The organism is Allonocardiopsis opalescens (assembly GCF_003002095.1).
Lineage (GTDB): Bacteria > Actinomycetota > Actinomycetes > Streptosporangiales > Streptosporangiaceae > Allonocardiopsis > Allonocardiopsis opalescens.
In genome coordinates, this window is sequence record NZ_PVZC01000003.1 from 111890 (window position 1) to 338561 (window position 226672).

Sequence of the window (226672 nt, forward strand, 5' to 3'; positions counted from 1 at the left end):
TCGCCGCCGTCGGCCGCCGGCAGCAGCACCCGGGCGCACATCAGCTCCAGCAGCAGCCGGGGCGCCGTCGCGCCGCGCATCTCCGTGAGCCCCGCGTTGAAGACCTCCGCCGCACGCGTCAACTCCCCCGCGCCCATCCGGCCCGCCTGCTCGCGCAGCCGCTCCGCCTCGTCGGGCGCCACGTCCAGCAGGCCGTTGGACGCCGCCTCCGGCACCGCCGCCAGCACCAGCAGATCACGCAGCCGCTCGAGCAGATCGGCCGCGAACCGGCGCGGATCGTGGCCGCCCTCCACCACCCGGTCGATCGTCTGGAACACCGCGGCGCCGTCACGCGCCGCGAAGGCGTCCACCGCCTCGTCCAGCAGCCCGCCATCGGTGTAGCCCAGCAGCGAGACGGCCCCGGCGTGAGTGATCCCCGCCTCGTCGGAGCCCGCCAGCAGCTGGTCCAGGATCGACAGCGAATCACGCGCCGAACCCGCGCCCGCCCGCACCACCAGCGGCAGCGCCGCCGGCTCGTAGGCCACACCCTCCTGGCGCAGGATCTCCTCCAGCAGGCCCCGCAGCGTACTCGGCGGGATCAGCCGGAACGGGTAGTGGTGCGTACGCGACCGGATGGTGCCGATGACCTTCTCCGGCTCCGTGGTGGCGAACACGAACTTCAGATGCTCCGGCGGCTCCTCCACCAGCTTCAGCAGCGCGTTGAAACCCTCACGGGTGACCATGTGGGCCTCGTCGATGATGTACACCTTGAACCGGGCCGACACCGGCGCGAAGAACGCCCGCTCCCGCAGATCGCGCGCATCGTCCACACCGCCGTGCGACGCCGCGTCGATCTCGATCACATCGATACTGCCCGGGCCGTCCGGAGCCAGCGCCACACACGAATCGCAGCTCCCGCACGGATCCGGAGTGGGGCCCTGCTCGCAGTTGAGCGAACGCGCCAGGATCCGGGCGCTCGTGGTCTTACCGCACCCGCGCGGGCCGCTGAACAGGTAGGCGTGGTTGATCCGGCCGTTCCTCAGCGCCTGGCGCAGCGGCACCGTGACATGGTCCTGCCCCCTGACCTCGGCAAAGGTCGCGGGGCGATACTTGCGGTACAGCGCGATACTCAAGGTCGACCCACCCGGCTCTGGCGAACAGGGGCGGTGCGGGGAGCCCGCTGCCGCTCCACCAAAGAAAAGACCCCTCGCGCACCCGCCAGAGCCCGCTTATCCTTGCTGCCTTCCGGCCCTGGGGAGGTTCACGAGATACACGCCGCACGAGGGGCTGATCTCAGTGTAGTGGCTTCCGGCCGGTCCCGTGCGCACTCCCGCCGGCCCTCTCCCCCGCACCCGGAAAACCCGTCCGGCCGCCGCGCCCGGCACTGGTAGGCTCGCTCCCGGTAGCGTGTCCGAGCGGCCTAAGGAGCACGCCTCGAAAGCGTGTGAGGGGGCAACTCCTCCGTGGGTTCAAATCCCACCGCTACCGCCCGGGCGCCCGCCTGTTCGCAAGCCGTTGGCTTGCTTCCCAGGCGGGCGCTAGCCATGTCGCCCGGGGGGAGACCCCCCGGAACCCCCCACTGTGGGGGGCTTAGCCCCCCACGCCCCCCAGTGCGGGTGTGTGCCTCTGCCGACGTTTCAGCCGTAGAGTGTTGGCGTTTTTTGGGGCTGCGCCCCTTGCCCCCCTACCGCGAATATGGACGCCTGCCGTCGTTGCGGTCGTGGAGTGTCGGGCTTTTTCGGGGCTGCGCCCCTCGCCCCCGCCGTTGGGTGCGGACGCTTGCCGGCGTTGCGGTCGTCGAGTGCTGAGGGCCTTTTGGGGCTGCGCCCCTTGCCCCCGTCGTGTGTGTGGACCTCTGCTGACGTTGCGGTGCCGGAGTGTCGGGCTTTTTGGGGCTGCGCCCCTCGCCCCCGTCGTTGGGTGCGGTCGGTTGTTGTTCGGTCAGTGCCTTGGGGCGCTGCCCCTTGCCCCCGTCGAGAGTTGGGACTCTGCCGGCGTTGCGGTCGTGGGGGCCGGGGGTGGCCGTCCGGATATCGGTTGTCCGGGGTGGGGCGTGGCGTTAGCGTGCCGGGGTGGATCTTTTCGGGCGGTCGTGGGCGGCTTTGCTGGGGGCGGTCGCGGGGGTGGCGGACGGGGACTTCGCGCGGCCGTCGGGGTGTGCCGGCTGGCTGGTGCGGGGTCTGGTGTGCCATCTGGTGATCGACGCGCAGGATGTGCTGATCACGCTGGCCATGCCCACCGGGGCGGAGCCGACCCGCGACGCGGTCGGCTACTGGGAGGTCTCCGGTACGGCGCCGACCGGGGACGATCCGCTCGACGCGCTGACCGTCCGGCTGGCCGCCGCCTACGAGGAGCCGGGGCTGCTGAAGTTCCACCTCGACGATGTCGGCTCCGCCGCCGGGCGCGCGGCGGGGCTCGCCGACCCGGCGATGCGGGTCGCCACCCGCGACGTGGTCCTCACCGCGGGCGACTACCTGTCGGCGTACGTCCTGGAGTGGACGCTGCACCACCTCGACCTGATCGCGCACCTCCCGGACGCGCCCGGCCCGCCGGCCGAGGGCCTCGCCCGCTCGCGCGCGATGCTGGAGCGGATCGCCGGAGCCGCGTTCCCCACCTCGTTCTCCGACACGGACGCGCTGCTCGTCGGCACCGGGCGGCGCGCCCCGACCGGCGGGGAGCGGGCCGCCCTGGGCCCGCTCGCCGCGCGGCTCCCGTTCGTCATCGGCTGACCGCCGCCGGCGTCAGCCGGCGTCGGGGTGCGGCGTGACCATCCAAACATGGCCGTCAGGGTCGGCGAAGGCGCCCGCGTACCCCCAGGGCTGCGCTCCCGGTTCGGTGACGATCTCGGCCCCGGCCTGCCGGGCGCGCTCCACCAGCCGGTCGACCGCGGTCTCGGAGCCGGCGCCGACGCCGATCACGCACTCACTCGATCCCGGCCGCGCCACCTCGCGCCCGCCGATGACCCAGCCGAAGCCGCCGGTGGGGATCAGCATGAGCCGCAGTCCGTCGTTGACGGCGAACTGCAGCGGCTCGGGAACTCCGTCCTCGGCGGGCTCGCCCACGGGGTCGAGGCCGAGCCCGTCCCGGTAGAAGCGGAACGAACGCCGCCGGTCGGCGACGGGCAGGCTCACCACCACGGGCGCGAAGGTCATCGCTGCGGCTCCTCGTCGAGCGCCGCCGCCGCGCCCCGGTGGCGCGGACCGGAGCGGGCGCGTCCCGAGCGATCCTAGGCAGGGGGGATGTCAGCGGGCGTCCGCCGCGCCCGCGCCGCGTCCGGGCCGCTCAGGCACCCGGCCCCCAGGCGGACTCGAAGGCGGGGCGCCGGGCGACGTCGACCAGTTCGACGCGCGCCCCGATCGAGTCGACCCGGTGGTAGGCGAACGGGCGCCCGTACGGGCAGCCGTCGAAGTCCACAGGGAACCCGCCGTCGGCCAGCCGCCGCGACCTGGCCGTGATCGACTCCGTCCAGAAACCGACATGGTCGAAGCGCGCCGCCCCACCGCAGTCCCAGGGGCTCCCCGGCGGCCCCTCGATCAGCTCGAAGTAGGGCGGCCCTCCGCGCGAGAACACGATCCGGTACTCCCACGGCCCGAGCACGTCCTCCCGCACCGGACTCCACTCCACCCCGCCCGCGCGTCCGAGGTCCGCCATGGCGCGCTCCAGCTCCGGCACCACGAAGCACACGTGGTAGTAACCGCCCAAATCCGGCCTCCCATCGGCAGTGCCCCAAGACTGCCACGCCCGGGCCTCGCCCCCGCCGCTGGAACGCGGCTCCCGACCGGCACGGCTACCGCGACGCGAACCGCGGGAGCGCGGTGAACGAAGGGCCGCACCCGGTCCTCCCGGTGCCCGTCGAGGGCGTCGAGCGGGTCCTCGGCGACCGCACGGCGGCGCTCGCCGGGCCGCCTAGCCGGCCAGCCGCCGTTCGGTGGCCGCCAGGTACTCCCGCAGGGTCCGGCGCGACCGGACGAGCGTGCCGATCCGCTCGTCCAGTCCGGCGATGCGCTCCCGCAGCAGGTCCAGGGTCTCCGGGCAGGGCTTCAGGTCGGGTGCCGCGCCGGTGACGCACGGTTGGAGGTACCCGATCTCCTGGGTCGACAGCCCGGCGTCGAGCAGTCTCCTGATCTGGGCCACGGTCAGCACGGCGTCGTCGCCGTACTCGCGGTAGCCGTTGCCGCCGCGGTCGGGCGTCAGCAGGCCCTGCGCCTCGTAGTACCGCAGCTGGTGCGGGTTCACCCCGGTCCGCCGACTCAGCTCCCCGATCAGCACGCGGATTCCCCCTTGACCTTCATACCGGTCTGAACCTTGACGATTGTGCCACCGACCAGCGAAGGGGAACATGATGCACACCGGCACACCCGTCACGGTTCTGGGCCTCGGGCTGATGGGCGGCGCCCTCGCCGGGGCGTTCCTGCGCGCGGGGCACCCGACGACCGTGTGGAACCGCACGACCGCCAAGGCCGACGACCTGGTGGCTCGGGGCGCGGCGCTCGCCGGGTCTCCGGCGGCCGCGATCGCGGCGGCTCCGCTCGTCGTGGTCTGCGTGTCGGACTACGACGCCGTGGCGGACGTCCTGGACGGACCGCTCGACGGTCGGGTCGTGGTGAACCTGACCTCGGGCACGCCCTCGCGCGCCAGAGCGCTCGCCGAGGTGGTGGCGCGCCGCGGCGGCGGCTACCTCGACGGTGGGATCATGGCTGTCCCGGAGGCCGTCGGCACGGCCGAGGCCGTGCTCGCCTACAGCGGGCCGCGAGCGCTGTACGACGCCCACGCGTCCGCGCTGGGCAGTCTCGGCACGGGCCGCCACCTCGGCGATGACCCCGGACTGGCGGCCACGCACGAGATGGCCACGGTCGTCCTCATGTGGGGCATGCTCAACGGTTTCCTCAACGGGGCCGCGATCCTCGGCACGGCCGGTGTGTCCGCTTCGGCGTACCTCCCCATCGCGCAGACGGCGATCGGCACGGTGGCCGGCTGGCTGCCGGGCTACGCGCGGCAGGCCGACGACGGCGTCTACCCGGCCCACGACGGCACCATCGATACCCACCTGGCGGCGATGACGCACGTCGTGGAGGAGAGCGGGTCGCTCGGCGTCAACGCCGAGCTGCCGAGGCTCGCCAGGGCACTGGCCGAGCGAGCGGCGGCCGCCGGTCACGGCGCCAGTGGGTATGCGGCGCTGGTGGAGCAGTTCCGCAGGCCATGAGCCGCGCGGTGGCGGACGGGACCACTCACCTGGCCGCCACCGAGTGGCGCAGGGCGGACCGGGGCGGATCTGGGACGACCTGGGGGCGGCCCACCGCGCATGGGAGGCCGCCGACCGGCCCGGCCTCCAGCACGTCGGCGCCGCGGTCGCACCGCACGGTCGAACGGACACAGCCCCGGGCCGTGTGGACGGCCCGGGGCTGTGTTCTGCCCGGTGAAGGCAAGCGGAGGATAGGAGATTCGAACTCCTGAGGGGTTGCCCCCAACACGCTTTCCAAGCGTGCGCCCTAGGCCACTAGGCGAATCCTCCGCGAGCCACCTTACAGGGTTCGGGGCCGTGGGCCGTACCGGTTTGCAGCCGGGCGGCCGGGGGTGCTCAGGTGGTGGGGGGCGGGTCGGTGCGGTGGGCGGCGAAGAAGGCGCGCAGGAGTTCGCCGCTGCGGGCGGCCAGGTCGGGGGTGAAGCGGTCGGGGCCCAGGACCTCGGGGCGGTGGTTGAGGCGGCGGTCGCGCAGGACGTCCCACAGGGAGCCGGCGGCGCCCGTCCTGGGTTCGCGGGCGGCGTAGGCGAGGCGGTCGACGCGGGCGGCCACGGCGGCGCCCGCGCACATGGTGCACGGTTCCAGGGTGACGACGAGGGTGCACCCGGTCAGGCGCCACTGGCCCGCGGCCGCGGCGGCGCGGCGCAGGGCCAGCACCTCGGCGTGGGCGGTGGGGTCGCCGGCGGCCTCGCGCTCGTTGCGGCCCCGGCCGATGACGGCGCCGCCGGGGTCGAGGACGACGGCGCCGACGGGGACGTCGCCGGTGCGGACGGCCGCCGCGGCCTCGCCGAGTGCGAGGCGCAGGGCGGCGTCGAGCAGTTCACCGCTGTTCATCGGCCGTTACCGGAGCTGTTCCAGCTCCTCGGCGAAGCCGACCCGCTCGGCGACGGCGGTGAGCACGTCGGCGGGGAGCATGCCCTCCTTGACCGCCAGCCGGGTGAGTTCGGTCGGGCTGAGGCCGTAGTCGGCGAAGATGTCGGTGGCGCCGGCGGGCTCGGTGGCCGGGGGATGCGCGGTGCCCTCGTCCTCCTCGGTCCACTCGGCGCCGACGGCCTCCGACAGCAGGCCGGCCAGCTCGCTGCTCTGGGCGGCGCGGGTGTCGGAGAGGAAGACCTGGGGGTCGGTGTGGCCGTCGAGGCGGACGATGGCGCACCATTCGTCGTTCTCCTCCAGGAGGAGGACGATCACGTCGTCGGACTGGCCCGCGGAGTCGCGCATCAGGTCGGCGATGTCGTCGATCTGCTCGACGTCGTCGAGTTCGATGTCGGACCCGGTCCAGCCCTGGTCACCCCGGGAGAAGACGGCTGCGAAATACGGCACTGGACTCTCCGATCACGCCATCGAGTCAAGGGCGTACTGGAACGGCTGGTGGAAGCCGAGCCGTTCGGCGATGCTGGCGAGCACCTCGTCGGGATAGAGGTCCAGGTCGCCGGCGAGTGCGCCCAGTTCCATCTCGTCGAGGCCGAGGTCCGCGAAGATGGACAGGTCGCCGACCGGCAGCACCTGGTCGAGGTCCTCTTCGTCGGGGATCGGGATGTCGAGGTACTCCAGCACCTGCCTGGCGACCGGCCAGTCGACGGAGGCGGTGACGTCGGACAGGAAGACGCTCACCTCGCTGTGGCCGAACACGCGGGCCAGGATGAAGAAGTCGTCCTCGACGGCCACCAGGCCGATGGCGCCGCTGATGCTGGGCTGCTGGCGCAGGGCGTGCAGCAGCCCCTTGAGGTCGCCGGCCAGGGCGACGGGCAGGGGGTCGACGTCCCAGCGGTCCTCCTCGCGGTAGGCCACGGCGGCGAAGTCCCCGGAGTTATGGTCTGTCATCTCACCCTCAACGGCATGCCCGGGGTCCGGTTCCCCATCGCGATCCCGGGGAACGATCTCATGGTCACCGGAGAAGATGTCCGCGCTCACCCGCCCTATTAGATCGCGTGTACGCCTCGAACGGATTACGGACGCCGCAAATCGCTCCGGCGATACGGCTCGACACCGATTCGATCACGGACCGGGCCTGCGGCGCACACGTGCGGAGCGGACCGCGCGGGGCGGCTACCCTCGTGGCCCATGGAGACCGTGGTCATCGATCATCCGCTGGTGTCGCACAAGCTCACCGCCCTGCGCGACGTGCGCACCGACTCCCCGACCTTCCGTCGGCTCGCGGACGAGCTGGTGACCCTGCTCGCCTACGAGGCGACCCGCGACGTGCGCGTGGACGAGGTCACGGTGCAGACGCCGCTGGCGCCGGCGCCGGGGGTGCGGCTGGCGAAGCCGGTGCCGCTGGTCGTGCCGATCCTGCGGGCGGGCCTGGGGATGCTGGAGGGGATGACCCGGCTGATCCCGACCTCCGAGGTGGGCTTCATCGGCATGGTGCGCGACGAGCGCACCCTCACGGTCACCACCTACGCCAACCGGCTGCCCGACGACCTCACCGGGCGGCAGTGCTACGTGCTGGACCCGATGCTCGCCACCGGCGGCACGCTTGCGACGGCGCTGCGGCTGCTGCTGGACCGGGGCGCGAGCCACGCCACGGCGCTGTGCCTGCTGGCCGCGCCCGAGGGGCTGGCGGCGCTGCGCGAGCGGCTGGGCGAGCACGCGGCGCGGGTGCGGATCGTGACGGCCGCGGTCGACGAGCGGCTGAACGAGTCGGGCTTCATCATGCCGGGGCTGGGTGACGCGGGCGACCGCCTCTACGGCACGGTCTGAGCGCTTCGCCCGGACCGGGGCGGAGCCGCCGGGAAGCTCCCATGTCCGGATCCGGCCACTGTTTCGTCGCGCCGTATCGCCCGGCGCCCGTCGGCGTGCCCGCGGCGCCGGTGTAGCGGGCATGTCGGAGGCGGTTAATCCCAGGGCCGTTATCCGGTCACCATGCCCGCAAACCGTTACAAACAGCTGAGCATTCGTTACGGATTCTTCGTCGACATCCGGTAAGTTCGCACTACCGTGACGGAGTTCGCGCACGTTGGCGGCTTGTTACGCATGATCCGGCGCAGAACGGGGAAGATAGCAGGCACCTTTCCCGACCAACCGACCCCATTGTCGACAGACCCACCCCTTCAGTACCGCCCCAGACCGAAAAGCGACAGCCCCGACGAACGGAACCGAACGCACACTCCCCGTGACCTCACTCAGAGTAGGCAGAGCTGTGCGCCTCGTCATCAGCCTCACGGATTCCCCGAGGAGTGACATGTCCGGAACCTCGCAGGACACCATCCGGGAGTTCACGGCCATCGTGGACCGCCTCCGCACCGAGTTCGGCGGCGTCCACCCGCACGCCACCGTGTCCCGCTGTGTGGACGCCGCGCGCCACAGCGTGCGCGACATCACCGGCGAGGCAAGCCCTGACCAGGTCGAACGCATCGCCCGCAAACATCTTCACGTGCTCGCGCTTGTGGCGGCCGAACAGCGGTAATAATCGCTGTCGGTCACGTGTGTCGGGCTTTGGTCCCGAGTGGCCGCTGGTGTAAAAAGGACCTTGGGTCAGTGGGTCTGTTGTGTGCATCGGGAGCCGGTCATGGCAAGATTCAAGAAGTACCTCGGCTGGGCGGGCATCGCCTTCGTGGTGTTCTTCCTCATCACTCAACCTGTCGCCGCGGCCGACTTCGTCGGCAATGTCTTCGCCGGTCTGGGCTCCGCCGCCGAGTCGCTCTCCACCTTCGTCAACGCGCTCGTCGTCTGAGCCATGAGACTGGTAACGCCGGGTGACGAAGCGCCCGCGTCGGTGAACCGCTACCTGCTGCCGCACGAGCAGCAGGTCATCACGATCCGGCGGCATCCAGCGGTGCTGCTGAGGCCGGCCGGGTTCGTACTGGGCGGACTCGTGCTCGCCGGCGTGCTGAGCAACACGATCGCCTCCGACCCCACCGCGCTCGCGGTGGTGTGGTGGGCGTGGCTGCTGCTCCTGGTCTACTTCGTCTGGAAGGTCGCGGAGTGGTCGGTGGACTACTTCGTGGTCACCTCGGCGCGGCTGATCGGCACGGCGGGGCTCATCACCCGCCAGGTCAACATGATGCCGCTCGGCAAGGTCACCGACATGCGGTTCGAGCGCACGATCCTCGGCCGCATGATCGGTTACGGCTCCTTCATCATGGAGTCCGCCGGTCAGGACCAGGCGCTCAGCCGGATCGACTACGTCCCGTATCCGGAGCAGCTGTACCTGGAGATCGTCGGGATGATCTTCCCGGGCAGGGAGTGACGCATCCGGGGCGGCCCCGTCCGCGAGCCATGCTCGCGGACGGGGCCGTTTCGCGTTCCGGGCCGCGCCGCGCCGGTCAGCGCGCGACCAGCACCAGGCCCAGCAGGGCGAGCGCCAGCCCGACCCGCTGCACCGCGCGCAGCCGTTCGGCGTGCACCAGCCGGGCCAGCAGCACAGTGACGGCCGGGTACAGCGAGGAGATCACCACGGCCAGGCTGAGCAGTCCGGCCCGCGCCGCCAGCAGGTAGAGCAGGTCGCCGAGCGCGTCGATCAGGCCGGCCGCCACCGCCAGGACGGACACGGCGGGCCGCGCGGCCCGGGAGCGCACCGCGCGGCCGGCCGCGAGCAGCGCGCTGAGCACGATCACGATCAGCCCGGCCGACTTGGCCGCCACCAGCGGCCAGACGCCGGTGGCGTCGCCAGTCTGCTGGATCAGGATGAAGAAGCCGCCGAAGCCGAAGCCGGAGACCAGCGCGAGCAGCGCCCCGCGCCCCGGCCTGGCCGGGCGGTCGGCGGCGTCGCGCTCCAGGCCGACCAGGGTGATCGCGGCCAGGCAGAGCGCCACGCCGAGGTAGGCGGAGGGCGCGAGGCGCTCGCCGCCCAGGACCGCGTAGCCGATGGGCAGCAGCGCGGAGACCAGAGCCGACACCGGCGCCACCACGCTCATCGGCCCGGCGGCCAGCGCGGCGTACAGCAGCGGCATGCCGGCGCCGCCCGCCGCTCCGGCCAGCGCTCCCCAGGCCAGGGCCGAGGCGGAGGCGTCTCCGGGCAGCAGCAGCGCGGTCGCCGCCAGGGCGGCGAGCCCGACCGGGGTCGAGACCAGCAGCACCGCCCAGACGGTGTGCCGCCGGGTGGCCGAGCCGCCGAGGAAGTCGCCGGCGCCGTAGAGCAGGGCGGCGCCGAGGGCCAGCAGCACGCTCACTCCGGCGCTCCGCCCGAGGCGGGCCCGATGAGCCGGGCGGCGACGCGGGCGCCCGGGCTGACCTGGTCGAGGGCGGCGACCAGCGCGTCGCCGGCCCGCTCCAGCTCGGCCAGGGTCATCGGTTCCAGCCGCTCCAGCAGGAACAGGGCGCGGGTGGTCGCCTCGGTGATGTGGGTGCGGGTGCTCTGGCGCCAGTTCCAGCGCCGGCAGGTGACCCCGGCGTCGTCGCGCCACACCACCTCGCCGATCTCCGGGTGGTCGGTGTGCTCGGCGCCGTCGCGCAGGGTGGGGAAGTCCTCGTCGCCCGCGGCGCGCACCAGCCGGGGCGGTCCGATGTAGCGGTCCAGGTCCTCGCCGCCGACCGGCAGGCCGTGGGCGACGCTGACGGCGTTGTAGGCGTCGACCACCCTGCTGATCTCGGGCAGGCCGGCGGCCGCCCGGCGCCGCAGCGCGTCGACGGAGGGGCGGGTACGCTGCGGCTTGGCGCCGAAGGCCCGGTAGGCGGCCCGCCACGCCTCCACGTGCGCCTCGCCGCCCGGAGCGGCCGCGGCCTGCCGCAGCAGTGCGCGGGCGGCGTCGTCGGTCGGGCCGTTGGCCAGCCCCTCGGCGACGATCGCGAGCACGGCGAAGTCCGGGCGCAGTGCCCGGACCGACTCGTCGACATGGATCTCGCGCAACATGTGGCCCTCCCGCTGAAGCGTCCGCCTGCCGCAGGTTATTTTAATGCACCGCACGGTACAGCAAACCGACCGCCCGCAGCGGCGGCGGACCGTCCGCCCGGGACGGTCCTGACAGGATGAGGCGCATGACCGACCCGACCGCCGTGAGCCAGGCCATCGCCAGGAACGTGCGCGCGAACCGGACCGCCCGCGGCTGGAGCCTCGACCTGCTGGCCCAGCGCGCCCAGGTCAGCAAGGGCGTGCTGGTCGCACTCGAGCAGGGCCGGGGCAATCCGAACCTGGCCACCCTGGTCCGGGTGGCCGACTCCTTCGGCCTGCCGATCACCCGGCTGGTCGAGACCGAGGAGCCTCCGAACGTGCGGGTGATCGGCCCGGAGCGGCGGCTGCGGCTGTGGACGGGCGAGGCGGGCGGCCACGGCACCCTGGTCGCCAACACCGATCCGCCGCACGCGATCGAGCTGTGGCACTGGCTGATGCTGCCCGGGGAGCGGCACTCCAGCAGCTCCCACGGCGCCGGCGTGCGCGAGCTGATCCATGTGGAGTCGGGCGCGCTGCTGCTCACCGCCGAGGAGTCGGTGCACCGGGTGCCGGCCGGCTCCAGCATCGTCTTCCCCGGCGACCGCGCGCACGGCTACGCCGCCGACGGCGGGGAGCCGGTGCGGTTCACCCTGGCCGTGCTGGTCCCGCCGGTCCCCGAGTAGCGGCCGCTCCCGCTCCGTCCGCGCCCGCCCGGCCGTCGATTGGTCGGATGTTAGGATGTCCTCCGCGCCGCAGCCGGACCGGAGGTGCGCATGACCCTTCCGACGGGCCGGACCGCCGGCACCGCGGCCGCCCGGACGGCGCGGCGCGGCTCGGCCGCGCTGCTGGTCGCCGGGGTCTTCCTCATCGCCGCCAATCTGCGCCCGGCCATCATCGCGGTCGCCCCGCTGGTTGAGGCGATCCGCGCCGACACCGGGCTGTCGGCGACCGCGACCGGGCTGCTCACCACGCTGCCGATCGTCTGCCTGGGCGCGCTGGCGCCGCTGGCGCCCCGGCTGGCCGGCCGCTTCGGCATCGAACCGGTGCTGCTGGCCGTGCTCGCCGTGCTGTGCGCCGGTTTCGCGCTGCGCACCGCGCCGCCGGTGCTCTTCCTGTTCGCGGGCAGCCTGCTGGTCGGCGCCGCGATCGCCGTGGGCAATGTGCTGGTGCCGAGCCTGGTCAAGCGCGACTTCCCGAGCCGGGTGGGCCTGCTCACCGGCGCGTACACCGTGATGCTGTCGGGCTGCGCGGCGGTGGCCGCCGGGGTGACGGTGCCGCTGATGGACGCCCTCGCGCTGCCGTGGCGCTGGGCGCTCGCCCTGTGGGCGCTGCCGGCGGTGCTGGCGCTGGCGGTGTGGGCGCCGCAGGCGCGCCGGCACACCAGGGAGCCGCCGCGCCTGCCGGTGCGCGGGCTGTGGCGCAGCGCGCTGGCCTGGCAGGTCACCTGCTACATGGGCCTGCAGTCGCTGCACTTCTACACGCTGACCGCCTGGACTCCGGCGATCTTCGCCGAGCACGGTGTGGACGCGGAGTCGGCCGGCTGGCTGCTGTCGCTGGCCGGGCTGAGCGGACTGCCCGCGTCGCTGGCCGTCTCGCTGCTCGCGGCCCGCTCGCGGCGGCAGGGGCGGTACGCCGCGGCCAATGTGGCGCTGAGCACGGCCGGGGTGCTGGGCCTGCTCGTCGCACCGGTGCAGGGCGCTTACCTGTGGATGGTGCTACTCGGGCTCGGGCAGGGTACCGGGATCAGCGTGGCGCTGCTGCTGATCGTGCTGCGTTCGCCCGACACCGCGCACACCACCGCGCTGTCGGCGATGGCCCAGGGCGTCGGCTACCTGCTGGCGGCGGCCGGCCCGGTGGCGATCGGCCTCTCGCACGACCTGACGGGCGGCTGGAGGGCCGCGCTGGTCGTCCTGCTGGTGCTGCTGGCGGCGCAGCTGGCCGCCGGGCTTGGGGCCGGGCGCGATCTGCGGGTACAGGGAGCGGTCGAGCCGCTTCCGTCGGTAAACATCAAGCGGGTGTGACACCTCCCACGCCAAGATCAATGGATTCGGATTGACGTGAAGGTGAACGGAAGGTTAACTTGGACCATCTTAGAAGTGTGGGCGTGGTGTGGCGGCAGCCGTACCCGCCGCACAGGGAGGTCGGCCGAACCGTTCACCGGATCGGCCGGCCCTGGGGAGAGCGGGGTACAGCACGATGGCGATGACGGAACCGGTCATGCTGAGCAGTGCGCCGCAGGTTCTTCTGGGCGTCGCCCACGACGTCGTCAGCAAGACCCGGCAGGTGCCGCGGCCGCGCTTCGCGCGTGCCGAGGAGGCGCTCGCCGAGGCGCCCGCCGCACCGGTGCGCGCGACCGCGGCATCCAACGCACCGCAGATGGTGTGGGAGCTGGTCGCCACCGAGGACGGCCGGCAGCGGCCGGAGTGCCGCTGGACGATGAACGACTGACACACCGGAGGGGTTCGCAGGCGGTGCCGCGGGAGCGGCACCGCCTCACTGCGTTCCGGGGCCCTCCAGCAGGCCGTGCCGCCGCGCCAGCTCGGCGAGTTCGCCGACGCGGCCCGCCATGATGACGGCCGCGTGCTCGGTGACCAGCTCGATCGGCCAGTCCCACCAGGCGATCCGGCCCAGCAGCGACGCCTCCTCGCGGGTGAAGCGCTCCCGGATCACGCCGGCGGGGTTGCCGCCGACGATCGTGTACGGCGCGACGTCGCGGGTGACCACCGCGGCGGTCGCCACCACGGCGCCGTCGCCGATGGCCACCCCGGGCATGATGGTCGCGCCGCGCCCGATCCACACGTCGTTGCCGACGACGGTGTCGCCGGGCGAGGCGCGCAGCGCGGACCAGGTGTCGAGGGTGCGCTGCTGCCAGGCGCCGTCGAACATGGTGAACGGATAGGTGGACACCCCCGCCATCAGGTGGCTGCCGGCCGGCATCACGAAGCGCACGCCGGCGGCCAGCTGGCAGAAGCGGCCGAGGACCAGCCGCTCGGGGCCGTAGTTGTACAGCACGTTGTCGGTCTCGAAGCGCTCGGCGGCGACCGGGTCGTCGTAGTAGGTGTACTCCCCCACCTCGATCAGCGGCGAGGTGACCAGCGGTTTCAGGAAGACCACGTTCGGCGCCCGGTCGAGCGGGCGGACGGCTGCGGGGTCGGGCACGGTGTTCAGCTTCGGCTCCTCGGTTCCTCGGCGGTGGGCGGACGGAGTGCGGCCGGGCGGCCGGCCTCCAGGTGCAGGACGGCGCCGGTCCAGTCGCGGCGCAGCCAGCGGTCGTGGCTGGCCACCACGATCGCGCCGGGGGCGGTGCGCAGCGCCTCCTCCAGCTCCTCGGCCAGCGCGAGCGAGAGGTGGTTGGTCGGCTCGTCCAGCAGCAGCAGCTGCGGCGCGTCGGCCACCGCCACGGCGAGGGCGAGCCGGCGGCGCTGCCCGGCGCTGAGCAGGCCGACGGGCCGGTCCAGGTCGCGCGGGGCGATCAGGCCCAGCTCGCGCAGCGGCGGCCGCTCTGGCGCGCGCTCCCCCAGCGCCTCGGCGTAGACCTGCCCGGCGGTGCGCTCGGGGCGGTCGAAGCGGACGTCCTGCTCCAGGAGCCGGACCCGGATGCCGCGGCGGTGCGCCACGGTGCCGCGCGCCGGGGCGAGCCGGCCCGCGAGCAGCGCCAGCAGGGTGGACTTGCCCGCGCCGTTGGGGCCGGTGACCAGCAGCCGCCCCTGGGAGGGCACGTCGAGCCGGTCGAGGACCAGCCGTCCGGGCACCTCGGCGCCGCGCAGCCGCACGGCCGGGCCGTCGTCGCCGCCGGAGCCGCCGGTGAGCACGCCGGCGAAGCGCAGCGGCGGGCGGGGCTTGCGGACCTGTTCGCGGGTCAGCTCCTCCAGGCGCCGCCGGGCATTGCGGACCCGGCGGGAGACCTGCCGCTGCACCCGGCCGCCGGAGTAGTCGTAGGCCATCTTCGCCCTGTCGCGCATCGCCCGGCCGGGGGCGACCTGGCGGGCGGTGGTGCGCACGGACTCGCGCAGTTCGGCCAGCTCCTCCTGCTCGGCCGCCCAGCGCTCCTCCCAGCGGCGGCGCTCGGTGCGCTTGGCGCGCAGGTAGTCGGTGTAGGCGCCGCCGTACCAGGTGGGACCGTCGCGGGAGGGGTCCAGGTCGAGCAGGCCGGTGCAGACGGCGTCGAGGAATACGCGGTCGTGGGAGGCGAGCACCACCGCGCCGGGCAGCGCGGCGAGGTGGCCCTCCAGGAAGGCGATCGCGTCGTCGTCGAGGTGGTTGGTGGGTTCGTCCAGCAGCAGGGCGCGCGGCTGCCGGACGAGCAGCGCGGCCAGGGCGAGCCGGGAGCGCTCGCCGCCGGACAGCTCGCCGATCCGCCGCGAGCGCGCCACCCCGGCCAGGCCGAGGCCGTCCAGAACCAGGTCGGCGCGGTGGTCGGCCTCCCACAGCTGGTGTGCTTCGGCCCATTCGAGCAGTTCGGCGTAGTCGGCCATCGCCTGCGGCTCACCGGGCGCGCGCTCCAGGCGCTCGGCGCGGCGGGCCAGCTCGCGCTCTGCCGCGCGCAGCTCGGCCAGCGCCGCCTCCAGCACCCCGCCGACGGTGGTGTCGGGCGGGTGGGGCGGCTCCTGGTGCAGGAGGCCGGTGTCGGGCGGCCGGGCCAGGGTGCCGGAGTCGGGCTCCTCGATGCCGGCCAGCAGCCGGAGCAGGGTGGACTTGCCCGCGCCGTTCTCGCCGACCAGGCCGACGCGGTGCCGCGGCGGCGCGCTGAACGAGACGCCGTCCAGCACGGTCGCGCCGTCGTAGGACTTGGCCAGCTCGGAGGCGATGACGGCGCCGGTCGGCGAGAAGGGCAGCGGCCGGGAAGACGGCGAAGCGAAGGGAGATGACATCGGCGACCATCCGCGAGGAGGAGTCGGAGAGCCCGCCGGGCACTGCCTCCACAGGAGGCGCCTCAGGGCGCGGGCCTGGCTCGATGTCAGCTCTTCATGATGATCGAGAGGATAGCCGCAGGGGTGGGGGCGCCGTCAAACGCGTTTGCCCGCGCCGGGCCTCAGGAGCGGGTGAGCAGCTCGCGCAGCTCGGCCAGCTTGGCGCGGACCCGGGTCTGGCCGACCACGCCGCCGGCCATCCCGGACGGGCCGACCATCATGGTGACGTGCACGGCCTCGCCGTGGCGCTCCAGTCGGATCAGGTAGGGGTAGTGCAGCGCGAAGACCCCGAGGAAGGCCGCCTTGACGGCGCTGCCCTTCTCGGCGGTGCCCTGCACCGGGCTGTCCCAGCGGACCTGGAAGCCCTGGCCGGTGAGCACGCGGTCCAGCCGCTCCCTGGCCTGCTCCACCTGGCCGGCCAGGTGGAACCGCACCGTGTCGTCCATCCGCTCGCGCTCCCGTGGGTCGGCTTGTCGCCGAATCACCGTACCGGCCCGGCGGCCCGGCGCCGCCGCGGGCGCCGGGCCGCCGGGCCGGTCACGCCCCGAACCAGTCCGGGTCGGTGGCGCCGCCGGTGGCGGCGATGTGCTCCCAGGTCGGGCTGGTGGAGCTTCCGTCGACGTCGGTGAAGCCGTACTCGGCGGCCAGTTCGACCACGGTGCGGACCGCGCCGGCGTGCCGGGAGACCTCGGGGTCGGCGGCGAGGGCGGCGACGGCGCGGCCGACGAACTCGGTGGACTCCGTCTTGGCGGCCAGCTCCGGCGGCAGCTCCATCACCTCGGTGTTCATCCACCCCGGTGAGACGATGACCGGGGTGACCCCGGCGGGGGCGAGTTCGGCCGCCAGGCCCCGGCCTAGCCGGTTGACCGCGGTCTTCAACACGTCGTAGTAGATGTTGCCGGTGTAGCGCTGCGCGTCCACCACCCAGCTCGTCACCACGGCCAGGCCGCCGCGGGTGTCGGTCAGCAGCGGGGCGGCGCGCTGGAGGGTGAGCAGGTAGGCGCGCAGGCCGGCCGAGTACATCAGGTCCAGGTGGGCGAGGTCGAGCTCCGGCAGCGGGGTGGGCAGCACCTCGCGCTCGTAGCCGCCCCAGGCATTGCAGACCAGCACGTCCAGGCGGCCCCGCTCGGCGCGCACCCGCTCGAACAGGGCGGTGACCTGCGCGTCGTCGGTGTGGTCGCAGCGCACCGGGATACCGGTGCCGCCGCGTGCGGTCACCTCCTCGGCGGTCGTCTCGATGGTGCCGGGCCGCCCGGTCGGGTTGCCGCCGGTGCGGCTGCTGCGGCCGGTCACGTACACGGTCGCGCCGGCCTCGCCGAGCACCCGGGCGATGCCGCGGCCCGCTCCCCTGCTCGCCCCGGTGACCACCGCGATCCTGCCGCTCAGGTCCACCGCGTTCGCGTGTCCGCTCGTCATGGGTCCTCCCCGTCTCGTTCCGTTCCGCCGGGTCCGGCCGCCCGGCGGATCGATGCTGGCGGGAGACCCTGACAGGAGCCGTCAGGGTTTCGCGGCGGATTCCGGCCGGTCCGGTCCGATGCCGACGGCGGGCAGCACCGCCTGGTCGACGATCTCGGCCAGCTTCGCGTCGTCGGGGACCTGGTGGGTGTCCATCGCGTACTTGAAGACCAGCGCCTCGCCGATGTCGGCGACGACGGGGGTGATCAACCGGGGGTCGATCCGGCCCTGCTCGGCGTAGTGCCGCAGCACCGTCAGGGTGAACCTGCCGCCGCGCGGCTCGAAGACGCGCTCGTACAGGGCGCGGGCCAGTTCGGGGTGGCGGACGCGCTCGGCCACGATGGAGCCGGCCGCCTCGGCGCTGGGGCTCCGCATCCAGTCGACCAGCTGGCGCAGGGCGCGGATCAGGTCGCCGCGCAGGTCGTCGGAGCCGGGCGAGACGGTCTCCTGCGGGTGCTCGGCGTGGATGGCGTCCAGCAGCACCTCCTGCGGAGAGGACCAGCGCCGGTAGAGCGAGGTCTTGGCGGTGCCGGCCCGCTTGGCGATGCCCTCCATCGTCAGCCGGCCGAGCCCGGTCTCGGCCACTTCGGCGAGGACGGCGGCGCGGATGGCCGTGAGCAGTTCCTCGCCGCGCCGGCGCGTCCGGGCGGGCCGTTCGTGCTCGGTCATGTCACCTCTCCGATTGAAGATACGGCAGCGTAGCTTAAACTGCCAAAGTTAGATACGATTGCGTATCCAAGGCCGGGGTCCAACCGCCCCGGCCGCCATGCGCCGGACCGGACGGGAACGGGCCCATCCTGCCGGTCCGGCCGCCGTGCCACCCGCACCGCCCTACAGGAAGGACCACGGTGACCACCCGACCACCGGACACCCTCGGGCCGCCGGCGACCGCCCGGACCGCTCCCCGCTCACTCGCGCCGGACCTGGCGCGCGGCACCATGCTGCTCGTCATCGCCCTCGCGCACGCCCAGGTGCTCAGCACCGCACTGCCCGGCGCGGCCGCCCTCGACCTCTCCGGCGCCGCCGCCCACACGGTCGCCGCGGCGCACACCCTGCTGGTGGACAGCCGCGGCTACCCGATGTTCGCCGCCCTGTTCGGCTACGGCCTGGTCCGCATCGCGAGCCGGCGCCGCGCGTCGGGCAGCAGCCCGCGCGAGGTCCGCGGGCTGCTGCGCCGCCGCGGCGGCTGGATGGTGCTGATCGGCTTCTGCCACGTGGCGCTGCTGTTCTACGGCGACATCATCGCCGCCTACGGACTGCTCGCCGTCGCGGCGGCGGGCGCGCTCGCCGCCGGCGGCCGGCGGCTGCTCGGCCACGCCGCGCTCTGGGCCGCGATCGGCGCCGCCGTCTTCGGCGCCGCCGGGCCGGCCATCCCGTCCGGCGCCGACCCCACCGACATCGGGCCGCTGCTGTCGGCCGCATACCGGATGATGTCGTGGGTGCTGACCACCCCGCTGTTCGCGGTGATGGCCGTCGCGCCCTTCCTGGTGGGCATCTGGGCGGCGCGCCTCCGGCTGCTGGACGAGCCGGAGCGGCACCGCCCCCTGCTGCGCCGCACCGCCGTCATCGGCGTCGCCGCCGCCGTGCTCGGCGGCGTGCCGCTGGCCGTGCTGAACTCCGGTCTGGCCGGGGAGCCCGGGATGCTCGCGGTCTCGGCCGCCACCGGGGTGCACACCCTCACCGGCTACTTCGGCGGCCTCGGCTACGCCGCGATCATCGCCCTGGTCGCGGTGCGGATCGGCGAGCGGCGCGGCTTCGCGGTGCGGGCGCTGGCCGCGTGCGGGCAGCGCTCCATGTCCTGCTACCTCGCCCAGTCCGTCGCCTGGCTGATCCTGTTCGAGCCGTACCTGGCCGGGCTCGGCGGCTCGCTGCACCCGCTGGTGGCCGCAGGGGTGGGCACCGGGGTCTGGGCGGTGACGGTGCTGCTCGCGTACGCCCTGCACCGCGCCGGGCGGGCCGGTCCGGCCGAGGCGCTGCTGCGGCGGCTCAGCTACGGCCCCCGCCACGCCCGGGTGGCGGCGGGCTGAGCGGCCGCGCCCCGGCGGCCACCGCCGCCGGGGCCGGTCGGCCGACACGGCCGCTCGCGGCGGTGCGCCTGTCGGTGGCGGGCGCTAGCGTCAGGGCATGCCGGCACAGCCGCGGAGTCCGTCGGGGCGGCCCTACGTCGTCGCCCACACCGCCGTCGCCCTGGACGGCGCCACGACCGGCTTCGAACCGGACCAGGGCCTGTTCTACCGGCTCGCCGCCGGCTGGAACGAGGACGTCACCCTGGCGGGGGCCGACACCATCCTCGCCCAGGAGCCGGCGCTGGCCGCCGCCCCCCGCCCCGGACCGGCCGAGGACGGACCGCTGCTGGCCGTCGTCGACGGGCGCGCACGCGTCCGGGAGTGGGCGGCGCTGCGCGAGCTCGGCCACTGGTCCGGTGTCCTCGCCCTGCACGCCGAGGCCACGCCGCCCCGGCCCGCCGACCGCTCCGTGCCGGAGCTGGTGGCGGGCGCCGAGCGCGTCGACCTCGCCGCCGCGCTGCGGGCGCTCGGAGAGCGCGAGGGGGTGGAGACGGTGCGCGTCGACAGCGGCGGCGCGCTCACCGGCGCCCTGCTCACCGCCGGACTCCTGGACGAGGTCAGCCTGCTCGTCCACCCCTGCCTGCCCGCCGAGCCGACCGCCCACCGCTGGCACGGATCCGCGGCGGCCGCCCGCTTCACCCTCGTCGAGAGCCGCCCCCTCGACGGCGGGCTGGTCTGGCTCCGCTACCGGCCCGCGGACTGACGCACCGCGCCGCCGGCGCCGCGGCCCGGTGGGTCAGGGGTTGATCAGCGGCTGGTAGGCGGCGCGCACATCGGCGTTGTTGGAGCGGGCGTACTGCGGAGAGGGCGGGCCGGTGTCCACACCGTAGTAGGTGTAGTTCAGGGTCTGCGGGCAGTGCCCGCCGACCGCCACGGAGGTGTCGCGCACCAGCTCCCCGGTGCGCACCTCGTAGACCCGCACGGGCACCTCGCGGGTCCGGAAGGTCACCGTCTCGGTCGGGGTGAAGGCCGTCGGCCCGTACTGGCAGGAGGTGACGACGGAGCCCATGTCGGCCTCACCGGCGCAGATCACCAGCACCGCGTCGGCGGCGTCGCCGGCCAGCCAGGAGGAGGGGAGCCGCTCGCGGCTCTGCGAGTCGCCGAAGAGCATGGCGCGGTGCGGGCCGGCGCCCTCGTACGGGTCGGCGCCGCGGTAGGGGGCCGGATCGTCGCAGTAGGCGGGGGTGCCACCGGTGCCCCCGGTGAGCAGGGCGCGCACCTCCTCCAGCTGGATCGCGGTCTCCGCCGACCTGATGCCCCGCTCCGCCTCCTCCACCAGCTCGTGCTCGGGGTACTCGGCGAGGATCCGCTCGTAGCGCTCGCGGGCGCCGTGCGGGTCGTCGTCCGCCAGCAGGCTGTCACCGCAGCCCACGATCGCCGCGGGCGCGATCCGCGGGACGGCCTCGGCGGCGCGGTCCAGCGCGTCGCCGCCGGCCGGGCGGTCGCGCAGCCAGTCGGCCACCGCCGTGGTGGCGCAGGCGTCGGGCGCGGGCAGCTCGTCGAGGAAGCCGTCCAGGACCGCGCCGACCTGCCGGTCCTGACCCGGGTTCTCCCGCAGCACGGTGGCCAGGTAGCCGAAGCCCTCCTCCAGGGAGCGGGCCTCGCCGGTGAGGGCGTCGCCGCCCAGCACCTCGGCGGCCTCGGCGAGCAGCAGTTCGGCGCGTCGCGCGTCCGCGCCCTCCCACCGCGCGCCCGGGTGGGCGATGTAGTGGGCCAGCGTGTCCGCGGCCCGCGGCCGGTCGTCGACGCGGGCGTAGCGTTCGGCCCTGATCAGCAGCGCGCACGCCTCCCGGGCCGCCAGGACGCGGGCGCCGAGCAGGCCGTCGGCCACCCGGTGCGCGGCGTGCAGGCGGTCGAGGGCCGCCAGCGCCTGCGCGCAGTCGCCGGCGCGGTGGGACGCGGCCGCGGCCCCCTCGATCCGTCCGGTGTCGAAGCGCAGGGCGCCCAGGCCGAGCAGGAGGGCGGCGGCCGCGACGGCGGCGACCAGCCGCTGCCGCCCGACCGAGCCCAGCACCGGCTCGCCGTACGGCGGCGCCGCCGGCGGGAGCGCACGTCCGGCCGGCCGCGGCATCCGGCCGCCGGCCAGGTACCAGGCGTGCGCGGTCAGGCCCGCCCACCACAGCGTCAGCAGGACCGAGACGGTCCGCGGCAGCCAGGTGGGCTGGTCGGCCAGGGCCATCACCGCGACGAGTCCGGCCGTGACCAGGGTGGTGCCCGCGGCGAGCCGGCGGCGCTCCAGCATCAGGTAGCCGAGGCCGGCGAGGCAGGCGTTCCCGAGCGCTGCCGCGATCGGATCGCAGCGCCGGAACGCTGCCATCGGGGCGGTCACCTGCGGGGGTCTCGGGGAATCGTCGGGCGCGTCGGGCGTCGGATTCATCATGATCCATTTCGGAATGGGAGTGAACCGCCGGACGACTCCCCATTATTCAGATCAGCCCCCGGGAAGAGTACCGATTGCCCGATCGTGCCAGATCCGGCCGATCGGACCAGCGAAAGCATATAAAACGGAAAAACATCCCTCTCGGATATTTTTCAATAATCGGTCCGGCCTAATGGCCCCGGCGGGCCTGGTGGAACGGGCGAGGACCGATACGGCCGGGTACCGCGGGCGGCGCGCCGCCGGGGCCGAGCCCAGTCGGACAGGACTCGTCTTCCGCCACCGGCAGGCGTACGGAATATGTTCGCCCCCCGCGCCGTCCGCAGTGGAAACGGTTGAGCGGTCCGGTGCGGTGCCGACGGATCGAAATCGACAAGCCGTCAGTTGGCCATGTCGACGAAGCGGCTGTAGTGGCCCTGGAAGGCGACGGTGACGGTGGCGGTGGGGCCGTTGCGGTGCTTGGCGACGATGAGGTCGGCCTCACCGGCCCGCGGGGACTCCTTCTCGAAGACGTCCTCGCGGTAGAGCAGGATGACCATGTCGGCGTCCTGCTCGATGGAGCCGGACTCACGGAGGTCGCTGATCTGCGGTTTCTTGTCGGTGCGCTGCTCGGGGCCGCGGTTGAGCTGGGAGAGCGCGATGACCGGCACGTTCAGCTCCTTGGCCAGCAGCTTGAGGGCGCGCGACATCTCCGAGACCTCCTGCTGGCGGCTCTCCACCCGGCGCGGGGAGCTCATCAACTGGAGGTAGTCGACCACGACGAGTTTGAGGTCGTGCTGCTGCTTGAGGCGCCGGCACTTGGCCCGGATCTCCATCATCGACATGTTCGGGGAGTCGTCGATGAACAGGGGGGCCTCGGCGACCTCGCCCATGCGGCGGGCCAGCCGGGTCCAGTCGTCGTCGCTCATCATGCCCGAGCGCATGGTGTGCAGCGGCACCCGCGCCTCGGCCGACAGCAGCCGCATGGTGATCTCGTTGCGGCCCATCTCCAGGCTGAAGATGACGCTGGTCAGGCCGTTCTTGATCGAGGCGGCCCTGGCGAGGTCGAGGGCGAGGGTGGAGTTGTGGGTGGGCACCATCGAGCGGGTGGCGAGGTAGAGGTGCGAGGGGTGGTCGATCTGCACGCAGCGCACCGGCACGCTGGGCACCGGCTCGACCCGGATCACCGCGCGGGCGGCCGCGCCGGCCCGGAAGCCGCCGCCGCGCCGCTTGTGCTCCAGCCGCCGGGCCTCGGTGCCGAACACGGGGTCGGCCGGGGTGAAGGCGACGGGCTGCCCGGCGGGGCCGGGCTCGACCCGGTAGCCGAGGCCGGTGACGAGGTCGCGGCAGCCCTCGGCCAGCTCCCGGGGGGCGGCGGCGAAGGCGACCGCCCCCGAGGGGGTGACCGTGCCGGCGGCGTCCAGCAGTCCGGCGAGCAGCCGACGGCGCTGCTCGGCCGAGGCCCGCAGGTAGCGGTCGGGCAGCCCCGGCCGCTCGTAGACCCCGGCCGCGCGCAGCGCGGGGGCGGCCGGCCCGCCGCCGGGGGCGCGCAGCGCGAAGCGGCCGGGGGTGCCGGCCGGGGCGAGCCGGTAGCCGTCGGACTCGATCCGGACCGCGATCTCGGGGTCGTCGACGGCGAGGAGTTCGGAGCCGGGCCGCCCGGCGCCGAGCCAGACGCCGAGCACGTACGGGGGGACGGGCAACTCGGCCTCGGGGAGCTCCAGCGGGGCGGCGACGCGCACGGTGTGGCCGGTGCCGAGGCCGGGCGGCCGGGAGTCGTCGGCGATCTGGCGGGTGGTGCGCACGGCCGTGCCGGCCCGCAGGGTGTGGGTGAGCCACTGGTGCTCGGCGTCGGCGACCACGCTGGTGCCGTCGGCGAAGGTCATCCGGTAGCAGGGGCGGCCGGTGAGCACCTCGGTGGCGGCGACGACGGCGGTGGGGGTGCCGTCGGCGGCGAGCAGGTGGTCGCCCACCCGGACCTCGCCCATGGTGGTCCAGCCGTGCGGGGTGGGCAGCGGGGTGTCGAGCGCGAGCGCCTTCCCGACGGCGGGGCGGGCCGCGATGATGATCATCTGGCCGGGGTGCAGGCCGTTGGTGAGGGAGTCGAGGTCGGCGAAGCCGGTGGGGACGCCGGTCATGCCGCCGTCGCGGCTGGCGATGGCCTCGATCTCGTCCAGCGCCCCCGGCATGATGTCGTTGAGCTGGAGGTAGTCCTCACCGGTGCGCTTCTCGGCGACGGCGAAGACCTCGGCCTGGGCGCGGTCGACGATGTCGTCGATGTCGCCGTCGCCGGCGTAGCCGATCTGGGCGATGCGGGTGCCGACCTCGACCAGCCGCCGCAGCACGGCGCGCTCCTCGACGATCCTGGCGTAGTAGCCGGCGTTGGCGGCGGTGGGCACCGAGGAGATCAGGGTGTGCAGGTAGGGGGCGCCGCCGACCCTGGCCAGCTCGCCGCGCTTGGTCAGCTCGGCCGAGACGGTGACGGCGTCGGCCGGCTCGCCCCGGGAGTAGAGGTCGATGATGGTGTCGTAGATGACCTGGTGGGCGGGGCGGTAGAAGTCGACGGCCCGCAGCGCCTCGACCACCTCGGCGATGGCGTCCTTGGAGAGCATCATGCCGCCGAGCACGCACTGCTCGGCCATGACGTCGTGCGGCGGAGTGCGCTCGAACTCGGAGTCCGGCGGCGGTGCTTCGGCGACGCTCATCGTGTCCTCCCCCCGGCGGCCACTGCCTCCCCAGGTCTAGCGGGCGGCTATGACAGTGCGGGACAAGTGTGCAGCCTCGTCCGCCACAGCGCTAACACGGGCTGTGGACAGCCTGTGGACAGTGCCGGGAGAACCTGTGCATGACTGCGGCCGACCTGTGGGGAGCCTGTGCACAAGCCTGTGGAAAACTCTGCACATTTCTACACAGCAAGGCCCTGACCTGGGATTCGGTTATCCACCGCCTGTGCGTAACAAAAATCCGGCAGAAATGTGGACGGCGCCGCCCGCCGCGCTCGTCCGCGGCCGCGCGGGCCGCCCGGCGCCTGCGGAACGGGCCCGGGTAGATTGGGCGGGCCATGCGCGTGTCGCTCCCCGCCGCCCCGTTCCGGCACCGCCACGACAGGGAGATCCTGTCCCTCGCCATCCCGGCGTTCTTCGCGCTGGTCGCCGAGCCGCTGTTCCTGCTGGTCGACTCCGCGGTCGTCGGCCGCCTCGGCACCGAGCCGCTGGCGGCGCTCGGCGTCGCCGGGCAGATCCTGCTCACCGTCACCGGCCTGTGCGTCTTCCTCGCCTACGGCACCACCCCGGCCGTCGCCCGCCAGGTCGGCGCGGGCGATCTCGCGGCCGCGGTGCGCCACGGCGTCGACGGCCTCTGGCTGGCCTTCCTGATCGGCTGCGGCACCGCCCTGCTCGGCTGGCCGCTGGCGCCGTGGCTGGTGGAGGCGATGGGCGCCTCGGCCGCCGTCACCCCGCACGCCGTGGTGTACCTGCGGGTGAGCCTGCTCGGCATGCCGGGGATGCTGCTGGTGCTGGCCGGCACCGGAGTGCTGCGCGGGCTGCAGGACACCCGCACCCCGCTCGCCGTCGCCGTCGGCTCCTACCTGCTCAACGGCGTGCTGGTCGTCTGGTTCGTGCTCGGCCTCGGCGGCGGCATCGCCGGCTCGGCCTGGGCGGGGGTGGTGGCGCAGACGCTGGCCGGCGGTGTGTACGTCGCCATGGTGCTGCGGCTGACGCGCCGGCACGGCGTGGGCGTGCTGACCTCGCCGCGGCGGCTGCGCGCGGCCACCGCCGCGAGCACCGCGCTGCTGGTGCGCAACATCGCCATGCGCGTGGTGGTCATGGTGTGCGTGGCGGTCGCGGCCCGGCTCGGCGACCCGACACTCGCCGCGCACCAGGTCGCCTTCCAGGTCTGGGGCCTGCTGGTCTTCGCGATGGACGCCATCGCGATCGCGGGGCAGGCGATCATCGGCCGCTACCTGGGCGCCGGCGACAGCGCCGGGGCGCGCGCCGCGACGCGGCGGATGGTGGAGTGGGGCGTGGCGGCGGGCGTCGTCTTCGCCGTGGCGGTGCTGGCGGCCCGGCCCTGGATCCCGCCCCTGTTCAGCACCGATCCGCAGGTCCGCGAGCTGATGCTGGTGGCGCTGGTGATGGTGGCGGCGCTGCAGCCGCTGAGCGGGATCGTGATGGTGCTCGACGGCGTGCTGATCGGCGCTGGCGACCTCCGCTACCTGGCCTGGGCGTCGGTCTGGACGATGCTCGCCTTCCTGCCGCCCGGCCTGGCGGTGCTGGCCTTCGGCCGGCCCGGGACGGCGGCGGCGCTGGTCGGCCTCTGGCTGGCTTACGGCGTCTGGCTGGTGGCGCGCGGGATCACCCTGGGGCTGCGGGCCCGCGGCCGGGCCTGGGCGGTCATCGGCGCGGTGCGCTGAGGCGGCCTCAGCGGCCCAGGTCGCGCGGGCCGATGGTGGGCCCGTGCTGGAAGGGCCGCACCCGCGGGCCGCCGTCGGTCACCCGCGACAGGTCGGGGAAGCCCGGCCGGTCGGCGGCGGGAAGCGGCGCGGCCCGCTCGATCCTGACGCCGCGTTCGGCCAGCCCGCTCGCCGTCCGCTCGCGCAGCCGGGGCAGCATCGCGTACAGCTCGTCGCCCGGGCAGGCGGTGGCGTTGAAGTCGCGGTGGCCGCGGATGGCGGAGTGCGGGTCGAGCCGGTAGCTCCGGCACAGCCACACGCAGGTCTCCACCAGCGCGTCGAACATCGCGCCGGGCGGGGTGGCCGAGGTGTAGGTGCCCTCGTTCTCGATGCCCAGGGCGGTGGCGTTGTGGTTGGCGACGTGGGCGCCGACGACGTGGCGGCCGGAGCGGACGGCCTCCAGGGAGCGGTTGCGGCCCTCCATGATGTGGCCGCCCCGGCTGATGGTCAGCTGCTGGCCGGCGTCGGCCCAGCCGTTGCCGTCCATGTGGTGGTCCTGGATCCGCCGGGAGAGGGCGGCGGCCGCCGCCCAGGAGGTGTCGGACTGGTTGGCCGTCGCGGTGTGGTGCACCACGATGTGGGCGGGGCGGCTGTCGAGGACGGTGGCGGCGGTCGTCGGCGGCCTGGCGCCCCAGTCGGCGCGGGTGCGGACGCGCGGTTCGGCGGCGGCCGCCGCCCCGGCCGGGGCGAGCACGCCCCCGGGGCCCACGAGCAGCGCTCCTCCGGTCACGAGGACGGCGTTCCTGAGCAGGGTCCTGCGGTCGGCGTGTCCGAACTCGTGGTGCGACATGACGTCCCCCAGAAGTCAGTTCATCCCCCAGTCCACATCTTCACTCTTTGGAGTCGTTCTGTCACCTATAGCAACTTTATGCAGCTCATACGCGTGTTGGCCGGCCCGAGCAGCTCGGGCCGGCCAAGTTCTCCGTGAGGGGACGGCTCAGCCTCGCTCGCCGGCGCCCAGTGCGGGGCCGTGGTCGAAGCGCGCCGTCTCAGGGCGTTCGGGAGTGAGCGGGAAGGCCGGCCGCTCCTGCGGCGCGAGCGCCGCCTGGGCGGGGATCCGGACGCCGTTGGCGGCCAGGGTGTCGGCCACCCGCTGCCTGATGGTGGGCAGCATGCCGTAGAGCACGTTGCCCGGGCAGGCGGTGGCGTTGAAGTCGCGGTGGCCGACGATCCTGCTGGGCGCCAGCCCATACACGGTGCACAGCCAGGCGCAGGTGGCGACCAGCGCGTTGATCATCACCGCCGGCGGAGTGGCGGAGGTGTAGAGCCCTTCGTTCTCGATGCCGATGGTGCTGGAGTTGTAGTTCGCGACGTGGGCGCCGACGACGTGGTCGCCGGCCCGGATGGCGGGCAGCGAGCGGTTGCGGCCCTCCATGATGTGGCCGCCCCGGCTGATGGTCAGCTGCTGGCCGGTGTCGGCCCAGCCGTTGGTGTTCATGTGGTAGTTCTGGATCGCCCGGGACAGGGCGGCCGCGGCCGCCCAGGAGGTGTCGGACTGGTTGGCCGTCGCGGTGTGGTGCACCACGATGTTGGCGGGTGCGCGGTCGAGCACCTGGGCCGGGCTCGACGGGGCGCGGGCGCCCCAGTCGGCGCGGGTGCGCACATTGGGTTCGGGGGCCATCGACACGGTCGCCGCCTGAACGGGGAAGGCGTGACCGGCGAGGCCGCCGACGAGAACACCACCGGTGACCACCGCGGCGCCGCGGAAGACGGATCTTCGCGAGTGCGCGTGGCCGGCACTTTCTGCCATCTACGGCTCTCCTTTCGGAAGTAACTTCCGAAGGAATTATCACCCGGAGACGGCGATCTGTCACGGACGGTTCCATTTGCCGGAAAAAGGGAGATTCTCGACCAGATCTTTCCGGGCACGACGAAGGCCGGCGCCCGCTCGCGCGGACACCGGCCGGTCGGACCTGCGGGCGGATCAGCCCTTGACGACCTCGAACTCGAGCGTGGCGCTCACCTCGGGGTGCAGGCGGACGCTAACCTCGTGCCGGCCCGCCGTCTTGATCGGGTTGCGCACCTCGATCCGGCGCTTGTCCAGATCAGGGCCGCCGGAGTCCTTCACCGCGGCGGCGATGTCGGCGGCGGTGACCGAGCCGAACAGGCGGCCGTTGTCGCCGACCTTGCTGGCCAGCCGCACCTGGACGCCCTTGAGCTGGTCGGCGACCTGCTGGGCGTCCTCAAGGCTGCGGATGTCGCGGACGCTGCGGGCGCGCTTGATCGAGTCGATCTCGCGCTGCGCCCCGCGGGTCCAGCGGATCGCGAACTGCCGGGGCAGCAGGTAGTTGCGGCCGTAGCCGTCCTTGACCTCGACCACGTCGCCCGGGGCGCCGAGGCCGGTGACTTCCTGGGTCAGAATGAGCTTCATCGGTGTCTCCTCTCCTTCCCAGGCGTGCTAGCGAGCGGTGCTGGTGTAGGGCAGCAGCGCCATCTCGCGCGCGTTCTTGATCGCGGTGGCGACATCGCGCTGGTGCTGGGTGCAGTTCCCGGTGACCCGGCGGGCGCGGATCTTGCCCCGGTCGGAGATGAACTTGCGCAGCAGCGTGGTGTCCTTGTAATCGACGTAGGAAAGCTTCTCCTGGCAGAAAACGCAGACCTTTTTCTTCGGCTTGCGTACCGGAGGCTTGGCCATCGTGGTGCTCCTTCGTCAGAGCCCCGCCGCGAGGCGGGGATGGTCAACGGGAATGGGATGCTTCGGCTAGAACGGCGGCTCGTCGGAGAACCCGCCGCCGCCGGAGTCGAAGCTCGGGCTGTTGGCCCAGGGGTCGTCGGCCGGCGCGGAGTTGCGGGAGGCGGACTGGTTGCCGCCGCCGAAACCGCCGCCGCCCTGACCGCCGCCGTAGCCACCGCCGCCGCCGAACCCGCCGCCCTGGCCACCGGACCGCTGGGTCTTGGTGACCTTGGCCGTGGCGTTGCGCAGCGAGGGGCCGACCTCGTCGACCTCGATCTCGTAGACCGTGCGGCGTTCGCCTTCCTTGGTCTCGTACGAGCGCTGCCGCAGCCGGCCCTGCAGGATCACGCGCATGCCGCGCTGCAGGGTCTCGGCCACGTTCTCCGCGGCCTGGCGCCAGACGTTGCAGGTGAGGAAGAGGGCTTCGCCGTCCTTCCACTCACCGCTCTGCCGGTCCAGGAACCGCGGGGTCGAGGCCACGCGGAACTTGGCGACCGCCTGGCCGCTGGGCGTGAAACGCAGTTCAGGGTCGTCGACGAGGTTGCCGACGAGCGTGATCTGGGTGTCGCCTGCCATGGGCAGCTCCAGGGAGAGTTCCTGGCGCACGGCCCGGTTCGGCCGGGCTGCGCCGGAGGGTTCGGTCGGGGAGCCGGCGCGGCTCCCCGGGGAGACGGCCGGCGGTGGTGCGGGTCAGTGCACCTCGGGGCGGAGGATCTTCGTGCGCAGCACGGCCTCGGTCAGGTTCAGCTGGCGGTCCAGCTCCTTGACCGTGTCGGGCGTGGCGGACAGGTCGATGACCGCGTAGATCCCCTCGGCCTTCTTCTGGATCTCGTACGAGAGCCGGCGCTTGCCCCAGACGTCGACCTTCTCGACGGTGCCGCCGTCATTGCGGACGACGCCGAGGAACTGGTCGAGCGACGGGCCGACGGTGCGCTCGTCGAGGTTGGGGTCGAGGATGACCATCATTTCGTAACGACGCATGCGAGCTGCATGCCTCCTTTGGACTCGGGCGGCCACGGTGTGCTCCGTGGCAGGAGGGCGTTTGCGGACCCCGCGGACCTTTGCGGGGAACAGACACGTCAGGTTACCAAGGCGCGGGGACAGTCTGGGCCGTTCGGACGCTCAGGCGCTCCCCGCGGGCACCCGCGCGGCACGGCCGGCCCAGACGCCCCAGGCGAAGCGGTCGGGCGCGTCCGAAAGCACCCCGCCGGAGGGGTCGTCCACGCCGCCGGCCCGCACCGGGTCGCGGCCCGGCGCGAAGACGTCGGCCAGCACCAGCGCGCACAGCAGCGCGACCGCGGCGAAGCGGCCCAGCAGCAGCAGGCCGTACACGTCGAAGCCGATGCCGGCGACCGGCAGCCCGGCCAGGTCCTCAGGGCCGGACATGCTGAGCAGGTACCACCAGATCCCGACGAAGTAGCCGATCTCGGCCAGCTGCCAGAGCCCGAGCGCGCCGAACCTGGGCCGGGCCAGCACGGCCAGCGGCACCAGCCAGAGCACGAACTGCGGCGACCAGACCTTGTTGGTGAGCAGGAAGGCGGCGACCACCAGGAAGAGCAGCTGGGTGAGCCGGGGCCGGCGCGGCGCGCACAGCGCGACCACGGCGATGGCCGTGCAGGCCAGCACGAAGGAGCCGGTGCCGAGGGTGTTCACCTGGTCAGGCTGGATCTGGACGCCCCACTCCTGGAGCGCGTACCAGATGGAGCCCCAGTCGGCCATGCGCTCGGAGCTGAAGACGAAGAAGGTGGACCAGCCGTGCGGTGCGGCGAGCATGACCGGCAGGTTGAGGGCCAGCCAGGTGCCGGCCGTGGTGGCCAGGGCGAGGAAGAAGGCGCGCAGCCGGCCGGCGCGCAGGCAGAGCAGGAACAGCGGGCCGAGGAAGACCAGCGGGTAGAACTTGGCGGCGATCGCGGCGCCGAGCAGCACCCCGGCGAGCGCGGGCCGCCGCGCGCCCCAGGCGACGATGAACAGGACCGACAGGGCGACCGCCATCAGGTCCCAGTTGATGAAGGCGGCCAGGAAGGTGCCGGGGGCCAGCGCCATGAACAGGGCCGACCGCATCCGCCGCCGGTCGCCGGCCGCGGCGGCGACGGCGAAGACGGCGACGACCAGGAAGGCGCCCATCAGCAGGGCCGTCAGGTCGAAGAAGAGGAAGCCGCGGGCCCAGGCGTCCTCGATCGGCCCGACGACCGAGGAGAGCAGGAACATGACGGCGCCGATGAGCACCGGGTACTCCAGGTCGTACTGGAGGTAGGGCACCACGCCGTCGGTGAAGCCGTAGCCGTAGTAGAGCGGGTAGACGTCGGTGTAGCAGGCGAAGGCGTAGCGCCCCGCCCCCTCCCAGTGGCCGCCGAAGCGGCACGGCGCCTTGGCGAGGTAGGCGAGCACGAGCCCCGCCACCGAGGCCAGCAGCAGGTAGGGGGCGAGTTCGCGGACCGCGGACGCGCCGGTGCCGGCGGTCGGACCGCCGGCACCGTGTTCGCGCTGGGACTCCCCGGTCACGTCGACCCGGTGGTGTCACCGCGCCGCCCGTTGGAGCCCTGAGCGGCCGCGTCGCTGTTCTGCTGCTCCTCGCACTGCCAGGGGAACGGCTCCTGGCACTCCCCGTCCGGCGGGGTCGACGACGGATCCGGGTCCGGCTCGACCGGCGTGCAGCCGGGCGGCCACATGTTGCCCTCGTCCTCGCACGGGGTGCTGGACGGGGTCGGGGTCGTCGGGTCGGGGCTGGTGGACGGGGTGGAGGGGTCCGGGCTGGGCTCGGGCTCCGTCTCGGTGGAAGGGTCGGGCGACGGCTCCACCGGCACGAAGTCCTGCGCGGTGCCGATCCGGGCCGGCGGGTCGAACTGCCTGACTTCCTCGCCGTCCATGGCCGCGGTCATGAACTCGCGCCAGATCTCGGCCGAGGTGCCGCCGCCGGAGTAGGTGTCGCCCAGCGCCTCGCCTTCGGCGTCGAAGAGGCCCACGGCGGTGGCCAGCTGGGGGACGTAGCCGGCGAACCAGGTGGACCTGGCCTCCTCGGAGGTACCGGTCTTGCCGGCCACCGGGCGGCCGTCGGGCAGCGCCGCGGCGGCGCCGGTGGCGCCGGGCTGGACCACCGCCTGCATGGCGAAGGTGGCGTCGCGCGCGACCTCGGCCGAGAAGGCCTGGGAGTCGGTGATCTCCTCTCCGGGCGAAGGCTCCAGCTCCTCGCCCTCGCGGTTGAGCACCTGCTCGATGAGGTGCGCGTCGCGGTGGACGCCCTGCGCGGCGAAGGTGGCGTACACCGAGGCGAGGTCGACGGCGCGCACCTGGTGGATGCCCAGCGCGATGTTGGGACCCGGTGTGGCCGTCTCCCACTGCGACTCCCGGATGCCGGCCTCCGTGCCTATCCGTATCACCTCGTCGGGGGTGACCTCGATCGCCAGCTGCACGTAGGTCGTGTTGACCGACTGCGCCGTGGCCTGGACCAAGTCCACTACGCCGTGGGACTCGTTGCCGGCGTTGTTCACCGGCTCCTGCAGACCCTCGAAGCTCTGCGGCGAGTCGCCGTCGAAGCGGCTCTCCAGGCTGATGCCCCGCTCCAGTGCGGCGGCGAGCACCACCGGCTTCATGGAGGAGCCGGCCTGCGCCTGGAGGTACAGCGAGTTGTCGGCCTGCTCGGCGAGGTTCGCGCCGCCGTAGAAGGCGCGGATGCCGCCGGTGGCGGGGTCGATGGCGGTGAGGCCGGTGCGGAAGTTTTCGGGCAGGTCGGCGTTCTGGACCGCTTCCTCGGCCGCCTCCATCAGCGCCGGGTCGAGAGTGGTGTGGACCTGCCAACCGCCGACGTTGATCTCGTTGTCGGTGAGGTCGTAGCGCTCGCGCAGCTCGTTGCGCACCGCCTCGATCATGTACCCGCGCTGGCCGGCGTACTCCTCGCCGAGCTCGTAGGGGATGGGTTCGGGGAACTCCTGCTCGGCGCGGTCGGCCGCCGACAGGGTGCCGCTCTCGACCATGTTGTCGAGCACGTAGTTCCAGCGGAACTCGAGTTCCTCGCGGACGGCGTCGTTCTCCTCCGAGAGGTTCTCGAAGTTGCCCGGCTGCTGGATCAGCGCGGCCATGAACGCGGACTGGGCGACGTCCAGCTCGCCCACGCTGGTGCCGAAGTACGCCTGCGCGGCGGACTCGATGCCGTTGGCCTGGCGGCCGAAGTAGATGGTGTTGAGGTACTGCTGCAGGATCTGGTCCTTGGACAGGCTCTGCTCGACCCGGAGCGAGATCATGATCTCGCGCAGCTTCCGGGTGATGCTGACGTCCTGGGACAGGGTCTCGTAGTAGTTGCGCGCCATCTGCTGGGTGATGGTGGACGCGCCCTCGATCCGGGAGCCGCCGGTGGCGATCGCGTTGTACACGACCCGCGCCAGGCCCGGGATGGAGATCGCGGGGTCGGTGCGGAAGGTCTGCTGCTCGGCGGCGATGACCGCTTCCTGCACGTGTTCGGGCACGTCCTCGATCTCGACCGGCACCCGGTTGGAGGTTCCGATCGTGGCCAGCTCGGTCTCGTCCCCGAAGTACATCGCGGTGTCGGCCGACTCGGCGTCGGCCTGCGCCCTCAGTTCGTCGGCGCCAGGGGTGGTGGCGTAGGCGACGCCGAGCAGGCCGACCGCGCCCACGAAGCCGAGGCCCATCACGCCGAGCGCGGGCTTCCACGCCCGGGCGAAGAAGCGGCGGACGGGACCGCGGTCGTCGTCCTCCTCGACCTTCTTGCGGCGCGCGCGCCCGCGCGGGTCGGCGGCGCGGCCGCGCGGACGGCGGTGGTCGTCGTCGGGGCGGCGGCGGCCGCCCGGGCCGGAGCCGTGCCTGCTCTCGGAGCCGGCCCGGCGGCGGCCGGCGGGCTCGCCGGGGTCGGTGGTGCGCAGTCTGCGGTCGGACTCGGCGCGGCGGCGGCCGCCCTCGGGGCGCTCGGAGCGCATGGCGCCGTCGGCCGCGGCGGCGCGGCGGCGCCCGCCGGGCGGCGGCGCCTCGGAGCGGGTGCGGCGCTCGCCTTCGGCTCTGCGGCGGCCGCCCTCGGGGGCGGCGCGGCGGCCCTCCGGTGCGGCCCGCCGGCCGCCCTCGGCGGCGGGGTCGGCGGCGCGGCGGCGCGAGCCGCCCTCGGGTTCGGCCCGGCGGCGCCCGCCCGGCGGTTCGGCCCGCCGGCGGCCGGCCTGGCGGCCGCCCGTGTCGTCGGGGCGGCGGCGCTTCTTCTTGATCGGTCGGTCGTACTGGGGGTTGTGGCCCCAGAAGCCCATGTCGGTGTCTTCCACCGATCGACGGCGCCGCTCGCCGCCGGGCGGCTCCTCCGCCCGGCGGCGACCTTCAAAATCACGGGGGTTGCTGGTACTCACGCGTCCTCGTTCAGTTGATGCGACGGACTGACCGGCGGGTGAGCGGGAACCGGCGAATAGACGCTAGTGCCCGAACCGCGATCTCGTACAGATAACGGACGCGGTTCCGCATCGGCAGGTCCGGCGCGTCGGCCGGGTCGGGGGCGGTGGCGTGCGCGCACACGGAGCGGTCCGCCGCGCGGCCGACCCGGTGTCCACTGCTGTGCGTGAACGCCTCAGCGTAACCGTGGCGCGGCGGGTGACGGCGTGCGTGACCACGGCTGACTGCGTTCGTGACGTCGCCACCATAGCCGAGAGCACGGGTGGGCGAATCGGCGTTTCGGCGGATCAGGGACGGGACGCTCGCCCGCTCCCGGGCGTCGCCGAAGATCATCGGCACGTGCGGAGCATCACATCGCCGCGCACGGGCCCACGAGCGGACCGGTCGCCGGACGGGGCGCACCGGCCACTCTGTGCGATCGCGTCGCTGTGGGCACATGGGGGTCAGCGTACGCGCCATGCCCCCGCACCGTTGCCCCGTACCTGACATTTGTCCCAGAAGGCCGGTTTAGCGCCAAGAAAGCGCTGGTTGCGGAGGTATAGGGCAGGACGTATCGTCGTGATATATCGACTCGATATATGCCTGCCGTTCGGCGGACTTTCGGTCGGCGCCCGCCGCCGGGCCGCCGGCGGCGGACCGGGCCACCGGGGAGGAGGGACCATGGCCGCACGCCGGCCCGACCGCGCCAAGGCGCTCGAACTCGCCGTCCTCGGCCTGCTCGCCGACGCTCCGCTGCACGGCTACGAGCTCCGCAAGCGGCTGAACACCACGCTCGGCGCGCTGCGCGCCTTCTCCTACGGGTCCCTCTACCCGTGCCTGAAGGACCTGCTGCGCCGCGGGCTGATCGCCGAGGACACGCGCGTCCCGGCCGCCGATCCCGGGCGCGGGGCGCCGGCCCGGCCGCTGGCCGGGCGCCGGGCCAAGATCGTCTACCGGCTGACCCCCGAAGGCCGCGAGCACCTGCGGCGCAGGCTGGCGGAGGCGGGGCCCGCGGCCTGGGAGGACGACGGCTTCGGTGTGCACTTCACCCTGTTCGCGCAGACCAGGGCCGATATCCGGCTGCGCATCCTGGAGGGCAGGCGCAACCGGCTGGAGGAGCGGGTGGAGAGCTGCCGCACGGCGCTCGCCCGCACCCGCGAGCGCCAGGACGGGTACGCGGCGGAGCTGCAGCGGCACGGCCTGGAGTCCGTGGAGCGCGAGGTCCGCTGGCTGAACGAGCTGATCGGCCGCGAACGGGCCGCGGCCGGGGAACGCGGCGCGCAGCAGCGCCGCCACGCGCCGTCGAGCGGCACCGACCGGGGGGACGCGGACTGAGAGCCGCGCCGGTGCGACCACCAACAACCGAAGGAGCAGCTGATGGGTTCGGTACGCGTAGCCGTCGTGGGTGTCGGCAACTGTGCGGCCTCCCTGGTCCAGGGCGTCCACTACTACCGGGACGCCGATCCGGCCGCCCAGGTCCCCGGCCTCATGCACGTCAGGTTCGGGCCGTACCACGTGTCCGACATCGAGTTCGTGGCCGCCTTCGACGTGGACGCCAAGAAGGTCGGCCGCGACCTGGCCGAGGCGATCTCGGCCAGCGAGAACAACACCGTGAAGATCTGCGACGTGCCGCCCACCGGCGTGCTGGTGCAGCGCGGACCCACCTACGACGGTCTGGGCAGCTTCTACCGGGAGATCATCGAGGAGTCCGACGACGACGCCGTCGACGTGGTCGCCACCCTCAAGGCGACCGGCGCCGACGTGCTGGTGTCGTACCTGCCGGTGGGCTCGGAGGAGGCCGACCGCTTCTACGCGCGCTGCGCGCTGGACGCGGGGGTCGCCTTCGTCAACGCGCTGCCGGTGTTCATCGCCTCGGACCCGCAGTGGGCGGCCAGGTTCGCCGACGCCGGGGTGCCGATCGTCGGCGACGACATCAAGTCGCAGGTGGGCGCCACCATCACCCACCGGGTGCTGGCGCGGCTGTTCGAGGAGCGGGGGGTGGCGCTGGAGCGCACCTACCAGCTGAACTTCGGCGGCAACATGGACTTCATGAACATGCTGGAGCGCGAGCGGCTCCAGTCGAAGAAGCTGTCCAAGACGCGCTCGGTCACCTCGCAGATTCCCCGCGAGATGGGCCAGGGCTCGGTGCACATCGGCCCGTCCGACCATGTGCCGTGGCTGGACGACCGCAAGTGGGCCTATGTGCGGCTGGAGGGGCGGGCCTTCGGCGACGTGCCGCTGAACATGGAGTACAAGCTGGAGGTGTGGGACTCCCCCAACTCCGCCGGCATCATCATCGACGCCATCCGGGCCGCCAAGATCGCCAAGGACCGCGGTATCGGCGGCCCGCTCCTGTCGGCCTCCTCCTATTTCATGAAGTCGCCGCCGGAGCAGCACTCCGACAGCGAGGCGCGCGAACTGGTCGAGCGCTTCATCCGCGGCGAGATCGAGCGCTGAGCCCGCTCCGCCGCCCCGGCCGGCCACCCGCCGGCCGGGGCGGTGGGACGGCTCTCACCCGGCCGGGCGCGGGTCCCGGGTCCTGAACCCGGGAATGGCGATGCGCCCGGTCGCCAGGTAGAAGGGTGCGGGCACCGGGGGGCGGCGGAGGCGCGCCAGCCGGGCGGCCGCCGCCTTCGGCCAGCCGAGCGCCCGGGTGCCGGTGAAGAAGACGTACATGGTGTCGCGGTCGGCCTCGGTGTCCCCGTAGTGGAACGACGGGCCGCAGCCGCCGTCGGCGAACCACGGCAGCGGCTCGGCGTCGGTGTCCAGCAGCCGCACCGGTGCGCCGGTCCAGTCGGCCCGCCGGCCCGAGGGCCGCGGCGAGCGCAGCCACCACAGCCCCTGCGCCGGGTAGCCGGGGGTGCCGTACAGGTTGGTGCCGCGGGCGACCACCATCTCGTAGTGGCCGTCCACCCGCTGGACGGCGTTGTCGAAGTAGCCGTCTTCGGTGGAGAACAGCACCCGCGGGCTGCTCCAGCGGAGGCCGTCGTCGCCTTCGACGTGCTCCAGCCGGTAGTCGGGCAGCTCGCCGCGGCCGACCTCGTGCGGGGCGGACAGGTACCACATGCGCCAGACGCCGTCGTCGCAGCGGACCAGCGGCTCCAGCACGCTGGGCCGCTCGGGGGTGCCGGTGTGCACCGGGGGGCCGTGCCGACGCCAGCCGGCCGGTGTGCGCGCCAGGAAGCCGATGGCGTACCGGCTGCGGCGGCCGGTGACCGCCCGGGAGGCGTGGCCCGCGTAGTAGACGCGCTCCTCCTCCCGGCCGCCGGGACCGGGGCCGCGGACGTAGGAGGGGGTGTGCCTGCCGCCTGCGTCCCACTCGCCCCTGGGCGGAGCCGGGGCCAGCGCGAGCGCGCGGTCGGGGCGGGCGGGGTCGGTGATCAGCGCCCACTCGGTGCTGGACAGGGGTGCGCCCTCGGGGAGGGCGGCGGCGAACAGCAGCACCTTGAAGCGGTTGGTGAAGCCGCCCAGGAACATCACCCAGCGCCCGTCGATCCGGTGGACGTCCGGGTCGCTGAGGCCCCAGACGTTCCGCACCGGGCGGAGGCCGGTGAGCATGTCGAAGAAGGCGACCGCCCCGTTCGCCCCCGAGGCGCGCCACCGGTCCACCTGGTCTCTCAGCATCCGACTCTCTCCATTTTCGAATCTCTCGGCTTTAGAGAGAGATTAGAATGCGACCATGAGCCGACACAAGCCCGAGCACCAGCGGCTGTCCGAGCAGCTGTTCGACGCGGCGCTGGCCCTGGCCCGGCTGGGCGAGGACTTCGACCGGCTGCACGGGCTGCAGGGCGCCGAGGGAGAGGCCCTGCTGCTGGTGCTGGACGCGTCCCGCGACGGCGGCCCGGACGACGGTGGCGGCGCGGCACCGATGACGCCCGGCCGGCTGGGCAGCGCGCTGCGGCTGCCCTCGGCGTCGGTGACCGCCCTCGTCGACCGCCTGGAGCGGGCCGGCCATGTCCGGCGCGTCCGCGACACCGGCGACCGGCGGCGGGTGCTGCTGGTGCCGAGCCCGGCGGCCCGGCGGGCCAGGGACGCCTACTGGGGCGGGCTCAACGAGCGGATCGTGGCGGCCATGGACGAGTTCGGCGATGACGAACTGGCCGCCGTCGAGCGCTTCCTGCGGCGGGTGGCGGGCCTGGCCTCGGACCACCGCGCCGAGGGGGCCGATTGACCGCGGCGGCTCCGGCGGCGTCGGAAGGCTTCTCAGCTGCGCGGACGCGGCTCGCGTGCCCGGCGGCCGCCCGTACCGGTGGGCCGGCCTCCGTCGTACCCTGAAGCCCGCACGCGATGAGCAGGAGGTCGAGGTGGCCGAGACGACGCTGACCGAGCCGACGGTGGCCGAGGTGATGGCCGAGCTGGCCGGGCTGGAGGACCCGAAGGCGCGCGCGGTGAACGAGAGGCACGGAGACGACCACGGCGTGAACCTCGGCAAGCTGCGCGCGCTCGCGAAGCGGCTGAAGACGCGGCCGGAACTCGCCCGCCGCCTCTGGGAGACGCGGGACGGCGCCGCGCGGCTGCTGGCCATCCTGATCTGCCGCCCGAAAAGCTTCGAGCGGGACGAGTTGGACGCCATGCTGCGCGAGGCGCGCACCCCCAAGGTGCACGACTGGCTGGTCAACTACGTGGTGAAGAAGAACCCGCACGCGGAGTCGCTGCGCCTGGCCTGGTCGGCCGATCCCGATCCCGCGGTCGCGAGCGCCGGATGGGCGCTGACCACCGAACGCGTGGCCAAGCGGCCCGCCGGCCTCGACCTCGCGGGCCTGCTCGACGTCATCGAGGCCGAGATGAAGGACGCCCCGGACCGCCTGCAGTGGGCGATGAACCACTGCCTGGCCCAGATCGGCATCGAGCACGCCGAGCACCGCGCCCGCGCGATCGCCATCGGCGAGCGCCTGGAGGTGCTCAAGGACTACCCGACTCCCCCCGGGTGCACGTCCCCGTTCGCGCCCGTCTGGATCACCGAGATGGTGCGCCGACAAGACGACGAGTAGTCGAGCAGGCGGGCCCGCCGCCGTCCCCCGAAACCCTTGTCCACAGAGAACCTTCGGACCGAGCACTTATCCACAGCTCCCCCCGCCTCCCCTGGACGCTCCCCCTTGACAAGCCGCACCCTGGACGCGTGGGGATTGGTTCTTTCCTTTGGGGTGGCGTGCCCCCTGGTCGGGGCGGGGTGTGGGTGGGGTGCGGCCGACGTCCGGCCGACGTGCGACCCCCCGCGCGGCCCCGCCGACCGGCTCGGGCGGCCGGCGGGGGCGGGGCGGGGGCGGGATTGCGGCGCTCCCAGGGAGCGACCGGGTCGGCACCGCTCCGGTGTCCGGCGGTGAACGGGGTCAGTCGTCCAGCTCTCCGGTGGCGTAGCGCCGGGCCTCGAGCCGGGCCGCGTAGCGGTCCCTGCGGTTGTGGGCCCGCCTCCAGTCGCCCATCTCCCTCTTGGCGGCGCGTCCGTTGGGTCCCAGGCAGCAGGTCTGGCCGATCGCGGGCATCCACCGGCAGCGTGTGCCGGATTCCTCCCGGGTGAGGGCCGGGGGCAGGTCGCAGGGACCGTAGCGGTGGTCGTGGACCGGTCGAGGGCCGTGCTCCAGGAAGCGCACCCACACCGGCTTCGTCTTGTCCGTACGGGACATGGTCGTTCGCTCCGGAACCGCCGCCCGTGGCTCCCGGACCTTCCGGGCGGGCGGCCAGGTACTCCGCTGCACCGCGACCACGCTCCTCTCTTCTCCTCCGTCCACGGCCCCGGCCGACCCGGCACCTGCGATCCACGAGAGTGGAAAGCCTTGCAGGATATCCGGACGCATCAGACGCACACAAGAGCCCCTACCGGAACCCGTCATGGCCGCCGACCATGGGGACCCGCTCCGCGATATCCGTTCGACCGCCCCTATTGATCGATATACCTTATGCCCGATCAGCCCACTTTCGAAGCGATAATCCGAATCAATAAACGATCATTCCGCAAATTCCCGAACAGGGTTGACCGGGATTCCGATCCAAAGTAAAAATCTACTTATGGACATAACTCAGGTATGGAGGAAGGACTGGACGTCGGGATGGACGACGCTCCACCCTTTCGAACTGTACGGCGAGTACTATCTCCTTTCGTACAAGAGCGGATCAGGCCACGCCAGCCTGGACAAGTTCCATAAGGACGGCGAATACAGCAACATATGGACCCAGCGCTGGACCACGGGCTGGACGACGCTCTATCCGTTCGAGATGTACGGCGGCTACTACCTGCTCTCCTACAAGAGCGGCTCGGGTGACACGAGCCTGGACAAATTCGACAAGAGCGGCGGCTACAGCAACGTCTGGACCCGGCAGTGGACGACGGGCTGGACGACGATGACCCCGTTCGAACTGTACGGCGAGCCCCATCTGCTGTCCTATAAGAGCGAATCCGGACAGGCCGACCTGGACCGGTTCGACCTGTGAATCCAGGCCGGCCCCGTGATGGCGCCCCGCGGCATCGCGGGGCCGGTTTGGCTACAGTGGCGCGATGCGTGAAACGCTCGAAGAGATCGACCGGCTCCAGGCGCTGCTCGACGCCTCCCTGGCCCGCTCCACCACCCATTTGCGCTCGATCGTCGCCGAGCGCACCATCACCGCGGCGCAGCTCACCCAGGTCCTGACCGGCATGTGCACGCTCGCGCTGTCCACCGTGACGGCGAAGGGCGAGCCGCGGATCAGCGGCGTGGACGGGCACTTCCTGCACGGCGCCTGGCACTTCGGCACGGCGCGCACCGCCGCCAAGGCCCGCCACCTCGCCGCCCGCCCCGCCGCCAGCGCCGCGCACCTGCGCGGCGAGGACCTGGGCGTGTTCACCCACGGCACCGTGGAGGTCCTCAACCCCGAGCACGGCGAGCCGGCCGCGGACTGGCCCGCACTGCTCGATTACTTCAAGGACTTCTACGGCGAGAACGCCTTCGACTGGGACGACGAGGTCGTCTACTACCGGCTGCGCCCGCACTGGATGACCGTCTACGCCCCCGACGTCGCGAAGCTGCTCAGCGGCTGAGGCCGGGTTCACCGGCCGACCGGCACTCGCTCCCGCATGCAGCGACCTGGGATTTCTTTCTGAACTCAGCCCTCCCAGGAAGGCGCGGGAGCGGTATCGTCTGCGGTCGGGCGCCGCTTCTCGGGCGCGGGCCGCTGCCCGGCCGTGCGCGCCGCGCACCGCCGCCGGAGCTGGGTCCTGATGGACGACTCTGCGGGGACCCCTGCTCACCTGGCCGGCGGGACGCGGGCCCGGTTCGTCGGACGGACGGTCCGGCGCACCGGTCCGGGTGCGCTGCCGCGCGCCGAGGCAGGCGGGTCCAGCCGGAAGCTCGGGCTGTACCTGAGGTGGAGACTCGCCCGACGCTGGGGCCATATCGGCGAGCAGGGGATCGCCGCCGCGCACGCGTGCGGGCCGCCGCCCGCAACGCTCCGGCCCGTGCCGGGCCCTCCTTCCGGCCGCCGCACCGGCTGGGTCCGCTTCCGCCACCCACCCGCGCGACGGCCGTGCCGCCGCCTACCGCAGCACGGCCGGCACGCTCAGGCTCAGCCAGCCCGCCGGGGTCTCGGCCACCCGGACCCCGCCCAGGTCGGGCACCGCCAGGGTGGGCGGCGCGCCCTCGGCGCAGCGCGGCCCGACCCCGAGCACGGTCGCGCCGAGCGCGAGGCCGGCCGCGACCCCGGCCGGAGCGTCCTCGACCACCACCGTCGCCTGCGGGTCGACGCCCAGCGCCTCGGCGCCCAGCCGGTAGCACTCGGGGTCGGGCTTGCCCGCGCGCACGTCGTCGGCGGTGATGAGCACCTCCGGCTCGGGCAGCCCGGCCGCCGCGATCCGGGCCCGCGCCAGCGAGCGGCTGCACGAGGTGACGATCGCCCAGCGCTCCGCCGGCAGGCCGCGCAGCAGCCGGAGCGCGCCGGGCAGCGCCTCGATCCCGTCCAGCATCCGCTCCTCGCGGGCCAGCATCACCGCGTTGTCGGCGTGGTTCAGCTCCGCCGAGCGGCCCGGCAGCAGTTCGGCCATCACCTCGTGGCCCGGCCGTCCGGGCGAGACGGCCAGGACGTCGCGCACGTCGATGCCGTGCCGGGCCGCCCACTCCGTCCAGACCCGCTCGACCACCGCCCCCGAGTCGAGCAGGGTGTTGTCGAGATCGAAGAGGATGGCGTCGACGAGGATGGTGGTGTGGCCGGGCGCGGTGGCGCCCCGGACGTCGGCAAGGGTCACTGCTGGCTCCTCCGGAGCTGTCGGAAAGTTTTTGTTCACTCATTTTACAAAATGAGAGAGGCGATGCACAGCCCACGTTCCGCGGCCTCCCGGCTGCTCACCCTGGTGCACCGCGAGGGCAGGATCAGCCGCTCCGCCGCCACCACCAGGCTCGGCCTGTCCCGCAGCGCCATCGGCCTCGCCATCGAGGCGCTGAGCGAGCTGGGCATGCTGCGCGTCGCCTCGCCCGCGGAACCGGCCGGCCGCGGCCGGCCGTCGCCGTTGATCGAGCCGGCCCCCGGCGGCCCCGCGGTCGTCGCGATCCGGCTGCACCGCACCGGCGCCGAACTCGCCCTCGTCGGCCTCGGCCACCGCGTCCTCGCCCGCGCCTCGCGCGGCTTCCCCTCCGACGACCGGGAGCCCACCGCCGTCTTCGCCCAGCTGGCCGCCTGGACGCGCGAGCTGTCCGACGACCGCCCGCCCGGCCGCGCGGCCATCGCGGTGCCCGGCATGGTCGGCCCCGGCGACGGCCGCATCGCCTCGGCCACCATGTTCGACTGGGTCGACGTGCCCGGCCGCGAACTGGCCCGCGAGCACTTCGGGCCGCTGCCGGTGGAGCTGAGTCGCGACGCGCCACTCAGCGCGGTGGCCGAGTACCGCTACGGCGCGGGCCGCGGCGCCGCGCACCTGCTCTTCCTGTCCTGCACCGACGTGGGCATCGGCGGCGCGCTGGTCGACGGCGACGGGCTCTACCTCGGCAGCGGCTACGCGATGGAGGTCGGGCACCTGTGCCTGGTCCCCGGCGGGCGGCCCTGCCCGTGCGGAGCGCGCGGCTGCCTGCAGACCTACGCCGACAGCGGCGCCCTGCTCGCCGCCGCCGGGCTCACCGGCGAACCGGCCCTGGCCGGCCGCGTCCTGGACGGCGCCGAGGCGGGTGACGCTCAGCTGCTCGCGGCGGTGGACGAGGTCGCCCGCGCGATCGGCGCCGGCCTGCTCACCCTGGTGAACCTCACCAGCCCCGACCGGATCGTGCTGGCCGGCCGGCACGCCCGCGTGCTGCGGCTCCGCCCCGAGCTGGTCACCGGCCCGCTGCGCGCCTCGGTGGTGGCCCGCGCCAGCGGCCCCGGCGTGGTCGCGGCCGAGCTGCCCGACACCGAGCTGCGCGGCGCCGCCGACCTCGCCTTCGCCCCGCTGCTGGCCGCCCCGGAGGCGGCGCGCTGAGCGCCCGCCGCTACTCGGTCCCGTCCGAGGACTCAGCGCCGGACGCGCCGCCGGCCGGGGCGATGCCCTCCTCGGCCGCCCAGCGCAGCAGCTCGCGGGTGGCCGCCTCCACCCCGATGGAGCCGCGGTCCAGCCGCAGCTCCATCAGGAAGCGGTAGGCCTTGCCGACCAGCGGGCCGGGGCCGATGCCCAGCACCCGCTGGATCTCGTTGCCGTCGAGGTCGGGGCGGAGCCTGGCCAGCTCCTCCTCCTCGGCCAGCCGCTCGATGCGCCGCTCGATGTCGTCATAGGCCCGCGACAGCGCGGTCGCCTTGCGCCGGTTGCGGGTGGTGCAGTCGGCACGGGTCAGCACGTGCAGGCGCTCCAGCTCATCGCCGGCGTCACGCACGTAGCGGCGCACCGCGGAGTCGGTCCACTCCCCGGATCCGTAGCCGTGGAAGCGCAGGTGCAGCCCGACCAGCTTGGCGACCTTGGCGACCACGTCCTTGGGGAAGCGCAGCGCCGCCAGCCGCTTGCGCGCCATCGACTCCCCCACCACCTCGTGGTGGTGGAAGGTGACCCGGCCGCCCGCCTCGAAGGCGCGGGTGCGCGGCTTGCCGATGTCGTGCAGCAGCGCCGCCAGCCGCAGCACCAGGTCGGGCGGCATGTTCCGCCGGTGCTCCAGCTCGATGGCCTGGTCGAGCACGGTCAGGGAGTGCTCGTAGACGTCCTTGTGGCGGTGGTGCTCGTCGATCTCCAGGCGCAGCTTGGGGATCTCCGGCAGCACGTGCCGGGCCAGGCCCAGCTCGACCAGCAGCTCGACGCCGGCCCGCGGCCGCTCGGAGAGCAGCAGCTTGACCAGCTCGTCGCGGACGCGCTCGGCCGAGACGATGGCGATGCGGTCGGCCATCGCGGCGGCCGCCTCGCGCACCGGCGGGTCGACGGCGAAGCCCAGCTGCGCCGCGAAGCGCACCGCCCGCATCATCCGCAGCGGGTCGTCGTTGAAGGAGTCCTCCGGGCGGCCCGGAGTGCGCAGCACCTTCGCCCGCAGGTCGGCCATTCCGCCGTAGGGGTCGACGAACTCGTGGCCGGGGAGGCGCACCGCCATCGCGTTGACGGTGAAGTCGCGCCGGGCGAGGTCGCCTTCCAGGGAGTCGCCGTACCGCACGGCCGGCTTCCTGGACTTGGGCGAGTACGACTCGCTGCGGTAGGTGGTGATCTCCAGCTGCTGCCCGTCCTTGCGGCAGCCGACCGTGCCGAACTCGATGCCGACGGTCCAGACGTCGTCGGCCCAGCCCTGCACCAGCTTGAGGATCTGCTCGGGCTCGGCGTCGGTGGTGAGGTCGAGATCGTTGCCGAAGCGGCCCAGCATGATGTCGCGCACGGTTCCGCCCACGATCGCCAGCTCGCGGCCCTGGGCCGCGAAGCGCTCGCCGAGCGCGTCGGCCACGGGAGAGACGCGGCCGAGCAGTTCCTCGATGGCGGCGCGCTGGGTGGCGGTCAGGTCGGGTCGCTGGTTCGGCACGAAAATCGAGGTTAGAGGTTGAGCCGGACACAGGCGAATCCATTGCGGTCCGCCGCCGATCGCCCGCCGCGCGGGCGGTTTCGCGCCCCGCCGTGACCCGCCGGGGGCGCCGTGGCGGGCGCGCACCCCCGCTCGCCTCGTACGCTGAGTACATGTGCCGCCGCGCCGCCCAGCGCCCGTGCCGCCGACTCCGCGAGCGGCACGGCGCTCCGCCGAGCGGATCGGCCGGAATCCCGCACCGTCACTGCGATTCCACGGCTCCCGCCGGAACTCAGGACGGTATTGTCATGAGGGCCGCGACCCGCGCCGATCGGGTGGCCGGCCCGCGGATCCGGGCAGCGCACCCCCGACGCCCGGAGCCGCACCGTCCCCGGATCGGCTCGCGCGCACCGCGGTGCCGGGCCGCCCGTCCGATCGCCGCGCACCCGGGCGACATCCGCAGTACGGTGCGGCAGTCCTACCGAGCCGGACGCGTCCGCCCCGGACGCGTCCCGACGCTGGCGGATCTACGTTGACTCGACCTCTTCGCATGCTCGCCTCGGCCGCGGCGGTCCTCGCCGCCGCGCTGCCGGCCGTCGGCGCCGTCCCCGCCGCGCCGCCGGCCCAGGCCGAGACCCGCGCGACGGAAGTGCCGCTGGCCATCGACCGGCTCACCCCGTCGGCGCCCGACCCCGACAGCACCATCCGGGTGTCGGGCAGCGTCACCAATGTCACCGACTTCGAGCAGCCGCAGGTCGATGTGCGGCTGCGCTACTCCGCCATCCCGCTGACCAGCCGCGACGCCCTCCAGGAGTACCTGGAGGGGTCACTGGAGCCGGGCGGCCTGTCCGTGTCGGAGTCGGTGAGCGGCACCCTGGGGGTGAACGAGTCCAGCGACTGGTCGCTGGAGGTGCCGGCCGCCGAGCTGCCGTTCACCGAGTTCGGTGTGTACCCGATCGCGATCGAGGCGGTCAACGGCGCCGGAGTGCGCATCGCCTACGAGCGCACCCTGCTGCCCTTCGACGGCGCCAACGCCCCCGACCCCACCAGCGTCGCCTGGATCTGGCCGCTGATCGACACCCCCCAGCGCGTCGACGACACCACCTTCCTGGACCAGCAGCTGGACACCTCGCTGGCCCCCGACGGCCGCCTCGGGCAGCTCCTCGCCGTCGGCGACGCGTCGACCATCCCGCTGACCTGGGCCATCGACCCCGCCCTGCTGGACGACGCGGAGGCGATGGCGGCCGAGTCCTACCAGCTCGCCGCGGAGCCGCCCGCCCCCGACGCCCCGTCGCCGTCCGCGGAGCCGGCGCCCGAGCCCTCCGCCGTGCCCGGCAGCGAGAACGCCCGCGCCTGGCTGGAGGACCTGCGCGGCGCCGTCGAACCCGAGAGCCTCATCACCACGCCCTATGCCGACCCCGACGTGGTCGGCCTGATCGACGGCGGCCTGGAGGAGGACATCAACAGCGCCGTCACCGAGGGCACCGTCGCCGCCAACCGGGTGCTGGAAAGCGTGGTGCAGAACGGCATTTCCTGGGCGCCCGACGGCATGCTCGACCCCGACGCGCGCGACGTGCTCGCGGCACGCGGCACCGACACCTTCGTCGTCAGCGACCTCGCCCTCCCGGTGCGCTCCGACGTCGGCCACACCCCCGACGCGGCCGCCACCATCTCCTCCGTGCAGGGCGAGCTGAACGCGGTGGTGACCGACAGCGGCATCACCGAGGCGATCTCCGCCGACACCCGCACCGCGACGGCCGCCACCCAGGCGCGGCAGCTCTTCCTGGCCGAGACCGCGCTGATCAGCCTGGAGCGCCCCGAGGACTCCCGCACCGTGGTGGCCGCCCCCGACCGGCACTGGAACCCCGACCCCGAGTTCGCCGCCGGCCTGCTCGACGCCACCCGCTCCGCCTCCTGGCTGCAGCCCGTCTCCCTCGCCGACGCCGTGGACGGCACCGACTCCACCGGGCTGCGCGGCGAGCTGCGCATCCCCGACGGCGCCGCGCCCGCGCTCGGGCGGCAGGCGCTGGACGAGGTCGCCGCGGTGCGCACCGACATCACCAACCTGACCGGCGCCCTGTCGGCCGAGGAGGGCGCGGCCGAGCGGGCCTTCGAGCGCGCCGTGCTGCGGATGGAGTCGGCCTCCTGGGCCACCTACCGCGACCGCGCCGCCCAACTGCGCGACGCCGTGTCGACCGCGGTCGCCGCCGACGCCGCCCAGATCCGGGTGGTGCCAGGGGAGCCCATCACCCTGGCCGGGCAGAGCGGCACCGCGCCGGTCGTCGTCGCCAACGACCTGGACCACGCCGTCACGGTCCGGCTGACGGCGGTGTCGGAGAACCCGGCCCGGCTGGAGGTCGGCGAATTCGAGGACGTGCTGGAGATCGGGTCCGAGGGCCGCGCCACCGTGCAGATCCCGCTGCGGGCCGGGATCAACGGCCCCAGCGAGATCACCCTCCAGCTGTCGGGCACCGACGGCAGGCCGATCAGCGAGGGCGCCGAGGCGGTGGTGATGCCGGTGGCGGTCACCGGCCTGGGCTCCACCGCCATGTGGATCACCGTGGCCGCGGTGGCGATCCTGGTCGGCGCCGTCGGGATGCGGGTGCTGCGCCGGATCCGGCGGGCCGGGCGGCACGAGGAGCCCCCGGCGCCCGCGCCCCGCGCCGACGACGGCTCCTGGCGGCCGGACGCGTCCACGCCCGAGCGGCCCGCGCGGCCGGCCGTCACCAGCCGCCCGGTGCGCCGCCCGATCGCCGTCCGCGGCACGACCGGCGCATTTCCCCGGAAGAGCGCCGAGGACCCCCGAACAGGTCGATAATCGCTCCACGCGCGCGGTCCGATCCTCGGGCCGGTCCCGGCACTCCTTTCCGGACCGGCGGCGCCCGTCCTCCGGCCGTCCGGCCGGGAGTGCGCCACCGACACGACAGCACGACGAAAGAGGCATGCGGTGACCAACGAGACGACCGGTCCGACGGACCGGCGGACCGCGGAGCCGGCCGGACCCGAGCCGCGGGACGAGCCCGCCGCCGAGCGGTCCGGCGGCGGCTCCGACGTGATGCGCTCCAGCGCGGTGATGGCGCTGGGCACGCTCGCCTCGCGGCTGACCGGCTTCGCCCGCACGGTCGTGTTCGCGGTCGTCCTCGGCACCCAGCTGCTCAATGACGCCTACACCGCCGCGAACACGATCCCGTTCATCATCTACGACCTGCTCTTCGGCGGTCTGCTGGCCAGCGTCATCGTGCCCTTCCTGGTCAAGCGCAGGAAGCTGGACGCCGACGGCGGCCAGGCCACCGAGCAGCGGCTGTTCACGGTGACCGTGGTGGCGCTGTTCGTGCTCACGGCCGTGGCCATCGCCGCCGCCGAGTGGCTGATCCGGATGTACGCGGGCAGCTTCACCACCAACCAGCACGAGGTGGCGGTGCTGCTGGCGCGCTTCCTGCTGGCGCAGATCTTCTTCGTCGGCCTGGGCGGCATCGCGGGGGCGATGCTCAACGTGCGCGAGCGCTTCGGTGCCCCGATGTGGGCGCCGGTGCTGAACAACATCATCACCATCGCCACCGGCCTGGCCTTCCTGCTGGTCGCCGGGATCGGCGCCACTCCCGACACGGTGTCGGACGCCGACGTGGTGCTGCTGGGCGTGGGCAGCACGCTGGGGATGGTCGCGCAGGGCCTGGTCCTGCTGCCGCCGCTGTGGAAGGCGGGCTTCCGGTGGCGGCCCCGGCTGGATCTGCGCGGCTCCGGCCTGGGCGAGGCGGTGAAGACCGCGGGCTGGATGATGGTCTACCTGGTCTCGCTCCAGCTGAACTTCCTGATCACGTCCAATGTCGCCACCCGCGCGGGTGTGGAGAGCGTCACCTCCGGTGAGGCGGTGGGCGCCGGCCTGACCACCTACAACTACGCCTACCAGCTGTTCCAGCTGCCGTACGCGATCATCGCGGTCTCCGTCATCACCGCGCTGCTGCCCCGGATGAGCGGGCACGCCTCCGAGGGCCGCAACGACCTGGTGCGCGACGATTTCTCCAATGGCGTGCGGATGTCCTCGGTGCTGCTGGTGCCGGGCGCCGTCGCGCTGGCGATCTTCGCGGTGCCGATGTGCCAGCTGCTGTTCGCCTACGGCAGCACCTCCGACGCCGACGCGCGCAACATCGGCCTGGTGCTGACCGTGTTCGCGATCGGGCTGGTGCCCTTCTCGCTGTTCCAGCTGCTGCTGCGGGTCTTCTACGCGCTCGGCGACACCCGCACCCCGGCGCTGATCAGCTTCGTGAACGTGGTCGTGCACGGCGCCGTCGCGGTCGCCTCGCTGCTGGTGCTGCCCTCGCAGCAGGTCGTGATGGGGGTGGCCGCCGGATCGATGCTGTCCTTCGTGGCCGGGACCGTCGTGGCCTGGATCGTGCTGGCCCGCAGGCTCGGCGGCCTGGACGGCAGGACCGTGCTCGGCTCGCTGCTGCGGATGCACCTGGCCGCGATCCCCAGCGCGGTGTTCGCGGTCGCGATGGTGCTGGCCTTCGGTGTGCTCCCCGGGGTGGTGCTGCCCTCGCTGCTGTCCCTGCTGGTGGGCGGCGGCATCGGCATGTTCCTCTTCGTGCTCTTCGCCAAGTGGCTGGGCGTCCGCGAGGTGTCGTCCTTCCTGGCGATGGTCCGCGGCCGCCTGCTGCGCCGCGGCTGACGGCCTTCCCCCCCGTCGCGAGGGGCCCCGGCGCGGTGCGCCGGGGCCCCTCGCGCGCCCGGCCGAATCACGCGGAGCGGAGTCCCGCCGTCAAGCCCGAGGAGGCACCTGTGGACCACCGCACCCCCGTCCACAGCCCCCACCGCCCCGCCCTGGCATCCCCCCTTGACAGCCACCAGACTTTCCGGCGGCGCTTGCGTCGGGTGGTCTGCCCCCTGGTAGGGAGGGGCAGGAGGGCTGGGCCCTTACTGTCCGATCGCGGCCAAAGCGGCTCGTGCGCTGGTCGGGGTCCACCACCATGGGATGGACGGACATGATCATGTTGCCGGGCCAGGGGCCTTGCCCTGCCGCCGCCCGCCCGCGGCCCGGCGTGCCGACCGAGGGAGTGACGGGTGCGCAAGGACAGCGCCGACGGAGCCGAGCGCGAGCCGTCGGAGGCCGACGGGCGGCCGCGCGCCGACCGGGGTGGCCCGCTCACCCGCCGCGACCCCAGCGACATCGGCGACCTCGGCACCGCCGACCGGCCGGGCGAGGAGGGCGACGAGATCGGCGGCGCGGCGCACGCCGCCCCCGCCAACCTGATGCGCTCCAGCGCCGTGATGGCGCTCGGCACGGTCGTGTCGCGTGCCACCGGATTCGGCCGCACCCTGGTGCTGGCCGCCGCCCTGGGCGTGCACCTGCTCGGCGACGCCTACCAGGCCGCCAACATGGTGCCGTTCACCGTCTACGACCTGCTGATCGGCGGCCTGCTGGCCAGCGTCATCGTGCCCTTCCTGGTCAAGCGCAAGCGCCTGGACGCCGACGGCGGCGACGCCACCGAGCAGCGCCTGTTCACCCTCACCGTGCTGGCGCTGCTGGCCGTCACCGTCGCGGCGATCGCGGCGGCCGAGTTCCTGATCTGGATCTACGCCAGCGAGTTCGAACCGGCGCAGCGCGAGGTCGCCGTCGCGCTGGCGCGCTTCCTGCTCTCCCAGATCTTCTTCATCGGGGTCAGCGGCATCACCAGCGCCATGCTGAACAGCCGCAACCGCTTCGCCGCGCCGATGTGGGCGCCGATCCTGCACAACATCACCGTGATGGCGGTGGGCAGCCTCTTCCTGCTCCAGGCGGGCTCGGGCACCACCCCCGAGTCGATCACCGACGGCCAGATCCAGCTGCTCGGCATCGGCACCGCCGCGGGCATGGCCGTGCAGAGCGCGGTGCTGCTCTTCTCGCTGTGGCGGGCCGGGTTCCGCTGGCGGCCCCGCCTGGACCTGCGCGGCTCCGGCCTCGGCGAGGCGGTCAGGACCGCGGGCTGGATGCTGGTGTACATCGCGGTGAACCAGCTCGGCTTCCTGGTCACCACGAACGTCACCACCTCCGCCGGGGCGCGCAGCGCCGAGGCCGGCTCGGGCATCACCGCCTACCAGTACGCCTTCCAGCTGTTCCAGCTGCCGTACGCGATCATCGCGGTCTCCGTCATCACCGCGCTGCTGCCCCGGATGAGCGCGCACGTCGCCGACGGCCGCCGCGACCTGGTGCGCGACGACTTCTCCAACGGCTTCCGGATGTCGTCGGTGCTGATCGTGCCCACCTCGATCGCGCTGGCGGTCTTCGCCACCCAGTTCTGCACGCTGGTGTACGCGCGCGGCAGCACCTCGGTCGACGACGCGCGCAACATCGGCGCGATCCTGGCCGTCTTCGCGCTGATGCTGATCCCGTTCACGCTGTTCCAGCTGCAGCTGCGGGTCTTCTACGCGCTCGGCGACACCCGCACCCCCGCGCTGATCGCGATCCCGAGCGAGGTGGTGCACGCCGCGGTCTCGTTCACGATCCTGTTCACGGTCGAGCCGACCCGGATCGTGCTGCTGATGCCGGTGGCCTACGGGCTGTACTACATGGTCGCCGCGGCCATCGCCTGGGTGATGCTGTCGCGGAAGCTGGCGGGCCTGGACGGCCGGCGGGTGCTGCGGACGACCCTCGCGCTCTATGCGTCGGCGGTGCCGAGCGCGGTGTTCGCGATGGCGATGATCTTCGCCTTCGGGGCGCTGCCGAGCGCCACGCTGGCGTCCGTGCTGTCCATGGTGGTCGGGACGGCCGGCGGAGTGCTGCTGTTCATTCTGAGCGCCCGACTGCTCAAAGTGACAGAAGTCACAACTTTCCTTACCATGGTGCGCACGCGACTCCTGCGACGTGGCGCGGAGAAGGGCCGCTGAGCGAAATTCAGCGTACATACGCCGTCACGGAGGCGGCGGCCAACCATATGGACACTTCCGGCGTCCTACCATGGTGCAGGACCATCGTTTGATAGCGCCCACCCACCAGGGTCCCGGAGGGAGGTCTGGGGGGCCGGTGTCGGTGTCACCTGCTTGCCGTGCGTCGTGGGTCGGCCACGTCCACCGCGGGTGCCCGCCGTGCCAGCCCACTGCGTCCGCGGCATGAGCGCCTTCACCTTTGAACCCGGAACCCGCCTCGACGGTCGCTACCTCCTCAAGGGCCGCGTCACCGACTCAGGGGGCGCCGCGCTGTGGGAAGCGATCGACGAAACGCTCGCGCGACCCGTCGCGGTCCGCACCTTCCACCCGCAGTTCCCGAGGATCCGCGATGTCGTCATGGCGGCCCGGGCGACAAGTCGGCTCACCGACTCGCGGGTGACCCGCATCTTCGACGCCAACGACGGCGCCGCCGGCGGCGATGTCGCCTACGTGGTCGAGGAGTGGGTGAGCGGTCAGCACCTCGGTGAACTCGTCGCCGACGGCCCGCTGGAGGCCGAGCACGCCGCCGCCCTGGTCAGCGAGGCGGCCGAAGCGCTCGCCGCCGCCCACGCCGCGGGCCTGTACCACCTGCACCTCAGCCCCTCGCAGCTGTTCTGGACCAACAGCGGCACCCTCAAGGTGATGGGCGTCGGCGTGGAGGCCGCCCTGGTCGGCGGCCAGGTCGCCGATCCCGGGCGCACCGACGCCCAGGGCCTGGGCCGGCTGCTGTACGCGGCGCTCACCGGCCGCTGGCCGGGGCCCGACCCCACCATGCTGCCGCCCGCCCCCGTCTTCGGCGGCCAGGTCGCCGCGCCCCGGCAGGTCTCCCCCGACGTGCCGATGGAGCTCGACGCGATCACCTGCCGCGCCGCCTTCCAGACCCCCCAGCGCGGCCGCGCCCCGCTGGCCGCCCCCTCCGAGGTGGCCGCCGCGCTGCTCGACGTGCCGCGGGCGATCCCGGTGCCCGAGGTGCACGTCGCCGCCCCGGCGCTCGCCGCCGCTCCCCCGGCCGACACCATGATCGGCCGATACGACCGCTACGAGGACCTGCTGCCGCCGGTCCGCCGCGACCCCCCGTCCGGCCCGCCGCGGTCCGGCCGCGGCCGGCGCGCCGCCGCGCCCGAGCCGATGGTGAACCGCGCGCTGGTCGCCGTGATCGTCATCGTGGTGGTGGCCGCGGTCGGCGTCGGCGGCTGGCTGATCGGCCGCGCCGCGAGCGCGCCCGGCGGTCCGCTGGGCCCCGAGCCCAGCACCTCCCCCACCGATACCGCTCCGGAAATCGAGCAACTCGCCGTATCCGCGGCGAGCACGCTCGATATGGTCGGGAGTGAAGGTACGGACAACGAATCGGCACCCAACGCCATCGACGGCGACCCCGCCACCTCCTGGCAGACCCAGTGGTACACCACCGCGGACTTCGGTCGGCTGAAGGACGGTGTGGGGCTGGTGCTCGACATGGGAGCCCCCGTGTCGGTCGCCGAGATCGACGTCGTGCTGGCGGACGTGACCGGCGCCGAATTCGATGTGATGATCGGTGACCAGCCCGATATCGCCGCCCTGGAGACCGTTGGCTCGTCCGCGGGTCCGGGTGGTGAAGTCCCCTTCGAGCTGGACGAGCCGGTGGAGGGACGTTACGTAGTGTTGTGGTTCACCCAGCTTCCCCCTGATAATGACGAAAACTTCCGAGTCCATGTCAATGAAGTCGAGCTGCGCGGGAACTCGTGAATGCCGTGATGGACGCGGTGGGAGAACTCCCAGACGCTGAACTACTGACCCGACACACCCAGGGCGACGACCGAGCCTTCGGCGAACTGGTACGTCGGCACCGAGACCGCCTGTGGGCAGTGGCGGTCCGCACCCTCGGCGACCCCGAAGAGGCGTCCGACGCACTCCAGGACGCCTTCGTGTCGGCCTTCCGCGCCGCGCACCGCTTCCGCGGCGACTCAGCGGTCACCACCTGGCTGCACCGCATCGTGGTCAACGCATGCCTGGACCGCATGCGCCGCCGGATGGTCCGCCCGGCCACCCCCGTCGGCGACGACGCCAATCTCGACACCCTCGCGCTCGGCCACGGCAAGGGCGTCGTCTCCGACCCCACCGGGTCGAGCGACGCCGCCATGGACGTCAAGTCGGCGCTGCTGCAGTTGCCGATGGAGCAGCGCTCGGCGCTGGTCCTGGTCGACATGCTCGGCTACCCCGTCGACGAGGTGGCCCGGATCCTCGATGTGGCCGTGGGCACGGTCAAGAGCCGCTGCGCCCGCGGCCGGGCTCGTCTCCTCCCCCACGTGGCGCACCTGCGGAACCGAAACCAGGCTCCGCACGTCTCATCGGAGGGAGGAGGTGGAAGCCAGTCGTGATGCCCCACATCGATTTGGACACCCTCGCGGACCACGCGGAGGGGTTGCTGTCAGCCGACAGAGCCACCTCCGTGACGGCGCACCTTGATTCGTGCGCCGAGTGCCGCATGCAACTGGCCGACCTGAACGACCTGTCTCGGATGCTCGCCGCGACCCCCGCTCCGCCGTTGCCGGCGGGGGTGGCCGCGCGGATCGACTCCGCACTCGCCCGGGAGGCCGAGGAAGCCGCACGGCGGCCCGCCGACCCCGCCTACCAGCCCGACTACGGGATCGGGAAGGTGGTACCGATCAGCCGCGCCCAGCGGCGCAACCGATGGATGCGCGGTCTGGTCGCGGCGGCCGCGGCGGCGGTGCTGATCGGCGGCGGTGCCACGGTCGCGGCGCAGTTCGTCAACCAGGACCCTCCGGCGGCGGTCGGCGAGGTCCCCACGGTCGACGTCGCGCAGCTCGACGTCATCACCAGCGGCACGGAGTACTCGCCCAACTTGCTGCAGTCGCAGCTGACCGGCGTGCTCCAGCAGATGCGTGACGACGCCGTGCCCGTGGGCGACACCGAGGCGATCCGGTCCGATCTGGACGCATGCCTGCCTGCCGCGGTCGAACGGCAGGGCAGCGAACCCGCGGTGGTGGACGTGGCGCAGTTCGAGGGGCAGCCGGCCTTCGCCGTGTTCTTCCCCAGCGCCGACGACCAGTACGACGTCGTGATCACCAGCCGCCAGTGCACCGGCGGCGATGGCGACGTGCTGGACGTGGTCCATCTCCCGGACATCCCCTGACCCTCCCCGTCGGAACGGCTCGTCCCGTGACCGGCGGGGAATGGGCAGGACCTAGGATCGGTTGAGACCGACGGAACGCGATGCCTCGGCTGATCCTGTGGACGATGGAGCGCCGTCGTCCGGTCACCGCAGCCGCGATCCGCACAGATCGTTGCAGCACCGCCTGAGCGGGAGGGGACCGACGAGCGTGAACGACGTTCGCAATGTCATCATCATCGGCTCGGGGCCGGCCGGCTATACCGCTGCCGTGTACGCCGCACGCGCCCAGCTCGACCCCTTGGTCTTCGAGGGCTCCATCACCGCCGGCGGTGCGCTCATGAACACCACCGACGTCGAGAACTTCCCCGGCTTCCCCGAAGGCATCCTCGGCCCCGACCTGATGGACGGGATGCGCAAGCAGGCCGAGCGCTTCGGTGCCGAGCTCGTCGCCGACGACGTCAGCTCCGTCGACCTCAGCGCCAGCCCCAAGGTGGTGCGGGTGGGCGAGCGCGAGTACCGCGCCAAGGCCGTCATCGTGGCCACCGGCTCCCAGCACCGCAAGCTGAACGTGCCCGGCGAGGACCGCCTGTCCGGCCGGGGCGTGTCGTGGTGTGCCACCTGCGACGGCTTCTTCTTCCGCGACCAGGACATCGCCGTCATCGGCGGCGGCGACACCGCGATGGAGGAGGCGACCTTCCTCACCCGCTTCGCCCGTTCGGTGACGATCGTGCACCGCCGCGACGAACTGCGGGCGAGCAAGATCATGGCCGACCGCGCCCGCGCCAGCGACAAGATCCGCTTCGTGTGGAACTCCGAGGTGACCGAGGTCCTGGGCGAGGACAAGCTCAGCGGCATCCGGCTGCGGAACCGGGTCAGCGGCGAGGAGAGCACCCTCGACGTGACGGGCCTGTTCATCGCGGTCGGCCACGATCCCCGGGTGGAGCTCTTCGCCGACCAGCTCAAGCTGGACGACGAGGGCTACCTGTCGGTGGACTCCCCCTCCACCCGCACCAGCATCGCCGGCGTGTTCGGCGCCGGCGACGTCGTCGACCACCGCTACCGCCAGGCCATCACGGCAGCCGGCACCGGCTGCTCGGCGGCCATGGACGCGGAACGCTATCTCGCCGAGCTGGCCGACGCCGACGTGTGATTTCGATTAGCTGAACTGGAGTGGTAGACGTGTCCAACGCCCCTAAGGTGACCGACGACAGCTTCGCGGCGGACGTACTGGAGAGCGACAAGCCGGTGCTGGTCGACTTCTGGGCCGAGTGGTGCGGTCCGTGTCGTCAGGTGGCGCCGATCCTGGACGAGATCGCGGCCGAGCACGGCGAGAAGCTGAAGGTCGTCAAGCTGAACGTCGACGAGAACCCCAAGGTCACTCGCGACTACGGCGTGATGCAGATCCCGACCCTCGGCGTCTTCTCCGAGGGCAAGGTCGTGAAGCAGATCATCGGCGCCAAGCCCAAGGCCATGCTGCTGCGGGAGCTCGGCGACTTCATCTGACCGACACGGCGAAGGAGGCGGCCACCGCAGGGTGGCCGCCTCTTTCCATGCCGCTCCTCGTCCGCACCGCGGTGTTTCACGTGAAACGGCGGCGGCCCCGGCATCGACCGGGCCGCCGCCGTTGACCGTAGCGGGCTACTCGTCGCCGCCCGCGGCGCGCAGTTCCACCGCCGCCTGCGGAGCCATCGAGGCGATGATGCGCTCCAGGTCCTCCATGGTGGCGAACTCGACCACGATCTTGCCCTTGTGCTTGCCCATGTCGACCTTGACCCGGGTGTCGAACATGTCCGAGAGCCGGTTGGACAGTTCCTTGATGCCCGGTGCCATCGGAGCCCGCTGCGTGGTCCGGCGCGGCCGCTGGCCGTCGTCCTGGGCGCCCACCGCGAGGATCTCCTCAACGGCGCGCACCGACAGCCCCTCGGCCACGATGCGCTGCGCCAGCCGGTCCTGCGCCTCGGCGTCGCTGAGCGAGAGCAGCGCCCGGGCGTGGCCCGCGCTCAGCACTCCGGCGGCGACGCGGCGCTGCACGGCGGGCGGCAGGTTCAGCAGCCGCAATGTGTTGCTGATGTGCGGGCGGGAGCGGCCGATCCGCTTGGCGAGTTCGTCGTGGGTGGCGCCGAAGTCGTCCAGCAACTGCTGGTAGGCGGCGGCCTCTTCCAACGGGTTCAGCTGCTGGCGGTGCAGGTTCTCCAGCAGCGCGTCGCGGAGCAGGTCGTCGTCGCCGGTCTCCCGCACGATCGCCGGGATCGAGGTGAGGCCCGCCTCCCGGCTGGCCCGCCAGCGCCGCTCCCCCATGATGAGCTCGTACTGGTGCGGCGCGAGGCGGCGCACCACCACCGGCTGCAGCAGACCGACCTCGCTGATAGAGGCGGACAGCTCGGCCAGTGCCTCCTCGTCGAAGTGCTGCCGCGGCTGGCGGGGGTTGGGCGTGATCTCGCTCAGCGGAAGCTCTTCGAGGTACGCCCCTTCAACGGGGGTGGGTTCCGCCTCGACGGTTCCGGTGGCCGACCGGGAGGCCGCTGCCCCGCCTCCCGGCGGGGGGCCCTGCGGGATCAGGGCCCCGAGTCCCTTGCCGAGACCCCGCCGCTGCTGACTCACGCTTGGTTCTCCTCCGTACCGGCGGGCTGGACCTGCCCGCTGTTCTGATACGCCATTTCCTTCGCCGCGTCCTTGTAGGCCAGCGCGCCGGTGGAACCGGGATCGTAGGTGATGACCGACTGGCCGTAGCTCGGCGCCTCCGACACGCGCACGCTGCGCGGAATGACCGTGGACAGCACCAGTTCGCCGAAGTGCGAGCGCACCTCATCGGCCACCTGCTGGGCCAGCCGGGTGCGGCCGTCGTACATGGTGAGCAGGATGGTGGAGATCTGCAGCTCGGGGTTGAGGTGCGCCTGGACGAGCTCGACATTGCGCAGCAGCTGCCCTAGGCCCTCCAACGCGTAGTACTCGCACTGGATCGGGATCAGCACCTCGCTGCCGGCCACCATCGCGTTCACGGTCAGCAGGCCCAGTGAGGGCGGGCAGTCGATCAGGATGTAGTCGAGTTCGTCGCTGTCGTAAGCTTCACAGGCCCGCCGCAGCCGCGACTCGCGCGCGACCAGGGAGACGAGTTCGATCTCGGCGCCGGCCAGGTCGATGGTGGCCGGGACGCAGAGCAGGTTCGGGATGCCCTCGACCTCCACCGCCACCTCGGCGAGCGGACGCCCCTCCACCAGGCAGTGGTAGATGGACGGCACATCGGCGTGGTGGTCGACGCCCAGCGCGGTGGAGGCATTGCCCTGCGGGTCGAGGTCGACCACCATGACCCGGTTGCCGTGCAGAGCGAGCGAGACGGCGAGGTTGACGGTGGTGGTCGTCTTGCCCACCCCGCCCTTCTGATTGGCGACCGTCATGACCCGGCAGGCCTTTGGCCGGGGCCACTCCTCCTGGCCGTTCTGCATCGCGACCGCGGCCTGGGCGGCACGCGCGATCGGCGTGTCCGGGCCCTCGGGCTGCTCCAGCGGCGGTGTGATGACGTCCGGTGTTTCACGTGAAACGGCTGCGCTCAATGCCCTGCGCACCAATGGTGACTCCCCCTGCGTTTCGACCGCCTGTTCCGCGCCCCCGCTGGACGGCTCCGAATGCGCGCCCGGATCGCGCTCGGTTCTCCGGGCGTCGTCGTCATTGCGATCGCGTACGGTCTCTCTGCCCGCGTCCGGCACGACCGTCACCTCTTCCGTCCGCGCTGTTTCGTCGCGCCCGCCGACCGCCGGGCGGTTTCACGTGAAACCGCGCTTCCCGTCGCGATCACCTGGACGACAGTAGTAGCCGGATCGACCATACCGTGTCCGACCGGCACGACTTCGGCTTGACATGAACGCAGCGCCGGGAATTCACGTCGCGCGGTCTCGAGTTCGTCCGCCGCCCGCTCCCCTTTGAGCGCTAGCAGCCGGCCGTCCGGTTTCAGCAGCGGTAGCGCCCAGCGCGCGAGCCGGTCCAGCGGCGCGACCGCCCGGGCCGTCACCACATCGGCGCGCAGCCGCGCGGCGAACTCCTCGGCCCGCCCCCGCTCCACCACCACGCGGTCCAGGCCGAGGAGTTCCAGGCACTCGTTCAGGAAGACGGTTCGGCGCAGCAGCGGCTCCAGCAGCGTGACGGTGAGATCGGGTCGCGCGATGGCGAGCACGATCCCGGGCAGGCCCGCGCCCGAACCGATGTCGACCACGTGCGCGCCGTGCGGCACCAGTTCTTCGACCACGGCGCAGTTGAGGATGTGCCGGGTCCAGATCCGGTCGACTTCGCGCGGCCCGATGAGGCCCCGCTGCACGCCGGCGTCGGCCAGCAGCGCGGCGTACCGCTCGGCCAGTGGGAGCCGGGAGCCGAACAGCTCTGCCGCGGCGGCCGGCGCCTCGGGCGGTACCGCTTCGGGCCCCGGCGAACCCGCCGGCCGCTCCTCCCCCGTCTCACCGCCCGCGGCGGAGCCACGCCGCGATTGCCCGCCATCGTCCGACCGCATCGTCATCGATCCGCCCTGCGCTTGCCGCGATCCGTCAGCTGTCGTCTCCAGCTAACCGCACCCGGCGCACCGCCCGGAACGGAAAGGCCGCCGCCGCGGCCCGTCGAGACCCCGACATGACGACGGCGGCCCCGCCGGACTCCGGCAGGGCCGCCGCGGCGGCGTTCACAGGGACCTCAGTCGGCGACCCGCACCACGACGTAGCGGTGCGGCTCCTCCCCCTCGGACTCGCTGACCAGACCCATGGCGGCGACCGCGTCGTGCACCACCTTGCGCTCGAAGGGGGTCATCGGCTCCAGAGCGACGGCGTCGCCGGTCTCCTGGGCCTTGGTGGCCGCCTCCTTGCCGAGCGCGGTCAGCGCGGCGCGGCGCCGCTCGCGGTAGCCGCCGACGTCGAGCATCAGCCGGCTGCGCTCACCGGTCTTGCGGTGCACGGCGAGGCGGGTCAGCTCCTGGAGGGCTTCGAGCACCTCGCCGCGCGGGCCGACGAGTTCGTCGAGGGTGCCGCCGACCACGGATACGACCGCCCGGTCGCCCTCAACGTCCATGTCGATATCGCCGTCGAAGTCGGCGATGTCCAGTAGGCCCTCGATGTAGTCGGCGGCGATGTCGCCCTCGCGCTCCAGTGCCGCGATGTCGACGACGGCGTCAGGACCGGGTTGAGTCTCGATCTCCACGTCGGCAGAGGATTCGTCCTCGACCTGTACGCTGTCGAGCTGGCCATTGCTCACGACGCGGTTCTCCTTATGCTCAACACCCACTGATCAGCTACCGCTCCGCTTGCGCTTGCTGCGGGGTACGTTCGTCCGCTGCTGGTTACGCACGATCATAGGCGGAGCCGCGGGCTCGGATTCAGCGCTTTTCTTCTGCTTCTTGTTCTTGCGGCCGTTCACACCGCCGGTGGAGCCGTTGGGGGTGGCGCCGCCGCTCGGCGCGGGCTCGTCGGCGGGCTTGTCGGCCGATGCCCCGTTCGGCGCGGCGCCGGGCGCGCCGTTGGCCTTGCGCCGCTCCCGCAGCGCCTTGGCCCGGGCGGCCGCCGCCTTGCCCGCCTCACGCGCCGCGCGCGCCCGCTCGCGCTCCTCCTCCGCCAGCTCGTCCGGCGACTTCACCGGGTAGCGCTTGTAGACGAAGTGGTTCTGCAGCAGCGTCCAGGAGTTGGTGGTCACCCAGTAGATCAGCACACCGATCGGCAGCGTCAGGCCGAACAGCGCGAAGGCCGGCGACATGTACATCATGATCTTCTGCGCCTGGATCATCGGGTTGTCCGGCGTCTGCTTCATCGAGCGCATTACGCCCTGGCGCACGGTGAGGAAGGTGGTGACGGCGCTGATGGCCAGGCCGGTACCGATCATGACCCGGGCGAGTACGGGGTCGGCGCCCATGCCGATCAGGACGTCATTGGAGTCCACGAAGCGGGCGATGACGGGGGCGGTGATGATGAAGGCGTCGCGTGCGCTGGCGACCAGTTCGGTGGAGAAGCCGGCGAGGGTGGCCGCGTTCTCAGGGTTGTCGGCGATCTGCCAGAGCACCTGGAACAGCGCGATGAACACCGGGGTCTGGATGAGCAGCGGGAGGCAGCCGCCGACCGGGTTCGCGCCCTCGGCCTGGTAGAGCTGCATCGTCTCCTGGTTGAGGCGCTGCTTGTCGTCCTTGTACTTCTCGCGCAGCTTCAGCACCTTCGGCTGCAGCTCCTGCATCTTGCGCATGGACTGCATCGACTTCAGCGTCAGGGGCAGCGCCAGGATCCGCACGCACAGGGTCAGCAGCAGGATGGACAGGCCCCAGGCCCATCCGCCGTTCGGATCGAGGAAGAGGCTCAATCCCGCATGAATCTGGGCCAAGGGCCAAGACACCAATGCGAACAGCCAGTTAAACACGGGCTCTCTCCCTCACATTCTCTTTCACAGCCGGCACCGCACTCGGCCCGTCAACGTTCACGACGCCGCCCCGGTTTCCCGGTCCGCCCGCGGCGCGGATCCCCTGGGCGGCACCGGATCGAGTCCGCCGGGGTGGAAGGGTTGGCAGCGGCCGAGTCTGCGGATCGTCAGCCACAGGCCGCGCGCCGCTCCGTGCACCGCCAGCGCCTCCATGGCGTAGGCGCTGCACGACGGCTGGAAGCGGCAGACCGGGGGCATCAGCGGGCTGATGAACCGGCGGTAGCCGCGGATGGGCAGCATCAGCACGCGCGCCGCCGTCGAAGGTGTCGTGGTCATGTTCACCCGGCCTCTGAATGCCGCCGCGACCGAGGCTGCGGCGCCCGACCGCTCCGTCCGGTCCTCGCGCCGCCGGTGCCGGCCCCGGGACGGGCCAGGCGGTCCAGAGCGCTGTCCAGCTGGACGGCGAGCTCCTGGTAGTGCGTTGTCGCGGCCGCGGGATTGGCCCGCACTACTAGCAGGCTACCCGGAGGCAGCAGCGGGAGCCGTTCGCGTACCAGATGGCGCAGTCGGCGCCGGACCCGGTTGCGGACGACGGCGCCGCCGACGGCGCGGCTCACCACGAACCCGGCGCGCGTGGGCGACGCGTCAGGAGAGGCATCGGACGCGGGTGCCTGCTCGGGCGCGGTGCCGCCGGGCGGGTCCGGCGGGAGGAGGTGCACGACCAGCGCGGGCCGTCCGGCGCGGCGGCCGCGCCGCAGCACCGAGGTGAAGTCAGCACTCCGGCGGATCCGTGATCCGCGGGGCAGCACAGGCACATCCTCCTGAATCGGACGCCGAAACCGCGCAAAACGCCGATCGTCACCGCACAGCGGCGCGATCGGCGTTGAATGGTCGCGTGGAGACTGGCGAAGGGGTCAGACCGACAGCCGGGCACGGCCCTTGCGCCGACGCGCGGCCAGGATGGCCCGCCCGGCACGGGTGCGCATGCGCAGCCGGAAACCGTGGGTCTTGGCACGGCGGCGGTTGTTCGGCTGGTACGTACGCTTGCTCACGGGAAGGCTCCTGCTGCGCTCGATAGATCTACGCCGTATCCGTGTTCGAGACCACGGCGATCCGGGACTTTGCGTCAACGTCCCGCATCTGGGCACGCGGGGACGCCGCCGATACGGCTCGACGCTGGAAATCTACGTCGCCTTCCCGGGGTCGTCAAATCAGCGCGGGGGCCGGTTGTCCACAGCCGGTGGATCTCGCCGCCCGCCGCACGTCCGCAGCCTGTGGACAACCCGCCCTGGCGGCGACGCCGGGAGCCCGGCGGAGACACGCCCTGTGGATAATGTCGGCCGCGTTGTCCACTGGCAGCCCTAGGCTGTGGACAGTAGCTTGGACCACTATCCCCAGGTTCGGCCGCACACAGCGGGTCTCCCACTGGAAACCCCACAGCTACCAGTGGATTGTGGATAACCGAGACGTCGGCAACCGTGTGCATAACTCCGTGTACAACCTGTGGATCGCCTGTGGGTTCATGTGGATGACCCCGATGCGGGCCACCCTCGCCGAACGCGGTGTTCCACCGCTTCATCCACAGGTTCACCCGTCGCCGGGGGGCGGCGCGTGGCGGACCGGCAGGCTGTGGACAACGGCAGCGCAAGCGGGAGTGAAAGGGGCGGGAGATGGCAGGTCGCCGTGGCTGACCCGACGATCAATCTGGCCGCGGTGTGGGCCCGGGCGCTCAGCAGCCTGGACAACAGCTCGCTACCGCCCCAGCAGCGCGCCTGGCTGCCGCAGACCAGGCCGCTCGGGCTCGTCCAGGACACCGCGCTGCTCGCGGCCCCGAACGAGTTCGCCAAGGAGATCCTGGAGACCCGCCTGCGCCCCCTGATCAGCCACGCCCTCTCGCGGGAGCTGGGTCGGGAGATCCGGGTGGCCGTGACGGTCGACCCGATGGCGGTGCAGCCGACCTCCCCCGCCCCCTCCCCTCCCCCCTCCTCCGAGCCCGACGCCCGGACCGCGCCCCTGGACCGCGGCGGTTATCCACAGGCGCCCGAGCCGGTGGGGCGGCATGCCCAGCCCGCCGAGTACGATGCCGCGGCCGTCCCGGCCGCGCACGCACAGGCGCCGTCGCCCTTCGGCGAGCCCGCCCGCCCCCGGCCGGCCGAACCGGAGCCGCCGCGCTACGAGCAGGGCCCCGGCCCCGACACCCGGCAGCCCTTCGCGGCGCCGACGGCCGCACCGCGGTACGCCGCCGCGCCGCCCTCCCCCGTCCCCTCCGGAGACGGGTCCGGTCCGCCGCCCCCGCAGCCGGGCGGCGTCGCGGGCGTCGCCCCGCCGGAGGGCGACGACGGCCCGCCGGGCGAGGAGACCCCGGGCGAGCACGCCCGGCTGAACCCGAAGTACACCTTCGACACCTTCGTCATCGGGTCGAGCAACCGCTTCGCCCACGCCGCCGCCGTCGCGGTGGCCGAGGCGCCCGCCAAGGCCTACAACCCGCTGTTCATCTACGGCGACTCCGGCCTCGGCAAGACCCACCTGCTGCACGCCATCGGCCACTACGCCCAGCGCCTCTACGACGGCGCCCGGGTGCGCTATGTGAGTTCCGAGGAGTTCACCAACGACTTCATCAACTCCATCCGCGACGGCAAGGCGGACGGATTCCGGCGGCGGTACCGCGATGTCGACATCCTGCTGGTCGACGACATCCAGTTCCTGGAGAACAAGGAGCAGACGCAGGAGGAGTTCTTCCACACCTTCAACACCCTGCACAACGCCAACAAGCAGATCGTCATCTCCAGCGACCGCGCCCCCAAGCAGCTGGTCACCCTGGAGGACCGGCTCAGGAACCGCTTCGAGTGGGGGTTGATCACCGACGTGCAGCCGCCCGAACTGGAAACCCGTATCGCGATCCTGTGGAAGAAGGCCGCGCAGGAGGGCCTGGCCGCGCCGCCGGACGTGCTGGAGTTCATCGCCAGCAAGATCTCCACCAACATCCGCGAGCTGGAGGGCGCGCTGATCCGGGTCACGGCCTTCGCGAGCCTGAACCGGCAGTCGGTCGACATGCAGCTCGCCGAGATCGTGCTCAAGGACCTCATCCCCGACGACAGCGGGCCGGAGATCACCGCGGCGACGATCATGGCGCAGACCGCGTCGTACTTCGGGCTGAGCATGGAGGACCTGTGCGGCACCTCGCGCTCGCGGGTCCTGGTCACCGCCCGGCAGATCGCCATGTACCTGTGCCGCGAGCTCACCGACCTGTCCCTGCCGAAGATCGGTCAGCAGTTCGGCCGCGACCACACCACGGTGATGCACGCCGATCGCAAGATTCGTTCGTTGATGGCCGAGCGACGCTCGATCTACAACCAGGTGACCGAGTTGACCAACCGGATCAAGCAGCAGGCCCGGAAAGACTGACCCTGGGGATAACTCTCCGCCCGGTGGTCCCGCATTCTTCTCCGGCCGTCCTCCGCTGGCCTGAAGTGGCCCGACACGCCGATTTCCGCTCGACCGACCCGCTGACCTGTGGACAAGGCTGTGGGTAACTCTGTGGATTAGTGCCCGTTCCCTGTGGGAAAGCTGCGGACAACCTGTGGGCGGCTTGTGGGTGGACTGTGCACGGCGGGACCGCGCCTGTGGGTGCGGCTGTGCGTAACCGGGGGAAAACCTGTGGACGGCCGTGGGACAACCGATCGCCGTCCACAGGGCACCCCGGTAACCCACAGGTTCACCCACAGCCCCTGTGGATGAAAATTCCCGCGTTGACGTGCGCTAACAGTGGTTATCCCCAGTATCCACAGCCCCTATTACTATGACGCACCTTGTTAAGCGATAAGGGGGCGAGAAAACGAAGCTGCGCACAATCTGGGGATAACCCGGCTCCGGCCGACCAGCGGCGGCGACCTGCTCCAGACGGCCGACAGGCGGCCGGGGACCCGGTACGGTGGAGCGGATTGCTGGTGGGGTCGCCGCGCATCCTCCGAGGAACGCCGCCCGCGCCACGGCCGCCGCCACGGCGGACGGCGACGCGGCCCGCAGGACCCCGCAGACGACGAGCCCGCAGGTTGGGGAGGGCCAAGTGAAATTCCGGGTTGATCGCGACTCGCTCGCCGAGGCGGTGGCGTGGACCGCGCGCACCCTGCCGGTGCGCCCCCCCGTCCCCGTCCTGGCCGGGATGCTGCTGGAGGCGGGCGACCGCCTCAAGCTGTCGAGCTTCGACTACGAGGTCTCGGCGCAGGTGTCCGTCGACATCGACGTCGACGAGCCGGGCAGCGCGCTGGTGTCGGGGCGGCTGCTCGCCGAGATCACCCGCAGCCTCCCCGCACAGCCTGTGGACATCGAGACCGACGGCTCCAAGGTCACCGTCTCGTGCGGCACCGCCAAGTTCACCCTGCTCACCCTCCCCGTCGAGGACTACCCCACCCTCCCGGAGATGCCCGAGCTCACCGGCTCCGTCGGCAGCGACGCCTTCGCCGCCGCGGTCGGCCAGGTCGCGATCGCCGCCGGGCGCGACGACACCCTGCCCGTGCTGACCGGCGTGCGGATCGAGATCGAGAACGACACCGTCACCCTCGCCTCCACCGACCGCTACCGCCTCGCCGTCCGCGAACTCCAGTGGAAGCCGGAGCGGCCCGACATCTCGGCCGTCGCGCTGATCCCGGCCAAGACCCTCGCCGACACCGCCAAGTCCCTCACCGCCGGAGCGGAGGTCGCCATCGCGCTGGCCGCCGCGGGGGGCGCGGGCGAGGGCATGATCGGCTTCGAGGGCGGCGGCCGCCGCACCACCACCCGGCTGCTCGACGGCGACTTCCCCAAGTACCGCTCGCTGCTGCCGAGCGAGTTCAACGCGCAGGCGGAGATCCAGACCGCCCCCTTCGTCGACGCCGTGAAGCGCGTCGCCCTGGTGGCCGAACGCAACACCCCGCTGCGGCTGGCGTTCAGCCAGGGCCAGGTGGTGCTGGAGGCGGGCACCGGCGACGAGGCCCAGGCCGTGGAGGTGCTGGAGGCCGCCCTGGACGGCGACTACATCCAGATCGCCTTCAACCACACCTTCCTGCTCGACGGCCTCGGCGCCATCGGATCCGACACTGCGCGGCTTCAGTTCACCAGTTCAACGAAGCCCGCCATCCTTACCGGGAAGCCTGCGGACGACTCCGGCACCTCGGACTATCGTTACCTGCTGATGCCCGTTCGCCTGAACGGCTGACACCGCCGCGCCGCGACGCGCACGGGGGCGCCAGGCACCTCCGGCGTGCCCGCGTCACCGGCGACGGCTTCGCGAGACAGGGGACACGATGCAGATCGGGATGATCGGCCTGGGCCGGATGGGCGGCAATATGGCCCAGCGGCTGCGCGACAACGGTCACGAGGTCATCGGCTACGACCACAGCCCCGACCGCCGCGATGTCGCGAGCCTGCCCGAACTCGTCGAGCGGCTGGCCGCCCCCCGCGCGGTGTGGGTGATGGTCCCGGCCGGCGAACCCACCAGGGCGACCATCACCGAGCTGTCCGGCCTGCTGTCGGAGGGCGACATCGTCGTCGACGGCGGCAACTCCCACTACCTGGACGACCGCCACCACGCCGAGGAACTGGGCGCGCGCGGCATCGGCTTCGTCGACGTCGGGGTGAGCGGCGGCGTGTGGGGCCGCGAGAACGGCTACGCGCTGATGGCGGGCGGCGAGGCCGAGCACATCGACCGGGTGCGGCCGATCTTCGACGCGCTCAAGCCGACCGGCGACTTCGGCTTCGTGCACGCGGGCGGCGTCGGCGCGGGCCACTACACCAAGATGGTCCACAACGGCATCGAGTACGGCATGATGCAGTCCTTCGCCGAGGGCTACGAGCTGCTCGCCGCCTCCGACATCGTCCACGACGTGCCGGGCACCTTCCGCAGCTGGAAGGAGGGCACCGTCATCCGCTCCTGGCTGCTCGATCTGCTGGTGCGCGCCCTCGACGACGACGCCGACCTCAGCGCCATCAAGGGCTACGCCGAGGACTCCGGCGAGGGCCGCTGGACCGTGCAGGCCGCCGTCGACCACGCCGTGCCGCTGCCGGTGATCACCGCCGCCCTCTACGCCCGCTTCGCCTCCCGCCAGGAGGAGTCGCAGGCGATGAAAGTGGTGGCCGCCCTCCGCAACCAGTTCGGCGGCCACGCCGTCGCCAAGGAGGACCCGGCGGGCTGAGCCGGCCGCCCCCGCCCCCACCCCTCCCCGACCAGGGGGCTGACCACCCCAAAGGCCAAGGCGCCCGCCCAGCGTGGCAGGTGTCAAGGGGCGGTGCCAGTGGGGCGGGCTAGGGTCTGTGGACGGTGGAGAAGTTGTCCACAGGGTGGGCCGGGGGCTTGTGGATGGAGTGGTGGGCCGGGCGCCCGGCCGCCGCGACGGAAGGCGGGAGTGAGGAGGAGGGCATGTACGTCTCGCACCTCCAGCTGGCCGACTTCCGCTCCTACCGCGGTGTCGACATCGAGCTCGGCCCCGGCGTCTCCACTTTCCTGGGGGCCAACGGGCAGGGCAAGACCAACCTGGTCGAGGCGGTCGGCTACCTCGCCACCCTCGGCAGCCACCGGGTGTCCACCGACGCGCCGCTGGTCCGCCAGGGCGCCGAGCGCGCCATCGTGCGCGCCGCGATCGTCAACCGCGACCGCCACGCCGTCGTCGAGCTGGAGATCAACCCGGGGCGGGCCAACCGCGCCCGCGTCAACCGCGCCCCGGCCGCCCGCCCCCGCGAGATCCTCGGCCTGCTGCGCGCCGTGCTCTTCGCGCCCGAGGACCTCGCGTTGGTCAAGGGCGACCCCGGCGAGCGCCGCCGCTTCCTGGACGAGCTGCTCGTCGCCCGCACCCCCCGCATGGCGGCGGTGCGGGCCGACTACGACCGGGTGCTCAAGCAGCGCAACGCCCTGCTCAAATCGGCGGCCGCCGCCCGGCGCGGCGGCCGATCCGGCACCGAGCTGCCCACCCTCGACGTGTGGGACTCCCACCTCGCCGAGGTCGGCGCCGAACTCCTCGCCGCCCGGATCGAGCTGGTCGCCGAGCTGAACCCGCTCGCGGGCAAGTCCTACGCCGCGCTCACCAGCTCCGGCGGACCCGCCGTCCTCTCCTACCGCAGCTCCCTGGACCCCGACCGGCCGCCACCCGCCGACCGCGCCGAACTCGTCCAGGCGCTGCTGGACGCGGTGGCCCGCTCCCGCCCCGCGGAGCTGGAGCGGGGCATCAGCCTCGTCGGCCCGCACCGCGACGACCTCGTCCTCAACCTCGGCACCCTCCCCGCCCGCGGCTACGCCAGCCACGGCGAGTCCTGGTCGTTCGCGCTGGCGCTGCGGCTGTCCGGCTACGAGCTGCTGCGCGCCGACGGCACCGACCCGGTGCTGCTCCTGGACGACGTCTTCGCCGAACTCGACGTCGAGCGCCGCACCAGGCTGGCCGGGGTCGTCACCACCGCCGAGCAGGTCGTCATCACCGCGGCGGTGGCCGAGGACGTGCCCTCCGTGCTCACCGGCGCGCGCTTCCGCGTCGACGGCGGGGAGGTGCGGCGTGCCTGAGCCCGAGCCCGCCCCCCGCCCCGACCAGAGCGCCCCCGAGCCGCCCGCCCCGGACGCCACCGCCCGCGGCATCGAGCTGGCCCGCCAGGCGCTGGCCCGCGCCAAGGCCGACGCCCGCGAGCGGGGCGCCCAGCCGCGGGCCTCCGGCCGCCGCCGCGGCGGCGGCGCGGGCCGCTCCCGCCGCGCCGCGGGCGACCCCCAGGCATTCGGCGCCGCGATCGCCGACCTGCTCGCCAGCCGGGGCTGGAACGACCGCGCCGCCGCCCAGGGCGTCTTCGGCCGCTGGGACGGCATCGTCGGCGCCAAAGTGGCCGAGCACACCAGGCCCGTGTCGCTGGACGACGGCGTCCTCGTCGTCGCCGCCGACTCCCCCGCCTGGGCCACCCAGGTGCGGCTGCTCGCCGCCACCCTGGTGCGGCGGCTGAACGAGGAACTCGGCCACGGCAGTGTCCGCTCGGTCACCGTGCGGGGTCCCGGCAGGCCGCGGCCGCAGCCGGGCGGGCGGCGGGCCGGGGGCGGACGCCAGGGCCGCGACGTCCGGGGCGGCTGACCCGCCCGCGGCCGGGGCGGCCGGGGCCGGCGGAGGCCCGCACCTCGGTTACGGCGTCCATTGCCGTCTGGACTTGCCAGGAACCTCTCCCGCGTGTAGGGAGTCACGCTCCCCCTAGATCGGCGCTCATCTTGCGTCACAGCGCCGTCAATGCCACTTTGCGGCGCCGTGGGAGGTACACTGTTGGTTGTATCTCGGACACTTTCGCCGGCAAGGCCAGCCTCGGCAACGGGGGCGTGGAGCCGGGGCATCGGCGGTGTTCGGCGGAGCCTGCCCTCGCAGCCCGCCGGCCCGACGCGGCTCGCGCTCCGGGCCGTGTTGACGGCGGTCGGCAGGAGGGCCCCCACTTGACCTACGACGCTAGTTCGATCACTGTTCTGGAAGGTCTTGAGGCGGTACGCAAGCGCCCCGGGATGTACATCGGCTCCACCGGTGAGCGCGGCCTGCACCACCTGGTGCAGGAGATCGTCGACAACGCGGTGGACGAGGCGCTGGCCGGCCACTGCGACACCATCAAGGTCACCCTGCTCGCCGACGGCGGCGTCCGGGTCTTCGACAACGGCCGCGGCATCCCGGTCGGCAATGTCGCCGCCGAAGGGCGTTCCGCGGTCGAGGTGGTCCTCACCACCCTGCACGCCGGCGGCAAGTTCGACAGCAAGTCCTACGCCGTCTCCGGCGGTCTGCACGGCGTCGGCGTCTCCGTGGTGAACGCGCTCTCCACCCGCCTGGAGGTGGAGGTCTGCCGCGACGGCCACGCCTGGCGGCAGAGCTACCGGCTGACCCGCCCGGTGGCACCGCTCGCCAAGGGCGAGGAGACCACCGAGACCGGCACCCAGATCACCTTCTGGGCCGACGGCTCGATCTTCGAGACGACCACCTACAACTTCGAGACCCTCTCCCGGCGGCTGCAGGAGATGGCCTTCCTCAACCGGGGCCTGTCCATCACCCTGCGCGACGAGCGCCCCGAGTTCGTCAACGGCGAGCCCAAGTCCGTCACCTACCACTACGAGGGCGGTATCGAGGACTTCGTCCGGCACATCAACGCCACCAAGGAGCCGGCCCACGCCTCGGTGGTCGCCTTCGGCGAGGACGGCGACGGCATCTCGGCCGAGATCGCCATGCAGTGGAACCAGTCGTACTCCGAGTCCGTGCACACCTTCGCCAACACGATCAACACCGCTGAGGGCGGCACCCACGAGGAGGGCTTCCGCTCCGCGCTCACCTCGATCGTGAACCGCTATGCCCGTGACCAGCGGCTGCTGCGCGAGAAGGACGACAACCTCACCGGCGAGGACATCCGCGAGGGCCTCACCGCGATCATCTCGGTGAAGCTGGCCGACCCCCAGTTCGAGGGGCAGACCAAGACCAAGCTCGGCAACACCGAGGCCAAGTCCTTCGTGCAGCGCGTCTGCAACGAGCACCTGCGCGACTGGTTCGAGCGCAACCCGGGCGAGGCCAAGGACATCGTCAGCAAGGCCGGCCAGGCCGCCCGCGCCCGGATCGCGGCCCGCCAGGCCCGCGACCTCACCCGCCGCAAGACCCTGCTGGAGTCCACCTCCCTGCCCGGCAAGCTGTCGGACTGCCAGTGGACCGAGCCCGAGCGGTGCGAGGTCTACATCGTCGAGGGCGACTCCGCGGGCGGCTCGGCCAAGGGCGGGCGCGACCCCAAGTTCCAGGCGATCCTGCCCATCCGCGGCAAGATCCTGAACGTCGAGAAGTCGCGGATCGACCGGATCCTGAAGAACAACGAGGTCCAGGCGATCATCACGGCCCTGGGCACCGGCATCCACGACGAGTTCGACATCGAGAAGCTCCGCTACCACAAGATCATCTTGATGGCCGACGCCGATGTCGACGGACAGCACATCCGCACCCTGCTGCTGACCCTGCTGTTCCGCTTCATGAAGCCGCTGATCGAGGCCGGCCACGTCTACCTCGCCCAGCCGCCGCTGTACAAGATCAAGTGGGACCAGCGCGGCAACGACTCCGACTACGCCTACTCCGACCGCGAGCGCGACGGCCTGATCGAGGCCGGGATCGCGGCGGGCAAGAAGGACCCCCGCCCGCGCGACGGCGTGCAGCGCTTCAAGGGCCTCGGTGAGATGAACGCCGCCGAGCTGTGGGACACCACCATGAACCCCGACAACCGGGTGCTGCTCCAGGTCACCCTCGACGACGCCGCCCAGGCCGACGAGATGTTCAGCGTGCTGATGGGCGAGGACGTGGAGGCGCGCCGGTCGTTCATCCAGCGCAACGCCCGCGACGTCCGCTTCCTCGACATCTGAGCAGCCCCCGGCGCCGCCCGTCGGCGAACCACCCCACGAAGGAACACGAAGGATCGGTATCGACGTGACCGAAGTGATCCCGCCGGAGTCCCCCGACCGCATCGAACCGGTCGACATCCAGGTCGAGATGCAGCGCAGCTACCTCGACTACGCGATGTCGGTCATCGTCGGCCGGGCACTCCCGGACGTCCGCGACGGGCTCAAGCCGGTGCACCGGCGCGTGCTCTACGCGATGTACGACGGCGGATACCGTCCCGACCGGGGGTTCTTCAAGTGCGCCCGCGTCGTCGGCGACGTCATGGGCACCTACCACCCCCACGGCGACAGCGCCATCTACGACGCCCTCGTCCGGCTGGCCCAGACCTGGTCGCTGCGGATGCCGCTCATCGACAGCAACGGCAACTTCGGCTCCCCGGGCAACGACCCCGCCGCGGCCATGCGGTACACCGAGTGCAAGCTCGCACCGCTCGCCATGGAGATGGTGCGGGACATCGACAAGGAGACCGTCGACTTCTCGCCCAACTACGACGGCCGCTCCCAGGAGCCCGACGTCCTGCCGAGCCGCTTCCCCAACCTGCTGGTGAACGGCTCCGCGGGCATCGCCGTCGGCATGGCCACCAACATCCCGCCGCACAACCTGCGCGAGGTGGCCGACGGCGTCCGCTGGTACCTGGAGCACCCCGAGACCGGCGACGAAGAGCTGCTCGACGCGCTGATCGAGCGGATCAAGGGCCCCGACTTCCCCACCCACGGGCTCATCGTCGGCAAGCGCGGCATCGAGGACGCCTACCGCACCGGCCGGGGCTCCATCACCATGCGCGCCGTGGTCGAGGTGGAGGAGGACTCCAAGGGCCGCCAGTGCCTCGTCGTCACCGAACTGCCCTACCAAGTGAACCCCGACAACCTCGCGCTCAAGATCGCCGAGCTGGTCAAGGACGGCAAGGTCTCCGGGATCGCCGACGTCAAGGACGAGACGAGCGGCCGCACCGGCCAGCGCCTGGTGATCGTGCTCAAGCGCGACGCCGTCGCCAAGGTCGTGCTGAACAACCTGTACAAGCACACCCAGCTGCAGGAGACCTTCGGCGCCAACATGCTGGCCCTGGTCGACGGCGTGCCCCGCACCCTCCGCCTCGACCAGTTCGTGCGCACCTGGGTCACCCACCAGGTCGAGGTCATCGTCCGGCGCACCCGCTACCTGCTGCGCAAGGCCGAGGAACGCGCCCACATCCTGCGCGCGCTGCTGAAGGCCATCGACCGCATCGACGAGGTCATCGCGCTGATCCGCGGCAGCGAGTCCGCCGACGCCGCCAAGACCGGCCTGATGGCGCTGCTGGAGATCGACGACATCCAGGCCCGCGCCATCCTGGACATGCAGCTGCGCAAGCTCGCCGCCCTGGAGCGCCAGCAGCTCACCGCCGAGTACGACGAGCTGATGACCCAGATCCGCGGCTACCACGAGATCCTGGAGTCGCCCGAGCGGCAGCGCCAGATCGTCGGCGACGAACTCGCCGAGATCGTGGAGCGCTACGGCGACGAGCGGCGCACCCAGATCATCCCCTTCGAGGGCGACATCCGCATGGAGGACTTCATCGCGGAGGAGGACGTCGTCGTCACCATCACCCGGGGCGGCTACGCCAAGCGCACCAAGGTCGACCTCTACCGCGCGCAGAAGCGCGGCGGCAAGGGGGTGCGCGGCGCGCAGCTGAAGCAGGATGACATCGTCAACCACTTCTTCGTCACCACCACCCACCACTGGATCCTGTTCTTCACCAACAAGGGCCGCGTCTACCGCACCAAGGCCTACGAGCTGCCCGAGTCCGCGCGCGACGCCCGCGGCCAGCACGTCGCCAACCTGCTCGCCTTCCAGCCCGACGAGCAGATCGCCCAGGTCCTCGCGCTGCGCGACTACGACGTCGCCCCCTACCTGGTGCTCGCCACCCGTGAGGGCCTGGTCAAGAAGTCCCACCTCGCCGACTTCGACTCCCCGCGCTCCGGCGGCATCATCGCGGTGAATCTGCGCGAGGGCGACGAACTGATCGCGGCGCGGCTCGTCTTCCCCGGCGACGATCTCCTGCTCATCAGCCGCAAGGCCCAGGCGATCCGGTTCAACGCCACCGACGACGCCTTGCGCCCGATGGGCCGGGCCACCACCGGCGTGATCGGCATGCGTTTCGTCGACGGCGACCAGCTCCTCAGCATGGACGTGATCCGGACAGGCGAGGACATGCCCGATGTTCTGGTCGCAACCGAGGGCGGATACGCGAAACGGACGCCCGCCGACCAGTACCCTGTGCAGAACAGGGGAGGGAAGGGCGTGCTCACCGCCAAGGTGGTCGCGGCCCGCGGCACCCTGGTCGGCGCGCTGATGGTCAACACCGACGACGAGGTCTTCGCGATCACCTCGACCGGGGGTGTGATCCGCACCCGCGCCGAGGAGATCAAGCGGTCCGGCCGCCAGACCATGGGCGTCCGGCTGATGAACCTGGCCGAGGGCGACAGCGTCGTGGCGATCGCGCGCAACGCGGAAGCGCTCGGAGAGACCGACGGCACGGACGAGCGCGAGGACGCCGTACCTGCTGACGAGGCGGAGTAGATTTCCCGGAGCCTTTCGGGGCAAACCACTACCATGCCGACGTCAGCGGGTCCGGCCCCCACCGAACCGACCGACGCCGAGCAGCATCCCGACCACGACCAGCGAGGGTAACGAGGCTAACGGGCCATGTCTGACCAGCCGTACCGGCCGAACTCCGGCCCGCAATCCAGCCCGCAGGGGCCCAACTCCGCCATGAGCCGCCCCGGCCAGCCCGGCAGCGGCGTCAAGACCGGAACACCGCCCCCCGCGGCACAGCCCAACGGAACGCGCCCGACCCCGTCGGGAGGTACGGCGGCAAGCAACGGGGCCCAGGTCCGCCCGGGCTTCAGCGCCCCCAGCGGCCCCCGGCCCGCCGCCAAACCCACCCAGCCGGCCCAGCCCGTCCAGTCGGGCGGCGGCACCGTGCCCGCCGCCCGGCCGCCGGCCAAAGGCGTCCGCAAGGCCCACCTCACCCTCAGCCGGGTCGAACCCTGGTCGGTGATGAAGTTCAGCTTCGTCATCTCACTGGTGTGCTTCATCATCCTGTTCGTCGCCGTCGTCGTGATCTACCTGATCCTGTCCGGGCTCGGCGTCTTCGACGCCCTCATCGACACCCTCACCCAGCTCGGCAACGAAGACGGCGGCACCGACTTCGACCCCTCATCCTGGTTCTCACCCGGAACCATCCTCGGCTACAGCGGCCTCATCGGCGCCCTCAACGTCATCCTCATCACCGCCCTGTGCACCGTCGGCGCGATGCTCTACAACATCGCCGCCGACCTCGTCGGCGGCGTCGACATGACCCTCAGCGAAACGGACTGACCCACCCCGCCGACGCGATACGATCGAGAAGTCCGCAAGGCACCGCCCAGGTGGACCCCGGGCGAACCCGCTGGCCCCGCCAAACGATTCGCCTCCACCCGAACCGGTGCGATAACCTTCCGGACGTATCCCGGGCGTATAGCTCAGTCGGTTAGAGCGCATCCCTGATAAGGATGAGGCCCCAGGTTCAAGTCCTGGTACGCCCACCGGATCCTTGGGCCGTCCCTGCTCGCAAGCCGTTGGCTTGCTCGCCGGGGCGGCTCCGTTGTGTTGGCCCGGGGGCATGGCCCCCCGGAACCCCCCACACCAGGGGGCTGCCGCCCCCTGGACCCCCGCCACCCCCACATCCTTCGGTCGCGCCTCGGTGATGTGGGGCGAATTGAACCCGGTGGGTGAGCGGCCGTCGTTGACGGGTGTGGGGCTGTGCCCCTTGCCCCCGCACATCCGTGAGGTCGCGCTTCCACGGTGTGGGGTGGATTGAGTCTGGTGGGTGATCGGCCGTCGTTCGCGGGTGCGGGGCTGTGTCTCTCGCCCCCGGTGAGGCTCTGGGGCGAGCGGGGCGTTCGAGTGTTACGTCTTGGAGGGGGACGACCCACGTAGCGTGCGCAGGGGCTCCCAGTCGGCTCCGGACGGGTACCGATGAATTCGAGTGCGCCTGCCAGGCCCTCGGTGTCGTGGAAGGACTCGATGCGGGAGGTCTCGCCCTGTTTGTTCGTCTGGATGTGGTCGACCTCATAGAAGCCGAGCGTCCGGCCGTCCTCGGTGGTCCCCTCGTACCTGAACCACAGGGCGATTCCGGTCTCTTCGATGATCGGCCGTTCGGCGCCCACAGGACGGCGTCGTCGGCGACGACGAACTCGTCGGGCGGCTCGACCCTTCGCCGCTCCCATCGACCCGGACGCCGCCAGCGCGGAAATCAGCGACGAGATCGAGGACATGGCGGAGGCCATGTCATCGAACACCGCCGCCGTGCCCACCCACACCAGCACCGACACCGAGGCGGCCGCACACAGGCACACCGCCACCAGCCGGTCCCACCGCACCCGGCTCAACACTCGCCAGACGACGCGCTCCGGGCCCGGGCACCGTCCCGCCCCCGCTTCCGGCTGGTGGTCGGGGCCCTGAGCGGTCGCCTCCCGCGCCGCAGCAGATGACGACAAAGGAGCGCGACGGATGCGACGGAAAGGAGCGCCGCGATCGTCAGCAGCCCTATCACGTTCGTCGGGAGCGCGCCGTCGGTATGAAAGGGTCGACCGCCCCCATCACCGCCGTCGCCGGCGCCATCGCATCAGCGGGCCCAGTACCCGCTCGGTCTTCATGACCCCGGACCCTACGCACCCGGCTCCCACGCCACAGGCGAACCCAGCCAGGCGGCGACCACTTCCGGCAGCGTCGGCGACCACGAACCGATGTTCGTGTCCTCGGGCAATGGCGCTCCCCGCCGGGTACCGCGAACGAACAGGTTCCGGGGCGTTCTCGGTTTCGGTGGCTGTCGGGGGCCCGTGGTGGCTCCCGTGTCCGGCTACGGCAGGTACACGTCGAAGTCGAATGTGGCCACGCGCCGCAGCGCCGACTTGATCAGCAAATCACCTTCGCCCGCATTTCGACCGGTCATTCCGGAAATATCCGCCACGTCTCGACCTGGGCGCAGGTGTCGAATCCGCCATCGGCCGCTGCCGAGCCGACATCTCCAACGATGTCATCGTGAATACCCAGGGTCATCGCGATGATGAGGTCGTCACCGGGCTCGGCCTCCTCGTGGTAGTCCTGCAGTCCGCGCATCTCTTCCGTCAAACCTTCCACTTCCGTCAGCCATTCGTCCGGCGCGGACGTGCCTTCGGGAACCTCGATCTCGCGTACCTGTCGACTCAGGTCCTCAAGCAGTCGGAGTCGTTCGGCCAGCGTGCCCAGGTCGTTCCGGCCGAATGACTCGCCGTCGTAGGGCAGCTCCTCGCTGAACCGTGTGTTCACCTCGGCGCAAAGAGCGTTCACCTCGCTGACGTACTGCTGCTGCGGAGAGGCGCAAGCGGCCGCACCGGCCAGTGCGAGCAGCGCCAGAGCGCCATGGCGGTACCGGCTACGTCGGAAATCGTGGGATCTCCGTTCCCGCTTGCCGAAATGCTGGATGACATCGACGGAACGCGGTCCTGGGCGGCCCATGTAAGGCTCCTGGTGTTCGGGGTCGATACTTCAACCGCAAATGGCGACATCGGAATGCTCCCACGTTCCGACGTTCTTCGCATAAATATGAGTGATATATCGGAGCACGCCCACTCACGGATCTCTGCGGCAACGTACAACCAGGTCGATGGCACACAGGTCGGCCGGTCCGCCATGCCGTCCGCGGACGCTCTGTCTCAGCCGGGCGCGGACGCGCCCCCAGCCGGCGGCTAGCCAGGAGAGCCACCCCGCGAGTCTGGTCTGCAAGGGTCGGCGGCCAGACGGTCCGTTCGGTGACTCGGCGAGGTATCGACTTCGCGCTGCGCGGCGTCCTCGGGGTGAGCGGCCTGGTGCGGCTATGCCGCGTGCGCCGCCGGCGCGGGGTCGCCGTCACCGACCCGGTGCGGGCGGACCGGCGCGTCGCCGGGATCGCCGTGCCGGCGGACGTCCGTGCCGAACGGCACCGGTGCGCTTCCACTCGCGGGCGGCGGCTCGGTGCCGCTCAGCCGCCGCCTCCTGCGAACCGACCGCATGAGGCCGGTCCCAGAGCCCGCCGTGGCGGCGCCCTCCGCCAGGCGCGGACGCGGGGTCCCGATGCCGCGCCGCCCGGTGGGGTCCCTTTTCGGCAGGGCCGGAAGCGGACGCGTTCCGCAGTGGTCGCATCCGGATAATGGCGGGCGATTTCCCTTGACCGCTGCTACCGTCATCTTCAGCACTCCCGGTGCGCAGGTGGCGGATACTTCCACTCTTAATGGTGAGACGCGGGTTCGAATCCCGCCGTCGGCTCTGCCGGCGTCGACCAGCGGCCCAGGTCACAAGAGCCGCCGCCGATTCGATCTCGGGAGTGTGCAATGTCAGAGGAGTGCGCCCGGTGCGCAGGCAGCGGTTACTTCGACTGAGGTTCGAGAGGTTGCGGGTTCGAATCCCGTCACGGCCTGGCCGTGTAGCTCAATTGGCAGAGCGCTTTGTACCGCCGCCGATCTTGATCTCGGGCGCGCCCATCTGACGAAGTGCTCGGCGCCCGGGCAGCGGATTCCTTCACTTGCCCAGGGCGGCCTCGAATTCACATGCCGGACGCCGGTTCGCCTCCGGACACGTCATCGGAGCTATTTCCGCCCGGCGCGCTGCCGGACGAGCCATTCCAGTGTCCGGGTCCGGCCATGGCCTCGGCCTGCGGCGCAGGTGGCCGTGAATGCCGAATACCACGAGGTCAGCAGCTATGAGGCAGGCTGCTCCGCCATCGCCGAACCGACGCCGGCGCGGTACGGCGCCAGGGCTCGACCGGCGCGGAAAACGTCGCTCCAATCCATTCGCGTTCCCCGGACGGACCACCCGCCGCATTATTCACGGCATTTCCGACCTCTGAGTGCTACCGTCAGATGTGCACCTTCCCGGTGCGTAGGTGACGGTTACTCCGGCTGTCGACCGAGTGGTCGCGGATTCGAGTCCTGTCGCCGAGTTCGATCTCGGGAGGGCCGCGAACTCGTAGCAGTGCCCGGTGCGCAGGTGCCGGCTACTTCGGTATCCAGGTTCGAATCCTGACCGGCCCGAGAGGGCCGTCATGTGCCGGCGTCGTCTCGATCTCGGGCACGCTGCTACGGGCTCGGGCTCCTCCCCCGTGCGGTGAGGAGCATGCCCCATGGCCAAGTTCAACCGCGGCACCGTCCGTCCGGCCGGCCGCGGCCCCGTCGACGCCGAGGCCGTGCCGTCGGGGCGCACCTACGAGGGCGGGCCGGGCCATGCACGCGAGCTGCGCGGTGACCTCTTCCTGCTGGCCGTCGCCAACTTCGTCAGCGAGAAGACCTTCTACGAGGACGCGGGCGAGCGCGACGCCCGCTACCGCTCGCTGCTGCACCGCGCCGCCGTCGAGGACCCCGCGTGGACGGCCGGGCTGCTCGGCTGGCTGCGCGGCGAGGGCAACATGCGCACCGCGGCGGTCGTCGGGGCGGCCGAGTACGTCCGCGCCCGCCTCGCCGCCGCCCGCGAGGGCGCGGCCGATGCCGGGGCGGACACTTCCGCACCGACCAACCGCCAGGTGGTCGACAGTGTGCTGCAGCGCGCCGACGAGCCCGGTGAGCTGCTGGCCTACTGGATGGGCCGCTACGGCCGCGCACTGCCCAAGCCGCTCAAGCGGGGTGTCGGCGACGCCGTCGGCCGGCTCTACACCGAGCGGGCGCTGCTGAAGTACGACGCCGAGGGGCGTGCCTTCCGCTTCGGCGACGTCCTCGACCTCGTGCACGCCGCTCCGGCCGCCGACCGCCCCTGGCAGGGCGACCTGTTCGCCCACGCCCTGGACCGGCGCCACGGCCGCGACAAGCCCATCCCCGAGTCGCTGCACCTGCTGCGGGCCCGAGCCCGGCTGATGGCGCTGCCCGTGCCGGAGCGCCGTCCGCTGCTGGACCACCTCGACGCCGCCCAGCTGCTGCGCCGCGCCGGCATGACCTGGGAGGCGCTGGCCGGCTGGCTCCAGGGCCCGATGGACGCCGCCGCCTGGGAGGCGGTGCTGCCTTCCATGGGGTACATGGCGCGGCTGCGCAACCTCAGGAACTTCGACCAGGCGGGGGTGAGCGACGAACTGGCGGAGCGGGTCGCGGCCGGGCTGGCCGACCCCGCGGAGGTGGCGCGGTCGCGGCAGCTGCCGATGCGCTTCCTGTCCGCCTACCGGACCGCGCCCTCGCTGCGGTGGGGGCACGCCCTGGAGCGCGCGGTGCAGGCGTCGCTGGAGAACGTGCCGCGGCTCGACGGCCGCACCCTGGTCCTGGTCGACCGCTCCGGCTCGATGTGGAGCCCGCTGTCGGCGCGCTCCGACCTGAACCGGGCCGACGCGGCCGCCGTCTTCGGCAGCGCGCTCGCGATGCGGGCGCGGGCGGCCGACCTGGTCGAGTTCGGCACCTCCAGCAGGCCGGTCGCCTTCGGCCCGGGCGACTCCCTGCTGCGCGCGGCCGAGCGCTTCGGCAGCCTGGGCGGCACCAACACCGCGGCCGCGGTGCGCGAGCACTACCGCGGCCACGACCGGGTGGTGATCGTCACCGACGAGCAGGCCGCGGCCGACCCCCGCGGCGGCCCCACCGAGCAGGTCCCGGCCACCGTGCCGGTCTACACCTGGAACCTGGCCGGCTACCGCTACGGCCACGGCCCCAGCGGCGAGGGCCGGCGCCACACCTTCGGCGGGCTGAGCGACGCGGCCTTCCGGATGATCCCGCTCATCGAGGCGGGTGCGCGGGCGGCCTGGCCGTGGCAGGACTGACGGCGGACCGGCGCCGGGGCGGGCGGCCGTGACCGGCCCCGACCCGGCGCCGGGCCCGGCGGCCGACCCGCTCGGCTACCCGGGGGTGCGGCCCGACCGCTCCGGGCTGCTGACCGGCGACGGGTTCGCGCCGCTGCGGCCGGCCGCCGGCGCGCCCCTCGGGGAGTGGGCGGTCGAGCCCGGCGGCACGCTCGCGCGGCGGCTCGCCGCCGCCGGGGCGCCCGCCCTGGATGTCCGCCGGCCGGTGCTGGCCGTCGGCGCCAATGCCGCGCCCGCGCGGCTGCGGCGGAAGTTCGACGGCCGGGCGCCGATGGAGGCGCCGATGGTGCTCGCCGAGGTGCGCGGCCTGGAACCGGGGGTGTCCGCGCACGTCAACCGGGCCGGGTACCTGCCCGCCGCCCCGGTGGCGCGCCCGGGCGCGGCCGGACGCCTCTTCGTGCTCTGGCTGACCGCCGAGCAGCTGCGCGTACTCGACGCCACCGAGCCGAACTACCGGCGGCGCGCCATCACGGCCGACCGGGCGACGGTGCTGCTGCCCTCCGGGCTCACCGTGCCCGCGCTCGACCTGTACGTGAGCCGGCACGGCTGCCTGGCCGACGGGGCCGGACTCCCCTGGCCGCTCGCCGACCAGCGCGCGATGATCGGGGAGCTGCTGGCGGGCTCCGCGCGGCTGCGGCGGCTGTGCGGCCCCGGCCCGGACGAGTTCGTGCGGCGGGCCGCCGAGCCCGCCGTCCGCGACGCGGTGCGCGGCGTGCTGCGCGCGGAGGGCCGGGTGCTCGACCAGCCGGAGCTGACCGGCCTGCCGCCAGGGACGGAGCCGCCGGAACCGGCCCTCGGGCGCGGCTGACGCCATGTCGTCTGCGCTGCTCGCCGACTGGTCGACATATGGTCGCAGCGGCTGGTCGACCCCGCCGAATCGATGGTCGACAGCCTGATTCGCACCCGGATCGACAAACCGACCGCTCGACAGAACGCTACGGAGTGCCGTCCTCGGCCATCCCGTCGACGGAGACCCGGTCGCGGTCCGCGCTCGGGCGCGAGCGCGGCGCAGTACAGCCGCCGGTGGAGCCCCGGATTGACTCGACCCCGCGCCGGGCGAACAGGGAGCGGACGCGGCGGTGCAGTTCGACGGTGCTCGGATCGGCGGTCGGGCCCGGCGGTTCGGCTTCGCCGTCCCGCCGCACACGCTGATCCATGGCGTCGTCGTGCCCGCGCAGGAAGATCGTTACGCCTGGATCGGCGCGGCGGCCGATGATCGTTACCGCATCGCCGCCGCCCCGGACCGGCGCCCGCGCGGCGCGGCCGGGATTGCGCCGGTCCGCACCGGGGAGTGGTATCCGGTACCCCGCACCGACGCGAAGGAGCACGCATGCCGACCCGGTACACGCTGACGATCGTCTCCGGCCGGCAGGACGACCCGCCGCGGGCCGAGGGCTCCGCCCTCGGCTCCGGACCGGTCGCGATGGACGACCTGGACCTGGAGACCCAGCAGTGGCTCCAGGCCCACCTCAGTGAGAATCCCGACGTATGGGTCCTGGTCACCGAGGGCGGCGGAGCCGCACAGGGCGACCTGCGCGTGGTAGACGCCCGCGAGGTCGCCGTCTAGCGCCGACGCCGGCGGCAGCCCCTGACTTCCTGCTGGCGAAGCAGGCGCTCCGCCCACCGGATCGGCCGTCCGCCACTCCCCCGCCGCGACCGGATCCGGAGAGCCGGTCAAATCGCCCTGATAGACAAGGCAGTCACAGCGGCACTTGCTACGCTGCATGGTGAATCACCGTCGGCCCGTCGCCGTCCGCGCCACCGCGCGCCGACGACCCGGCCGACACACCGCGACACGCATCCCCCGCACAACGGATGCGAGCGGCGCCCCTCCGGGCGCCCACTCAACGACTCAGCACGACCGCGAAGGGGAAATGGGGTCCACACCGTGAAGAAGCTGCTCATTTTGGTGCTGGTCGCTCTTGGGGCGTTCGCCATCTGGCGCAAGATCCAGGCGGACCGCGCCGAGCTCGACCTGTGGACCGAGGCCACCTCGGCCGACGGCGAGGTGTGACGGCCGCCCCAAGGGGCCGCCGTCCGCCCACGCACCGCGTTGGCCTCCGCCGGCGCAGGTGAGCACAGCGCCTCACCGCGCCGGCAGGTCAGCGCCAACCAGAGCCACACTTATCCGCAAGCGTTCGGCGACCACAGCCGCTATGCTCGGCACCGAACACCCGGGGGCCATAGCTCAGCTGGCAGAGCGCCTGCTTTGCAAGCAGGAAGTCAGGGGTTCGAATCCCCTTGGCTCCATCGACTCAGGGCGACCCATGCTCGCAAGCTTCGCTTGCTAGCCGGGTCGCCTCGTTATGTCGCCCGGGGGGCATGGCCCCCCAGACCCCCACACCAGGGGGCTGCCGCCCCCTGGACCCCGGCCGTTGCGCGCTCACCTCGCTGTTTTTGGGGCTGCGCCCCTTGCCCCCCGACCGGCCTCCTGGCCCGCGTTCGCGTCGGGGCAGCCGACGGTCGTGCGTCGGCCGTACCTGCGGAGCCCATGTCGTCGTCTGATGAAGGGCCCCTGGTCGCAGCATCTGCCGCCACTGCATCAGGATCGGCTTATTCGGATCGGCGGGAGTGGCGGCGTTGGAGTTCGGTGAGGATCAAGTCGAGGCCGTAGGCGAATTCGTCGGCGTAGGCATAGTGCTTGTCGGTGACCATTTCGGTGGACAGCTCCGCCAAGTGGGGGTACGCGTCGGCGGATATGTCGCAGCCGGAAATGGTGGCTGCGGCCTCGTCGGGGAGCGCCTTGAAGGGGAGGTTGAGTTCGGTGAGGACGAAGCCGTAGACGTAGGCGTCGAGTGCTGAGAAGGCATGGGCGGCCAAGGCAACGGAGAAGCCGTTGCGCCGCAGGCAGCCGAGCACGGCATCGTGGTGGCGCAGCACGGCCGGGCCGGGATCGCGGCGGGACTCGATGAGCCCGAGCGCCCAGGGGTGTGCGAACAGGACCCGGCGCGCCGAGGCAGCCCGGCGGATCATGGCGGGCCACCACGGCTGATCGGCGGCGGGAAGGTCGATCTGGGTGAACGGCCAGTCGGCGAGCTCGGCCAGGATTTCGTCCTTGCCGCTGAAGTGGTGATACAGCGACATGGCCTCGACGCCGAGTTCTCTGCCGACGCTCCGCATGCTCAGTGCCGAGAGACCGCCGTTGTCGGCGACGGTGACAGCAGCATTGATGATGCGGTCACGGCTCAGGCCCGGGCGCTGGACCACTGTTCACTCCACTCCGTCTCGTGCCACTTGTGCATCTTACGACTGTAAGGCTAGCCTGCCGATAAGGCTGGCTTACGAGCGTAAGGGAGTGTGCGATGCGAGCTGCGGTGGTGGATCGTTACGGCCCACCGGGCGTGGTACGGGTGGTCGAGGTACCGGAGCCGGTACATCGGGCGGATGAAATCCTGGTGCGGGTCCGCGCGGCAGCGGTAACGGCCGGGGATGCCCGCATCCGGGGCGCACGGTTCCCGAAGGGGCTCGGGCCGTTCGCCCGGCTGGGGCTCGGCGTGCTCCGGCCTCGGCAGAGAATCCTGGGCAGCGCGTTCTCCGGCGTGGTCGAGTCTGTAGGCGCGCAGTCCGGTATCAGCGCGAGCGGAGTCGCGCCCGGTGACGAGGTATGCGGCATGAGCGGGAGCCGGCTGGGCGCGCACGCGGAGTACGTCGCTGTGCCCGCCGGCCGGGTGGTGCGCAAGCCGGCCGGGGTGAGTCACGAGGACGCGGCGGGCGTGCTGTTCGGCGGCACCACCGCGCTGTACTTCTTGCGGGACAAGGCTGGTCTGGCGGCCGGAATGTCGGTACTGGTCAATGGCGCCTCCGGAGCGGTCGGCACCAACGCGGTGCAGCTGGCCAAGCATGTCGGCGCGACAGTCACCGCGGTCACCAGCACCGGCAATGTTCCGTTGGTCGCGAGACTCGGTGCGGACCACGTGATCGACTACACGACCGCGTCGATCGGTGCGGTGGCTGACCGGTTCGATGTCGTCATCGACACCGTCGGCGCCATCTCCCCCGCCTCGGGGCGGCGGCTGCTCACACCGGACGGGGTGCTGCTCCTGGTGGCCGCGAACCTGTGGGAAATGCTGCGGTCGCGCGGCAGCGTCAAGACCGGCAGCGCACCCGAACGGGCGGCGGACATCGAGCACCTCCTGGCTCTGATGGCCGACGGGAGACTCGCCACGGTCACCGACCGTGTGCTCGCCCTGGCCGAGATCGTTGCCGCATACGAGCGGGTCGATTCCGGCCGCAAGGTCGGCAACGTCATCATCCGACTCTGAGGCGGCATCTGCATGGACGCCACCCGTATCGTGCTGGCCGGCTGCTGGACAAGCCTGATGCTGGTATACCTGCTCGGCGACGTGCTGCGCCTGTTCGCCGGCGACCATGTCCCCGGCCAGATCGACGGCCGGCCCGCCGGCGACGGGATGTGGACCCTCGCCGCGCTGATCATGCTCGTCCCGATCGCGATGATCTTGATCTCCCTACTGGTCCCCGCCGAACCGCTGCGCTGGATCAGCATCGTCGTATCCGTTGTGATGGTCCTGTTCAACCTGGCCGGGCTCCCTTACCCCGGGTCCTACGACAACCTGCTCATCGTCGTCGGCTTCGCCGTCAACGGCATCATCATCTGGCAGGCCCGGGCCCGGGCCCGGGCCTGGGCCTGGGACACCGGCGCCGCGTGACCGGGGCCGGCAGGTGCAAGCGACCGAGTCGCTGGTGGCAGGCGCGGTCCGGTTCAGGGACCGGACCGATGCCTCGGCGGTGATCGCGGCGGAGTCCGGCCGGGCGGGGCACCCGTCTCTTCCGGTACATGTCGACGCGGCGGTATATCGCCCGGTCTCCGTGCCGACCAGGCGATATACGGTCCCGTGGCGGCCCGGTACCGGACCGTTCGCCCGATTTCCACCCGCGGCGCGGATCACTCGCGTAGATTGTGCGGACCGTTTCGGGGTCATTCGCGCGCCGTTCCGCTACTCCGCGAACGTCCCGGCTGTCCCGTCGATCCCGCCGCCTCCCGGCCGCGGCCCGGCACCGCCGTCCGGCCCCCACCGGCGCGGAGCTCCCTCCCGATGACGGCGACGCGCGGCCCCTCTCCCGAAAGGCCCCGCATGGAACCCTTGTACCTCGTGCTGGCGGGCGGCGCCGTCAGCCTGATCAGCAGTGTCACCGTCACCTGGCTGCAGGGCCGCGCCGCGCGCCGCGGCGAGACCCGGCAGGCCATCCGCGACTGCATCCGGCAGCTGACCAGCATCTTCATCAGCGAACGCGAGAAGGCCCTGGCCCCCGCCCCGGCGGCCGCGCCGCCGGGCGCCTCGGGCCTGGCCGAGGCCGAGATGCTGTGCACGATGATCGCCGACCGGCGCACCCGCGAGCGGGTCCGCGACGTGATCCGGCTGCTGCGCGCCTCCGGCATGCCCGAACTCCAGGAGCTCAGCGGGGTGCGCGCACCGCGCGCCCGGCGGGCGCTGTGCACCCACGCCCTGGACGTGCTGGGCGCCCACTACCGGGGCGAGCGGATCCCCGCCCCGACCGAGACCGTCAAGAAGCTGATGGAGGTCGAGGACGAGGCGCTGCAGGCCGTCTACTCCGACGCGCTGCACGACCGAGACGCGGACGAGGCCGAGGAGCCCGCCGAGCCGGAGACCACCGCCGCGCGCCGGCCGCGCGCCGCCTCCGCGCCGGCCGACGCCGCTACCGAGACCGCCACGGCCGAGAAGGGCGGCGCCGAGAAGAGCGCGGCCAAGCCCGCATCGGGCGGCACCGGCCGCGGCGGGCGTTCCGCCCGCTGAGCGGCCGGCGGCGGGCGGACCGGCCGGACCGCCCGCCGCCGCGCGGCCGGAGGTGGACGGATGGCCGCGCTCACGCGTACGCACAGGTCCGCGTGGTCTAGGGTGTGCGGAGCGCACGTGCGAACACGCCGCGCCGACGCCGTCCGGCTCTCGGGCCGGCCGACGCTCCCCGAAGCCTTACGAGCGGATATGGTCGGGATATGGGTCTCTGGAATGCCATCAAGGGCGGCGCCCTCGTCGAGGAAGCCAGACGTGCGGCCAAGACGAAGTCCAAGGTCTTCGTCGGGGTCCTCCAGCCCAACAGCATCGAAGCCCCCACGGGCAACGCGTTCCCGGCTCTGGCGCACATCATCGAGGGCGTCGAGGAGGCGGGCTGGCGGCTCGACCACACCTCCTTCACCTCCGACAAGGAGGGCGAGCCGGTCGGCTACTTCATCTTCCGCCGCGCCGACGAGCAGGTGCCCGAGGCCGTCGAGCACCACCAGGAGCCGGAGCAGCACACCGAGCCGCCGGCCAACCAGCCCTCCGGCGGGCAGCCCGCCTACCCGGGCGGCCCCGGCGGCTACCCCGGCACCGGCCCGCAGCCGCCCGCGCCCGGCGGCTACCCCGGCCCCGGCCAGCACCCCGGATCCGGTCCGCCGCCGCCCGCGCACTACCCGGGCGGCCCGCAGCAGCCGCCGCAGGGCCCCCCGCAGGGACCGCCCCCGCCCCCGCAGGGCCCGCCGCCGTACCCCGGCGGTGGCGGCGGCTACTACCCGGGCCAGCAGCCCGGCTGGTAGGCGCCGAGCGGCCCGGCACCCCCGCGGGCGTCCGCGCGTTGTCCCGACCGAGGGGATATCAGGGTTTCCCCCGATGGTGCGGCGCACCGCGGTGACGCACTATGGGAGGGAACCCATATGCGCGGGGGGAGAGGGCTGTGGCAGCGTCGTACCGGCCGTCATCCAGTACCTGGATGACCCGATCCTCGGAAGGTCCGTCGATCGATCCACTGGATCTGCGGATCACCAACGACCAGCGCGAGGCGGTGGTCGACCGGCTCAAGGACGCCTACTCCGTCGGGCAGCTGGACGAGAGCGAGCTGGAGGAGCGGCTGAGCGCCGCGATGGCGGCGCGCACCGGCCGCGAACTGCGGCCGCTGCTGGACGACCTCCCGGCCGCGCCGCCGCCCTCGGCGGCCGCGCCGCGGCCGGCCCCGGCGGCCGACAGCTCGCTGGCCGACGCGCCCATGGAGGACCGCCTGTGGGCCGCTGGCGCGCACGTATCGGGCTACTTCACCTGGTTCCTCGGGCCGCTGGTGGCACTGCTGGTCAAGGGCAATACCTCCCCCGCGCTGCGCGCGCACCTGGTCGAGGCGCTGAACTTCCAGCTCACCTGGACCATCGCGAGCCTGCTGATGCCGATCGTAGGCATCCTCACCCTGGGGCTGGGCGTCCTCGCCTGGGTGCTGCTCCTGCTGATCTGGATGGTGCTGCCGCTGGTCGGCGGCGTGGCGGCGGTGGCCGGCGGGCGGATGCGCTACTGGCCGAGCTGGAAGTTCGTCCGCTAGCCGATGTCCCCCGCGTACGGCGAAGGTGGCCGGGAACACTGTTCCCGGCCACCTTCGGTACAGGCGGCCGCCGCGGCGACCGCCCCGTGCTCAGCGCCGAACCCGGCCGTTGAGAGTGTCCACGGTGTCGTCCACGGCACTCTCGGCCTTGTCGGCCCCCTTGCCGGCCCCGGCCTTGACCGTGTTCGACGTACGGTCGGCCGCTCCCTGCACCTTGTCCCGCATGGCGCGGGTGGTCTCCTTCACGGAGTCCGCGGTGCCCGACAGCGTGGTCCTGGCCTGCTCCAGCTGCGCGTCGAACTCGCCGTTCTGCGCCGCGCGGCGCAGCCGGACGACTCCGTACGCCACCACCGCGCCGCCGACCAGGCCGAGCACCACCGCGGACGCGGGGACGCGCCGGCCGCCCCGGCGCATCGCCAGCCAGCCGCGCTGCGCGCGGTCCGGCTCGATCCGCTGGGCGGCGGCCGTGAGCAGGCCGGCGACCTTGGGGGCGATCCGCTCTTCGACGGCGTGTGCGGCCGACTCGACCCGGGGGGCCGTCCAGCCGCGTGCGACGATCAGCTTCTCAGCGGCGTTGTCGCGCGCGTCGCCGAGGTAGGGGGCAAGTCGCTCCGCCTGTTCGCGGGCGAGCTGCTGCAGTGTGACGAGGCGGTTGAGTTCCGCCTTCAGTTCGCCGCTGCGGCGCTTCACCATCGTGCGCACGTCCACAACCTCCTCGATCGATCGGTAGCCGAGCCCCTTCCCGGCAAGGGATGCGGTAACCCCCACGCCGTTCTTGATACCGATCACATAACGGCGTCCCGCGCGGCGCTGCGCGGCTCTCCGCGCAGGTCCGCAGGGGAGCGTCCCCGGGCCGCACCCCGGGTAACGTGGGGTGCGGCCGGCCATCGCGTTCGATGGCATCCGACGAAACCGACCGAAAGGCAGCCAGGTGTCTGGGGCTGACAACAACGCGGGCGAGCAGAAGCTCTTCGCCACGCTGAACACCAACAAGGGCGCGATCGTGCTGAAGCTGTTCCCGGACAAAACGCCGGTGACGGTCCAGAACTTCGTCGAGCTGGCCGAGGGCACCCGGAAGTGGACCGACCCCGAGACCGGGGAGGAGACCACCCGGCCGCTGTACAACGGCACCATCTTCCACCGCGTCATCTCGGGCTTCATGATCCAGGGCGGCGACCCCCTGGGCACCGGCCGCGGCGGTCCCGGCTACAAGTTCAAGGACGAGTTCGACCGCTCGCTGTCGTTCAACCGCCCCTACCTGCTGGGCATGGCCAACGCCGGCGCGGGCACCAACGGCTCCCAGTTCTTCATCACGGTCTCGGCGCAGCCGCACCTCACCGGCCGGCACACCATCTTCGGCGAGGTCGTCGAGGGGCGCGAGGTGGTCGACGCGATCGCCGCCGTGCCGGTGAGCCCGCCCAACCACCAGCCCAAGCAGGACGTCGTCATCGAGTCCGTCACCGTCGAGCGCCGCTAGCGGCCGCACCCCCGGTGCGGGTCCGGCCGCCCGCACCGGGACGGCGCGTCCGCGGCACCGGCCGGTCCCCTCAACTGAAACGAGCGCGTCGACGATGAGCAGCGAATCACCGGAGTCGCCGTCCGGGGTCGAGCAGGTGCCGACCTGCTACCGCCATCCGGACCGGGAGACCTACGTCCGGTGCAGCAGGTGCGAGAAGTACATCTGCCCCGACTGCATGCGGGAGGCGGCCGTCGGCTTCCAGTGCGTGGAGTGCGTGCGGGCCGGCAACCGCGGGGTCCGCGAGGCGCGGACCACTTTCGGCGGGCGGGTCACCACCGCCGCCTACGGCACCTGGGTGCTGCTCGGCGTGATGGTCGCGGTCTTCGTGGCGCAGACCTTCGCCCCCGCCGTGGTGAACGGCTTCGACTGGTTCAGCATGGAACTGGGGCTGTGGCGGCCCGGTGTGGACGGCGGCGAGTGGTACCGGCTGATCACCGCCACCTTCCTGCACGTCGACTTCATGCACCTGCTCTTCAACGGGCTGGCCCTGTTCATCATGGGCCCCCGGCTGGAGCAGCTGCTCGGTCTCAGCCGCTACCTGGCGCTGTTCCTGGTCAGCGCGTACGGCGGCAGTGTGCTGACCCTGTGGGTGGCGGCGCCGTCCACGCTCACCATGGGCGCCTCGGGCGCGATCTTCGGACTGTTCGGCGCCATCTTCGTGATCGGCCGGCGGCTGCACCTGAACATCAGCTGGATCGTCGGGCTGCTCGCCATCAACCTGGCGATCACCTTCCTGGTGCCCGGCATCAGCTGGTCGGCGCACATCGGCGGGCTGGTCACCGGCGTGCTGCTGGCCCTCGCCTTCGCGTACGCGCCGCGCCGGCACCGCACCGCCGTGCACATCGGCGCGGTGGCGGGGCTGACCGTGCTGCTGACGGTGCTGGCGCTGCTCGAGCCGCTGGTGCTCGGCACGGCGGTCTGAGGACCGGCGCACCGGCCCGCGCCCCCCGGCCGCGCCCTGTCCGGCTGGACCGGGGCGGCCGGTCCGCGCGCCGGTCCGCGGGAGTCGCCACCGGGAGCCTGTCGCGGGCCGCCATCGCGCGGGGGCGCCCCCCGAGATCCATTATTCCGGTTCGCGCTGCGATGAGGTGTGCGGCGTGGCGGCTGTGGACGGCCTGGGTGGTGTGGGCCGAGTTATCCACAGGTCTGTGCACAGGTGCGGGACCTGTGCACAGGTGCGGACGCGCGGGTGGGACCCTCGCTGTCCACAAGGCGGCGAGTCGGCAGAAAGCCAAGCTCAGCAGGGGTTACAGCGCACGGGCCGCCGCGGCGGAACCCGGATGGGGCAGCTGCCCGGGCAGCCGGGCCGAGCATCGTGCGACGGCCGGTGCGCCGACTCTCCACAGATTGTGGATAACTCCTGTGGAGAGCTTGAGTGTGCTAGGGCGACCGGGACGGGACGGTCGGAGCCGACGGGTCGGCCGGTGCCGTCCTCAGTGCCAGCGGGTGCCCAGGATGATGCCGATGATCAGGAAGCCGAACCCGACCGCGAGGTTCCAGTTGCCCAGCGTGCTCTGCACCGGAAGCGTGCCGCTGGTGATGTAGAAGACCGCCAGCCACAGGATGCCGATGATGAGCACCGCGCACATCACCGGCACCAGCCAGCGCGGGCTGACCTTGATGGTCTGCGCCTGCTCCGGCTTGGTGTAGGTCACCTTCTTCTTGGTCTTGCGGTCATTGCTGCGGGACTTGGGCACGGTTGTCAGCTCCGATACGTGAACGCCTTGCCGGGAACCCGCCTGGGGGAGGTGCCGGGGAGGTCACCCTACGGCCTCAGGCGGGCTCGCTGCCATAGGGTCGCGGTACGGGTTCGCGACGCTTCCGGTCGGCTCCAGGGTAGTACGCCGCGGGCGGAACCGGTGCCCGCCGGGGCGGCGGTCCGTCCCGCCGCCCCGCGCCGTGCGATGCTCAGTCGCCTTCGTCGCCGCCGGGGTCCGGCGGGAACGGGAAGTTCGGGTCGGGCTCCTCCTCGGTCGGCTCCGGGTCGGGCGTGGGTGTGTTCTCCGTCGGAGGAGGCTCCTCGGTCTCCGGCGGCGCCTGCGCCACGTAGATGGTGACCGTCGACTCGGGCGCGACCTGGCCGCCGCCCTGCGGAGTCTGCTGGAAGACCACCCCGGGCTGCACGTCGGCGCGCTCCTGCGGCACGACCTCCACGCTGAAGCCCGCCCCCTCGAGGATCTGCCGGGCCGCGTCCTCGGACTGGTTCACCACGTCCGGCACCTCGACCTGCTGCACCGTGGCGACCAGCACCAGGGTGACCTCGGAGTCGACCGCCACGGTCTCGCCCGCGGCCGGATCGGTCTCGATCACGGTGCCGGGCTCGCCTTCGCCCTCCTCGGTGGTGGTGTTGACCACCAGGCCCAGTTCCTCCAGCGCCTCCCGGGCCTCGGCCTCGGTGTCGCCCGACACGTCGGGGATCTCGACCTCTTCGGGACCGGCGGAGACGATCAGGGTGATCTCCGACTCCGCCGGGGCGTCCTCGCCCATCGGCGGGTCGGTGTCGATGACCCGCCCCTCCTCGACCTCCGCGCTGGGCTCCTCCTGCACCTCCGAGGCGACGGTGAAGCCCGCCTCGGTCAGCGCCGCGGTGGCGTCCTCGACCGACTCGCCCGCGACATCGGGCACCCGCACCATCTCGGTGCCCGGGTTCAGAAACATCCAGCCCAGGAAGCCGAGCGCGCCCAGCACCAGGACGGCCAGCACCGTCCACAGCGCGATGGTCTTGCCCCGCCCCTCGCGGTCGTCGTAGTCGTCATAGTCGTCGTACTCGTCGTCGCGCACCGGCGGGATCGTCGCGGCCGCGCCCTGCAGCATGGTGGCCGCGCCGTCGGCGGCGACCGGCCGGCCGGCCAGGCCCGCCTGGAGGTCGGCCCGGAACTCCGCCGCGCTCTGGTAGCGGTAGTTGGCGTCCTTCGTCATCGCCTTCAGCACGACGTCGTCCAGCCACGCCGGGATGTCGGGGTCGTAGCGCGAGGGCGGGACCGGGTCCTCGCGGACGTGCTGGTAGGCGATGGACACCGGGGAGTCGCCGGTGAACGGCGGCCGGCCGGTCAGCAGTTCGTACAGCAGGCAGCCGGTGGAGTAGAGGTCGCTGCGCGCGTCGACCCGCTCGCCGCGCGCCTGCTCCGGCGACAGGTACTGGGCGGTGCCGATGACCTGCGCGGTGGCGGTCATGGTGGCCTGGGCGTCGCTCATCGAGCGCGCGATGCCGAAGTCCATCACCTTGACGTCGCCGTTGCGGGTCAGCATGACATTGGCCGGCTTGATGTCGCGGTGCACGATGCCGTTGCGGTGGCTGTACTCCAGCGCCCGCAGGATTCCGTCCGTGATCTCCGCCGCGCGCTCCGGCAGCAGCCGCCGGTCGTCCTGCAGCAGCTCGCGCAGCGTGCGGCCGTCGGCGAACTCCATCACGATGTAGGGCACCGGGGTGCCGCTCATATTGTCTTCGCCGGTGTCGTAGACGGCGATGATCGCGGGGTGGTTGAGGGAGGCGGCCGACTGCGCCTCACGGCGGAACCGCGCCTGGAAGGTCTGGTCGCGGGCGAGGTCGGAGCGGAGCGTCTTGATGGCGACGGTCCGGTCGAGGCGCACGTCGCGGGCGCGGTAGACCTCCGCCATGCCCCCTCGCCCGACCACGCCGTCGAGCTCGTACCGACCGCCGAGTAGCCGTGGCTGAGTCATGTCGTGCACTGTCCCTCATACTTCCTCGTGACGAACGAGCTCTGGGCTAACGGTACAGTCCACCGAGCGGTTCGTGACGCTTCACTGGCCCGTATCGCAGGGCCCGCCTTGCGGCGGTGGCGAGCAGGTGGGTCGCGGCGAGAGGGTGGCGGTCTCGTCAGGCTCCGGGTTCTCCGGCTCTTGGCCCGGCTGCGGGTCGCCCTGCGGCGCACCGTCCCCGGTGTCCGCACCCGTACCCGGGTCGGTGCTGTCGGGCTGGGGCGGAGCGGCCTCACCCGCACCGTCCCCACCGCCGGCGGGATACTCCGACGGCTCCGGCACGACGCCGGTGGGGGCGCCCGCCCCGCCGCTGGGCTCGGCGGTGGGACGGCTGCCCGGCTCGGGTCCGCCGACGCCCGGCCGCTCCTGCGCCGAGGGGTCCCAGGACGGGACCTCGGCCGGAACGAAGGGTCCCTCGTTCCCGATGGACTGGCCCTCGACCCCGTCGCCGCGCATCAGCAGACCGGCGAGCAGCATACCCACCACCGCCAGTACCGCGCACGTGCCGAGCAGAAGCGGCAGCCCCGACCGGCGGGGCCGCGCCGATCCCCCGGCCGGGAGGTCGGAGGTGGGGGTGTCGGCGGAGAACCAGGTGGTGGGGTCGGACGGCTCGGCCAGTCCGGCGGCCGGCGCGGGCGCCGCCGCGGCCGGGTCCGCGCCGCGCCGCAGCGAGGCGCGCAGCGCCGCGGTGCGCTCGGCCAGCTCGTCGGCGCCGCGCGGGCGCGAGGCCGGCTGCTTGGCCAGCAGCTCCAGCACCAGCTCGGCGACCGGGCCCGGCACCGACGCCGGCAGCGGCGGCGGGGACTCGCGGATATGCGCGACGGCCAGCGCCAGCGGCGAGGCGGAGGTGAACGGCGGCCGGCCCGTCAGGCACTCGTAGGCGACGACGCCCAGCGAGTAGAGGTCGGAGGACGGGGTGGTGGGGTCGCCGTTGGCCTGCTCCGGCGAGACGTACTGGGCGGTGCCCATCACCATGCCGGTCTGGGTGAGGGTCACCGACTCCGCCGCCCGGGCGATACCGAAGTCGGTGAGCTTCAGCACGCCCTCGCGGGTCATCAGCAGATTGGCCGGCTTGATGTCGCGGTGCACCACCCCGGCGGCATGCGCGGCGGCCAGCGCCCTGGCCGCCTGGTGCACGATGTCCAGCACCGTCTCGGCCGCGAGCGCGCCGTGTCTGGCCACCACCGACGACAGCGGCTCGCCGGGCACCAGCTCCATGACCAGGAAGGCCATGTCGTCCTGCTCGCCGTAGTCGTAGACCTGCGCGATGCCCGGGTGGCCGAGCGCGGCGGTGATCCGGGCCTCGGAGCGGAAGCGCGAACGGTAGGTGCGGTCGCCGATGAGCGCGTGCTTGAGCAGCTTCACCGCGACCTGGCGGTCAAGGACGGTGTCGGCCGCCGCCCACACCTCTCCCATCCCGCCGGCCGCTATGCGTTCCTCAAGGCGGTAGCGGTTCGCCAGGAGGGGTGGTGGCGCGCTCATCTACTCCAGCACCGCCTCCATGATCTGCGCTGCGACCGGGGCGGCCAGCGAACCGCCGCTGCCGCCGCCGTTCTCCACCACGACCGCGACCGCGATCTGGGGGTCGTCGGCGGGAGCGAAGGAGATGAACCAGTTGTGGGTGGGGCCCGCGTTCTCGGCGGTACCCGTCTTGCCGGCCACCTCGTAGCCCGGCACGGCGCCGCCGGGGCCGCTGCCGTTGGCGCCCTGGGTGACCTGCACCATCGCGTCGGTGATGGCGTTGGCGGTGTCGGGGCTCATCGCCTCGCTCAGCAGTTCGGGCGAGTTGGCCTCGATCTGGGTGGTGAGGTCGGGGGCGACCACCCGGTCGACCAGGTACGGACGCATCACCCGGCCGTCATTGGCCACGCCCGCCGCCACCATCGCCATCTGCAGCGGGGTGGCCTGCACCAGGCCCTGGCCGATACCGGAGTCGAAGACCTGGTTCTGGCCGATCGGCGAGCCCTCCATGGTGTCGGGGTAGGAGCTGACCGCCGCCGGCATCGGCAGTTCGAGCTGCTCGCCGTTGAAGCCGAAGGCCTCGGCCTGCTCCGTCATCGCGTCGGCGCCCAGGTCCAGCGCGAGGTTGGCGAAGGAGGTGTTGCACGAGATCTCGATGGACAGCGCGATGCTCGGGCTGCCGTCGCCGCAGGCGCCGGTGAAGGCGTTGGGAAGGTCGGCGCCGCCCTCGGGGCGCGGAGCGGCCTGCGGGCCCATGCCGCTCAGCGGCTCGTCGATCGAGTAGCCGTTCTCCAGCGCCGCCGCCGCGGTGACGATCTTGAAGGTGGAGCCCGGCGGGTACACCTCGTTGAAGGCGCGGTTCAGCAGCGGCTGGTTGTCGTTCTCGTTCAGCTCGGTGTAGGTCTCCGGCTCGCTCAGGATCTGGTTCGGGTCGAAGCTGGGCACCGAGACCGAGGCCAGGATCCGGCCGGTGTCCGGCTCGATCGCCACCGCGGCGCCGTTGGCGTTCGGGTTCACCTGGCGGAAGGCGTCGTAGGCCGCCTGCTGGGCATCGGGGTCCAGGGTCAGCTCCACCTGGGCGCCCTGCTCCTCCTCGCCGCTGATGGTGTCCAGGAAGCGGCTCACCGCCAGCCGCTGGTCCTCACCGCTGAGCAGGGTGTTCTCGTAGAACTCGATACCGGTGGACTGCCCCGCGGGCGAGTAGTAGCCGACGATGTGCGCGTAGAGGTCGCCCTGCGGATAGGTGCGCTGGTACTCCCAGTCGGCGTTCTCGTCCTCGCTGGTGTCCTCGGAGACCGCGATGGCCTCCTGGCCCACCATGATCGGGCCGCGCGCCTGGTTGAAGGCGTCCTGCAGGCGCATGGTGTTCCAGCGGTGGTTGTTCAGCTCCTCGGCCCGGAGGGCCTGCAGCCAGTTGACGTTCAGCAGCATCGCGCAGAACAGCGCCATCACGACGTAGCCGATCCGGCGGATCGGGATGTTCGTCCGCTCGGCCGCGGTGGGCTTCTCGTCCTCGGTCATCGGGTGATCACCTGTGTCATCCCCTCGTCCTGGATGGCGACCGGCGCGGGCTTGTACGCGCTGTCGCTCATCCGGATCAGCAGGCCCATCAAGATCCAGGTACCGATCAGCGACGAACCGCCGGCCGCCAGGAACGGGGTGGTCATACCGGTCAGCGGGATCATCAGGGTGACGCCGCCGACCACCACGAAGACCTGGAACGCGACCAGGAACGAGATCCCGGTGGCCAGCAGCTTCACGAACATGCCGGTGGAGGCGACCGCCGTGCGCAGCCCCCGCTGCACCAGCAGGAAGTACAGCAGCAGCAGAGCCATGAAGCCCGTCAGCCCCAGCTCAGTGCCGATCATGATCGTGACCAGGTCGCTGTTGATGAACGGGATGCCCTCGAAGCCCTGGGCGTTGCCCAGGCCGGTGCCGAACAGGCCGCCGTCGGCGAGCTGGAAGACGCCCTGCGCGATCTGGTTCGGGCCGCGCTCGCACTGCTCCTCGGGGTTGCTGAAGCACGGCACGAGCTGGTCCATGTACTCCGCGTCCAGCGCGCGGGTCAGCAGCTCGACGCGCTCCCGGACGTGGCCGAAGAGGAAGTAGGCGACCACCGCCGCCACCGAGAACATGGTGAGGCCGATCAGCACCCACGAGATCCGCCGGGTGGCGGCGTAGACCATCGCCAGGAAGAGGGTGAAGATCAGCAGCGAGGTGCCGAGGTCGGTCATGCCGACGAACAGCAGGATGCACAGCGCCCACGCGACCACCAGCGGGCCGGTGTCGCGCATCCGGGGCAGGTCGATGAAGCCGATCCGGCGCCCCGCCAGCGACAGGGCGTCGCGCCGCGCCACCAGGTAGGCGGCGAAGAAGATGACGAAGCAGATACGCCCGATCTCGGCCGGCTGGAAGGTGTACGTGCCGATTCTGATCCACAGCCGGGCGCCCAGCTCGGCGTGGCCGAGCCCGGGGACGAGCGGCAGCATCACGAAGATGAAGCCCACGATCAGGATCAGGTACGGGAAGCTCTGCAGCCGGCGGGGTTCCTTGATGAGGAAGATCACCCCGACGCACAGCGCCAGTCCCAGGATGCTCCAGATCAGCTGGTTGCCGATGACGTGCTCGAAGCCGGTGATCTGGCCGTCCTCGTTGCGCACGGCGGTGGGGTTGCGCCACTGCACCGCCAGCCCGATGCCGTTCAGCAGCACCGCCACCGGCAGGATCAGCGGATCGGCGTAGGGCGCCAGGTAGCGCAGGGCGATATGGGCGCCGAAGACGGCGGCCGTGAACACCAGCACCGGCGGTATGAGCTCGCCGTGGAAGCGGCCGTCCAGGCCGTAGCCGGCGAACAGGAAGTACAGCAGGGTGAGCGCCAGCCCCAGCAGCAGCATCAGGAACTCGATGCCGCGCTGCTTGGACGCGAACAGCGGCTTGACGACCTTGAGTACCCGGTCCCTCACGCCCGGGGTGTCGGCATCGCTCATGACGCCTGGGGCTCGGGGTCCTGCTCGCCGGAGGCCGGACCCTGCTCCTCGGCGGGCTCAACGCGGTCGCAGTTGGGGTTCTGCGCGCACTCCTCGGCCTCCGCCGTGAGCGCGGCCACCCGCTCCTGGGCGTCGGCCAGGCTGGCCGCGCCGATGGTGGAGCTGGTGAGGCGGTCGTGCTGGGTGCGCGGCAGGGCGGTGACCTCCAGATCGGTCACCTCGGCCTCGGTGTACAGCGCGTAGCCCAGGACCTCCTCGTCCATGCCCCGGTAGATCGTGACCTGGCCCTCGGGATTCACCCCGATGTAGTACTGGTTCTGTATGTAGTCCCAGGCGAAGTAGGCCGGTACCACCAGCAGCGCCACGAAGACCAGCAGCACCAGGGTCATGATCGGGAAGCGGCGGGGCCGGCGCGGCAGCTCGTCGTCATCGTCGTCCACCGGACGCGGCGGGCGCGGCGGATCGGCCGCCTCCAGGATCAGCGGCGGGAACTCCGCCGTGTCGGTGCGGGCACCGCCCCCCGACTGCAGTCCGCCGAACTCGCCCCGCTCGAACATCTCCGTCTCGGGCGCCTGCCCCAGACCCGCCGCGCGGCCCGCCGGTGTGTCCGGCATCACCCGCTCCGGCTGGGAGTTGGCGACCGCGCCCACGAACTCCGGCGCCGTCCTCAGCTGCTCGGCACGCGGATCGACCACATCGGAGACCACGCAGGTGATGTTGTCGGGGCCGCCGCCCCGGTTCGCCAGATCGACCAGCCGGCGGGTGACCTCCACCGGGTCCGGGACCGTGCGCAGCACCTCCGCCATCGTGTCGGCGCTCACCACACCGTGCAGGCCGTCGGAGCACAGCAGATAGCGGTCGCCCAGCACCGCCTCGTGCATCCACAGGTCCGGCTCGACCTCGCTGCGGCCGTCCAGCGCCCGCAGCAGCAGCGAGCGCTGCGGATGGGTGGCCGCCTCCTCCGGGGTGATCTTGCCCTCGTCGATGAGGGTCTGGATCAGAGTGTGGTCGTGGGTGATCTGCTGGAACTCGCCATTGCGCATCATGTACGCCCGCGAGTCGCCCACATGGCCCACCGCCACCTGCGCGCCCGACCACAGCAGCGCCGTGAGGGTGGTGCCCATGGTGTCGGTCGCGGTGGGGTCGGGGATGTTGTCCTGGACCACCGCGTTCGCCTGGAAGATCGCGTCGTGCAGCGCCCCGATCAGCTCGTCCGGCGCGAAATCACGGTCCAGCGAGGACAGGGTGGTGATCGCGATGGAGCTGGCGACCTCGCCGTGCTTGTGGCCGCCCAGGCCGTCGGCGACGGCCAGCAGCCGAGGACCCGCATAGCCGGAGTCCTCGTTCCCTTCGCGGAGCAGGCCGACGTCGGAGTAGGCGGCATACCGCAGTGCAAGTGTCATTTGCGCAGTTCCATGACGGTCTTGCCGATTCTGATCGGCTCACCAATGGGGACCGGTTCGGGCTGTTGGGCCATGAGCTTCTGCCGACCGAGGTAAGTGCCGTTCGTCGACCTGGTGTCCTCGATGAACCACTGGCCGTCCGCCCCCGAGTACAGCCGCGCATGGTTGGTGGACGCGTAGTCGTCGCTCAGCACCAGGGTGTGGTGGTGCGCCCGGCCGATCGTGATCTCCTGCGAGGCCAGACCGATCGTCGTACCGGTCAGCGGCCCCTGCACGACCACCAGCTGCCGCGGCACCGCCCGGCGGCTCGGAGCCGGCGCCTCCTTCTTCTTCGACTGCTTCGGCTGCTTCGGCGCCTTCTGGCGAGCCGCCCGGCCCGACCGGCCGCCGCCGCGCTTCCTGCCCCGGTCCCCGAGCAGGTCGCTGCGGACGACACCGAATGCGGCAACCACGAAGAACCAGAGCACCGCCAGGTAGGCGAGCTTCATCAAGATGATGAGGAATTCCGAGGGTCCAGACATGGAAGTGCTCTTGTGCCCCTGTCTTGAGGGAGGTCGGTCCAGGCGAGTCGACGGCCTTGGGGTTGGCACATTATCGCCGATACCGCCCTGATAACGAGACGGGCAGCCCGAGATTTCCCGGGAGCGGCCGCCGCACCGGCGGCGGCCGCCGCACGCACCCGCCGATCAGGGAACCGCGCCGGGCGCGAACGCGTCTCAGAAGGCTTCAGTCGCGCTGGAAGATGAGAGTGGTGCGGCCCAGGCTCACCCGGGTTCCATTGACCAGCATGGCCCGCTTGATCGGCTGGCCGTTGACGAACGTGCCGTTCGTCGACTCCAGATCGACCACCACCACCTCGTTCCCCTCCACCCGGATCTCCGCGTGGTGCCGAGACACCCCCGCATCGACGAGACGCAGGTCACAGTCGGTGCCGCGGCCCAGCATCGTCACCGGAGTGGTGATCTCGTACGAGCGCTGCATGCCCTGGCCCTCGTCACTGCCCCCCGACGGATGCTCGCCCGCCGACACCAGCAGCCGCGGCCGGCCCTGCAGAATCGACTGATCACGCGGATGATCCGTGACCGGCTGCCGGATCTCCCGCCCCTCCACCGTGGTACCCCGGATCACACCCGACCGCAGCCGGAACCGACCCGTGGCCAGATCCGGCGCACTCTGGAACCGCACCCGCACCGGCCCCACGAAGGAGTAACCCTGCTCGGTCGCATACTCCCGAGCCAGGTTCGCCAGCTCCTGGCCCAGGCTGTCCACATACACCGACAAGCGCGAACTGTCCGTCTCCGACAGCTCCACCACGAAATCGTTCGGCACCAGGGTGCGCCCCTGGGCCACGATCGCGGCCCGCTCGTCCATCTCGCGTCGGATGGCGCTCCCGATCTCCACCGGTTGCAACTCCGACTTGAAGGCCCGGGCGAAGCCACCCTCGACCATGCCCTCGATCTTGCGTTCGAAGCGCTGCAAGGCCCCCACGGGTACCTCCTTCCCGCGTCCCCATACGTCAGATGGGACGATCGTATCTGTGCGGCAGAGCAGTACGTTGGCCGTGTTAATCTAACAACGTCACTCGGGCGGGTGGCGGAACGGCAGACGCGCACGGTTCAGGTCCGTGTGTCCGAAAGGACGTGAGGGTTCAAATCCCTCCTCGCCCACGAGACTTTGGGCGCCCCTGCTCGCAAGCTTTGCTTGCTCGCCGGGGCGTCTCGTTGTGTCGCCCGGGGGGAGACCCCCCGGAACCCCCCATGTGGGGGGCTTCGCCCCCCACGCCCCCCTCTGGGGGTGGAGGCGTCCGCCGTCGTTCGTGTTGTGGGGTGTGGCGGTTTTTTGGGGGCTGCGCCCCCTTTCCCCCGATCGTGTGTGTGGACGGCTGCCGTCGTTCGTGTCGTCGAGGGCGGGGGTGTTCTGGGGGCTGCGCCCCCTCGCCCCCCATCGCGAGTTCAGGCGCCTGCCGTCGTTTCTGTCGTTGAGGGCGGGCGTGTCTTGGGGGCTTCGCCCCCTTGCCCCCCGAGGTGTGGGCGGGCGTGTGCCGTCGTTCGTGCTGTGGTGTGGGGGTGTGGTTCGGAGGCTGTGTCCTCCTGCCGCTGCCCGTCGCGCGGTCGGGTCGCTGCCGGTGCCGTCGTGGGGGGCGGGCGTGTGCCGGGAGGGGCGGCCGCTGGTGCGCGGTCGTGGGTGCGGAGGGCTCTCGGGGGTGTTGTCGAGAGCTTGGGGGCTTCGGGGGACGTGCCCCTTCTCACCCGGGTGGGGGTGCCGGTGCGCGCCGTCGCCTTGGCGGTGGACGGGCGCGGTCCGGGGGCCGTGGGTGGCGCGCGGGTGGTGAGGGGCGGTCACGGACGGGGTCCTACCCCCCGGGGTGGGGCGGTGAACGTGCGGGCTTGGTGGCCGCCTGTGGTCAGGGGGCGAGGACGGGGGCGAGGCGGTCCCAGCGGTCGATCTCGCAGCCGTTCTGGCGGTTGAAAGAGGCGTCGACCTCGGTGCCGTTCCAGGTGCCGGTGATGGTGGCGGTCTGGGGGCCGCCGTGGATCATGGTGCACATGGAGTCGCCGGAGACCGGGGCGAAGACGTCGGGGGCCGCGGCGGCGAGGGCGTCGCAGGCCGCCTGGGGCGACGGGTGGTCGCCGGCCGCCGGATCGCACGTGAGGGTCCAGGCGGTGCTCGCGCCCGAGTTCTCGCCGTTCGGGCTCACCTCGACGGTCAGCTCGCCCGCCGGCTGCTCCCCGCCGTCCCCGCCGTCTTCGTCCTCGCCGCCGTCCAGGGGCGCCGACGCGGACTCCGACGGTGAGGAGGGGCTGTTCGACGGAGAGGGGGAGGCGGAGCCCGGCGGGGCGGCCGACGGGCTCGCGCTGCTCGCGGTGGCCTGCGGATCGGCGCCCGTCGACCCGCCGCAGCCGGCCGCGAGCAGACCGGTCAGCGCGACGCCGGCCAGGGCGGCGGACACGGACAGCGATGTCGTCATAACGCTTGTGACGCTTGGCCGGTGCCCGCGGTTCCATGGGATCCTGGAGAGTCCAAGCGACGGAAGTGACGAAGGAGGCCGATGGTGTTCGGGCCTGCGGTACCCGAGGTGGACCCCGGCGGCGTGCCGGACGACGCCTACCTGCTCGACGTGCGCGAAGCCGACGAATGGAGCGCCGGCCACGCCCCCGGCGCCGTGCACATCCCCCTCTTCGACCTCGCCACCCGCGCCGGGGAGGTGCCGCGCGACCGCGAGGTGTACGTGATCTGCCGGTCCGGCGGGCGCTCGGCGCAGGCCGTGCGCGCGCTCAACGACGCCGGCTGGCGGGCGTCCAACGTCACCGGCGGGATGCACGCCTGGGCGGTGGCCGGGCGCGAGATGCGCAGCGAGACCGGGGCGCAGCCGGTCGTCGCCTGAGCGCCGCGGCGCTCAGCCCTCCGCCGGGCGGCGGCGCGGCGCGTACTCCTCCAGGGTGAGCAGGTACAGCTTCGCGTCGGCGCCGCCCGCGTAGCCGCCCACCGACGGATCGGCCGGGAATCCGGAGGGCACCACCCGGTGGCAGGGCAGCACCACGCAGACCGGGTTGGTGGCCAGCGCGTTGGCGACCGCGCGCACCGCGTTGTGGTGGCCGATCCGGGCGGCCAGCTCGTCGTAGGTGGTGGTCGTGCCGTAGGGCACGTCGAGCAGCGAGCGCAGCACGATGCGGCCGAAGCCGCTGGTCAGCCGGAGGTCGACCGGGGTGGCGAAGGACTGGAGCCGGCCGGCGAAGTAGGCGTCGAGCTCGCGGCGGACCGGGTCGAGCCGCCGCCGGTCGCGGCCCAGCCGCGGCGAGATCAGCCGGGTGACCCGGGGCAGCATCGCCTCCTCGGACTCGTAGCAGCACACCGCGAGGCCGCGTTCGGTGATCGCGAGCAGCAGCGGGCCGATCGGGGTCTCCGCGGTGCCGACGACGACGTCGAAGGACGCGTCCGCATAGGCGGCGCCGCCAGGCTTGGTGGCGTTGATCAGGGCTTCCAGGTCACCGTCGGGTGCCGCCATTGGTCCCCATTCCCCATTCCCTCCGCCCGCCGCGGGGCCGGTCCGGCCGCCGCGCCGGCGGTCCGTGCCGCCGCCCGCGACCGCGATCGGCCCGGGCCGATGCGTACCCGGATGAGCTGGGATTGTAGTGGCGGGGCGGCTTTGACGAGCATGTCACGCCCGGCCCGTCCCGCGTGGTTTCCGCCGCGGTCTCCTGCCCCCTTCGGTCCGGGAGGCCCGGCGGGGCCGGGCCTCCCGCTCGGTAGCGCGGGGCCGAAAGGGGCATATGGGGCTGACCGTATTGAGGGCCGCGGATGGTGGCGGCCGGAGGGCCGGGCGGCGGGGCCGCAGCGGTGGCGGCGAAAGATCCGAGGGCCTGGAGGAGTGTGGCAATTCGTGTGTGGAGGACTGCGTTGAGCGAGCGAAAAAACGGTGGACGTAACGTTCGCACGCCAACGGTTGCCGCAAAATGGCACCATGACGGGGTGAAGTCCGATCGATCTGCCGTAACCGCCGACGCGGTCCTCCAGTGTGCGGCCGATGCCATTGTCGCGATCGATCAAGATCTGCGGGTGGTGGCCTGGAATCCGGCCGCCGAGCGGATGTTCGGCTGGCGGGCCCAGGACGTGCTGGGCAGCGAGCCGCCCATCGTTCCCGAGGAGCTGCTGGCCGAGTACCACGCCGTGCTCGAACGGGTCCGGGCCGGCGGGCAGATCTCGATCGCCAGCCGCCGGCTGCGCCGCGACGGCATGGTCATCGACGTCCGGGTCGACACCAGCTGCCTCGTCGGCGCCGCCGGGGAGGCCCTCGGCTGGGTGAGCGTCTTCCACCCGGTCGAGGAGGAGGAGGCCGTCCAGCACTACATGGCCGAGCGCGCCCGGCTGGTGCGCCGGCTCACCGACGTGGTGGCCGACATCAACGCCGACCTCGACCTCGGCGCGGTCCTGGACCGCATCGCGGTGAGCCTGGCCGAGCTGACCGGCGCCGACGCGGGCGGCTTCGTGCTGATCGAGGGCGACAAGGTGCGGCTGGTCAGCCTCACCGGGCTCAGCGAGGAGCTGCGCGGCTTCACCACCTCGCTGCGCTCCAGCCTCTTCGGCGAGCTGCTGCGCAGCGGCAAGACCGTCATGCTGGCGACCAGCGACACCCGCTCGCTGGAGGACCTCATCTGGTCGGAGCTGGACGGCCTGCACACCATCGCGCTGGGCGTGTCCAATGTGCAGGGGCGGCCCTACGGCGCCCTGTACGCGCTCTACAGCAAGCGCAAGGTCGGCCACGTCGAGCTGGAGCTGCTGGAACTGCTGGCCGGCCACGCCGGGGTCGCGCTGGGCAACGCGATGGCCTACCAGGAGGTCGTCCGGCAGCGCGCCCACGAGCGCGCCGTCGTGGACGCCAGCGCCGACGGCATCGCCGTGCTCGACCTGGCCGGGCTGATCCGCAAGTGGAACCGCGCCGCCATCGAGCTGACCGGCCTGGCCGCCGAGGACGTCGTCGGCCGGCCGCCGCCCTTCCCGCTGCCGGCCCAGGCGGGCTCGGCCATCACCCACCGGCTCGCCAACGGCCGGTGGCTGGAGATCCTGTGGGCGGAGATCCCGGAGACCGCCGAGCGGGTGGTCGACTTCCGCGACGTCACCCAGGCCAAGGAGCTGGAGCAGGAGAAGGACCTGTTCCTGGCCACCGCCAGCCACGAGCTGCGCACCCCGATCACGGTGGTGCAGGGCTTCTCCTCCACCCTGGTGAACCGCTGGGACAGCCTCGGCGACCCCGACCGGCGCGCGGCGGTGCGCACCATCGCCGAGCGGGCCGGCACGCTCGGGCGGCTGGTGGAGAACCTGCTGCTGGGTTCGCGGGCCGGCACCGGCGACCTGGACGTGAAGAACGGCCCCTTCGACCTGGCCCGGCTGCTCAAGGGCGCCACCAGCGCGTTCCGGCCGCTGTCGGAGCGGCACGAGCTGGAGCTGGACATCCCCGCGGACCTGCCGCCCGCCTATGGCGACGCCATGGCCACGGACATCATCGTGGGCCAGCTGCTGGAGAACGCGCTGAAGTACTCCCCCGACGGCGGGCCGATCACGGTCCGGGCCCGGGCGGCCGGCGACGGGGTGGTGGTCAGCGTCTCCGACGAGGGCATCGGCATCGCCCCCGGCGACCACGAGCGGATCTTCGAGCGCTTCGTGCAGGGCGACGCCGGCGACCGCCGCCGCTTCGGCGGCATCGGGCTGGGCCTCTACATCGTCCGCCGGCTGGCGCGCGCCCAGGGCGGCGAGGTGACGGCCCATTCCGCGGAGCCGCACGGCAGCACGATGCGTTTCACGCTCAAGCGGGCGGCGGCCGAATAATTCATCCCATCATATATCTCTAGAGAAATACCGAGCCGCCGAAATTACACATCTGGAATTCCCGGCATTTCCAGCACAGAAGGCGTAGGTGTGGTAGGCGCGGCGGCGAACGGCGACCCCGGCCGTTGGCCGCGGAGGGCGCCGGGTTATCCTCGCTGCTGACGTTTTCACCGTGATTTCCGACACCTTTGAATCGCGACCGGGAGGTGACTCGGGCGGTATGCGAAGCGCACAGGCGCGTCTGGCGCGTGCTTGCGGGCCCGTCCGGGCGGCGACCGGGTCCCCGGGACCGGTGCGACCGCGCCGGTCTGATCCGAGTACATTGCGGTTCATCCAGGTCTGCGCTGTTCAGAGCGCCGCCCGTCCGGCCGCGTCCGCATCGCGCGGCCGCCGCGACAAGGCCGTCGCGACGGGGCGGCGAACGGTGCGCGCCGCACCGCCCGAGCGGTGCGCCGGCGCCGCTCGGCGGCCGGCCGGAGGCTTCGGGATTGCGCGCGGAAGCCGTGTTTCCGCCGTGATTGAACGGGGCATTTCGGTCCTGGCAGCCCCGTCGGCGACCCGCGCCGGTGGTCGGACAGCGCAAGTTCGAGGAGGTGAGTTCGTCGAGCGTCGTGCTGTTGCCCCATACACCGTCCAGCGTCGCCGCCGCTCGTCAGCACCTCTGTGGTGATCTGCGATCCGCCGGGGTGCGCCCCGGAACGGTCGACGACGCCGCGCTGGTGCTGAGCGAACTGCTGAGCAACGCGCTGCGGCACGCCCGCCCGCTCCCCTCGGGCGAGATCCGCGTCTCCTGGCACTGCGGCTCGGGCATGGTCGAGCTGTCGGTCAGCGACGGCGGCGCGGCGACCGAGCCGAAGCTGGCCCGCCCCGGTCTGTCGGCGCTCGGCGGCCGCGGCCTGGGCATCGTCGAGCACCTCGCGCAGCGCTGGGGCGTGCGCGCCGAGGAGGGCGTGAACACGGTCTGGGCCATCCTGATGGCCCCGGTGGCGGGCCTCGCAGTCACCCCGGCCGGCGAGGGCACCGTCACCCCGCTGGGCGAGGAGCTGGACGAGGAGTTCGTCGCGCCCAAGCGCGAGACCTCGCCCTCGCGGGGCTGAATTCTCCTCCGCCGCTCCGCCCGGCTTCGCCCCCGCGCGTCGCGGATGTCCGAAGCCGCCGGTGCGCGGGCGACGCGCTCGCCGCGATTCAGGTGGCCAGCGGGGACCAACAGCGCTATGGTTCCCGATGTGGAGTTGAAGGTCTCAAGTCAGTACCGCGCAGATCACGCTCTGGTCACGGTTAATGGAGAGATTGACCTCTATACCGCGCCCCAGCTGAACCGCGAACTGGCAGACGCGATTTCCGGGTCCCCCCACCTCGTGGTCGACCTGGCCCAGGTGGACTTCTGCGACTCCACCGGAATGAACGTGCTGCTCGCGGCCATGAAGCGCAGCCGCGAGCGCGGCGGCTCCTTCGTGCTGCTGGCCCCCCGCCCCGCCGTCCGGAAAATCCTTCAGGTCACCGGCCTCGACGGCGTCTTCTCGGTGTACGACTCCCTCGACGATCTGCCCGCGGCGGCCCGCGCCACTTGAGTACGATCGGCCGCTATGGACGTCATCGGCGATGTGGCCGTCATCATCGCGGCCAAGGATGAGGCGGACCGGATCGGCGCCACGGTCGGCGCCGCCCGCGAACTGCCCGGAGTAGACCTGGCCATCGTCGTCGACGACGGCTCGACCGACCGCACCGCGGCCGTCGCGGAGGCCGCCGGAGCCCGGGTGGTGCGGCACAGCCGCAACCGCGGCAAGGGCGCGGCCATGGAGACCGGCGCGGAGAGCCTGCGGCTGCTGGAGGCGCACGAAGAGCGCGAACACCCCCGCCACCTGCTCTTCCTCGACGCCGACCTCGGCGGCACCGCCAAGGAGGCCGCGCCGCTGGTCGAACCGGTCCGCTCCGGCGAGGCCGACATGACCATCGCGAACTTCCCGGCCACCCGGCTCAAGCTGGGCGGCCACGGCGTCGTGGTCCGCTTCTCCCGCGACGGCATCCGCCGGCTCACCGGCTGGACGGCCGCGCAGCCGCTCAACGGCCAGCGCTGCCTCACCCGCGCCGCCTTCCAGGCCGCGCTGCCCCTCGCCCCCGGCTTCGGCGTCGAGACGGCGCTCACCGTCGACCTGCTGCGCGCCGGAATGCGGGTGACCGAGGTGGAGGTCCCGCTCGAACACCGCGCCACCGGCACCGACCTGCGCTCCCAGCTGCACCGCGCCCGCCAGCTGGTCGACGTCGGCCGCGCGCTGGCCGACCGCGAGCTGCGGCCCGCCGTGGTGCGCCGCGCCCGCCGGGCCCGGTCCGTGCTGCTCGGACCGCCGCGCCGCCGCTGAGCCGCGGCGCCGGGAAGCGTCGCGGGAACGGGCGTACGGCCGCGACACGGCGAACACGCACCGTATCTACGCGAAAGCAGGACGTAACAGGTACTCTCCTCGTGTGTACCTTCTGGCACTGGCCGCCATCGGCCTCCTCGTCGGAATCGCGGGTCTCGTGGTGGGCATCTCGGCGCACCGGCGAGCCGCCCGCGGCCTCGAGGAGAGCCTGGCCGCCATCAACCGACTCCTGCCCGCCGACAACACCGTCGTCGACTCCCGCGCCGTGCGGGACGTCGCGCTGGTCCGCTACGACGCGCTCAAGGAGATGTCGGGCGAGCTGTCCTTCTCCGTCGCGATGCTGAACGCGTCCGGGGACGGCTTCGTGCTCACCTCGATCAACGGGCGCACCGAGACCCGCACCTACGCCAAGATCATCGAGGGCGGCAAGGGCGTGCAGACGCTCTCGCCCGAGGAGTACCGGGCCATCCGGGCCGCCCGGATGGGCGAAGGCCCCGGATTCACCCTGCGCGGCGCGCACGCCGTCCTGCGCGCCCGCGAATCGCCCGAGAACCTCGACGGCCAGGACCCCGGCGGCGGCGCCGCCGAAGACGCCGGAGTGCGGCTGCTTTCCAAAGGCGCGCCCGCGGACTCGCTCTGAGCTCGTAGTCTGGATCACATGTCGCAGCGCTATGCCTACCTGGGCCCGGAGGGCACCTTCACCGAGGCCGCGCTCCGGGAGCACGCTCCCGGACCGGCCGACGCCCGCTTCGTCCCGATGACCGGCGTCGCCGCCGTCCTGGACGCCGTGCGCGCCGGCGACGCCGAGGCGGGCATGGTGCCGCTGGAGAACTCCGTCGAGGGCGGCGTGAACGCCACCATCGACGAACTCGTCAACGGCGAGCCCCTGCAGATCACCGCCGAGGTGGCGCTGCCGGTCGAGTTCAGCCTGCTGGCCGCGCCCGGCACCCGCCTCGCCGACATCAAGCGGGTCGTCACCCACCCGCACGCCCTCGCCCAGTGCCGCGGCTGGCTGCGCGCCGAACTGCCCGAAGCCCAGACCTTCACCGCCGCGTCCACCGCCGCCGCCGCCCACCTGGTGGCCGAGCCCGGTTCGTCCTACGACGCGGCGATCGCCGCCCGCATCGCCGGTGAGCGCTACGGCCTGGCCGCGGTGGCCGTCGGCATCGGCGACCACCGCGACGCCGTCACCCGCTTCGTCCTGGTCCGGCGGCCCGAGCCGCCCGGCGAACCCACCGGCGCCGACCGCACCTCGCTGGTCGCCTTCATCCGCGACGACCACCCCGGCGCGCTGCTGGAGATCCTCAGCGAGTTCGCGGTGCGCGGAGTAAACCTCACCCGCATCGAATCCCGCCCCACCGGCCACGGCCTCGGGCGGTACTGCTTCTGCATCGACGCCGAGGGCCACGTCCGCGAGGCGCGGGTGGCCGAGGCGCTGATGGGCCTGCGGCGGATCTGCTCGGGGCTGCGCTTCCTCGGCAGCTACCCCAGGGCCGACGGCGGCCGCCCCGAGCTGCGGCCCGGCACCAGCGACGCCGACTACACCTCCGCGGAGAGCTGGCTGTCGGCCGTCCGCGAAGGCCGCCGCTGAGCCGGCGCCGGCCGACCGTCCCTCAGTAGCGGCGCCGCCCACCGCCGAAGCGGTGCAGCAGGCGGCGCAGCCGCCGCCGGTTGCGCGGGTCGCGGGCGGCGCGTTTGGCGCGGTCCAGGTTCTGACGGCCCTGCGGGCTGCGCAGATACCGCTTGATCCGGTCGATGAGCGAGGCCATATGGTCGTCCTCGGGTGGTCGGTCCCTTCACGGGACGGGTCGGCACGTCACCTGGTCGTTACCCGCTGCGCGCCGGTCCACCCCCGTGTGATCGGCCACGTACCCCCGGGCGGACCGCCCGCAGCGCCAGTTCGGCCGCGCGCCGCGCGCTGGTGAACGACACCTCGCTGAGCACCCCGGGCGCCGCCGTCTGGTCGCCCGCCAGGAACACGCCGCCGCCCCGGTCGATCCTCGGACGGTCCCGCCAGCTGAGGCCCGGCAGCTCCAGCGCGCCGGTGCGCCCCGCCGCCACCGAGGAGCGCCGCCAGGTCTCGCGCTCGCGCCAACCCGGCATCCCCAGGTCCAGCAGCCGCTCCGCGCGGGCCAGCCCGGCGGCCCGGTCCTCGCCCGGCCGCAGCGGCACCTGCACCTGCGTCAGGGAGTGGCCGGCCGGCGCGAGCGACGGGTCGACCGCGCTGAAGCGCTCGGCCCAGCCGGGCGCGTCCAGGTCCGACACGATGAAGGCGTCGCCGCGGCGGGCGCGGGTGCCCACGTCGAGCAGCATGGTCCGGCCGCTCTCCCAGGCCAGGTCCGCACCCAGCAGCCGGCCCGCCGCCGCCGGCGAGGTCGCCACGATGACCGGCGGCGCCGGCAGCTCCGCCACCCGGTGGCCGGTCTCGATCCGCACACCCAGCCGCCGCGCCAGCTCCCCCATCCGCTCCATCACGGCACCCCAGCCGCCGGACACGTAGCGGGCCTCGGGCGGCAGGGCGGACGCCCGGCAGAACACCCGCCAGGCGAAGGCCGCCGACAGCCGGCCCGGATCGTGGTCGAAGGTCGCGACGCCCAGGTAGGCGGCGGCCGCCCGGGCGGCCGCCGGGCCGAGGGCGCGGGCGGCCCAGCCGGCGAAGTCCTCGTCGACCGGCGCCTCCCGGCCGCGGGCCGCCAGCGCGCGCAGCAGTGCGGCCGGCGGCAGCGCCCGCGCCCGTCCGCCGCGCACGAAGCGGAAGCGCGCACCCTCGGCCGGCGGGACCGCCCGGACGCGTCCGGTGAGCCCCCGCTCCACCAGCCACGGCCAGTGCGGGCCCTTCGCGTAGAACACGTGCGGCCCCTCGTTGGCGGCGTAGGGGGCGCCGGTGGTACGGCCCCGGCCGCCGAGCCGCGCGTGCGCCTCGAAGAGCGTCACCTCGGTGCCGGCCTCCGCGCAGCTGATCGCCGCGGTCAAGCCGGCGAAGCCGCCTCCCACGACGGTGATCGATGACATCGGTGCGGTCCTCCCCTGTCCGGAGCGCGCCCGTGAGCGCCTGGCGAACCGTTGACCGGGCGGCGGCGCCGGATGTGACAGCCTGGCGTCCGGCAGGGCCGCGCGGGTGATTGACGGCGCGGTGCCCGCCGGTTCACGATCGGCATTCAGCCGGTCGAGAGGAGCTGTGCGGATGCCACACGAGGTACGCGGGGTGATCGCCCGCGGCAAGGGCGCCGAGGTGTCGGTGGAGACCGTCGTGGTGCCCGACCCGGGGCCGGGCGAGGCGCTGGTGCGGGTGCAGGCCTGCGGGGTCTGCCACACCGACCTGCACTACCGCGAGGGCGGGATCAATGACGAGTTCCCGTTCCTGCTCGGCCATGAGGCCGCCGGGGTGGTCGAGGAGGTCGGCCCCGGGGTGGCCGAGGTGGAGCCCGGCGACTTCGTCATCCTCAACTGGCGCGCGGTCTGCGGGCAGTGCCGGGCCTGCCTGCGCGGCCGCCCCTGGTACTGCTTCGCCACCCACAACGCCGCCCAGAAGATGACCCTCGCCGACGGAACGGAGCTGTCGCCCGCGCTCGGCATCGGTGCCTTCGCCGACAAGACCCTGGTGGCGGCGGGCCAGTGCACCAAGGTCGACCCGGCCGCCTCCCCCGCCGCCGCCGGACTGCTCGGCTGCGGAGTGATGGCCGGCCTCGGTGCCGCCCTCAACACCGCCGCGGTGGGGCGCGGCGACTCCGTCGCCGTGATCGGCTGCGGCGGCGTGGGCTGCGCCGCGGTGGCCGGTGCGCGGCTGGCCGGAGCCGGCACCATCATCGCCGTCGACCTCGACGACCGGAAACTGGAGTGGGCGCGCGGCTTCGGCGCCACGCACACGGTGAACGCCACCGGCGCCGACCCCGTCGCCGCCATCCAGGGGCTGACCGGCGGTAACGGCGCCGACGTCGTGATCGAGGCCGTGGGGCGGCCCGAGACCTACCAGCAGGCCTTCTACGCCCGCGACCTGGCCGGCACCGTGGTGCTGGTGGGCGTGCCCACCCCCGAGATGCGCCTCGACCTCCCGCTGCTGGACGTCTTCGGCCGCGGCGGCGCGCTGAAGTCGTCCTGGTACGGCGACTGCCTGCCCTCGCGCGACTTCCCGATGCTCATCGACCTCTACCTGCGCAACCGCCTCGACCTGGACGGCTTCGTGACGGAGACCATCGCCCTGGACCAGGTGGAGGAAGCCTTCGCCAAGATGCACCGCGGGGAGGTGCTCCGCTCCGTCGTGGTGTGGTGAACCACCGCCCGCCGTGAGGACCCGGGACCGGCCCGCACCCCGCGCGGCCGGTCCGCCCCGGCTCCCCGGCTCCACCCAACCCCCGCCCTCCCAGGGGGGCGACCCCACATCCATTCTCCCGCGCCCCGCCGCCCGCGCACCAGCGCGATTCCCGCGCCTGTGGACAACCGCCCGCCCGTCCCCGGAGGCTGTGGACAAAGCCGCCCGCCGACCGGAGGACCCCGCGCGGCCGTGCACTATGGGAGGTGTGAGCCTCAACGACCTGCTGCCGGCGGAAGCCGATCCCGACCTCCTGTTCACGACCTTCGCGACGTGGGCGGAAGAGCGCGGCCTCACGCTCTACCCGGCCCAGGAGGAGGCGCTGATCGAGGTCGTCTCCGGCAGCAACGTCATCCTGAGCACCCCCACCGGCTCGGGCAAGAGCCTCGTCGCGGCGGGCGCGCACTTCACCTCGCTGGCCAGGGGCGAGCGCAGCTTCTACACCGCGCCGATCAAGGCCCTCGTCTCGGAGAAGTTCTTCGACCTGTGCGCCGTCTTCGGCAGCCACAACGTCGGCATGATGACCGGCGACGCCAGCGTGAACCCCGGCGCGCCCATCATCTGCTGCACCGCCGAGGTGCTGGCCAACATCGCGCTGCGCGACGGCGCCGAGGCCGACATCGGCCAGGTCGTCATGGACGAGTTCCACTTCTACGCCGAGCCCGACCGCGGCTGGGCCTGGCAGGTGCCGCTCATCGAACTGCCCCACGTGCAGTTCGTGCTCATGTCCGCCACCCTCGGCGACGTCACCCGCTTCGAAAAAGACCTCACCCGCCGCACCGGCCGCACCACCACCCTGGTGCGCTCGGCCACCCGCCCGGTGCCGCTGTACTACTCCTACCGGTCCACCCCCCTGCACGTCACCCTGGAGGAGCTGCTCGGCACCCAGCAGGCGCCGATCTACATCGTGCACTTCACTCAGGCGGCGGCGGTCGAGCGCGCCCAGTCGCTGATGAGCATCAACGTCTGCAGCCGGGCCGAGAAGGACGCCATCGCGGCCGAGATCGGCAACTTCCGCTTCACCACCCGCTTCGGCCGCAACCTGTCGCGCTACGTCCGCCACGGCATCGGCGTGCACCACGCCGGCATGCTGCCCAAGTACCGCCGCCTGGTCGAGCGGCTGGCCCAGGCCGGGCTGCTCAAGGTCATCTGCGGCACCGACACCCTCGGCGTCGGCGTGAACGTGCCGATCCGCACCGTGCTGTTCACGGCGCTGTCGAAGTACGACGGCACCCGCACCCGCCACCTGTCCGCCCGCGAGTTCCACCAGATCGCCGGCCGGGCCGGCCGCGCCGGATACGACACCGCCGGCAATGTCGTGGTGCAGGCGCCCGAGCACGTCGTCGAGAACGAGAAGGCCCTGGCCAAGGCGGGCGACGACCCCAAGAAGCGGCGCAAGGTCGTGCGCAAGAAGGCGCCCGAGGGCTTCGTCTCCTGGGACAAGGCCACGTTCGAGCGGCTGATCGCCGCCGAGCCCGAGCCGCTCACCTCCCGCTTCCAGGTCAGCCACGCCATGCTGCTGAGCGTCATCGGCCGCCCCGGCGACGCCTTCGCCGCCATGCGCCACCTGCTCACCGACAACCACGAAGACCGCAAGGCCCAGTTCCGGCACATCAGGCAGGCCATCGCCATCTACCGCTCGCTGCTGGCCGGCGGCGTGGTCGAGCAGCTGGAGACGCCCGACGCCGAGGGGCGGCGGGCCCGCCTCACCGTCGACCTCCAGGCCGACTTCGCGCTCAACCAGCCGCTGTCCACCTTTGCGCTGGCCGCCTTCGAAGTGCTCGACCCCGCCTCGCCCGACTACGCGCTCGACGTCCTGTCCGTGGTCGAGGCCACCCTGGACGACCCCCGCCAGATCCTCGCCTCCCAGCAGAACAAGGCGCGCGCCGCGGCCATCGAGCAGATGAAGGCCGACGGCATCGAGTACGAGGAGCGGATGGAGCGGCTGGCCGACATCACCTACCCCAAGCCGCTGGAAGAGCTGCTGTACGCCACGTACAACATCTACCGCCGCGGCCACCCGTGGGTCAGCGACCACCCGCTGCGGCCCAAGTCCGTCGCCCGCGACCTCTACGAGCGGGCGATGACCTTCGTGGAGTACGTCGGCCACTACGAGCTGGCGCGCGGCGAGGGGCTGGTGCTGCGCTACCTCGCCGGGGCGTACAAGGCGCTGAACCAGACGGTGCCCGAGGACGTCAAGACCGACGACCTGCGCGACCTCATCGAGTGGCTCGGCGAACTGGTCCGGCAGGTCGACTCCAGCCTGCTCGACGAATGGGAGCAGCTGCAGAACCCCACCGAGCGCACCGACGCCCCGGTGCAGGGCGAGGACCGACCCAAGCCCGTCACCGCCAACGCGCGGGCCTTCCGGGTGCTGGTCCGCAACGCCCTGTTCCGCCGGGTCGAACTGGCCGCGCTGCGCCGCCACGACGAACTGGGCGAGCTGGACGCCGAGTCCGGCTGGGACGCCGAGCGGTGGGCCAAGGCCCTGGACGGCTACTACGCCGAGCACGACCGCATCGGCACCGGCCCCGACGCCCGCGGACCCGCGCTGCTGCTGGTCGACGAGGAGCCCGGCCGGTGGCGGGTCCGCCAGGTCTTCGACGACCCGGCCGGCGACCACGACTGGGGCATCAGCGCCGAGATCGACCTCCCCGCCTCCGACGACGCCGGCCGCGCGGTGGTCCGCCTGCTGGCGGTCGACCGGCTGTAGCCGGCCGGCCGCGCCGGGGTGCGGGCGAGGCGACAAGGGGACAAGGCGGGAAGGCGACAAGCGGACCCGGCCCGCCCGCGGCTCAGCCCTCGGGCGTCCGCCGCCAGGTGCGCTCGCCGTCGTGCCATTCGCCGGTGGGGCTGAGCCCGGCGGCGCAGGCGACGGCGGCCGACGCGCTGTGCTCGGGGTGGATGCGGGCGACGACGGTGCGCACACCGCCGCGGTCGAGCCAGCCCACGAGCGCTGCGGCCGCCTCGGAGGCGATGCCGCGCCGCTGCCAGGGAGTGCCCACCACCCAGGCGACCTCGGCGACCGGTCCGTGCGCCGAGGGGCTGACCGTCGCCTGGACGGTTCCCGTCAGGCGGCCGCCGGCGCGCAGCCGGACGACCCAGTTCAGCCAGCCGACGGCCGGGTCGGGGGAGCCCGCGGCCAGCCGCCGGTAGCGCGAGCGCAGCGCCTGCACGTCGTCCGGGCCGCCGCCGATGAAGCTGTGCAGGGCCGGGTCGGAGAGCACCGCCGCCATCTCCTCGGCGTGCCCGACCTCCAGCGGGAGCAGGTCCAGGCGCTCGGTCGCGATGGGCTGTGCCGTGATGGCCGTCATGGCGCCTTCTCTCCGGGGCGCTGGGCACAGGGCGGGTGCGGGGCCGAGCGCTCGGCGCCGATGGGCCGCGCTGTGGCGGCGGTCACGGCGCCGTCGCCTCGGCGTGCCCGACCTTCAGCGGAGCAGGGCCGGATGCTCCGGCGGCGATGCCTGCGCTGCGGCGGCCGCCAGGGCACGGCCGCCTCGGCGCGTCCAGCGCGGGCGGGCAGGACCGGGCGGTCCAGCGAAGGCTCATCATGGCGGCATCACCTCGGCCGGGCCGACCATGCGAGACGGGGTGGCGGCCGATGTGCGGGCGTGCGGACCGGAGCGGGGCGGACGCCGACGCCGTCCGGCCCCGGGACGCGTCGGAGCCTGGCGCCGCGCGGCGGTCTTCCGTGGTCCGTCAGTGCCCGCGCGCGATCCACTCGTCCAGGTGCGGCGCCTCGGCGCCGATGGTGGTGTCGTCGCCGTGGCCGGTGTGCACGACCGTCTCTCCGGGCAGGACGAGCAGCCGGTCGCGGATGGAGGCGATGATCGTGCCGAAGTCGGAGTGCGAGCGGCCGGTGGCGCCCGGACCGCCGGAGAACAGGGTGTCGCCGGTGAACACGGTGCCGAGGGCGGGCGCGTGGAAGCAGACCGCGCCCGGGGCGTGGCCCGGGGTGTGCAGCACCCGCAGCTCGGCGCCGCCGACCGCCAGCGTGTCGCCGTCGGCGAGCGGGCCGTCGGGCTCGCGGTCGGGGTAGACCATCCGCCACAGCACCTCGTCGCCGGGGTGCGCCAGCACCGGCGCCCCGGTTCGGCGGCCGAGTTCGGCGGCGGCGTTGATGTGGTCGTTGTGGGAGTGCGTGCACAGGATCGCGCGCAGCCGGCGCCCGCCGAGCGCCGATTCGATCGCCGAGGCGTCGTGCGCCGCGTCGATCACCACCGCCTCGGCGTCGTCGCCGACGATCCACACGTTGTTGTCGACCTCCCAGCTCCCGCCGTCCAGCTCGAAGCTGCCCGAGGTGACCACCCGCTCGATCCGAACGCCCACGCGTCGGCCTCCATCCGCCTGTCGTCGTACGCCGCCGCCCGCCGGCGCGGGCCGTCCAGCGGAACTATAGGGGCCGGAGGCGCACTGCGGCCCACCGCGACGTGCGACGGCCGCGACCAGCGTGCCGCCGGACGCGGCACGGTCGCGGCACCTGGAGAACCTGTTTCCGGAACACGCGCAAATCTACAGCGGCCGAAGTAGACATTCGGCTTCAGTGGTGCTAATTTTTCTGTCGTAACCGCAGAGATGAATGAGGGACCGCCGGAGACGTCGGCGGAGCGTAGGAAGGCTCGACCGACGCACGAGTGCTGGAGCGCGTCGGGAGCCGGCAGTACCGTAATTTGCCGCACCGGCCTCCCGCCCGCACGGGGGAGACCGCAGCACCACGCGGCAGGGCTCGACCGGCGCGCCACGCAGGACAGCGTGCCGGGAGCCGGTATGGATCGCAGGACCGGGCTCCGCCACCACGGGGAGACCGGAGCAGGACGGCTCGACCGGCGCGCAGTGCACGACGGTGCCGGGAGCCGGTGGTAGAGAAGTGGTTCGAGTAGTGAGATCGAGAGGAGTCGATGCCATCAGGATCGCCCGGGCGGAGTCTGTCGCTCGGGTACCGCAGGCCCCGGTTTGGAAGAGGGTGGTCCACGGTCACATATCCGCGATCCCCGCGATCCCGTCCTTGTACATCGGGTAGCGGAAGGCCGGCCACGGCCGGTAGATGGTATTGAAACTCTCGGGCCCCGGCGCCATATGGCGCCGGGGCCCTCGGCGTGTCTCCAGAGGTGAGAAGGAAGAGGTGCGGTGCCCCGACCCGCGACGAGCGACCGGCTCGACGATGACGACTATCCCGCGTACACCATGGGCCGCGCGGCGGAGATGATCGGCACCACGCCGGCCTTCCTGCGCGCACTCGGCGAGGCCCAGCTGATCACCCCGCTGCGCTCGCCCGGCGGGCACCGCCGCTACTCCCGCTACCAGCTCCGCATCGCCGCCCGCGCCCGCGACCTGGTCGACCAGGGCACCCCCATCGAGGCGGCCTGCAGGATCATCATCCTGGAGGACCAGCTCGAAGAGGCCCGAAGGATCAACGAGCAACTGCGCGCCGCCGCGAACCCCCCACCGCAGCAGCAGTGACGGACCGCCCCGAAGGACCCCGTCCCTCCGGGAAGCCGGACCGGGGAACGGCCGTCCACAAGCGCCCACGGCGCGGGCCGCGGTCATCCCCAAGCCGCCCGCACGCACTGTTCCCGGGACGTCGATCCGCGAGATGATGGAATCGGGGGGTTCCCCCAAGGGTGGGGGAACCCCCCGATTCCCAGCCTTCCATCGCACCGTGCGCCGCGCGACGGGGACTTCCCCGGCTGTGGACAACCCGGGCCGCATCGAAGCGCCGCTGTGGACGACCGGCCGCGGCCGCAACCGGGAACCTCAGGCGGTACGGCGGTCGGCCGACCGGCCGGGTTCCGCCGTTCGGCCGACCGGCCGCCTCACTCGAACGCGGTCATGAACTCCGACGCCTCCAGTGCGCGGCCGGTGATCCGGACGTCGCCGAGCCAGCCGTAGAAGCCCTGGCCGAAGGCGTTGTCGAAGCCGGTGGCGCCCAGCGTGAACGGGCGGCCGAGGGTGGCGACCCCGGTCGACCGCTGGGTGGGGTTGCGGGCGATCGGCGAACCCTCCACGTACACGATGCTGCGCCGGCCGTCGTTGACCACGGCGACGTGGAACCAGCGGCCGACCGGCAGCGCGTGGCTCCACGAGGTGGGGTCGGCGTCCTGGACGTGCGGGTACACGACGTACTGGAGGAAGCGCTCAGGGGAGACGTTGAGGCTGCACGTCGGCTCCAGCGGCGACCAGCCCGTGGTCTTGCCCGCGTCGCCGCTGCGGCCCTGCCAGCTGAAGATCCCCATCCACGCGTGCTCGCCCTCGAACGGGTCCGGCAGCCGGATGAACACCTCGAAGGTGTAGCCGCCCAGGAACTTCTCCGAGTTGATCGGCGCGTCCGCGACGGCCTCCAGGATCGCGCCCCGGTCCGGGCCCTGGCCGCCGTCGAAGCGCAGGCTGGCGTGCGCGGGCGCGTACCTGTGGTGGTCGGCGGAGCGGGTCAGCACCTCGGCGGCGCTGCCGTGCAGCCGCCGCATCACCAGGTCGTTGCCGTGGCCGGACAGGTCGCGCGCCACCGCGCCCTCCTGCACCGCCTCCCCCTCCCGGGCCGCGCCGCGCAGCCCCGAGGAGTCGAAGCGCCAGTACGCGAGCGTGTCGCGGGTGACCACCCGCCGGTACGGACGCGACGCCGGCTCCTCCACCGGCGCGAAGCCGGCGAAGCGCCGCTCGGTGTCCAGCGGCACGCTGAACCGGTCCACGTCCCCGGTCAGCTCGATCATCTCGGCGCCCAGCAGCGGCCGCTCCCCGGCCTCGCGGAGCAGGAACCACGGCGCGAAGGTCTCCACGTCGACGACGCCGCGCGCCAGGTCGAACTGGTACAGCCGGATCATGGCCGCGCCGCCGTAGTAGCGGTCCTGGTAGTTGGTGATGTGCACGTGGACATCGTTGCCCGCGTCGTTGGTCAGCACGGTGCGCCCCGGCGGCCAGTAGTGCCCGCTGATGGTGAGGAACACCTGGTCGTTGCGGCGGACCAGCCGGTCCCACAGCCGCTGCCCGTGGCCGGACAGGCTCGCGGCGCCATCGTCGTCGGCGTGCGCCAGGTCATGGGTGGTGAGGATGACGGGCAGCCGCGAGTGGCCGTCGATCACCCCCTGCGCCCAGGCGATGCCCGCGTCCGACACCCGCCAGTCCAGCGCGAGCAGCAGCCATTCGCGGCCGGCCGCGCGGAACACGTGGTAGCTGTTGTACCCGTCGGGTGAGGCGCCGCCGAAGGTCTCGCGGCCGGCGAAGCGGTCGGGGCCGAAGGCGCGCAGGTAGGGGGTGTCGCCGCGCTGGTCGTCGGTCGAACCCGGCACGTCGTGGTTGCCCGCCAGCACGCTGTACGGCAGCACGCCGTCCACGGCGGTGAATGCCTGGTCCGCCAGGCCGATCTCGTGCTCGCTGCCGTGCTCGGTGATGTCGCCCAGGTGCGCCATGAAGGCGACATTGGCCACGCCCCGCTGCTCGGTGAGGTACCGGAAGGTGGCGTTGAGCGGTTCGGGGTCGGAGCTGTCCTCGTCGAACAGGTACTGGGTGTCGGGCACCACCGCCAGGCAGAACCGGGGGCTCTCCGGGTCGAATTCGCCCGACCGCGGCGGCACCACCGGGGCGGTGCGCGGCGCGGCGGCGGCCTGCGCGGGAGCGGCGACGATCGACGGCACCGCCAGCGCCGCGGGCGCGGCCAGCGCCCCCATCAGCAGGTGGCGCCGGGCCAGCCCGCCGGCGCCGGGGGCGTCGCCGGCGGTGTCGGCGCCGGCGACGGGCCGATCGGGTTCGCGGGAGGACTCGGGCACGGCTGACCACCTCACGGGCTTCGCGGGCCGGTCCCCTCGACCGGCCTCCACCAGCGCATCCGATCAGTGCCGTATGTCCGATCGGCGTCCAGTAGTCGACCCGCCGTTAGCGATCTTGCTTACCTTCCCCGCCGCGCCATGATGCCCGGCGGTCCTGTTTCTCGTGAAACCACCCCGGGGTGATGCGTTCGCCCGCCCATTGACCTCAAGCAAGCTTGAGCTTCTAGCCTTTCCGAAACGAAAGGGGTCCGGCCGTGACGACACTGGTAACGGGTGCCACCGGGAACACCGGCCGGCACGTGGTGGCGGAGCTTGTCCGCCGAGGAGAACGCGTCCGGGCGCTGACCCGGAATCCGGCCGCGGCCGCGGAGCTGCTGCCGGCCGGGGTGGACCTCGTCGCCGGCACGCACACGGCGCCGGCGGAACTCGGCGCCGCCCTCGACGGCGCCGACCGCCTGCACATCACCGTGACGCCGGGCCTCGCCGAGGCCGGCCCCGAACTGGTGCGCCGGGCGGTCGACGCGGGCGTGCGGCGGATGACCGCGGTGTGGGGCGGTGAGACCGGCCCGACCGAGCGGGCCGTCGCCGGCTCGGGGACGGAGTGGACGGTCCTGGAACCGCAGGAGTTCATGGCCAACGCGCTCACCTGGGTCGACTCCATCCGCGCCGAGGGCGTGGTGCGCGAGCCCTACGACTCCCCCAGCGCGATCGTGCACGAGGCCGACATCGCCGCGGTGGCGGCGATCGCGCTGCTCGACGACGGCCACGCCGGGCGCTCCTACAATCTCACCGGCCCCGAGACGCTGACCCTGAGCGAACGCCTCGCGATCCTGTCCAAGGCGACCGGCCGCGACATCGCCTTCGTGCCGATCACCCATGAACAGGCCGTCGAGCGGCTGATGGCCACCGGGGTGTCCCGGGCGGACGCCGAGTTCGTCATCGACTGGTACGCCGAGCCCAACGCCGCCGCCACCACCGTCGACCCGGCGGTCGAGCGGCTGACCGGCCGTCCGGCGCGCACCTTCGCCCAGTGGGCGGCGGAGCACGCGGAGCGCTTCTAGGGCCGTGGCGGCGGGCCGGGCGGAACGCCGGCCCGGCCGCGGGTCGCGGTCGCCCGATCGCCGTTCCGCCAGGTGCCGCGGGCGTCAGTCGCCGACGATGTAGGTGCCGCCGCACGCTTCGGCCAGCCCCGGCCCGAACAGCACCGCCGGCGTGTGGGCGCCGGCCGGTGCCCCGCCGGCCGCGAGGCGCACGGCGACCTCGGCGGGGACGGCGCCCGTGTACGCCTGGGCGTCGCCGACGCGGAGCCAGCCCGCGCGGCGGGTGCCGTCGGGCCACTCCAGCAGGGCGTGCGCCCAGGAGAACTCGCGCGGCCGCTCCCGCGCCTCGAACGAGACCTCGGCGAGGCGGCGGGTGGCGAAGGCCCGGATGGGGGTGATCTCCAGCAGCGACATGGCGACGGGCATCAGCGCGCGGGTCAGAGGAGAGGTCGGCAGCTCGCTGGAGGCGGCGATGACGGACGGGGCTCCGCTCGCGCGCTGCGCCGCGAGCAGTTCGCCGGAGGGCCAGCCGGCCGTGGTGACCCGGGTGCCGTCCGGCAGCGTGAGCGGTGCGGCGTCCGCTCCGATGCGCGCGGGCACCAGGCGGCCGTTCTCGATCCGACGGCCCTGGTAGCGGCGTCCTCCTTCGACACCGGGCAGTCCGTCGAGGATGCTGGCGGCCAGGGCTTCGCCCATGACCCCTTTCTCCACGCCGAAGGACGGGACGACGTCGACACGGACCTTGGCCGCGTCCGGCCGGTCCGCCCTCAGCCTGAGCACGATGCTCTCGGCCGCGGTCGCCCCGAAACCCGCCGCGGTGACGACCGTCCGGCCCGCCGCCGCGGCCTGGTCGTGGCCGGCCAGGGTGGCCGCGACGGAGCCGACGTCATTGGCGAGGTCGATGTAGTGGCTCGCCGGAAGGCACGCCCTGATGATCGGCAGCGCCGTGGCGGCGAAGGGGCCGACCGTGTTGATCACCACGGCGGGCCCTTGGCGGGTGATCTCCGTCGCCATGGCCGGGAGGGAGTCCACGGCGATGGTGCGGCCGCCGCCGGACCGCGCCGCTTCCGCGGCCAGCCGCTCGGCATTCCGGCCCACCAGGACCGGCGGCCGCCCCCGTGCGGCCAGTTCGGCGGCGATCGCCCGGCCGCTGCGGCCCGTGCCGCCGAGTATCCAGATCTCATCTTCCATCGCGATCACCGCTCCGGGTGCGTGGGCCAGTCTGATGACACTTCATGTCATTACTATACGAGCTGATGACATGGAGTGTCATCACGTAATCTGGCGGGGTGAGCAGATGGCAGCCGAACGCGCGGCACCGCTTGGAGCAGGCGGCGCTCGAACTCTTCGCCGAGAAGGGCTTCTCGGCCACGACCGTTCCCGAGATCACTGCCAGGGCCGGGCTCACGACGCGCACCTTCTTCCGGCACTTCCGCGACAAGCGCGAGGTCATCTTCGGCGGGGAGGAGATGTACGAACGCGCCGCCGAGCTGCTGGTGGAGCTTCCCGCGTCCGACGGGCCCGCCGCCCTGATCGGCGACGGCCTCAGCGCCATCGCCGAGGCCCGCTTCGAGGGGCGGCGGGCCGAGATCAGGCAGCGCCGCGGCATCATCGCCCGCGACGACGCCCTGCGCGAGCGCGACCTCCGCAAGCGCGCCGCGCTGTGCGAGGCGCTCCGCACCGGATTCGTCCGGCGCGGCATCGGCGCGCTGCCGGCCCGCCTGCTGGCCGAGACCAGCGTCACGGTGCTCTACACGGCGGTCGACGAGTGGCTCGCCCGCGACGACGACCGGCCGCTGTCGGACCTGATCCGCGAGACGCTCGACGCGCTGCGGACCAGCATCGAATGAGCCGGAGCCCGGCTCGGGACGCCCCTTGACCATGACGTCCGCCCGCCCCGCGATGCGGGATCCCCGCACCGGCGGTGCGGGATCCCGGATCCTCAGCTCAGCGCATACGGCCTGACGCGCACCTCCGCGACGGCCGCCCGGCTCCGCCGGGTACGGACTGTGGATAACCCGGTTCGAACGGGCGTCGCCTGTGGATAAACTCCGCGAGCACCCGGCCGCCGCAGCGCGGCCGTGCAGCCGGAGCCGTCCACCTGAAAGAACCGCGCCCGCGCACCGAACCCGTCACCGACCTCTGGGCCGACCGCCCGGGCCCAAGCCCCAGAACCCTGCGGACCCGCATGTCAGCGACACTTCCACGTGATCGCCGCAGCCAACGGAATCTTCTTCCCCCGCCCGCCCTGGGGGGCACCCCTACAACGATTCTTCCGCACTCGGCGCCGCCCCCGCACCCCCGTCCAGGGGGTTGTGGATAACTCTGGGGTGGTGTGTGCAAGTTGTGGATAACTCGGGCGGGCGGTTACGTTCGCGGGGATGGCGGTGGTAGTGAGGGGACCCCGGCGCGGCCGGACGGCCGGGCGCCGGGGTCCCGGGGCGCGAGACGCGCTCGGATCCTCCCCCGTCAGGTCCGGGGCAGCGTCTCGGCCAGTTCGGGGAAGGCCGACAGGTAGCCGTCGAGGAGTTCGCGGGCGGTGCGCACGGAGTCGACCAGCGGGTGGGTGGCGAAGGCGCGCAGCGCGGGGCGGCGCGAACCGGTGCGCACCGCCTCCAGGATGTCGCGCTCCACCCCCTTGACCGCGTGCACCAGCGACGCCTGGTGACCGCTCAGCGCCGACACCGCCAGCGGCCGCGCCCCCGCGGCGTCGACCACGCACGGCACCTCCACCACGGCGTCGTCGTCGAGTTCGCGCACGGCACCGCGGTTGCGCACGTTGACGATCAGCCGGGCGGGCTCGTCATGGGCGATCGCCCGCATCACCGCCAGCGCCACCTTCTCGTAGCCGCCGCCGTCCAGGTCGGCGGTGTCGCGGTCGACGCCGCCGGCCACCCGCCGGTTGTCGGCCATGTAGGTGCTCTCCCGCTCCAGCCGGGTGCGGTCCCACAGCTCCAGCGAGCGCTGCGGGTCGGCGGCCGCGTCGCGGTAGAAGCCCTGCTGCTGGTCGACCAGCTGCTGACCCCGGGTGCCGCCCCTGGCGCGCGACTCGGTGACGGCCCGCACCGCCTCGCGCCGCAGGTAGTAGTAGTGCAGGTACTCGTTGGGCAGCGCGCCGATCGTGCGCAGCCACTCCGCGCCGAAGAGCTTGCCCTCCTCGAAGGAGCCCAGCCGCTCCTCGTCGGCCAGCAGCTCGGGCAGCAGGTCGCGCCCGTCGACCCGCAGGCCGCGCAGCCAGCCGAGGTGGTTGAGGCCCACGTAGTCGAAGCGCACCCGCTCCGGGTCGGCGCCCAGAGCGCGCGCCGCCCGCCGGCCGAGGCCGACGGGGGAGTCGCAGATGCCCACCACCCGGTCGCCGAGCACCGCCGCCATCGCCTCGGTGACCAGCCCGGCCGGGTTGGTGAAGTTCACCACCCACGCGTCGGGCGCCAGCTCCGCCACCCGCCGCGCGATCCGCTCGGCCACCGGCACCGTGCGCAGGCCGTAGCTCACCCCCCCGGCGCCGACGGTCTCCTGGCCGAGCACCCCGGCGCCCAGCGCCACCTCCTCGTCCAGCACCCTGCCGCGCAGCCCGCCGACGCGGATCGCCGAGAACACCATGCCCGCGCCGCGCAGCGCCGCGTCCAGTTCGGTCTCGGCCCGCACCGCCAGCCGCGGCTCGCCGAAGCGCTCGCGGTGCGCGTCGCGCTGCCGGTCGAGCACGGCGCCGATGGCGGCCAGCCGCCCCTCGTCGCGGTCGTAGAGCACCACTTCGGTGATGGGCGCGTCGTCGCGGCGCGCGTCGTCGAGCAGGGCCTGGTGGACGAGCGGCACCCGGAACCCGCCCCCGCCGAGGATCGTGAGCCTCACGCTAGGTGCACCTCCACGCCTTTCTCACGCATGACTTGCAGGGTCGCCGGATCGGCGCCGCGATTGGTGATCACTCCGTCGAGCTCCCCGGCCTCGCAGACCCGCCCGATGCCGCCGCCGGGGAACTTGCCGCTGTCGGCCAGCAGCACCGTGCGCTGCGCGGCGGCCATCATGCCGCGCTTGACCGGAATCTCCACGGTGGTGCTGTCCATAACGTCGCCGTTGGACCGCACCCCGCTGGTGCCGATGAAGGCCAGGTCGGCCCGGACCTGCCGGAGCGCGTCCTGGGTGAGGAACCCCACCATCGAGCGGTAGTTCTTCCGCACGGTGCCGCCGAGGAGGACCAGTTCGACATCGGTGTCGTTGGCCAGCTCCTGGTACACCGCGAGGCTGCTGGTGATGATGGTCAGCGGGCGGCAGCGCAGCGCACGGGCCAGACGTACCGTGGTGGTGCCGATGTCGATCAGCACCACCGACGCGTCCCAGACCAGCTCGGCGGCACGCGCGGCCACGGCGTCCTTGAGCTCGGCGTTGTTCACGGCCACATCGCCGAAGGCGCGCTCCGCCGACGCCGGGTTCACCCGGGCGCCGCCGTGCTCGCGGATGACGCTGCCGCGCTCGGCGAGCTCGGCCAGGTCGCGGCGGATGGTGGCCGCGCTCGCCCCGAGCCGGTCGGCGAGCTCGGCGACGCCGAGAGTGCCCTCTGTGGTCAGTAACCGCAGGAGCTCGGCCCGTCGCTGAGTGCTCAACACGGATGAACCGTACCATTCATAATCGCGCAAGTTTGTGATCGATTCTTGTCATTCTTGCGCATAAGGTCCACACTGATCATGGCGGGCGCCGGACAGGGCGCCCGTCACCCGTAATCGCGGACGTCCGGGGTCGCGTCACCACCGGCCGGGCACGGCCAGGTCCGTCATCGACTCGTGGAGCCGGGAAGGAGCAGCCATGGCAGCGAACACCGACCGTCCGGGTCAGGCCGGACCGGAGCAGCCCGACGGCGAGGCCTCCCGGCCCACCACCGACGAGCGCACCTCCAAGCTGGAGTCCACCCCGCTGGTCGGCGAACCGCACGACGTGCTGGCCGCCGCCCGCGAACCCGAGGGCCCGGCCATCGACCTCGCGCTCAGCGGCACCGTCTTCTTCGACATCGTCCTCACCGGCCTGGCCGCGCCCCCGGCCGGCGGCACCGAGGTGGGCGCCGAGGGCATGGGCTCCTGCCCCGGCGGCGTCGCCAACCTCGCCGTCGCCGCCGCCCGCCTCGGGCTGCGCACCGCGGTCGCCGCCGCCTTCGGCGAGGACGTCTACGGCGACTTCTGCTGGGAGACCCTCGGCCGGCAGGAGTACGTCGACCTCAGCGCCTCCGAGCGCATCCCGCACTGGCACTCCCCGTTCACGGTCTCGCTCGCCTACCGGGGCGACCGCAGCATGGTCACCCACGAGCACCCCTCCCCGGTCCCGGTGGACCGACTCGCCCGCGCGCTCCCGCAGGCCAGGGCGGCCTTCGTCAGCCTCGACGCCACCGAGGCGCCCGAGTGGGCGCTCCGGCAGACCGAGGGCGGCGCCCGCCTGTTCGCCGACGTCGGCTGGGACGACAGCCAGGAGTGGTCGCCCGCCGTCCTCGACCAACTGCGCCACTGCCACGCCTTCATGCCCAACGCCATCGAGGCGATGTCCTACACCCGCACCGGCAGTCCCGCCTCGGCCCTGTCGGCGCTGGCCGAACGGGTCCCGGTGGCCGTCGTCACCGACGGCCCGCGCGGCGCGCTCGCCGTCGACCAGACCACCGGCGAGAGCGCCGAGGTGGAGGGCCTGGTGCTCGACGCCATCGACACCACCGGGGCCGGCGACGTCTTCGGCGCCTCCTTCATCGTCGGCACCCTCGCCGGCTGGCCGCTCGCCCAGCGGCTGCGCTTCGCCAACCTCTGCGCCGCGCTCTCCGTCCAGCACACCGGCGGCTCCCTGTCCGCCCCCGGCTGGGCCGACCTGGCAGCCTGGTGGGGCCGGGTCAACGCCCCCAGCGGCGGCGACCCGCAGCTGATCGAGCGGTACGGCTTCCTCACCGACCTCATCCCGCCGCAGTGGATCCCCACGGAGCTGCGGAGGGCGAGCGCCACCATCGGCCTGCGCTAACGGCGCGCAGTGAGCAGTCTGGAGTGCACAACGCATGACCGATCACCCGCGGGCGACCCCCCGCCGCCCCATCCTCGGCAGAGCCGGCCGCGCTAGCGCCGCCGGAGCGGCCGGTCTCCTCGCCCTGGCACTGGCCGCGTGTACCCCCGGCGCCGGCAACGACGCCGGCGGCGGCGACGCCTCCCCGGCCGTCGACGTCAACACCGACGTCGCCTCGCTCGGCGAGGTCGAGCTGACCGTCTGGGACCAGGAGGTGCGCGGCGGCCAGGCCGACCAGCTGGAGGAGCTGAACCAGGCCTTCGAGGAGGCCTACCCCAACGTCACCATCAACCGGGTGTCGCGCTCCACCGACGACCTCCGCACCACCCTGCGGCTCGCCCTGTCCGGCAACGAGGCGCCCGACGTCGTCCAGGTCAGCAACGGCCGCCCCGACATGGGCTCCTACGTCGAGGCCGGCCTGCTGCGCAACCTCGACCCCTACGCCGAGGCCTACGGCTGGGCCGAGCGCTTCGACGCGTCCGTCCTCGCCAACGCCAGCTACACCGACGACGGCGCCACCCTCGGCGACGGCTCGGTGTACGGCGCCGCCCAGATGGGCGAGATGGTCGGCGTCTACTACAACCGCGAACTGCTGGCCGAACTCGACCTGGAGGCGCCCACCACCTGGGAGGAGTTCGACGCCGCCGTCGTCGCCGCCGAGGAGGCGGGCGAGCTGCCGATCCAGTTCGGCAACCTCGACCAGTGGCCCGGCATCCACATGCTCGGCGCCGCGCAGAGCCGCTACGTCGACCCCGAGACCATCCGCGACCTCGGCTACGGCCGCCCCGGCTCCTCCTGGGCCACACCCGAGAACACCCAGGCCGCGCAGGCCCTGGTCGACTGGGCCGAGGACGGCTACCTCACCCCCGACTTCAACGGGGTGGGCTCCGACCCCGCCTGGCAGGCCTTCGGCGAGGGCGAGGGCGTCTTCCTGATCGGCGGCACCTGGCTACTGGCCGACCTGACCGACGCCCTGGGCGACTCCCTCGGCTTCACCGCCTTCCCCGGCGCCGACGGGCAGACCGTGGTCGCCACCGGCGGCACCAGCCTGCCCTTCGCGATCCCGCAGCGCTCCGAGAACGCCGACGCGGCCGCCGCCTACATCGACTTCATCACCAGCACCGACGCCATGGCCGTCATCAGCGAGCACGGCAACCTCCCGGTCGCCGACGTGGCCGCCCAGGAGGCCGAGGGCGCCCAGCGCGAGGTCTTCGACACCTACGACCGCCTCGTCTCCGGCGGCGGCATGGTGCCCTACCTCGACTACGCCACCCCCGACTCCTACGACGTGATCACCCAGCAGGTGCAGAGCCTGATGGGCGGCGAGGCCACCCCCGAGGAGTTCCTCGACGCGCTGGAGACGGAATACCAAGAGAATGTCGCGCAGTAGCACCACGGCCGCCGTCGCGGCCGGCGGGCCGGAGCCCTCGCGGGACTCCGGCCCGTCCGGGCGCCGGGGGCCGCGCCGTCCGCCGCGCCGCCGCGGGCGGGCGCCGGGCGAACCGCACCCCTCGGCCGCCTACCTCTACATCGCCCCCGCGCTGATCGTCTACGCGCTCTTCCTGCTGGTGCCGATCGGCCGCTCGTTCATGCTCTCGCTGTACGAGTGGGACGGCCTCACCGTCGGCACCTGGGCCGGGCTCGACAACTACGTCGAGATCGCCACCGACCCCGGGCTGCGCGCCGCCTTCGGCCACACCGCGGTGCTGATCGTCTTCTACGCGCTCATCCCGGTCGCCGTCGGCATGGTGCTGGCCGCGATCGTGGCGCGGGCGCGGGTGCGCGGCATGCCCTTCTTCCGCACCGCGATCTTCCTGCCGCAGGTGGTGGCGCTCGCCGTCGTCGCGGTGACCTGGCGCGACATCTACGCCAGCGACGGACCGATCAACCAGGTGCTGCGCTTCGTCGGCCTGGAGGAGCTGGCCAGGGCCTGGCTGGGCGACTTCGCCCTCGCCCTGCCCGCCGTCGGCCTCGTCGGCACCTGGGTGAACACCGGCCTGTGCTTCGTGCTCTTCCTCGCCGGAACCGGCAAGATCCCCGGCGAGCTGTACCAGGCGGTGCGGGTGGACGGCGGCGGCCCCATCAGGGAGTTCACCACCGTCACCATGCCCGCGCTGCGCAACGAGATGGTGGTGGCGCTCACCCTCACCGTCATCAACGCGCTGCGCACCTTCGACCTGGTGTACCTGACCACCAGCGGCGGCCCCGGCAACTCCACCACCGTCCCGGCGGTGGAGGTCTTCCGGCAGGCCTTCGAGCGGGGCGAGGTGGGCTCGGCCGCGGCCGTCGGCATCACCCTGACGCTGATCATCCTCGCGCTCAACCTGCTCATCTCGCGGATCGGCACGAGGGAGGCCCGATGACCTCGCAGCGGGAGCGGGCGCTCACCTACACCATCCTGATCGCCTTCGCGGTCTTCGCGCTGTACCCCATGTTCACCATGCTCGGCACCGCGCTGGAGCCCGGCAGCGACGCGCCCGGCGGCCTCGGCAACTTCGCCGTCGCCTGGGAGCAGGGGCGCTTCGGCAGCTACCTGCGGTCGTCGCTGATCGTCAGCGTGGTCACCGTGGCGATCGCGACCGTGCTGTCCATCCTGAGCGGCTACGCCTTCGGCACCATGCGCTTCCCCGGCTCCACCGCGCTGTTCTACTTGATCCTGATCGGCATCATGGTGCCGACCGAGGCGGTCGTCGTGCCGCTCTACTACGACTTCCGCGACCTCGGGCTGACCGACACCTACGCAGCGCTGATCCTGCCGCAGCTCGCCCAGTCCGTCGCCTTCGGCACCTTCTGGATGCGCACCTACTTCCTGACCAGCTCCCGCGGCGTCGCCGAGGCCGCCCGCATCGACGGCACCGGGCACTGGGGCACGCTGTGGCGGGTGCTGGTGCCGATGGGGCGGCCCGCGATCATCACCCTGGTGGTGCTGACCTTCATGTGGACCTGGAACGAGTTCATGATCCCGCTCGTCATGGTCACCTCGGAGTCGCTGCGCACCGCGCCGCTCGGCCTGGCCTTCTTCGACGGCCAGTACGTGTCGGCCACCTCGCTGCTGGCCGCCGGGGCCGTGATCGTCGCGCTGCCCGTGGTGGTGCTCTACCTCTTCCTGCAGCGGCACTTCATCCAGGGCATCATCGAGGGGTCGACCAAGGAGTAGCGGCGCGGGTGCGCGCCGTCCGGCGGGAGCGGGGCCGTTCGTGATCGTCCGATGGTGCGTGCCCGGCGCGGCCGTGCAGTGGGAGTGGCCCGCCGAGGGCCGCCGGTACCGGGTGGGCGCGCGCGTCGTGCGCCCCGACGGCCGCACCGGCATGGAGTCGGCCGAGACCCACACCGCGGCCGGTCCCCCCGACGGCCTGCTCGGCGACCGCCCCGGCACCGCCTTCCGCGAACTGACCGCCCTGTTCGCCCAGGAGGCCAATGTGCCGCCCGGGGCCGTGGCCATCACCTGGATCGCCGACGGCACCGCCGTCACCTGGGACCGCACCACCGGCGCCTGGACCCGCCACCCGGTGAGCCGCGATCCTGACGGCACCGTCTGGGTGGGCCCGCCCGCACCCCTCCCCGAACCGGCCGGCACCCCAAGCGTCACCGACGCCCTGGTACACGCCCGCGGCTTCTTGTCCGGGTGAGCGGTCCCGGCCGCCTCCTGGAACCGAGGGTCCGGGCGGGCGACCCGTCCGCACGTCGATCTGCGGGCAAGGCGGCACCGCGACCCCCGTGCGCCCCGGCGCCGGCGTCCGGCGCGAGCGGGCCCGGCGGCGGAGTCCTGTGCCGCAGGTACGCCCGGCGTCCGCAGCGGTGGGCAGGTACCTTCGGTCTCCGCGCGGCGGTGTGCACGTACGCCCGGCATCCGCGCAGCGCAAGCCCGCTGAACGCACCTGTGGACAGACGGCCGCCCCACCGGCCGGTTATGCACAGATTCCGGCCGCGGCCTGGCCCGGGGTCTTGACAACCGCGAACCTGGCGGCGCGGCTTTGCCTTTGCCGGGGTGGTTTGCCCCCGGTCGGGTGGGGCGTGGGTGGGGCGCTGCCGCGGTCCGCGCCTCGGCGTCGGCGGGAAGCGGCGGGGGCGCGAGCTGTGGCCGCGTCCGGCCGTGCGCGCCGGTCGCTTGATCGGCCGCCTCCTTCCCGCTTGGATGGCGCCGACCAGCGCGGAGCGGCACCGAGAGGCGGCGGACGTCGGACACATGAGGACGAGACAGGCGCCGGCAGGCGCCGCGTGAGGGCCCGGCGGGGGCTGGGGCGCGAGTTCGGCTGGCTGTGGGCGTCCTACACGGTCAGCACCTTCGGCACCCGGCTCGCGTTCGGCGCCTTCCCGCTGATCGCGATCTTCGTGCTCCAGGCCGGGCCGGTGGAGGTGTCCGTGCTGGCCGCCGCGGGACCGGCGGCGGGCGCGGCGCTGGCGGTGCCGCTCGGGCCGTGGGTGGAGTTCCGCCGCAAGCGGTCGGTGATGATCGCGATGGACCTGGTCCGCTTCGCCGCCCTGATGAGCATCCCCGTCGCCTTCGCCTTCGACCGGCTCGGCTTCGCGCAGCTACTGGCGGTGTCGGTCATCGCTGGCGCGGCCGACATCACCTTCGGTGCGGCCACCGGCGCCTGCCTGAAGGCGCTGGTCCGTCCGGCGGACCTGGTCGCCGCCAACGGCCGCCTGGAGTCCTCGACCTGGACGGCGGCGGTGCTCGGACCGCCGCTCGGCGGGTTCGCGGTCGGGCTGTTCGGCCCGGTCATGACGGTGGTGGCCGACGCGGTCAGCTACCTGCTGTCGGCCGCCGGGATCCGTGCGATCGGCCGAGGCGAGCCGCGCCCGGTGCGCGCCGACGCGCCGCGGATGCGCGCCCGCGACCTGGTCGAAGGCTGGCGGTACATCCTGGCGCACCCGGTGCTGCGCCCGCTGTTCGGCAACACTGTCCTGGTCAACGGGCTCATCATGGCCACCTCGCCGCTGCTGGCCGTCCTCATGCTCGACGAGCTCGGATTCACGCCCTGGGAGTACGGGCTCGCCTTCGCGATCCCGTGCGTCGCCGGACTCATCGGCTCGCGGCTGGCCGGCCCGCTGGTCGCCCGGTTCGGACGGCACCGGGTGCTGCTCGTCGCCGGGGCGTCGCGTGCGTGCTGGCTGCTCGGGCTGGTCTTCCTCGGCCCCGGCCCCGCCGGACTGCTGCTGGTCATCGCCGTGGAGTTCGGGATGATCCTCTGCATCGGCGTCTTCAACCCGGTCTCCGCCGGTTACCGGCTCGACCTGGTGCCGGCGGACCGGGTGGCCCGCGTCCTGACGGCGTGGTCGGTCAGCTCCAAGGCGGCGACCGCGGCCATGACCGCCCTGTGGGGGCTGCTGGCGGCGCTCACCGACGCCCGTACCGCGATCGCCCTCGCGGGCCTCCTCATCCTGGCGACACCGCTGCTGCTGCCCCGCTCCGGGCCCGAGGACGAGCACCGGAGCCGATCCGGCGGTGCGGACTCCGTGCCCGGCCCCGGTTCCGGGGTGGCGGCACCGCAATCGTCTGACTAAAGTCAGAGAATGGACATCGGCCGGGTGGAGCGGGTGCGGCGGTTCAACCGCACGGTCACCCAGCGGATCGGCGCCCTCGACGACGCCTTCCTGGCGCGCGGGCGCCCGCTCGGGCAGGCGCGCCTGCTGTGGGAGCTCGGCGCCGATGGCAGCGAACTGCGCGCCCTGCGCTCGCGCCTCGGCCTGGACTCCGGCTACCTGAGCCGGCTGCTGAACGCCCTGCGCGCCGACGGCCTCGTCACCATCGAACCCGACGGCACCGACGGCCGGGTCCGCACGGCCCGCCTCACCCCGGCCGGGCTGGCCGAACGCGCGGAACTGGACCGGCGCTCCGACGCCGCCGCCGCCTCGATCCTCGACCCCCTGGACGAACGGCAGCGCGAGCGGCTCGTCGCCGCGATGGACGAGGTCGAACGGCTGCTGCTGGCCTCAATGGTCGCGATCGCCCCCACCGACCCGCGCCACCCCGACGCCCGCCACTGCGTCCGCGCCTACGTCGCCGAACTGGCCGCCACCTTCGAGCACGGCTTCGACCCCGCCCGCAGCATCTCCGCCGCCGACGACGAACTCACCCCTCCGGCCGGACTACTGCTGGTCGCCACCCTCCACGGCGACCCCGTCGGCTGCGGCGCCCTCAAGCTCCGCGGCGACGGAACCGCCGAGGTCAAGCGCATGTGGGTCGCACACCAGGTCCGCGGCCTCGGCCTCGGCCGCCGCCTCCTCACCGAACTGGAGCGGCACGCCGCCTCCCACACCGTCCGCCTGCTCCGCCTGGAGACCAACCGCGCCCTCACCGGCGCGATCGTCCTCTACCGCTCGGCTGGCTACCGCGAGGTCCCCGCCTTCAACGACGAACCCTTCGCCCACCACTGGTTCGAGAAGCGGCTGGGCTCCGACGCCGCACCGAGCGCCTGAACGGCACGAGGCACCGCATGGACGGCCGGACGTTCCAGCGGCGTTTCGCGCGGCTCGGACGGGTGAGACGCCACCTGTCGACGCGGCGTCATGTCCGCGAGTCGCCGAGTCGGGCCGTCACCACCCGCATGTCCATCCGGCACACCAGGTGACCGTCCGGCCTCAGCAGTCCGCGGACCTCGGCCCGGAACCGCTCCCGCAGCGACGCCCGCGTGCCCTCGCGCAGCACTGGCGAGACCGACCACGCCCCACCCAAGCCCCGCCCGACCGGGGGCAAACCACCCCAGCAAGGCAAGCCCGCGCCCCCAGCCTCCCGGCTGTCAAGACCCGAGGCCAGGGCCCACCGGGAATCTGTGCACAACCACCCACGCGGGCCCGGAACCGTCCACAGCCGCGCGTTTCGGGCTTGCGCGCCGGGCGTTGTGACGGCCGGGGCGGTCTCGGCGGGTGTGGAATCATGTGGCCGACGTCGGCGGGGTCGGCTACGGGCGCGCGGGGCGCGTGGTTTCGTTCGGTGGGGGCGGGAACGGCACCCTGGGGCCCGCCGGGGGCGGCCGACGGGCCAAGGACGAACGCGAGGTGCGCGATGACACGCTGGGAACGCTCCGCCGAGCCGCTGGACCGGGCCCTGCGAGGCCTGGTCGGCTCCGGGGCGCTCGCGCCCGGCCAGGCCGACGCGGTCCGCGCCGCGGTGGCGGCCGAGAGCGCGGGTACCGGCGTGCGGTGGACGGAGATCCTCGGCTACTTGGGCGGTGGCCTGGTCATCGCGGGTGCCGGCACGCTGGTCGCCGTCGCCTGGGAGGACTTCGGCCAGGCCCTCCAGGTCCTGGTCCTGGCCGTCGTCACGCTGGCGCTGGCCGCGGCCGCCGCACTGGCGGCCGGTGGTCCGGTCGCGCTCGTCACCGGCCGGGGCGCGCCCACCCGCACCCGGGCGCGGGTGTCCGGGGTGCTGCTGGCGCTCGCCGCCCTGTCGGGCGCGCTGGCCGCCTGGGTGGCCGTCGGCGAGCACTCGGGACTGGTGTCCGCGAGTGCGGGGCTGGTCATCGCGGTGGCGGGCTACGCCGCGATGCCGACGGCCTTCGGCCTGCTGGTCGCCGGGTACCTGAGCGCGGCGGCCGCGCTGTCGCTGCTGGACGAGCTGCGGCCCGAGGTCTGGAGCGGCCTGGAGACCGGCCTCACCCTGATCGCCCTCGGCGCGGTATGGGTCGCGGTCGCGCTCACCGGCGTACTGGCCAACCGCTCCGTCGGCCTGGGGATCGGCGCCCTGATCGCGCTGGTGGGCGGCCAGGCGTCGCATCTGGCGGGCGAGTCGGTGTGGGCCTACTCCCTCACCTTCGCCGTGGCCGCCGCCTGCCTGCTGCTGTACGGGCGCGAGCGCCGGTGGGTGCTGCTGGTCGCCGGGGTCGTCGGCGTCACGGTGGCCGCGCCCGAAGCCGTCTGGGACTGGACCGGCGGCGCCCTCGGCGGCGCCGCGATCCTCCTGGTGGCCGGGGTCGTGCTGCTGATCGCCAGCGGCATCGGCATCGCGGTCCACCGCAACGCGGCCGCACCCCCTGACGGCCCCTCAGGGGACGGCGCCGCCCCCGGCGGCCCGCCCCTGGGAGCCTCGCCCTACGGCACCCCGCCTCCCGGCGGTCCCGGCGGACCGCCTCCGGCCGGTCCCCCGAACGGCGCCCCATCGCCCTGACGCTCCGTCACGTGACGAGCTGCCTCCGCCTCCGGGAGGGGCCGTCCACCCGGAGGTCCGCCCCGCCACGATTTCCCTGTCGACCGATTTCCGTGTCGCGGCGTGCGCCGCGACGCGTTTTGGGCCTTGTGCGGCACAAGCCGCGGCGGAACGCTATTGACCAAGGGGCTTCCCCCGCGACGATCCGACGGCCGCCCCGGCCCGACGAGCCCATGGCCGCCCGCCCCGCCCCCACTTCAACTCCCCCGCAGCCACCCCGCCAGTGTGCTGAGCCCGGCCCACGGGCCGGTGCCGGCGGGGGTGGGCGGTCGGCCGGCCGTGGAGCCCGCCGGGGCCGGGGATGAGACGCTGCGGGCGGTCGGCTGCCAGGACAGGTCGCCGCCCGGGAGGTCGGGCGGGTCCTGGGCGGCGAAGCGCACCGGCAGCGCCTGCAGGCCGCGGGCGAACAGCGACGGGCGCCACTGCAACTCGTTCTCGGCGACGGACAGCCGCATATCGGGCAGCCGGTGCACCAGGGTGGCGATGCCGCCGGTGGTGATGCGCCGGGCGATGTTGCGGGCCGGCGCCGGGCAGCGGTGCGGGCCGACGCCGAAGGCGAGGTGCGCCCTACTGGCGCTGACAGTGGTGTAGGGGCCGCTGCCGTCGTCCCTGATCAGCACCGGATCGCTGTGCGCGGCCGCGTAGCCCATGATGAGGGCGTCGCCCGCGCTGATCTCGCGGCCGCCCAGCTGGAGGTCGCGGGTGGCGTAGCGGGCGGGCAGCATCTGCACCGGCGGGTCGATCCACAGCACCTGGTCGACGGTGTCCTCGATCTGCACCTGTGAGCTGGCCAGCGCCGACCGCAGGCCGCGGTCGGTCAGCAGCACGCGCAGCGCGTTGGAGATCAGGTTGGTCGTCGGGTCGTGCGCGGCCATGACGAGCAGCATGATCTGCTGGACCAGTTCGTCCTCGCGCAGGCCGACCTCGTCGGCGAGCATCCACGAGACGATGTCGCGCCCGGGCCTGCGCCGCTTGCGCTCGATGGCGGCCAGCATGTAGCCGACCAGCTCCTCGTTGGCGTCCACCGCCTCGTCGGTGGTGTCCCACACCTGGGCGACGAGGTCGCACAAGCGGTGGCCCTCGTCGTCGGGCTGGCCGAACATCCGGTTCAGCACGAGCAGCGGCAGCTGCCAGGCGTACTGGCCGACCAGGTCGGCCTCTCCGTCGGCGGCGAAGCCGTCGATCAGCCCCTCGGCCAGTTCGGTGATGTCCAGCCGCAGCCGCGACTGCGCCATCCGGTCCAGGCTGCGGATGATCGCGGTCCGGTAGCGGGTGTGCTCCTCGCCGTCGGAGTGCAGCGCGTTGGGGCGGTGCATGAACATCGGGTACGACGGCGACTCGGGTCCGATCCGCCCCTCGCGGATCTCCCGCCAGCGGCGGGAGTCGCGCGAGTAGGTGAGCGGGTTGGTGCACACCTGGAGGTTCTCGTTGTAGCCGAGCAGCAGCCAGACGGCGACGCCCGGCTCCAGTTCGATGGGTGCCACCGGGCCGAAGCGCTCGCGCAGCCGCGCCCACAGCGCCTGGGCGTCGTGCGGCGCCTCGCCGCCGTGGATCGGGACGGCCTGGCCGTGCAGTGGGCAACCGGGCGGCGGGACGCGCGCGGAGCGCTCGGTCTCAGTCACGTACAGGGAGCCTAATCAGCCGTGACGCTCCGTGGCGGTGAAATCCGTTAACTATATGTATACGAACTATTCTCTGCTTGGTCTTCCGCTCGCGCGGCCGAAACGGGCGGCGAAACAGGCATGGACGCCGTGTCGCCAGGGCGGGAGATCACGACGGGTGACCGCCGAGCGCGGCCGCCATCGCGGCGGTGTCCTGGTACTCGCGCCACTCCGCCACCCGTCCGCCGCGGGCGCGCAGCACGCCGACGAAGGACGCGCGGGCGCGCCGACCCGTGGTGGTGACCGTGCCGGCGAGTTCGTACTCCACCACGATCACCTCCGGGTCGGCGGTGTCGTGCACGGCCCGCGGACGGCACTCGTCGAAGCGCACGGGCAGCGCCCGCGCCGAGGGGCCGGCGAAGGCGAGGAAGGCCGAGCGCCCCTCGATGCGGCGCGGCCGCCCCGGCGGCGCGAACGGCGTCTCGACCACCACGTCCTCCGCCCACAGGTCGGCGTCGGTGGCGGTCGTCCCCGCCACGAGGGCGAGGCTGAGCCGTTCGAAGACCTCGCGCGGAGCGATCGCGGCGGAAGCGGCTGCCGGCATGGGGGACTCCTGTCCGAAGTAAAATGAGTTCCGACTCATGTTGGACGATAATGAGTCGCCACTCATCTTGTCAACGAAGGGCGGCACCCTGATGGCACCGGCCGGCCCGGCAGGCCCCGACGGCGCGCGCCCGCCGCGTGCGGACGCCCGGCGCAACCGCGCGCGCATCCTGGCCGCGGCGGAGGAACTGTTCGAGGAGAGGGGCGCCGCCGCCTCCACCGAGGAGGTCGCCCGGCGGGCCGGCGTCGCCGCCGGCACCGTCTTCCGGCACTTCCCCACCAAGGACGCCCTTCTCGGCGCGATCATGAAGGAGCTGATGCGCCGGCTCGCCGCGGAGGTCGACGAACTGGTCGAGCGCGGCGACCCCGCCACCGCCCTGTTCGCCTTCTTCACCCGGATGGCCGAGCAGGCCGCGGCCAAGCGGGGCGTGGTCGAATCGCTGGCCGCCGCGGGCGTCGACATCCAGCTCACCCGCTCCGTCGACGCCTTCGGCGCCTCCGTCGCCGCCCTGCTCGACCGCGCGCAGCGCGCGGGCGCGGTCCGTCCGCAGGTGCGCCCGGACGAGGTGACCGCGCTGCTCACCGGCGTCTGCCAGGGCGCGCTGCACGGCGGCTGGGACGCCGACCTGCGCGCGCGCACCCTGGAGCTCGTCTTCGCCGGCCTGCGGCCGGCCGCCGGCCGGCCCGCGCGCTGAACGGCCGCGCTCTGCCAGGCTGTCCGGCATGCGCATCAGGACCGCCACCGCCGACGACTGGCCCGCCGTCTGGCCGTTCTTCCGGTCGATCGTCGCCGCCGCCGACACCTTCTGCTACGACCCGGCCACCGGCTACGACGAGGGACGCGGGCTCTGGATGCTCGACGCCCCGGCCCGCACCGCGGTCGCCGTCTCCGACGACGGCTCCACCGTGCTCGGGTCCGCGAAGATGAACCCCAACCAGGGCGGGCCCGGCGCCCACGTCTCCAGCGCCAGCTTCATGGTGGACCCCGCGCACGCCGGGCGGGGCGTCGGCCGGGCGCTGTGCCGCGACGCCCTGGACTGGGCCCGCGCCGAGGGCTACACGGCCATGCAGTTCAACGCGGTGTCCGCCGCCAACACCCGGGCCGTCGGCCTGTACCGCTCACTCGGCTTCAGCGTGGTCGGCACGGTCCCCGAGGGCTTCCGCCACCCCGCGCTGGGCCTCGTCGGCCTGCACATCATGCACCGGCGGCTGTGAACCGCCCCGCTCAGGCCACCTCGACGTAGTCCAGCTCGGCCCAGGCGGTGCGGTGCTGGAAGCGCAGGGTGTTCCAGCCCGCGGCCAGCTCGACGGGGACCGACCGCTGCCGCCAGTTGTCCCAGCCCTGGTCCGGGTAGTCCACCACGGTCGCGGCCCCGCCGTTGACGGTCAGGGTGTGCTGGGCGTCGCCGTACCCGGCGGCGTAGCCGACGTGCGCCGTGTAGGCGCCCGGCGTCGGCGCGAACACCGTGATCTCCACCCAGCTGTCGGCATGGTCGATCCCGGCCGCCACCCGGCCCTGCGAGGCGCCGGCCGCGTTGTCGCGCACGATCGCGTTGTTCAGCCGCCCGCTCTCGGCCTCGTACCTGACCCTGCTGCCGCGCACCACCGGGAAGTCGTTCGCCCAGCCCAGGTCCGCGACGTACATGCCGCGCTGCGTGTTGCCGTTGATCCAGCCGTGGAAGACGATGTGATCGCCGACGATGTCCTGCCCGCCGGGCCCCGACACCCTGCCGTCGACGCTGGCGGTGCTCATCAGCGGCCGGAAGGCCTTGGTGTAGGTGCCGGTGAGCGAGGGCGAGGTGGCGTAGCTCGTCACGTAGGCGTCGCCGCCGTAGCCGTTCGCGGAGTAGAACAGCACGTACTGCGAGGCGCGCCTGACCAGCACCGGCGCCTCGATCACCCCGCCCTCGTCCGCGCGGTCGCTGCGCAGCAGCTCGGTGCGGGGGCCGGTGAAGGTGACCCCGTCGGCGGCGACCGGCTGCAGCCAGATCTGCGTGGGCTGGCCGATGGCGTTGCCGTCGTCCTTGTACAGCAGGTAGCGGGAGCCGTCGGCGTCGGTGAACGACGACGCGTCGATGTCGCCGCCCTCGGCCGGGTCGCAGACCAGCGGCCCGGAGCCCAGCGGCGCGAAGGGCCCGGCCGGGGAGGAGGCGACGGCCGCGCCGATGCACTGGCGGTTCGTCGCCGTGCTGCGCGCCGTGTAGTACAGCAGGTAGCTGCCGTCGGCGCGCTGTGACACGTCCGGCGCCCAGGTGTACCCCGAACTCGCCCACGCGCCCAGCGCGGGCAGGGCGTTGCCCCTGATGGTCCACGGGCCGTCCACCGAGGGCGCGGTCGCGTACGGCACGTGGCCGTTGGCGTTGTTCGTGGAGTACGCGTAGTAGGTGTCGCCGAACCGGGTGACGTCCGGGTCGGGGAAGTCCTCGTCGATGACCAGCCCCGGCGGCACCGTCAGCGGTTCGGCCTCGTCGGCGGCCGCGGCCGGGACGGGGGAGGCGGTCAGGACCAGAAGGGCGGCCACCACGGCACCGCCGAAAATTCTCACCGAGGACATGGCACCCACCCGAAAGTCGTTGCCGCCGGTACGTGCGCCTTTTTATCCCAGCTTCGTCCCGCAGTAAACAGCTGCTGAAAAAGTCGTGTTCTGACCAGCGTCAATGCAATTTACATCGAAGGAAATGAATCAGGACGCCGCGGCGGCCCCGCCCCGCCCTCCCCCGCCCCGCCCGTCCCGGCGGCCCGGCCCGCCGCGGCGGGCCGCGAAAAGGTCGGCCGGGCGGCGCGAGCGCGGGTAGCCTGCATGCGTGATCGACCTGCGTGCCCTCCGTGAAGACCCTGACCGACTCCGCGCCTCGCAGCGCGCCCGCGGCGACGACGAGAAGGTCGTCGACACGCTGCTGGAGCTGGACGAGCGCCGCCGTGCCGCGCTGACCCGCTTCGAGTCCCTGCGCGCCGAGCAGAAGAACGCCGGCAAGTCGGTGTCCCGCGCCTCCGGGCCGGAGCGCGAGGCGGCCCTGGCGCGCGCCAAGGAGCTGGCCGCCCAGGTCAAGGAGGCCGAGGCCGCCACCGAGCGGCTGGGCGCCGAGCTGGACGAGGCGCTGGCCGGAGTGTCCAACGTCGTCGAGGGCGCCCCCTCGGGCGGCGTCGACGACTACGTCGTACTGGAGGAGGTCGGCACCCCCACCGCCCTCGACTTCACCCCGCGCGACCACCTCGAACTCGGCGAGCGGCTCGGCGCCATCGACATGGAGCGCGGCGCCAAGGTCTCCGGCGCGCGCTTCTACTTCCTCACCGGCGTCGGCGCCCTGCTGGAACTGGGCCTGCTGAACCTCGCCATGCAGCAGGCCGTGGCCGCCGGCTTCACCCCGATGCTCCCGCCCGTGCTGGTTAAGCCCGAGACGATGGCCGGCACCGGCTTCCTCGGCGCGCACGCCGCCGAGGTGTACCACCTGCCCGGCGACGACCTCTACCTGGTCGGCACCTCCGAGGTGCCGATGGCCGGCTACCACGCCGGCGAGATCCTCGACCTCGACACCCTGCCCCGCCGCTACGTCGGCTGGTCCTCGTGCTTCCGCCGCGAGGCCGGCTCCTACGGCAAGGACACCCGCGGCATCATCCGGGTCCACCAGTTCAACAAGGTGGAGATGTTCTCCTACTGCCGCCCCGAGGACGCCCACGCCGAGCACCTGCGGCTGCTGGCCTGGGAGAAGGAGATGCTGGCCAAGATCGAGGTCCCCTACCGCGTCATCGACACCGCGGGCGGCGACCTCGGCACCAGCGCGGCCCGCAAGTTCGACTGCGAGGCGTGGATCCCCAGCCAGGGCCGCTACCGCGAGCTGACCTCCACCTCCAACTGCACCGACTTCCAGGCCCGCCGCCTCAACGTCCGCTTCCGCGAGCCCGGCGGCCGCCCCCGCCACGTCGCCACCCTCAACGGCACCCTCGCCACCACCCGCTGGCTGGTGGCGCTGCTGGAGAACCACCAGCGCGCCGACGGCTCGGTAGTGGTGCCCGAGGCGCTGCGCCCCTTCGTCGGCCGCGAGGTGCTGGAGCCGGTGGCGTGAGCTCCCGGCCCACCGGGCCCGCCCCGGGCCCGGTGGCGCCGGACCGCGCGGCATCGGAGACACTGGTCGGCATGGCCCCGAGCTTCGACCGGTCCATGCCGCCCCGTCTCGTCGCGACCGATCTCGACGGCACGATCGTGCGCTCCGACGGCACGGTCTCGGCCCGCACCCTGGCGGCCTTCACCCTGGTCGAGCGGGCCGGATCGGTGTTCGTGCTGGTCACCGGCCGCCCGCCGCGCTGGATGCGCGAGATCGCGGACTCCTTCCCCGATCTGGGCCTGGCGATCTGCGCCAATGGCGCGCTCGTCTACGACCTGCGCTCGGAGTCGGTGGTGCAGGCGCACCTGATCGAGCCGGAGACCGTGCACCGCGTCGCCGCCGACCTGCGCGCCGAACTGCCCGAACTCGCCTTCGCGGTGGAGTTCGCCGACGGCTTCCAGGTGGAGGCCGGCTACCACCGCGCGTACTGGGACGGCCGGCGGCTGCCCGGCGAGTGCCCGATGGTCGACACGGTGCTCGACGTGCACGCCCCGGCCGCCAAGCTGCTGGTGCAGCACCCCGCCATGCGCGCCGACGCGCTGCTGGCCCGGGTAGGCGAGATCCTGTCCGAGGACCTGGTGACCGTCACCCACTCCAGTTACCGGGGGCTGCTCGAACTCAGCGCCGCCGGGGTCAGCAAGGCCACCACCCTGGCCCGGCTCTGCGCCGACCTCGGCATCGGCCACCGCGACGTGCTCGCCTTCGGCGACATGCCCAACGACCTGCCGATGCTCGCCTGGGCGGGCGGCGCCTACGCCGTGGCGAACGCGCACCCCACCGTGCTGGCCGCGGTCGCCGACCACACCGAGAGCAATGACGACGACGGCGTCGCGCGGGTGCTGGAGCGGCTGTTCGGCTGAGGTCGCGGCCCCGGCGGGGCCGCCCCGGCGGGACGCCCCCGCCGGGGCCGGACCGCTACAGGTAGGGGCCCGATGAGCGGTTGGGGCGGCTCTCCTCGCCGGCCTGCGCGATGCCCGGCGGCAGCGCCTTGCGCATGTTCTCCAGCTGGGCCCGCGCCGCCATCTGCTGAGCGAACAGGGTGGTCTGGATGCCGTGGAACAGCCCCTCCAGCCAGCCGACGAGCTGGGCCTGCGCGATGCGCAGCTCGGCGTCGCTCGGCGTCTCGCTGTCGGCGAAGGGCAGCGAGAGGCGCTCCAGCTCGCTGACCAGCTCGGGCGCCAGGCCGTCCTCCAGCTCCTTGATCGAGCTCTCGTGGATCTCGCGGAGCCGGACGCGGCTGGCCTCGTCCAGCGGCGCCGCGCGCACCTCCTCCAGCAGCTGCCTGATCATGCTGCCGATGCGCATGACCTTGGCGGGCTGCTCCACCATCTCGGTGACCGGCCGCTCGTCGGAGTCGGCGCCCTCGTCGTGCTGGACCGGCTGGCCCTGCGGGCCGACCAGCAGGATCTGCGGCTGGTCCTGGCCGGGCTGCTGCGTCGGGTCGTTCATGTCCTCACGTCCCACTCGGAGTCGGGACCGCGCCGTGCGCACCGGACCGGCGGTGCGGCGCGGTCGGTGTGCCTATCGGTCGGCGGTCAGAATGATCTTGCCGATGTGCTCGCTGGCCTCCAGGGCCCGGTGCGCCTCGGCGGCGCGGGCGAGCGGGACCGTGCGGTCCACGATCGGACGCACCCTACCCGCCGCCACCAGCGGCCACACGTTATCGCGCACGCCCGCGACGATGGCCGCCTTCTCCGCCGGCGGACGGGCCCGCAGCGAGGTGGCGTGCACGGCGGCCCGCTTGCTGAGCAGCCGGCCGAGGTTCAGCTCGGCCTTGGTGCCGCCCTGCAGCCCGATCACCACCAGGCGCCCGCCGGTGGCCAGCGCGCGCACATTGGGGTCCAGGTACTTGGCGCCCATGATGTCGAGGATGACGTCGGCGCCCGCACCGCCCGTCTCCTCGCGCACCCGCTCCACGAAGTCCTCCTCGCGGTAGTTGATCACCACGTCGGCGCCCAGCTCGCGGCAGCGGTCGAGCTTCTGCGCGCTGCCCGCCGTGGTGAGCACCCGCGAGCCCAGGGCATGGGCCAGCTGGATGCCGAAGGTGCCGATGCCGCTGGCGCCGCCGTGGAACAGCACCGTCTCGCGCGGGGTGAGGCCCGCCAGCATGAACACGTTCGACCACACCGTGCAGGCGACCTCCGGCAGGGTGGCGGCCTGCTCGGGGCTGAGGCCGTCGGGCACCGGCAGCACCTGCTCGACCGGCACCGCCACCTTCTCCGCGTAGCCGCCGCCCGACAGCAGCGCGCACACCTCGTCGCCGATCTGCCAGCCCGCGACGCCCTCGCCCAGCGCGGCGACGCGCCCCGCGCACTCCAGGCCCGGGTACGGCGGCGCGCCCGCGGGCGGCGGGTAGTGGCCCTTGCGCTGCATGACGTCGGCGCGGTTCACTGCGGTGGCCGCGACCTCGATCAGCACCTCGCCGGCGCCCGGAACCGGATCGGGGACCTCGGTCCATGTCAGTGCTTCCGGCCCGCCGGGCTCGGTGATCACGATTGCGTGCATGCGCCCAACGCTACCGATCCCGAGGTGCGCCGGAGCATCGGCGGTCCCCGACGGGCGCCGTGGCCGGATCGTGACGTCACCGGGCCCGCGAACACCCCGTGTACGTCAGAATTTCGGGTGGATGGGTCTGTGGTTGTCGCTTGACTACCGGTAGCTTTGGGGCTGCGTCCACCCGCACCTGATCCGGGTGTTCCTGCGCCGATGGAACGATCTGTCCGGCGAGGTGACGAAAAGACGGCGGCACGAATGGGGGCGTCGGCGCCCCAAGGAGCAATGGTGGCACACAGGGACCCTGACGACTCTTACGACGGCGACGCCCGGTCCCCCCTGGAGGATCAGCTGGCCGGCCTGGACGCGGCCGAGGCCGGTGAGCGCGGCGACGCCTCCGCGCGGCCGAGTTCCGGCGCCGCGGCCGAGCCGTACCCGCCGGGGCAGTGGTTCGGACCCGCGCCCGACGCCGAGTCCGGCGAGGCCGAGGGGCCGGCCGCCGGCGCCCCGCCGCAGTACGCCACCCCGTACCCGCCCGCCGACGACTCCGCGCAGGCGGAGCCGTTCCCGCCGAACGAGCCGCCGGAGCTGCCGCCCGCCGGGGTGGAGCCCGACCAGACCACCATCAACGTCCGGCCGCCGCACTCCCCGTACCCGTCGGAGCAGCCCCGCTTCGAGGACGGCCCGCAGTCCCACGACGAGTCCGACGACCCCGACGCGCTGGAGTCGGGCCCGATGACCGAGGTCATCCCCAGGTACGGCCAGGGCGGGCCGCGGCAGCCGGGCTGGGCGCCGACCTTCAACCCCTACGGCGAGCCGCCCGCGGCCGACGCCGAGACCGTGCGGGTGAACGGCTCGAACCCCCCGGCGCCCGAGGCGCGGCCCGACGAGTCGCGCCCGGCCGAGCGGCCGCCCGCCGACGGCGGCGCGAACCCGGCGGGCCACCAGCCGCCGCCCGCGAGCCCGCACACGAGCGGCTACCAGCCCGCCGCCGGCCCCCGCCCTGGCGGCTGGGGCGAGCAGCCGCCCGCCCACGGCCGCCCCCCGGCGTCCGGCGGCTACGCCATCCCGGGCCCGCAGTACAACCACCCCGGCACCGAGGCCGGGCCGGGCGGCTACGCGCCGCCCCAGCCGCAGTACGGCACCGAGGCACCGCCGGCGGGCTACCCGCCGCAGCACCCGTACGGCGCCGGGCACGAGCCCGGTGCGGAGGGCTCCCCGGCCGGCTACGCGCAGCCGCAGTACGGCGCCGACCCCGGCGCCGAGTCCGGCGGGCACCCGGGAGCGCAGGGCCACACCGGGCCGCAGGGCGTCGGGCCCGACGTCCCCGCCCCGGCCGCCGGGCACGGCTACCAGCAGCCCTACGCGCCGCCCTACGGCTACCAGCCCGGCCAGCCGCCGCCCGGGTACGGCCCCGACGCCTACGCCGGCCAGATCCCGCCCGGCGCCCACCCCGGCCAGATGCAGCACGAGAACGTCGACAGCCTGCGCGCCGAGAACCTGCTGCGCGGCCGCAAGCAGGCGCCGACCGCCGGCTGGCGCCGGATGCTCTACAAGTCGACCTTCGGCCTGGTCGACCCGGGGGAGTCCCCCAACGAGCTGCGCCGCCGCGAGCAGCTGGCCCGGATCCGCACCCCCGTCGCCGGTGGCCACCACCGGGTGGCGGTGCTGAGCCTCAAGGGCGGCGTCGGCAAGACCACCACCACCGTCGGCCTCGGCGCCACCCTGGCGTCGCTGCGCGGCGACCGCGTGCTCGCCGTCGACGGCAACCCCGACCGGGGCACCCTGTCGGACAAGGTGCAGCTGGAGAGCAACGCCACCATCCGCGACCTGCTCAACGACCGCGCCCAGATCCAGCGCTACGCCGACGTGCGCGCCTACACCTCGCAGGCCCCCAGCCGCCTGGAGATCCTGGCCTCCGACAGCGACCCCGCCATCTCCGAGGCCTTCAGCCGCGACGACTACCTCCACGTCGCCTCGCTGCTGGAGCACTACTACTCCATCTGCATCACCGACTGCGGCACCGGCCTGCTCCACTCCGCCATGTCCGGCGTCCTGGAACTCGCCGACCAGATCGTGCTCGTCAGCTCCCCGTCCGTCGACGGCGCCCGCAGCGCCAGCGCCACCCTCGACTGGCTGGAGGCCCACGAACACGGCGACCTCGTCGCCCAGGCCGTCGTCGTCCTCTCCATGGTCCGCCCCAAGAGCCGCAGCTCCGTCGACCTCGACCGCCTGGAGCAGCACTTCCTCGGCCGCACCCGCGCCGTCGTCCGCATCCCCCACGACTCCCACCTGGAAGAGGGCGCCGAAGTCGACCTGGACGAGCTCAGCAAGGAGACCCTGGAGTCCTACCTCCAGCTGGCGGCCGTGGTAGGCGACGCCTTCGCCCGCCCCCGCACCGCCAACCCCCACTCCCCGCGCCACTGACCCACCCGCACCCCCTGCGGCCGGGACGCCCCCTGGGGCCTCCGAGCCGCAGGGGGCGCAGGACGCCCGAACCTTCACCGGCGCCGCCGGTCTTCGCCCATCCGGGCACCGAAATCGTGTACACCCAGCCCGGACCAAGGCAGTACGATCAACCCGTCACGAGTACCGCCCCGCGGTACCCAGGAGGGCTCGCACAGCGGCCGAGTGCGGCGGTCTTGAAAACCGCTATGGCGGCATCCCCGTCATCGTGGGTTCGAATCCCACGCCCTCCGCCCGAGCCCCCGAAAGCCCAGCTCAGAGCCGGTGCCGCGCTGCGTGCGGCACCGGCTCTGACGTGTTCGGGTGTCCGGCTGATCATGGTCAGAACCGGCCCGCTACGAGGGTTCTCCCCGAATACGCCCCGAAGTTCGGGGAGCTATGAGGAGCCCCCGCCGTGCGGCAGCGGCGGCTTGGTGGCGTCTTCGATGCGGCGCATGGCGTCGTGTTCCTGTCCGGCGATGCACTTGGCGTAGACGCGGAGCAGCACGTCAACGCTGTGCCCGGCCCACTCGGCGACCTGGGCGGGGTTCACGCCAGCGCTGAGCCAGGTCGAGACGGCGGCGTGACGGAGGGTGTACGGGTCTTCGGCTAGCGGCGATGCGACCTCTTCGGCCGTGAACGCCCTTCTGCGGGCTTCTGCGAGCACTTCGTAGTAGGCCCATTCGGCCAGGTCACCACCGCGCGGACCGACGAACAAGCGTCCATCGAAGCCGGTACCGAACTCCTTGAGGTGAGCGACCAGGATGGCCACCAGTTCGGGGTGTAGCGGGACGGAGCGGGTATCGCCGTCCGCCCGGTGCTTGAGCGCGCGTTCTTCCCGGGACTTGCCCGAGTCGGTCCATTTGGAGCCCGAACGGGGCGCGGCCGAGGTGAGCCGAGCCCACCCCCACCCGGTGTCCGGCAGGCTGACCAGGTTCGCACGCCGAAGGTAGATGATCTCCTCCGGTCGCATCGCGGCGTAGTACATCAACGCGAAGAACGCCACCAGGCGCCGACCGCGCTCGCCCTGCTCGCCCACGGCGGCAAGGAGCGCCTTCGCCTGTCGGCTGTTGATGACGACAGCGGGATTCACCGACTTGGCGGTGCGTTGCCTTGTCCACTTGACGGCCTTCAAGGGGTTCGCCGTCAGGACGTTGATCTCCTGGGCGTACTCCATGGCGTTGTTGATGACCATGCGTTTCCGGTTGGCCGTGTTGGCGGCCGCCGATGTGCCGTCCTGCTTGCTGCTGATCCTGGTGAGCACGGACCGGACAAGACGCGGCCCGCTTCCGGCTTCGGTCAGCTCGTGCATGAACACGGTGTTGTTCGTCAGCCAGCGGATCGCATGGGCGTGCTCGTCGGGCAGCGGTTCCTTGTCCCTGATCCGTGTGCTGAACGCCCATTCCCGCAAGGCGGCCCGGAGTGCTTCCCTGCTCGGCGGACTGCTGCCGCCGTGTACGAGCACTTCTGTCGCGTCAGTCAGCGCTTCGGCGATGCTGCGCCGGTGGTTGGGCGAGACGTGCGGCCACTTCATGTCGGCGTAGGCCAGCATGAATGCGTACCAGCGCATGACGTCCTCGTCGCGCTGCCAGGACACCGGACGGCCGGTGACGAGGCTGAACGCCTCCCCTTGGCGCTGCGCCGTGACCAATTCGGAGCGGAACCCGTCGGCCTGCGTCGAGTTGGCGAAGGTTTCGCGCCAGCGCTTCCCGGCCACGATCCAACGGACGGAGTAGGTGTTCCCCTTCTTGCCGGTGTATGTCTCGATCTGCCAGACGCGGACTTTGTAGGTCGTGTCCTTCACGCCGCGTCCTCTCGGGCGGCGAGCCACCGGTCGAGGTCGGCGCGGCGGATGCGGAGTTCGCCGTTGGGCAGCTTGATGCACTTGGGTGCCCGGCCTTTCTGGCGCCAGTCGTAGAAGGTCGATCGGGGTATCTGGAGTTCTTCGCACAGCTGGGCGAGCGTCAGCATTCCTCGCGGCGCGATGCTGCGGACGGATGCGACGGGCATGGCGGTGCCACCTTTCGGTGTGGTCGTGATCGGTCGGCGGTGCGTCCGGCGGTGCTGGGCTTGGCGGCTAGCGGCCGGACTGGTGGATGTCGGGGTGGGTGGCGTACTTCGGCGATGCGGGCCGGCCCCGTCCTTTGCGTTTGGGTTGGGACAGTTCTCGGACCCAGCCGTGTTCTTCGAGCACGCTGATGGCGGGCGTCAGGTCGCCGACGCGGCGGAACCGGCCCCGGGGTAGCGCGGTGAACAGCTCGCGGACGGTGAATTGTGCGGTGCGCTTATTGGTCAGCCAGTCGAGCAGGAACCGCGCGTCAGAGCTGCCGGGGGCGGCGCCCATGGTGTCGAATGCGGCCTTGGCGTGCTCGGCGTAGTACTCGCCGATGCGCACGGCGGCCGCCATGGTGGGGCCGCTGATGGGGTGCCGGTGTCCGGCGCCGCCGTGGTCGGCCAGGTGCAACAGTCCGGCGATGCGGCAGACGGCGCCGACGTACTTGCCCGCCCAGTCGCCCAGGTGGCCGAGGTCGCCGTGTTGGGGATGCAAGCGGGGTTCGGTGGTGCGCGACAGGTCGGCGCGGAGTTGTGCGGCTGGTGCGGACAGTTGCAGCCGCATCGGGTCGTCCCACCCGTACAGGTCATTGACGAGGCTGTGGACCTTGGTGTCGTAGCGGGCGGCGACCAGGTCTGGCACCACGGGCGGCTCGGTGTCGCGTCGGCCGATGTTGCTGGCGGGCAGCGCGTACAGGATGCGGCCGAGCAGCCCCTTGCCCCGGAAGCCGGGCATGTCCGCGATATCGCGGACCACCTCGGGTTGCAGCGCGAGCCCGAGCGTCAGGCACGCGCTGTCGACGTGTTCGGGCGCCCGTGACTGCCGGTCGACCCGCAGCATGTCCCCCGCATGGCCCTTGAGGAACAGGTCCAGATTGGGCATGCCGGAGTAGCGTCCGGCGAGAGTGGCGAAGATGCCGCCTTCGGCCGACAGCACGGCCAGTCGGCCGCCCTGCTTGGCCAGCAGCGACGCGGCCGTCTCCGGTGTCACGTCGTCCGTCACCAGTTGGGGCAGCTCGGGAACGGTGATCTCTTGGGCGGCCAGGGCGGCGCTGGTGGCGTCGGCGAGCGCGTCCGCGTCGCCGCCCGGCACGACCGTGTCCGATGCGCGCCGCGCTGCTTTTTCTGCGGTCCGCAAAGAAACCTGCCGTGCCAACTCGGCTTCGGCGCGCTGCGGCTGGACGCGCTCCTGTAGGTGGCGTTCAGCGCGCATGATCGGCGCCACCATGGCCTTGAACACCGGCGACTTGCGCGACGCGGGCGGCATCGCGACCACGGTGAAGATGTTCACCGGCTCAACCCACATGCCCCGGACCACCACCAGCGCGCGCCCACCGGCCGCCGTGGACAGCACGGCCAGGGCGAGACATCCGGCCAGGTCGACAGGTGTCTGTGTCTCTACGGCGAGAGCGGACACGAAGTCACCGAGCCAGGTCGGCAGGGCGTCCACGGGGAAGGCGGGCAGCTCGCCCCGGACGCCAAGCGGCATCGGCGTCGGCCAGGTCGCGCCGCTCGTCGCCGAGAGCTGTTCGAGCGCCCACGCGCGCAAGGCGTCGGGCTCGTCGGACAGCGTGTGCCCGACCTGAACGAGGCGGGTACCGGCCGCGATCACCTCACGGCGGCGGGCGTGCTCGGCCACGATGCGCGCGTAGTAGCCCGCGTTCGCGGCGGTCGGCACACTGGCCAGCAGCGTATGGACGTAGGGGCCGCCCCCGACCCGGGCGAGATCGCCGCGCCGGGCCAGTTCGGCGACGAGCGTCACGGCGTCGGCGGGCTCACCACCCGCCGCGATGTCCGCGATAACCGCAAAAACAATCTGGTGGGCGGGCCGGTAGAACGCGGACGCGTCCAGCAGCGCGCGAACCTCGGTGATGGCGTCGGCGGACAGCAGCATCGCGCCGAGCACGGCCTGTTCGGCCGCGAAGTCGTGCGGCAGCGCCGTCGCGAAGTCGGTGGCGGTCACGCGACCTCCACGACCTTGCCGAAGCCGTCGCGGCGGCCCTCGTAGGTCTCGCACAGTTCGTGCAGCACACCCACGGTCCGGCCGAGGGCCAGGTCACCGGCGACACCGTCCGGGCGGCGGTAGCCGTGGGATTCGAGCAGCCGGACCAGGCCGAAGACGAGCGTGGTGGTGAACCGGTGTTCGTCGCGGCGATTCTCGGTCATGCTGAGAGTGCCCTTTCTGGTTCGTGATCGGTCAGGGCCGCGGTCCCGGTGGGTGTGCTTGGCGGCTAGTCACCGGGACCGCTTATTTCTGCGGTTTCCGCGTACAGGGGCGGCCGGACTACCGGACGCTGTCGCGGTGCTGGTCGTGATCGTTACGGGTGCGGTCCTGGTGGTGTGCTCGGCGGCTGGCCACCGGGACCGCTTATTTCTGCGGTTTCTGCGAACACCTCGGCGGGCTACCGGCCGCCGTCGCGGTCGCTGGTCCGTGATCGGTCGGGGCGTGGTCGTGGTGGGTGTGCTTGGCGGCTGGCCACCAGGACCGGCTGTTTCTGCTTTTGTGCGGTTTCTGCGGCGGGCCTACCGGCCGTGGTCGCGGTGCAGGCGGCGCACGTGGTTCCACACCCGCCACCCCATGCGCAGGCGCAGGCCGGTCCCGTCGCAGGGTCGGCACAGCCGGCGCTTGCGCGGCTTGGTGCGGCAGGCCCGGCACGGAGCGAACGGGGCGGCCGAGCACACGGCGGCGTAGCCGAGCGTGACGGCGGCGAGCGCGGCGGCTAGCAGCAGCGCGAAGGGGTCCAAGGTCGGGCTCCTGGCGGTTTCCGGGCGTGCTCGCGCACACCCGCTAGCGGACGTAACTGCTGGTGGGAGTAGGTGTGTGGTGCTATCGGGGCCGCTATCGATAGCGGGGGCGTCCGCTAGCGATAGCGGCCCGGCGGCCCTACCCGGTCGGCCGGGCGTGGTCGCGCTCGGTCAGTGCCCGGGTGATGGCGTCGCGGTTGATCCCGCGCCGGTTGACGAACCGGCCGTTGACGCGCCGCCCGATCTGGACGGTGTCGATCCCGTGCGGTGCGAGCGCGGCGGCCAGCTGCTTGGGCTCCCACCCCCGGTACGCCTCTGGGCGTAGCTCGGCGAGCCGGGCCACCACGGTTTCCGACCACACGTCGGTCTCGTCGGGCGGGACCACGGCGGCGATGTCGTCCAGCAGCGTCACGGCGGGGCCGGCTGCCCGGTCGGGGGTCTGCCCGGCCGCGAACCCCGACAGTCGTCCGGCGGCTTCACGTAGAGCGCGCGCCCGGTCGGCGATGGCGTCGGCGGCAGGACCGTCGATGTAGGCCGACCGGGCGATCTGCGGATCATCGGCGGCGCCGACGAGGTAGCCGATCCCCTTGTCCTTGGCCGTGAACGTGGTCGCCCGGACGCCGTTCTTGTAGGCCGAAGTGCCCAACACCATGTCGTTTTCGACCTGGCCCATGACGCGCAGGCAGAACCGGATACCCACGTTCGCGCTGATGCCGGTGGGCAGGCTCTTGGCGTCGGGCCGCTGCGTGGCCAACACGAGGATGATCCCCAGCGCCGGGCCGCGCTTGATGAGCCCTTCGCACAGCTTCGCCGCCTCCTCCCCGTGCACCGGGTGCGAGAACAGCTCTTGGCACTCGTCGACGGCGACCACGACCGGATGCAGGCCGAGCGAGCGCTTCGCGGCCAGCTCCGGCGTCACCTTGTTCTCCGGGCAGATGTCCTTGGGCAGACCCGAGATCGTCTTGGCGCGCGTCACCAGCTCGCCGTACACCTCCCGCAGGCTCGCCACGCACGCGGCGATCGCGTCGTCATCGGCACCGGAGGCGTAGTCGTGCGCCACCTTCTGCGCGAACGACAGGTCCCCGGTGCCCTTCAGCTCGAACACCCGCAGCTCGGCGAGCACGTCCAGCGCGGCGGCGAGCATGACCACCCGCAGCGCGAAGGTCTTGCCCATCCGGGGGATGGCGCCGATCAGCAGGTTGGCGAACATCAGCGGGATGGACACCGGCCGTCCGCGCTGGTCAGTGCCGAACGGAAGCGGCTTGAACAGGTCCGCCCGCCCACTGGTCATCAGCGGCCACGCGGTGTGCGGCGCCTTGCTCATGTCCCGGTCCCCCACCCACAGCACCAACCGCCCCGGGTGCTCGTCGGAGACCGGTTCGGGCCACACGCACCCCAGCGGACGCCGCAGGCCGGAAGCGAGCCGGTCCCGCCGCTCGATCACGTCGGTGACCGTGACGCCGTAGGGAAGGTCCACCTCGGCCCGCCACCCGGGACCGTCCCGGGTGATCGGCGCGGGGAAGGTGACCGCGTCGGCGCCCTTGGCGCGCGCCTTGTTGATCTCGGCGATGCCGAGCGCGCCCAGGGCGCGCAACACGATGTCGGAGTCCAGCCGCGCCACCCGGCCCGGCACCACGGCCCGGTCGATCAGCGGCCGGTCCGCCGGAGCGCCGGCCGCGCCGAGGACTCCGACGAGCAGGGCCAGCGCCGCCCACTGCGCCCACGTCGGCGCGGCGGCGACGAGGATGCCCGCGAGCATGAGCACCACCAAGGCGACGAGCGCGACCACCACCCGCAGCCGCACCCGCGCGTCACGCTGCCGCGACAGCTTCAGGTACAGCTCGGCGTCCGCCCGCTGTACGGCGGCCATCCGGACCGGCTCGCCTTCGGCGTCGAACACCCACCGGTGCGCACCGCCGATGACGAGCGCCGCGCCCCGCGGCGAGCGGGCGGCGAGCCGCAGCAGGTACAGCGGGCTCCGCGTCGCCTGATAGGCCATGATGTGCGCGTAGTACTCCGCCACCCACTTGGCGGTCTCAGCCGCCTCCTGCCGCGACTTCAACCAGCCGGGCAGGATCGGACGGCGCCGCCGGTTGCGCTCGGCCAACTCGGCGAGCCAATCCCCGCGCTCGGGCTCGGCCTGGTCGACAAGCAGCCTTGTCGCCTCGTCGCCGTCCGACTGGTCGGCACCGGTCGGCTCGTCGGGGGCGTCCGGCGTCGCGTGCTGGCGACGGTCGCGGTCGCGGGCACGGTCGAGTGAGACCACCCGGGCGTCGCGCTGGTCGGTTCCGTCGATCATCACGCGGCCTCCTGCTCGGCGTCGGGCTCGACCATGGCGAGCCGGGCGGGATCGGTGCGGTGAAGGTGCGTACGCCGGTACTCGGCCGCCTCCTTGGCGCGCTGCGGCGAGCACTCCAACGCAAGCCGCGTCTTGTTGTTCGAGGCGTCCTCAGTGAGGTCACCGGCCGCGATCAGCTCGTCCAGCCGACGAGCCAACTCCGCCACCGTGCGCGCCTTCACCTCGGCCTTGCGCGCGGCGGGCGGGACCCGCCGACCGGCGTCGGCCCGCTTCGCCGCCGGACGCCGTTGTGCCTGGTCGCCGTTCGACCGCCGCTCGGTGACCTGGCGAGCCACGACGGGCAGCGTCGGCCGGTCGCCCGCGTCCACCCACGCCGACGCCGGGAAGCCGGTGAAGCGCTCGGCTGACTGCTCACGCTCGGCTCGCGGTGTCGCGGTGAACGGCTCACCGGACGCGGCCCCCGTGGTCGCGGTGACGGCGGACGCGTACGCCCGGCCGATCGCCTCCGTCATCCGGTAGCGGAGCTGGGGGAGCGCTTCGGCCGCGAAGAACACCAGCGCCGGCGGCACCGAGTGAAGCAGGATGCTCGCCAGGTTCACCGTCGCCCACGCGTGCCAGGTGTTCATGGCATAGGTGGCGCCCAGCGCCGCCCACTTCGTCGCCCGCACCCACCCGTCGGTCGGCAGCTGATGACGGCTCGTCATCGACTCCCCGAGCAAAATCGCCAGCAGCACCAGCGACACCATGGGGTCGAGCAGCCATGCCGTCACCCACACCAGCGACCACGGCTCGGCACCCTGCGCCGCGAAGTGCTGAACGTTCGCCGCTGTGAACGCGAGCCCGAGCACAAGGCCCGTCCAGCCGAGCCGTTCCACCCACACCCGGCTCGTCTCCAACCGCAGCGCCACCACGTCCGGATCGGTCTGGTAGCCGCGAATCCGCGCCGCCTCCCGCGACCGCGCGATCAGCCTGTCCGCCCTGCTCGTCACCGCGCCACCTCCGCAACCAGCAGACGAGCGGCAACAGCGTCGGCGCGGCCGATCAACCACACCACGCCGAGACTCACCGCACGCAGCGCGTCCGTCACACCGTCCAGCGCGCTCATGACCCACAACGGCAGGTCACGGCGTTCAAAGATTGCTTCCACCGCCGCGTCGACGGCGACCGTCACCGGAACAATGAGCACAGCGATCATGCGGAGCAGCAGCCCGCCGAGCAGGACGGCAACAGCGCACAGCCCGCGCGCCCAACCGACCCGCGAGAACATCTGAGCGAGCCGAACCTGATCAAAGCGCGCGGCCATCACTGACCACCGCCGAACAGGGTGGCGCCCGCCGAGTCGAGCCCGGCTCGGACCTGGTCGACCAGGGCGTGAGACGGCTCGGCGAGCGCGCCGCCGCTGCCCGCGATCGTCAGGCCGAGCATGACGCCGACGAGTGCGGTGGCGAGCGCCCGGGTGTTCTTGTACGCCAACGCCGCCATGGCGCCGAGGAGGATCAGACCGAAGATCGCCAGACTCATCGGGCGCCCCCGGTGATGGCAGTGTCCACAGGGTGGGGAAATCCGTGCATGCCGAATAGCCCTTCCGTCACTGTCGGACCGACCGATCACGGCCGGCGAACGGGCGGGAGACAGCGACGGACAAGTGCAGACGGGTTAGCATCGGAGGTGCGAACAACGGCGCTAACGCGTCTGGCCTGGGCGGGCTGTCTCCCGCTCAGGCCACTTTTTCTGTGGCCTGACGACGCCCGTCCGTCGTGGTCTGTCCACCACGACGGACGGGGCACGGAGAGCCGAAGCCGATCCAGCTGGCGACTGCTCCCCTGCTCGTCTAGGCAAGTTGTATCACACATCTAGACGAGTGTGCATCACCGATTTCCGGGACTTTCAGCGAGCGGGCAGCCGGTACCCCAGGATGAAGGCGTCAGCGGCCATGATCGTGTCACAGACCTCGACAGCGCGGCCGTCCGTGTCGAAGGCGGTGCGCACCAGGTGGATCACCGGCGTACCCGCGTTGAGCTGCAAGGCTCGGGTCTCCTCCGGCAGGGGCATCCGGGACCGGACTTCCTCGTCGAAGTGGTCCAGCTCGTGCCCGAGTTCTTCGAGCCGGGCGTAGATGCCGCCCGGCCCGGGATTCGGCTCGGCGATCTGGGTGCCCTGGGCGATGTCCAGCGGTATGTACGAGGTAGCTGTCTCGACAGGTCGCCCCTCGTGCAGGTACCGGCGGTGCCGGGCAAGCACCTTTCGGGTAGAACCGAGCCGGGCGGCGATCTCCTTGGGAGGGGCCTCCTGCTTGACGACGAGGCTGTCCACCTCCGGCTTGACGCCGGCCTGTTCGGCTTCGGCGATGAACGCCGCCTTGCCCTGCTTCCGATGCCGGCGGGCGAACCGGTCGGACGCCAGCCGCCGGACCGGCGGACGCGGCCGGACGAACACGCCCTTGCCATGCTCCGCGATCACGAGCCCTTCGGTCTGTAGCAGCTGCAAGGCGTTGCGCACCGTCATCCGCGCGACGCCGAAGTGGTTCACGAGCTGCGCCTCCGAGGGCAGCTTGTCGCCTTCCCCGAGTCGGCCGCGCTCGATAGCGTCGCGTAGGGAGTCCGCAATCTGGCGGAAGACGGCTCTGTCGCTCGTCGGGTCGAGTCGGGCGAGCTGTCCGACCACGTCAGTTGTCACGACTACTCCTCAAGGCGTCTATACATGTTCTATCGTGAAGCGTAATGGCTGTTGGGAGATCAACATGGCGGCACCGCGTCATTCGGTAAGCGTCGCCGGCGTGGTCGTCGACGCGTCTGGACGAGCGTTGCTGATCCGCCGTCGCGACAACGGCCACTGGGAACCCCCGGGCGGAGTCCTGGAACTCGACGAGGCGATCCATGACGGCCTGCGCCGCGAGGTCTTCGAAGAGACCGGCCTCAAGGTCGAGCCGGTGGCGTTGACGGGCGTGTACAAGAACATGGTGCGCGGCATCGTCGCGCTCGTGTTCCGCTGCACCCTCGTCGACGGCACCCCGGAAACCTCCGACGAGTCCAGCGCCGTCCGCTGGGCCACCGCCGACCAGGTCCGTGAACTCCTGGACGAGGCATACGCAGTGCGCGTCCTGGACGCCATGACCGACACCCGCCCTCCGGCCATCCGCACCCACGACGGACAGCAACTCGTCTAGCAGTACAAATGCACAACCCCAGTATAGACGCCTGAAAGGACATGTACAGATGAGTAGGGGAGTTGGTTTCCCGCAAGCCGTCCACCGCGAAGCAGTCGGCCACCAGACGTGCCAGCGAACTTTCGCGGGCACCTTCGACCAGGTAGCCGCCGTCCGCGACTTCGTCCACGCCCACCTACCACCCGGCGAGGCCCGCGAAGACGCCAAGTTGGTCGCCAGCGAGCTGGCGACCAACGCGATACAGCACACCCAGTCGGGGAGTCCGAGTGGAGTCTTCACCGTGAAACTTGCATGCGGCTCGCACATGATCCGCGTCGAGGTCACCGACGAGGGCAGCCCGCTGCCGATTCTCGGCCCGACAGCCTCAACAAATGGCGAACACGGACGTGGACTCGCCATCGTGGCCGCCGTGGCATGTGAATGGGGCTGGGCAGGCCATTTCAATGAGCGAACAGTCTGGGCCGAGATGAACTGTGAGTAGTCCATCCACATTCAACATTAGTAGTATATTCTGTCTACAAGGATGCGCGGCATTCACGTAAGGTTGATGTGGCGTGTTAGTTTTGATTGTCGATAGGAGGTGCTGTGGGGCGCAGTGCTGGAAATGCTCAGAAGCTTATAATGCAGATCTTCGAGTCTTGGAGACTGGAAAATCTTCCTGAGGTTTCAGAAAGTAAAGCTTTCGAAATCTTCTCGTCTGAGCTAGTGCTTAGACCGTATGGCCTTGGGTCTGAAGAGATCATCTCCGGTATCGTTGGCGGTGGGCAAGATGGTGCAATCGATTCGATATACACGTTCTTTGACGATAGTCTGCTCGATGAAGATTCGGATGTTGTATCGGAAATAAGTCGGGCCGCTAGCTTCAGCCAAGAACGACCTCTTGAGCTATGGATAATTCAAGCTAAGCGAACTCCCGGATTCTCAGAAGAGGCCATCGATAAATTGGAGAACACGCTCCGACGTCTATTGGATCTATCTGAGCCGGAGGAGTCTCTCGGTCTACTGTATGGTGCAGGTTTGCTAAACAGGATTGGATTGTTTCGAACTGCATGGTACAAGCTGATTACTCGACGCCCAAAAATTAAGGTTAGCGTCCTATATGCTACTCCAGGTGATCGACGGAATGTAACACCCCAAGTGGAAGCAAAGCTAAACAGTCTTCGTCACGTTATTACTTCCTTGATTCCCGCTGCTGCCCACGTTGAAGTGGATTTGTGGGGTGCGACAGAACTTCTGCAAAGTTATAACGAAAGGCCCTCTTATGCGCTTCCCATGCAATACCGAGAGAGTGCGACTAGCGGGCGTTCGCATGTGGCCCTGGTAACCCTGAAGGATTACTACGATCTCATCGTCGATGAGAATGGGCGCCTGAGGCGATATCTATTTGAATGGAACGTCCGGGACTATCAAGGTGCCGTCAGCGTCAATCAGGATATTCGTAAGTCGCTCGAACAATCTCATGGACCCGATTTCTGGTGGCTCAATAACGGAGTGACGATCCTATGTAAGGAGGCAACTAGCGCAGGAAAAACCTACTCACTCTCTGATATTCAGATTGTCAATGGGTTGCAGACTAGTCATGAAATTTATGAAGCCGTAAGAAGTGGTCGAGCAGTCGATATAGACGATCGAATGTTGCTGATTCGAATAATCGTGACAGAAAATACGGATACGCGAGATCATGTCATTAAGGCGACTAATAGACAGACCACAGTTACAGATGCTGCCCTTCGAGCTACTGACGAGGTTCAGCGTAATATTGAGAACTATTTCCTCACCGAAGGATGGTACTATGATAGGAGGAAAAATTTTTATAAGAATGAAGGTAAGGATACCTCGAAAATAGTCGGAATTCCGATGTTGGGCGCCGCTCTGACCGCTATGGGGCTAGCAAGGCCTGACAAGGCGAGAGGGAAGCCGTCTTCCCTGCTCAAGAATGATGAAGATTACAAGCAGGTGTTTTCTTCCAAGATTGACCTGGAGATATATTTTTGGGCTGCCAAAATGCAGCGCAAGGTCGACGCCTTCATTATATCTGATATCGCCGAAGCTAACACCTCGCAGAAAAGTAATTTGAAGTATCATCTTTCAATGTTAATCGTTGAAAAGTTGAATGGCTCTCCTGTTCGAGCTCCAGGCCAGCTAAAAGAGCTGGCACTTCGAGATGCGTCTATGGATAATAATGAGATTAAAAGTATATTCGAAAAACTAAAGGGCTGGTCTGACGAATATCTTACCGAAAATCAAGTTATCCTTGAGCGAGCTACTAAGTCTCAGAAATTCAGCGACTATCTGTTGTCTCGTGCTGCAAATCTGAGAGCTAGTTAGATCGGTGCTTGTGGTGTCTTGGCGGGGATGGCGTGGATTTGTGCCGTACCGAATACGTGCCGAGGAAGGCCGTAGGTTCTACGTTTGCGCACTTCAGTGCTGTTTCACCTCAGGTCTTGAAAACCGCTATGGCGGCATCCCCGTCATCGTGGGTTCGAATCCCACGCCCTCCGCCGGAGTCCCCAGAAGCCCAGGTCAGAGCCGGTGTCACCCGTCGCGTGGCGCCGGCTCTGGCGTGTTCGGGTGTGCGGTTGGACATGGTCGGGACCGGCTGGCCATGGCGGTCTGTTCCGAAACTGTTCCGAAGTCACTGCCGTTACGCACGGCCGTCCCTGATCCCTCCAGCGTGCGGGGCGAAGGTGAAAGCTTGGTATCAGCGGCGAAAAAGCATGTCAATCTACTGGCCGAAGTCGGACGTTGCGTATTATGAAATGTTTGACTATCGATTGACAAGTTTCGAATCATTACTCTTCTGTGTATGCACTTAAAACGATCAAGGCGCGTACTGCCAGTGATCTTTCTTGTGGCGATACTTGCGGCGTCTCTGGGAACGCCCGCCTGGGCGGAGCGAGTTGATCGCAGGGAATCTGTTTCGATCGCGATGAATCTCGAAATCTCCCTCAATGACGAGGTTGATGGTAGAGAGGGATTAGTGATAGATGCTCTGCGAAACGGCAGTGTGCAACACGCGGTTCTACGGTTCTCCGACAGTGACGCCACGGGAGAGTACTTCTTTGACGGTGAGCGCTCTGATCGATTGCTCGATTTCATGGATGCTGCGTTCATCGCCAATGGCGTCGATCGGCCAGCGCTTTCATCGATAACTATTCCCGTGGTCGATGTCGATGATCGGTACACGCCTGAACGGATCGAGGATATCGTTCCTGGATCCGTGCGGTCGACGCGTTATATAAACGTTGATTCGGCGCTCCGGGGGCGCCAGGATTCAGCTCCATTGGAGTCGGACGAGTCGGAAAGTCGAGCAGAGTCGATTGATATAGCCAATTGGGCTCCGTCCTACTACCGGGCTTCTATGTATTCAACGACTCGCAGAAGGCCGCCGGACTATGATGTCACTGTTCCTGTTCGACTATTCGAGCACTGGTTCAGATGGGATGCTCAACAGGGTCACTCTCCTATTCTGATGCCTGACGATTGGGGGATCGAGATAGAGGTCAGTCTTTATAATAATGATCCAGGAGGTCTGATCAGACCTTTCTGTACGAATGTAGAGGACGGCGATCCGAATCACTTCTCCAGAGGTTATTGGGCAAGTGAGCAGATTGAAGCCTGGACTTCCAGTATTCCTAGTAGTGCCGAACCGTACCTCGATGATGTCCGGCTGTCTGACGCATGTAATAGAAATGCGATAGCAATCGGTGTCGGGCGGCCGGTGAACATCTCGCATGACGCGAATTATTTCGTCAGTATGTACATGATTCCCGGGACTGCGACGACGAGCGAAATATGGGCCGGGGCTCAGGCGGTGAGCCATGATTGCCCGGGCGTGGCTCAATCGATTTGTATGGATCTGAACACGGAGCGCGAATTTCCGGTGGGGGATGGCGAAAAGGGTGCGCCGTATGCTAATAGGGATCGTAATTTCAGTGCACCTGGATGTGTGCAGATGGTCGATGGATGGAGCGCTCCAGTATACTGGGAAAATGGAACGTTTCCCTCGTTTGGGTCAACTAGCGCCGACTATTGTCCACGTAACCGATAGCTAACGCGGGTCAGGGGGTCCGAAGTCCGGGCTCCCTGACCGTAGTCATGAAATTGGTGTCAAGAATGCGTAGGTCGGTCCCGTTTCTTGCTTCCGCCGTGCTGGGGCTTGTGGCGGTGGTGGGGGTGCTCGTGCATCCTTACCTGCTGCGGGAGGCGTGTGGTCCCTTTTCGACCTTCGACGGAGGTGGTGGCGTCCCGCTCATGACCTTCAGGTGCCGGGGGAGCGGAGAAACGGGCGAGATCGGCGCTACGGCGCTTCTTGTGCTGCCGGTCGGCTTTCTGAGTGTGGCGGTCTGGTCATTGCTGGGCGCGGTGGCCATCGTTTCTGCGGTCTTGCTGGCTCGTCGTACGCGTGCCGCTCGGGTGGTGGCGGTGCTCGTGGGGGTGATCGGGCTGTCAAGTGCCGGGATGGTGGCATTCTTCGTCCATGGTTACGGTGATGTCTGCGCTGATCTCGACACCTCGATCGAGAGTGCGTCCACGGAGTATGCGCCCGCCTCTTTGATCGGAGGTTACGGCTTCGGCTCCTCGGGGGCGTGCGCGGTCTACGGTGAGCTGCCCGCTGACTACGTCTCGGAGGCCGATGTGAACACCTTGGTGGACGCTCGTTTTCCCGGCTATGCGTTGAGGCTGGCGACTGGCGGGTCGGTGATGATCGTCGCGGTCTCGGTCGCCCTCGCCTTCATGGTGGCGCGGCATCCGATCGGCTCGGGTCCTAGGACTGATTCGGTATGAATCGCTCATTGGATCCGGAAGCGCGCAACGAGAGCGGCCACCAAGAAGATCGCTGTTAGATGGGCGGATGGACGGTATGACGGGTGAGCGGGCCGGCGGTTCTGGTGCTGGCGCGCCGCTGGTGGGTGGGGTTCGGTTGCCGGACGGCTCCTGGGTGCGGGGGCGGGGGCTGCGGTATCCGGTGCCGGAGGGAGCTGAGCCGGAGTTCGGGCTGTACCTGGGGTCGGGGCGGATGCGGCGGCGGTATGAGGGAGCGCTGACGTGGGCGCACGAGTGGGTCGAGTGGCCTGATTTCCTGGTGCCGCGCGATCGGGACGCGGCCGTACGGGCGATTCGGGACCTTTACGAGCGGGCGGCCGCCGGGGAGGTGGTGGAGGTGGCCTGCGGGGGCGGGGTCGGTCGGACGGGTACGGTGATCGCGTGTATGGCGGTGCTGGCCGGGGTCGATCCGGTGGACGCCGTCGCCTGGACGCGTGAGCACCACCATCCCCGGGCTGTCGAGACCCCGTGGCAGCGTCGCTGGGTGCGGCGGTTTCCCGCGGCCTGAACGGCGCCTTGCCGGCGACGGCGGTTGCTGCACCAGGAGTGTGCACAGCGTTCGGCCGCGGCCTCGCCGGTCAGGTGTACGGGGCGAGGAGTACGAACAGGCCGCCCAGGGCGGACAGGGCGGTTATCGCGGCGGTGAGGGCGAGGCCGCCGGCCTTGACGGCCATGGGCCAGGAGGCGTCGGTCTCGCGGGCCACCAGCACGCCGATCGCCGCTACCAGCAGGGACACCGCGACGATCACGGCGGCGGCCAGGACGACACCCATGGACGGCAGGCCCTTCGCATCGGCGGCGGCTCTCGATCGGTCCGCCCGGGCGAGGACGCGCCGGACGGAGGAGAACCGGAAGGATCTCTTTCAGGTGCGCACCAGCGTGCCATTCTCCGTGTCGTTTCTGATCGGCAATTGTGTGTTTTGCACCTGCATCTTGGTGCAATGGCACCGAGTTGCACCGCGGCCGGTGTCGGCACCGCGCCACGGTCGTCGGCGCGCGGCGGGGTCGGGCCCGCGTGGTCTCCCGGCGGCTGGACGGGCTCCCGTACGGCCGTGTGCCGCCCATCGGACGGCCTCGCGCCGTACAAGCGTACGTTTCGGTGCCCCACGGGGGTTTGCCGCCGATAGGAAGTGCGGGAAGAAGAGGACGAGGGGTGGGTCGCCGATTCCGACCCACCCCTCGCTCTCGGGGCTGGGGACCGGACGGTCAGGCCGCCGCTGGGGGCGGGGCCGTGCGGTCACCCGTCAGGTGCGGGCGCCGGGGCGCTCCGCACGGGGCCGACTAGGAGTCGGAGTGGACGCCGGTGAAGCAGAGGAGCAGGCTGAGGTAGCTGATGGCCTTGTCCTGCTCGGTCTCGGCGGCGGGGGCGTCCAGGGCCTGCAGGTTGAGGACGAAGGACATGGTCTTTCCTCTCTTTCGTGTCGCCGGGGCGACGGGGGTGCCGTGGCGCGGTCGCGCCGGGCGGCCGCCGGTGCCTGGGTCAGGCGCCGGACGATTCGAGGGGCTCCCTGTGCAGGGGCCGGGGTGGTGGGGAGTCGGGGCCGGCCGGGGCGGGCACGGCGCTGAGGAAGGGCAGGAGGGGCACGCAGGGGTCGCGGACGGCGGCCAGGGCCAGCACGACGCCGGCGCCGCCGGTGGCGAGGTCCATCGAGAGGCGCATCAGCTGGTCGCCGGGGAAGGCGATCTCGCCGTGCAGGCCGACCATGTGCCAGTGCAGCCGGTCGCGCTTGAGCGCGATCTTCTCCTCCAGCAGGCCGTCGACGCGGCCCGGTTCGCGCAGCCGGCCGAGGAAGCCGATCTGGCCCGCCGCGCCCTCGAAGAGCATGGGGAAGACGCAGAACTCGGCCTCGGCGGCCCGGCGGATCCGCGCCAGCGCGGCCCGCAGGCCGGGGTCCTCGCGGTGCCGCAGGAACTCCCGGAGCACCAGGCCGATCCCGGCCGAGCCGACGGCGACGTAGGGCATCCGGCGCGAGCCGTCGTCGACGTACAGGGCGTCTTGGGCCTCGTCGTGCACGCAGCGGGCGAGGTCGCGCCGCAGGGCCTGCTCGGCCAGGCCGAGGAGCGCGGTGTCGCCGGTCTCCTCGTACAGGCGCACGAAGAGCAGCGCTGCGCCGGAGTCGCCGTGCATCAGCCCGGCCCGCACCCGGTCGCGCCCCTCGGCGCCCCGCGCGCGCTCCGCCGCCCGGGCGGCGAGCCGGCCGGCCGCGTCCAGGGCGGCCGCGCGCAGCTCCCGGTCGCCCAGACGGGCGGCGAAGTGCAGCTGGTTGAGCGCCACACCGGCGAGGCCGCTGAAGAGGTCGGCGCCGAGGTTCGCGGTGCCGGCCCGCTGGGCCAGCTCCAGGGTGCGCACGGCGTCGTCGTGCCGGCCGATCTGGTCGAGCGCGTAGGCGATCCCGTGCAGGCCGTCGTAGCAGCCGAGCCGGTGCGGGCCCTCGTGCTCGCGGACCCGCCGCAGCAGCCAGTCCTCGTACTCGGGGCGGCGGCCGTGCCCGCCGGCCGCGAGTGCGTAGAGCACGCCCGCCGCCCCGTAGGCCAGGCCGAGGCCGGAGTAGCGGAACTGCTCGACGTCGCCAGGGAACAGCCGGTCGGCGCGCTCGGGGGTGGCGCTGTCCCAGACGGCGCGGGCGACGGACGCCTCGATCGCGCCCCAGTCGGGGCCGTGCCCGCCGTCGCCGGCGATGAGCGCGCTGGACCGGCGGACCTGCCCGGGGGTGCCCGAGGGCGGCGCGGCGGCGAGGTCCAGATCGCGCAGGACGCCCTCGGCCCAGTCGGCGGGGACGTCGAAGCGGCGCCGTACCGCGTCGACGAGCGCTTCGGCGCGGCTGGGGTCGAGCGTGAGCAGCATGGTGAGCGGCAGGAAGACCGCGATCTTCAGGCAGGCGAGCGCGTACCGGTCGGCGGCGAGCGCGTCGCGGCGGTCCGGCGGGAAGAAGCCGGGGGCTCCCATGCCGACGCCGGTCCGCGGCTGGTCGGCGCGGGCGGCCAGCTCGAAGTCGAGCAGCACGATCCGTCCGTCGCCGCGGACCATGATGTTGTTGGGGTGCAGGTCGCCGAAGGCGGTCCCGCGCCGGTGCAGCCGGCCGATCGCGGCCTCGACCTGTGCGGTGGTGTCCAGCGCCCACCGGGTGAACGCGGCGACCGCCGCGGGATCGGTGTCGGGGTGCACCAGGGGGTGGCGGGCGGCGATCTCGGTGCTGAGCGTGCGCCCCTCGACGTACTCCTGCACCAGGAAGTGGTGCTCCCACACGACCAGGTGGTCGTAGGCGTCGACGACCCCCTCGACGTCGGCCAGTTCGCGCAGCACCTCCCACTCGTGCCGGAGGCGGGCGACGGCGTCGCGGCCCGACGGGTCCAGGCCGGCGTGCGGACGGGCCTCCTTGAGGACGACGGTGCGTCCGCTGCCGCGGTCGGTCGCCAGGTAGATTCCGCCCGAATTCGAAAAATGTAGCGCCGATCGGATGTCGTAAGGGAAGTCCTTCGGTGCCTCGTCCTGCTGCCTGGATTGGAGCGCGTCGATCAGGAACTGCGGCGGCCGGACCCATTCCGGGACCGAGAACACGGGTTCGCGGTTGTCGGGGACGAGGTTTCCTTCGGGGTCCTCGATCGCGGGGACGGGCTCGCCCAGCTCATTTCTGGTGAACCGTTCGGTGAAAGCGCCGTAGCGCAGGTAGAGCGGCCCTTCGCCCCAGCGGAGGTCGGTGAGGACGTAGGCGCCGCCGAGGCCGTGCAGCGCTTCCGACAGCTCCTCCAGGGCGGCGCGCAGCCGTTCGTCGGAGTCGGGGTAGAGCGTGATGAACTTTCCGCTGCCGCCGCGGTCGGCGTACTTGAGGTTCCTGGAGATGAACGCCGCCTCGCTGACCAGGAACTTGAAGGCGATCTGGTGCTTGAGGCAGTAGTCGGCGGTGATCCGCAGCACCTTCTCGGCCGACTCGCGGGCGGCCGAGACATGGATCTTCCAGCCCTGGGCAGGCAGCCGCCCGCCGTCCCTGAGGTAGTGGCACCACGGGCCGCTCCTGCGGCTGCGCCAGCCCGGCGGCGGTTCGGCGGCGACCGGCTCGAAACACGCGCGATCAGCTCGCCAGCCGTTCGGCTCTTCGTAGAAAAGACGGTTCGCAAGGCAATACTGAAAGTAGCGTAATTTCACTGATCATCAACTCGTCGTTCCTCGGCGGTCGAAGCAGGTTCGATTATGTGGGGGACCTAAAATCCTGTCAAGGTTCGCTGTGGTGATCGAAACTTTCGCATATTGATCTCTCTGTGATGTCGGACCGCCATTGAAATGCGCAATCGCCGGGCGCGGGCGGATGGTTGAATGCTTAACGGCCGGTTTTCGTTGACCCAAGTAAATAAAAATGATTGTTACGGCGCTGTCGGCAGGCCGCGTTCGATCGGTTGGCGCGGTCGCGGACACGGCCGGTGATACGAAGGCTCCGGGCCGTGACAGCCGCCGCGCCGTGGATCCGCGCGGTACGGCAACGACCGCCGGTGTCAGGTGGTGCGCTCCGGCGCTCGGCTAGCGGGGCCCTGCGGCGCCGGGGCCGTCGTCACGGGCGTCGGACGGGGGCCGCTCGTCCGCGGCCGCGGGGGGCGCCGGGGGCTCGGCGGGCTCACCGCCGCCTGAGTCGGGCGGGGCGCCGGCGGACGCGTCGCCGCCGGAGCCCTCGCCGGATCCCTTGCCGGCGGCGAAGGCGGTGCCCATGCCCATGCCGATGGCGAGGCCGAAGGCGATGCCGATGGCGATGTTGTCCAAGGCCAGGCCGATGGCGATGCCGAAAACGAAGCCGACCGCCATGCCGGTGGCATAAGCCTGCGGTCTGTCCATCGGGGCCGCTCCCTGCATGATCGCGAAGACACCAGGCTGCCAGCCCCCGGCCGGGGAGCGCAACGCGCGGCGGGGGCCGGGAGCGGTCAGGCCGGCGGCGGGTGCTCGGCGTCGTAGGCGGCCACGGCGCGCTTGCCCGCGTTCAGCCGCCAACCCGCTTCGAGCAGGGCGGCGATCTCGTCCCAGTCGGGACGGGCCGCGGGGTCGAGCCGCACGCCCACCCAGCCGCTGGGGCCGAGGTACGGCGGCACGAAGTAGCGCTCGGGGTCGGCGCCTACCAGCGCCTCCTGCTCGCCGCGCTCGGCCTTGATCCACAGCGCCAGCCTGCCGTCGCCGTGGTGGTCGACCTCCAGCCAGGCGTACCGCTTCTTGCGGACCAGGTAGCCGGTGTGGCCCTGGGCCTGGTCCTGGGTGGTGCCGGGCAGCCCGGCGACGAGGTCGGCCACACGGGTGCGCGCCGCGCTGACGTCGGCGTCCGTCCAGGTCATGTCCATCCGGCCAGCCTAGGATCCGGTACCGACACCGCAAGGCCGCGCCGCGCGGCGGGGTCCGTCCACAGGCTGTGGACGGACCCCGCCGCGCTCCCCCGATAGCGGCGCGGACGCGCGGCGGCCTCCGTCCGGCCTCGCGCGCCGCGCCACCGCCCGGCTCCGGCCGGGCGGCCGCTTCAGGCCCCGGCCGCGTCCAGCCGCGCCAGCTGCTCCTCGGTGAGCTTCACGTCCAGCGCGGGCAGCGCCGCCTCCAGCTGCTCCAGCGTCCTGGGGCCGGCCAGCGGGACGACCCTCGGCCGCTCCTGGTGCATCAGCCAGGCCAGCACCACCTGGTTGGGGGTCGCGCCGGCCTCGGCCGCGATCTCGGTGACGGCGGCCAGCCGCGCGTCGGCGTCCGGGCCCTGGTAGGGGTCCATCGCCCAGTGGCCCTCGCGCTTGGCGGGGTCGTCGTAGATGCCCTTGAGGATGGGCGAGTACGCGACCAGGGTGAGATCGTCGTGGTGGCGCAGGTAGTCGTACTGCTCGTCGTCCACGATGGAGACGTGCTCCAGCCCGGCCCGGCGCCGCAGGTAGCTGTGCTGCTGCTGCAGGGCGACCGGCGCCGGCCAGCCGTTGCGCTCGCACAGCCCTCGGATCCGCTCCAGCCGCCAGGTCCGGACGTTCGACCAGCCGATGTAGCGCGCCTTGCCCGCCCGCACGATCCCGGCCAGCGCCTCCAGGGTCTCCTCCAGCGGCGTGGACAGGTCGTCGACGTGCACGTAGTACAGGTCGATGTGGTCGGTGCCCAGCCGGCGCAGGCTGTCGTCGATGTTGCGGCGCAGGGTCTGCGCGCCCGCGCCCTCGAAGTCGCGGCGGGCGATGGTCCAGTCGGGGTCGTCGCGCCCCGCCCACGCGGCGTCGGGGTCGCGCACCATCGCGGTGCCCTTGGTGGCGAGGAACACCTGGTCGCGCCGGCCGCCCCGCGCCATCCAGCGGCCGAGCACCGACTCGCTCTCCCCGCCCCGGCTGCCGCGCTGCAGGAACCAGCCGTAGCAGTTGGCGGTGTCCAGGAAGCCGCCGCCGGCGTCCAGGTAGCGGTCGAGCATCCGGTGCGCCGTCGGCTCGTCGGTGGTGGTGCCCATCAGCATGCAGCCGAGGGCGAGGTGGCTGACCTGCTCGCCGGTCCGGCCGAGTTCCACAGTCTTCACGTGTACCTCCACGTCGTGCGTTGGCTTGACGCTAGGTACTGGAGCGCGGTCCAGGTCAAGACGGCATGCGACGGCGCCCGCCGGACGGGGCCGCGGCGTCGGCGCGCGGAGTGCCCCTTCCGGTCGGCGCGGCCGCCGAGGGCGGCGAGCCGGTCCGGCGGTGCACGCGCCACCCGGGGCCGCGGCCCCCCCGCCGCGGGTCAGCGCCGTGACAGCCAGCGGGCCAGGGCGTTCAAGCGCGACCACAGGCCCTGCCGCTCCGCGGCGGGCGGCTCCGGCGCGGAGGTCCCGATGGAGGGGACCGAGGACGAGAGGTGCGGCGGGTTCCCCGGCTCTCCGTCCGGGGCGGCGTCGTCGGAATCGGCGGCCGGCTCGGCCTCCCGGGCCGGCCGGACGGGGGAGAAGGTCGCGGGCAGGGCGGTGATCCCGGCCAGCCACGGGGAGTCGTTGCGCTCGACCTCCTCGGCCGGTACGGCGAGCCGCAGGTCGGGGATGCGGTCGATCAGCCGCTCGATCGCGCCGATCACCATGTGCTGGGCGAAGGTGTCGGCCGGGCACTTGTGCGGGCCGGCGCCCCACATCAGGTGGGCGCGGCTGGTGGCGGTGAGGCTGTAGGGGGACTCGCCGGAGCCGCCGAGCAGGGCGGGGTCGCCGTGGGCGGGCGCGAAGCCGAGCACGAGGGCGTCGCCGGTTCTGATCTCCTTGCCGCCCAGCTGGACGTCGCGGGTGGCGTACCGGCTGATCAGGCACTTCAGCGGCGGGTGCAGCCACATGCTCTGGTCCAGCGTCTCCCGGATCAGGCTGGCCGAGGTGGCCAGGGCGCCGCGGAACTCCGGCTTCGTCAGCAGCATGAACAGCGTGTTGGCGATCGCGTTCTTGGCCGGTTCGTGTCCGGCGGCGAACAGCAGCATCAGCTGGTCGCGCACCTCGGCGTCGGTGAGCGCGTTCTCGTGCTGGACCATCATCGAGGTGACGTCGTCGCCGGGGTCGGCCCGCTTCTCGACGGCGAGGTCGAGCAGGCGCTGCTGCAGCCACAGGTGGGCCTCGACCGTCTTCTCGCCCGCCTGCCAGAGGTTGCTCATCGCCTGGGCGACCTCGAAGCCGTCCTCGTCGCTGAGACCCATCAGGCGGGTGGTCATGAACAGCGGGATGAGCTGCGCGTACTCGCCGACCAGGTCCACCTCGCCGCGGTGCGCGAAGCTGTCGATCATCCGGTCGGCCAGCGCGCCGACGTCGCGGTTGACCTGCCGCCTGCTGTAGGCGTCGAGCGCGGCGGTGATGGGCGAGCGCAGGCGGGCGTGCTCGTCGCCGTCGACGAAGAACGCGTTCGGCCGCCATTCCGCGAAGGCGTACAGCGGGGAGGCCGGGGAGAGGCGGCCGCTGGTCAGCGCCGGCCAGCCCCGGGAGTCCTTGGTGTACAGCAGCGGGTTGGTCAGCACGCTGAGGTTGGTGTTGTAGTCCAGCAGCAGCCAGGCGGTGAGCGGCTCCTGGTCCTCGTCGGCGCGCGGCTCAAGCTCCACCTGCACGACGGGCCCGATCTGCTCGCGCAGCTCCTGCCAGAGGTCGGGATTGCCGTGGTAGGAGTCGCCGTACAGCGGAACGGGCTCGGTGTGCTTGCGCTGCGGCGGCGGGGTGTACGGGCATCCCGACACTGGCGTATTCATGGATCACCTCTCGTCCCAGAAGGGGGGCGGGACGCGCCCGTCGCCTAGGCGGAGAACGGGTCTGCACCTCGTTTTGGGCATTTGGTTCAAATCGTTCACATGGTGCGAAACGGTGCCGCATCGGCCGGGCGGCAGCCGCCGCGGGGCCGTCCATTCAGCACGCCCCACACCGTACAAACTACGGATCGACGGCACAAGATTACGCATTCGCCGGGAATCGTCGCAGGCTGCCGCCCTTACCACAAAGGTGCCATCCAGGTGTGGTATTCACGGATTTCATACATCGGAATTGCCGGGATCCGGCCGGAGGAATGCCGCCGCGATCCGCATTCCGCGCCGCGGGAATGGCGGCGGCCCGGCCCGGCGGCGCGGCCGGCCCCGGCCGCGCCCCCGCTCGGTCCGGTGTTCACCCTCGACCAGCGCGGGTACGGCAGCGGTATGGGGCGACGGGAGAGGCGCAGGGCGGCCGCTGTGGCGGCTGTGACCGCGGCGGTGCTGACCGGATGCGCCGCCCAGCAGACCGGCGCGGTGCAGGACACCGTGCACGCGCTCTACGCCGCCGCGGCGGCGGGCGACGGCGCCGCCGCCTGCGCGCTGCTGACCCCCGAGGCCGCCCGGAGCCTGGCCTCCGCCGACTCCGGCTGCCCGGAGGAGATCGTCTCGCTCGGCCTGGACGGCGGCGAGATCGAGTCGACCGAGGTGTGGAGCGGCGCCGCGCAGGTGCGGCTCGACCGCGACACCGTGTTCCTCACCGAGTTCCCCCAGGGCTGGCTGGTGCACGCCGCCGGCTGCACGCCCCGGCCGGGCCTGCCCTACGCGTGCGAGGTGGAGGGCTGACCATGCGGGTGGTCTTCGTGCTGACGCTCGTCATCATCGCGGCCGGGCTGGGCTACTTCATCGCCATCGGACTGCTGCAGCGGTGAAAGGGGCGGTGATGCCGCGCTTCATCAGGGACAACGGGCTCACCCTGTTCTTCCTGCTGCTGTTCCTGTGCTCGCTGGCCGGGCAGGCCGTCGCCGGCTTCGCCGAGTTCAACGACCAGCAGCTCGTGCAGGGCGGGGCGACGATCACCTTCGGCGACTACCTGACCTCCTCCGACTTCGCCGTCGACACGGCCGAGAACTGGCAGTCGGAGTACCTGCAGTTCCTGCTGCTCATCTACCTGACGGTCTGGCTGGTGCAGCGCGGCTCGCCGGAGTCCAAGCCGGTCGGCAAGATCGGCCCCGAGTCCGACGCCGAGCAGCGCGTCGCGGCGCACGCCCGCCCCGGCAGCCCCGACGCCGCCCGGCTGCGCGGCCTGCCCGGCACCCTGTTCGGCCACTCCCTCGGCCTGCTGATGGGGGCGGTCTTCGCGCTGTCGTGGCTGGCCCAGTCGATCGCGGGGCGGGCCGCCTACAACGCGCAGCGGATCGAGCAGCTCCAGGACCCGGTCGGCTGGCTCGCCTATGTCACCGGCGCCGACTTCTGGAGCCGCACCTTGCAGAACTGGCAGTCGGAGTTCCTGGCCGTCGCCTCCATGGCCATCTTCGCCGTCTACCTGCGCCAGCGCGGATCACCCGAGTCCAAGCCGGTGGGGGAGTCGCACGGCGCCACCGACGCCGGCGACTGACGCCGCCCCGGACGCGCCCGTGCCCCGGGCGCACGGCCCGGGGCACGGTGGGCGGCGGCCTCAGACCTTGCGGCCGGTGAGCGCGTCGCGCATCCGGTCGATCAGCCCGGCTCCCGCGTCCAGCACCATGTTGGCCGGCGGCTTGTCGGGGGCCGACGGGTGCGGGCGGGTCGGCGCCCGCTTCTTGGCCTCCTCGACCTTGCGGCCCAGGGAGCGCAGCTCCTCCGCCGAGCACGCCTCGCGCAGCCGGGGCAGCAGGTCGGTCTCCTCTTCCTCCACATGGTGGCGGATGTCGTCGATCAGCGTGCGCAGCGCCTCGTCGAAGCGCGGGTCCGTCGGCTCCAGGCCCTCCAGGTCCTTCATCACCCGCTCGGCCTCGGCGTGCTCCTCGATCTCATGGTCGGCGATCTCGTCGCCGTCGGGCAGCGCGCGCCGCGCCGCCGGGTACATGTACTGCTCCTCCGCGACGGAGTGCCGCACCAGTTCGGCGATCACGTGGTCGGCCAGGCGCTTGCGGTGCTCGGGCGGGGTGCCCGGCGCCTCAAGCTGGGCGAAGACCGCCTCCACCTCGCGGTGGTCGGAGATGATCACCTCGATGAGGTCACGGTCGGTCCGCTCGGTCATGGCGTCCTCCTCGGGGGTCGTCCATCGGAGCGGTACGCCTGCCCGCGATCGGAGCGGCGAATCCCGCCGCAGGCCCGGGCGGCGGCCGCGACGGGTGTGGCCCGAGCGGCGGTTGGGGCATGTTTGACCAGCGTGCGGGCTGGTGAGTGGGCCGGCGCCGGGACCTGCCGCAGGTCCGACGACGTCCGTCCGCCGACCCCCGGCGCCGACCACCCGTCGGCGCCGGGGGTCGCGCGGTAGGGCACCGCACCGGAAGGCCCACCGCCATGCTGCACTCGATCCCGCCGCACCCCTATCCGCGGGGCGCGCGCGTCCACCACGCCAGAGAGAACGACGACGCCTACCTGCGCGACGGCACCGCCACCGTCGTGACGGCGCGGCCGGAGGACGAGGGCGTCTACTGGTACACGGTCAACACCGACGACGGCGAGCAGGAGGAGTGGCCGTCGTACTTCACCATCCCGGCCGGCCTGTGGTCGGATCCGGCCGAGGAGGAGGACCCGGGGGCCGGGCCGATGACGGACGAGCCGGTCTTCACCCGGCGCCAGCCGCAGCCCGGGCACGGCGGCGCAGGCGTGGCCGGCCACTGGCCGGGCCGCCAGGTGGCCTGGCCCACCTGAGGGGGCGCGGCCGCGGCGCCGCCGGGTTCAGCGGGGGTCTTCGGCATCGGCGCCGTCTCCAGAGGCGGGGGCGTCGAGGATCGCGCGGAAGAGCGCCTGCACGCTCGGGTCGTCGGGGGCGGACCCGATCAGCTTTCGTGCCGCGGCGAGCAGGTCGTCGTCGTCCAGCTCCGCCCAGTCGATTTCGTCGCCCTCCCGCCGGTTGCGGTCAGCGGGGGTGGTCATAACCGGCTCTCCTACCCGGTCGGGGGGCCGCGGTCACGTCCAGGGGCCCGCCGGAGGCGGCCGGTTCCGGCCCCGGCCCCGGACCTGGTCCGCGGCGATTGTGATGTTTCGCCCCGCGCCCCCGACGGTCCGCGGTCGACATGGGCGAGGGCCCACCCCGGGCGGCCGCGTCGAGACGCGTCGTCGGCTCCCCTGCCGGTCGCGCTCTCTCCCACCCGAGCCTGTCGGGTGAACGACCGGCTCTCGGCTTCCTCTCGATTCCCATGAGGCCAGATGCTTGCCGTCGCGTACCCGCTGTGTTATGCATGAGTCATGCATGATCGAGCGAACGCCGCGGCGGCGCGGACCCGTCCGGGACCGCTCGTCCCGTGACGGCGGGCGTCGGTCCGGCGCTGGTCTCGGCGGTGTGCTTCGGGCTCACCGACGTGTTCGCCGGGCTGCTCTCGCGCCGCGCGCACAGCGCGGCGGTCGCCCTGCTCGGCCAGGTGGCGGGCACGGCCGCCGTGCTCGCCCTGGCGGTGGGCGCCCCCTCGGCCGGGGCCGAGCCCTCGGCGCTCGGCTGGGGCGCGCTGTCCGGGGTGGGCACCGGGCTGGGCGCCGCGCTGCTGTTCCGCGCGATGGGCCGGGGCAGGTTCAGCGTGGTGGTGCCGCTCACGGTGGTCGCCGGAGTCGCGCTGCCCGTCCTGGCCGGGGTGCTGCTGCTGCACGACCGCCCCGGCGTGTGGGCCTGGGCGGGCATCGCCGCCTCCCTGCCCGCGGTGTGGCTGATGAGCGGCTCGGGCCGAACGGCGGACGGGACAGCCGACGGGCTCGCGCCGACCGCCGGGGTGCGCACCGCCCTGCTGGCCGGGGTGGCCTTCGCGCTCCAGTACACCGCGCTCGCCCAGGCCGGTCCGGCGGCCGGGCTGTGGCCGCTGGCCGCCAACCGGATCGTGTCCGTGCTGACGATCCTGCCGCTGGTGCTGGCGCGGCCCTCGCGGCTGCGGATGCCCTTCGCCGTGGCGGCCGGATCGGCGGGCACCGGGCTGGTGAGCGCCGCCGCGATCGCGTCCTACGCGCTGGCCGCCGGAGCCGGCGAGCTGCCCGTCGTGGTGGTGCTGACCTCGATGTACCCGGCGATCCCCGTGCTGCTCGGGCTCACCGCGCTCCGCGAGCGGCTGAGCGGGGCGCAGCTGGCCGGCCTGGGCGGCGCGGCGGCGGCCGTCGTGCTGATATCCGTCGGCTGAGCGGCGCGGCCGCCGGAAACCGGGCGCGCCGCCGGTTTCGTGCTGAACTGTCAGCAGGTGTCACGGTAGCGTGGCCGGAACCGACCGGGCGGCGCCCGCGCCGGTCGACGGCCGCCGAAAGGAGCCACGTCGCCATGACTTCCCCGCGCGACCTGGACGCCATCCCCGAACCCGGTTCGTTCGCCGAGGACGACGCCTGGGAGCCGGTCAAGCTGGACCACACCGTGCCCAGCATCGCCCGCGCCTACGACTACCTGCTCGGCGGCAAGGACAACTTCGACGTCGACCGTCAGGTGGCCGACTTCCTGGAGAAGTCGGTCTTCCCGGAGATCCGCTGGCTGTCGCGGGCCAACAGGGACTTCCTCGGCCGCGCCGTCGACACGGTGGCCAGGGCCGGGGTCGACCAGTTCCTCGACCTCGGGTCCGGCCTGCCGACCGCGGAGAACACCCACCAGATCGCGCAGCGCGTGCACCCCGGCGCCGCCGTGGTGTACGTCGACAACGACCCCAGCGTGCTGGCGCACGGCAGGGCGCTGCTGGCCGACAACGAGCGCACCGCCGTGCTCAGCGCCGACCTGACCGACGTCGACGCGGTGCTCGGCGATCCCGAGACGCGGCGGCTGATCGACCTCGGCCGGCCGGTGTGCGTGATGATCGTCAGCCTGCTGCACTGCATCCCCGACGACAAGGACCCGTTCGGGGTGATGCGCCGCTACCTCGACCGGGTGCCGTCCGGCTCCCACCTGGTGTTCTCGCACATCGTCTCCGACGACCCGGCGCGTGCGGCCGAGGTGACCGAGAAGGTGCTCGGCTTCGGCGGCGAGTGGGGGCGGGTGCGCTCGCCCGAGGAGGCCGAGCGGATCGCCGACGGCCTGGAGCTGATCGAGCCCGGGGTGGTGGAGGCGTCCACCTGGCGCACCGCGCTCGACCCGCGCAGGCGGCCCGCCGACCCCTCGATCGGGCTCTGGGAGCACGCGGGGGTCGCCGTCAAGCCGTAGGGCCCGCGCCGTCCGGCGCCCGGTCCCCGCGCGGGGCCGGGCGCCGCCGCGTCAGGCGGGGGTGCGGGTGTAGGGGGCGACCAGTTCGGCGGAGCGCTCCCATAGCCGGCGGGCGAGTTCGGGGTCGTCGGCCTGGCGGTGCACCGGCGCGTCGCGCCGGAAGCCGTGGAAGTAGGCGCCGTCGGCGCCGGCCACCTCGGGGGAGGCGGCCAGCCAGATCAGCGGTTCGGCGCCGTCCTCGCCGGTGAGCCCGATGCCGCGCAGCGGCGACCGGGCGACCAGCCGGGACAGCGGCGAGCTCTCGGCGAAGCGGGTGTAGGTGGTGCGGGTGCTCGGGACGCGCTCGCCGGGGTCGGGGTGGAAGCTCACCGCGAGGATGCCCGAGCCCTCGGTGCGCCGGGCCAGTTCGCGGGTGAACAGGATGTTCATCAGCTTGGTGGTGGAGTAGGCGATCCAGCCGCCGCCGTAGCGCCGCTTCTCCCACTCCAGGTCGTCCAGGCGCAGCCGTCCGAAGCGGTTGCCCAGGCTGGAGGTGGCGATCACCCGGACCGGCGCCTCGCGGGCGCTCTCGCGCAGCCGGGGCAGCAGCAGGGTGGTCAGCAGGAACGGCGCCAGGTGGTTGGTCTGGAAGCTCAGCTCGTGGCCGTCGCCGGTGACCTGGCGGCGGGCGAACAGCTTGCCCGCATTGTTGGCGAGTACGTCGATGCGCGGGCAGCGGTCGAGCAGCGCGCCGGCCAGCGCGCGCACCTCGTCGAGGCGGGCGAAGTCGGCGACGAGCGGTTCGGCGCCGATCTCGGCGGCCACGCTCGCGGTGCGCTCGGGCGAGCGGCCGACGGGGACCACGGTCGCGCCCTGGGCGGCCAGCCGCCGGGCCGCGGCGGCGCCGATGCCGGAGCTGGCGCCGGTGATCACCACGGTCTTGCCGGTCATGTCGATGTGCGTGTCGGGAATGGCCATGGGCCGTCCTTCCGCCGGGACCGGCCGGACGCGGGCGCGCCGGACCGGTCCGCCGTAGTACTGAACTCGGTTCCAAGTGGTACTCGGTACCATAATGTACCGAGTTCCGGTTGGATAGGCTGGGCCCATGCCCGAGAACGCAGCCGCCGCAGGCTCCCTCGGCGCCCGCAAGCGGCGCCGGGCGCGCGCCGCGATCGTCGCGGCCGCCTACGAGCTGTTCGCCGAGCGCGGCTTCCACGCCGTCACGGTCGCCGAGATCGCCGAGCGGGCCGAGGTCGGCCGCACCACCTTCTTCCGGTACTTCGGCGACAAGCAGGAGGTGCTGTTCGCCGAGGACGAGAGCACTGTCGAGAACCTGGTCGCGGCGATGCGCGCGGCCGCGGCGGACGTGAGGCCGCTCGGCGACCGCCTGGGCGCGGCCGTCGCGGTGATCCGGGCCGGGATCGCGGACGGCCCGCCGGGCTGGTCCGAGGATCCCGAGCGCTCGGCGCTGACCGCCAGACTGCTGCGGGAGAATCCCGAGCTGCACGCCCGCCACCTGCTCAAACAGGAGCGGCAGGCCGCCGCGCTGGCCGAGGTGCTGGTCGAGTGCGGCGCCTCGGCGGCCACCGCCGTGCTCGCCACCCAGCTCGTGCTGGCCTGCCTGCGTACCGCCGCGCAGGTCGCGGCGGAGCCGCGCGCGCTGCCCGCAGCGCTCGACGACGCCTTCGCGCGGCTCGACCGGATCGCGGCAGGCTGACCGGCGGCGCGGCATCCGGCGGGCCGCGGCGGTTGACCTCAACTAAAGTTGAGCTTCTAGCCTCCTCGGTAGTGCCCGGCCGACCGGCCGGCTCCCTACCGAAACGAGGTACCCCATGACGACGCCCGCCCCGAGCAGGGCCGGCTGGCGGGAGTGGCTCGGCCTGGCCGTCCTGGTGCTGCCGCTGTTCATACTGGCCGTGGACATGACCGTGCTGCTGCTCGCCATGCCGTCCATCAGCGCGGACCTGCGCCCGGGCGCCGCCGAGATGCTGTGGATCATGCACGTGTACGGCTTCCTGATCGCCGGCTTCCTGATCACGATGGGGCGGCTCGGCGACCGGGTGGGACGGCGGCGGCTGCTCCTGGTCGGCTCGGCCGCCTTCGCCGGCGTCTCCGTCTTCGCCGCCTTCTCCACCAGCGCCGAAGCGCTGATCGCCAGCCGGGCGCTGCTCGGGGTGGCCGGGGCGAGCCTGATGCCGTCCGTCTACGCGCTGCTGCGGCCGATGTTCCGCGACCGCCGCCAGTTCACCCTGGCCATCGCCATCCTGGTCAGCACCTTCACCGTCGGCACCGCGCTCGGTCCGCTGGTCGGCGGCATCGTGCTGGAGTACTTCTGGTGGGGCGCGGTCTTCCTGATCAACGTGCCGCCAGTCCTGGTGCTGCTGGCGGTCGGCCCCTTCGTGCTGCCCGAGCACCGCTCCCCCGGTGTCGGACCGCTCGACCTGCCCAGCGTGCTGCTGTCGCTGGCCGGCATGCTCGGCATCATCTACGGCATCCAGGAGACCGCCGAGCACGGGTTCGGCGCGGTGCCGACGGCGGTGGCCGCCCTGGGCGCGCTCGCGGCGACCGTCTTCGTCCGCCGCCAGCTGCGGCTGGCCGACCCGCTGCTCGACCTGCGCCTGTTCGCCAACCGCGCCTTCAGCGTCTCCCTGGTGGGCGTGGTGACCGTCGGCATCGGGGGGATGGGCGCCGAACTCTTCCTCGCCCAGTACCTCCAGTCGGTGCTCGGCCTGCGGCCGCTGGAGGCCGGGCTGCTGATGGTGCTGCCCGCCGCCGTCGGCCTGGTCGGCACCATGAGCGCGCCCGCGCTCGCCCGCCGGATGCGCCCCGCGTACGCCATGGGCGGCGGGCTGCTGCTCAGCGCCGCCGGGTACCTGCTGATCGGGGTGGCCGGCGACGGTCTCGGCCTGGCGGTGGCACTGTCGGGCCTGCTGCTGGCCATGTTCGGGCAGGGACCGACCTGGACGCTGGGCAGCGACCTCATCCTCGCCACCTCGCCGCCGGAGCGGGTCGGCTCCGCCTCGGCGATGCAGGAGGTGAGCGGTGAACTCGGGGGCGCCCTCGGCATGGCCCTGGTGGGCAGCGCCGGCATGGTGGTCTACCGGTCCGCGCTGGCCGGCAGCATGCCCGGCGACGTCCCGCCCGAGGCGGCCGCGGCGGCGCTCGACAGCGTCGGCGCGGCCGGCACCGCAGCCGCCGACCTGCCCGCCGGCACGGCCGAGGGCCTGCTCGCCGCGGCTCACGAGTCCTTCACCGCCGCGGCGCAGACCGGCTTCGCGCTCGCCGCGGTGCTGTCCGCGCTGGGCGCGGTCATGTTCGGCGTCCTGCTCCGCGACGTCCGCTCCGGCGCCGAGCACGTCCCCGACACCGACGGCACCGAGCCCGCCGCGGCGGCTCCGGTGCCCGAGCCGTAGATCCGGGCGGACGGCCGGGCGGCGCCGTGCGGCCGCCCGGCTCCGCCGTGCCCTTCGGGGCGGGCCGGCCTCGCGTCATTTCGAGGTCTCGGCGCCTTGGGGCGGGGAGCCCGCCGCCCATCGGGTCCATCGCCGGACCCGATGGGCGGCGCGTCCGTGAGCCGGTCGCCCGGAGCCAGATGACGTACACCGGCGGCGCCGGGCGCCCGTCCGGGCGGGACTCCTACATCCCGGCCATGTCCGCGACGCTCCCGTCCCCGATGGGCGTCAGGGCAGCGCTGGTCGACGGCGTCCGCTTCGCCGTCCCGACGATCGCCGGCGTGAGCCGCACCAACACGATCCATGACGTGCGCGCCCAGACGCTGGGACCTGTCCGAGCCGCCCACGATGGGCGCCCTGGCCCGGACTGCCCCGATCCGCTGAGCGCCCGCGCGGCCCCGGAACCCGGTGGCGCTCCGGCGGAGGCCGCGCCACCATGGGCGACCGTGGAGCGAACCGGGCCGCTGGCGCTGGCCCCCTGGTACACGCCGACCGCCGAGCTGCTGGCCGGCGCGGCGCGTCGGCGCGGCATGGAGGTGGTCGGGCTGCCCGGGGACGGGCGGCCGCCCGCCGGGCTGCGCGGCCGGGCGGTCCACTACTACGGCGGGCCCGGGTACGCCCGCCGGGTGGCGGCGGAGCTGGACCTGGCGCTGCTCGAAGCGGACCAGGACTGGCTCACCGGCCTGCCCGAGACCGTCACCCGCCGGCGCGTGACGGCCGCGACCCTCGCCGAGGCGCGCCGGCTGACCCGGCCCGCCTTCGTGAAGCCGCCGCGCGACAAGGGCTTCCCGGCCGCCGTCTACCCCGGCGGCGGTGCGCTGGCCGAGATCGGGCTGCCGGCCGGCACACCGGTGCAGATCGCCGAGGTGGTGGCCTTCACCCGCGAGTTCCGGCTGTTCCTGCTGGACGGCGAGGTGCGCGCCGGCAGCCAGTACGCCACCCACGGCGTGCTGGACGCGCGGCCGCTCGCGGGGCACCCCGACCGCGCCGCCGTGCTCGGCTTCACCGCCGACCTGCTCGCCGCGCACGGCGGCACGCTGCCCAGCGCCGTCGTGGTGGACGTGGGGCCGGTGGCCGACCCGGTCACCGGCTCGGTGCGCGGCTGGGGGGTGGTCGAGGCCAATATGGCCTGGTTCAGCAGCGCCTACGCGGCCGAGCCCGACGGCGTCCTCGACACGGTGCTGCGCGCCGCCGGACCGCGCGCCGCGGTCGCCGCCCGCGACCGGCCGTTCGTCCGGAGCCGGCCATAGCGCCGCGAAAACCCCGGGAATCCCCATGGCGACCTGGCGCTTTGTCGACAAGTCCACGCCCGGCCGGTGTCACTGCCGCCCGTTAGCGTGTCCGGGTGGACGCCATGGAGCGGGTGCGCGCCATGCGCATCGGACGCGGCGAGCGCGCGCCGCGAAAGCCGCTGCTGCTGCTGTTCGCGCTCGGGCGCTTCCAGCGTGACGGAGGCGCGCCGATCCCCTTCGCGACCGCCGAGGACCCCGTCGACGCGCTGCTGCACCGCTTCGCGTCCGCGCAGCGCTACGGCGGCGCCCACCACCCCTTCCACCACCTCGCCAACGACGACCGCCTCTGGACGGTCGAGACCCCGCAGGGCCCGGGCAGCCCGGGCCCGTCGGCCCGCACGCTGCGCAGCAGCCGCGCCACCGGCCGCCTGCACCCCGAACTGCTGCGCGAACTGGCGGCCGATCCCGGGCTGCCGGCCCGGCTGGTGCGCTTCCTGCTGGCCGAGCACTTCCCCGCACAGCAGCACGCCGACATCTGCCGGGAGGTCGGACTGGACCCGGCGCAGGCGGCCTAGGCCGGCCGGGAAGCTCCCGCGACGGCCTGCCGACCAGGCGGCGTCCGGGCCGAGCGAGCACCGGGCGGCCGCGTAGGCCGCCCGGCGCCCACCCGTCACGCCGCCGTGTCCCGGCGGCGGTTCCGCCGCACCAGCCAGGTGCCCAGCAGTACGGCGCCGAGGACCATCACGGTGTTGTGCGCGTACTGGGCGGCCTGCGGGACCTCGCCGATCGGGTCCGCCAAGTAGCCGATGAGCGCACGCGCGGCCAGCGCTCCGGCGGCCAGGGCGGCGGTATGCGCACCCGACCAGCGGGGCGAGCGGGCGAGGCGGGAGACCGCCCAGGCGGTGGCGGCCAGGACCGCGGCGCCGAAGGCCACCCCCGCCCAGGTCTCGGGAGCCAGGTTGAAGGCGAAGCCGGCGACGAGGCCGAGCAGACTGAGGACCAGCGGCGCCGGTACGCGGCCGTCCGGACGGGGGCGGGGCGCCCGCCGTCCGAGTGTGAACGCGTATCCGGCGAGCACCGCCACCGCGGCCAGCGAGCCGGCCAGCTGGGCGGCCGAGGCCCCGGTGCCCGGTACGACCTCCGACAGGATCAGCGCGGCCGCCGCCAGGTAGAGCAGCACCGCCAGCACCAGGCCGGGCAGGCGCAGCCAGGGCCGGCGCCCCAGTCGGGGGCCCGCCGCCTCGACCAGCGCGATGGGGATCCCGAAGCTCCACACGGTGTGGCCGACCACGAAGTTCAACGCGTTGTAGCCGGCGAAGCCCAGCGGCTCGATCAGCGTCGGCAGCAGCTGCTCGTTCCAGGAGCCGATCCGCGGGTCCGCCATGCTGAACAGCGACTGGTCGATGACGCCCGCCTGGAGCAGCCCGAAGGCGGCCGCCAAGGCCAGGATTCCCGGCCAGCGCAGCCCGAAGCGCCGCGCCAGCTCGTGGATGAGCAGCGCCGGGGCACCGTAGAGCGGCGCCAGGATCAGCAGGCCGGTGGCCAGGGCGACCGGGTTCCCGGTGCTGCTGTCGTAGCCGACGGCGTACTCGGCGCCGATCGGCGCCAGCACCAGCAGCATCAGCGCGAGCGCCCACCGCGCCCGCCGGGGCGCTTCCGCGCCCGCCTCCCGCGTGCGTACGGCGTCCGCCCCGCCGCCCGTCCCACCCGCCCTGTCGACCACCGAGAACGCCTCCCACCACCGCGAAACCCCTGTACGGACGGTTCGACGGTAGGGAGGCCGGGGCGCCGGCCGAATCGGCCGACGGCATCGGGACCGGCGACGTCGGTACGACGATCCGGCGGACGGCAGTCGACTAAAGTACCGGGACCGGCCGAACGGCCGCGCGCCTCAGGTCCGCGCCGCCGCCAGGATCTTCTCTGTGGTGCCCGCGAAGCGCGAGGTCGCGCGGACGCGGTAGGTCCGCTCCACGAACCGCGCCGGGTTCCCGGCCCGGCCCTTCGGCGAGCGCGGCACCACGAACACCTCGCCCGCCGTCGCGGCGATGTCGCCCGCGTAGTCGGCCCGGACCATCCGAACGGCCGCGAGCCGGCCCCGCGCGCACCGGCCGAGGAACACCGGCCCCATCCAGCCGGCGCCGAGCCGGCCGATCAGCCGGTAGCCGCCGATCCGCCGAGGGGCCCGCGCCGCCAGTCGCTCCATCTCCCCCGGACCTGTCGTGGCGAACCGCCCAGCGGAGTCAACTCAAGCAGAAGCGGCGCACCCTCGCCGCGAACGCGGCGGCGCGGCCGGCCTACAGCCGTCGCTGGACCACGATGGTGCCGCCCGCGCGGTCGTGCAGGGTGCGGATCTGCGAGCTGCTCGCGCCCAGCAGGAAGTCGATCAGCGCGCCGATCAGCGTGAGGCCGAGCAGGATCTGCACGGCCGCACGCGCCGCGGCGCGGCCCTTGGACGGCGGGAAGCCGGTGGCGGTGGAGACCGTGATGGTGTTGGTCAGCAGCTTGCCCGCGGTGCGGCCGGTGAAGGAGGTCAGCAGCCAGAAGTACGCGAAGCCGCAGAACAGCGCGAGCGCGATGGTGGTGAAGGTGCCGATCATGAACGCGGGCGGCACGCCGTCGCTGGTGCCCTCGCGGAAACCGGCATCGGTTGCCACGCTGATCAGGGTGCTGACGAGCATGCCGATGAAGTACACCACCCAGACGATCGCCCAGAAGGCCATCACGTCGACGATCAGGCCGAACAGCCGCACACCCCACGGGGCCGGCGGTGCCGCGCGGTAGTCCTGCGGCCCGCGCGGCCGGGCGGGCGGGGGCGCCGGGGGACCCGGGGGCGGGAAGGCCGCGCGGCCGGGCGGCGGCCCCGGCGGGTGACCGGACGCGGATCCCGGGGCGGGCGCGCCCGGGGGCGGCGGGCCGTACCGCCCGGGGGCGACATCGGGGTGGCGGTAGTCGGGGTTCCCAGGGGGCTGCACGGCGGTCCTCATCGGTCGGGTGGCGGATAACGGATAGTTTGTACGCGCATCCTAAGGTTCCGCGGCCGAATCGCGGCGCCGTCCAGAGGCGACGGCCGGGGCGGCGGCCCTGGCCGCCCGAGGGACGCTCGGGGCCCTATCCGTACAATTGCCATCATCCCGGACGGGTGACACGGCGATGCGCCGGACCGTCCGGCCCCTGACGGCCCCGCGCGGACACGAGGAAGGCGGCCTGTGAGCCCTGTCATCGCCGTGGTCGCCGACGACCTCACCGGAGCCGGCGACGCCGCCCTCCAATTCCTGCACGCCGGCTGGTCCACCGAACTGCTGCTCGCCCCGGGGGCGAGCGGCGCCGAGGTGGTCGCGGTGAGCACCGACTCCCGCGCGCTGGGCGCCGACACGGCCGCGCACGCGGCCGGTGCCTCCGCCCGGACGCTGCGGGAGGCGGGCGCCCGCCACCTGTACAAGAAGGTCGACTCCACCCTGCGCGGACCCGTGCGGGCCGAGATCGACGCGGTCCGCCGCGCCTGGTCCCCCGCCGCCACCGCCGTGGTCTGCCCAGCCTTCCCCGCGGCGGGCCGCACGGTCCGCGACGGCGTCCTGCTGGTCGACGGGGTCCCGGTGGCCGAGACGGGCTTCGGCGCCGACCCGGTCACGCCGGTAGCGGAGAGCCACGTCCCCACCCTGCTGGGGGCGGCGCACCTGCGGCTGGAGTCCGACGACCCGGTGGCGAACGCCGCCGCGCTCGCCGCGGCGGGCGGCGTGGTGGCGGTCGATGCCGAGGACGACGCCGACCTGCGGCGGATCGCCGCGGCCGTCGCGCGGCTGGGCGACGGCGCGATCCCGGTCGGCTCGGCGGGCCTGGCGGTGCCGGTGGCCCGCGCCTGGGCGGAGCTCGCGGTGCCCGCGCCCGTGCTGCTCGTCGTCACCTCCCTGCACGCGGCCAGCCGCGCCCAGGTGGCCGTGCTCGCCGAGCGCCACCCCGGCTGCGTGGCGCGGCCGCCCGCCGCCGCCCTGGCCGACGACGCCGCCTGGGCCGACTGGTGCGAACAGCTGCGGCGCCGGCAGGCGGACGCGGAGGACCTGCTGGTGCTGACGGCGCCCGAGGAGCGCGCCGCAGGGGTCGGCTCCGCCCTGGTGAACCGACGCTTCGGAGCGCTCGCGGCCGGACTCGCCGCCGCGCACCCGGTTGCCGGGATCGTGGCGACCGGCGGCGACGGCGCCCGCGCCGTCGTGGACGCCCTCGGCGCACGCGGGATCGCGCTGGTGGGGGAGGTCGCGGCCGGAATCCCCGTCGGCACCCTGGTCGGCGGCGCCCTGCCCGGCCGCCGCGTCGTCACCAAGGCCGGCGGCTTCGGCGCGCCGGACGCCCTGCTCCGGGCGGCCGAGGCGGTCCGCGGCGGACCTGCCGGCTGAGGTGTTCGCGGCCTGAGCCGGGCGTGTGCGCGGGCGGTGCCGGCAACGCGCCATGCGCGGCACCCGGATGGCGAACGCGCCGTCCACAGCCGGTGTTCGTGGTGTCCGCCATCCACAGAATCCTGTTCGGTCCGGACGGTCGGGTGCTCATCCTGGGAGGATGGTGATCAAGGGGGCTCCCCCCACGACGGCGCGGGCGTGGGTTCTGGCTGGTCAGGGTGGTGTCCGTCGCCTTGTCTGCGTGTGGACCGGGACCGGGACCGGGACCGGTCGCGGGTGCGGCCGCAGTGTGCCGCGGCCGGGGTGCGCCGCAGGCCGGGCGCGCCGCGGGTTGCGCCGCGGCCGGGCCGACCGAGCGCCGGCCCGGGGTCAGCCGGTGGCGGGCCAGCCCAGGGGGTTGGTGCAGGACTCCCGGGAGATGCCCGAGCCGGTGTCGGGGAAGCGACCGAAGCGGCTGTTGTGCAGGTGGGCGAAGAAGTAGCACATCCGCTCGCACTCGGCGTCCAGCACGGCCATGCGCGGGTCGCGGGCGACCGCGGTGTAGAACTCCCGGCCGAGCGCGACGATGAAGCCGCGGGCGTAGAGGAAGCCGTCGTCGGAGCCGTCGGTCACCGCCTGGATGTCGGCGCGATCGATGTCGTGCAGCAGGCGCTCGACCGCCCGGTCCAGGGCGGTCAGCTCCTCGGCCGGCAGCTCCCGGCTCGCGGCGGCGAGTTCGTCCAGGAAGCGGCCCAGGGCGCTCTCGACCAGGGGCAGCGACGGCCCGCTGTACGGGTCCTCGCCCGGCGCCCGGTGCGCGAGCGCCCGCCGCGCGGCGTTCACCTCCGCGCCCAGCGGCGCCCATGCCGCCTCCACCAGCGCCCACAGCCGCTCCGCGTCGTCCACGCGATGGTCCTCCCGCTCGTCCGCCGTCGCCGATCAGCAAAGCAGCCGGCACCGACGTTCCGGGCGCCCGGTGCTCAGTCGATGACCGCCGTCGCCTCGACCTCGACCAGCAGGTCGGGTTCGGCCAGGGCGGGGACGCCGATGCCGGTGAGCGGCGGGAAGACGGTGAAGCCCAGCTTGGCGGCGGTGCGGCCGGCGCCCTCGGCGAGCAGGGGCATCTTGTCGGGGGTCCAGTCGACGAGGTAGACGGTCAGCTTCGCGACGTCGGCGAAGGTGGCGCCGACCTCGGCCAGGGCGGTGCCGAGGTTGAGGAAGCACTGCTCGACCTGGGCGGCGAGGTCGCCTTCGCCGACGTGGTTGCCGTCGGCGTCGCGGGCGACCTGGCCGGCGATGAACACCAGCCGCGAGCCGGTGGCGACCGACACCTGCCGGTAGATGTCGGTCTGGGGCAGTCCCGCCGGGTTCACCAGGGTGATGGCCATGCTGACTCCTTGTGCGTGCGGTCCCATGCGTCTCGGGCTAGCCAAACCATAGCATTGCAATGCTATATAGTTCGCCCATGGCGAGGACGAAGGATCCGGCGGTCCGCACCCTGCTCATCGAGCGGGCCGCGCAGATGCTCCGCACCCGCGAGCCCATCACCCTGCGCTCGCTGGTGGCCGGCACCTCGGTCTCGACGATGGCCGTCTACACCTACTTCGGCGGCATGGACGGCGTGTGGCGGGCGCTGCGCCAGGAGGGCTTCACCCGCCTGGCGGCCGGCTTCACCGCCCTGGCGCCCTCGTCCGACCCGGTGCGCGACCTGGCCGCCCTCATCGCCGCCTACCTCGGCAACGCCCTGGACCACCCCGACCTGTACCGGGTGATGTTCGACGCGAACTTCGAACTGGAGGACCTGCGGGCGGCGGACGACACCCTGGAGCACCTGGTCCAGGCGGCCCGCCGGGCCCGGGACGGCGGCCGCTTCCGGGCCGGCACCGGCCCGCTGGAGCTGGCGATCCAGAGCTGGGCCATCGCGCACGGCCTGGGCTCCCTGGTCGCCAACGGGCCGCTGCCGCGCGAGACGCTCGACCACTGCGTCCCCATGCTGACCGCGCTGTACGTCAGCGCGGGCGACGAGCCGGAGCGGTGCCGCCGCTCGGTCGAGCGGGGCTGGCGGCGGCCGGATCCGCCGGACGGCCGAGCGCGCCGCTAGCGCGCCGTGCCGCCGGGGCCGACCACCACCACGTCCACGTCGGCGGCGCGGAAGGGCGCGAGCGCGGCCGGCTCGGCCTGGTCGTCGGTGACCAGCGTCCAGCGCGCGGGCAGGCGGGCCCAGGCGTGGAAGGGCCTGCGGCCGAGCTTGGCGGCGTGCACCAGCACGTAGACGCGCTCGGAGCGGCGCGCCATCAGCTCCTTGAGCCGGGTCTGCTGGAGGCTCGCCTCGCAGATGCCGTCGTCGGCGGTCACGCCGTCGGCGCCGAGGAAGGCGCGGTCGAAGGTCATCCGGCTGAGCGCCGCCTCGGCGAGCGGGCCGACGAAGCCCGCGCTGAGGTGGCGCAGGGTGCCGCCCAGGCACTCGACGTGGACGTGCTCGGCGCCGGCCAGCTCCTCCAGCGCGGTCAGCCCGGTGGTGGCGACGGTCAGCTCGCGTGCGCCGCGCAGCTCGTGGGCGAGCGCGCCGGTGGTGGACCCGGCGTCCAGCAGCACGGTCTCGCCGGTGCGGATCTGGGCCGCGGCCCAGGCGGCGATGGCGCGCTTGGCCTCGAAGGCCTCGCCGAGCCGCTGCCGCAGCGACGCCTCGGGGTGCGCGTTCAGCGCGATCGCCCCGCCGTAGGTGCGCGCCAGCTCCCCGGCGGACTCCATCTGGGCGAGGTCGCGCCGGATGGTGGAGGGGGTCACCTTGAAGGTGGCCGACAGCTCCCTGACGCTGGTGAGCCCGGAGGTGGCCGCCAGCCGGGCGATCGCCTCGCGCCGGGCCTTGGTTCCGCGGGGCATCGGCGTCCTCTCACTTCATCAGCGGGGAGGGCGACAGCTCCGCCGCCTGGCGCAGCGCCTCGACCATGCTACCGACGTCGGCGCGCCCGGTCCCGGCGATGTCGAAGGCCGTGCCGTGGTCGACGGAGGTGCGGATCACCGGCAGGCCGACGGTGATGTTCACCCCGGCGTCGATGCCGAGGACCTTGACGGGGCCGTGGCCCTGGTCGTGGTACATCGCCACGATCAGCTCGTAGTCGCCCCGCCCGGCCAGGAAGAAGGCGGTGTCGGCGGGCAGCGGCCCGCGGGCGTCGATGCCGTCGGCGCGCAGCGCGGCGATGGCCGGGACGATCTTGGTCTCCTCCTCGCCGTAGCCGAAGAGGCCGTTCTCCCCGGCGTGCGGGTTGATGCCGCACACGCCGATGCGCGGCTCGGCCACGCCGGAGCGGCGGATCGCGTCGTGGCCGCGGCGCACCGTCCGCTCGACCAGCCCGGGCTCGATCCGGGCGATCGCGTCGATCAGCCCGATGTGCGTGGTCACGTGGATGACCTTCACGGTCGGCGTCGACAGCATCATCGACACCTCCTCGATCCCGGTCAGGTGCGCCAGCAGTTCGGTGTGCCCGGGGAAGGGGTGCCCGCCGGCGCGCAGCGCCTCCTTGTTCAGCGGCGCCGTGCAGATGCCCTGCACCTCGCCGGCCATCGCCAGCTCGCTGGCCACCCGGACGTAGTGGTAGGCGGCGTCGCCGGCCACCGCGGAGACCTCCCCCCAGGGAAGGTCCGCGGGGAGCAGCCCCAGGTCGATGACGTTGATGCGGCCGGGCGCGAAGACGGCGCCGGCCACCGAGTCGATGGCCGCGATCTCCGGCTCCGCGCCCAGGATCCGCGCGGCCTGCCGCAGCCGGGCGGCGTCGCCGACGACCACGGGGCGGCAGCGCGCGTGGACGGAGCCGTCCAGCAGCGCCCCCACGGTGACCTCGGGCCCGACGCCGGCGCCGTCGCCCATCGTCACCGCGATGACCGGGAGGTCGTTGCTCATGTTCAGCCTTCCGTTCGGCCCGTGTCGGGCGTGGCCGCGGCCGCGCCGGGGGGCCGGGCCCCGGATGGGGGCGGCCTGCCGCCGGATCGCGGCGCGCCGTCGTCCGGCCGCGCCCGGTGGGGCGCGGCCACTTTTGCGCACAACGCGCAGTAAAGCAAAGAAGTGACCTCGCGTCGAGGTGTGCCCGGCCGCTCACCGCCCGCGTGCGTGCGGATCCGCGCCCCATCGACCGAGCTGGTGATCGTTTGTAAAATCTGGATATCTATGCTGCTCAGTCAGGATGGAACTCCAGTGGTGCCGGCGGCGCCGCGCCCGGGGACCCCGCCGGGCGGGTGCCGGGCGGACTGGTGCGCGGCGGCGCCGCGATGAGCGCGGCGCAGCGTGTGACCAGCACGGACTGCGCCTATCACGCAAATCTGGCCGAGGTGTATTGCGCACAACACGCAATTATGTCATGGTGACGCAGGTAACAAGCCCGTGGCGCCGAGGTTAACCGGACCACCGCCCGCTCCCGGGCGGACGAGCGCGAGGGACCCCGAGGGACGCGGAGGAAGGCCGATCCATGACCCATCCGAGAGCACCGCGGCTGTCCCGGCGCGGACTGCTGCGGCTGGGCGCCGCCGCGGCGGGCGCGGCGGTGCTGCCGTCGCTGGGCGCCTGCGCCGGCCCCACCGGCGGCCCGAGCCCCGGCACCCTGGTCCTGGCGCTGAACCGCTCGCTGGTGTCGCTGGACAACAAGCTGAACCAGTTCGACGCCGCCGTCACTGTGCAGCGGGCCGTCCGCCAGGCCCTCACCCGCATCGGCCCCGAGCTGACCCCCGAACCCGTGCTGGCCGACCGCTTCGAGCTGACCGCGCCCACCGAGTGGACGGTCCGGCTGCGCGAGGGCGTCCGCTACTCCGACGGCTCCCCGGTCACCCCCGGCGACGTCGCGACCGCGCTGGAGATGTACCGGCAGGTGAGCGGCTCCTTCCTGGCCACCTTCTTCCCCGAGTGGCCGCGGGTCGAGCCCGTGGACGACCGCACCTTCCTGATGGTCACCGAGCGCCCGCTGCCGGTGCTCGACTACCTGATGGCCAACATCCTCATCACCCCCGCCGCCGCCAACGCCCCCGAGGAGCTGCAGAGCGGCATCGGCTCCGGCCCCTACACCGTCACCGCGGCCAACCGGGGCACCGGTACCTACACCCTGCGGCGCAATGACGCCTACTGGGGCCCGGCCCCGGCCGTGCGCACCGTCGACGTCCGCTTCCTGCCCGAGGAGTCCAGCCGGGTGGTCTCGCTGCGCAGCGGCGAGGTCGACGTGATCGACACGATCTCGCCCGACTCCGCCGAGCAACTGGCCGGGCTGCCCGAGGTCGAGATGGAGAGCGTGCCGGGCACCCGGATCAACCAGCTCTTCTACAACTTCCGAAAGCCCCCCGACCACCCGCTGTCCGACGTGCGGGTGCGCGAGGCGCTCAGCTACGCCGTCGACGGCCGCCGGCTGGTCGAGGACGTGCTGGTCGGCTCGGTCACCCCGGCCGACGGCGTCGTCGCCTCATCGCTGTCGGGCGCGGTGTCCACCGGCGAGTACGTCCACGATCCGCGCCGGGCCCGCGAGATGCTGGCGGCCGCCGGGATCGGCGCGGGTGACCTGAACCTGACCCTGATCTGGGAGACCGGCGAGTTCGCCTCCGACACCACGGTCATGGAGGCGGTGCTGCAGATGCTGCGCGAGGTCGGCGTCGGGGTGACCCTCCGCCAGTTCGAACCGGGCGGCGACATCCCGCTGTGGCGGCAGGGCCGCGGCGGCGACTGGGACGTGATCGGCAACGGCTTCGCCACCCCCACCGGCGTCGCGATCACCAGCCTCCAGGGCATGTACGGCGGCACCGCCGAGCGGGAGGAGACCCGCGACACCTACCACGGCTACGTCGTCCCCGAGGTCACCGACCTGCTCGACCGCGCCTACGCCGAGGTCGACGCCGAGGCCAGGCAGGCGCTGGTCGCCGAGGCGCAGCACGCCGTCTGGCGCACCTGGCCCTGCATGTGGGCCTTCGTCCCCAACTCCGTGCTGGCGCGGCGCCGCCGGGTGCGGGGCCTGGCGCTGGAGACCACCAACTGCTACGACCTCGCCGCGGTCCGGCTGGACGGCTGAGCCATGGCCCACTACGTCCTGCGCCGCCTCGCCCAGAGCGCCCTCACCGTCTTCCTCACCGTCTCGGCCGTGTTCGTGCTGATCCGGCTGGCGCCCGGCGACCCCGCCACCGCCTTCGCCGGGCCGCTGGCCACCACCGAGGACCTGGCCCGGGTCCGCGAGCAGCTGGGGCTGGCCGAGCCGCTGCCCGCGCAGTACCTCGCCTTCGTCCGCGACCTGTTCACCGGCGACCTCGGCACCTCCTACTCCTTCCAGGCGCCCGCCTTCGACGTGGTCATGGGGCGGCTGCCCTACACCACCACCCTGGCGACCTCGGCGATCTTGGTGACCGCGCTGATCGCGGTGCCGCTCGGCGTGTGGATGGCGCGGCACGCCGGCACCCGGCGCGAACTGGGCGCCGATGTGGCGGGCGTGGCCGCGCAGTCGATGCCGGAGTTCTGGAGCGGCGTCATGCTGCTCACCGTCTTCGCGGTGCTGCTGCCGGTGCTGCCCGCCTCCGGCTTCACCACCTGGGCCGGCATCGTGCTGCCCACCGCAACGGTGGCGCTGCTCCAGGTCGCGCTGATCTCGCGGCTGGTGCGCCGGGAGATGGCGGTCCACCTCGCCGCCCCCTACCTGACGGCCGCCCGCTCGCGCGGCGTCTCCGAATCCGCGCTGACCTGGCGCTACGCCATGGCCAACTCCGCGGTCCCGGTGCTCACCGCGCTCGGCACCCGCTTCGCGGCGATGCTGAACGGGGTCGTCGTGGTCGAGGTGGTCTTCGCCTGGCCGGGCGTCGGCTCGCTGGTGGTGCGCGCCCTGGAGACCCGCGACTACCCGCTGATCCAGGCGACCGTCCTGGTCACCGCCGCCCTGGCCATCCTCGTCCAACTCCTCGTCGACCTCGCCTACCCGCTGTTCGATCCGCGGGTCCGAGTCGGGAAGGCGGTCCGCCGATGACCACGCGTTCCGCGCCCGCCCCAGCGGCCGGCGCCCCCGCCCCGGACGGCCCGCCGCAGCGGCCCAGCCGGGTCACCGCCCGCGACCTCGCCCGCGCCGGGGCCACCCGGCGGCGGCGCAGCGCCACGGCCCGGCTGTGGGCGGGCGCCGTCTGCGCGCTGCTGGTCATCGTGCCGGTCGCCCTGGCCGACCTGCTGCCGATCCCCGGCGCCAACGAGCAGCACCTCGACCAGCGCCGGCTGGCGCCGCTGGTCGACGGGCACCTGTTCGGCACCGACCAGCTCGGCCGCGACCTGCTGGCCCGGGTGCTGCACGGCGGGCAGGTGTCGCTGACCATCGGCCTGCTGGCCGTCGTCGTCTCCGGCATCATCGGCATCCTCGCCGGGGCGGCGGCCGGCTACTTCGGCGGCTGGGTGGACGCGCTGGTGTCCCGGCTGCTGGAGGCCCAGATGTCGCTGCCGCTGCTGATGATGCTGCTGCTCGTCGTCGCCCTGTTCGGGCCGTCCGTACCGGTCATCACCTTCGTGATCGCCATCGCCCAGTGGCCCGAGGTGGCCCGGCTCACCCGCTCGCTGGTCCTGGTCGAACGGGAGAAACCCTATGTGGACGCCGCCCGGGTGCTCGGCCTGCGCCGACTGGGCGTACTGGTCCGGCACGTGCTGCCCAACGTGGCCCAGCGCGCCACCCTGGTGGTCCTGCTGCTGCTCGCCCAGGCCGTGCTGCTGGAGAGCGCGCTCAGCTACCTGGGCGCGGGCCCGGAGCGCCCGGCCGCCACCTGGGGGCGCATCATCGCCGACGGCCAGGACTACATCACCACCTCGTGGTGGCTGGTCACCCTGCCGGGGCTGTGCATCGTGCTGCTGGTGGTCGGGGTGAACCTGCTCGGCGACGGGCTGCGCGACCGCACCCGGCGCCGCCGCCCCGCCCGGAAGGAGGCGGTCGCGTGAGCGCCGCGCCGCGAACCACCGCCGCCGGACCGGACGGGACTGCCGCCGGCGCCCCGCTGCTACGGGTGCGCGACCTGCAGATCGAGCTGATCACCGACGCCGGGGTGGTCCGCGCCGTCGACGGCGTCTCCTTCGACGTCCACCCCGGCGAGACCGTCACCATCATCGGCGAGTCCGGCTCCGGCAAGTCGACCACCGCCATGGGCGTGCTGCGGCTGCTCCCCGACGAGCTCGCCGTGGTCTCCGGCGAGGTCGCCGTGCAGGGCCGCGACGTGGTCGCCGACCCGCGCGCCGCCGCCGCGCTGCGCGGCCGGGCCGTGTCGCTCATCCCCCAGGACCCGATGACCGCGCTCAGCCCGGTGCACAGCGTCGGCCGCCAGCTGCTGGAGGTGGTGCGGCTGCGCCGCCCCGGCCTGGACCGGGCGGCGGCGCGCGCCCGCGCCGTCGAACTGCTGGACCGGGTGCGCATCCCCGAGCCCGGGCGCCGTCTGCGCGCCTACCCGCACCAGCTGTCCGGCGGGATGCTGCAGCGGGTGCTGATCGCGATGGCGCTGGCCGGGGAGCCCGCGCTGCTGGTCGCCGACGAGCCCACCAGCGCCCTGGACGTCACCGTCCAGGCGGGCATCCTCGATCTGCTGCTCGAACTCCAGGAGAGTACCGGCGTCGGCATCCTGATGATCACCCACGACCTCGGCGTGGCCCGGCTGGTGTCCGACCGGGTGCACGTCATGCGCAACGGCCGCTTCGTGGAGAGCGGCGAGGTCGAGCAGATCGTCGGCGCCCCCGCCGAGGAGTACACCCGCTCGCTGCTGCGCTCGGTGCCCGCCCTGGGCGGCTGGGACGGCGCGGCCGGCCGGGACGAGCCCGCGCGACCGGACGGAGACCCGTCATGAGCGACACCCCCGTACTGGCGGCCGAGGACCTGGTGGTGGAGTTCCCGGTGCCCGGCGGCGTGTTCCGCGCCGTCGACGGCGTCGGCTTCGCGGTCGGCCGGGGCCGCACCCTGGCCGTCGTCGGCGAGTCCGGCTGCGGGAAGTCCACCCTGGCCCGCGCGCTGGTGCGGCTGCTCACCCCGGTGTCGGGGCGCATCCTGCTGGACGGCCAGGACATCGCGCGGCTGCCCGAGCGGCGGCTGCGGCCGCTGCGGCCGAAGATCCAGATGGTCTTCCAGGACCCCTACGGCTCGCTCGACCCGCGCATGACGGCGGCCGAGATCGTCGCCGAGCCGCTGCGGATGCGCGGCCTCGCCTCCCGGGAGCGGCGCGCCGCCGAGGCGGCCGAGCTGATCGACCGGGTCGGGCTGCCGTCCAGCGCGCTGGAGCGGCGCCCGCCGGAGTTCTCCGGCGGCCAGCGCCAGCGCATCGGCATCGCCCGCGCGCTGGCCAGCCGGCCCGAGGTGCTGGTGTGCGACGAGGTGACCAGCGCGCTGGACGTGTCCGTCCAGGCCCAGATGATCGAGCTGCTCCGCGAGATCCAGCGGGAGACCGGGATCGCCTACCTGTTCATCTCGCACAACCTCGGCGTGGTCCGCGAGATCAGCGACGAGGTGATGGTGATGCGCGGCGGCCGGACCGTCGAGAGCGGCCCGACCGCCCGGGTGCTCACCGCGCCCGGGCACCCCTACACGCGCGCCCTGCGGGGCGCGGCCCTGGACCCGTCCGCCATGCGGGGGCGCAAGCCGCGGGCGGTGCTCGCCGCCGCGCTGGCCCCCGCCGAAGAAGGAGCCGCCCGATGACCGACGGCGCGACAGCCGCCCGCCCGATCCGCCTGCCGGGGACCGCCACCCCGCTGTCGCCGGTGGTGCTGGGCACCATGACCTTCGGCGACACCGTCGACGCGGCCGGCGCGGCGCGGATGCTCGACACCGCGCTGGACGCCGGGGTGACCGGCGTCGACACCGCCAACGGCTACGCGGGCGGCGCCAGCGAGGAGATCCTGCGCGGGCTGCTGCCCGGCCGCCGCGACCGGATCGTGCTGGCCACCAAGGCGGGCATCCCGCACCCCGACGCCGGCGAGCACTCCCCGCTGTCGGCCAAGGGGCTGCGGGCGAGCCTGGAGGGCAGCCTGCGCCGGCTCGGCACCGAGCGGGTCGACCTGTTCTACCTGCACCAGCCCGACCGCGCCGCCCCACTGGCCGAGACCCTGGGCACCGTCGCCGAACTGGTCGCCGAGGGCAGGATCGGGGCGCTGGGCGTCTCCAACTACGCCGCCTGGCAGATCGGCGAGCTGAACCGGGCCGCCGACGAGGCCGGCGCGCCCCGCCCCGTCGTCGCCCAGCAGCTCTACAACCTGCTGGCGCGCCGCATCGAGGCCGAGTACGTCGAGTTCGCCGAGGCCACCGGGCTGGTGACCATGGTCTACAACCCGCTCGGCGGCGGCCTGCTCACCGGGCGGCACCGCTTCGGCGAGACCCCCGCCACCGGCCGCTTCGGCGACTCCCGGGTGGCGGGCATGTACCGGGAGCGGTACTGGAGCCCGGCGCTGTTCGACGCGGTCGCCGCGCTGGCCGCGGTCGCCGACGGCGCCGGGATGCCGCTCACCGAGCTGGCGCTGCGCTGGCTGCTGGCCAAGCCCGCCGTCGGCGCCCTGCTGCTCGGCGGCTCCAGGACCGAGCACCTCACCGCCAACCTCGCCGCGGTCGCGGCCGGACCGCTGCCCGCGGAGCTGGTCGCCGCCTGCGACGAGGTGGGCGCTGCGCTCAACGGGCCGATGCCCGCCTACAACCGGTGACCGGCACCCGCCCGGCCCACCCCCGCCCCACCCACCGAACCGAAGGAGCTGTGCACCGTATGACCGCGGCCGAGTTCGCCCGCAGGATCCGCAACCGCGAGAAGGCCATCGGCTACTGGGCGCTGCTGGACGCGCCGGTCGCCGTCGAGCGCCTCGCCCGGCTGGGCTACGACTACATCGCGCTGGACGCCCAGCACGGCCTCTTCGGCTACTCCGGGATGCTCAACAACCTGCTCGCCATCGACGCGGGCGGCGCCTCCGTCGGCCTGGTGCGGGTCGAGAGCAATGACGCCGCCCCCATCGGCCGCGCCCTGGACGCCGGCGCGGGCGGCGTGATCGTGCCGCTCATCGACACCGCCGAGGACGCCGCGGCCGCCGTCGCCGCCACCCGCTACCCGCCGCACGGCATCCGCTCCTACGGGCCGATGCGCTCCATGCTGCGGGTGGGCCCCAAGCCCGCCGAGGCCGACGCCGCCACCCTGGTGCTGGCGATGATCGAGACCCGGCGCGGCCTGGAGAACGTGGAGGCGATCTGCGCCACGCCCGGCCTGGACGGCATCTACCTCGGCCCCTCGGACCTGCGGCTGGCCGTCGGCGGCGCCACCTCCACCGACCCGGCCGTGGACGAGGTCTTCGACGCCGCCGTGCTGCGGGTCCGCAAGGCCGCCGAGGCGGCCGGGATCGCGGCCGGTATCCACACCCCGGCCGGCGAGGTGGCCGCCCGGCGGCTGGCCGAGGGCTTCACCTTCGCCACCGTCGCCTCCGACCTGGTGCACCTGGACCAGGCGGCCGCCGCGCACCTGGACGCGGCCCGCGGCGGTGCCGCGTGAGCGGCGGCGCCCCGGCCCCCGCCCTCCCCACCGACGGGCGGCTGCGCCCGGTGCCCGGCGATCCCGGCCGCCGCGACGCCTTCCTGCCGGCGCCCACCGTCCAGGCGCACGCCGCCAACCTGGCCGTGCTGCCCGGCGGCGACCTGGGCTGCGTGTGGTTCGGCGGCACCCAGGAGGGCGTCGCCGACATCTCCGTCTGGTTCTCCCGGCTGGCGCCGGGCGGCGAGGGCTGGTCGGAGCCGGTGCGGCTGTCGGACGACGGCACCCGCTCCGAGCAGAACCCGCTGCTGTTCGCCGCACCCGACGGCACGCTGCGGCTGCTCTACACCGCCCAGCACGCCGGCGACCAGGACACCGCCGAGGTGCGCGAGCGGGTGTCGGGCGACGGCGGCCAAAGCTGGGGGCCGGTGCGCACGCTGGTCCCGGCGTCGGGGTCGGGCGGGGTGTTCGTCCGGCAGCCCGTGGTGGTGCTCGCCCCCGAACGCTGGCTGCTGCCGGTCTTCCACTGCGTGCGGCCCCCCGCCGGCCGCTGGGTCGGCGACCTCGACACCAGCGGGGTGCTGGTCTCCGACGACCAGGGCGCGAGCTGGACGCACCATCCGGTGCCCGGCAGCACCGGGTGCGTGCACATGAACATCGTGCCGCTGGACGACGGCACCCTGCTCGCGCTCTTCCGCAGCCGGCGGGCCGACGCCGTCCACGCCGCCCGCTCCGACGACGGCGGGCGCAGCTGGACGCGGCCCGAGCCCACCGAGCTGCCCAACAACAACTCCTCCATCCAGGCCGTCCGGCTGCGCGACGGGCGGGTGGCGCTGGTGTACAACGCGAGCAGCAGGGCCGACGCCACCGAGCGCCGCGTCTCGCTCTACGACGAGATCGACGGGGACGGACTGGCCGCCGCGTCCGCCCCCGCCCCGGCCGGCGGGCCGCCCGCCGCCGGCGCCGCCTTCTGGGGCGCCCCCCGGGCGCCGCTCACCCTCGCGATCTCCGCGGACGGCGGGCGCAGCTGGCCGCTGCGGCGGAACCTGGAGACCGGCAACGGCTACTGCATGACCAACAACTCCCGCGACGGGCTCAACCGGGAGCTGTCCTACCCCTCCGTCGTGCAGACCTCCGACGGCCTGCTGCAGATCGCCTTCACCTACCACCGGCGCGCCATCAAGCACGTCCAGGTCTCCCCCGAGTGGGCGGCCGCGGACCCGTCGGAGCGGCGGCCCCCGGCGTGAGCACCCTGATCACCACCCCGACCTTCGGCCGCTTCTCCGACGAGCCGTGGCGGGTGCTGGAGCGGGCCGGCGCCGCCCCGGTGCGCCCCTGCGCCGACCGCGCGCTGCCCGCCGCCGAGCTGCTGGCGCGGATGCCGGAGACCGACGCGCTGATCGTCGGCCTCGACCCGATCACCGCCGAGGTGATGGCGGCCGGGCCCCGGCTGCGCGTCATCGCCAAGCACGGAGTGGGCGTGGACAACATCGACCTGGCGGCCGCGCGGGAGCGCGGCGTCCGGGTGGTCTACGCCCCCGGCGGCAACTCCCGCGCCGTCGCCGAGCTGACCTTCGGGCTGATCCTGGACGCCACCCGGCAGATCACCCGCACCCACACCGAGGTACTGGCCGGCGTGTGGCCCAAGCACTTCGGCCCCGAGCTGCACGGGCGCACCCTCGGCATCGTCGGCTTCGGCCGGATCGGCCGGCTGCTGGCCGGCTACGCGCGGGCCTTCGGCATGGACGTCATCGCGCACGACCCCTTCCTCGCGCCCGGCGCCTTCGCCGGGGAGGGCGTGCGCCCGGTGGACCTCGGCACCCTGCTGGCCGGCGCCGACATCGTCAGCCTGCACCTGCCGGCCGAGCCCGGCGCGCCGCCGCTGCTCGACCGCGACCGCCTGGCCTCGATGCGGCCGGGCGCCTGCCTGGTCAACGCGGCGCGCGGCGGCCTGGTCGACGAGGCTGCCCTCGCCGACCTCCTGGCCTCCGGCCACCTCGGCGCGGCGGCGCTGGACGCCTTCGCGGTGGAGCCGCTGGGCGACAGCCCGCTGCGGGCCGCGCCCAACGTGGTGCTGACCTCCCACATCGCCGCCTGCGGCCACGCGGCCAACCAGGCGATGGGCCTGATGGTCGCCGAGGACGTCGTGCGCGTGCTCGGCGGCGAGGAGCCCAGGCACGCCGCCGTCTGACCGCCCGCCCCACCGACCAGCCCCGGACCGGCCGTGCCCGGCCGGCGCGAGGAGGAAGAGCAGCCGATGAGGATCGAGCGCGTCCGGATCGACCGGGCCAAGTTCGAGATGAAGGACTTCACCAAGCACCCGACCGGCTTCTCGCTGGTGTACGAGCCGGGCAGCCGCAAGCCGGTCAGCGCCTACGCGGTGCGGGTCTACACCGACGAGGGCGTGGTCGGCGAGTACGTCGGCGGCAACTCCGTCGCCGCCGCCCAGCTGAACATGTTCGGCGACTACCTCATCGGCAAGGACCCCTTCCAGCGCGAACTGCTCTACAACGACATCAAGCGGCAGCTGCGCAAGTTCGACAAGATGGGCATGGGCCTCATCGACATCCCGCTGTGGGACCTGGCCGGGCGTGCCTTCAACGTCCCGGTGCGCACCCTGCTCGGCGGCTGGAAGACCCGGCTGCCCGCCTACGCCTCCACCGCCGCGGGCGACCGCTCCGGCGGGCTGGACAGCCCCGAGGCCTACGCCGACTTCGCGGTGCGGTGCAAGGAGATCGGCTACCGCGCCTACAAGCTGCACGTGTGGGACGACTACACCGTGCCCGAGGTCGTCCGCACCATCGCCGCGGTGCGCGAGGCCGTCGGCCCGGACATGGACCTGATGCTCGACCCCGGCTCCAAGCTGGAGACCTTCGCGCACGCCGTCCAGATCGGCCGCGCCTGCGACGAGGCGGGCTACCTGTGGCTGGAGGACCCCTACAAGGACACCGGGATCTCCATCGAGGGCCACCGGCGGCTGCGCCGGCTGATCCGCACCCCGCTGCTGCAGACCGAGCACGTGCGCGGCCTGGAGGCGCACGTCGACTTCATCGCCGGGGGCGGCACCGACTTCGTCCGCGCCGACGCCGAGTACGACGGCGGCATCACCGGCGCCCTCAAGATCGCCCACGCGGCCGAGGGCTTCGGCCTGGACGTGGAGCTGCATACTCCGGGCCCGGCCCAGCGCCAGCTGATGGCCTCCATCCGCAACACCAACTACTACGAGATGTCCTTCGTGCACCCCAAGTCCACCGAGATCGGCCGCAGCCGGCTCGTCTACGCCGACGACTACCGCGACGGCCTCACCGCCGTCGACGCCGACGGCTGCGTCCCCGTCCCCGAGGGCCCCGGCCTGGGCGTCGCCTACGACTGGGACGCCATCGGGGCCCACACCGTGGAGACCCGCGAGTTCGGCTGAGCCCGGCCCGCCGCGGCCGTCCCCGCCCCCCGTGGGACGGGCGCGCAGCCCCTCCGAAGGCCTCCGCACTCCGCCGACCCGGCCGGGCCCGCCACCCCAGGGCCGCCGGCCGGCCTCCGCGCCGCACCCCCGAGGCGCGGACCGGCGGACGCGTCCGCCCCGCCCGGCGTCCCGGCGCGGCCCCGCTCCCACCCGACCCCGCTCCGACCGCGAAGGAAGCCCACCGATGTCCAACGAGACCGCGGCGGCCCAGGCCGCCGCCCCCGACACCCCCGACCCGTACAAGCTGCGGCCCGAGGACGTCCGCGAGGCGCCGACCACCTTCGCCGGCCGGCTGCGCTACCTGGGACCCGGCCTGATCCTCTCGGCCGCCGTGGTCGGCTCGGGCGAGCTGATCGTCACCACCTCGCTGGGCGCCCGGGCCGGCTTCGTGCTGCTGTGGCTGGTCATCATCAGCACCGCGGTCAAGGTCTGGGTGCAGATGGAGCTGGCCTGCTGGACCATCCTCACCGGCAAGACGGCCCTCCAGGGCTACAGCCAGGTCGGCCCGCGCATCGGTCGGGTCGGCTGGATCAACTGGCTGTGGATCGGGATGGACTTCGCCAAGATGCTGCAGCGCGGCGGCATCATCGGCGGCACCGCCGCCGCCCTGTCCATCCTGTGGCCGATCTACGGCGAGGCGCTGAGCTTCCCGTCGCTGCTGGTGTGGACGGTTATCGTCACGGTGACCACCATCGCGCTGCTGCAGAGCAGCAAGTACACCATCGTGGAGCGCGCCGCCGCCGTCTCGGTCGGGATCTTCACCCTCTCCACCGTCGGCCTCGCCCTCGGCCTGCCGCTGACGGAGTTCGGCTACGGCTGGGACGAACTCGGCACCGGCCTGAGCTTCGCCATCCCCGCCGGGACCATCGGCATCGCCGTGGCGATGTTCGGCATGACGGGCGTGGGCGCCGACGAGATGACGACCTACACCTACTGGTGCCTGGAGAAGGGCTACGGCCGCTGGACCGGCCCCGACGACGGCACCGAGGCCCGCGCCCGCCGCGCCGAGGGCTGGCTGCGGGTGATGCGCCTGGACGTGCTGGTCTCCTGGCTGGTCTGCACGCTGTGCACCCTGGCCTTCTACGTCATCGGCGCCTCGGTGCTGCACCCCCAGGGCCTCGTCCCCGAGGGCAACGACATGATCACCACCCTCGCCCGGATGTACACCGACACCATGGGCCCCTGGGCGCAGTACCTGTTCCTGATCGGGGCCATCGCCGTGCTGTGGTCCACCAACATCGGCTCCACCGCGAGCGTCCCCAGGCTGTGGACGAACACCCTCGGCCTGCTCGGTGTCATCGACTGGAACGACGTCGCCGTCCGCCGCCGCACCATCCGCATCCTCACCTGCTGCTTCCCGCCGCTGTGGGCCTCCTTCTACCTCTTCATCCAGTCCCCGGTGGTCATGGTCCAGATCGGCGGCATCGCCACCGGCATCTTCCTCATCGCCGTCGTGATCGCCGTCTGGAAGCTCCGCACCACCGAGGTCGCCCCGCGCTACCGCGCCAACCCCTGGCTCACCGCCGCCCTCGCCCTCAGCAGCGCGGCCATCGCCGTCCTCGGCGTCTACAGCACCCTGGAGGTCTTCGGCATCGGCTTCGGGGAGTGACCTGACCGGTGTCGTGCGGCGCCCGCTCAGCCGGGCGGGCGCCGCACCGCCGCCGCCGGCGCCGTTCCGGCGGTGCCGAGCACCCGCACCGCGATCAGCGCGATGTCGTCCCTGTTCTGCTCAGTGGCGACCCGCTCCACGAGCCGGTCGCAGAAGTCGCCGAGGGGGCGGCGGGCCAGCGTGGCGGCGGTGGCGCGCAGCCGGTCCAGCCCTTCGTCCAGGGACCGGCCGGGGACCTCGACGAGGCCGTCGGTGTAGAACAGCACGACGCTCATCGGCGCCAGCGGGGTGACCGTGTCCACGCGCTGCAAAGGGACGCCGGTGCCGAGCAGGGCGTCCTGCTCACCGTCCAGGAACCGGGTCTGGCCGTCCCAGCCCACCACCAGCGGAGGGGGGTGGCCGGCGTTGGACCAGCGCAGCCGGCGCGGCCCGTCCGGCTCGCCCTCCACCCGGGCGAACACCAGGGTCACCATGGGGACGCGGCTGATGTTCAGCAGGGCCTGGTCCAGGCGGCCGATGATCATGCTCGGCGGCTCCTCATGGTCCCAGGCGAAGGCGCGCAGCAGCGTGCGCACCTCGGCCATGTGCGCCGCGGCCTGCAGGTCGTGCCCGACCACGTCACCGATGACCAGCGTGGTCGCCCCGTCGGGGAGCATGAAGGTGTCGTACCAGTCGCCGCCGACCTCGGCGGTGTGCGCCGCGGGCCGGTACAGCGCGCCCATCTCCAGGCCGGGGACCTCGGGCATCGGCGGCAGCAGGTAGCGCTGCATGGTCTCGGCCACCCGCCGCTGCCGCTCGTACAGGCGGGCGTGCTCCATCGCGTGGCCCGCCCGGCGGGCGATGTCCTCGACCAGCGCGAGCTCCGTGGTGGTGAAGTCCGGCCGCGGGCCGCCGCGGCCCAGGGTCAGCGCGCCGAACACCCCTTCCAGCGGACCGCGCAGCGACGCGGCGACCGCCGTGCGCAAGCCCGCCCGGGTGAACAGCTCACGCTGCGCGACCGCCAGGCCGGTGTCCGGCGGCACCGTGTAGTCCTCCGCGCGGATCCGCGTCGCCGGGGCGCCGCGCAGCACGCGCGACAGCGGCATCGCCGACGCCGCCGGGACCGGGGGCAGCGGCCCCTCGAACTCCGGCATCCTGGTGTGGACGCCGTCGCGGCACCGGACCACCGCCACGCGCTCCAGCTCGTCGTCCTCCCTGATCAGGTCGATGACCGCCCAGTCGGCCAGGCGGGGGGTCACCAGCCGCACCAGCCGCCGCAGCGCCTCAGCCACCTCCAGGGTGGAGGTCAGCACCTCGGTGACCTCGGTCAGCAGCGACAGGTCCGCGGCGATGTCCGCCCGCCCCTCCGCGGCGTCCTCCGCGGGTCGCTCCTCCGCGCCCGCGTCGCGCCGGTCGAAGATCACCGCCGCCGCGGCGGTGCCGTCGGGCCCCTCGTACGGCGTGACGATCCAGACGACGGGCAGCACGGTGCCGTCGCCGCGTGCGAACCACTTGCTGCCGCCCTGCGCCACTGCGCTGGTGAGCAGGGCCGCCATCACCTGGCACCGCGCCCGCGGCAGCGTACGCCCCCGCGCGTCCCGGTGCAGCAGCTCGTGGGCGTCCCGGCCGACGCACTCCGCCGCCGAGCGCCCCAGCAGCTCCTCGGCCCGCGGATTGACCGCGACGATCCGCTCCTGCTCGTCGGTCGTGTACACCGCCGCGTTCAATCCCGCCATGACCTTGTGCGCCAGCTCCGGATCGGCCCGAGCACCCGCCGGGACATGGCCGTCCTCCCCAAGGCCCGCCATGGCCGCCCCCTTTCTCCGGTCCCGCAGCTACCCACCCGCCGCCGCTTCGACCGGCCGACCGCCCCGCCCCGGCGCCACCCGCCCGAGACGGGCGCGTCACCGCGCGATCTGGAGCCGCACCGGCTCGCCCAGGACCCTGCGGGCCCCGTCGAAGTCGGCGAGCCGGGCCGCCACCGTGGCCGCGGCCAGGCGCTCCGGCAGGACCGCGGCGAACTTCAGGCCGTGGACCGCCCGGGGGTCGACGTCGGGGAGGACGAGGGGGCCGTCCGCCGCGACGGCCTGGCGGGCGGCGGCCCAGGAGGCGGCGGTGAGGTCCGGGCGCAGGCGGACGGCCAGGTCGGTGGGGCGCTGGACGGGGTCGGCCACCGCGGACAGACTCGCGGTGAGCGTGGCATTGGCGCGGAAGCCGGCCCAGGTCCACCAGCGGACGTCCTCGCCCTCGCGGGTCACCAGGGTGCCGCCCGGGTGCGCGGTCGGGGCGCCGCGCTCCGCGCGGAGGGCGGCCAGCGCGGTCCCGGCGCGGTGCGTGAGCCGCACCGGGGGATCGGCGCCCAGCAGCGCCTCCCGCATCGCCCGGGTCAGCTCGAACGACAGCCCCGCGGCGCCGGCGCCGGTCCACCTGGCCACCCCGCCGCCCTCGGCCGGTTCGACGAAGGCCCGGCGCCGGGTCCAGTCGACGTAGGTCACCCGCCAGCTGCGGCCGCCGAGCAGCAGCAGCCGCGGACCCTCCCGCTCCTCGGTCAGCACGGAGGTGTCGGTCCGGCTCGCCGGTGCCGATAGGGAATCGCGGCGGACGCCTAAGTCTTACGCGTTCGAACGCGTACGCACAAGACGCAATCAGGTGTCGGAAGCGTGCGGGACCAATGCGGTCACGCCTTGTGGAACGCCGGCTGATTACGGTAACGGGACCAGGCTCATTACCGGTCCGCTGCCCGACCCGACCGTCCTGAACAGCGGCGATCGCGAGATCGGAACGCCTCGCCCAGGTCGTACTTCCGTTTCGCCGCGCGGCCGCCGTCCCGTCCGTCAATCGATCATTCTCTCCACCTAATGCCTTCCGTGTCGAATTGAGCAGCCCTTGCGGATAAGAAATGATCATGCTTTCGGGTCGCGGTGTGATTCGGTGGATTTCGAATCCATGTTCGATCGCCAATGGTGTGACCGCTCGGCGACGCTCCGTTCAAGCGTGTATTCGCGCGGCAGGAGCACGCCTTTTTCGGCACGGCGGTTCCCGGCCGCACTTCCGATCCGATCGTGATTGGCGCGGATCGGCGATCAGAATAATCCGCCCCATGGCCCGAGACTTCGGAGCGCCGCGAATCCTGCCCGGATCCGGTCAGTCCGGGCGCGGCCCGGAGCCGGACGCCGCCGCGGGCGCGTCCGTTCCGGCGCCGCCCGGCCGTCCCGCCGCCCGCCGCGCCCGGTAGGCGCGCTGGCGGCAGGCGTGGGTGCAGTAGGTGCGGGGGCGGCCGCGTGCGGGGCGGGGGACCGGGCGGCGGCAGCACGGGCAGGGACGGTTTTCGTCACGCGCCGCGGCGGCGGGCGGCTTTTCGTCACGCCGGCGCGCGGCCCGGGCGGCGGTGACGAGGTCGGGGGCCGGCAGGCGGCCGCGCGGGGTGTGCCGGTCGAGTTCAGGGTCGAGGTAGGGGCACTGGGCCGGGTCGTCGTCGTGGCAGCGCAGGAGTTCCAACAGGTAGGAGCGGGCGGCGGTCAGCCGCTCGATCCGCCGGCCCAGCTCGGCCGCCTCCGCCGCCATGGTGCCCCGCCAGGCGGCGAGGCCGGCCCGGCCCGAGGCGACGACGGCGGTGCTGTCCAGCGGCATCATGCCGGTGACCCGGCACAGATAGGCCAGGCCCAGGCGGCGGAGCTCGGGCTCCCGGTAGCGGCGCCTGCCGCCCTGCCCGGCCGACGGGCTCAGCACGCCCTGCCGCTCCCACCACCGCAGCGTGGACGGCGCCAGGCCGAACAGCGCCGCCGCCTCGCCGATGCGGACTCCGTGATCGCTCATGGGTGCAGTTGACATCACGTCGGCTTCACGAAGCAAGGTTAGGCGAACCTAATCCCCCTGGCGGGGCGTCCCCGTGGCGTGCCCGCCCGGCCGGCGTGGGCCGGCCACCGCGACGAGAGGCCCGCATGGCAGCCACGGACACCACACGGGCGCGCCCGCCCGGCACCCCGCCCCCGCCCGAACGGCCGGCCGGCGCCCCTGCCCGGCCGCTGATCGGCCTCGGCGCCGCCGCCCGTATGCTGCGCCCGGTACGCGCCCGCCTGATCGCCTGCGCGGTGCTCTCGGCGGCGGCCGCCGCGGCGGGCGTCGTCCCGTTCGTCGCCGTCGCCGAGATCGGCCGCACCGTGCTCACCGCCCCCGGCGCCGCGGCGGCCGCGCCCGCCGTGTGGGCCTGGGCCGGCGCGGGGGCGGCCGGAGCCGCGCTCCGCCTGCTGCTGCTCGGCCTGTCCACCCACATCGGGCACACCGCCGACGCGGAGATGCTGCACCACCTGCGGGTCCGGATCGTCCGCCGGCTGGGCGTGCTGCCGCTCGGCTGGTTCCGCGCGGCCGGCTCCGGCGAGGTCAAGAAGGCGATGACCGACGACCTGGAGGCGATGCACGAACTCTTCGCCCACACCCTCGGCGGCATGGCCGGCGCCGCCGCCGCGCTGCTGGCCGGCGTCGGCTACCTGCTGTCGGTGGACCCGCGGCTCGCGCTGATCACCCTCGCCGTCCCCCTCCTGTCGGTGCTCGCCTACCGCATCGGCATGCGCTCGTCCTCGCCGCACGCCGCCCGCCTCCTCGCCGCCGAGGGGCGGATCAGCGCCGCGAGCGTCGAGTACGTCGACGGGATCGGCGTGGTCAAGACCTTCGGCGGCACCGGCGAGCGGGCGCTGGGCCGGTTCGACGCCGCCATGCGCGAGCACACCGGCGCCTACCGCGCCTGGGCGGCCGAGAACCGCACCACCTCGGCCGTCAACCGGGTGCTCGGCTCGGAGACCGCGGTCCTCGGCGTGGTGGCCGCCGCCGGCCTCGGTTTCGTGGCCGCCGGCCGGCTCGGCGCCGCCGACCTGCTGCCCTTCCTCGCCGTCGGCATCGGGCTGCCGACCGCGGTCGCCCCGGCCCTGGTGCACGGCGCGCACGGCCTGCGCACCGCCCGGATGGCGGCCGGGCACATCGCCGGCCTGCTGTCCCGCCCGCCGCTGCCCGAGCCCGAGCGGCCCCGCCGCCCGCGCGGCCACCGCGTCGAGTTCGACCGGGTGACCTTCTCCTACGACGGCGCCGCCAACGCGGTCGAGGACATCAGCGCCGGGTGCGAACCCGGCACCGTCACCGCGCTGGTCGGCCCCTCCGGCGCCGGCAAGTCCACCCTGGCCGCCCTGCTGCCCCGCTTCCACGACGTGACCGGGGGCGCGATCCGCGTCGGCGGCGTCGATGTGCGGGACATGGCGTCGCGCGAGCTGCTGGCCTCGGTGAGCCCGGTCTTCCAGGACGTGGTGCTGCTGCGCGACACCGTCGCCGAGAACATCCGGATCGGCCGCCCCGAGGCCGGCGACGACGAGGTCCGCCGCGCCGCGAAGGCGGCGCAGGTCCACGACGTGGTCATGCGGCTCCCGCACGGCTACGACACCGTGCTCGGCGCCGGTGGCGGCGGCCTGTCAGGCGGCGAGCGCCAGCGGCTGACCATCGCCCGCGCGATCCTGGCCGACGCGCCGATCGTCGTGCTGGACGAGGCGACCGCCGCGCTCGACCCCGACAGCGAGGCCGCGGTGCAGGACGCGCTGGCCGAACTGGTGGCCGGTCGCACCGTGATCGTGATCGCGCACCGCCTGCACACGGTCTCCGGCGCCCACCGGATCCTCGTCCTGGACCAGGGCCGGCTCGCCGAATCCGGCACCCACCCCGAACTCCTCGCCCGCGGCGGGCTGTACGCCCGCATGTGGCGCGCCCAGTACGACGGAGACCGCGCATGATCCGCCGCCTGTTCCGCCTGTGGCCGCACCCCGGGCTCCTGGTCCGGCTCTGGCTGCTCACCGCCGTCCTCGCCGTCCTGCAGGGACTGCTGCTCGGCCTGCTGGTGCCGGTGCTGCGGGCACTGCTGCGCCCCGAGCCCGACATCGCCGCCGCGAGCCCGTGGCTGGCCGCCGGCGCCGCCGGCCTGATCGCCTACGGAGTGCTCAGCGCACTCGCCCCGCCCATCGGCTACGCCGCCTGTATCGAACTCGCGGTCCAACTCAGGCACCGCCTGATGCGGCACGTCACCACGCTGCCGCTCGGCTGGTTCAGCACCGAGCGCAAGGGCCGCTTCGTCCGCACCGCCACCAGCGTCTCCCGCGACCTCGCCCAGCTCACCTACGTCATCGGCGCCCCCGCCATCACCGGCACGCTCGTGCCCGCCACCATCGCCGCGGTCGTCCTCGCGGTGGACTGGCGCGTGGCGGTGCCCCTCCTGGTCACGCTGCCCGTCGCGCTGGCCGCGCTGGCCCGCGCCAAGCGCACCGTCGCCGAAGTCTCCGCCGACATGGAGGTGGCCGGGAACGAGATCGCGGGCCGCGCCATCGAGTTCGGCCAGGCCCAGCCGGTGCTGCGCGCGGCCGGCCGCGCCGCCACCGGCACCGCGCGCATGCGCGGCGCACTCGCCGAGCACCGGACCCGCTACCGCCGCGGCCTGCGCCGGATGCTCGGCCCCGACCTCGCCTACAGCGGCGTGGTGGCGGCCGGCTTCGTCGCCGCCCTGGTGACCGGCGTGCGCGCGCTGCTCGACGGGACCCTGCCCCCCGCCGACGCCGTCGCCCTGCTCGTGCTGGCCGTGCGCTACCTCGAACCGCTCGGCGGGATGATCGACCACGCCGCGGGCCTGGGCGCGATGCAGTACCTCGCCGAGCGCGCCGAAAAGGTGCTGCGCACCCCGGCGCTGCCGAGCGCGCCCCGCCCGGTGCGCGGCCTGGCGCACGCGGGCGTCGAGTTCCGGCAGGTCGCGTACTTCTACGGCGACGCCGCCGACGGCGCGGCCGGACGCACCCCCGCCCTGCGCGACGTGTCCTTCGACTGCCCGCCCGGCAGCACCACGGCCCTGGTGGGGCCCTCCGGCTCGGGCAAGACCACCGTCACCCGGCTCATCGCCCGCTTCTTCGACGCCGACGCCGGGCAGGTCCGCGTCGGCGGCACCGACGTCCGCGAGTACGACCACGGCGTGCTGCTGAGCGAGATCGCGATCGTCTTCCAGGACGTCTACCTGTTCGACACCACCATCGAGGAGAACGTGCGGATCGCCCACCCCGACGCCACCGACGCCGAACTCCGCGACGCGGCCCGCGCCGCCCGCCTGGACGAGGTGGTCGAGCGGCTGCCCGACGGCTGGCGGACCCGGGTCGGCGAGGCGGGCGCGCAGCTGTCCGGCGGCGAGCGGCAGCGCGTGTCGATCGCCCGCGCCGTCCTCAAACGCGCCCGCATCGTGCTCATCGACGAGGCGGCCTCCGCCCTGGACCCGGAGAACGAGCGCGCGGTCGGCGCCGCCGTCACCGCGCTCGCCCGCGACCCCGGCCGCACCGTCATCGTGATCGCGCACCGGCCCGCCACCCTGGACGCCGCCGACCGCGTCGTCGCCCTCGACGCCGGCCGCGTCACCGAGACGGGCACCCCCGACGAACTCCGCCGCACCGGCGGAGGCTTCGCCCGCCTCTACGACCAGTACGAACGCACTCGCGGCTGGCACATCACCGCCACGTTCCCGGAGGGGTGACCTATGGGCGAGAAGAGGGCGCCCGCCACGGGCACGGACGCGTCCGTCCAGCCCGCGGACCCGCCGGGCGCACGCGCGTCCGCGGGGGCCGGGAGCGGTGATGTGCCAGCCGGGAGCGCGAACGCGCAGGCCGTACGGGTGGGCGCGCCGCCGGGAGGCGGTGCCGTGGCCGATGGGACCACCGGACCGGTCTGGCGCGACCCCGTGCGGCGGCGGCGCCTGCTCGTCGTCGGCGCGCTGTATCTGGTCGCCAATATCGGCTACTCGTTCTTCTTCCTCACCCTGGGCACGATCCTGCTCGGCCGGGGTGTGCCGATAGGGACGGTCGCCCTGGTGAACCTGCTCGGCGGGATCTACTTCGGCCGCTTCCTGGTGGCGCCGGCGGTGGACCGGTTCGGCTCGGCCCGCTTCGGGCACTACCGCGGCTGGCTGGTGCCGACCCAGCTGGCGCTGGTGCTGGCGCTCGTGGCGCTCTCCGCCGTCGATCCGGTCCGGCGGCTGCCGGTGCTGCTGGTGCTGATAGCGCTGGTGCTGGTCCTGTCGGTGCTGCACGACACCGCCCTCAACGGCCTCGCGGTGCTGCTGCTGCCGCCCGCGGACCGGGGCGTCGCCAACGGGCTGCAGATCGCGGCGGCCAGCGCGTCCATGCTCATCGGCTCCGGCGGCGCCCTGCTGCTGTACGCGCACGCGGGCTGGTCGGCGACCCTGCTCGCGCTGGCCGCCGTGTTCACGCTCCCGCCGGCCGTGCTGGCCCGCCTCACCGAGCCCCCGCGCCGGCCGGCCGAAGGCGGCGGCGCCCCGTGGCGCGAGCTGGCCGCCTTCTTCCGCCGGCCGCGCCTGGCCGCCTGGACCCTGCTGGTGATTCCGCTGTACGGCATCGGGGAGTGGGCGGCGAGCGCGCCGCAGTCCGCCATGCTGCTGGCCGCCGACTGGCCGATGGAGCGGATCGCGCTGGTCCAGTCGACCGCCATCGCGGTCCAGATCGCCGCCGCGCTCGCCGCGGGCGCCGCCATCACCCGCTACGGACGGTGGCGCCCCGCCCTCGCGATCGGCCTCCTGGGCGCCGCGGCCGTGGCCGGGCTCCTTCCGCTGGCCGCCGGGAACGGCGCCATCGTCCCGACCGCCGTTGCCCTGGTCGCTCTCTCCGCCGCCTACGGCGCGAAGCTGACCTGGATCTCCACCGTCTCCATGGACCTGGCCCGGCGCTCCTCGGCCGCGACCGACTACACCGTCCCGATGTCCGTCGAAGGCGTCTGCGTCACCGCGGTCACCTCGGCCGCCCTCGCCCTGGCCGGCGCGGTCGGCTTCCCGTGGATCGTCGCCGCCGCGGTCGCCCTCGCCCTGCTGGGCGCGGCCGTCGCCCCGGCCTGGGCCCGCCGCCACGTCGGCACTCCGCACCGGCCCGGCGGCCGCCGGTAACCTCGTGACCGATGACGGGTGCGGCACGACCGGCGACGGGCGGTCAGGACGGCGCGGACGGCGCGGCGGAGCCGGCGAAGGGCCCCGGCGCCTGGCTGCGGCGGCGGCCGTGGCTGCCCGACCTCGCCGTGGTGCTGGCGGTGTTCGCCTACAACCTGCCCCTCACCACCGTGTACCTGCTGGAGGGCGTGCCGCGCTTCGCCGCGGTGACGGCCGTCTCCGTGCTGCTGTGCGCCCCCTATCCGCTCCGCCGGCGCCACCCGCTCGGCGTGTTCGGGGTCATGCTGGCGGCGGCGGCCGCGCAGCCGCTGCTCGGGGCGGACCTCCTCGCCGCGGACATCATGCTCGCCTTCGCGCTGTACAACCTGGCGACCCGGTTCCGCTGGCCGGTCACCGCGCCCGCGGCGGCCGCGGTGGTCGCCTGGCTGCTCGTCGCGGCCGCACCGCTGCTGGACCGGGGCTACCTGAGCGTCGGCGGCGTCGGCGTGCTGGTCCTGGTGGTCGTCTGGGCGTGGACCTGGGGCACTCTGGTCCGGATCCGCCGCGAGCACATCGCCGGCCTGCGCGAGCGCGCCCGCCAGTTGGAGCGGGAGAAGGAGGCGCAGGCGCGGATCGCGGCGGCCGAGGAGCGGGCGCGGATCGCACGCGAGATCCACGACATCGTCGCGCACAGCTTGAGCGTCGTGGTGCTGATGTCCGACGGCGCGGCGTCGAAGGTGCGTGGCGAGCCCGAACGCGCCGAGCAGGCGATGCTCGCGGTCCGCGACACCGGCCGGGGCGCGCTCGCGGAGATGCGGCGCCTGCTCGGCGTGCTGCGGGAGGACGAACCTGGCTCCCACGCGCCGCAGCCCGGCATCGGCCGCCTCGGCCGCCTGGTCGAGGAGTCCAGGAGCGCCGGGCTGCCCGTCGGGCTGACGGTGCGCGGCGAGCCCGCCGAGGTCCCCGCCGGCCTGGACCTCGCGGTGTACCGGGTGGTGCAGGAGGCGCTGACCAACGTCCGCAAGCACGCCGGGCCGCTGAGCGCGGTCGACGTCGGGCTGCACTACCGCGGCGGCGGGCTGGAGGTGCGCGTCGCCGACGACGGCGCCGGCCCCCGCGGCGACGGGGAGTCCGGCGGCCACGGGCTGGTCGGGATGCGCGAGCGGGTCGCCGGCTACGGCGGCACGCTGCGCGCCGGGGCGCGGCCGGGCGGCGGCTTCGAGGTGCTGGCGGTACTGCCGATCGAGGGAGCGCGATGACGATACGGACCGTGCTGGTCGACGACCAGGAGCTGATCCGGACCGGCCTGCGGATGGTGCTGGAGTCCCGCCCGCAGATCGAGGTCGTCGGCGAGGCCGGCGACGGCGACACCGCGCTCGACCTGCTCCGAACGGTCGAGGCCGACGTCGTGCTCATGGACGTGCGGATGCCCCGGATGGGCGGCGTCGAGGCCACCCGGCGCATCCGCGCCGGCGGCACCGGCCCCCGGGTGCTGATCCTGACCACCTTCGACCTCGACGAGTACGCCTACGACGCGCTCCAGGCCGGGGCCAGCGGCTTCCTGCTCAAGGACACGCCGCTGGACGACCTGGCCTCGGCCATCGCCCACGTCCACCTCGGCGACGCCGTCGTCGCGCCGAGCACCACCCGCCGGCTGCTGGACCACTTCACCCGCGCCCGGCCCCGGGCCGGCGCCGCGGACCCCGGTGCGCGCGGACGCCGGATCCAGGCGCTGACACCGCGCGAGCACGAGGTGCTGCGGCTGGTGGCCCGCGGCCTGTCGAACGCCGAGATCGCCGCGGAGCTCGTACTGTCGGAGGGCACCGTCAAGGTCCACGTCGGACGCATCCTGACCAAGCTCGGCCTGCGCGACCGGGTCCAGGCCGTCGTCCTCGCCTACGAGACCGGGCTGGTCGAGGCCGGCGAGCACTGAGGCCCGCCCGCCGGCGTACCCGTCCAGGCGTACCCGGCGGCGCCGGTACCCACTACGGCATAGCCGGAAGATATGCCCCAGGCGAGACGAATCCCGCCGCCGTCCCCGCGACAGTGGACGCATGTCCCACATCGTCGCCACCGACGGGCTCACCAAGCGGTACGGGAAGCGCGCCGTCGTGCAGAACCTGGACCTGCGCGTCCCGACCGGCTGCGTGTACGGCTTCCTCGGCCCGAACGGCTCGGGCAAGTCGACCACCATGAAGATGCTGCTCTCGCTGGTCCAGCCGTCCAGCGGCGAGGTCCGCGTCATGGGGCGGCCGATGAACCGCGCCACCCGCCGCCGGCTGCTCGCCGACATCGGCTCGCTCATCGAGTCCCCGCCCGGCTACGCGCACCTGACCGGCCGGGAGAACATGCGCCTGGTCCAGCGGACGCTCGGCCTGCCCGAGGGCCAGGTCGAGCACGCGGTCCGCACCGTGCGGATGCACCAGCAGCTCGACAAGCGGGTCCGCGACTACTCCCTCGGCATGAAGCAGCGGCTCGGCATCGCGATGGCCCTGGCCAGGCGGCCCCGGCTGCTCATCCTGGACGAGCCGACGAACGGGCTCGACCCGGCCGGCATCGAGGAGATCCGCGAGCTGCTGCGCCGCCTCGCCGACGCCGGCGTGACGGTGATGGTCTCCAGCCACCTCCTCGGCGAGATCGACCGGACCGCCACCATGCTCGGCATCCTCAGCGGCGGACGGCTGATCTTCCAGGGCACCCGCGCCGAACTCCTCGCCGCCTCCACCCCCGACGTGCTCATCGACGGCTCCGAGCCCGAACGCGCGAACGCGCTGCTCCAGGCCGAGACCGGCAGCCGCCTCGACGGCGCCTCGGTGCGGGTGCCCGGACTCGACGACAAGGCGACCGCCCGGGCGGTCGCGCTGCTCGTCGGCGCCGGCATCGGCGTCCACGGCGTGCGCCGCGACGAGCAGTCGCTGGAGGACGTGTTCATGGACCTCACCGGGGGCGGCGGGCTGTGAGCGCGCACGCGGTGGCGAACGAGTTCGCCAAGATGCGCCGGCTGCGCAACGGCCTGATCGCGGCCGCCATGGTGGCCGCCGTGGCCGGCCTGTCGCTGCTCGCCACCGTGACGAGCCCCGCCTTCGCCGCCCCCGGCGGACGGGTCTGGGCGGTGCCGCTCGCCGCGATGTCCTTCGCGGTGCCGCTGGCCTCGCCGCCGCTGCTGGCGGTCCTCGCCAGCCGGCAGGTCGACATCGAGCACCAGGGCGGCGGCTGGCTGCTCAACCAGACCTCCGGAATCGCGCCGGGCGGCCTCTGCCGGGCCAAGTTCGCCGCCCTCGGCCTCATCGTCGCCGCCGCGACGGTGCTGGAGAGCGGGCTCGTCCTCGGCGCCGGCCTGCTGCTGGGCATCGCGGCCCCCGTCCCGGCCGGGCTGTGGCTCGGCTTCACCGGGTGCGTCCTGGTGGCGAACCTGGTGCTGCTCGCCGTGCACCTCCTGCTGGCCGCCCTGATCGACAACCAGCTGGTCGGGCTCGGCGTCGGCCTGCTCGGCACCGTCGTCGCGGTGTTCGCGGCCGGGCTGCCGCCCGCGCTGACGCACACCACGCCGTGGGGCTACTACGCCCTGGCGGCCGCGGCCGGCTACCAGGGGGAGCGGCTCGTCGCCTTCACCCCCGCGTACCCGAGCACCGCCGCGCTGGGCGTCCTCGCCGCCGTCTCCTTCGTACTCATCACCGCGCTGTTCGACCGCCGGGAGTCCTGACATGGGTGCCGTACACGCGGAGTTCCTGAAGCTGAAGCGCTCCCTGGCCTGGACGGTCGTCGCGCTGCTGCCGGCGGCCATGGCCGTCGCCGGCGCGGTCAACACGATCGCCGCCGGCCAGCAGCCCGAGGACGGCTGGCACACCGTGTGGCTGCGGTCGGCGGTGTTCTACGGACTGTTCCCGCTCGCGACCGGGATCGGGATCCTCGCCTCCCTGGTGTGGCGGGTCGAGCACCGCGGCGGGAACTGGAACGCGCTGATGAGCGGGCCGGTGTCCTCGCTGCGGATCGTGGCCGCCAAGGCGGCCGTCGTCGCCGTGCTCGCCGCCGCGATGCAGGCGGTGCTCCTCGCCGCCGTCATCGCCGTTGGCAGACTCGCCTTCGCGCTGCCCGGCATGCCTCCGGCCCGCTACTTCTGGATCAGCCTGCTGATCATGCTGGCGTGCGTGCCCGTGGCCGTCCTCCAGTCCGGGCTGTCCATGCTGATGCGCTCCTTCGCCGGGCCGATCGCGGTGGCCTTCCTGGGCGCCGCGGCCGCGGTCGTCATGCTGATGGCCGAACTGCCCGCCGCCGTCCTGGTCCCCTACGCCCTCATCGGCCGGGCCACCCAGCTCGGCACCGGCACCTTCGGCGACACCGGCGCCATCACCCCGTGGGCGGTCGCCACCACCGCCATCGCCGCCGTCGTCCTCACCGCCGCGCTGACCGCCGCGACGACCGCCGTCCTGAACCGCCGCGACACCCGCGCCTGACGGTCGGAGGGCACCGGCCGTCAGGCGCGGGCGTCGGGCGGGGTGGCCTGCCGTCCGCCGCTGCGGGGTGCCGCTCAGACCACCTCAGAGATCTCGGTCTGCAGGTCCGTCGCCTTGCGCAGCAGCCCGCGCATCAGGACCAGCAGCATCGTGAGGGCCACGCCCCCGCCGGTCGTCATGGCCGCCGCCAGGAAGGCGCTGAGCAGGTCCATCCCGTCGGCCGGCGAGGGGATGTCGGCGAAGAACAGGTGCACGGTGACGCCCCCGGTGAGCAGCGTCGCCACGACCGTCGCCCCGATGATGACGTCCACCCACAGGAAGGCCCTGCTGGTGAAGATCGCGTCCCGCCCGACCATGCCGAGCAGCTGCCACACCGCGATGAGCGCCACCTGCACGCAGGCGACCCCGATCACCGCCAGCGTCACGTAGGGCACCTCGAGCGGCGCGTAGGGCGGGAACCGCTCGACCTCGCCCGCCGCGGTCCCGGGAATGACCACGAACTGCCCGAACAGACCCATCAGGACCGCGAAGGCGACCCCGGCACGAAGGATGATGGTGAAGTACAGATGCATGCATCGATTATCGATATTTAGCTATCGAAAATCAATAGGCTCCTCAGTCCGCGGTCTCCCTCGAACCACCCCCCACTCCGCCAGCTCAGACGCCCCGTCCGCCGCCGCAGCGCCACTCCCGGCACCACACGACCGGATCCGGCCACTCCGCCCGCCCCGCGCCCTCACCCCCGCGGCGCGAAGCAGGCCCACCCCGGCCCGGCCGCTCAGGGGCGCACGCGGATGACGGTCTTGCCCTTGCGCCGCCGGGTCGGGTTGAGCGCGGGGATGGCGTCGTCGAGGGTCGTGACGGTTCCGATGTGCGCGCGGAGGCGCCCGTCCCGCACCCGGTCGACGATCTCCACCAGTTGACTCGGAACGGATTCGACGACGAAGTCGACCGCCAGGCCGTCGACAGGGCGGGCCTCAACAGGTCCGACCACCGACACCAGCGTCCCGCCAGGCCGGATGACGCTCGCCGAGCGCCGCTGGACATCACCGCCGATGACGTCGAAGACCAGGTCGACCCCGCCGATGTCGTCGAGGTCCTCGTGGTCGAGGTCGAGGAACTCGTTCGCGCCGAAGTCGAGCGCCGCCTCGCGGTCGGCCGCCCGACCGGTGCCGATGACGTAGGCGCCGAACTCCCGGGCGAGCTGCGTCACCACAGATCCGACCGCGCCGGCCGCGCCGTGTGCGAGGACGCTCTGCCCCGCCTGAAGGCGGCCGTGCCGGAACAGGCCCTGCCACGCGGTCAGGCCGGAGATCGGCAGGCTCGCACCCACCGTGAAGTCGACGTTCCCCGGCAGCGGTGCCAGATTGCGCGCCTCCACGGCCGCGTACTCGGCCAGGGTCCCATCGCGGTGCCAGTCGGTGATCCCGAACACCCGCTGCCCCGGCGTGAGTCCCGTCGTGCCGTAGCCGAGCGAGTGGACCACCCCGGCGAACTCGTGGCCGATGATCGCATGGGCGCGATCGCGACCGGAGCGGTCGACCCACGTCGAGGGCCACTCCCACTCCGCGGGGACGAAGCCCGAAGCGTGGACTTCGACGACGACGTCGTTGATCGCCGGGGTCGGCTCAGGCCGCTGTACGAGTGTGATCCCGGCTGCTTCCGCAGCCTGGTCCGTCGCGACGATCGCCTTCATGGGTGCCTCCACCATCTCGTGCTCGTCGGCTCTGCGCGCCGATTTTCTGGGCTTGCTAGCCCACTATCGGCAGTCAACACGAGACGAATATGGGCTGTCAAGCCCAGTCTGGGTTATCGTGGGTGCCATGGAAGCCGCAACGGAACCTCGGGGACCGCAGAAGCTCACGAACAAGGGGCAGGCGACCCGAGCCCGCATCCTCGAGCACGCCGCGGAGCTCATCTACACCAAGGGCGTCCACGCGACCAACAACGAGCAGCTCCGACGCGCGGCAGGCATCAGCGGGTCACAGCTCAACCACTACTTCCCGACCAAGGAGAGCCTTGTCCTCGCGGTCATCGAGTGGCAGGCCGAGCGCGTCCTCGCCTTCCATCGCAGTGAGCGGTTCACCCGCTTCGAAAGCCTCGACTCGCTCCGGGAATGGGCGGGCTTCTACCTGGCCTACGAGCGCTCCTACCAGGAAGGCTGCAGCCTCGGTTCACTCGCCGCCGAGATCATCAAGACCGACCTCGACGTTCGCACCGAACTCGCGAACTCGTTCGAGCAGTGGAGAGACATCTTCCGGGACGGACTCGAACGGATGCAGGGGCTCGGCCGCATCAGCGCTGAGGCGGATCCCACCCGGCTGGCCTATCTCCTGCTCTCCGCCTTCCAGGGCGGTATGCTCCTCGCCCAGGTCGCCCGCGACATCGCCCCGCTGAAAGCCGCCCTGCAGGCGGCCATCGACCACGTGCAGACCTTCGCGCCGCCCCTCACCAGCCAAGATCACGATCCACCACCGCCGTACTAGGCTGGCCGCATGTCGCTGGTGGGAAGGGACGCCGAGCAAGCGCGGATTCAACACCTGCTGACGAACGCGCGTGACGAACGCAGCGGCGCGCTGGGGCTGCGGGGCGCGGCCGGCATCGGGAAATCGGTCCTTGTCGACCATGCCGTGTCGATCGCCGAAGCCGCGGGCATGCGCGTCGTCCGCGGGGCAGGGGTCGAGTCCGACTCCGAGCTGGCGTACGGCGGTCTGCACCAACTCCTGTTTCCTCACCTGGATCGCCTGGACGCCCTCCCCGCTCCCCAGGCCATGGCGCTGCGCTGCGCTTTCGGGCTGGCCGAGGGAGACGAGGCCAACCGTTTCCTGGTATCGGCCGGCACCCTGTCCCTGCTCGCCGACCTGGCCGAGGACGCCCCGCTGCTGTGCGTGGTCGACGACCTGCAATGGCTCGACCAGGGTTCGGTGGAGGCGCTGCTGTTCGCGGCCCGCCGCTTCGTGGCCGACCCGATCGCGATGCTGTTCGCGGTGCGCGAGACCTCGGTGCCGTTCGAGATCGCGGGCGTCGAGGTCGTCGAGCTGTCCGGCCTCGCCGCGCCCGATGCCGCCCGACTGCTCGACGACCATGCGCCGGAACTCGTCGGACCGGCGCGGACTCGGGTCCTCGCGGAGTCCGGCGGCAATCCGCTGGCGATCATCGAGCTCGGGTCCTCGCAGCTCGCGGCGGGCGAGGTCGACGAGTCCGACCCGGCCGAGCAGGTCCGGCCGCTGCCGGTGACCCGCCGCGTGCAGGAGTCCTTCCGCCGCCAGATCGTGGAGCTTCCCGACCCCACCCAGCGTGCGCTCCTGGTGGCGGCGGCCGACACCGCCGCGCCCCTCGCGACGATCCTGCACGTGCTCGAATCCCTCGGGGGCGTCCTCGGCGACCTGGCGCCCGCCGAACGCGACCGGCTGGTCCGGATCGACCAGCAGATAGCGTTCCGCCACCCCCTGGTACGGGCGGCCGCCTACCATGACGCGCCGGTGCACCGGCGGATCGAGGTACACCGCGCGTACGCCGAGGCGCTGCGCGCGGACGCCGACGCCGACCGCCGGGCCTGGCACCTCGCCGCCGCCACCACCACCCCCGACGAGGCGGTGGCCGCCGAACTCGAACGCGCGGCCGAGCGGGCCTGGCACCGCGGCGGCGCGACGGCGGTGTCCGCCGCCTACGAACGCGCCGGTCGGCTCAGCGCCGACCGGGAACTGAAGGCCCGGCGTATCGCCCGGGCCAGCCAGGCCGCGTTCGACGCCGGCAAGGCCGACCGCGCCGCGCGCCTGGCGGCCGAAGCGATCGCGCTCACCACCGACCCCGGCGTCCGGGCCGACGCCATCTACACCCGTGGCGCCGTGGAGTACGAACGCACCTCGCCGCGGGCCGACGCGGAGCTGACGATCGAGGCCGCCGCGTTCATGCGCGACACCGATCCGGAGCGCGCCGCGCTCACGCTCTTCGAGGCCGCGCACGCCGCTCGGCACGGAGCCGCGCACGACCTCCTGCAGCGCGCGGCGGAGCTGATGCGCGGGTTCACCCCGCCGCGGGAGTGGGCATCGGTCGTCGCCGCCCTTCTCGGGTGGGCGGAGCTCTTCGCCGGACGCCCGGAGCTGGCCGTCGGCCCGATGCGCGATCTCCACACCGCCGCACGTGGCGGCGGGAACGACCTGATGCACCGCATCACCGCAGGGTTCGGCGGACTCATGATCGCCGACGACGACGGCGTCGTCGGCCACACCGAGGACATGCTGGCCGAGGTGCGGGCGACCGGGGCGCTGGGCTGGGTCCCGTACACCCTGAACGTGCTCGCCGTGGCGCGGCTGTTGCGCGGCGAGTTCGCCGACGCCCGGGCGTGTGTGGCCGAAGGCGCCGCCGTGAGCGAGGAACTCGGGAACACGACCGAGCACCTGGCCCACCGGTCGGTGGAGGTGTGGCTGCACGCCGTATCGGGCGACGAGGAACGCTGCCGGGCCCTTGCCGAGGAGGTGCTCCCGCGAGCCCGGGCCCGGCACCGGGTCAACGCCGAGATCGCGGTCTGGGGTCTCGGGATGCTCGACCTGTCCGCTCGGCGGTTCGGGGAGGCGTTCGACCGGCTCGAGCGGGTGTCGCAGGGACCCGCGAGCCGCGACCTGCTGATGCGGGCGGTGCCGGACCTGGTGGAAGCGGCCGTGCGCAAGGGCGTGCCGGATCGCGTCGAAGGGCCGCTGGCGGCCTTCCGGCACTGGGCCGAGCAGGTCGACCGCCCGGTCGCCACCGGACTCGCCCTGCGCTGCCGGGCCCTGCTGGCCGGAGACGACGCCGCCGACGCGCTGTACGCCGAGGCGCTGCGGCTGCACGAGCGGCACGGCGGCCCCTATGAGCGCGCCCGTACCCACCTGGTCTACGGCGAGTGGCTGCGCCGCCGGCGCCGCCGTACCGAGGCCCGCGCCCATCTCGCGGCGGCGGTGTCCGCGTTCGAGGGCATCGGCGCGCAGCTGTGGGCCGAGCGTGCGCGCGGCGAGATGGCCGCCTTCGGGGAACGGGGCGACGAGCCCCGGCGCAGCGGCCCGCTCACCCTGCTGACCCCGCAGGAGCTGCAGGTCGTCCGGCTGGCCGCGGGCGGTCACACCAACAAGGAGATCGCCGCACAGCTCTTCCTCAGTCCGCGGACCGTCGGCCACCACCTCTACAAGGCGTACCCGAAACTCGGCGTCGCCGGCCGCGCCGAGCTGGTCGGCCTCGTCTAACCGGTGCCCGACGCCAGTCATCGGCCTCCCGGACACCGGTAACGGTGACCGATGCCCCACCGGGAGCCCTGGCATAGCGTTTCCAGTGTTCAGAGCCGCTGCCGACCGAGCAGCGCCCAGACGAGGAGACGACGATGACCAAGTACTTCCTGAGCCTCCCGCACGACTCCGCCGAGGAGCCGACGATGGAGGACATGGACCCCGCGGAGCTGCAGGAGATCATCGCCGCGGTCGACGGGTTCAACACCGCCCTTCAGGAGTCGGGCGCGTTCGTCACCGCCGGCGGCCTGCAGCCGCCGTCGACCGCGACCACGGTGGACTACTCCGGTGACAGCCCCGTCCTCACGCCAGGCCCGTTCGTCAAGGCCGACGAGTACCTCGGCGGCTTCTGGATCATCGAGGCCGAGAACGACGACGTCGCGATCGAGTGGACCAAGCAGGCCTCGCGCGCGCTGCGAAGCAGGATCGAGGTCCGCGCCCTCCAGGAGGCGCCCCCGGCCTGACGGCCCGGCCGCCGACACCGCAATGCCCAAGAACGCACGCGGCGCCCCGGCCGACGCCATTCCGTCGGCCCGGCTTCAGGCCGCCCTGGTCCCAGAGGCGGGGGCGGCCTCGTGCGTACCATCTGAAATCAGCGGACAAAACGGTCGAAGATCTGGGGCCGACGGCAAAGCGGCCGTCGAACCCCCGGGCCAGAAGGGAGGATCGGGGATTTGTACCCCGGAAGGGCGGTAAACCCCGGGTATCCTCCTCATATGTGCGGCTGACCTCGACCAGCCGATCCCCGACGCCAGCGAGTGCCGGCCGACGACACGGACATGAGACCGCGGGCAGCATGGCTCCACATTGTCTGCTTAAAGGCCGACGTTTTTGGGTTTCGCTCAATGTTCCTGGAGCCGGGGTCCCGTATCGAAGGGTGACCGTTTGATGCCGGGACCCCAGGGCAGCTATTGACGATGGGCTTCAGAGAACCGTTACGGACGGCCGTCGTCGACGGCTCCTATATCCCGCCGATCAGAGGAACGAAGGCCGGATCAGGGGTCTGCGGCTGATCGGATATGGGAGGGGATCTTCATGGTCGAGGAGCGTCCGGGCAGCGAGGCGGTGGTCGGCGATGAACTGCTGGCGAGGATCGGTGTTCCGTCCGAACTCGGGGAGGCGAACCGCGTCGTCGGTCATCTGTTGAGCGAGACCATATGGCCTCGGATTCGGGCTCAGGAAGCGGGAGAGACGGCCTCGCGGGAGGTCGGTATCCATGATGCGGGTATCGGGCTTGCCGATGATGACAGGGAGGTCGGCCCCGGCGACTTCGCTCTATCGGTCACTTTGACGGGCCCCGCTTCCGAGGGGGAGGTGCGGAGGATGCTCGCGCCGGCGCTGGGCGCGGAAACGGCCGCTCGCATCCCACTTCGGTTCGAGGTAAGGGAATCCGCGGAACTCGGACCGGCATACGCTGATGAGTACCGAAGGCATATCCGTCCCGCCCCTGGGGGAGTGTCGATCGGCAACAAGAGGAAGACCAAGACCCAGGGAACCCTGGGCTGCTTCGCCAGGGGACGCTCCGGGGAGCGCCAGAACATGACCTTGGGGCTCTCGTGCTGGCACGTCATCGCAGAGGTCGGGAGAGCGAAGCCTCAGAAGGGTGACGTCGTCCTCCAGCCGAGCTATCCGGCGATCGAGGATCTCGGCGGCGATCCAGAGGCTGAGAAGTACCGCCTCGAGACGCTGGAGAGCTGGGCTGATCCCAAGCCGTTCCCAGCGGAGAACACGGCTGACGCCGCTGTCTTCCAATGCCTTGATCCGAAGGCTGCCGACTGGCGCATATTCGACAGTCAAGCCACATGGATCACCTATTCGAAACTTGTCGACCAGACCGTGGATGTGCGGCCGAAACTTGAAGTGGGAAAATGTGGGCAGACTTCAGGAACTACGAGGGGAGTGGTCAAGAGAATAGCTCTGAAGAGGAGCATTAAAAGGGAGGATGATAAAGGGCGGGTGATCTATTTCGATTATGTGGACGTGGTGGAGATCGGCCATAAAGGCGACACTACTTATCCGTTCGCCCTTCCGGGGGACTCGGGGTCGATCTGCTGGAAGGAGAAGATGAATGGCTCCTTCATTCCTTTGGGAATGATGTTCGCGGAGAAGGTGGTCAGCAAGACCGAATCGTATGAATTCATGAACTTGATCAAACATGTCAAAGACGTGCTTGATGTCGAGCTGCTTTATGGAAAAAACCCGAACAGTTGATTGGATTAGAAATCCTCTGGCGCGCGTAACGGTGAGTTCGCCCGGCGCGGTGGAGGGCCCATCATCGTTGGTGACGGCGTAGTGGTCATCGCCGTTCTTCGTGTCGGAACCCGGTGATGAGGGCGTCCAGGCCCGCTTCGAAGAGGCGGTCGGTGGAGAGGGTGAAGAACTCGGGGCCCACCTGGGCGGCTGCGGGGCGGTGCGCTCGTCGATGGATTCGAGCCTCGGTGGTCCCTTGGGGCTGGTCGAAAAGCATCCCGCGCACGGCGGGGTGCGCGCGCAGGATCGCGGGGCTGGCGAACATCCGGACGAATGAGTGCGCGGAGCCGGGGCGGTCGGTCCGCAGCGGCCGGTGCACGGCCTGGCTGCCGAGCACGCGTCCGGCGGTCAGCGCTCTTCGCGGAAGAGCACGTGCCTGCGCACGATGGGGTCGTACTTGCGCAGCTGGAGCCGGTCGGGGTCGTTGCGGCGGTTCTTGCGGGTGACGTAGGTGTAGCCGGTCCCGGCGGTGGACCGCAGTTTGATCACCGGGCGGACGTCGTCGCGGGCCATGGGCTGACCCTCCTTCCGGACATGCGGCGTGAACCGTTTCGAGAATGATAACCATTATCATATGGTGATGAGTGTAGGGCCGCCAAACCTTGGCGCCCTCAAGCCCAGGGGGCCGGCGCGGTAGCGCGAGCCGCGCCGGCCCCCTGAGGTGCGACGACGAAGGGATCCGCCGATGACCCGGAAGGCCGACCGTGCGGCCGGACGCCCGAACCCGCTGCTGGGAGTGGCCTATATCGACTACAAGGACACGGCGCTGCTGCGGCGGTTCATCTCCGACCGGGGCAAGATCCGCAGTCGGCGGATCACCGGGCTCACCGCGCGCCGGCAGCGCATGCCGGCCCGCGCGGTGGAGAACGCGCGGGAGATGGCCTTGCTGCCGTATCCGGACGCCGAGGCGCGGGTACGTCGCGGATCCTGAGCGTCCCGCACGGATCGGGTCTCCGAGCGGGGCGGTGACCCGGCGCGCGACGCCGGCCCGCGCCAGGGGCCGGTCTGCGGTCGGGGCGGCGGTCAGCGCACCCAGGTCTCGCCCGGCCGAGAACCGTCGCGGCGCGGGCCGGGCGTCGTGCTCTCGGCCGGGTTCCGCCTCGGCCAGTTCAAGGTGAAGTGGACGGGGACGGTCCTTGCTCGGCTGCGGAGCACGCGTACCGGGATCACACCGTTCAGGTTATTAGAACGATAATCATTATCAAAGCCGCTTTCGCGGCTGGGGCAAGGGAGGGCGCCGGGGATGGCGAAGAGGAGCAAGACCGTCCGCAACGAGCACCGGGCACGGGTGGTCGCCGCCTATGCCGAACGGCGGGCCGAGCTGAAGCGGATCATCAGGAGCCCGCAGAGCACGGCCGAACAGCGGGCGGCCGCCATGGTCGCCCTGAACCGGCAGCCGCGTGACGCCGCCGCCTGCCGGCTGCGCAACCGGGACTCCATCGACGGCCGGCCCCGAGGACACCTGCGCAAGTTCGGACTGTCGCGTATCCGCTTCCGCGAGATGGCCCACCGCGGGGAGCTGCCGGGGGTCACGAAGTCGAGCTGGTAGTGGACGCCGCCCCGGGCGCCGCGGCCTGGTCGCGCGGTGTCGCACCGCGACTCTCCGCGGCCCTGGGGCCGGGTGCGCCGTCGCAGCCTGAGCAGACGCCGGACAGTTCGAACGAGTAGTGGAGCGACCGGTATCCGGTCTCGCGGCCGATGCTGCTGACCAGGCGCGACAGCGGCTCGCGCTCGGGTACCTCCTCGACGCGTCCGCACCGGCGGCAGCGCAGGTGGTGGTGCCGGCCGTCGTTCCCGCACATCCGGTACAGGCGTTCCCCGGCAGGGGACTGGACGGTGTCGAGGGCTCCGCTCTCCGCCAGCTGGTGCAGGACGCGGTAGACGGTGGACAGGCTCGGCCGGCGCTCGGGCTCCGCGGAGTCGGCGATGAGAGCGTGCACCTCCTGGGCGCTGCGGAAGCATGAGGCGCGGTCGAGTACCCGCAGGACCGCCTGGTCATATCTCGTCACGCGCGCCACTGCTCCGCCTCCTTCACGGGCCGGCCGGCGCGGCCGTGCGCGGGCGCGCGGGCTCCGGGACGGGGACGCGGGCCCCGGTGAGCGCGCTCCCCGGTGGTGACATCGGCGACGTACGCCTGCGCGGTGGCGGCCGGCGCCGCGACGGCCGCCCCGAACACCGTGGCGACGAACAGCACGGACAGGAGCCCGCCGTCGAGGGCTGGGGCCATGCCGGCCTGAGACACCGCGGCGGAGGCCGCCATCGCCAGGCAGCCCAGCAGCAGAGCCGGCACGGGAACGGCCTTGCGGCCCCACAGCCGGCTGCGCCGGCCCCGCAGGCGGCCGGCGGCCACCATGGTCAGCGCCGCGACTCTTGTGACCTGGCCGATCTCCCACTCCGCCATGCGCAGCGCCCGCGACAGCGGAGCGATCACCGGCATCAGCGGCTGCTGCCCGAGGTATCCGCCGAACACCGCGAAAAAGACCAGGGGGAGGGTGCGGCCGGGCGGAGCGCTCGTGCCGGGTGGCGGGGGGACTCCGGGAGGCTGGGCTGCCGTGGACACTGGTCTCACATCCGATCTGGCTCGCCTGGCGGGCGGCACGCGGGCGCACGGTCGGGACCGGTGAACGGGAGCGCCGCGGCGACGCATTGCCGATGCCCACCACGACAGGAGCCCCGGCCGCTACGGCACGCCGCCCGGGACCACGGGTGCGGGCGCCGGGAGTGGTGCCGGACAGAGGAAGCCCACCGAACCTTGAATGATAATGATTATCATATCAATCAAGCGGTTCGTCGATGCCTCCGCTTGCGTGCCGACAAGCCCCTGGCGTGGCAGCCCGCTCGGCCGTGGGATCGGAGCTGCCGGCGGCGGCAAGCCGATCGCAGCGGAGCGGCGGACGGAAGCCGCTCGCCGCTCCGCTGCGCGGCCGTCAGCCGTGCGAGCGACGGCGAGGCGCCCGCCACGCCGCCGTGGAACCGCGCCGGCACCCTGCCGCCGCGTGCCGATTCTCCCTGCGCGCGGACGCTGCGGAGAGCGCGGTCGGGTCAGGCCGTGGGAGGGCCCGACCCGTCATGCGGCGGCCCTCTCGCCGCGGGCCGGACGCGGCACCCGGCGGGGGTTGATCAGGATCAGCGTCGTGGCGACGGCGAGCAGGGACAGCGCGGCCGAGGCGGTGAGAACGGCCCGGGTGCCGGAATGCGCCGCCGACCAGGAAAAGCGTGATGGTCCTGTGTCAGGTCGTGTGACCGGCCGAGGACCAGGCGTATTGGCGGCGTTCCCGTGGAGGATTCGCTCGGTCAGTGCGGATAGGCGATCCGTGGTTCGAGTCTGCATCTCGACGGCGCCAAGGATCGCGAACAATAGCGACTGTGATCGGAGGAATCGCGAGTGGAACTCTCCGTTATGGCTTATCTCGACGAGCTCGTCAGGCCAAGGTTCGACGGCAAGGACTGACTCCCGGCACCGCTTGGCGAGGCTCATTCCAAGTGGCGTGTCGCCCAGAGGTCGTGAGGCACTCAGGGTTCACACCTCTGGTACGTCTTACTCGGGCCACTCGTTGGACTGAATGATCTCCACGAAGTTCTCGCGCTGGAACGACGGGTCGAAGTGGGCGAGAACGTCGTCGTTCATGGTGCCGAAGGTGGTCTGCGGCCGGTCGGCCATGCCGTCGTAGAACGCCTGGACGATCTTCTTCTTGAAGTCGGGGCGGGGGTGTGCGGCGACGACTTCTGCGCGCTGCTGGTCGGTGATCTGGTCGAGATCGAATCCGAGGACGTCGGTCTCGACGCCGAGGGTGACGACGGCGGTCTCGGGGGCGAGGTGCATGGGGACTTCGGGGGTGGTGTGCAGGGCGATGGCGAGCCACACGTCGCGGGCTTCCTTCTCGGAGCGGCCGTGATCGCGCAGGAAGGCATACGCGGCCTCGGCACCGTCGAGTTCGAAGCGCCGATCGGTTGTGCGGTAGGCGCTTGTCAGGCCAAGGTCGTGGAACAGTCCGCCGACGTAGGCCAGTTCGGGGTCCACGTCGATGCCGCGCGCCTTCGACTTGAGCATTCCCCAGAGGAAGACGCGGCGCGAGTGATGGAAGATCGTGTCGTCTGCGGCCTCGCGGACCAGCGCGGTCGCGTCGCGGACGAGGGCGGTGTCGGGAATCGTGATCCCGGCGATCGTGTCAGGCATGAAGCTCCTTGGATGCGTGTCGGTGCGGTCCGCCCGGAGGACGGACATCTCCACAGTCGCGGATCGAGCGTGCGCGTCGTGAGCGTCTGAACTGACCGAGACTCCACAGAATCGGACATCCTGCTGCAGAATCAGCTGGTCACGCCTCTGGTGAGCGTGACGCGGACTGCTCGTGTCCGAGGACCCGGAGGAGGGCGAGCATCGTCGTCCTCGCGCTCATCGCGGCGACCGGGATCGGCCTCGCCCGCACCGGGCGGAGGAACTGACGACTACCGCCCGCGCATAGCCGAAACCTCATCGGGCCATGCTGTGCCGAACTGGCGTTGGTGGCGGCTCGGCGGCAACCCATACTCGCGGACGAAGACCCGGCGGAACGTCTCGGTGCTTCCGAACCCTGCGAGCCGAGCCGTCTGGGACACGTTGTGTCCTTCATCGAGCAGGATGCGTGCGCGATCCAGGCGCATCTGCTCAACGAATCGCGAGGGCGAGACGCCGAGTTCGGTCGCGAAAAGGCGCCGCAGGTGCCGGGCCGTGACGCCGGCTCCTGCCGCCAGGGAGTCCACGGTGTGATCGGCGGCCGGGTCGCCCGTGATGACGTCAACAACGGTCTTCAGCACTGGCTGCTGCGGGATCGGCGCACGAAGCGGAGCGGAGTACTGCGACTGCCCGCCCGGCCGCTGCAAGTACAGGACGAGCTCGCGGGCGATCGAGCGCGCCAGGCCCGGCCCGTGATCGGCCTCGACGAGCGCGAGGGTCAGATCCAGGCCGGCGGACACGCCGGCCGAGGTGAACACGTCGCCGTCTGCGACGTAGATCGCATCGGGGAGTACCTCGACATCCGGGAATGCGCGCTCCAGTAGCCCGGCATGCCGCCAGTGGGTCGTCGCCCGTCGACCATTGAGGAGTCCCGCCTGAGCAAGAACGAACGCCCCAGTGCAGACAGATGCCACGCGAGTCGCCAGGGAGGCGAGGTGCCGTGCGGAGCCAAGGAGCGACGCCCCGATGGGCCGATCGACCAACCGATCTCCACCGGCGACGATCAGCGTATCCACACGCTCGGGCACGGTTGCGGGTCCCGTCACCTGCAGTCTCGTACC

At 72.6% G+C, this 226672-nt stretch carries 214 protein-coding genes, 7 tRNA genes, 1 other RNA gene and 1 pseudogene (2 of these 223 cut by a window edge); 120 read left to right on the plus strand and 103 right to left on the minus strand.

Annotated elements, in window-relative coordinates; translation table 11 throughout:
• On the minus strand, window positions 1-1112 hold the 5' portion of the coding sequence (locus CLV72_RS10595; protein ID WP_106244063.1) for a DNA polymerase III subunit gamma and tau. The gene continues 883 nt to the left of window position 1, outside the view; the window shows 1112 of its 1995 coding nt (coding positions 1-1112); the start codon lies at window positions 1110-1112; its stop codon lies off the left edge, out of view.
• Between the two features lie 62 nt (window positions 1113-1174).
• Window positions 1175-1271, minus strand: an RNA gene (gene ffs / locus CLV72_RS10600) — signal recognition particle sRNA small type.
• Between the two features lie 109 nt (window positions 1272-1380).
• Between ffs and CLV72_RS10605 the strand changes: the two genes are divergently transcribed.
• Both CLV72_RS10605 and CLV72_RS10610 read left to right on the plus strand, forming a co-directional pair.
• Window positions 1381-1467: transfer RNA gene (locus CLV72_RS10605), tRNA-Ser, on the plus strand.
• A 584-nt stretch (window positions 1468-2051) separates the two neighbouring features.
• Complete coding sequence (locus CLV72_RS10610; RefSeq protein ID WP_106244067.1) at window positions 2052-2708, plus strand: maleylpyruvate isomerase N-terminal domain-containing protein; 657 nt, start codon at window positions 2052-2054, stop codon at window positions 2706-2708.
• A 12-nt stretch (window positions 2709-2720) separates the two neighbouring features.
• Here the strand turns inward: CLV72_RS10610 and CLV72_RS10615 are convergent, their stop codons facing one another.
• The 3 genes from CLV72_RS10615 to CLV72_RS10625 all read right to left on the minus strand — a co-directional run bounded on the left by CLV72_RS10615 (window position 2721) and on the right by CLV72_RS10625 (window position 4248).
• A complete protein-coding gene (locus CLV72_RS10615; protein WP_211302809.1) occupies window positions 2721-3131 on the minus strand; it encodes a VOC family protein in 411 nt (136 codons plus the stop codon).
• Window positions 3132-3261: 130 nt separating this feature from the next.
• Window positions 3262-3681, minus strand: coding sequence for a VOC family protein (locus CLV72_RS10620; protein WP_106244071.1), 420 nt, complete (start codon window positions 3679-3681; stop codon window positions 3262-3264).
• 204 nt (window positions 3682-3885) lie between these two features.
• Complete coding sequence (locus tag CLV72_RS10625; protein ID WP_106244075.1) at window positions 3886-4248, minus strand: MerR family transcriptional regulator; 363 nt, start codon at window positions 4246-4248, stop codon at window positions 3886-3888.
• 73 nt (window positions 4249-4321) lie between these two features.
• Here CLV72_RS10625 and CLV72_RS10630 point away from each other — a divergent pair, with 73 nt between their 5' ends.
• Window positions 4322-5182: an NAD(P)-dependent oxidoreductase gene (locus tag CLV72_RS10630; protein ID WP_211302810.1), complete on the plus strand. Its 861-nt coding sequence runs from the start codon at window positions 4322-4324 to the stop codon at window positions 5180-5182.
• A gap of 224 nt (window positions 5183-5406) precedes the next feature.
• Here CLV72_RS10630 and CLV72_RS10635 read toward each other — a convergent pair.
• The 4 genes from CLV72_RS10635 to CLV72_RS10650 all read right to left on the minus strand — a co-directional run bounded on the left by CLV72_RS10635 (window position 5407) and on the right by CLV72_RS10650 (window position 7042).
• Window positions 5407-5491 (minus strand) — tRNA-Ser (locus CLV72_RS10635).
• Window positions 5492-5557: 66 nt separating this feature from the next.
• Complete coding sequence (locus CLV72_RS10640; RefSeq protein WP_106244081.1) at window positions 5558-6055, minus strand: nucleoside deaminase; 498 nt, start codon at window positions 6053-6055, stop codon at window positions 5558-5560.
• Window positions 6056-6061: 6 nt separating this feature from the next.
• The gene (locus CLV72_RS10645; protein WP_106244085.1) at window positions 6062-6541 is read right to left on the minus strand and encodes a tRNA adenosine deaminase-associated protein; all 480 of its coding nucleotides are present in this window, start codon (window positions 6539-6541) and stop codon (window positions 6062-6064) included.
• A gap of 12 nt (window positions 6542-6553) precedes the next feature.
• On the minus strand, window positions 6554-7042 hold the full coding sequence (locus tag CLV72_RS10650) for a tRNA adenosine deaminase-associated protein (RefSeq protein WP_106244088.1): 489 nt from the start codon (window positions 7040-7042) through the stop codon (window positions 6554-6556).
• A gap of 240 nt (window positions 7043-7282) precedes the next feature.
• Between CLV72_RS10650 and upp the strand changes: the two genes are divergently transcribed.
• From upp to CLV72_RS10665, 4 genes are all read left to right on the plus strand, one after another.
• On the plus strand, window positions 7283-7921 hold the full coding sequence (gene upp, locus CLV72_RS10655; RefSeq protein ID WP_106244091.1) for a uracil phosphoribosyltransferase: 639 nt from the start codon (window positions 7283-7285) through the stop codon (window positions 7919-7921).
• Window positions 7922-8402: 481 nt separating this feature from the next.
• A complete protein-coding gene (locus CLV72_RS10660) occupies window positions 8403-8627 on the plus strand; it encodes a three-helix bundle dimerization domain-containing protein (protein WP_106244094.1) in 225 nt (74 codons plus the stop codon).
• Window positions 8628-8729: 102 nt separating this feature from the next.
• Window positions 8730-8894 (plus strand): hypothetical protein, encoded by a 165-nt coding sequence (locus CLV72_RS32140; RefSeq protein ID WP_170140948.1) that lies wholly within the window; start codon window positions 8730-8732, stop codon window positions 8892-8894.
• Window positions 8895-8897: 3 nt separating this feature from the next.
• A complete protein-coding gene (locus CLV72_RS10665; protein ID WP_106244098.1) occupies window positions 8898-9410 on the plus strand; it encodes a PH domain-containing protein in 513 nt (170 codons plus the stop codon).
• Between the two features lie 76 nt (window positions 9411-9486).
• Here the strand turns inward: CLV72_RS10665 and CLV72_RS10670 are convergent, their stop codons facing one another.
• Entirely contained in the window at window positions 9487-10332 is an 846-nt protein-coding gene (locus CLV72_RS10670; protein WP_106244102.1) for an EamA family transporter, read from the minus strand.
• Window positions 10329-11012 (minus strand): B3/B4 domain-containing protein, encoded by a 684-nt coding sequence (locus CLV72_RS10675; RefSeq protein WP_106244106.1) that lies wholly within the window; start codon window positions 11010-11012, stop codon window positions 10329-10331. Before CLV72_RS10675 ends, CLV72_RS10670 begins: the two co-directional genes overlap by 4 nt.
• Before the next feature lie 125 nt (window positions 11013-11137).
• Between CLV72_RS10675 and CLV72_RS10680 the strand changes: the two genes are divergently transcribed.
• The 3 genes from CLV72_RS10680 to CLV72_RS10690 all read left to right on the plus strand — a co-directional run bounded on the left by CLV72_RS10680 (window position 11138) and on the right by CLV72_RS10690 (window position 13478).
• Window positions 11138-11713 (plus strand): helix-turn-helix domain-containing protein, encoded by a 576-nt coding sequence (locus CLV72_RS10680; protein ID WP_106244110.1) that lies wholly within the window; start codon window positions 11138-11140, stop codon window positions 11711-11713.
• Between the two features lie 90 nt (window positions 11714-11803).
• Window positions 11804-13051 carry a CynX/NimT family MFS transporter gene (locus CLV72_RS10685; protein ID WP_106244113.1) on the plus strand — a complete coding sequence of 416 codons (1248 nt, stop codon included), beginning with the start codon at window positions 11804-11806 and terminating at the stop codon, window positions 13049-13051.
• Between the two features lie 181 nt (window positions 13052-13232).
• A complete protein-coding gene (locus CLV72_RS10690) occupies window positions 13233-13478 on the plus strand; it encodes a hypothetical protein (RefSeq protein WP_106244116.1) in 246 nt (81 codons plus the stop codon).
• Window positions 13479-13523: 45 nt separating this feature from the next.
• On the opposite strand, the gene CLV72_RS33605 is transcribed toward CLV72_RS10690, so the two are convergent.
• From CLV72_RS33605 to CLV72_RS10715, 5 genes are all read right to left on the minus strand, one after another.
• On the minus strand, window positions 13524-14189 hold the full coding sequence (locus tag CLV72_RS33605) for a CatB-related O-acetyltransferase (protein ID WP_281262406.1): 666 nt from the start codon (window positions 14187-14189) through the stop codon (window positions 13524-13526).
• Window positions 14190-14194: 5 nt separating this feature from the next.
• On the minus strand, window positions 14195-15901 hold the full coding sequence (locus tag CLV72_RS10700) for an ABC-F family ATP-binding cassette domain-containing protein (protein ID WP_211302811.1): 1707 nt from the start codon (window positions 15899-15901) through the stop codon (window positions 14195-14197).
• A 161-nt stretch (window positions 15902-16062) separates the two neighbouring features.
• Complete coding sequence (locus tag CLV72_RS10705; protein ID WP_106244119.1) at window positions 16063-16386, minus strand: hypothetical protein; 324 nt, start codon at window positions 16384-16386, stop codon at window positions 16063-16065.
• 91 nt (window positions 16387-16477) lie between these two features.
• Window positions 16478-17356 (minus strand): SDR family NAD(P)-dependent oxidoreductase, encoded by an 879-nt coding sequence (locus CLV72_RS10710; protein WP_106244123.1) that lies wholly within the window; start codon window positions 17354-17356, stop codon window positions 16478-16480.
• Window positions 17357-17437: 81 nt separating this feature from the next.
• On the minus strand, window positions 17438-18064 hold the full coding sequence (locus CLV72_RS10715; RefSeq protein ID WP_106244126.1) for a TetR/AcrR family transcriptional regulator: 627 nt from the start codon (window positions 18062-18064) through the stop codon (window positions 17438-17440).
• A 179-nt stretch (window positions 18065-18243) separates the two neighbouring features.
• On the opposite strand from CLV72_RS10715, the gene CLV72_RS10720 reads away from it, so the two are divergent.
• Window positions 18244-19422, plus strand: a complete 1179-nt coding sequence (locus CLV72_RS10720; protein WP_245930098.1) for a DUF418 domain-containing protein — start codon at window positions 18244-18246, stop codon at window positions 19420-19422.
• Window positions 19423-19519: 97 nt separating this feature from the next.
• Window positions 19520-20164 carry a RibD family protein gene (locus tag CLV72_RS10725; RefSeq protein WP_106244130.1) on the plus strand — a complete coding sequence of 215 codons (645 nt, stop codon included), beginning with the start codon at window positions 19520-19522 and terminating at the stop codon, window positions 20162-20164.
• Window positions 20165-20197: 33 nt separating this feature from the next.
• On the opposite strand, the gene CLV72_RS10730 is transcribed toward CLV72_RS10725, so the two are convergent.
• Both CLV72_RS10730 and dnaB read right to left on the minus strand, forming a co-directional pair.
• Window positions 20198-21778 carry a hypothetical protein gene (locus CLV72_RS10730; RefSeq protein WP_146159409.1) on the minus strand — a complete coding sequence of 527 codons (1581 nt, stop codon included), beginning with the start codon at window positions 21776-21778 and terminating at the stop codon, window positions 20198-20200.
• 440 nt (window positions 21779-22218) lie between these two features.
• Window positions 22219-24522, minus strand: a complete 2304-nt coding sequence (gene dnaB, locus CLV72_RS10735; protein WP_106244137.1) for a replicative DNA helicase — start codon at window positions 24520-24522, stop codon at window positions 22219-22221.
• Between the two features lie 356 nt (window positions 24523-24878).
• On the opposite strand from dnaB, the gene CLV72_RS10740 reads away from it, so the two are divergent.
• Entirely contained in the window at window positions 24879-26228 is a 1350-nt protein-coding gene (locus CLV72_RS10740) for an MATE family efflux transporter (RefSeq protein WP_106244142.1), read from the plus strand.
• A gap of 7 nt (window positions 26229-26235) precedes the next feature.
• Here the strand turns inward: CLV72_RS10740 and CLV72_RS10745 are convergent, their stop codons facing one another.
• The 9 genes from CLV72_RS10745 to CLV72_RS31720 all read right to left on the minus strand — a co-directional run bounded on the left by CLV72_RS10745 (window position 26236) and on the right by CLV72_RS31720 (window position 34659).
• Window positions 26236-27057, minus strand: coding sequence for a peptidoglycan recognition protein family protein (locus tag CLV72_RS10745; protein ID WP_106244145.1), 822 nt, complete (start codon window positions 27055-27057; stop codon window positions 26236-26238).
• A gap of 147 nt (window positions 27058-27204) precedes the next feature.
• Window positions 27205-28017, minus strand: coding sequence for a peptidoglycan recognition protein family protein (locus CLV72_RS10750; protein ID WP_106244148.1), 813 nt, complete (start codon window positions 28015-28017; stop codon window positions 27205-27207).
• A 174-nt stretch (window positions 28018-28191) separates the two neighbouring features.
• The gene (gene rplI, locus CLV72_RS10755) at window positions 28192-28638 is read right to left on the minus strand and encodes a 50S ribosomal protein L9 (protein ID WP_106244152.1); all 447 of its coding nucleotides are present in this window, start codon (window positions 28636-28638) and stop codon (window positions 28192-28194) included.
• A gap of 27 nt (window positions 28639-28665) precedes the next feature.
• On the minus strand, window positions 28666-28902 hold the full coding sequence (gene rpsR, locus CLV72_RS10760) for a 30S ribosomal protein S18 (RefSeq protein ID WP_106244155.1): 237 nt from the start codon (window positions 28900-28902) through the stop codon (window positions 28666-28668).
• A 66-nt stretch (window positions 28903-28968) separates the two neighbouring features.
• Window positions 28969-29517, minus strand: coding sequence for a single-stranded DNA-binding protein (locus tag CLV72_RS10765; RefSeq protein ID WP_106245388.1), 549 nt, complete (start codon window positions 29515-29517; stop codon window positions 28969-28971).
• 114 nt (window positions 29518-29631) lie between these two features.
• Window positions 29632-29922, minus strand: coding sequence for a 30S ribosomal protein S6 (gene rpsF, locus CLV72_RS10770; protein WP_106244158.1), 291 nt, complete (start codon window positions 29920-29922; stop codon window positions 29632-29634).
• A gap of 141 nt (window positions 29923-30063) precedes the next feature.
• Entirely contained in the window at window positions 30064-31443 is a 1380-nt protein-coding gene (locus CLV72_RS10775; protein WP_146159410.1) for a glycosyltransferase family 87 protein, read from the minus strand.
• Window positions 31440-34199 (minus strand): transglycosylase domain-containing protein, encoded by a 2760-nt coding sequence (locus CLV72_RS10780; RefSeq protein WP_106244161.1) that lies wholly within the window; start codon window positions 34197-34199, stop codon window positions 31440-31442. Before CLV72_RS10780 ends, CLV72_RS10775 begins: the two co-directional genes overlap by 4 nt.
• 91 nt (window positions 34200-34290) lie before the next feature.
• Window positions 34291-34659, minus strand: a complete 369-nt coding sequence (locus CLV72_RS31720; RefSeq protein ID WP_146159411.1) for a hypothetical protein — start codon at window positions 34657-34659, stop codon at window positions 34291-34293.
• Between the two features lie 321 nt (window positions 34660-34980).
• On the opposite strand from CLV72_RS31720, the gene CLV72_RS10785 reads away from it, so the two are divergent.
• Window positions 34981-35634, plus strand: a complete 654-nt coding sequence (locus CLV72_RS10785) for a PadR family transcriptional regulator (protein ID WP_106244166.1) — start codon at window positions 34981-34983, stop codon at window positions 35632-35634.
• Window positions 35635-35676: 42 nt separating this feature from the next.
• Window positions 35677-36756, plus strand: a complete 1080-nt coding sequence (locus tag CLV72_RS10790) for an inositol-3-phosphate synthase (protein ID WP_106244170.1) — start codon at window positions 35677-35679, stop codon at window positions 36754-36756.
• Between the two features lie 54 nt (window positions 36757-36810).
• On the opposite strand, the gene CLV72_RS10795 is transcribed toward CLV72_RS10790, so the two are convergent.
• A complete protein-coding gene (locus CLV72_RS10795) occupies window positions 36811-37923 on the minus strand; it encodes a hypothetical protein (protein ID WP_106244173.1) in 1113 nt (370 codons plus the stop codon).
• A gap of 55 nt (window positions 37924-37978) precedes the next feature.
• Between CLV72_RS10795 and CLV72_RS10800 the strand changes: the two genes are divergently transcribed.
• On the plus strand, window positions 37979-38470 hold the full coding sequence (locus CLV72_RS10800) for a MarR family winged helix-turn-helix transcriptional regulator (RefSeq protein WP_106244176.1): 492 nt from the start codon (window positions 37979-37981) through the stop codon (window positions 38468-38470).
• 175 nt (window positions 38471-38645) lie between these two features.
• Window positions 38646-39290: a DNA alkylation repair protein gene (locus CLV72_RS10805; RefSeq protein WP_211302846.1), complete on the plus strand. Its 645-nt coding sequence runs from the start codon at window positions 38646-38648 to the stop codon at window positions 39288-39290.
• A gap of 339 nt (window positions 39291-39629) precedes the next feature.
• Here the strand turns inward: CLV72_RS10805 and CLV72_RS10810 are convergent, their stop codons facing one another.
• The gene (locus CLV72_RS10810) at window positions 39630-39923 is read right to left on the minus strand and encodes a hypothetical protein (RefSeq protein WP_106244183.1); all 294 of its coding nucleotides are present in this window, start codon (window positions 39921-39923) and stop codon (window positions 39630-39632) included.
• Window positions 39924-40305: 382 nt separating this feature from the next.
• Here CLV72_RS10810 and CLV72_RS10815 point away from each other — a divergent pair, with 382 nt between their 5' ends.
• Both CLV72_RS10815 and CLV72_RS10820 read left to right on the plus strand, forming a co-directional pair.
• On the plus strand, window positions 40306-40728 hold the full coding sequence (locus CLV72_RS10815; RefSeq protein WP_106244186.1) for a hypothetical protein: 423 nt from the start codon (window positions 40306-40308) through the stop codon (window positions 40726-40728).
• A 64-nt stretch (window positions 40729-40792) separates the two neighbouring features.
• On the plus strand, window positions 40793-41311 hold the full coding sequence (locus CLV72_RS10820) for a pyridoxamine 5'-phosphate oxidase family protein (RefSeq protein WP_106244189.1): 519 nt from the start codon (window positions 40793-40795) through the stop codon (window positions 41309-41311).
• A gap of 495 nt (window positions 41312-41806) precedes the next feature.
• Here the strand turns inward: CLV72_RS10820 and CLV72_RS10825 are convergent, their stop codons facing one another.
• On the minus strand, window positions 41807-42511 hold the full coding sequence (locus tag CLV72_RS10825; RefSeq protein WP_106244192.1) for an HAD-IA family hydrolase: 705 nt from the start codon (window positions 42509-42511) through the stop codon (window positions 41807-41809).
• 63 nt (window positions 42512-42574) lie between these two features.
• Here CLV72_RS10825 and CLV72_RS10830 point away from each other — a divergent pair, with 63 nt between their 5' ends.
• Window positions 42575-43711 carry an ROK family protein gene (locus CLV72_RS10830; RefSeq protein WP_170140949.1) on the plus strand — a complete coding sequence of 379 codons (1137 nt, stop codon included), beginning with the start codon at window positions 42575-42577 and terminating at the stop codon, window positions 43709-43711.
• A 10-nt stretch (window positions 43712-43721) separates the two neighbouring features.
• On the opposite strand, the gene CLV72_RS10835 is transcribed toward CLV72_RS10830, so the two are convergent.
• A complete protein-coding gene (locus tag CLV72_RS10835) occupies window positions 43722-45194 on the minus strand; it encodes a CCA tRNA nucleotidyltransferase (protein WP_425428066.1) in 1473 nt (490 codons plus the stop codon).
• Between the two features lie 532 nt (window positions 45195-45726).
• On the opposite strand from CLV72_RS10835, the gene CLV72_RS10840 reads away from it, so the two are divergent.
• The 8 genes from CLV72_RS10840 to trxA all read left to right on the plus strand — a co-directional run bounded on the left by CLV72_RS10840 (window position 45727) and on the right by trxA (window position 56709).
• Window positions 45727-48012, plus strand: a complete 2286-nt coding sequence (locus CLV72_RS10840; protein ID WP_146159412.1) for a DUF6049 family protein — start codon at window positions 45727-45729, stop codon at window positions 48010-48012.
• 237 nt (window positions 48013-48249) lie between these two features.
• Window positions 48250-49860 (plus strand): murein biosynthesis integral membrane protein MurJ, encoded by a 1611-nt coding sequence (murJ, locus tag CLV72_RS10845; RefSeq protein WP_106245397.1) that lies wholly within the window; start codon window positions 48250-48252, stop codon window positions 49858-49860.
• Between the two features lie 392 nt (window positions 49861-50252).
• On the plus strand, window positions 50253-52055 hold the full coding sequence (gene murJ, locus CLV72_RS10850; RefSeq protein ID WP_106244203.1) for a murein biosynthesis integral membrane protein MurJ: 1803 nt from the start codon (window positions 50253-50255) through the stop codon (window positions 52053-52055).
• 222 nt (window positions 52056-52277) lie between these two features.
• Window positions 52278-53819 carry a protein kinase family protein gene (locus CLV72_RS33190; RefSeq protein WP_106244206.1) on the plus strand — a complete coding sequence of 514 codons (1542 nt, stop codon included), beginning with the start codon at window positions 52278-52280 and terminating at the stop codon, window positions 53817-53819.
• A gap of 8 nt (window positions 53820-53827) precedes the next feature.
• On the plus strand, window positions 53828-54451 hold the full coding sequence (gene sigM, locus CLV72_RS10860) for an RNA polymerase sigma factor SigM (RefSeq protein ID WP_106244210.1): 624 nt from the start codon (window positions 53828-53830) through the stop codon (window positions 54449-54451).
• Between the two features lie 107 nt (window positions 54452-54558).
• The gene (locus CLV72_RS10865; protein ID WP_106244213.1) at window positions 54559-55227 is read left to right on the plus strand and encodes a hypothetical protein; all 669 of its coding nucleotides are present in this window, start codon (window positions 54559-54561) and stop codon (window positions 55225-55227) included.
• Window positions 55228-55414: 187 nt separating this feature from the next.
• On the plus strand, window positions 55415-56356 hold the full coding sequence (gene trxB, locus CLV72_RS10870) for a thioredoxin-disulfide reductase (protein ID WP_106244216.1): 942 nt from the start codon (window positions 55415-55417) through the stop codon (window positions 56354-56356).
• Window positions 56357-56385: 29 nt separating this feature from the next.
• A complete protein-coding gene (gene trxA, locus CLV72_RS10875) occupies window positions 56386-56709 on the plus strand; it encodes a thioredoxin (RefSeq protein WP_106244219.1) in 324 nt (107 codons plus the stop codon).
• A gap of 135 nt (window positions 56710-56844) precedes the next feature.
• Here trxA and CLV72_RS10880 read toward each other — a convergent pair whose 3' ends face one another.
• The 8 genes from CLV72_RS10880 to rpmH form a co-directional block, all read right to left on the minus strand.
• Complete coding sequence (locus CLV72_RS10880) at window positions 56845-57807, minus strand: ParB/RepB/Spo0J family partition protein (protein ID WP_106244223.1); 963 nt, start codon at window positions 57805-57807, stop codon at window positions 56845-56847.
• Window positions 57804-58649 carry a ParA family protein gene (locus CLV72_RS10885; RefSeq protein WP_106244226.1) on the minus strand — a complete coding sequence of 282 codons (846 nt, stop codon included), beginning with the start codon at window positions 58647-58649 and terminating at the stop codon, window positions 57804-57806. Before CLV72_RS10885 ends, CLV72_RS10880 begins: the two co-directional genes overlap by 4 nt.
• Before the next feature lie 266 nt (window positions 58650-58915).
• Complete coding sequence (gene rsmG / locus CLV72_RS10890) at window positions 58916-59575, minus strand: 16S rRNA (guanine(527)-N(7))-methyltransferase RsmG (protein ID WP_245930153.1); 660 nt, start codon at window positions 59573-59575, stop codon at window positions 58916-58918.
• Between the two features lie 305 nt (window positions 59576-59880).
• Window positions 59881-60375: a Jag family protein gene (locus CLV72_RS10895; protein ID WP_106245403.1), complete on the minus strand. Its 495-nt coding sequence runs from the start codon at window positions 60373-60375 to the stop codon at window positions 59881-59883.
• 93 nt (window positions 60376-60468) lie between these two features.
• Window positions 60469-61581, minus strand: coding sequence for a YidC/Oxa1 family membrane protein insertase (locus CLV72_RS10900; RefSeq protein ID WP_106244229.1), 1113 nt, complete (start codon window positions 61579-61581; stop codon window positions 60469-60471).
• A gap of 57 nt (window positions 61582-61638) precedes the next feature.
• Complete coding sequence (yidD, locus tag CLV72_RS10905; protein WP_106244233.1) at window positions 61639-61917, minus strand: membrane protein insertion efficiency factor YidD; 279 nt, start codon at window positions 61915-61917, stop codon at window positions 61639-61641.
• Between the two features lie 2 nt (window positions 61918-61919).
• A complete protein-coding gene (gene rnpA, locus CLV72_RS10910) occupies window positions 61920-62390 on the minus strand; it encodes a ribonuclease P protein component (protein WP_106244236.1) in 471 nt (156 codons plus the stop codon).
• 105 nt (window positions 62391-62495) lie between these two features.
• Window positions 62496-62633 (minus strand): 50S ribosomal protein L34, encoded by a 138-nt coding sequence (rpmH, locus tag CLV72_RS10915; protein WP_106244238.1) that lies wholly within the window; start codon window positions 62631-62633, stop codon window positions 62496-62498.
• Between the two features lie 631 nt (window positions 62634-63264).
• On the opposite strand from rpmH, the gene dnaA reads away from it, so the two are divergent.
• The 9 genes from dnaA (at window position 63265) to CLV72_RS10960 (ending at window position 75541) form a co-directional block, all read left to right on the plus strand.
• Window positions 63265-64986, plus strand: a complete 1722-nt coding sequence (gene dnaA, locus CLV72_RS10920) for a chromosomal replication initiator protein DnaA (RefSeq protein ID WP_106244241.1) — start codon at window positions 63265-63267, stop codon at window positions 64984-64986.
• Between the two features lie 661 nt (window positions 64987-65647).
• Window positions 65648-66775, plus strand: coding sequence for a DNA polymerase III subunit beta (gene dnaN, locus CLV72_RS10925; protein ID WP_106244245.1), 1128 nt, complete (start codon window positions 65648-65650; stop codon window positions 66773-66775).
• Between the two features lie 88 nt (window positions 66776-66863).
• Window positions 66864-67751: a phosphogluconate dehydrogenase (NAD(+)-dependent, decarboxylating) gene (gene gnd / locus CLV72_RS10930; RefSeq protein ID WP_106244248.1), complete on the plus strand. Its 888-nt coding sequence runs from the start codon at window positions 66864-66866 to the stop codon at window positions 67749-67751.
• A gap of 224 nt (window positions 67752-67975) precedes the next feature.
• Entirely contained in the window at window positions 67976-69106 is a 1131-nt protein-coding gene (gene recF, locus CLV72_RS10935; RefSeq protein ID WP_106244251.1) for a DNA replication/repair protein RecF, read from the plus strand.
• Window positions 69099-69656: a DciA family protein gene (locus CLV72_RS10940; protein WP_245930099.1), complete on the plus strand. Its 558-nt coding sequence runs from the start codon at window positions 69099-69101 to the stop codon at window positions 69654-69656. The genes recF and CLV72_RS10940 overlap by 8 nt, the downstream gene beginning before the upstream one ends.
• 347 nt (window positions 69657-70003) lie before the next feature.
• Complete coding sequence (gyrB, locus tag CLV72_RS10945) at window positions 70004-71941, plus strand: DNA topoisomerase (ATP-hydrolyzing) subunit B (protein ID WP_106244254.1); 1938 nt, start codon at window positions 70004-70006, stop codon at window positions 71939-71941.
• 64 nt (window positions 71942-72005) lie between these two features.
• Window positions 72006-74534, plus strand: coding sequence for a DNA gyrase subunit A (gene gyrA / locus CLV72_RS10950; protein WP_106244258.1), 2529 nt, complete (start codon window positions 72006-72008; stop codon window positions 74532-74534).
• A 126-nt stretch (window positions 74535-74660) separates the two neighbouring features.
• On the plus strand, window positions 74661-75335 hold the full coding sequence (locus tag CLV72_RS10955) for a DUF3566 domain-containing protein (RefSeq protein ID WP_106244260.1): 675 nt from the start codon (window positions 74661-74663) through the stop codon (window positions 75333-75335).
• Between the two features lie 132 nt (window positions 75336-75467).
• Window positions 75468-75541, plus strand: a tRNA-Ile gene (locus tag CLV72_RS10960).
• A 1405-nt stretch (window positions 75542-76946) separates the two neighbouring features.
• Here the strand turns inward: CLV72_RS10960 and CLV72_RS10970 are convergent.
• The gene (locus tag CLV72_RS10970; RefSeq protein WP_106244266.1) at window positions 76947-77495 is read right to left on the minus strand and encodes a hypothetical protein; all 549 of its coding nucleotides are present in this window, start codon (window positions 77493-77495) and stop codon (window positions 76947-76949) included.
• A gap of 870 nt (window positions 77496-78365) precedes the next feature.
• On the opposite strand from CLV72_RS10970, the gene CLV72_RS32145 reads away from it, so the two are divergent.
• From CLV72_RS32145 to CLV72_RS10995, 7 genes are all read left to right on the plus strand, one after another.
• Window positions 78366-78429, plus strand: a tRNA-OTHER gene (locus CLV72_RS32145).
• A gap of 705 nt (window positions 78430-79134) precedes the next feature.
• Entirely contained in the window at window positions 79135-80742 is a 1608-nt protein-coding gene (locus tag CLV72_RS10975) for a TROVE domain-containing protein (RefSeq protein WP_106244269.1), read from the plus strand.
• Between the two features lie 28 nt (window positions 80743-80770).
• On the plus strand, window positions 80771-81589 hold the full coding sequence (locus CLV72_RS10980) for a hypothetical protein (RefSeq protein WP_106244273.1): 819 nt from the start codon (window positions 80771-80773) through the stop codon (window positions 81587-81589).
• A 271-nt stretch (window positions 81590-81860) separates the two neighbouring features.
• Window positions 81861-82133, plus strand: coding sequence for a hypothetical protein (locus tag CLV72_RS31730; protein ID WP_146159413.1), 273 nt, complete (start codon window positions 81861-81863; stop codon window positions 82131-82133).
• A complete protein-coding gene (locus CLV72_RS10990; protein WP_106244280.1) occupies window positions 82112-82348 on the plus strand; it encodes a hypothetical protein in 237 nt (78 codons plus the stop codon). Before CLV72_RS31730 ends, CLV72_RS10990 begins: the two co-directional genes overlap by 22 nt.
• A 321-nt stretch (window positions 82349-82669) precedes the next feature.
• Entirely contained in the window at window positions 82670-82795 is a 126-nt protein-coding gene (locus CLV72_RS32790; RefSeq protein ID WP_211302812.1) for a DLW-39 family protein, read from the plus strand.
• 163 nt (window positions 82796-82958) lie between these two features.
• Window positions 82959-83031: transfer RNA gene (locus CLV72_RS10995), tRNA-Ala, on the plus strand.
• Between the two features lie 303 nt (window positions 83032-83334).
• Here the strand turns inward: CLV72_RS10995 and CLV72_RS11000 are convergent.
• Entirely contained in the window at window positions 83335-83988 is a 654-nt protein-coding gene (locus CLV72_RS11000; protein ID WP_106244283.1) for a TetR/AcrR family transcriptional regulator, read from the minus strand.
• A 95-nt stretch (window positions 83989-84083) separates the two neighbouring features.
• On the opposite strand from CLV72_RS11000, the gene CLV72_RS11005 reads away from it, so the two are divergent.
• The 5 genes from CLV72_RS11005 to CLV72_RS11025 all read left to right on the plus strand — a co-directional run bounded on the left by CLV72_RS11005 (window position 84084) and on the right by CLV72_RS11025 (window position 88101).
• Window positions 84084-85043: an NAD(P)-dependent alcohol dehydrogenase gene (locus CLV72_RS11005; protein WP_106244287.1), complete on the plus strand. Its 960-nt coding sequence runs from the start codon at window positions 84084-84086 to the stop codon at window positions 85041-85043.
• Between the two features lie 12 nt (window positions 85044-85055).
• On the plus strand, window positions 85056-85448 hold the full coding sequence (locus CLV72_RS11010; RefSeq protein WP_106244291.1) for a hypothetical protein: 393 nt from the start codon (window positions 85056-85058) through the stop codon (window positions 85446-85448).
• 426 nt (window positions 85449-85874) lie between these two features.
• Window positions 85875-86555 (plus strand): hypothetical protein, encoded by a 681-nt coding sequence (locus tag CLV72_RS11015; protein WP_146159414.1) that lies wholly within the window; start codon window positions 85875-85877, stop codon window positions 86553-86555.
• Between the two features lie 200 nt (window positions 86556-86755).
• Window positions 86756-87334 carry a hypothetical protein gene (locus CLV72_RS32150; RefSeq protein ID WP_170140951.1) on the plus strand — a complete coding sequence of 193 codons (579 nt, stop codon included), beginning with the start codon at window positions 86756-86758 and terminating at the stop codon, window positions 87332-87334.
• A gap of 173 nt (window positions 87335-87507) precedes the next feature.
• Window positions 87508-88101, plus strand: coding sequence for a DUF1707 and DUF4870 domain-containing protein (locus tag CLV72_RS11025; protein WP_170140952.1), 594 nt, complete (start codon window positions 87508-87510; stop codon window positions 88099-88101).
• A gap of 90 nt (window positions 88102-88191) precedes the next feature.
• Here the strand turns inward: CLV72_RS11025 and CLV72_RS11030 are convergent, their stop codons facing one another.
• Window positions 88192-88890 carry a hypothetical protein gene (locus CLV72_RS11030; RefSeq protein WP_146159415.1) on the minus strand — a complete coding sequence of 233 codons (699 nt, stop codon included), beginning with the start codon at window positions 88888-88890 and terminating at the stop codon, window positions 88192-88194.
• Window positions 88891-89032: 142 nt separating this feature from the next.
• Here CLV72_RS11030 and CLV72_RS11035 point away from each other — a divergent pair, with 142 nt between their 5' ends.
• Together CLV72_RS11035 and CLV72_RS11040 are read left to right on the plus strand one after the other, a co-directional pair.
• Complete coding sequence (locus CLV72_RS11035) at window positions 89033-89578, plus strand: peptidylprolyl isomerase (RefSeq protein ID WP_106244305.1); 546 nt, start codon at window positions 89033-89035, stop codon at window positions 89576-89578.
• A 94-nt stretch (window positions 89579-89672) separates the two neighbouring features.
• The gene (locus CLV72_RS11040) at window positions 89673-90542 is read left to right on the plus strand and encodes a rhomboid family intramembrane serine protease (RefSeq protein ID WP_106244308.1); all 870 of its coding nucleotides are present in this window, start codon (window positions 89673-89675) and stop codon (window positions 90540-90542) included.
• 511 nt (window positions 90543-91053) lie between these two features.
• Here CLV72_RS11040 and CLV72_RS11045 read toward each other — a convergent pair.
• The 8 genes from CLV72_RS11045 to CLV72_RS11080 form a co-directional block, all read right to left on the minus strand.
• Window positions 91054-91317 (minus strand): cell division protein CrgA, encoded by a 264-nt coding sequence (locus CLV72_RS11045; RefSeq protein ID WP_106244310.1) that lies wholly within the window; start codon window positions 91315-91317, stop codon window positions 91054-91056.
• A 211-nt stretch (window positions 91318-91528) separates the two neighbouring features.
• The gene (pknB, locus tag CLV72_RS11050) at window positions 91529-93301 is read right to left on the minus strand and encodes a Stk1 family PASTA domain-containing Ser/Thr kinase (RefSeq protein ID WP_106245408.1); all 1773 of its coding nucleotides are present in this window, start codon (window positions 93299-93301) and stop codon (window positions 91529-91531) included.
• 81 nt (window positions 93302-93382) lie between these two features.
• On the minus strand, window positions 93383-94822 hold the full coding sequence (locus CLV72_RS11055) for a serine/threonine-protein kinase (RefSeq protein WP_106244313.1): 1440 nt from the start codon (window positions 94820-94822) through the stop codon (window positions 93383-93385).
• Window positions 94823-96322: a peptidoglycan D,D-transpeptidase FtsI family protein gene (locus CLV72_RS11060; RefSeq protein WP_106244316.1), complete on the minus strand. Its 1500-nt coding sequence runs from the start codon at window positions 96320-96322 to the stop codon at window positions 94823-94825.
• On the minus strand, window positions 96319-97788 hold the full coding sequence (locus CLV72_RS11065) for an FtsW/RodA/SpoVE family cell cycle protein (RefSeq protein WP_106244318.1): 1470 nt from the start codon (window positions 97786-97788) through the stop codon (window positions 96319-96321). Before CLV72_RS11065 ends, CLV72_RS11060 begins: the two co-directional genes overlap by 4 nt.
• Window positions 97785-99191, minus strand: a complete 1407-nt coding sequence (locus tag CLV72_RS11070) for a PP2C family protein-serine/threonine phosphatase (RefSeq protein WP_106244321.1) — start codon at window positions 99189-99191, stop codon at window positions 97785-97787. Before CLV72_RS11070 ends, CLV72_RS11065 begins: the two co-directional genes overlap by 4 nt.
• Window positions 99188-99712 (minus strand): FHA domain-containing protein FhaB/FipA, encoded by a 525-nt coding sequence (locus tag CLV72_RS11075; RefSeq protein ID WP_106244323.1) that lies wholly within the window; start codon window positions 99710-99712, stop codon window positions 99188-99190. The genes CLV72_RS11070 and CLV72_RS11075 overlap by 4 nt, the downstream gene beginning before the upstream one ends.
• A 205-nt stretch (window positions 99713-99917) precedes the next feature.
• Window positions 99918-100679: an FHA domain-containing protein gene (locus tag CLV72_RS11080; protein ID WP_106244326.1), complete on the minus strand. Its 762-nt coding sequence runs from the start codon at window positions 100677-100679 to the stop codon at window positions 99918-99920.
• A 96-nt stretch (window positions 100680-100775) separates the two neighbouring features.
• Between CLV72_RS11080 and CLV72_RS11085 the strand changes: the two genes are divergently transcribed.
• A tRNA-Leu gene (locus CLV72_RS11085) sits at window positions 100776-100858 on the plus strand.
• A gap of 737 nt (window positions 100859-101595) precedes the next feature.
• Here CLV72_RS11085 and CLV72_RS11090 read toward each other — a convergent pair.
• Window positions 101596-102159 (minus strand): SSI family serine proteinase inhibitor, encoded by a 564-nt coding sequence (locus CLV72_RS11090; RefSeq protein WP_106244328.1) that lies wholly within the window; start codon window positions 102157-102159, stop codon window positions 101596-101598.
• An 84-nt stretch (window positions 102160-102243) separates the two neighbouring features.
• Between CLV72_RS11090 and CLV72_RS11095 the strand changes: the two genes are divergently transcribed.
• Window positions 102244-102576 carry a rhodanese-like domain-containing protein gene (locus tag CLV72_RS11095; protein WP_106245411.1) on the plus strand — a complete coding sequence of 111 codons (333 nt, stop codon included), beginning with the start codon at window positions 102244-102246 and terminating at the stop codon, window positions 102574-102576.
• A 12-nt stretch (window positions 102577-102588) separates the two neighbouring features.
• Here the strand turns inward: CLV72_RS11095 and CLV72_RS11100 are convergent, their stop codons facing one another.
• A complete protein-coding gene (locus tag CLV72_RS11100) occupies window positions 102589-103197 on the minus strand; it encodes a methylated-DNA--[protein]-cysteine S-methyltransferase (protein ID WP_106244330.1) in 609 nt (202 codons plus the stop codon).
• A gap of 464 nt (window positions 103198-103661) precedes the next feature.
• Between CLV72_RS11100 and CLV72_RS11105 the strand changes: the two genes are divergently transcribed.
• The 6 genes from CLV72_RS11105 (at window position 103662) to pheA (ending at window position 109466) form a co-directional block, all read left to right on the plus strand.
• Window positions 103662-105515: a PAS domain S-box protein gene (locus CLV72_RS11105; protein WP_281262407.1), complete on the plus strand. Its 1854-nt coding sequence runs from the start codon at window positions 103662-103664 to the stop codon at window positions 105513-105515.
• 611 nt (window positions 105516-106126) lie between these two features.
• Window positions 106127-106612 (plus strand): ATP-binding protein, encoded by a 486-nt coding sequence (locus tag CLV72_RS11110; RefSeq protein WP_342755668.1) that lies wholly within the window; start codon window positions 106127-106129, stop codon window positions 106610-106612.
• A gap of 117 nt (window positions 106613-106729) precedes the next feature.
• On the plus strand, window positions 106730-107086 hold the full coding sequence (locus CLV72_RS11115) for an STAS domain-containing protein (protein WP_106244334.1): 357 nt from the start codon (window positions 106730-106732) through the stop codon (window positions 107084-107086).
• A gap of 15 nt (window positions 107087-107101) precedes the next feature.
• Window positions 107102-107875 (plus strand): glycosyltransferase, encoded by a 774-nt coding sequence (locus tag CLV72_RS11120; RefSeq protein WP_106244336.1) that lies wholly within the window; start codon window positions 107102-107104, stop codon window positions 107873-107875.
• A gap of 103 nt (window positions 107876-107978) precedes the next feature.
• A complete protein-coding gene (locus CLV72_RS11125) occupies window positions 107979-108515 on the plus strand; it encodes a DUF4446 family protein (protein ID WP_245930103.1) in 537 nt (178 codons plus the stop codon).
• Between the two features lie 18 nt (window positions 108516-108533).
• Window positions 108534-109466, plus strand: coding sequence for a prephenate dehydratase (gene pheA, locus CLV72_RS11130; protein WP_106244338.1), 933 nt, complete (start codon window positions 108534-108536; stop codon window positions 109464-109466).
• A gap of 22 nt (window positions 109467-109488) precedes the next feature.
• On the opposite strand, the gene CLV72_RS32155 is transcribed toward pheA, so the two are convergent.
• Window positions 109489-109644 (minus strand): hypothetical protein, encoded by a 156-nt coding sequence (locus tag CLV72_RS32155; protein WP_170140953.1) that lies wholly within the window; start codon window positions 109642-109644, stop codon window positions 109489-109491.
• 58 nt (window positions 109645-109702) lie between these two features.
• The gene (locus CLV72_RS11135) at window positions 109703-110887 is read right to left on the minus strand and encodes an FAD-dependent oxidoreductase (protein ID WP_106244340.1); all 1185 of its coding nucleotides are present in this window, start codon (window positions 110885-110887) and stop codon (window positions 109703-109705) included.
• A gap of 172 nt (window positions 110888-111059) precedes the next feature.
• Between CLV72_RS11135 and CLV72_RS11140 the strand changes: the two genes are divergently transcribed.
• Both CLV72_RS11140 and CLV72_RS11145 read left to right on the plus strand, forming a co-directional pair.
• A complete protein-coding gene (locus CLV72_RS11140) occupies window positions 111060-112145 on the plus strand; it encodes an S-(hydroxymethyl)mycothiol dehydrogenase (RefSeq protein WP_106244342.1) in 1086 nt (361 codons plus the stop codon).
• Window positions 112146-112383: 238 nt separating this feature from the next.
• The gene (locus CLV72_RS11145; protein ID WP_106244344.1) at window positions 112384-114897 is read left to right on the plus strand and encodes a DEAD/DEAH box helicase; all 2514 of its coding nucleotides are present in this window, start codon (window positions 112384-112386) and stop codon (window positions 114895-114897) included.
• 82 nt (window positions 114898-114979) lie between these two features.
• Here the strand turns inward: CLV72_RS11145 and CLV72_RS11150 are convergent, their stop codons facing one another.
• Both CLV72_RS11150 and CLV72_RS11155 read right to left on the minus strand, forming a co-directional pair.
• Window positions 114980-115498, minus strand: a complete 519-nt coding sequence (locus CLV72_RS11150; RefSeq protein ID WP_106244347.1) for a GNAT family N-acetyltransferase — start codon at window positions 115496-115498, stop codon at window positions 114980-114982.
• Window positions 115499-115883: 385 nt separating this feature from the next.
• Window positions 115884-116513, minus strand: coding sequence for an MBL fold metallo-hydrolase (locus CLV72_RS11155; RefSeq protein WP_106244350.1), 630 nt, complete (start codon window positions 116511-116513; stop codon window positions 115884-115886).
• A 798-nt stretch (window positions 116514-117311) separates the two neighbouring features.
• Here CLV72_RS11155 and CLV72_RS11160 point away from each other — a divergent pair.
• The gene (locus CLV72_RS11160; protein ID WP_106244352.1) at window positions 117312-117644 is read left to right on the plus strand and encodes a MerR family transcriptional regulator; all 333 of its coding nucleotides are present in this window, start codon (window positions 117312-117314) and stop codon (window positions 117642-117644) included.
• A 353-nt stretch (window positions 117645-117997) separates the two neighbouring features.
• Here the strand turns inward: CLV72_RS11160 and CLV72_RS11165 are convergent, their stop codons facing one another.
• Window positions 117998-119944, minus strand: coding sequence for a LamG-like jellyroll fold domain-containing protein (locus tag CLV72_RS11165; RefSeq protein ID WP_211302813.1), 1947 nt, complete (start codon window positions 119942-119944; stop codon window positions 117998-118000).
• 254 nt (window positions 119945-120198) lie between these two features.
• On the opposite strand from CLV72_RS11165, the gene CLV72_RS11170 reads away from it, so the two are divergent.
• Entirely contained in the window at window positions 120199-121005 is an 807-nt protein-coding gene (locus CLV72_RS11170) for an NmrA family NAD(P)-binding protein (protein ID WP_106244355.1), read from the plus strand.
• An 84-nt stretch (window positions 121006-121089) separates the two neighbouring features.
• Here CLV72_RS11170 and CLV72_RS11175 read toward each other — a convergent pair whose 3' ends face one another.
• On the minus strand, window positions 121090-122175 hold the full coding sequence (locus CLV72_RS11175; protein ID WP_106245421.1) for a saccharopine dehydrogenase family protein: 1086 nt from the start codon (window positions 122173-122175) through the stop codon (window positions 121090-121092).
• A gap of 98 nt (window positions 122176-122273) precedes the next feature.
• On the opposite strand from CLV72_RS11175, the gene CLV72_RS11180 reads away from it, so the two are divergent.
• Complete coding sequence (locus CLV72_RS11180) at window positions 122274-122834, plus strand: TetR/AcrR family transcriptional regulator (RefSeq protein WP_106244358.1); 561 nt, start codon at window positions 122274-122276, stop codon at window positions 122832-122834.
• Window positions 122835-123453: 619 nt separating this feature from the next.
• Here CLV72_RS11180 and CLV72_RS11185 read toward each other — a convergent pair.
• Together CLV72_RS11185 and CLV72_RS11190 are read right to left on the minus strand one after the other, a co-directional pair.
• Window positions 123454-124833 carry a 6-phospho-beta-glucosidase gene (locus CLV72_RS11185; RefSeq protein WP_106244361.1) on the minus strand — a complete coding sequence of 460 codons (1380 nt, stop codon included), beginning with the start codon at window positions 124831-124833 and terminating at the stop codon, window positions 123454-123456.
• A complete protein-coding gene (locus CLV72_RS11190; RefSeq protein ID WP_106244364.1) occupies window positions 124830-125585 on the minus strand; it encodes a DeoR/GlpR family DNA-binding transcription regulator in 756 nt (251 codons plus the stop codon). The genes CLV72_RS11185 and CLV72_RS11190 overlap by 4 nt, the downstream gene beginning before the upstream one ends.
• A gap of 196 nt (window positions 125586-125781) precedes the next feature.
• On the opposite strand from CLV72_RS11190, the gene CLV72_RS11195 reads away from it, so the two are divergent.
• From CLV72_RS11195 to CLV72_RS11225, 8 genes are all read left to right on the plus strand, one after another.
• Window positions 125782-126966 (plus strand): carbohydrate kinase family protein, encoded by a 1185-nt coding sequence (locus CLV72_RS11195; RefSeq protein ID WP_106244366.1) that lies wholly within the window; start codon window positions 125782-125784, stop codon window positions 126964-126966.
• Between the two features lie 34 nt (window positions 126967-127000).
• Window positions 127001-128395, plus strand: coding sequence for an ABC transporter substrate-binding protein (locus tag CLV72_RS11200; RefSeq protein ID WP_106244368.1), 1395 nt, complete (start codon window positions 127001-127003; stop codon window positions 128393-128395).
• On the plus strand, window positions 128382-129368 hold the full coding sequence (locus CLV72_RS11205) for a carbohydrate ABC transporter permease (RefSeq protein ID WP_106244370.1): 987 nt from the start codon (window positions 128382-128384) through the stop codon (window positions 129366-129368). Before CLV72_RS11200 ends, CLV72_RS11205 begins: the two co-directional genes overlap by 14 nt.
• Entirely contained in the window at window positions 129365-130162 is a 798-nt protein-coding gene (locus tag CLV72_RS11210) for a carbohydrate ABC transporter permease (RefSeq protein ID WP_106244372.1), read from the plus strand. The genes CLV72_RS11205 and CLV72_RS11210 overlap by 4 nt, the downstream gene beginning before the upstream one ends.
• Before the next feature lie 40 nt (window positions 130163-130202).
• A complete protein-coding gene (locus tag CLV72_RS32160) occupies window positions 130203-130634 on the plus strand; it encodes a hypothetical protein (protein ID WP_170140954.1) in 432 nt (143 codons plus the stop codon).
• Between the two features lie 589 nt (window positions 130635-131223).
• Window positions 131224-132513: an MFS transporter gene (locus tag CLV72_RS11215; RefSeq protein WP_106244374.1), complete on the plus strand. Its 1290-nt coding sequence runs from the start codon at window positions 131224-131226 to the stop codon at window positions 132511-132513.
• Between the two features lie 9 nt (window positions 132514-132522).
• Entirely contained in the window at window positions 132523-133428 is a 906-nt protein-coding gene (locus CLV72_RS11220) for a MarR family winged helix-turn-helix transcriptional regulator (protein ID WP_106244377.1), read from the plus strand.
• 586 nt (window positions 133429-134014) lie between these two features.
• Window positions 134015-135115, plus strand: a complete 1101-nt coding sequence (locus CLV72_RS11225; protein ID WP_106244380.1) for a DUF2157 domain-containing protein — start codon at window positions 134015-134017, stop codon at window positions 135113-135115.
• Between the two features lie 236 nt (window positions 135116-135351).
• On the opposite strand, the gene CLV72_RS11230 is transcribed toward CLV72_RS11225, so the two are convergent.
• The gene (locus tag CLV72_RS11230; protein ID WP_106244382.1) at window positions 135352-136776 is read right to left on the minus strand and encodes a cytochrome P450; all 1425 of its coding nucleotides are present in this window, start codon (window positions 136774-136776) and stop codon (window positions 135352-135354) included.
• 148 nt (window positions 136777-136924) lie between these two features.
• On the minus strand, window positions 136925-137359 hold the full coding sequence (locus CLV72_RS11235) for a nuclear transport factor 2 family protein (protein WP_106244385.1): 435 nt from the start codon (window positions 137357-137359) through the stop codon (window positions 136925-136927).
• A 67-nt stretch (window positions 137360-137426) separates the two neighbouring features.
• Between CLV72_RS11235 and CLV72_RS11240 the strand changes: the two genes are divergently transcribed.
• Both CLV72_RS11240 and CLV72_RS11245 read left to right on the plus strand, forming a co-directional pair.
• Window positions 137427-138053 carry a TetR/AcrR family transcriptional regulator gene (locus tag CLV72_RS11240; protein ID WP_245930105.1) on the plus strand — a complete coding sequence of 209 codons (627 nt, stop codon included), beginning with the start codon at window positions 137427-137429 and terminating at the stop codon, window positions 138051-138053.
• Window positions 138054-138081: 28 nt separating this feature from the next.
• Window positions 138082-138573 carry a GNAT family N-acetyltransferase gene (locus tag CLV72_RS11245; protein WP_106244392.1) on the plus strand — a complete coding sequence of 164 codons (492 nt, stop codon included), beginning with the start codon at window positions 138082-138084 and terminating at the stop codon, window positions 138571-138573.
• A gap of 10 nt (window positions 138574-138583) precedes the next feature.
• Here CLV72_RS11245 and CLV72_RS11250 read toward each other — a convergent pair whose 3' ends face one another.
• Entirely contained in the window at window positions 138584-139903 is a 1320-nt protein-coding gene (locus tag CLV72_RS11250; protein WP_211302814.1) for a family 43 glycosylhydrolase, read from the minus strand.
• Between the two features lie 259 nt (window positions 139904-140162).
• Between CLV72_RS11250 and serS the strand changes: the two genes are divergently transcribed.
• Window positions 140163-141422 (plus strand): serine--tRNA ligase, encoded by a 1260-nt coding sequence (gene serS / locus CLV72_RS11255; protein ID WP_106244397.1) that lies wholly within the window; start codon window positions 140163-140165, stop codon window positions 141420-141422.
• Window positions 141423-141493: 71 nt separating this feature from the next.
• A complete protein-coding gene (locus CLV72_RS11260; RefSeq protein WP_106245423.1) occupies window positions 141494-142321 on the plus strand; it encodes an HAD family hydrolase in 828 nt (275 codons plus the stop codon).
• Between the two features lie 55 nt (window positions 142322-142376).
• Here the strand turns inward: CLV72_RS11260 and CLV72_RS11265 are convergent, their stop codons facing one another.
• Both CLV72_RS11265 and CLV72_RS11270 read right to left on the minus strand, forming a co-directional pair.
• The gene (locus CLV72_RS11265; RefSeq protein WP_106244399.1) at window positions 142377-142910 is read right to left on the minus strand and encodes a bacterial proteasome activator family protein; all 534 of its coding nucleotides are present in this window, start codon (window positions 142908-142910) and stop codon (window positions 142377-142379) included.
• 72 nt (window positions 142911-142982) lie between these two features.
• Window positions 142983-143966: an NAD(P)H-quinone oxidoreductase gene (locus CLV72_RS11270; RefSeq protein WP_106244401.1), complete on the minus strand. Its 984-nt coding sequence runs from the start codon at window positions 143964-143966 to the stop codon at window positions 142983-142985.
• Window positions 143967-144242: 276 nt separating this feature from the next.
• Between CLV72_RS11270 and CLV72_RS11275 the strand changes: the two genes are divergently transcribed.
• Window positions 144243-146381 carry a nucleotide-binding protein gene (locus CLV72_RS11275; protein WP_245930107.1) on the plus strand — a complete coding sequence of 713 codons (2139 nt, stop codon included), beginning with the start codon at window positions 144243-144245 and terminating at the stop codon, window positions 146379-146381.
• Between the two features lie 182 nt (window positions 146382-146563).
• Window positions 146564-146653, plus strand: a tRNA-Ser gene (locus tag CLV72_RS11280).
• A 143-nt stretch (window positions 146654-146796) separates the two neighbouring features.
• Here CLV72_RS11280 and CLV72_RS11285 read toward each other — a convergent pair.
• The 10 genes from CLV72_RS11285 to CLV72_RS11330 all read right to left on the minus strand — a co-directional run bounded on the left by CLV72_RS11285 (window position 146797) and on the right by CLV72_RS11330 (window position 156171).
• On the minus strand, window positions 146797-148203 hold the full coding sequence (locus CLV72_RS11285) for a tyrosine-type recombinase/integrase (RefSeq protein ID WP_106244403.1): 1407 nt from the start codon (window positions 148201-148203) through the stop codon (window positions 146797-146799).
• Window positions 148200-148409 carry a helix-turn-helix transcriptional regulator gene (locus tag CLV72_RS11290; protein ID WP_106244405.1) on the minus strand — a complete coding sequence of 70 codons (210 nt, stop codon included), beginning with the start codon at window positions 148407-148409 and terminating at the stop codon, window positions 148200-148202. Before CLV72_RS11290 ends, CLV72_RS11285 begins: the two co-directional genes overlap by 4 nt.
• Before the next feature lie 67 nt (window positions 148410-148476).
• Complete coding sequence (locus CLV72_RS11295; RefSeq protein ID WP_211302815.1) at window positions 148477-150414, minus strand: DUF3987 domain-containing protein; 1938 nt, start codon at window positions 150412-150414, stop codon at window positions 148477-148479.
• Entirely contained in the window at window positions 150411-150617 is a 207-nt protein-coding gene (locus tag CLV72_RS11300) for a hypothetical protein (protein ID WP_106244406.1), read from the minus strand. The genes CLV72_RS11295 and CLV72_RS11300 overlap by 4 nt, the downstream gene beginning before the upstream one ends.
• Before the next feature lie 357 nt (window positions 150618-150974).
• On the minus strand, window positions 150975-151196 hold the full coding sequence (locus tag CLV72_RS11305; protein WP_211302816.1) for a hypothetical protein: 222 nt from the start codon (window positions 151194-151196) through the stop codon (window positions 150975-150977).
• Between the two features lie 139 nt (window positions 151197-151335).
• Window positions 151336-153495 carry a P-loop NTPase family protein gene (locus tag CLV72_RS11310; RefSeq protein WP_106244409.1) on the minus strand — a complete coding sequence of 720 codons (2160 nt, stop codon included), beginning with the start codon at window positions 153493-153495 and terminating at the stop codon, window positions 151336-151338.
• The gene (locus tag CLV72_RS11315; RefSeq protein ID WP_146159417.1) at window positions 153495-154403 is read right to left on the minus strand and encodes a hypothetical protein; all 909 of its coding nucleotides are present in this window, start codon (window positions 154401-154403) and stop codon (window positions 153495-153497) included. The genes CLV72_RS11310 and CLV72_RS11315 overlap by 1 nt, the downstream gene beginning before the upstream one ends.
• A gap of 77 nt (window positions 154404-154480) precedes the next feature.
• The gene (locus tag CLV72_RS11320) at window positions 154481-154798 is read right to left on the minus strand and encodes a hypothetical protein (RefSeq protein WP_106244414.1); all 318 of its coding nucleotides are present in this window, start codon (window positions 154796-154798) and stop codon (window positions 154481-154483) included.
• Window positions 154798-155016, minus strand: a complete 219-nt coding sequence (locus CLV72_RS11325; protein WP_106244416.1) for a hypothetical protein — start codon at window positions 155014-155016, stop codon at window positions 154798-154800. The genes CLV72_RS11320 and CLV72_RS11325 overlap by 1 nt, the downstream gene beginning before the upstream one ends.
• A gap of 366 nt (window positions 155017-155382) precedes the next feature.
• Window positions 155383-156171 (minus strand): GntR family transcriptional regulator, encoded by a 789-nt coding sequence (locus CLV72_RS11330; RefSeq protein ID WP_106244418.1) that lies wholly within the window; start codon window positions 156169-156171, stop codon window positions 155383-155385.
• Between the two features lie 64 nt (window positions 156172-156235).
• Between CLV72_RS11330 and CLV72_RS11335 the strand changes: the two genes are divergently transcribed.
• The 6 genes from CLV72_RS11335 to CLV72_RS11355 all read left to right on the plus strand — a co-directional run bounded on the left by CLV72_RS11335 (window position 156236) and on the right by CLV72_RS11355 (window position 161996).
• On the plus strand, window positions 156236-156661 hold the full coding sequence (locus CLV72_RS11335; protein WP_106244421.1) for an NUDIX hydrolase: 426 nt from the start codon (window positions 156236-156238) through the stop codon (window positions 156659-156661).
• A gap of 49 nt (window positions 156662-156710) precedes the next feature.
• Window positions 156711-157142 (plus strand): ATP-binding protein, encoded by a 432-nt coding sequence (locus tag CLV72_RS11340; protein WP_106244424.1) that lies wholly within the window; start codon window positions 156711-156713, stop codon window positions 157140-157142.
• Window positions 157143-157282: 140 nt separating this feature from the next.
• Window positions 157283-158989, plus strand: a complete 1707-nt coding sequence (locus CLV72_RS11345) for an AIPR family protein (RefSeq protein ID WP_106245434.1) — start codon at window positions 157283-157285, stop codon at window positions 158987-158989.
• Between the two features lie 511 nt (window positions 158990-159500).
• The gene (locus tag CLV72_RS31735; protein WP_146159418.1) at window positions 159501-160712 is read left to right on the plus strand and encodes a hypothetical protein; all 1212 of its coding nucleotides are present in this window, start codon (window positions 159501-159503) and stop codon (window positions 160710-160712) included.
• 98 nt (window positions 160713-160810) lie between these two features.
• Complete coding sequence (locus CLV72_RS11350; protein ID WP_146159419.1) at window positions 160811-161449, plus strand: hypothetical protein; 639 nt, start codon at window positions 160811-160813, stop codon at window positions 161447-161449.
• A gap of 76 nt (window positions 161450-161525) precedes the next feature.
• The gene (locus CLV72_RS11355; protein ID WP_106244429.1) at window positions 161526-161996 is read left to right on the plus strand and encodes a protein-tyrosine phosphatase family protein; all 471 of its coding nucleotides are present in this window, start codon (window positions 161526-161528) and stop codon (window positions 161994-161996) included.
• A 70-nt stretch (window positions 161997-162066) separates the two neighbouring features.
• Here CLV72_RS11355 and CLV72_RS11360 read toward each other — a convergent pair whose 3' ends face one another.
• From CLV72_RS11360 to CLV72_RS11390, 7 genes are all read right to left on the minus strand, one after another.
• Window positions 162067-162261 (minus strand): hypothetical protein, encoded by a 195-nt coding sequence (locus CLV72_RS11360; protein ID WP_106244432.1) that lies wholly within the window; start codon window positions 162259-162261, stop codon window positions 162067-162069.
• 508 nt (window positions 162262-162769) lie between these two features.
• Complete coding sequence (locus CLV72_RS11365; RefSeq protein WP_106244434.1) at window positions 162770-162889, minus strand: SapB/AmfS family lanthipeptide; 120 nt, start codon at window positions 162887-162889, stop codon at window positions 162770-162772.
• Window positions 162890-162968: 79 nt separating this feature from the next.
• A complete protein-coding gene (gene lanKC / locus CLV72_RS11370; protein ID WP_106244436.1) occupies window positions 162969-165632 on the minus strand; it encodes a class III lanthionine synthetase LanKC in 2664 nt (887 codons plus the stop codon).
• Between the two features lie 369 nt (window positions 165633-166001).
• A complete protein-coding gene (locus tag CLV72_RS11375; protein ID WP_146159420.1) occupies window positions 166002-166310 on the minus strand; it encodes a glycine zipper domain-containing protein in 309 nt (102 codons plus the stop codon).
• Between the two features lie 86 nt (window positions 166311-166396).
• The gene (locus CLV72_RS11380) at window positions 166397-166804 is read right to left on the minus strand and encodes an MmcQ/YjbR family DNA-binding protein (protein ID WP_211302817.1); all 408 of its coding nucleotides are present in this window, start codon (window positions 166802-166804) and stop codon (window positions 166397-166399) included.
• Between the two features lie 173 nt (window positions 166805-166977).
• Window positions 166978-167988, minus strand: a complete 1011-nt coding sequence (locus tag CLV72_RS11385) for an aldo/keto reductase (protein WP_106244440.1) — start codon at window positions 167986-167988, stop codon at window positions 166978-166980.
• 200 nt (window positions 167989-168188) lie between these two features.
• Entirely contained in the window at window positions 168189-169652 is a 1464-nt protein-coding gene (locus CLV72_RS11390) for a cytochrome P450 (RefSeq protein WP_146159421.1), read from the minus strand.
• Between the two features lie 471 nt (window positions 169653-170123).
• Between CLV72_RS11390 and CLV72_RS11395 the strand changes: the two genes are divergently transcribed.
• Window positions 170124-170489 (plus strand): hypothetical protein, encoded by a 366-nt coding sequence (locus CLV72_RS11395; protein ID WP_146159422.1) that lies wholly within the window; start codon window positions 170124-170126, stop codon window positions 170487-170489.
• A 97-nt stretch (window positions 170490-170586) separates the two neighbouring features.
• The gene (locus CLV72_RS11400) at window positions 170587-171261 is read left to right on the plus strand and encodes a DUF6766 family protein (RefSeq protein WP_106245438.1); all 675 of its coding nucleotides are present in this window, start codon (window positions 170587-170589) and stop codon (window positions 171259-171261) included.
• A 60-nt stretch (window positions 171262-171321) separates the two neighbouring features.
• Here the strand turns inward: CLV72_RS11400 and CLV72_RS11405 are convergent, their stop codons facing one another.
• Window positions 171322-171885, minus strand: coding sequence for a hemerythrin domain-containing protein (locus CLV72_RS11405; RefSeq protein ID WP_106244449.1), 564 nt, complete (start codon window positions 171883-171885; stop codon window positions 171322-171324).
• 266 nt (window positions 171886-172151) lie between these two features.
• Between CLV72_RS11405 and CLV72_RS11410 the strand changes: the two genes are divergently transcribed.
• Window positions 172152-172505, plus strand: coding sequence for a hypothetical protein (locus CLV72_RS11410; protein WP_106244451.1), 354 nt, complete (start codon window positions 172152-172154; stop codon window positions 172503-172505).
• 27 nt (window positions 172506-172532) lie between these two features.
• Here the strand turns inward: CLV72_RS11410 and CLV72_RS11415 are convergent, their stop codons facing one another.
• The gene (locus CLV72_RS11415; RefSeq protein ID WP_106244454.1) at window positions 172533-172730 is read right to left on the minus strand and encodes a hypothetical protein; all 198 of its coding nucleotides are present in this window, start codon (window positions 172728-172730) and stop codon (window positions 172533-172535) included.
• A gap of 368 nt (window positions 172731-173098) precedes the next feature.
• Between CLV72_RS11415 and CLV72_RS11420 the strand changes: the two genes are divergently transcribed.
• Together CLV72_RS11420 and CLV72_RS11425 are read left to right on the plus strand one after the other, a co-directional pair.
• Window positions 173099-173956, plus strand: coding sequence for an EamA family transporter (locus CLV72_RS11420; protein ID WP_106244457.1), 858 nt, complete (start codon window positions 173099-173101; stop codon window positions 173954-173956).
• Between the two features lie 134 nt (window positions 173957-174090).
• Entirely contained in the window at window positions 174091-174954 is an 864-nt protein-coding gene (locus CLV72_RS11425) for an SAM-dependent methyltransferase (protein WP_106244460.1), read from the plus strand.
• 51 nt (window positions 174955-175005) lie between these two features.
• Here the strand turns inward: CLV72_RS11425 and CLV72_RS11430 are convergent, their stop codons facing one another.
• Entirely contained in the window at window positions 175006-175911 is a 906-nt protein-coding gene (locus CLV72_RS11430) for an SDR family NAD(P)-dependent oxidoreductase (RefSeq protein ID WP_245930110.1), read from the minus strand.
• A 127-nt stretch (window positions 175912-176038) separates the two neighbouring features.
• Between CLV72_RS11430 and CLV72_RS11435 the strand changes: the two genes are divergently transcribed.
• From CLV72_RS11435 to CLV72_RS11450, 4 genes and pseudogenes are all read left to right on the plus strand, one after another.
• On the plus strand, window positions 176039-176650 hold the full coding sequence (locus tag CLV72_RS11435) for a TetR/AcrR family transcriptional regulator (protein WP_106244462.1): 612 nt from the start codon (window positions 176039-176041) through the stop codon (window positions 176648-176650).
• 115 nt (window positions 176651-176765) lie between these two features.
• On the plus strand, window positions 176766-178346 hold the full coding sequence (locus CLV72_RS11440; RefSeq protein ID WP_211302818.1) for an MFS transporter: 1581 nt from the start codon (window positions 176766-176768) through the stop codon (window positions 178344-178346).
• Between the two features lie 179 nt (window positions 178347-178525).
• On the plus strand, window positions 178526-179635 hold the full coding sequence (locus tag CLV72_RS32795; protein WP_211302819.1) for an ATP-grasp domain-containing protein: 1110 nt from the start codon (window positions 178526-178528) through the stop codon (window positions 179633-179635).
• A 95-nt stretch (window positions 179636-179730) separates the two neighbouring features.
• A pseudogene (locus CLV72_RS11450) lies at window positions 179731-180180 on the plus strand (phosphorothioated DNA-binding restriction endonuclease family protein); the annotation flags it as partial.
• 107 nt (window positions 180181-180287) lie between these two features.
• Here the strand turns inward: CLV72_RS11450 and CLV72_RS11455 are convergent.
• The 3 genes from CLV72_RS11455 to CLV72_RS11465 form a co-directional block, all read right to left on the minus strand.
• Window positions 180288-181340 (minus strand): hypothetical protein, encoded by a 1053-nt coding sequence (locus CLV72_RS11455; protein ID WP_146159424.1) that lies wholly within the window; start codon window positions 181338-181340, stop codon window positions 180288-180290.
• 168 nt (window positions 181341-181508) lie between these two features.
• Window positions 181509-181820, minus strand: a complete 312-nt coding sequence (locus CLV72_RS11460) for a hypothetical protein (protein ID WP_106244470.1) — start codon at window positions 181818-181820, stop codon at window positions 181509-181511.
• Between the two features lie 91 nt (window positions 181821-181911).
• Complete coding sequence (locus CLV72_RS11465; RefSeq protein WP_170140955.1) at window positions 181912-182589, minus strand: RDD family protein; 678 nt, start codon at window positions 182587-182589, stop codon at window positions 181912-181914.
• 234 nt (window positions 182590-182823) lie between these two features.
• Between CLV72_RS11465 and CLV72_RS11470 the strand changes: the two genes are divergently transcribed.
• Window positions 182824-184005 carry a four-carbon acid sugar kinase family protein gene (locus CLV72_RS11470; protein WP_106244476.1) on the plus strand — a complete coding sequence of 394 codons (1182 nt, stop codon included), beginning with the start codon at window positions 182824-182826 and terminating at the stop codon, window positions 184003-184005.
• A gap of 369 nt (window positions 184006-184374) precedes the next feature.
• Here the strand turns inward: CLV72_RS11470 and CLV72_RS11475 are convergent, their stop codons facing one another.
• The gene (locus CLV72_RS11475) at window positions 184375-184890 is read right to left on the minus strand and encodes a DUF4240 domain-containing protein (RefSeq protein WP_106244479.1); all 516 of its coding nucleotides are present in this window, start codon (window positions 184888-184890) and stop codon (window positions 184375-184377) included.
• Window positions 184891-184964: 74 nt separating this feature from the next.
• Window positions 184965-185372, minus strand: a complete 408-nt coding sequence (locus CLV72_RS11480; protein ID WP_106244481.1) for a RidA family protein — start codon at window positions 185370-185372, stop codon at window positions 184965-184967.
• 77 nt (window positions 185373-185449) lie between these two features.
• Here CLV72_RS11480 and CLV72_RS11485 point away from each other — a divergent pair, with 77 nt between their 5' ends.
• Window positions 185450-186085: a TetR/AcrR family transcriptional regulator gene (locus tag CLV72_RS11485; protein ID WP_106244484.1), complete on the plus strand. Its 636-nt coding sequence runs from the start codon at window positions 185450-185452 to the stop codon at window positions 186083-186085.
• Here the strand turns inward: CLV72_RS11485 and CLV72_RS11490 are convergent.
• Together CLV72_RS11490 and pdxA are read right to left on the minus strand one after the other, a co-directional pair.
• Window positions 186082-186867 (minus strand): DeoR/GlpR family DNA-binding transcription regulator, encoded by a 786-nt coding sequence (locus CLV72_RS11490; RefSeq protein ID WP_106244486.1) that lies wholly within the window; start codon window positions 186865-186867, stop codon window positions 186082-186084. The two genes, CLV72_RS11485 and CLV72_RS11490, sit on opposite strands and share 4 nt — an antisense overlap.
• 10 nt (window positions 186868-186877) lie before the next feature.
• Window positions 186878-187885, minus strand: coding sequence for a 4-hydroxythreonine-4-phosphate dehydrogenase PdxA (gene pdxA, locus CLV72_RS11495; RefSeq protein WP_106244488.1), 1008 nt, complete (start codon window positions 187883-187885; stop codon window positions 186878-186880).
• 562 nt (window positions 187886-188447) lie between these two features.
• On the opposite strand from pdxA, the gene CLV72_RS11500 reads away from it, so the two are divergent.
• From CLV72_RS11500 to CLV72_RS11550, 11 genes are all read left to right on the plus strand, one after another.
• A complete protein-coding gene (locus CLV72_RS11500) occupies window positions 188448-190025 on the plus strand; it encodes an ABC transporter substrate-binding protein (protein WP_106244491.1) in 1578 nt (525 codons plus the stop codon).
• Window positions 190026-190028: 3 nt separating this feature from the next.
• Entirely contained in the window at window positions 190029-190964 is a 936-nt protein-coding gene (locus tag CLV72_RS11505; protein WP_106244493.1) for an ABC transporter permease, read from the plus strand.
• Complete coding sequence (locus CLV72_RS33610) at window positions 190961-191911, plus strand: ABC transporter permease (protein ID WP_106244495.1); 951 nt, start codon at window positions 190961-190963, stop codon at window positions 191909-191911. Before CLV72_RS11505 ends, CLV72_RS33610 begins: the two co-directional genes overlap by 4 nt.
• Complete coding sequence (locus CLV72_RS33200) at window positions 191908-192804, plus strand: ABC transporter ATP-binding protein (RefSeq protein ID WP_106244498.1); 897 nt, start codon at window positions 191908-191910, stop codon at window positions 192802-192804. The genes CLV72_RS33610 and CLV72_RS33200 overlap by 4 nt, the downstream gene beginning before the upstream one ends.
• A complete protein-coding gene (locus CLV72_RS33205) occupies window positions 192801-193646 on the plus strand; it encodes an ATP-binding cassette domain-containing protein (protein WP_106244500.1) in 846 nt (281 codons plus the stop codon). The genes CLV72_RS33200 and CLV72_RS33205 overlap by 4 nt, the downstream gene beginning before the upstream one ends.
• Entirely contained in the window at window positions 193643-194641 is a 999-nt protein-coding gene (locus CLV72_RS11525) for an aldo/keto reductase (protein WP_106244502.1), read from the plus strand. The genes CLV72_RS33205 and CLV72_RS11525 overlap by 4 nt, the downstream gene beginning before the upstream one ends.
• A gap of 59 nt (window positions 194642-194700) precedes the next feature.
• On the plus strand, window positions 194701-195471 hold the full coding sequence (locus tag CLV72_RS11530; protein WP_106244505.1) for an HpcH/HpaI aldolase family protein: 771 nt from the start codon (window positions 194701-194703) through the stop codon (window positions 195469-195471).
• A complete protein-coding gene (locus tag CLV72_RS11535; RefSeq protein ID WP_106244507.1) occupies window positions 195468-196697 on the plus strand; it encodes a sialidase family protein in 1230 nt (409 codons plus the stop codon). The genes CLV72_RS11530 and CLV72_RS11535 overlap by 4 nt, the downstream gene beginning before the upstream one ends.
• Window positions 196694-197641: a phosphoglycerate dehydrogenase gene (locus CLV72_RS11540; RefSeq protein WP_106245446.1), complete on the plus strand. Its 948-nt coding sequence runs from the start codon at window positions 196694-196696 to the stop codon at window positions 197639-197641. The genes CLV72_RS11535 and CLV72_RS11540 overlap by 4 nt, the downstream gene beginning before the upstream one ends.
• A gap of 66 nt (window positions 197642-197707) precedes the next feature.
• Window positions 197708-198868 carry an enolase C-terminal domain-like protein gene (locus CLV72_RS11545; RefSeq protein WP_106244509.1) on the plus strand — a complete coding sequence of 387 codons (1161 nt, stop codon included), beginning with the start codon at window positions 197708-197710 and terminating at the stop codon, window positions 198866-198868.
• Window positions 198869-199094: 226 nt separating this feature from the next.
• Window positions 199095-200519, plus strand: coding sequence for an Nramp family divalent metal transporter (locus CLV72_RS11550; protein WP_106244512.1), 1425 nt, complete (start codon window positions 199095-199097; stop codon window positions 200517-200519).
• A 26-nt stretch (window positions 200520-200545) separates the two neighbouring features.
• Here CLV72_RS11550 and CLV72_RS11555 read toward each other — a convergent pair whose 3' ends face one another.
• The 3 genes from CLV72_RS11555 to CLV72_RS11565 all read right to left on the minus strand — a co-directional run bounded on the left by CLV72_RS11555 (window position 200546) and on the right by CLV72_RS11565 (window position 204314).
• Window positions 200546-202306 carry a SpoIIE family protein phosphatase gene (locus tag CLV72_RS11555; RefSeq protein WP_106244514.1) on the minus strand — a complete coding sequence of 587 codons (1761 nt, stop codon included), beginning with the start codon at window positions 202304-202306 and terminating at the stop codon, window positions 200546-200548.
• A gap of 96 nt (window positions 202307-202402) precedes the next feature.
• Window positions 202403-203053 (minus strand): hypothetical protein, encoded by a 651-nt coding sequence (locus tag CLV72_RS11560; protein ID WP_211302820.1) that lies wholly within the window; start codon window positions 203051-203053, stop codon window positions 202403-202405.
• A gap of 589 nt (window positions 203054-203642) precedes the next feature.
• Window positions 203643-204314, minus strand: coding sequence for a MerR family DNA-binding transcriptional regulator (locus tag CLV72_RS11565; protein WP_211302821.1), 672 nt, complete (start codon window positions 204312-204314; stop codon window positions 203643-203645).
• A gap of 125 nt (window positions 204315-204439) precedes the next feature.
• Between CLV72_RS11565 and CLV72_RS11570 the strand changes: the two genes are divergently transcribed.
• The 8 genes from CLV72_RS11570 (at window position 204440) to CLV72_RS11605 (ending at window position 213890) form a co-directional block, all read left to right on the plus strand.
• The gene (locus CLV72_RS11570; protein ID WP_106244519.1) at window positions 204440-206269 is read left to right on the plus strand and encodes an ABC transporter ATP-binding protein; all 1830 of its coding nucleotides are present in this window, start codon (window positions 204440-204442) and stop codon (window positions 206267-206269) included.
• Window positions 206266-208038 carry an ABC transporter ATP-binding protein gene (locus CLV72_RS11575; RefSeq protein ID WP_106244521.1) on the plus strand — a complete coding sequence of 591 codons (1773 nt, stop codon included), beginning with the start codon at window positions 206266-206268 and terminating at the stop codon, window positions 208036-208038. Before CLV72_RS11570 ends, CLV72_RS11575 begins: the two co-directional genes overlap by 4 nt.
• 165 nt (window positions 208039-208203) lie before the next feature.
• Complete coding sequence (locus tag CLV72_RS11580; RefSeq protein ID WP_211302822.1) at window positions 208204-209457, plus strand: MFS transporter; 1254 nt, start codon at window positions 208204-208206, stop codon at window positions 209455-209457.
• 11 nt (window positions 209458-209468) lie between these two features.
• A complete protein-coding gene (locus tag CLV72_RS11585; RefSeq protein WP_106244526.1) occupies window positions 209469-210695 on the plus strand; it encodes a sensor histidine kinase in 1227 nt (408 codons plus the stop codon).
• On the plus strand, window positions 210692-211369 hold the full coding sequence (locus CLV72_RS11590) for a response regulator (RefSeq protein ID WP_106244528.1): 678 nt from the start codon (window positions 210692-210694) through the stop codon (window positions 211367-211369). The genes CLV72_RS11585 and CLV72_RS11590 overlap by 4 nt, the downstream gene beginning before the upstream one ends.
• A 121-nt stretch (window positions 211370-211490) precedes the next feature.
• Window positions 211491-212396, plus strand: a complete 906-nt coding sequence (locus CLV72_RS11595) for an ABC transporter ATP-binding protein (RefSeq protein ID WP_106244530.1) — start codon at window positions 211491-211493, stop codon at window positions 212394-212396.
• A complete protein-coding gene (locus CLV72_RS11600) occupies window positions 212393-213139 on the plus strand; it encodes an ABC transporter permease (RefSeq protein ID WP_106244532.1) in 747 nt (248 codons plus the stop codon). The genes CLV72_RS11595 and CLV72_RS11600 overlap by 4 nt, the downstream gene beginning before the upstream one ends.
• Before the next feature lies 1 nt (window position 213140).
• Window positions 213141-213890, plus strand: coding sequence for an ABC transporter permease (locus CLV72_RS11605; protein ID WP_106244534.1), 750 nt, complete (start codon window positions 213141-213143; stop codon window positions 213888-213890).
• A gap of 74 nt (window positions 213891-213964) precedes the next feature.
• Here the strand turns inward: CLV72_RS11605 and CLV72_RS11610 are convergent, their stop codons facing one another.
• Both CLV72_RS11610 and CLV72_RS11615 read right to left on the minus strand, forming a co-directional pair.
• On the minus strand, window positions 213965-214462 hold the full coding sequence (locus CLV72_RS11610; RefSeq protein ID WP_106244536.1) for a DUF2975 domain-containing protein: 498 nt from the start codon (window positions 214460-214462) through the stop codon (window positions 213965-213967).
• A gap of 206 nt (window positions 214463-214668) precedes the next feature.
• Window positions 214669-215586, minus strand: coding sequence for an NADP-dependent oxidoreductase (locus CLV72_RS11615; RefSeq protein ID WP_106245448.1), 918 nt, complete (start codon window positions 215584-215586; stop codon window positions 214669-214671).
• Between the two features lie 127 nt (window positions 215587-215713).
• Between CLV72_RS11615 and CLV72_RS11620 the strand changes: the two genes are divergently transcribed.
• The 4 genes from CLV72_RS11620 (at window position 215714) to CLV72_RS11635 (ending at window position 221359) form a co-directional block, all read left to right on the plus strand.
• Window positions 215714-216376 (plus strand): TetR/AcrR family transcriptional regulator, encoded by a 663-nt coding sequence (locus CLV72_RS11620; RefSeq protein ID WP_106245450.1) that lies wholly within the window; start codon window positions 215714-215716, stop codon window positions 216374-216376.
• A gap of 9 nt (window positions 216377-216385) precedes the next feature.
• The gene (locus CLV72_RS11625) at window positions 216386-219109 is read left to right on the plus strand and encodes a helix-turn-helix transcriptional regulator (protein ID WP_106244539.1); all 2724 of its coding nucleotides are present in this window, start codon (window positions 216386-216388) and stop codon (window positions 219107-219109) included.
• A 134-nt stretch (window positions 219110-219243) separates the two neighbouring features.
• Entirely contained in the window at window positions 219244-219612 is a 369-nt protein-coding gene (locus tag CLV72_RS11630) for a YciI family protein (protein WP_106244541.1), read from the plus strand.
• A 571-nt stretch (window positions 219613-220183) separates the two neighbouring features.
• Entirely contained in the window at window positions 220184-221359 is a 1176-nt protein-coding gene (locus CLV72_RS11635) for a hypothetical protein (RefSeq protein WP_106244543.1), read from the plus strand.
• An 85-nt stretch (window positions 221360-221444) separates the two neighbouring features.
• Here CLV72_RS11635 and CLV72_RS11640 read toward each other — a convergent pair whose 3' ends face one another.
• A complete protein-coding gene (locus tag CLV72_RS11640; RefSeq protein ID WP_106244545.1) occupies window positions 221445-221735 on the minus strand; it encodes a hypothetical protein in 291 nt (96 codons plus the stop codon).
• Between the two features lie 11 nt (window positions 221736-221746).
• Window positions 221747-221911: a 50S ribosomal protein L33 gene (gene rpmG, locus CLV72_RS11645; RefSeq protein WP_106244548.1), complete on the minus strand. Its 165-nt coding sequence runs from the start codon at window positions 221909-221911 to the stop codon at window positions 221747-221749.
• 172 nt (window positions 221912-222083) lie between these two features.
• Between rpmG and rpsR (CLV72_RS11650) the strand changes: the two genes are divergently transcribed.
• Window positions 222084-222329, plus strand: a complete 246-nt coding sequence (gene rpsR, locus CLV72_RS11650; protein ID WP_106244551.1) for a 30S ribosomal protein S18 — start codon at window positions 222084-222086, stop codon at window positions 222327-222329.
• A 312-nt stretch (window positions 222330-222641) separates the two neighbouring features.
• Entirely contained in the window at window positions 222642-222947 is a 306-nt protein-coding gene (gene rpsN / locus CLV72_RS11655) for a 30S ribosomal protein S14 (protein WP_106244553.1), read from the plus strand.
• On the opposite strand, the gene CLV72_RS11660 is transcribed toward rpsN, so the two are convergent.
• From CLV72_RS11660 to CLV72_RS11675, 4 genes are all read right to left on the minus strand, one after another.
• The gene (locus tag CLV72_RS11660; RefSeq protein ID WP_245930111.1) at window positions 222928-223407 is read right to left on the minus strand and encodes a Fur family transcriptional regulator; all 480 of its coding nucleotides are present in this window, start codon (window positions 223405-223407) and stop codon (window positions 222928-222930) included. The genes rpsN and CLV72_RS11660 overlap by 20 nt on opposite strands.
• Window positions 223404-223835 carry a hypothetical protein gene (locus tag CLV72_RS11665; protein WP_146159426.1) on the minus strand — a complete coding sequence of 144 codons (432 nt, stop codon included), beginning with the start codon at window positions 223833-223835 and terminating at the stop codon, window positions 223404-223406. Before CLV72_RS11665 ends, CLV72_RS11660 begins: the two co-directional genes overlap by 4 nt.
• A gap of 1101 nt (window positions 223836-224936) precedes the next feature.
• Window positions 224937-225575 (minus strand): HD domain-containing protein, encoded by a 639-nt coding sequence (locus tag CLV72_RS11670; protein WP_106244561.1) that lies wholly within the window; start codon window positions 225573-225575, stop codon window positions 224937-224939.
• Window positions 225576-225844: 269 nt separating this feature from the next.
• A protein-coding gene (locus tag CLV72_RS11675) for a GlxA family transcriptional regulator (RefSeq protein WP_106244564.1) crosses the window boundary here: on the minus strand, window positions 225845-226672 show its 3' portion. Its footprint extends 165 nt past the window's final position; the window shows 828 of its 993 coding nt (coding positions 166-993); the start codon falls outside the window, past its right edge; it ends in the stop codon at window positions 225845-225847.

Excerpts from the sequence above, each read along its gene's own strand:
- CLV72_RS10615 (WP_211302809.1), bottom strand. The coding sequence starts at position 3,131 with ATGACCTTCGCGCCCGTGGTGGTGAGCCTGCCCGTCGCCGACCGGCGG.
- CLV72_RS10630 (WP_211302810.1), top strand. The coding sequence starts at position 4,322 with ATGCACACCGGCACACCCGTCACGGTTCTGGGCCTCGGGCTGATGGGC.
- CLV72_RS10640 (WP_106244081.1), bottom strand. The coding sequence starts at position 6,055 with ATGAACAGCGGTGAACTGCTCGACGCCGCCCTGCGCCTCGCACTCGGC.
- CLV72_RS10650 (WP_106244088.1), bottom strand. The coding sequence starts at position 7,042 with ATGACAGACCATAACTCCGGGGACTTCGCCGCCGTGGCCTACCGCGAG.
- upp (WP_106244091.1), top strand. The coding sequence starts at position 7,283 with ATGGAGACCGTGGTCATCGATCATCCGCTGGTGTCGCACAAGCTCACC.
- CLV72_RS10660 (WP_106244094.1), top strand. The coding sequence starts at position 8,403 with ATGTCCGGAACCTCGCAGGACACCATCCGGGAGTTCACGGCCATCGTG.
- CLV72_RS32140 (WP_170140948.1), top strand. The coding sequence starts at position 8,730 with ATGGCAAGATTCAAGAAGTACCTCGGCTGGGCGGGCATCGCCTTCGTG.
- CLV72_RS10665 (WP_106244098.1), top strand. The coding sequence starts at position 8,898 with ATGAGACTGGTAACGCCGGGTGACGAAGCGCCCGCGTCGGTGAACCGC.
- CLV72_RS10675 (WP_106244106.1), bottom strand. The coding sequence starts at position 11,012 with ATGTTGCGCGAGATCCATGTCGACGAGTCGGTCCGGGCACTGCGCCCG.
- CLV72_RS10680 (WP_106244110.1), top strand. The coding sequence starts at position 11,138 with ATGACCGACCCGACCGCCGTGAGCCAGGCCATCGCCAGGAACGTGCGC.
- CLV72_RS10685 (WP_106244113.1), top strand. The coding sequence starts at position 11,804 with ATGACCCTTCCGACGGGCCGGACCGCCGGCACCGCGGCCGCCCGGACG.
- CLV72_RS10690 (WP_106244116.1), top strand. The coding sequence starts at position 13,233 with ATGACGGAACCGGTCATGCTGAGCAGTGCGCCGCAGGTTCTTCTGGGC.
- CLV72_RS10700 (WP_211302811.1), bottom strand. The coding sequence starts at position 15,901 with ATGTCATCTCCCTTCGCTTCGCCGTCTTCCCGGCCGCTGCCCTTCTCG.
- CLV72_RS10705 (WP_106244119.1), bottom strand. The coding sequence starts at position 16,386 with ATGGACGACACGGTGCGGTTCCACCTGGCCGGCCAGGTGGAGCAGGCC.
- CLV72_RS10710 (WP_106244123.1), bottom strand. The coding sequence starts at position 17,356 with ATGACGAGCGGACACGCGAACGCGGTGGACCTGAGCGGCAGGATCGCG.
- CLV72_RS10715 (WP_106244126.1), bottom strand. The coding sequence starts at position 18,064 with ATGACCGAGCACGAACGGCCCGCCCGGACGCGCCGGCGCGGCGAGGAA.
- CLV72_RS10725 (WP_106244130.1), top strand. The coding sequence starts at position 19,520 with ATGCCGGCACAGCCGCGGAGTCCGTCGGGGCGGCCCTACGTCGTCGCC.
- CLV72_RS10730 (WP_146159409.1), bottom strand. The coding sequence starts at position 21,778 with ATGGCAGCGTTCCGGCGCTGCGATCCGATCGCGGCAGCGCTCGGGAAC.
- dnaB (WP_106244137.1), bottom strand. The coding sequence starts at position 24,522 with ATGAGCGTCGCCGAAGCACCGCCGCCGGACTCCGAGTTCGAGCGCACT.
- CLV72_RS10740 (WP_106244142.1), top strand. The coding sequence starts at position 24,879 with ATGCGCGTGTCGCTCCCCGCCGCCCCGTTCCGGCACCGCCACGACAGG.
- CLV72_RS10745 (WP_106244145.1), bottom strand. The coding sequence starts at position 27,057 with ATGTCGCACCACGAGTTCGGACACGCCGACCGCAGGACCCTGCTCAGG.
- CLV72_RS10750 (WP_106244148.1), bottom strand. The coding sequence starts at position 28,017 with ATGGCAGAAAGTGCCGGCCACGCGCACTCGCGAAGATCCGTCTTCCGC.
- rplI (WP_106244152.1), bottom strand. The coding sequence starts at position 28,638 with ATGAAGCTCATTCTGACCCAGGAAGTCACCGGCCTCGGCGCCCCGGGC.
- rpsR (WP_106244155.1), bottom strand. The coding sequence starts at position 28,902 with ATGGCCAAGCCTCCGGTACGCAAGCCGAAGAAAAAGGTCTGCGTTTTC.
- CLV72_RS10765 (WP_106245388.1), bottom strand. The coding sequence starts at position 29,517 with ATGGCAGGCGACACCCAGATCACGCTCGTCGGCAACCTCGTCGACGAC.
- rpsF (WP_106244158.1), bottom strand. The coding sequence starts at position 29,922 with ATGCGTCGTTACGAAATGATGGTCATCCTCGACCCCAACCTCGACGAG.
- CLV72_RS10785 (WP_106244166.1), top strand. The coding sequence starts at position 34,981 with ATGGCCGCACGCCGGCCCGACCGCGCCAAGGCGCTCGAACTCGCCGTC.
- CLV72_RS10790 (WP_106244170.1), top strand. The coding sequence starts at position 35,677 with ATGGGTTCGGTACGCGTAGCCGTCGTGGGTGTCGGCAACTGTGCGGCC.
- CLV72_RS10795 (WP_106244173.1), bottom strand. The coding sequence starts at position 37,923 with ATGCTGAGAGACCAGGTGGACCGGTGGCGCGCCTCGGGGGCGAACGGG.
- CLV72_RS10800 (WP_106244176.1), top strand. The coding sequence starts at position 37,979 with ATGAGCCGACACAAGCCCGAGCACCAGCGGCTGTCCGAGCAGCTGTTC.
- CLV72_RS10805 (WP_211302846.1), top strand. The coding sequence starts at position 38,646 with ATGGCCGAGCTGGCCGGGCTGGAGGACCCGAAGGCGCGCGCGGTGAAC.
- CLV72_RS10810 (WP_106244183.1), bottom strand. The coding sequence starts at position 39,923 with ATGTCCCGTACGGACAAGACGAAGCCGGTGTGGGTGCGCTTCCTGGAG.
- CLV72_RS10815 (WP_106244186.1), top strand. The coding sequence starts at position 40,306 with ATGGACATAACTCAGGTATGGAGGAAGGACTGGACGTCGGGATGGACG.
- CLV72_RS10820 (WP_106244189.1), top strand. The coding sequence starts at position 40,793 with ATGCGTGAAACGCTCGAAGAGATCGACCGGCTCCAGGCGCTGCTCGAC.
- CLV72_RS10830 (WP_170140949.1), top strand. The coding sequence starts at position 42,575 with ATGCACAGCCCACGTTCCGCGGCCTCCCGGCTGCTCACCCTGGTGCAC.
- murJ (WP_106245397.1), top strand. The coding sequence starts at position 48,250 with ATGCGCTCCAGCGCGGTGATGGCGCTGGGCACGCTCGCCTCGCGGCTG.
- CLV72_RS33190 (WP_106244206.1), top strand. The coding sequence starts at position 52,278 with ATGAGCGCCTTCACCTTTGAACCCGGAACCCGCCTCGACGGTCGCTAC.
- sigM (WP_106244210.1), top strand. The coding sequence starts at position 53,828 with ATGGACGCGGTGGGAGAACTCCCAGACGCTGAACTACTGACCCGACAC.
- CLV72_RS10865 (WP_106244213.1), top strand. The coding sequence starts at position 54,559 with ATGCAACTGGCCGACCTGAACGACCTGTCTCGGATGCTCGCCGCGACC.
- CLV72_RS10885 (WP_106244226.1), bottom strand. The coding sequence starts at position 58,649 with ATGCAGAACGGCCAGGAGGAGTGGCCCCGGCCAAAGGCCTGCCGGGTC.
- yidD (WP_106244233.1), bottom strand. The coding sequence starts at position 61,917 with ATGACCACGACACCTTCGACGGCGGCGCGCGTGCTGATGCTGCCCATC.
- gnd (WP_106244248.1), top strand. The coding sequence starts at position 66,864 with ATGCAGATCGGGATGATCGGCCTGGGCCGGATGGGCGGCAATATGGCC.
- recF (WP_106244251.1), top strand. The coding sequence starts at position 67,976 with ATGTACGTCTCGCACCTCCAGCTGGCCGACTTCCGCTCCTACCGCGGT.
- CLV72_RS10955 (WP_106244260.1), top strand. The coding sequence starts at position 74,661 with ATGTCTGACCAGCCGTACCGGCCGAACTCCGGCCCGCAATCCAGCCCG.
- CLV72_RS10970 (WP_106244266.1), bottom strand. The coding sequence starts at position 77,495 with ATGGGCCGCCCAGGACCGCGTTCCGTCGATGTCATCCAGCATTTCGGC.
- CLV72_RS10975 (WP_106244269.1), top strand. The coding sequence starts at position 79,135 with ATGGCCAAGTTCAACCGCGGCACCGTCCGTCCGGCCGGCCGCGGCCCC.
- CLV72_RS10990 (WP_106244280.1), top strand. The coding sequence starts at position 82,112 with ATGCCGACCCGGTACACGCTGACGATCGTCTCCGGCCGGCAGGACGAC.
- CLV72_RS11005 (WP_106244287.1), top strand. The coding sequence starts at position 84,084 with ATGCGAGCTGCGGTGGTGGATCGTTACGGCCCACCGGGCGTGGTACGG.
- CLV72_RS11010 (WP_106244291.1), top strand. The coding sequence starts at position 85,056 with ATGGACGCCACCCGTATCGTGCTGGCCGGCTGCTGGACAAGCCTGATG.
- CLV72_RS11015 (WP_146159414.1), top strand. The coding sequence starts at position 85,875 with ATGGAACCCTTGTACCTCGTGCTGGCGGGCGGCGCCGTCAGCCTGATC.
- CLV72_RS32150 (WP_170140951.1), top strand. The coding sequence starts at position 86,756 with ATGGGTCTCTGGAATGCCATCAAGGGCGGCGCCCTCGTCGAGGAAGCC.
- CLV72_RS11025 (WP_170140952.1), top strand. The coding sequence starts at position 87,508 with ATGACCCGATCCTCGGAAGGTCCGTCGATCGATCCACTGGATCTGCGG.
- CLV72_RS11040 (WP_106244308.1), top strand. The coding sequence starts at position 89,673 with ATGAGCAGCGAATCACCGGAGTCGCCGTCCGGGGTCGAGCAGGTGCCG.
- pknB (WP_106245408.1), bottom strand. The coding sequence starts at position 93,301 with ATGACTCAGCCACGGCTACTCGGCGGTCGGTACGAGCTCGACGGCGTG.
- CLV72_RS11055 (WP_106244313.1), bottom strand. The coding sequence starts at position 94,822 with ATGAGCGCGCCACCACCCCTCCTGGCGAACCGCTACCGCCTTGAGGAA.
- CLV72_RS11060 (WP_106244316.1), bottom strand. The coding sequence starts at position 96,322 with ATGACCGAGGACGAGAAGCCCACCGCGGCCGAGCGGACGAACATCCCG.
- CLV72_RS11065 (WP_106244318.1), bottom strand. The coding sequence starts at position 97,788 with ATGAGCGATGCCGACACCCCGGGCGTGAGGGACCGGGTACTCAAGGTC.
- CLV72_RS11070 (WP_106244321.1), bottom strand. The coding sequence starts at position 99,191 with ATGACACTTGCACTGCGGTATGCCGCCTACTCCGACGTCGGCCTGCTC.
- CLV72_RS11075 (WP_106244323.1), bottom strand. The coding sequence starts at position 99,712 with ATGTCTGGACCCTCGGAATTCCTCATCATCTTGATGAAGCTCGCCTAC.
- CLV72_RS11090 (WP_106244328.1), bottom strand. The coding sequence starts at position 102,159 with ATGACGACATCGCTGTCCGTGTCCGCCGCCCTGGCCGGCGTCGCGCTG.
- CLV72_RS11100 (WP_106244330.1), bottom strand. The coding sequence starts at position 103,197 with ATGGCGGCACCCGACGGTGACCTGGAAGCCCTGATCAACGCCACCAAG.
- CLV72_RS11115 (WP_106244334.1), top strand. The coding sequence starts at position 106,730 with ATGGTTCCCGATGTGGAGTTGAAGGTCTCAAGTCAGTACCGCGCAGAT.
- CLV72_RS11120 (WP_106244336.1), top strand. The coding sequence starts at position 107,102 with ATGGACGTCATCGGCGATGTGGCCGTCATCATCGCGGCCAAGGATGAG.
- pheA (WP_106244338.1), top strand. The coding sequence starts at position 108,534 with ATGTCGCAGCGCTATGCCTACCTGGGCCCGGAGGGCACCTTCACCGAG.
- CLV72_RS32155 (WP_170140953.1), bottom strand. The coding sequence starts at position 109,644 with ATGGCCTCGCTCATCGACCGGATCAAGCGGTATCTGCGCAGCCCGCAG.
- CLV72_RS11135 (WP_106244340.1), bottom strand. The coding sequence starts at position 110,887 with ATGTCATCGATCACCGTCGTGGGAGGCGGCTTCGCCGGCTTGACCGCG.
- CLV72_RS11140 (WP_106244342.1), top strand. The coding sequence starts at position 111,060 with ATGCCACACGAGGTACGCGGGGTGATCGCCCGCGGCAAGGGCGCCGAG.
- CLV72_RS11145 (WP_106244344.1), top strand. The coding sequence starts at position 112,384 with ATGGGAGGTGTGAGCCTCAACGACCTGCTGCCGGCGGAAGCCGATCCC.
- CLV72_RS11150 (WP_106244347.1), bottom strand. The coding sequence starts at position 115,498 with ATGACGGCCATCACGGCACAGCCCATCGCGACCGAGCGCCTGGACCTG.
- CLV72_RS11175 (WP_106245421.1), bottom strand. The coding sequence starts at position 122,175 with ATGGAAGATGAGATCTGGATACTCGGCGGCACGGGCCGCAGCGGCCGG.
- CLV72_RS11195 (WP_106244366.1), top strand. The coding sequence starts at position 125,782 with ATGGCAGCGAACACCGACCGTCCGGGTCAGGCCGGACCGGAGCAGCCC.
- CLV72_RS11200 (WP_106244368.1), top strand. The coding sequence starts at position 127,001 with ATGACCGATCACCCGCGGGCGACCCCCCGCCGCCCCATCCTCGGCAGA.
- CLV72_RS11205 (WP_106244370.1), top strand. The coding sequence starts at position 128,382 with ATGTCGCGCAGTAGCACCACGGCCGCCGTCGCGGCCGGCGGGCCGGAG.
- CLV72_RS11210 (WP_106244372.1), top strand. The coding sequence starts at position 129,365 with ATGACCTCGCAGCGGGAGCGGGCGCTCACCTACACCATCCTGATCGCC.
- CLV72_RS11220 (WP_106244377.1), top strand. The coding sequence starts at position 132,523 with ATGGACATCGGCCGGGTGGAGCGGGTGCGGCGGTTCAACCGCACGGTC.
- CLV72_RS11225 (WP_106244380.1), top strand. The coding sequence starts at position 134,015 with ATGACACGCTGGGAACGCTCCGCCGAGCCGCTGGACCGGGCCCTGCGA.
- CLV72_RS11235 (WP_106244385.1), bottom strand. The coding sequence starts at position 137,359 with ATGCCGGCAGCCGCTTCCGCCGCGATCGCTCCGCGCGAGGTCTTCGAA.
- CLV72_RS11245 (WP_106244392.1), top strand. The coding sequence starts at position 138,082 with ATGCGCATCAGGACCGCCACCGCCGACGACTGGCCCGCCGTCTGGCCG.
- CLV72_RS11260 (WP_106245423.1), top strand. The coding sequence starts at position 141,494 with ATGGCCCCGAGCTTCGACCGGTCCATGCCGCCCCGTCTCGTCGCGACC.
- CLV72_RS11265 (WP_106244399.1), bottom strand. The coding sequence starts at position 142,910 with ATGAACGACCCGACGCAGCAGCCCGGCCAGGACCAGCCGCAGATCCTG.
- CLV72_RS11270 (WP_106244401.1), bottom strand. The coding sequence starts at position 143,966 with ATGCACGCAATCGTGATCACCGAGCCCGGCGGGCCGGAAGCACTGACA.
- CLV72_RS11290 (WP_106244405.1), bottom strand. The coding sequence starts at position 148,409 with ATGCCCGTCGCATCCGTCCGCAGCATCGCGCCGCGAGGAATGCTGACG.
- CLV72_RS11300 (WP_106244406.1), bottom strand. The coding sequence starts at position 150,617 with ATGACCGAGAATCGCCGCGACGAACACCGGTTCACCACCACGCTCGTC.
- CLV72_RS11310 (WP_106244409.1), bottom strand. The coding sequence starts at position 153,495 with ATGATCGACGGAACCGACCAGCGCGACGCCCGGGTGGTCTCACTCGAC.
- CLV72_RS11320 (WP_106244414.1), bottom strand. The coding sequence starts at position 154,798 with ATGGCCGCGCGCTTTGATCAGGTTCGGCTCGCTCAGATGTTCTCGCGG.
- CLV72_RS11325 (WP_106244416.1), bottom strand. The coding sequence starts at position 155,016 with ATGAGTCTGGCGATCTTCGGTCTGATCCTCCTCGGCGCCATGGCGGCG.
- CLV72_RS11335 (WP_106244421.1), top strand. The coding sequence starts at position 156,236 with ATGGCGGCACCGCGTCATTCGGTAAGCGTCGCCGGCGTGGTCGTCGAC.
- CLV72_RS11340 (WP_106244424.1), top strand. The coding sequence starts at position 156,711 with ATGAGTAGGGGAGTTGGTTTCCCGCAAGCCGTCCACCGCGAAGCAGTC.
- CLV72_RS11345 (WP_106245434.1), top strand. The coding sequence starts at position 157,283 with ATGCAGATCTTCGAGTCTTGGAGACTGGAAAATCTTCCTGAGGTTTCA.
- CLV72_RS11355 (WP_106244429.1), top strand. The coding sequence starts at position 161,526 with ATGACGGGTGAGCGGGCCGGCGGTTCTGGTGCTGGCGCGCCGCTGGTG.
- CLV72_RS11360 (WP_106244432.1), bottom strand. The coding sequence starts at position 162,261 with ATGGGTGTCGTCCTGGCCGCCGCCGTGATCGTCGCGGTGTCCCTGCTG.
- CLV72_RS11365 (WP_106244434.1), bottom strand. The coding sequence starts at position 162,889 with ATGTCCTTCGTCCTCAACCTGCAGGCCCTGGACGCCCCCGCCGCCGAG.
- CLV72_RS11375 (WP_146159420.1), bottom strand. The coding sequence starts at position 166,310 with ATGGACAGACCGCAGGCTTATGCCACCGGCATGGCGGTCGGCTTCGTT.
- CLV72_RS11380 (WP_211302817.1), bottom strand. The coding sequence starts at position 166,804 with ATGGACATGACCTGGACGGACGCCGACGTCAGCGCGGCGCGCACCCGT.
- CLV72_RS11390 (WP_146159421.1), bottom strand. The coding sequence starts at position 169,652 with ATGAATACGCCAGTGTCGGGATGCCCGTACACCCCGCCGCCGCAGCGC.
- CLV72_RS11400 (WP_106245438.1), top strand. The coding sequence starts at position 170,587 with ATGCCGCGCTTCATCAGGGACAACGGGCTCACCCTGTTCTTCCTGCTG.
- CLV72_RS11405 (WP_106244449.1), bottom strand. The coding sequence starts at position 171,885 with ATGACCGAGCGGACCGACCGTGACCTCATCGAGGTGATCATCTCCGAC.
- CLV72_RS11410 (WP_106244451.1), top strand. The coding sequence starts at position 172,152 with ATGCTGCACTCGATCCCGCCGCACCCCTATCCGCGGGGCGCGCGCGTC.
- CLV72_RS11415 (WP_106244454.1), bottom strand. The coding sequence starts at position 172,730 with ATGACCACCCCCGCTGACCGCAACCGGCGGGAGGGCGACGAAATCGAC.
- CLV72_RS11425 (WP_106244460.1), top strand. The coding sequence starts at position 174,091 with ATGACTTCCCCGCGCGACCTGGACGCCATCCCCGAACCCGGTTCGTTC.
- CLV72_RS11430 (WP_245930110.1), bottom strand. The coding sequence starts at position 175,911 with ATGGCCATTCCCGACACGCACATCGACATGACCGGCAAGACCGTGGTG.
- CLV72_RS11435 (WP_106244462.1), top strand. The coding sequence starts at position 176,039 with ATGCCCGAGAACGCAGCCGCCGCAGGCTCCCTCGGCGCCCGCAAGCGG.
- CLV72_RS11440 (WP_211302818.1), top strand. The coding sequence starts at position 176,766 with ATGACGACGCCCGCCCCGAGCAGGGCCGGCTGGCGGGAGTGGCTCGGC.
- CLV72_RS32795 (WP_211302819.1), top strand. The coding sequence starts at position 178,526 with ATGACGTACACCGGCGGCGCCGGGCGCCCGTCCGGGCGGGACTCCTAC.
- CLV72_RS11460 (WP_106244470.1), bottom strand. The coding sequence starts at position 181,820 with ATGGAGCGACTGGCGGCGCGGGCCCCTCGGCGGATCGGCGGCTACCGG.
- CLV72_RS11480 (WP_106244481.1), bottom strand. The coding sequence starts at position 185,372 with ATGGCCATCACCCTGGTGAACCCGGCGGGACTGCCCCAGACCGACATC.
- CLV72_RS11485 (WP_106244484.1), top strand. The coding sequence starts at position 185,450 with ATGGCGAGGACGAAGGATCCGGCGGTCCGCACCCTGCTCATCGAGCGG.
- CLV72_RS11490 (WP_106244486.1), bottom strand. The coding sequence starts at position 186,867 with ATGCCCCGCGGAACCAAGGCCCGGCGCGAGGCGATCGCCCGGCTGGCG.
- pdxA (WP_106244488.1), bottom strand. The coding sequence starts at position 187,885 with ATGAGCAACGACCTCCCGGTCATCGCGGTGACGATGGGCGACGGCGCC.
- CLV72_RS11500 (WP_106244491.1), top strand. The coding sequence starts at position 188,448 with ATGACCCATCCGAGAGCACCGCGGCTGTCCCGGCGCGGACTGCTGCGG.
- CLV72_RS11505 (WP_106244493.1), top strand. The coding sequence starts at position 190,029 with ATGGCCCACTACGTCCTGCGCCGCCTCGCCCAGAGCGCCCTCACCGTC.
- CLV72_RS33610 (WP_106244495.1), top strand. The coding sequence starts at position 190,961 with ATGACCACGCGTTCCGCGCCCGCCCCAGCGGCCGGCGCCCCCGCCCCG.
- CLV72_RS33205 (WP_106244500.1), top strand. The coding sequence starts at position 192,801 with ATGAGCGACACCCCCGTACTGGCGGCCGAGGACCTGGTGGTGGAGTTC.
- CLV72_RS11525 (WP_106244502.1), top strand. The coding sequence starts at position 193,643 with ATGACCGACGGCGCGACAGCCGCCCGCCCGATCCGCCTGCCGGGGACC.
- CLV72_RS11530 (WP_106244505.1), top strand. The coding sequence starts at position 194,701 with ATGACCGCGGCCGAGTTCGCCCGCAGGATCCGCAACCGCGAGAAGGCC.
- CLV72_RS11545 (WP_106244509.1), top strand. The coding sequence starts at position 197,708 with ATGAGGATCGAGCGCGTCCGGATCGACCGGGCCAAGTTCGAGATGAAG.
- CLV72_RS11550 (WP_106244512.1), top strand. The coding sequence starts at position 199,095 with ATGTCCAACGAGACCGCGGCGGCCCAGGCCGCCGCCCCCGACACCCCC.
- CLV72_RS11555 (WP_106244514.1), bottom strand. The coding sequence starts at position 202,306 with ATGGCGGGCCTTGGGGAGGACGGCCATGTCCCGGCGGGTGCTCGGGCC.
- CLV72_RS11565 (WP_211302821.1), bottom strand. The coding sequence starts at position 204,314 with ATGAGCGATCACGGAGTCCGCATCGGCGAGGCGGCGGCGCTGTTCGGC.
- CLV72_RS11570 (WP_106244519.1), top strand. The coding sequence starts at position 204,440 with ATGGCAGCCACGGACACCACACGGGCGCGCCCGCCCGGCACCCCGCCC.
- CLV72_RS11575 (WP_106244521.1), top strand. The coding sequence starts at position 206,266 with ATGATCCGCCGCCTGTTCCGCCTGTGGCCGCACCCCGGGCTCCTGGTC.
- CLV72_RS11585 (WP_106244526.1), top strand. The coding sequence starts at position 209,469 with ATGACGGGTGCGGCACGACCGGCGACGGGCGGTCAGGACGGCGCGGAC.
- CLV72_RS11590 (WP_106244528.1), top strand. The coding sequence starts at position 210,692 with ATGACGATACGGACCGTGCTGGTCGACGACCAGGAGCTGATCCGGACC.
- CLV72_RS11595 (WP_106244530.1), top strand. The coding sequence starts at position 211,491 with ATGTCCCACATCGTCGCCACCGACGGGCTCACCAAGCGGTACGGGAAG.
- CLV72_RS11605 (WP_106244534.1), top strand. The coding sequence starts at position 213,141 with ATGGGTGCCGTACACGCGGAGTTCCTGAAGCTGAAGCGCTCCCTGGCC.
- CLV72_RS11610 (WP_106244536.1), bottom strand. The coding sequence starts at position 214,462 with ATGCATCTGTACTTCACCATCATCCTTCGTGCCGGGGTCGCCTTCGCG.
- CLV72_RS11615 (WP_106245448.1), bottom strand. The coding sequence starts at position 215,586 with ATGAAGGCGATCGTCGCGACGGACCAGGCTGCGGAAGCAGCCGGGATC.
- CLV72_RS11620 (WP_106245450.1), top strand. The coding sequence starts at position 215,714 with ATGGAAGCCGCAACGGAACCTCGGGGACCGCAGAAGCTCACGAACAAG.
- CLV72_RS11625 (WP_106244539.1), top strand. The coding sequence starts at position 216,386 with ATGTCGCTGGTGGGAAGGGACGCCGAGCAAGCGCGGATTCAACACCTG.
- CLV72_RS11630 (WP_106244541.1), top strand. The coding sequence starts at position 219,244 with ATGACCAAGTACTTCCTGAGCCTCCCGCACGACTCCGCCGAGGAGCCG.
- CLV72_RS11635 (WP_106244543.1), top strand. The coding sequence starts at position 220,184 with ATGGTCGAGGAGCGTCCGGGCAGCGAGGCGGTGGTCGGCGATGAACTG.
- rpmG (WP_106244548.1), bottom strand. The coding sequence starts at position 221,911 with ATGGCCCGCGACGACGTCCGCCCGGTGATCAAACTGCGGTCCACCGCC.
- rpsR (WP_106244551.1), top strand. The coding sequence starts at position 222,084 with ATGACCCGGAAGGCCGACCGTGCGGCCGGACGCCCGAACCCGCTGCTG.
- rpsN (WP_106244553.1), top strand. The coding sequence starts at position 222,642 with ATGGCGAAGAGGAGCAAGACCGTCCGCAACGAGCACCGGGCACGGGTG.
- CLV72_RS11665 (WP_146159426.1), bottom strand. The coding sequence starts at position 223,835 with ATGCCGGTGATCGCTCCGCTGTCGCGGGCGCTGCGCATGGCGGAGTGG.
- CLV72_RS11670 (WP_106244561.1), bottom strand. The coding sequence starts at position 225,575 with ATGCCTGACACGATCGCCGGGATCACGATTCCCGACACCGCCCTCGTC.